At 37.6% G+C, this 230,686-nt stretch carries 208 protein-coding genes and 1 pseudogene (1 of these 209 cut by a window edge); 101 read left to right on the top strand and 108 right to left on the bottom strand.

The annotated features are described in order from the left end of the window. Positions 1 to 489 precede the first annotated feature (489 nt). Positions 490 to 1,041 (bottom strand): D-glycero-beta-D-manno-heptose 1,7-bisphosphate 7-phosphatase, encoded by a 552-nt coding sequence (gene gmhB, locus GQR44_RS00005; protein ID WP_166367967.1) that lies wholly within the window; start codon positions 1,039 to 1,041, stop codon positions 490 to 492. Positions 1,042 to 1,125: 84 nt separating this feature from the next. Here gmhB and rcsF point away from each other — a divergent pair, with 84 nt between their 5' ends. Both rcsF and tsaA read left to right on the top strand, forming a co-directional pair. Further along, entirely contained in the window at positions 1,126 to 1,506 is a 381-nt protein-coding gene (gene rcsF / locus GQR44_RS00010) for an Rcs stress response system protein RcsF (protein WP_166367969.1), read from the top strand. Next, the gene (tsaA, locus tag GQR44_RS00015) at positions 1,499 to 2,221 is read left to right on the top strand and encodes a tRNA (N6-threonylcarbamoyladenosine(37)-N6)-methyltransferase TrmO (RefSeq protein WP_166367971.1); all 723 of its coding nucleotides are present in this window, start codon (positions 1,499 to 1,501) and stop codon (positions 2,219 to 2,221) included. Before rcsF ends, tsaA begins: the two co-directional genes overlap by 8 nt. 3 nt (positions 2,222 to 2,224) lie before the next feature. On the opposite strand, the gene GQR44_RS00020 is transcribed toward tsaA, so the two are convergent. Next, positions 2,225 to 2,764, bottom strand: a complete 540-nt coding sequence (locus GQR44_RS00020; RefSeq protein WP_166367973.1) for a rhomboid family intramembrane serine protease — start codon at positions 2,762 to 2,764, stop codon at positions 2,225 to 2,227. Between the two features lie 165 nt (positions 2,765 to 2,929). Between GQR44_RS00020 and GQR44_RS00025 the strand changes: the two genes are divergently transcribed. The 3 genes from GQR44_RS00025 (at position 2,930) to GQR44_RS00035 (ending at position 6,742) form a co-directional block, all read left to right on the top strand. Further along, positions 2,930 to 4,654 (top strand): proline--tRNA ligase, encoded by a 1,725-nt coding sequence (locus GQR44_RS00025; RefSeq protein ID WP_166367975.1) that lies wholly within the window; start codon positions 2,930 to 2,932, stop codon positions 4,652 to 4,654. Positions 4,655 to 4,862: 208 nt separating this feature from the next. Further along, positions 4,863 to 5,954: an alpha/beta fold hydrolase gene (locus GQR44_RS00030; protein ID WP_166367977.1), complete on the top strand. Its 1,092-nt coding sequence runs from the start codon at positions 4,863 to 4,865 to the stop codon at positions 5,952 to 5,954. Next, positions 5,942 to 6,742 carry a Cof-type HAD-IIB family hydrolase gene (locus GQR44_RS00035; protein ID WP_166367979.1) on the top strand — a complete coding sequence of 267 codons (801 nt, stop codon included), beginning with the start codon at positions 5,942 to 5,944 and terminating at the stop codon, positions 6,740 to 6,742. The genes GQR44_RS00030 and GQR44_RS00035 overlap by 13 nt, the downstream gene beginning before the upstream one ends. Positions 6,743 to 6,952: 210 nt before the next feature. On the opposite strand, the gene yaaA is transcribed toward GQR44_RS00035, so the two are convergent. From yaaA to GQR44_RS00050, 3 genes are all read right to left on the bottom strand, one after another. Then, a complete protein-coding gene (yaaA, locus tag GQR44_RS00040; protein WP_166367981.1) occupies positions 6,953 to 7,729 on the bottom strand; it encodes a peroxide stress protein YaaA in 777 nt (258 codons plus the stop codon). 74 nt (positions 7,730 to 7,803) lie between these two features. Further along, positions 7,804 to 8,916, bottom strand: coding sequence for a PilT/PilU family type 4a pilus ATPase (locus GQR44_RS00045; RefSeq protein WP_205962909.1), 1,113 nt, complete (start codon positions 8,914 to 8,916; stop codon positions 7,804 to 7,806). Between the two features lie 9 nt (positions 8,917 to 8,925). Then, positions 8,926 to 9,960: a type IV pilus twitching motility protein PilT gene (locus GQR44_RS00050; protein WP_166367985.1), complete on the bottom strand. Its 1,035-nt coding sequence runs from the start codon at positions 9,958 to 9,960 to the stop codon at positions 8,926 to 8,928. 19 nt (positions 9,961 to 9,979) lie between these two features. Between GQR44_RS00050 and GQR44_RS00055 the strand changes: the two genes are divergently transcribed. The 7 genes from GQR44_RS00055 to hemW all read left to right on the top strand — a co-directional run bounded on the left by GQR44_RS00055 (position 9,980) and on the right by hemW (position 14,785). Next, positions 9,980 to 10,672, top strand: a complete 693-nt coding sequence (locus GQR44_RS00055; RefSeq protein ID WP_166367987.1) for a YggS family pyridoxal phosphate-dependent enzyme — start codon at positions 9,980 to 9,982, stop codon at positions 10,670 to 10,672. Positions 10,673 to 10,693: 21 nt separating this feature from the next. Continuing rightward, a complete protein-coding gene (gene proC / locus GQR44_RS00060; protein WP_166367989.1) occupies positions 10,694 to 11,518 on the top strand; it encodes a pyrroline-5-carboxylate reductase in 825 nt (274 codons plus the stop codon). Between the two features lie 26 nt (positions 11,519 to 11,544). Next, the gene (locus GQR44_RS00065) at positions 11,545 to 12,090 is read left to right on the top strand and encodes a YggT family protein (protein WP_166367991.1); all 546 of its coding nucleotides are present in this window, start codon (positions 11,545 to 11,547) and stop codon (positions 12,088 to 12,090) included. A 30-nt stretch (positions 12,091 to 12,120) separates the two neighbouring features. Continuing rightward, positions 12,121 to 12,414 carry a DUF167 family protein YggU gene (yggU, locus tag GQR44_RS00070; RefSeq protein WP_166367993.1) on the top strand — a complete coding sequence of 98 codons (294 nt, stop codon included), beginning with the start codon at positions 12,121 to 12,123 and terminating at the stop codon, positions 12,412 to 12,414. An 8-nt stretch (positions 12,415 to 12,422) separates the two neighbouring features. Further along, the gene (locus tag GQR44_RS00075) at positions 12,423 to 12,908 is read left to right on the top strand and encodes a DUF4426 domain-containing protein (RefSeq protein ID WP_240923524.1); all 486 of its coding nucleotides are present in this window, start codon (positions 12,423 to 12,425) and stop codon (positions 12,906 to 12,908) included. A gap of 9 nt (positions 12,909 to 12,917) precedes the next feature. Further along, positions 12,918 to 13,523: an XTP/dITP diphosphatase gene (locus GQR44_RS00080; protein WP_166367995.1), complete on the top strand. Its 606-nt coding sequence runs from the start codon at positions 12,918 to 12,920 to the stop codon at positions 13,521 to 13,523. 119 nt (positions 13,524 to 13,642) lie between these two features. Beyond that, positions 13,643 to 14,785: a radical SAM family heme chaperone HemW gene (hemW, locus tag GQR44_RS00085; RefSeq protein WP_166367997.1), complete on the top strand. Its 1,143-nt coding sequence runs from the start codon at positions 13,643 to 13,645 to the stop codon at positions 14,783 to 14,785. A gap of 188 nt (positions 14,786 to 14,973) precedes the next feature. Here hemW and GQR44_RS00090 read toward each other — a convergent pair whose 3' ends face one another. Then, positions 14,974 to 15,954 (bottom strand): glutathione S-transferase family protein, encoded by a 981-nt coding sequence (locus tag GQR44_RS00090; RefSeq protein ID WP_166367999.1) that lies wholly within the window; start codon positions 15,952 to 15,954, stop codon positions 14,974 to 14,976. A gap of 105 nt (positions 15,955 to 16,059) precedes the next feature. Then, positions 16,060 to 16,962 carry a pirin family protein gene (locus tag GQR44_RS00095; RefSeq protein ID WP_166368001.1) on the bottom strand — a complete coding sequence of 301 codons (903 nt, stop codon included), beginning with the start codon at positions 16,960 to 16,962 and terminating at the stop codon, positions 16,060 to 16,062. Between the two features lie 155 nt (positions 16,963 to 17,117). Between GQR44_RS00095 and GQR44_RS00100 the strand changes: the two genes are divergently transcribed. Beyond that, positions 17,118 to 18,011 (top strand): LysR family transcriptional regulator, encoded by an 894-nt coding sequence (locus GQR44_RS00100; protein WP_166368003.1) that lies wholly within the window; start codon positions 17,118 to 17,120, stop codon positions 18,009 to 18,011. A gap of 139 nt (positions 18,012 to 18,150) precedes the next feature. Here the strand turns inward: GQR44_RS00100 and GQR44_RS00105 are convergent, their stop codons facing one another. Further along, positions 18,151 to 18,441: a putative quinol monooxygenase gene (locus GQR44_RS00105; RefSeq protein ID WP_166368005.1), complete on the bottom strand. Its 291-nt coding sequence runs from the start codon at positions 18,439 to 18,441 to the stop codon at positions 18,151 to 18,153. Between the two features lie 325 nt (positions 18,442 to 18,766). Between GQR44_RS00105 and GQR44_RS00110 the strand changes: the two genes are divergently transcribed. Together GQR44_RS00110 and GQR44_RS00115 are read left to right on the top strand one after the other, a co-directional pair. Continuing rightward, positions 18,767 to 19,477, top strand: a complete 711-nt coding sequence (locus GQR44_RS00110; protein ID WP_166368007.1) for an AzlC family ABC transporter permease — start codon at positions 18,767 to 18,769, stop codon at positions 19,475 to 19,477. Beyond that, positions 19,474 to 19,791, top strand: a complete 318-nt coding sequence (locus tag GQR44_RS00115) for an AzlD domain-containing protein (protein ID WP_166368009.1) — start codon at positions 19,474 to 19,476, stop codon at positions 19,789 to 19,791. Before GQR44_RS00110 ends, GQR44_RS00115 begins: the two co-directional genes overlap by 4 nt. A gap of 100 nt (positions 19,792 to 19,891) precedes the next feature. Here the strand turns inward: GQR44_RS00115 and recA are convergent, their stop codons facing one another. Beyond that, positions 19,892 to 20,938 (bottom strand): recombinase RecA, encoded by a 1,047-nt coding sequence (recA, locus tag GQR44_RS00120; RefSeq protein WP_166368011.1) that lies wholly within the window; start codon positions 20,936 to 20,938, stop codon positions 19,892 to 19,894. Positions 20,939 to 21,017: 79 nt separating this feature from the next. Continuing rightward, positions 21,018 to 21,518, bottom strand: a complete 501-nt coding sequence (locus GQR44_RS00125; protein WP_166368021.1) for a nicotinamide-nucleotide amidohydrolase family protein — start codon at positions 21,516 to 21,518, stop codon at positions 21,018 to 21,020. A gap of 43 nt (positions 21,519 to 21,561) precedes the next feature. Here GQR44_RS00125 and mutS point away from each other — a divergent pair, with 43 nt between their 5' ends. From mutS to GQR44_RS00145, 4 genes are all read left to right on the top strand, one after another. Further along, positions 21,562 to 24,171 (top strand): DNA mismatch repair protein MutS, encoded by a 2,610-nt coding sequence (gene mutS, locus GQR44_RS00130; RefSeq protein ID WP_166368023.1) that lies wholly within the window; start codon positions 21,562 to 21,564, stop codon positions 24,169 to 24,171. Between the two features lie 372 nt (positions 24,172 to 24,543). Continuing rightward, the gene (locus GQR44_RS00135; RefSeq protein ID WP_166368025.1) at positions 24,544 to 25,683 is read left to right on the top strand and encodes a Na/Pi symporter; all 1,140 of its coding nucleotides are present in this window, start codon (positions 24,544 to 24,546) and stop codon (positions 25,681 to 25,683) included. Positions 25,684 to 25,913: 230 nt separating this feature from the next. Next, positions 25,914 to 26,621: a response regulator transcription factor gene (locus GQR44_RS00140; protein WP_166368027.1), complete on the top strand. Its 708-nt coding sequence runs from the start codon at positions 25,914 to 25,916 to the stop codon at positions 26,619 to 26,621. 2 nt (positions 26,622 to 26,623) lie between these two features. Next, positions 26,624 to 27,877: a HAMP domain-containing sensor histidine kinase gene (locus tag GQR44_RS00145; protein WP_166368029.1), complete on the top strand. Its 1,254-nt coding sequence runs from the start codon at positions 26,624 to 26,626 to the stop codon at positions 27,875 to 27,877. Positions 27,878 to 28,034: 157 nt separating this feature from the next. Here GQR44_RS00145 and GQR44_RS00150 read toward each other — a convergent pair whose 3' ends face one another. Continuing rightward, on the bottom strand, positions 28,035 to 28,613 hold the full coding sequence (locus tag GQR44_RS00150) for a nucleoside triphosphate pyrophosphohydrolase family protein (protein WP_166368031.1): 579 nt from the start codon (positions 28,611 to 28,613) through the stop codon (positions 28,035 to 28,037). A 198-nt stretch (positions 28,614 to 28,811) separates the two neighbouring features. After that, positions 28,812 to 30,200, bottom strand: a complete 1,389-nt coding sequence (gene guaD, locus GQR44_RS00155) for a guanine deaminase (protein WP_166368033.1) — start codon at positions 30,198 to 30,200, stop codon at positions 28,812 to 28,814. Positions 30,201 to 30,794: 594 nt separating this feature from the next. Here guaD and GQR44_RS00160 point away from each other — a divergent pair. Next, complete coding sequence (locus GQR44_RS00160; RefSeq protein WP_240923525.1) at positions 30,795 to 32,255, top strand: hypothetical protein; 1,461 nt, start codon at positions 30,795 to 30,797, stop codon at positions 32,253 to 32,255. 131 nt (positions 32,256 to 32,386) lie between these two features. Here the strand turns inward: GQR44_RS00160 and GQR44_RS00165 are convergent, their stop codons facing one another. The 12 genes from GQR44_RS00165 to leuA all read right to left on the bottom strand — a co-directional run bounded on the left by GQR44_RS00165 (position 32,387) and on the right by leuA (position 44,567). Beyond that, positions 32,387 to 33,277 (bottom strand): ABC transporter substrate-binding protein, encoded by an 891-nt coding sequence (locus GQR44_RS00165; protein ID WP_166368035.1) that lies wholly within the window; start codon positions 33,275 to 33,277, stop codon positions 32,387 to 32,389. A 2-nt stretch (positions 33,278 to 33,279) separates the two neighbouring features. Then, complete coding sequence (locus GQR44_RS00170; protein ID WP_166368037.1) at positions 33,280 to 34,155, bottom strand: metal ABC transporter permease; 876 nt, start codon at positions 34,153 to 34,155, stop codon at positions 33,280 to 33,282. Next, positions 34,155 to 34,886 carry a metal ABC transporter ATP-binding protein gene (locus GQR44_RS00175; protein ID WP_166368039.1) on the bottom strand — a complete coding sequence of 244 codons (732 nt, stop codon included), beginning with the start codon at positions 34,884 to 34,886 and terminating at the stop codon, positions 34,155 to 34,157. The genes GQR44_RS00170 and GQR44_RS00175 overlap by 1 nt, the downstream gene beginning before the upstream one ends. Beyond that, positions 34,886 to 35,893: a zinc ABC transporter substrate-binding protein gene (locus GQR44_RS00180; protein WP_240923526.1), complete on the bottom strand. Its 1,008-nt coding sequence runs from the start codon at positions 35,891 to 35,893 to the stop codon at positions 34,886 to 34,888. The genes GQR44_RS00175 and GQR44_RS00180 overlap by 1 nt, the downstream gene beginning before the upstream one ends. Before the next feature lie 69 nt (positions 35,894 to 35,962). Continuing rightward, entirely contained in the window at positions 35,963 to 36,511 is a 549-nt protein-coding gene (locus tag GQR44_RS00185; protein ID WP_166368041.1) for a hypothetical protein, read from the bottom strand. Next, entirely contained in the window at positions 36,508 to 36,834 is a 327-nt protein-coding gene (locus GQR44_RS00190; RefSeq protein WP_346774303.1) for a hypothetical protein, read from the bottom strand. Before GQR44_RS00190 ends, GQR44_RS00185 begins: the two co-directional genes overlap by 4 nt. 11 nt (positions 36,835 to 36,845) lie before the next feature. Next, entirely contained in the window at positions 36,846 to 37,679 is an 834-nt protein-coding gene (locus GQR44_RS00195) for a DUF4198 domain-containing protein (RefSeq protein ID WP_166368043.1), read from the bottom strand. Positions 37,680 to 37,794: 115 nt separating this feature from the next. Next, positions 37,795 to 38,310 carry a DUF2271 domain-containing protein gene (locus GQR44_RS00200; protein WP_166368045.1) on the bottom strand — a complete coding sequence of 172 codons (516 nt, stop codon included), beginning with the start codon at positions 38,308 to 38,310 and terminating at the stop codon, positions 37,795 to 37,797. Between the two features lie 83 nt (positions 38,311 to 38,393). After that, positions 38,394 to 39,029, bottom strand: coding sequence for a PepSY-associated TM helix domain-containing protein (locus GQR44_RS00205; RefSeq protein WP_166368047.1), 636 nt, complete (start codon positions 39,027 to 39,029; stop codon positions 38,394 to 38,396). Positions 39,030 to 39,236: 207 nt separating this feature from the next. Continuing rightward, a complete protein-coding gene (locus tag GQR44_RS00210; RefSeq protein WP_166368049.1) occupies positions 39,237 to 41,351 on the bottom strand; it encodes a TonB-dependent siderophore receptor in 2,115 nt (704 codons plus the stop codon). Between the two features lie 294 nt (positions 41,352 to 41,645). Then, positions 41,646 to 42,335, bottom strand: coding sequence for a response regulator transcription factor (locus tag GQR44_RS00215; RefSeq protein WP_166368051.1), 690 nt, complete (start codon positions 42,333 to 42,335; stop codon positions 41,646 to 41,648). A 495-nt stretch (positions 42,336 to 42,830) separates the two neighbouring features. After that, a complete protein-coding gene (leuA, locus tag GQR44_RS00220; RefSeq protein ID WP_166368053.1) occupies positions 42,831 to 44,567 on the bottom strand; it encodes a 2-isopropylmalate synthase in 1,737 nt (578 codons plus the stop codon). 338 nt (positions 44,568 to 44,905) lie between these two features. Between leuA and GQR44_RS00225 the strand changes: the two genes are divergently transcribed. The 4 genes from GQR44_RS00225 (at position 44,906) to GQR44_RS00240 (ending at position 47,649) form a co-directional block, all read left to right on the top strand. Continuing rightward, a complete protein-coding gene (locus GQR44_RS00225; protein WP_166368961.1) occupies positions 44,906 to 45,373 on the top strand; it encodes an Lrp/AsnC family transcriptional regulator in 468 nt (155 codons plus the stop codon). 87 nt (positions 45,374 to 45,460) lie between these two features. Beyond that, positions 45,461 to 46,132 carry a dienelactone hydrolase family protein gene (locus GQR44_RS00230; RefSeq protein WP_166368055.1) on the top strand — a complete coding sequence of 224 codons (672 nt, stop codon included), beginning with the start codon at positions 45,461 to 45,463 and terminating at the stop codon, positions 46,130 to 46,132. A 59-nt stretch (positions 46,133 to 46,191) separates the two neighbouring features. After that, complete coding sequence (locus tag GQR44_RS00235; protein ID WP_166368057.1) at positions 46,192 to 46,986, top strand: DUF2971 domain-containing protein; 795 nt, start codon at positions 46,192 to 46,194, stop codon at positions 46,984 to 46,986. Between the two features lie 438 nt (positions 46,987 to 47,424). Continuing rightward, positions 47,425 to 47,649, top strand: a complete 225-nt coding sequence (locus GQR44_RS00240; protein ID WP_166368059.1) for a phosphate ABC transporter substrate-binding protein — start codon at positions 47,425 to 47,427, stop codon at positions 47,647 to 47,649. Positions 47,650 to 47,731: 82 nt separating this feature from the next. Here GQR44_RS00240 and GQR44_RS00245 read toward each other — a convergent pair whose 3' ends face one another. Beyond that, positions 47,732 to 48,598 carry a LysR family transcriptional regulator gene (locus GQR44_RS00245; protein WP_166368061.1) on the bottom strand — a complete coding sequence of 289 codons (867 nt, stop codon included), beginning with the start codon at positions 48,596 to 48,598 and terminating at the stop codon, positions 47,732 to 47,734. 107 nt (positions 48,599 to 48,705) lie between these two features. Here GQR44_RS00245 and GQR44_RS00250 point away from each other — a divergent pair, with 107 nt between their 5' ends. From GQR44_RS00250 to GQR44_RS00275, 6 genes are all read left to right on the top strand, one after another. Next, positions 48,706 to 49,839, top strand: a complete 1,134-nt coding sequence (locus tag GQR44_RS00250) for an S-(hydroxymethyl)glutathione dehydrogenase/class III alcohol dehydrogenase (protein ID WP_166368063.1) — start codon at positions 48,706 to 48,708, stop codon at positions 49,837 to 49,839. Positions 49,840 to 49,967: 128 nt separating this feature from the next. Continuing rightward, the gene (gene fghA, locus GQR44_RS00255; protein WP_166368065.1) at positions 49,968 to 50,816 is read left to right on the top strand and encodes an S-formylglutathione hydrolase; all 849 of its coding nucleotides are present in this window, start codon (positions 49,968 to 49,970) and stop codon (positions 50,814 to 50,816) included. Positions 50,817 to 51,135: 319 nt separating this feature from the next. Then, positions 51,136 to 51,606: a transcriptional regulator SlyA gene (gene slyA / locus GQR44_RS00260; protein ID WP_166368067.1), complete on the top strand. Its 471-nt coding sequence runs from the start codon at positions 51,136 to 51,138 to the stop codon at positions 51,604 to 51,606. A gap of 11 nt (positions 51,607 to 51,617) precedes the next feature. After that, positions 51,618 to 52,676, top strand: coding sequence for an HlyD family secretion protein (locus GQR44_RS00265; RefSeq protein ID WP_166368069.1), 1,059 nt, complete (start codon positions 51,618 to 51,620; stop codon positions 52,674 to 52,676). Positions 52,677 to 52,846: 170 nt separating this feature from the next. Further along, on the top strand, positions 52,847 to 53,875 hold the full coding sequence (locus tag GQR44_RS00270) for a DUF2955 domain-containing protein (RefSeq protein ID WP_166368071.1): 1,029 nt from the start codon (positions 52,847 to 52,849) through the stop codon (positions 53,873 to 53,875). A gap of 105 nt (positions 53,876 to 53,980) precedes the next feature. Beyond that, positions 53,981 to 54,964, top strand: a complete 984-nt coding sequence (locus GQR44_RS00275; RefSeq protein ID WP_166368073.1) for a hypothetical protein — start codon at positions 53,981 to 53,983, stop codon at positions 54,962 to 54,964. A gap of 396 nt (positions 54,965 to 55,360) precedes the next feature. Here GQR44_RS00275 and GQR44_RS00280 read toward each other — a convergent pair whose 3' ends face one another. The 5 genes from GQR44_RS00280 to GQR44_RS00300 form a co-directional block, all read right to left on the bottom strand. Next, on the bottom strand, positions 55,361 to 56,404 hold the full coding sequence (locus GQR44_RS00280; RefSeq protein WP_166368075.1) for a hypothetical protein: 1,044 nt from the start codon (positions 56,402 to 56,404) through the stop codon (positions 55,361 to 55,363). An 81-nt stretch (positions 56,405 to 56,485) separates the two neighbouring features. After that, the gene (locus tag GQR44_RS00285; RefSeq protein WP_166368077.1) at positions 56,486 to 57,481 is read right to left on the bottom strand and encodes an LPP20 family lipoprotein; all 996 of its coding nucleotides are present in this window, start codon (positions 57,479 to 57,481) and stop codon (positions 56,486 to 56,488) included. An 18-nt stretch (positions 57,482 to 57,499) separates the two neighbouring features. Next, positions 57,500 to 58,825, bottom strand: coding sequence for a transglycosylase SLT domain-containing protein (locus tag GQR44_RS00290; protein ID WP_166368079.1), 1,326 nt, complete (start codon positions 58,823 to 58,825; stop codon positions 57,500 to 57,502). Positions 58,826 to 58,880: 55 nt separating this feature from the next. Beyond that, positions 58,881 to 59,480, bottom strand: coding sequence for an LPP20 family lipoprotein (locus tag GQR44_RS00295; protein WP_028870413.1), 600 nt, complete (start codon positions 59,478 to 59,480; stop codon positions 58,881 to 58,883). Positions 59,481 to 59,510: 30 nt separating this feature from the next. After that, positions 59,511 to 60,275: an ETEC_3214 domain-containing protein gene (locus GQR44_RS00300; RefSeq protein WP_166368081.1), complete on the bottom strand. Its 765-nt coding sequence runs from the start codon at positions 60,273 to 60,275 to the stop codon at positions 59,511 to 59,513. A gap of 370 nt (positions 60,276 to 60,645) precedes the next feature. Here GQR44_RS00300 and GQR44_RS00305 point away from each other — a divergent pair, with 370 nt between their 5' ends. Next, positions 60,646 to 62,415 (top strand): diguanylate cyclase, encoded by a 1,770-nt coding sequence (locus tag GQR44_RS00305; RefSeq protein WP_166368083.1) that lies wholly within the window; start codon positions 60,646 to 60,648, stop codon positions 62,413 to 62,415. Between the two features lie 226 nt (positions 62,416 to 62,641). Here the strand turns inward: GQR44_RS00305 and GQR44_RS00310 are convergent, their stop codons facing one another. Continuing rightward, positions 62,642 to 63,745 carry an AarF/UbiB family protein gene (locus GQR44_RS00310; RefSeq protein WP_166368085.1) on the bottom strand — a complete coding sequence of 368 codons (1,104 nt, stop codon included), beginning with the start codon at positions 63,743 to 63,745 and terminating at the stop codon, positions 62,642 to 62,644. Between the two features lie 287 nt (positions 63,746 to 64,032). Here GQR44_RS00310 and GQR44_RS00315 point away from each other — a divergent pair, with 287 nt between their 5' ends. The 3 genes from GQR44_RS00315 to raiA all read left to right on the top strand — a co-directional run bounded on the left by GQR44_RS00315 (position 64,033) and on the right by raiA (position 65,755). Then, on the top strand, positions 64,033 to 64,203 hold the full coding sequence (locus GQR44_RS00315) for a hypothetical protein (RefSeq protein WP_166368087.1): 171 nt from the start codon (positions 64,033 to 64,035) through the stop codon (positions 64,201 to 64,203). Between the two features lie 277 nt (positions 64,204 to 64,480). Further along, positions 64,481 to 64,738: a hypothetical protein gene (locus GQR44_RS00320; protein ID WP_166368089.1), complete on the top strand. Its 258-nt coding sequence runs from the start codon at positions 64,481 to 64,483 to the stop codon at positions 64,736 to 64,738. Positions 64,739 to 65,395: 657 nt separating this feature from the next. Further along, positions 65,396 to 65,755: a ribosome-associated translation inhibitor RaiA gene (gene raiA, locus GQR44_RS00325; protein ID WP_166368091.1), complete on the top strand. Its 360-nt coding sequence runs from the start codon at positions 65,396 to 65,398 to the stop codon at positions 65,753 to 65,755. 483 nt (positions 65,756 to 66,238) lie between these two features. Here raiA and GQR44_RS00330 read toward each other — a convergent pair whose 3' ends face one another. Both GQR44_RS00330 and GQR44_RS00335 read right to left on the bottom strand, forming a co-directional pair. Continuing rightward, positions 66,239 to 67,090 (bottom strand): haloalkane dehalogenase, encoded by an 852-nt coding sequence (locus GQR44_RS00330; protein WP_346774310.1) that lies wholly within the window; start codon positions 67,088 to 67,090, stop codon positions 66,239 to 66,241. Positions 67,091 to 67,254: 164 nt separating this feature from the next. Continuing rightward, complete coding sequence (locus GQR44_RS00335) at positions 67,255 to 67,809, bottom strand: carboxymuconolactone decarboxylase family protein (protein WP_166368095.1); 555 nt, start codon at positions 67,807 to 67,809, stop codon at positions 67,255 to 67,257. Positions 67,810 to 68,044: 235 nt separating this feature from the next. On the opposite strand from GQR44_RS00335, the gene GQR44_RS00340 reads away from it, so the two are divergent. Continuing rightward, the gene (locus GQR44_RS00340) at positions 68,045 to 68,998 is read left to right on the top strand and encodes a LysR family transcriptional regulator (protein ID WP_166368097.1); all 954 of its coding nucleotides are present in this window, start codon (positions 68,045 to 68,047) and stop codon (positions 68,996 to 68,998) included. A gap of 148 nt (positions 68,999 to 69,146) precedes the next feature. Here GQR44_RS00340 and GQR44_RS00345 read toward each other — a convergent pair whose 3' ends face one another. The 8 genes from GQR44_RS00345 to GQR44_RS00380 form a co-directional block, all read right to left on the bottom strand. Continuing rightward, positions 69,147 to 69,743: a tyrosine-type recombinase/integrase gene (locus tag GQR44_RS00345; protein ID WP_166368099.1), complete on the bottom strand. Its 597-nt coding sequence runs from the start codon at positions 69,741 to 69,743 to the stop codon at positions 69,147 to 69,149. 164 nt (positions 69,744 to 69,907) lie between these two features. After that, entirely contained in the window at positions 69,908 to 70,573 is a 666-nt protein-coding gene (locus tag GQR44_RS00350; protein WP_166368101.1) for a hypothetical protein, read from the bottom strand. 135 nt (positions 70,574 to 70,708) lie between these two features. Further along, positions 70,709 to 71,608 carry a haloalkane dehalogenase gene (locus tag GQR44_RS00355; protein WP_166368103.1) on the bottom strand — a complete coding sequence of 300 codons (900 nt, stop codon included), beginning with the start codon at positions 71,606 to 71,608 and terminating at the stop codon, positions 70,709 to 70,711. 20 nt (positions 71,609 to 71,628) lie between these two features. After that, positions 71,629 to 72,327 (bottom strand): DNA alkylation repair protein, encoded by a 699-nt coding sequence (locus GQR44_RS00360; RefSeq protein ID WP_166368105.1) that lies wholly within the window; start codon positions 72,325 to 72,327, stop codon positions 71,629 to 71,631. Between the two features lie 79 nt (positions 72,328 to 72,406). Beyond that, positions 72,407 to 73,051 (bottom strand): SDR family oxidoreductase, encoded by a 645-nt coding sequence (locus GQR44_RS00365; protein WP_166368107.1) that lies wholly within the window; start codon positions 73,049 to 73,051, stop codon positions 72,407 to 72,409. Between the two features lie 80 nt (positions 73,052 to 73,131). Then, on the bottom strand, positions 73,132 to 73,872 hold the full coding sequence (locus GQR44_RS00370) for an SDR family oxidoreductase (protein ID WP_165728950.1): 741 nt from the start codon (positions 73,870 to 73,872) through the stop codon (positions 73,132 to 73,134). Between the two features lie 10 nt (positions 73,873 to 73,882). Next, complete coding sequence (locus tag GQR44_RS00375; protein WP_110924242.1) at positions 73,883 to 74,794, bottom strand: haloalkane dehalogenase; 912 nt, start codon at positions 74,792 to 74,794, stop codon at positions 73,883 to 73,885. A gap of 67 nt (positions 74,795 to 74,861) precedes the next feature. Then, on the bottom strand, positions 74,862 to 75,242 hold the full coding sequence (locus GQR44_RS00380) for a hypothetical protein (RefSeq protein WP_166368109.1): 381 nt from the start codon (positions 75,240 to 75,242) through the stop codon (positions 74,862 to 74,864). 153 nt (positions 75,243 to 75,395) lie between these two features. Here GQR44_RS00380 and GQR44_RS00385 point away from each other — a divergent pair, with 153 nt between their 5' ends. Next, positions 75,396 to 75,998: a TetR/AcrR family transcriptional regulator gene (locus tag GQR44_RS00385; RefSeq protein WP_166368111.1), complete on the top strand. Its 603-nt coding sequence runs from the start codon at positions 75,396 to 75,398 to the stop codon at positions 75,996 to 75,998. Between the two features lie 271 nt (positions 75,999 to 76,269). On the opposite strand, the gene GQR44_RS00390 is transcribed toward GQR44_RS00385, so the two are convergent. Further along, positions 76,270 to 77,505: an NAD(P)/FAD-dependent oxidoreductase gene (locus GQR44_RS00390; protein ID WP_166368113.1), complete on the bottom strand. Its 1,236-nt coding sequence runs from the start codon at positions 77,503 to 77,505 to the stop codon at positions 76,270 to 76,272. 451 nt (positions 77,506 to 77,956) lie between these two features. Here GQR44_RS00390 and GQR44_RS00395 point away from each other — a divergent pair, with 451 nt between their 5' ends. Then, the gene (locus GQR44_RS00395) at positions 77,957 to 78,559 is read left to right on the top strand and encodes a histidine phosphatase family protein (RefSeq protein WP_166368115.1); all 603 of its coding nucleotides are present in this window, start codon (positions 77,957 to 77,959) and stop codon (positions 78,557 to 78,559) included. Between the two features lie 180 nt (positions 78,560 to 78,739). Here GQR44_RS00395 and fkpA read toward each other — a convergent pair whose 3' ends face one another. Continuing rightward, entirely contained in the window at positions 78,740 to 79,528 is a 789-nt protein-coding gene (gene fkpA, locus GQR44_RS00400; RefSeq protein WP_166368117.1) for an FKBP-type peptidyl-prolyl cis-trans isomerase, read from the bottom strand. A 126-nt stretch (positions 79,529 to 79,654) separates the two neighbouring features. On the opposite strand from fkpA, the gene GQR44_RS00405 reads away from it, so the two are divergent. Both GQR44_RS00405 and GQR44_RS00410 read left to right on the top strand, forming a co-directional pair. Further along, a complete protein-coding gene (locus GQR44_RS00405) occupies positions 79,655 to 80,641 on the top strand; it encodes a hypothetical protein (protein ID WP_166368119.1) in 987 nt (328 codons plus the stop codon). Positions 80,642 to 80,649: 8 nt separating this feature from the next. Next, positions 80,650 to 80,874, top strand: a complete 225-nt coding sequence (locus GQR44_RS00410) for a SlyX family protein (RefSeq protein ID WP_166368121.1) — start codon at positions 80,650 to 80,652, stop codon at positions 80,872 to 80,874. 378 nt (positions 80,875 to 81,252) lie between these two features. Here GQR44_RS00410 and GQR44_RS00415 read toward each other — a convergent pair whose 3' ends face one another. From GQR44_RS00415 to GQR44_RS00430, 4 genes are all read right to left on the bottom strand, one after another. After that, positions 81,253 to 81,993, bottom strand: a complete 741-nt coding sequence (locus GQR44_RS00415) for an NRDE family protein (RefSeq protein WP_166368123.1) — start codon at positions 81,991 to 81,993, stop codon at positions 81,253 to 81,255. Positions 81,994 to 81,997: 4 nt separating this feature from the next. After that, a complete protein-coding gene (locus tag GQR44_RS00420) occupies positions 81,998 to 82,498 on the bottom strand; it encodes a DinB family protein (protein ID WP_166368125.1) in 501 nt (166 codons plus the stop codon). Positions 82,499 to 82,609: 111 nt separating this feature from the next. Beyond that, complete coding sequence (locus GQR44_RS00425) at positions 82,610 to 83,332, bottom strand: prepilin-type N-terminal cleavage/methylation domain-containing protein (protein ID WP_166368127.1); 723 nt, start codon at positions 83,330 to 83,332, stop codon at positions 82,610 to 82,612. Further along, positions 83,332 to 84,762 (bottom strand): hypothetical protein, encoded by a 1,431-nt coding sequence (locus tag GQR44_RS00430; protein WP_166368129.1) that lies wholly within the window; start codon positions 84,760 to 84,762, stop codon positions 83,332 to 83,334. Before GQR44_RS00430 ends, GQR44_RS00425 begins: the two co-directional genes overlap by 1 nt. A 446-nt stretch (positions 84,763 to 85,208) precedes the next feature. On the opposite strand from GQR44_RS00430, the gene acs reads away from it, so the two are divergent. The 3 genes from acs (at position 85,209) to GQR44_RS00445 (ending at position 89,780) form a co-directional block, all read left to right on the top strand. Continuing rightward, a complete protein-coding gene (gene acs, locus GQR44_RS00435) occupies positions 85,209 to 87,158 on the top strand; it encodes an acetate--CoA ligase (protein WP_166368131.1) in 1,950 nt (649 codons plus the stop codon). A gap of 127 nt (positions 87,159 to 87,285) precedes the next feature. Beyond that, positions 87,286 to 87,723: a type II 3-dehydroquinate dehydratase gene (gene aroQ / locus GQR44_RS00440; RefSeq protein WP_166368133.1), complete on the top strand. Its 438-nt coding sequence runs from the start codon at positions 87,286 to 87,288 to the stop codon at positions 87,721 to 87,723. A gap of 389 nt (positions 87,724 to 88,112) precedes the next feature. After that, positions 88,113 to 89,780 carry a hybrid sensor histidine kinase/response regulator gene (locus GQR44_RS00445; protein WP_166368135.1) on the top strand — a complete coding sequence of 556 codons (1,668 nt, stop codon included), beginning with the start codon at positions 88,113 to 88,115 and terminating at the stop codon, positions 89,778 to 89,780. 61 nt (positions 89,781 to 89,841) lie between these two features. Here GQR44_RS00445 and GQR44_RS00450 read toward each other — a convergent pair whose 3' ends face one another. Next, a complete protein-coding gene (locus GQR44_RS00450; protein WP_166368137.1) occupies positions 89,842 to 90,480 on the bottom strand; it encodes a response regulator transcription factor in 639 nt (212 codons plus the stop codon). Between the two features lie 294 nt (positions 90,481 to 90,774). Between GQR44_RS00450 and prmA the strand changes: the two genes are divergently transcribed. The 6 genes from prmA to GQR44_RS00480 all read left to right on the top strand — a co-directional run bounded on the left by prmA (position 90,775) and on the right by GQR44_RS00480 (position 96,282). Continuing rightward, positions 90,775 to 91,659 (top strand): 50S ribosomal protein L11 methyltransferase, encoded by an 885-nt coding sequence (gene prmA, locus GQR44_RS00455; RefSeq protein WP_166368139.1) that lies wholly within the window; start codon positions 90,775 to 90,777, stop codon positions 91,657 to 91,659. 137 nt (positions 91,660 to 91,796) lie between these two features. Continuing rightward, complete coding sequence (gene dusB / locus GQR44_RS00460; protein ID WP_166368141.1) at positions 91,797 to 92,759, top strand: tRNA dihydrouridine synthase DusB; 963 nt, start codon at positions 91,797 to 91,799, stop codon at positions 92,757 to 92,759. An 18-nt stretch (positions 92,760 to 92,777) separates the two neighbouring features. Next, the gene (gene fis, locus GQR44_RS00465) at positions 92,778 to 93,077 is read left to right on the top strand and encodes a DNA-binding transcriptional regulator Fis (RefSeq protein ID WP_025563271.1); all 300 of its coding nucleotides are present in this window, start codon (positions 92,778 to 92,780) and stop codon (positions 93,075 to 93,077) included. 154 nt (positions 93,078 to 93,231) lie between these two features. Further along, positions 93,232 to 93,816 (top strand): YjaG family protein, encoded by a 585-nt coding sequence (locus GQR44_RS00470; protein ID WP_166368143.1) that lies wholly within the window; start codon positions 93,232 to 93,234, stop codon positions 93,814 to 93,816. A 577-nt stretch (positions 93,817 to 94,393) separates the two neighbouring features. Beyond that, entirely contained in the window at positions 94,394 to 94,669 is a 276-nt protein-coding gene (locus tag GQR44_RS00475; protein WP_028868279.1) for an HU family DNA-binding protein, read from the top strand. 398 nt (positions 94,670 to 95,067) lie between these two features. After that, positions 95,068 to 96,282, top strand: coding sequence for a bifunctional alpha/beta hydrolase/OsmC family protein (locus GQR44_RS00480; RefSeq protein WP_166368144.1), 1,215 nt, complete (start codon positions 95,068 to 95,070; stop codon positions 96,280 to 96,282). A 189-nt stretch (positions 96,283 to 96,471) separates the two neighbouring features. On the opposite strand, the gene purD is transcribed toward GQR44_RS00480, so the two are convergent. From purD to GQR44_RS00500, 6 genes and pseudogenes are all read right to left on the bottom strand, one after another. Further along, the gene (gene purD / locus GQR44_RS00485) at positions 96,472 to 97,758 is read right to left on the bottom strand and encodes a phosphoribosylamine--glycine ligase (RefSeq protein WP_166368146.1); all 1,287 of its coding nucleotides are present in this window, start codon (positions 97,756 to 97,758) and stop codon (positions 96,472 to 96,474) included. A gap of 275 nt (positions 97,759 to 98,033) precedes the next feature. Beyond that, positions 98,034 to 99,626 carry a bifunctional phosphoribosylaminoimidazolecarboxamide formyltransferase/IMP cyclohydrolase gene (gene purH, locus GQR44_RS00490; RefSeq protein WP_166368963.1) on the bottom strand — a complete coding sequence of 531 codons (1,593 nt, stop codon included), beginning with the start codon at positions 99,624 to 99,626 and terminating at the stop codon, positions 98,034 to 98,036. A gap of 176 nt (positions 99,627 to 99,802) precedes the next feature. After that, entirely contained in the window at positions 99,803 to 100,297 is a 495-nt protein-coding gene (locus GQR44_RS00495) for a GNAT family N-acetyltransferase (protein ID WP_166368148.1), read from the bottom strand. 454 nt (positions 100,298 to 100,751) lie between these two features. Continuing rightward, positions 100,752 to 101,108: pseudogene (locus tag GQR44_RS19675) on the bottom strand (IS4 family transposase); the annotation flags it as partial. Next, positions 101,062 to 101,184 carry a hypothetical protein gene (locus GQR44_RS19940; protein WP_277344343.1) on the bottom strand — a complete coding sequence of 41 codons (123 nt, stop codon included), beginning with the start codon at positions 101,182 to 101,184 and terminating at the stop codon, positions 101,062 to 101,064. The pseudogene GQR44_RS19675 and the gene GQR44_RS19940, both read right to left, overlap by 47 nt. Positions 101,185 to 101,364: 180 nt before the next feature. After that, positions 101,365 to 103,626 carry a nitric-oxide reductase large subunit gene (locus tag GQR44_RS00500; protein ID WP_166368150.1) on the bottom strand — a complete coding sequence of 754 codons (2,262 nt, stop codon included), beginning with the start codon at positions 103,624 to 103,626 and terminating at the stop codon, positions 101,365 to 101,367. Positions 103,627 to 103,888: 262 nt separating this feature from the next. On the opposite strand from GQR44_RS00500, the gene GQR44_RS00505 reads away from it, so the two are divergent. Then, positions 103,889 to 104,338, top strand: a complete 450-nt coding sequence (locus GQR44_RS00505; protein WP_166368152.1) for an Rrf2 family transcriptional regulator — start codon at positions 103,889 to 103,891, stop codon at positions 104,336 to 104,338. Positions 104,339 to 104,480: 142 nt separating this feature from the next. Here the strand turns inward: GQR44_RS00505 and hemE are convergent, their stop codons facing one another. Beyond that, the gene (gene hemE / locus GQR44_RS00510; RefSeq protein ID WP_166368154.1) at positions 104,481 to 105,545 is read right to left on the bottom strand and encodes a uroporphyrinogen decarboxylase; all 1,065 of its coding nucleotides are present in this window, start codon (positions 105,543 to 105,545) and stop codon (positions 104,481 to 104,483) included. A 166-nt stretch (positions 105,546 to 105,711) separates the two neighbouring features. Next, positions 105,712 to 106,518: an NAD(+) diphosphatase gene (gene nudC / locus GQR44_RS00515; RefSeq protein WP_166368156.1), complete on the bottom strand. Its 807-nt coding sequence runs from the start codon at positions 106,516 to 106,518 to the stop codon at positions 105,712 to 105,714. Positions 106,519 to 107,064: 546 nt separating this feature from the next. Between nudC and rsd the strand changes: the two genes are divergently transcribed. Continuing rightward, the gene (rsd, locus tag GQR44_RS00520) at positions 107,065 to 107,538 is read left to right on the top strand and encodes a sigma D regulator (protein ID WP_166368158.1); all 474 of its coding nucleotides are present in this window, start codon (positions 107,065 to 107,067) and stop codon (positions 107,536 to 107,538) included. A gap of 196 nt (positions 107,539 to 107,734) precedes the next feature. Here the strand turns inward: rsd and GQR44_RS00525 are convergent, their stop codons facing one another. Together GQR44_RS00525 and GQR44_RS00530 are read right to left on the bottom strand one after the other, a co-directional pair. Next, the gene (locus GQR44_RS00525) at positions 107,735 to 108,076 is read right to left on the bottom strand and encodes a DUF3802 family protein (protein WP_166368160.1); all 342 of its coding nucleotides are present in this window, start codon (positions 108,074 to 108,076) and stop codon (positions 107,735 to 107,737) included. A gap of 99 nt (positions 108,077 to 108,175) precedes the next feature. Next, positions 108,176 to 109,504: a peptidoglycan DD-metalloendopeptidase family protein gene (locus GQR44_RS00530; protein ID WP_166368162.1), complete on the bottom strand. Its 1,329-nt coding sequence runs from the start codon at positions 109,502 to 109,504 to the stop codon at positions 108,176 to 108,178. Between the two features lie 246 nt (positions 109,505 to 109,750). Here GQR44_RS00530 and metK point away from each other — a divergent pair, with 246 nt between their 5' ends. After that, positions 109,751 to 110,899, top strand: coding sequence for a methionine adenosyltransferase (gene metK / locus GQR44_RS00535; RefSeq protein WP_166368164.1), 1,149 nt, complete (start codon positions 109,751 to 109,753; stop codon positions 110,897 to 110,899). A 33-nt stretch (positions 110,900 to 110,932) separates the two neighbouring features. Further along, complete coding sequence (locus GQR44_RS00540) at positions 110,933 to 111,430, top strand: SprT family zinc-dependent metalloprotease (protein ID WP_240923527.1); 498 nt, start codon at positions 110,933 to 110,935, stop codon at positions 111,428 to 111,430. 902 nt (positions 111,431 to 112,332) lie between these two features. Here the strand turns inward: GQR44_RS00540 and GQR44_RS00545 are convergent. The 3 genes from GQR44_RS00545 to GQR44_RS00555 form a co-directional block, all read right to left on the bottom strand. Next, positions 112,333 to 113,076: an RNA methyltransferase gene (locus GQR44_RS00545; RefSeq protein WP_166368166.1), complete on the bottom strand. Its 744-nt coding sequence runs from the start codon at positions 113,074 to 113,076 to the stop codon at positions 112,333 to 112,335. 78 nt (positions 113,077 to 113,154) lie between these two features. Further along, on the bottom strand, positions 113,155 to 113,619 hold the full coding sequence (gene rimI, locus GQR44_RS00550; RefSeq protein ID WP_346774304.1) for a ribosomal protein S18-alanine N-acetyltransferase: 465 nt from the start codon (positions 113,617 to 113,619) through the stop codon (positions 113,155 to 113,157). Then, the gene (locus tag GQR44_RS00555) at positions 113,603 to 113,998 is read right to left on the bottom strand and encodes a DNA polymerase III subunit psi (RefSeq protein ID WP_166368168.1); all 396 of its coding nucleotides are present in this window, start codon (positions 113,996 to 113,998) and stop codon (positions 113,603 to 113,605) included. The genes rimI and GQR44_RS00555 overlap by 17 nt, the downstream gene beginning before the upstream one ends. Before the next feature lie 410 nt (positions 113,999 to 114,408). Between GQR44_RS00555 and GQR44_RS00560 the strand changes: the two genes are divergently transcribed. The 4 genes from GQR44_RS00560 to GQR44_RS00575 all read left to right on the top strand — a co-directional run bounded on the left by GQR44_RS00560 (position 114,409) and on the right by GQR44_RS00575 (position 119,828). Beyond that, a complete protein-coding gene (locus tag GQR44_RS00560) occupies positions 114,409 to 116,115 on the top strand; it encodes an ABC transporter ATP-binding protein (RefSeq protein WP_166368170.1) in 1,707 nt (568 codons plus the stop codon). Positions 116,116 to 116,175: 60 nt separating this feature from the next. Continuing rightward, positions 116,176 to 117,726, top strand: a complete 1,551-nt coding sequence (locus tag GQR44_RS00565) for an ABC transporter substrate-binding protein (protein WP_166368172.1) — start codon at positions 116,176 to 116,178, stop codon at positions 117,724 to 117,726. A 175-nt stretch (positions 117,727 to 117,901) separates the two neighbouring features. After that, on the top strand, positions 117,902 to 118,879 hold the full coding sequence (locus GQR44_RS00570; RefSeq protein ID WP_166368174.1) for an ABC transporter permease: 978 nt from the start codon (positions 117,902 to 117,904) through the stop codon (positions 118,877 to 118,879). 1 nt (position 118,880) lies between these two features. After that, a complete protein-coding gene (locus GQR44_RS00575) occupies positions 118,881 to 119,828 on the top strand; it encodes an ABC transporter permease (protein ID WP_166368176.1) in 948 nt (315 codons plus the stop codon). A 109-nt stretch (positions 119,829 to 119,937) separates the two neighbouring features. Here the strand turns inward: GQR44_RS00575 and GQR44_RS00580 are convergent, their stop codons facing one another. Continuing rightward, positions 119,938 to 120,231: a Fis family transcriptional regulator gene (locus GQR44_RS00580; protein ID WP_166368178.1), complete on the bottom strand. Its 294-nt coding sequence runs from the start codon at positions 120,229 to 120,231 to the stop codon at positions 119,938 to 119,940. A 238-nt stretch (positions 120,232 to 120,469) separates the two neighbouring features. On the opposite strand from GQR44_RS00580, the gene GQR44_RS00585 reads away from it, so the two are divergent. Then, on the top strand, positions 120,470 to 120,628 hold the full coding sequence (locus GQR44_RS00585) for a hypothetical protein (protein ID WP_166368180.1): 159 nt from the start codon (positions 120,470 to 120,472) through the stop codon (positions 120,626 to 120,628). Between the two features lie 541 nt (positions 120,629 to 121,169). Here GQR44_RS00585 and GQR44_RS00590 read toward each other — a convergent pair. Next, positions 121,170 to 122,114, bottom strand: a complete 945-nt coding sequence (locus GQR44_RS00590) for a putative sulfate exporter family transporter (protein ID WP_166368182.1) — start codon at positions 122,112 to 122,114, stop codon at positions 121,170 to 121,172. 235 nt (positions 122,115 to 122,349) lie between these two features. Here GQR44_RS00590 and GQR44_RS00595 point away from each other — a divergent pair, with 235 nt between their 5' ends. Together GQR44_RS00595 and GQR44_RS00600 are read left to right on the top strand one after the other, a co-directional pair. Continuing rightward, on the top strand, positions 122,350 to 122,790 hold the full coding sequence (locus tag GQR44_RS00595; protein ID WP_166368184.1) for a cytidine/deoxycytidylate deaminase family protein: 441 nt from the start codon (positions 122,350 to 122,352) through the stop codon (positions 122,788 to 122,790). A 98-nt stretch (positions 122,791 to 122,888) separates the two neighbouring features. Further along, on the top strand, positions 122,889 to 123,677 hold the full coding sequence (locus tag GQR44_RS00600) for an ABC transporter permease (RefSeq protein WP_166368186.1): 789 nt from the start codon (positions 122,889 to 122,891) through the stop codon (positions 123,675 to 123,677). 1,134 nt (positions 123,678 to 124,811) lie between these two features. Here GQR44_RS00600 and GQR44_RS00605 read toward each other — a convergent pair. Then, positions 124,812 to 125,018, bottom strand: a complete 207-nt coding sequence (locus tag GQR44_RS00605; RefSeq protein WP_025566132.1) for a cold-shock protein — start codon at positions 125,016 to 125,018, stop codon at positions 124,812 to 124,814. 323 nt (positions 125,019 to 125,341) lie between these two features. Here GQR44_RS00605 and GQR44_RS00610 point away from each other — a divergent pair, with 323 nt between their 5' ends. Both GQR44_RS00610 and GQR44_RS00615 read left to right on the top strand, forming a co-directional pair. Further along, positions 125,342 to 125,710 (top strand): PH domain-containing protein, encoded by a 369-nt coding sequence (locus GQR44_RS00610; protein ID WP_166368188.1) that lies wholly within the window; start codon positions 125,342 to 125,344, stop codon positions 125,708 to 125,710. Positions 125,711 to 125,789: 79 nt separating this feature from the next. Next, on the top strand, positions 125,790 to 126,191 hold the full coding sequence (locus GQR44_RS00615) for a DUF2007 domain-containing protein (RefSeq protein WP_166368190.1): 402 nt from the start codon (positions 125,790 to 125,792) through the stop codon (positions 126,189 to 126,191). A 234-nt stretch (positions 126,192 to 126,425) separates the two neighbouring features. Here GQR44_RS00615 and GQR44_RS00620 read toward each other — a convergent pair whose 3' ends face one another. The 13 genes from GQR44_RS00620 to urtA all read right to left on the bottom strand — a co-directional run bounded on the left by GQR44_RS00620 (position 126,426) and on the right by urtA (position 137,663). Next, on the bottom strand, positions 126,426 to 126,608 hold the full coding sequence (locus GQR44_RS00620) for a hypothetical protein (protein ID WP_166368192.1): 183 nt from the start codon (positions 126,606 to 126,608) through the stop codon (positions 126,426 to 126,428). Between the two features lie 49 nt (positions 126,609 to 126,657). Next, positions 126,658 to 127,269, bottom strand: coding sequence for an urease accessory protein UreG (gene ureG / locus GQR44_RS00625; RefSeq protein ID WP_166368194.1), 612 nt, complete (start codon positions 127,267 to 127,269; stop codon positions 126,658 to 126,660). A gap of 56 nt (positions 127,270 to 127,325) precedes the next feature. Then, a complete protein-coding gene (locus GQR44_RS00630; RefSeq protein WP_166368196.1) occupies positions 127,326 to 128,021 on the bottom strand; it encodes an urease accessory UreF family protein in 696 nt (231 codons plus the stop codon). Further along, the gene (ureE, locus tag GQR44_RS00635) at positions 128,011 to 128,511 is read right to left on the bottom strand and encodes an urease accessory protein UreE (protein ID WP_166368198.1); all 501 of its coding nucleotides are present in this window, start codon (positions 128,509 to 128,511) and stop codon (positions 128,011 to 128,013) included. The genes GQR44_RS00630 and ureE overlap by 11 nt, the downstream gene beginning before the upstream one ends. A gap of 14 nt (positions 128,512 to 128,525) precedes the next feature. After that, on the bottom strand, positions 128,526 to 130,229 hold the full coding sequence (gene ureC / locus GQR44_RS00640) for an urease subunit alpha (protein WP_166368200.1): 1,704 nt from the start codon (positions 130,227 to 130,229) through the stop codon (positions 128,526 to 128,528). 2 nt (positions 130,230 to 130,231) lie between these two features. After that, positions 130,232 to 130,573: an urease subunit beta gene (locus tag GQR44_RS00645; RefSeq protein ID WP_166368202.1), complete on the bottom strand. Its 342-nt coding sequence runs from the start codon at positions 130,571 to 130,573 to the stop codon at positions 130,232 to 130,234. Between the two features lie 16 nt (positions 130,574 to 130,589). Next, positions 130,590 to 130,892 carry an urease subunit gamma gene (gene ureA / locus GQR44_RS00650; RefSeq protein ID WP_166368204.1) on the bottom strand — a complete coding sequence of 101 codons (303 nt, stop codon included), beginning with the start codon at positions 130,890 to 130,892 and terminating at the stop codon, positions 130,590 to 130,592. Positions 130,893 to 130,986: 94 nt separating this feature from the next. Beyond that, complete coding sequence (locus tag GQR44_RS00655) at positions 130,987 to 131,904, bottom strand: urease accessory protein UreD (RefSeq protein ID WP_240923528.1); 918 nt, start codon at positions 131,902 to 131,904, stop codon at positions 130,987 to 130,989. A gap of 28 nt (positions 131,905 to 131,932) precedes the next feature. Beyond that, entirely contained in the window at positions 131,933 to 132,628 is a 696-nt protein-coding gene (urtE, locus tag GQR44_RS00660) for an urea ABC transporter ATP-binding subunit UrtE (protein ID WP_166368206.1), read from the bottom strand. 2 nt (positions 132,629 to 132,630) lie between these two features. Continuing rightward, positions 132,631 to 133,440, bottom strand: a complete 810-nt coding sequence (urtD, locus tag GQR44_RS00665; protein ID WP_166368208.1) for an urea ABC transporter ATP-binding protein UrtD — start codon at positions 133,438 to 133,440, stop codon at positions 132,631 to 132,633. After that, entirely contained in the window at positions 133,440 to 134,651 is a 1,212-nt protein-coding gene (gene urtC, locus GQR44_RS00670; RefSeq protein WP_205962912.1) for an urea ABC transporter permease subunit UrtC, read from the bottom strand. Before urtC ends, urtD begins: the two co-directional genes overlap by 1 nt. Next, positions 134,651 to 136,279: an urea ABC transporter permease subunit UrtB gene (urtB, locus tag GQR44_RS00675; RefSeq protein WP_166368210.1), complete on the bottom strand. Its 1,629-nt coding sequence runs from the start codon at positions 136,277 to 136,279 to the stop codon at positions 134,651 to 134,653. Before urtB ends, urtC begins: the two co-directional genes overlap by 1 nt. A 100-nt stretch (positions 136,280 to 136,379) precedes the next feature. Beyond that, positions 136,380 to 137,663 (bottom strand): urea ABC transporter substrate-binding protein, encoded by a 1,284-nt coding sequence (urtA, locus tag GQR44_RS00680; protein WP_166368212.1) that lies wholly within the window; start codon positions 137,661 to 137,663, stop codon positions 136,380 to 136,382. 259 nt (positions 137,664 to 137,922) lie between these two features. On the opposite strand from urtA, the gene GQR44_RS00685 reads away from it, so the two are divergent. The 4 genes from GQR44_RS00685 to GQR44_RS00700 all read left to right on the top strand — a co-directional run bounded on the left by GQR44_RS00685 (position 137,923) and on the right by GQR44_RS00700 (position 143,977). After that, entirely contained in the window at positions 137,923 to 141,288 is a 3,366-nt protein-coding gene (locus tag GQR44_RS00685) for an ATP-binding protein (protein ID WP_166368214.1), read from the top strand. Then, positions 141,278 to 142,165 carry a response regulator transcription factor gene (locus GQR44_RS00690; RefSeq protein WP_166368216.1) on the top strand — a complete coding sequence of 296 codons (888 nt, stop codon included), beginning with the start codon at positions 141,278 to 141,280 and terminating at the stop codon, positions 142,163 to 142,165. The genes GQR44_RS00685 and GQR44_RS00690 overlap by 11 nt, the downstream gene beginning before the upstream one ends. A 591-nt stretch (positions 142,166 to 142,756) precedes the next feature. Further along, entirely contained in the window at positions 142,757 to 143,662 is a 906-nt protein-coding gene (locus tag GQR44_RS00695) for an SH3 domain-containing protein (protein WP_166368218.1), read from the top strand. 141 nt (positions 143,663 to 143,803) lie between these two features. Next, positions 143,804 to 143,977 (top strand): hypothetical protein, encoded by a 174-nt coding sequence (locus GQR44_RS00700; RefSeq protein ID WP_166368220.1) that lies wholly within the window; start codon positions 143,804 to 143,806, stop codon positions 143,975 to 143,977. Positions 143,978 to 144,488: 511 nt separating this feature from the next. On the opposite strand, the gene GQR44_RS00705 is transcribed toward GQR44_RS00700, so the two are convergent. Continuing rightward, the gene (locus tag GQR44_RS00705) at positions 144,489 to 145,106 is read right to left on the bottom strand and encodes a glutathione S-transferase (RefSeq protein ID WP_166368222.1); all 618 of its coding nucleotides are present in this window, start codon (positions 145,104 to 145,106) and stop codon (positions 144,489 to 144,491) included. A 280-nt stretch (positions 145,107 to 145,386) separates the two neighbouring features. On the opposite strand from GQR44_RS00705, the gene GQR44_RS00710 reads away from it, so the two are divergent. Continuing rightward, entirely contained in the window at positions 145,387 to 146,643 is a 1,257-nt protein-coding gene (locus GQR44_RS00710) for a sensor domain-containing diguanylate cyclase (RefSeq protein WP_166368224.1), read from the top strand. Positions 146,644 to 146,716: 73 nt separating this feature from the next. On the opposite strand, the gene GQR44_RS00715 is transcribed toward GQR44_RS00710, so the two are convergent. Beyond that, positions 146,717 to 147,046, bottom strand: coding sequence for a multidrug efflux SMR transporter (locus GQR44_RS00715; RefSeq protein WP_166368226.1), 330 nt, complete (start codon positions 147,044 to 147,046; stop codon positions 146,717 to 146,719). Positions 147,047 to 147,354: 308 nt separating this feature from the next. Between GQR44_RS00715 and GQR44_RS00720 the strand changes: the two genes are divergently transcribed. The 6 genes from GQR44_RS00720 (at position 147,355) to GQR44_RS00745 (ending at position 156,452) form a co-directional block, all read left to right on the top strand. Further along, positions 147,355 to 148,317: a TDT family transporter gene (locus GQR44_RS00720; protein WP_166368228.1), complete on the top strand. Its 963-nt coding sequence runs from the start codon at positions 147,355 to 147,357 to the stop codon at positions 148,315 to 148,317. Positions 148,318 to 148,620: 303 nt separating this feature from the next. Beyond that, a complete protein-coding gene (locus GQR44_RS00725) occupies positions 148,621 to 150,708 on the top strand; it encodes a bifunctional diguanylate cyclase/phosphodiesterase (RefSeq protein ID WP_166368230.1) in 2,088 nt (695 codons plus the stop codon). Positions 150,709 to 151,212: 504 nt separating this feature from the next. Then, positions 151,213 to 152,820, top strand: a complete 1,608-nt coding sequence (locus GQR44_RS00730) for a methyl-accepting chemotaxis protein (protein ID WP_166368232.1) — start codon at positions 151,213 to 151,215, stop codon at positions 152,818 to 152,820. Between the two features lie 380 nt (positions 152,821 to 153,200). Then, complete coding sequence (locus tag GQR44_RS00735) at positions 153,201 to 154,529, top strand: anaerobic C4-dicarboxylate transporter (protein WP_166368234.1); 1,329 nt, start codon at positions 153,201 to 153,203, stop codon at positions 154,527 to 154,529. 130 nt (positions 154,530 to 154,659) lie between these two features. Beyond that, complete coding sequence (locus tag GQR44_RS00740; protein ID WP_166368236.1) at positions 154,660 to 155,292, top strand: TetR/AcrR family transcriptional regulator; 633 nt, start codon at positions 154,660 to 154,662, stop codon at positions 155,290 to 155,292. Positions 155,293 to 155,468: 176 nt separating this feature from the next. After that, complete coding sequence (locus tag GQR44_RS00745) at positions 155,469 to 156,452, top strand: MDR family oxidoreductase (RefSeq protein WP_166368238.1); 984 nt, start codon at positions 155,469 to 155,471, stop codon at positions 156,450 to 156,452. Between the two features lie 203 nt (positions 156,453 to 156,655). Here the strand turns inward: GQR44_RS00745 and GQR44_RS00750 are convergent, their stop codons facing one another. Continuing rightward, positions 156,656 to 157,435, bottom strand: a complete 780-nt coding sequence (locus GQR44_RS00750) for an SDR family NAD(P)-dependent oxidoreductase (RefSeq protein WP_166368240.1) — start codon at positions 157,433 to 157,435, stop codon at positions 156,656 to 156,658. A gap of 401 nt (positions 157,436 to 157,836) precedes the next feature. On the opposite strand from GQR44_RS00750, the gene GQR44_RS00755 reads away from it, so the two are divergent. Beyond that, the gene (locus tag GQR44_RS00755; protein WP_166368242.1) at positions 157,837 to 158,052 is read left to right on the top strand and encodes a hypothetical protein; all 216 of its coding nucleotides are present in this window, start codon (positions 157,837 to 157,839) and stop codon (positions 158,050 to 158,052) included. A gap of 8 nt (positions 158,053 to 158,060) precedes the next feature. After that, positions 158,061 to 158,273, top strand: a complete 213-nt coding sequence (locus GQR44_RS00760; RefSeq protein ID WP_166368244.1) for a hypothetical protein — start codon at positions 158,061 to 158,063, stop codon at positions 158,271 to 158,273. Positions 158,274 to 158,690: 417 nt separating this feature from the next. On the opposite strand, the gene GQR44_RS00765 is transcribed toward GQR44_RS00760, so the two are convergent. Next, positions 158,691 to 160,061 (bottom strand): aminotransferase class III-fold pyridoxal phosphate-dependent enzyme, encoded by a 1,371-nt coding sequence (locus GQR44_RS00765; protein WP_166368246.1) that lies wholly within the window; start codon positions 160,059 to 160,061, stop codon positions 158,691 to 158,693. A gap of 213 nt (positions 160,062 to 160,274) precedes the next feature. On the opposite strand from GQR44_RS00765, the gene GQR44_RS00770 reads away from it, so the two are divergent. Then, positions 160,275 to 161,012 carry a sulfite exporter TauE/SafE family protein gene (locus GQR44_RS00770; RefSeq protein WP_166368248.1) on the top strand — a complete coding sequence of 246 codons (738 nt, stop codon included), beginning with the start codon at positions 160,275 to 160,277 and terminating at the stop codon, positions 161,010 to 161,012. A gap of 878 nt (positions 161,013 to 161,890) precedes the next feature. Here GQR44_RS00770 and GQR44_RS00775 read toward each other — a convergent pair. The 3 genes from GQR44_RS00775 to tauA are packed head-to-tail and all read right to left on the bottom strand — an operon-like array spanning position 161,891 to position 164,775. Then, complete coding sequence (locus GQR44_RS00775) at positions 161,891 to 162,877, bottom strand: ABC transporter permease subunit (protein WP_205962913.1); 987 nt, start codon at positions 162,875 to 162,877, stop codon at positions 161,891 to 161,893. 9 nt (positions 162,878 to 162,886) lie between these two features. Next, positions 162,887 to 163,726, bottom strand: coding sequence for a taurine ABC transporter ATP-binding protein (locus GQR44_RS00780; RefSeq protein WP_166368250.1), 840 nt, complete (start codon positions 163,724 to 163,726; stop codon positions 162,887 to 162,889). Positions 163,727 to 163,767: 41 nt separating this feature from the next. After that, a complete protein-coding gene (gene tauA, locus GQR44_RS00785) occupies positions 163,768 to 164,775 on the bottom strand; it encodes a taurine ABC transporter substrate-binding protein (RefSeq protein ID WP_166368252.1) in 1,008 nt (335 codons plus the stop codon). Positions 164,776 to 165,081: 306 nt separating this feature from the next. Between tauA and GQR44_RS00790 the strand changes: the two genes are divergently transcribed. Beyond that, positions 165,082 to 166,587 (top strand): PLP-dependent aminotransferase family protein, encoded by a 1,506-nt coding sequence (locus tag GQR44_RS00790; RefSeq protein ID WP_166368254.1) that lies wholly within the window; start codon positions 165,082 to 165,084, stop codon positions 166,585 to 166,587. A gap of 238 nt (positions 166,588 to 166,825) precedes the next feature. On the opposite strand, the gene kduD is transcribed toward GQR44_RS00790, so the two are convergent. After that, entirely contained in the window at positions 166,826 to 167,587 is a 762-nt protein-coding gene (gene kduD, locus GQR44_RS00795) for a 2-dehydro-3-deoxy-D-gluconate 5-dehydrogenase KduD (protein WP_166368256.1), read from the bottom strand. Positions 167,588 to 167,840: 253 nt separating this feature from the next. Here kduD and kdgR point away from each other — a divergent pair, with 253 nt between their 5' ends. Next, the gene (gene kdgR / locus GQR44_RS00800; protein ID WP_166368258.1) at positions 167,841 to 168,626 is read left to right on the top strand and encodes a DNA-binding transcriptional regulator KdgR; all 786 of its coding nucleotides are present in this window, start codon (positions 167,841 to 167,843) and stop codon (positions 168,624 to 168,626) included. Then, positions 168,623 to 168,955 (top strand): hypothetical protein, encoded by a 333-nt coding sequence (locus GQR44_RS00805; protein ID WP_166368260.1) that lies wholly within the window; start codon positions 168,623 to 168,625, stop codon positions 168,953 to 168,955. Before kdgR ends, GQR44_RS00805 begins: the two co-directional genes overlap by 4 nt. Positions 168,956 to 168,971: 16 nt before the next feature. Here the strand turns inward: GQR44_RS00805 and GQR44_RS00810 are convergent, their stop codons facing one another. From GQR44_RS00810 to GQR44_RS00820, 3 genes are all read right to left on the bottom strand, one after another. Further along, positions 168,972 to 169,826, bottom strand: a complete 855-nt coding sequence (locus tag GQR44_RS00810; protein WP_166368262.1) for a universal stress protein — start codon at positions 169,824 to 169,826, stop codon at positions 168,972 to 168,974. A gap of 141 nt (positions 169,827 to 169,967) precedes the next feature. Beyond that, complete coding sequence (locus GQR44_RS00815) at positions 169,968 to 170,318, bottom strand: hypothetical protein (protein ID WP_166368264.1); 351 nt, start codon at positions 170,316 to 170,318, stop codon at positions 169,968 to 169,970. 92 nt (positions 170,319 to 170,410) lie between these two features. Continuing rightward, positions 170,411 to 171,379: a magnesium transporter CorA family protein gene (locus GQR44_RS00820; protein ID WP_166368266.1), complete on the bottom strand. Its 969-nt coding sequence runs from the start codon at positions 171,377 to 171,379 to the stop codon at positions 170,411 to 170,413. A gap of 500 nt (positions 171,380 to 171,879) precedes the next feature. Between GQR44_RS00820 and GQR44_RS00825 the strand changes: the two genes are divergently transcribed. From GQR44_RS00825 to GQR44_RS00840, 4 genes are all read left to right on the top strand, one after another. After that, complete coding sequence (locus tag GQR44_RS00825) at positions 171,880 to 172,935, top strand: CNNM domain-containing protein (RefSeq protein ID WP_166368268.1); 1,056 nt, start codon at positions 171,880 to 171,882, stop codon at positions 172,933 to 172,935. A gap of 138 nt (positions 172,936 to 173,073) precedes the next feature. Next, a complete protein-coding gene (locus tag GQR44_RS00830; protein ID WP_166368270.1) occupies positions 173,074 to 173,952 on the top strand; it encodes a mechanosensitive ion channel domain-containing protein in 879 nt (292 codons plus the stop codon). A gap of 224 nt (positions 173,953 to 174,176) precedes the next feature. Then, complete coding sequence (locus tag GQR44_RS00835; protein ID WP_166368272.1) at positions 174,177 to 175,037, top strand: mechanosensitive ion channel domain-containing protein; 861 nt, start codon at positions 174,177 to 174,179, stop codon at positions 175,035 to 175,037. A gap of 102 nt (positions 175,038 to 175,139) precedes the next feature. Continuing rightward, entirely contained in the window at positions 175,140 to 176,486 is a 1,347-nt protein-coding gene (locus tag GQR44_RS00840) for a magnesium transporter (protein WP_166368274.1), read from the top strand. 215 nt (positions 176,487 to 176,701) lie between these two features. Here GQR44_RS00840 and GQR44_RS00845 read toward each other — a convergent pair whose 3' ends face one another. Further along, positions 176,702 to 177,550 carry a LysR family transcriptional regulator gene (locus GQR44_RS00845; protein ID WP_166368276.1) on the bottom strand — a complete coding sequence of 283 codons (849 nt, stop codon included), beginning with the start codon at positions 177,548 to 177,550 and terminating at the stop codon, positions 176,702 to 176,704. A 238-nt stretch (positions 177,551 to 177,788) separates the two neighbouring features. Between GQR44_RS00845 and rimK the strand changes: the two genes are divergently transcribed. From rimK to GQR44_RS00865, 4 genes are all read left to right on the top strand, one after another. Beyond that, entirely contained in the window at positions 177,789 to 178,694 is a 906-nt protein-coding gene (gene rimK / locus GQR44_RS00850) for a 30S ribosomal protein S6--L-glutamate ligase (RefSeq protein WP_166368278.1), read from the top strand. 3 nt (positions 178,695 to 178,697) lie between these two features. Further along, positions 178,698 to 179,744 (top strand): succinylglutamate desuccinylase/aspartoacylase family protein, encoded by a 1,047-nt coding sequence (locus tag GQR44_RS00855; protein WP_166368280.1) that lies wholly within the window; start codon positions 178,698 to 178,700, stop codon positions 179,742 to 179,744. A 12-nt stretch (positions 179,745 to 179,756) separates the two neighbouring features. Next, positions 179,757 to 180,197, top strand: a complete 441-nt coding sequence (locus tag GQR44_RS00860) for an ATP-dependent zinc protease (RefSeq protein ID WP_166368282.1) — start codon at positions 179,757 to 179,759, stop codon at positions 180,195 to 180,197. Positions 180,198 to 180,429: 232 nt separating this feature from the next. After that, the gene (locus GQR44_RS00865; RefSeq protein ID WP_166368284.1) at positions 180,430 to 181,362 is read left to right on the top strand and encodes a GGDEF domain-containing protein; all 933 of its coding nucleotides are present in this window, start codon (positions 180,430 to 180,432) and stop codon (positions 181,360 to 181,362) included. A gap of 195 nt (positions 181,363 to 181,557) precedes the next feature. Here the strand turns inward: GQR44_RS00865 and GQR44_RS00870 are convergent, their stop codons facing one another. From GQR44_RS00870 to GQR44_RS00890, 5 genes are all read right to left on the bottom strand, one after another. Continuing rightward, entirely contained in the window at positions 181,558 to 182,118 is a 561-nt protein-coding gene (locus GQR44_RS00870; protein ID WP_166368286.1) for a hypothetical protein, read from the bottom strand. A 176-nt stretch (positions 182,119 to 182,294) separates the two neighbouring features. Continuing rightward, complete coding sequence (locus GQR44_RS00875) at positions 182,295 to 185,432, bottom strand: efflux RND transporter permease subunit (RefSeq protein ID WP_166368288.1); 3,138 nt, start codon at positions 185,430 to 185,432, stop codon at positions 182,295 to 182,297. Then, positions 185,429 to 187,102, bottom strand: a complete 1,674-nt coding sequence (locus GQR44_RS00880; protein WP_166368290.1) for an efflux RND transporter periplasmic adaptor subunit — start codon at positions 187,100 to 187,102, stop codon at positions 185,429 to 185,431. The genes GQR44_RS00875 and GQR44_RS00880 overlap by 4 nt, the downstream gene beginning before the upstream one ends. Positions 187,103 to 187,112: 10 nt before the next feature. Further along, positions 187,113 to 188,372: a TolC family protein gene (locus GQR44_RS00885; RefSeq protein WP_166368292.1), complete on the bottom strand. Its 1,260-nt coding sequence runs from the start codon at positions 188,370 to 188,372 to the stop codon at positions 187,113 to 187,115. A gap of 96 nt (positions 188,373 to 188,468) precedes the next feature. Continuing rightward, positions 188,469 to 188,816: a hypothetical protein gene (locus GQR44_RS00890; RefSeq protein WP_166368294.1), complete on the bottom strand. Its 348-nt coding sequence runs from the start codon at positions 188,814 to 188,816 to the stop codon at positions 188,469 to 188,471. A 280-nt stretch (positions 188,817 to 189,096) separates the two neighbouring features. Here GQR44_RS00890 and GQR44_RS00895 point away from each other — a divergent pair, with 280 nt between their 5' ends. The 4 genes from GQR44_RS00895 (at position 189,097) to GQR44_RS00910 (ending at position 193,960) form a co-directional block, all read left to right on the top strand. Beyond that, positions 189,097 to 189,621: a ferrodoxin oxidoreductase beta subunit gene (locus GQR44_RS00895; RefSeq protein WP_205962914.1), complete on the top strand. Its 525-nt coding sequence runs from the start codon at positions 189,097 to 189,099 to the stop codon at positions 189,619 to 189,621. A gap of 536 nt (positions 189,622 to 190,157) precedes the next feature. After that, positions 190,158 to 191,801, top strand: coding sequence for a phosphoethanolamine--lipid A transferase (locus tag GQR44_RS00900; protein ID WP_205962915.1), 1,644 nt, complete (start codon positions 190,158 to 190,160; stop codon positions 191,799 to 191,801). Positions 191,802 to 191,858: 57 nt separating this feature from the next. Next, complete coding sequence (locus GQR44_RS00905) at positions 191,859 to 192,536, top strand: response regulator transcription factor (protein WP_166368298.1); 678 nt, start codon at positions 191,859 to 191,861, stop codon at positions 192,534 to 192,536. After that, on the top strand, positions 192,533 to 193,960 hold the full coding sequence (locus GQR44_RS00910; protein ID WP_166368300.1) for a HAMP domain-containing sensor histidine kinase: 1,428 nt from the start codon (positions 192,533 to 192,535) through the stop codon (positions 193,958 to 193,960). The genes GQR44_RS00905 and GQR44_RS00910 overlap by 4 nt, the downstream gene beginning before the upstream one ends. An 89-nt stretch (positions 193,961 to 194,049) precedes the next feature. On the opposite strand, the gene GQR44_RS00915 is transcribed toward GQR44_RS00910, so the two are convergent. Next, positions 194,050 to 195,243 (bottom strand): potassium/proton antiporter, encoded by a 1,194-nt coding sequence (locus tag GQR44_RS00915; protein WP_166368302.1) that lies wholly within the window; start codon positions 195,241 to 195,243, stop codon positions 194,050 to 194,052. Between the two features lie 521 nt (positions 195,244 to 195,764). Here GQR44_RS00915 and GQR44_RS00920 point away from each other — a divergent pair. After that, a complete protein-coding gene (locus tag GQR44_RS00920) occupies positions 195,765 to 196,880 on the top strand; it encodes an FIST C-terminal domain-containing protein (RefSeq protein WP_166368304.1) in 1,116 nt (371 codons plus the stop codon). A 16-nt stretch (positions 196,881 to 196,896) separates the two neighbouring features. Beyond that, positions 196,897 to 198,744: a bifunctional diguanylate cyclase/phosphodiesterase gene (locus tag GQR44_RS00925; protein ID WP_166368306.1), complete on the top strand. Its 1,848-nt coding sequence runs from the start codon at positions 196,897 to 196,899 to the stop codon at positions 198,742 to 198,744. A 37-nt stretch (positions 198,745 to 198,781) separates the two neighbouring features. Here the strand turns inward: GQR44_RS00925 and GQR44_RS00930 are convergent, their stop codons facing one another. From GQR44_RS00930 to GQR44_RS00940, 3 genes are all read right to left on the bottom strand, one after another. Then, positions 198,782 to 199,207 carry a response regulator gene (locus tag GQR44_RS00930; protein ID WP_166368308.1) on the bottom strand — a complete coding sequence of 142 codons (426 nt, stop codon included), beginning with the start codon at positions 199,205 to 199,207 and terminating at the stop codon, positions 198,782 to 198,784. A gap of 133 nt (positions 199,208 to 199,340) precedes the next feature. Next, the gene (locus GQR44_RS00935) at positions 199,341 to 201,272 is read right to left on the bottom strand and encodes a CHASE domain-containing protein (protein WP_166368310.1); all 1,932 of its coding nucleotides are present in this window, start codon (positions 201,270 to 201,272) and stop codon (positions 199,341 to 199,343) included. A gap of 447 nt (positions 201,273 to 201,719) precedes the next feature. Further along, entirely contained in the window at positions 201,720 to 202,784 is a 1,065-nt protein-coding gene (locus GQR44_RS00940) for an OmpA family protein (RefSeq protein ID WP_166368312.1), read from the bottom strand. A gap of 680 nt (positions 202,785 to 203,464) precedes the next feature. Between GQR44_RS00940 and GQR44_RS00945 the strand changes: the two genes are divergently transcribed. Further along, positions 203,465 to 204,913, top strand: a complete 1,449-nt coding sequence (locus GQR44_RS00945) for a sensor domain-containing diguanylate cyclase (protein WP_166368314.1) — start codon at positions 203,465 to 203,467, stop codon at positions 204,911 to 204,913. Between the two features lie 199 nt (positions 204,914 to 205,112). Here GQR44_RS00945 and GQR44_RS00950 read toward each other — a convergent pair whose 3' ends face one another. Further along, the gene (locus tag GQR44_RS00950; protein WP_166368316.1) at positions 205,113 to 206,645 is read right to left on the bottom strand and encodes a carbon-nitrogen hydrolase family protein; all 1,533 of its coding nucleotides are present in this window, start codon (positions 206,643 to 206,645) and stop codon (positions 205,113 to 205,115) included. A gap of 138 nt (positions 206,646 to 206,783) precedes the next feature. Then, on the bottom strand, positions 206,784 to 207,512 hold the full coding sequence (locus tag GQR44_RS00955; protein WP_166368318.1) for an SDR family oxidoreductase: 729 nt from the start codon (positions 207,510 to 207,512) through the stop codon (positions 206,784 to 206,786). A gap of 434 nt (positions 207,513 to 207,946) precedes the next feature. On the opposite strand from GQR44_RS00955, the gene GQR44_RS00960 reads away from it, so the two are divergent. The 5 genes from GQR44_RS00960 to GQR44_RS00980 all read left to right on the top strand — a co-directional run bounded on the left by GQR44_RS00960 (position 207,947) and on the right by GQR44_RS00980 (position 213,741). Continuing rightward, positions 207,947 to 208,951 carry a substrate-binding domain-containing protein gene (locus tag GQR44_RS00960; RefSeq protein ID WP_166368320.1) on the top strand — a complete coding sequence of 335 codons (1,005 nt, stop codon included), beginning with the start codon at positions 207,947 to 207,949 and terminating at the stop codon, positions 208,949 to 208,951. A gap of 712 nt (positions 208,952 to 209,663) precedes the next feature. Beyond that, entirely contained in the window at positions 209,664 to 210,641 is a 978-nt protein-coding gene (gene mglB, locus GQR44_RS00965) for a galactose/glucose ABC transporter substrate-binding protein MglB (protein ID WP_166368322.1), read from the top strand. A 63-nt stretch (positions 210,642 to 210,704) separates the two neighbouring features. Next, on the top strand, positions 210,705 to 212,216 hold the full coding sequence (gene mglA / locus GQR44_RS00970; RefSeq protein WP_166368324.1) for a galactose/methyl galactoside ABC transporter ATP-binding protein MglA: 1,512 nt from the start codon (positions 210,705 to 210,707) through the stop codon (positions 212,214 to 212,216). Between the two features lie 12 nt (positions 212,217 to 212,228). Further along, the gene (gene mglC, locus GQR44_RS00975) at positions 212,229 to 213,239 is read left to right on the top strand and encodes a galactose/methyl galactoside ABC transporter permease MglC (protein ID WP_166368326.1); all 1,011 of its coding nucleotides are present in this window, start codon (positions 212,229 to 212,231) and stop codon (positions 213,237 to 213,239) included. A gap of 46 nt (positions 213,240 to 213,285) precedes the next feature. Continuing rightward, positions 213,286 to 213,741 (top strand): hypothetical protein, encoded by a 456-nt coding sequence (locus GQR44_RS00980; protein ID WP_166368328.1) that lies wholly within the window; start codon positions 213,286 to 213,288, stop codon positions 213,739 to 213,741. 73 nt (positions 213,742 to 213,814) lie between these two features. Here the strand turns inward: GQR44_RS00980 and GQR44_RS00985 are convergent, their stop codons facing one another. Next, entirely contained in the window at positions 213,815 to 216,922 is a 3,108-nt protein-coding gene (locus tag GQR44_RS00985; protein ID WP_166368330.1) for a beta-galactosidase, read from the bottom strand. A 408-nt stretch (positions 216,923 to 217,330) separates the two neighbouring features. Continuing rightward, positions 217,331 to 217,759: a hypothetical protein gene (locus GQR44_RS00990; RefSeq protein ID WP_166368332.1), complete on the bottom strand. Its 429-nt coding sequence runs from the start codon at positions 217,757 to 217,759 to the stop codon at positions 217,331 to 217,333. Between the two features lie 654 nt (positions 217,760 to 218,413). Here GQR44_RS00990 and GQR44_RS00995 point away from each other — a divergent pair. The 3 genes from GQR44_RS00995 to GQR44_RS01005 all read left to right on the top strand — a co-directional run bounded on the left by GQR44_RS00995 (position 218,414) and on the right by GQR44_RS01005 (position 222,549). Next, positions 218,414 to 220,273, top strand: coding sequence for a CHASE domain-containing protein (locus GQR44_RS00995; protein WP_166368334.1), 1,860 nt, complete (start codon positions 218,414 to 218,416; stop codon positions 220,271 to 220,273). A 103-nt stretch (positions 220,274 to 220,376) separates the two neighbouring features. Then, positions 220,377 to 220,799 (top strand): response regulator, encoded by a 423-nt coding sequence (locus GQR44_RS01000; RefSeq protein ID WP_166368336.1) that lies wholly within the window; start codon positions 220,377 to 220,379, stop codon positions 220,797 to 220,799. Between the two features lie 58 nt (positions 220,800 to 220,857). Further along, positions 220,858 to 222,549, top strand: coding sequence for a GGDEF domain-containing response regulator (locus GQR44_RS01005; protein ID WP_166368338.1), 1,692 nt, complete (start codon positions 220,858 to 220,860; stop codon positions 222,547 to 222,549). A gap of 180 nt (positions 222,550 to 222,729) precedes the next feature. Here the strand turns inward: GQR44_RS01005 and malZ are convergent, their stop codons facing one another. The 6 genes from malZ to iolC all read right to left on the bottom strand — a co-directional run. Further along, positions 222,730 to 224,673, bottom strand: a complete 1,944-nt coding sequence (gene malZ, locus GQR44_RS01010) for a maltodextrin glucosidase (protein ID WP_166368340.1) — start codon at positions 224,671 to 224,673, stop codon at positions 222,730 to 222,732. Positions 224,674 to 224,974: 301 nt separating this feature from the next. After that, positions 224,975 to 226,912 (bottom strand): 3D-(3,5/4)-trihydroxycyclohexane-1,2-dione acylhydrolase (decyclizing), encoded by a 1,938-nt coding sequence (iolD, locus tag GQR44_RS01015; RefSeq protein ID WP_166368342.1) that lies wholly within the window; start codon positions 226,910 to 226,912, stop codon positions 224,975 to 224,977. Between the two features lie 609 nt (positions 226,913 to 227,521). Then, positions 227,522 to 228,343 (bottom strand): MurR/RpiR family transcriptional regulator, encoded by an 822-nt coding sequence (locus GQR44_RS01020; protein WP_166368344.1) that lies wholly within the window; start codon positions 228,341 to 228,343, stop codon positions 227,522 to 227,524. Between the two features lie 69 nt (positions 228,344 to 228,412). Next, complete coding sequence (locus tag GQR44_RS01025) at positions 228,413 to 229,240, bottom strand: class II fructose-bisphosphate aldolase (protein ID WP_166368346.1); 828 nt, start codon at positions 229,238 to 229,240, stop codon at positions 228,413 to 228,415. Between the two features lie 13 nt (positions 229,241 to 229,253). Then, positions 229,254 to 230,093: a 5-deoxy-glucuronate isomerase gene (locus tag GQR44_RS01030; protein WP_166368348.1), complete on the bottom strand. Its 840-nt coding sequence runs from the start codon at positions 230,091 to 230,093 to the stop codon at positions 229,254 to 229,256. A 52-nt stretch (positions 230,094 to 230,145) separates the two neighbouring features. Next, positions 230,146 to 230,686, bottom strand: partial view of a 5-dehydro-2-deoxygluconokinase gene (gene iolC / locus GQR44_RS01035; RefSeq protein WP_166368350.1) — the 3' portion only. It continues 458 nt past the right edge of the window; the window shows 541 of its 999 coding nt (coding positions 459–999); its start codon lies beyond the right edge, outside the window; its stop codon occupies positions 230,146 to 230,148.

Here is a 230,686-nt window from a genome sequence, read left to right on the forward strand (position 1 = left end):
TATAAGAAACTAACAATTTATTATTCTGAAATAACTGCGATTGAACAAGTTCATTCGCTTCGTTATTCATTGAAAGATAAATCTTTCAATGTAAATGAATTATTTCGTGTGTCACTATTATTGATGTTGCCTAACAAGTAGGACTTTGATTTTTTTGAAATCACATCAACAACAAGTGCTCACACAGATTGTTTGATTAAATTGTTAAAGAGCGTGCCTTGCGGCTAGGCGGCGTATATTACGCGCCTTTCGAACATTGTCAACGTTTTAATTTAACTTAATTTCGAAGCGAACGACGAAGCGTTAATACGTTAAAAACTATTCTCAAACTCGCTGAGTAACTTGCGCTACACCCCGTGTCTGTGGGGTCGCATTATAGGGATTGAGATCACATTGGCAAGTGTTTTATTACGATTATTTGCAATTAATTTTTATACTGTTCTTGAGCACAAGTTACACACAAATATATGCAACTTATCCACAGAGTTATTAAATATTTTTAACAACTGTAGTCAAATCATCGAAGATAGCTGATGCTAAACTTTCACCTTCTTCTGTTATTGCTTTACCAGTACGCACTAAATAGTTTGTTTTAATGCCTGCTGCTATGCCTGCTTGTAAGTCAGACACTTTGTCGCCAATCAAAATTGATGTTTCTATATCTATATTAAGGTCCGCAATCGCATTCATTAACATGCCAGGTTTTGGTTTACGGCATTCACAATCAACTTTGAATTCACCTTTACCCTCTGTATTGTGGTGAGGGCAATAATAGATACCATCTAAATCAACACCACGATCCGCTAATGACCAATCCATCCATTCCGTTAATGTATGGAATTGATCTTCAGAGAACAAACCACGAGCAATACCTGATTGATTGGTTATCACAACTAACAGATATCCTTTTTTCTTGAATTCGATACACGCTTCAATAGCACCTTCTATAAACTCAAAGTCGTCTATCTCTGAAACGTAACCGCTATCTTTATTAATAACGCCATCTCTATCTAAAAATACTGCGGGTTTTAATTTACTCATTTTCACTTCTCTAGTTCTGGGATGTTTAATGATGTTATTATGCCATCCATTATTATCCCCTACTATTAATAAAGAGTGACGACAATGAATAGACTTATAACTCTAGCTTTTATTGGCCTACTATCAGGTTGTAGTAATTACCAATTTAATTCAAATGTTGATAAAGAAAACTTTGATACTTATTTCAAGCCTTCACAAGTCACGGTTTATGACAAAAAGGAACTACTTGATCTCGAATATACGGTATTGGGTGCTGTTGAAGGAAGTAGTTGCCAAGAGGCTACCATCGACCTACCCGCAAGTGAAAAAGAAGCTCGTACAAAAGCCAGAATCAATGCAGCAGACATGAATGCAAATGGAGTTGTTTTTCAATCTTGTATTAATTTCAAGCAAGATGAAACCTGTGTCAGTAATGTAATTTGTTACGGACGCGCTTTAAATGTTGAAGCGCCTACTAATGACTAGTTACCAACATCAAGTGATAGCAATAACTCATTCTCCCTATAAAGAGAAATTTGCAGTGCCTAGGCAACCAGGGCTAGTAGTAAGCGCCAAAGCAGAATTAGAGATGCTGCCACCCTATGATGATGTTAATGCCTTTAATGGGTTGGAAGCGTTTAGCCATTTATGGTTGGTTTTTGAATTTCATAAAAATGCACCAAGTTTTGATACTGATATTACATGGAGCCCTACAGTACGCCCACCACGCTTAGGCGGGAATAAACGTGTTGGTATATTTGCAACTCGCAGTCCTAATCGGCCCAATAATATTGGCTTATCATTAGTTGAGTATCATGGGGTGATACAACGAGATGGAAAAATATTTCTTTCATTAAGCAGTATCGACTTGGTCGATGGCACTCCGATTATAGATATAAAGCCATATATTCCCTATGCCGACTCGATACCTAATGCTAAAGCAGGTTTTGCACAAACATCACCGGAAAAGCTATTAGCGGTAGATTTTAGTCAAGATGCCGTATCACAGCTTCAATCACTGCCATCACATTACTCGGGCCTACAGCTATTTATTAAAGAGGTGTTACAACAGGATCCTCGCCCTGCTTATAAAAAGTCGAAAGCCGATAATAAGATTTATGGGATGCTTCTTTCTGATTTTAATATCAAATGGCAATGTACAGCCTCAACGATCACAGTGCTATCCGTTGACTATGTTTAATGATTAGCGTTTCGACAAAAAATAACCTAAAACTCCACCAGCCAATGCACCGAAAAAGTGACTTTCATAGGAAACATTAGGTGCACTTGGTAACACGCCAAACACTAAACCACCGTAGAGCACTAAAACTAAAATAGACACGATGATATCTCTAAAGTGCTTTTTCAAAACACCATAGACGATTAAATACCCCCACATTGCATACACCACGCCACTCATTCCGATATGAATGCTCTCCCCCCGCGCAAATAACCAAACTAAACTGCCGGTCATTAATATCGATAAAATAAAGACCGTCCAAAAGCGCTTTAAGCTATGTAAACCAATCAAGCTTGAAAAAATAACAAAAGGAAAAAAATTGCTTAATAAATGAGCCCAATCACCGTGCAGGAAAGGTGCAAAGGCAATACCAGATAAATGACTTACTTCTCGAGGTACAATACCAAAACGGTTAACGATGAAAATGCCATTAATCAATAGTAAAACAACGCATATCAACATGATGATCAAACTGTGTTTTGCTGGCTTTAAGTAACGTTGCATAGGGGTTCCTCTCAGTTAGTCTCTAAAACTAACTAAATTCCAGCTAAAAAAACAATATTATTTAGATAAATCGATTAACAATGCTTTAGTCCACAGCATTCGACTGTTAAAATCAGCCAACTTTTATATTCGCAATACGATAGCTAACTATCAACAAGGATCACCATGCGTACTACCAATTATTTATTATCCACTCAAAAAGAAGCACCAAGTGATGCAGTAATTGCCAGCCACCAGCTGATGTTACGCGCAGGTATGATCCGCAAGATAGCATCGGGATTGTATACTTGGTTACCAACTGGTTTACGTGTTTTACGTAAAGTAGAAAACATTGTACGAGAAGAAATGGAACGTGCTGGTTCTGTAGAAATTTTAATGCCAGTTGTGCAGCCTGCTGATTTATGGCAAGAGTCAGGGCGTTGGGATAAATTTGGTGGAGAATTGTTGCGTATAAAAGATCGTCACAACCGTGATTTTGTTTTAGGACCAACGCATGAAGAAGTGATCACTGAATTAGTACGTAAAGAAGTTAATAGCTACAAACAGTTACCATTAAACTTATTTCAAATTCAAACTAAATTCCGTGACGAAACTCGCCCGCGCTTTGGTGTGATGCGTACACGTGAATTCACCATGAAAGACGCTTACACTTTCCATTTGGATCAAGAGTGTTTAGAAAAAACTTATCAAACTATGTTTGATGCCTACTGCAGAATCTTTGATCGCTTAGGTTTAGAATACCGCGCAGTAATTGCAGATACAGGTAGTATCGGTGGTAGTGCTTCGCATGAATTCCATGTGTTAGCGCAGAGTGGTGAAGATGCTATCGTATTTTCAAATCAAAGTGATTACGCAGCAAACATTGAAAAAGCAGAGGCTATTGCACCTGCATTTGATCGCCCAGCAGCCACCGCAGATATTAACGTTATCGACACACCTACTGCACATACAATTGAAGATGTTAGTCAGTTACTTAACATTGCTCCTTCACAAGTTATTAAAACATTATTAGTGCAAGGCGAGGCAGAGGAAGGCAAAACTATTCCAGTAATTGCATTAGTATTACGTGGTGACCACAACTTAAATGAAATCAAAGTTGAACATATTGAAGGCATTGCAAGTCCACTGTGTTTTGCCAATGCTCAACAAATTCTAGAAACAGCAAATTGTGAAGCGGGTTCAATTGGACCTAAAGGCTTGACTATCCGCACTATCGTTGACCGTGCAGCTGAAAAACTAGCAGACTTTGTTTGTGGTGCCAATGAAACTGGTAAGCATTTAACAGGTGTTAACTGGGATCGTGATATTACAGATTATGAAGTCGCAGATTTACGTGACGTGGTTGAAGGGGATCCAAGTCCATGTGGTCAAGGTACGCTATCGATAGCACGCGGTATTGAAGTGGGCCATATTTTCCAATTAGGCGATACTTATGCGCAGGCAATGAATGCAGCAGTATTAAATCAACAAGGCAAAAACCAAGTGATGACCATGGGTTGTTACGGTGTTGGTATTTCACGCATTGTGGCAGCAGCGATTGAGCAAAACAATGATGAAAATGGCATTATCTGGAATGATGTACTTGCGCCTTTCTCCGTTGTGATTGTGCCAATGAACATGAAAAAATCACATCGTGTTGCTGATTTAGCAGAACAATATTACGCAGAGTTACAAGCAGCCGGTATTGAAGTACTGTTAGATGATCGTAAAGAACGCCCTGGTATTATGTTTGCCGATGCAGAGCTGATTGGTATCCCACATACACTAGTCATTGGCGACCGTAGTATTGATAACGGTGTTATCGAATATAAAGATCGTGCTTCTGGCGAAAAACAAGAAGTTAAGATTGAAGAAGTGACTGCGTTTATTAAAGCAAAATTAGCAAAGTAAACCTTATTCAACTCTGATTAATAGACCACACTTCTGAAGTGTGGTTTTTTTATGCCTAAAATATGGGTTCATGATTGTGCTACATTACATTAAGATTAAAAATCATTGGACTAGAAATGGGTGTTATATGGTGTGCTTAATTCGTATTGTAAGGTTGTTGCCTATTCTATCCATATTGTTTCATCCAACAATGCAGGCCAGCCCTACTATGTTAGAAGATAAAATACAGTTAGAAGATAAGACACAGTTAGAAGATAAAGCAAAACTAGAAAGTAAGACTGAAAGTTTTCTAGATAATAAATACCTCCTTAATACAGAAGCACTGCTTGATGACCAATTCTCACCCACAATTAATCGATTTTGGGATGAGAATGCTAAAGTAAAAACCTTTGAAAGTATCAATGGTGGCACTATCCATACCGTTCATATTAAAACTGGACAAGCTAACGCAGTGGTGATCAGCCAAGGTAGAAATGAGTCCACACTCAAATATAAAGAGCTCGCTTTTGAATTAAGCCAACAGGGGTATGATATTTTTTTAATTGACCATCGAGGTCAAGGTTTATCTAGTCGCCTTGGCGGAGATGCGCATCGTGGCCATGTGCAAGCATTTCAAGATTATGTGGTAGATTTAGCGACTTTTGTTGAAACATTACAATTAGACACAAAATACCATTCACGTTTTTTATTATCTCACTCAATGGGCGGCACTATTAGTGCGCTGTATCTGCAACAACAAGCACACCCTTTTCAAGCAAGTGCATTTTTTAGTCCCATGTTTTCTATCAACCTAGGTGCTCTGCCTACTTTTCTTGCTAAGTTCATCAGTTATATGAGTGATTTAATCTGCACTTGGTTTAGTGATTTAGCATGTTATGCCCCAGGTTCAGGTCCTTACTTTAGTACCCCTTTTGAAGGTAACAGTTTAACCAGCAGTGAAAAACGTTATCACTCGGCATTGAACACTTTTGAAATAAACACTAAAACTCAACTTGGGGGACCCAGCATGCGCTGGGTGAATGAAAGTTTATACGCCAGTGAAAAAGCGATTCAACAAGCTTCGCAAATCGATATCCCTATGATCATTGTTCAAGCTGGTGCTGACTCGATTGTGAAAGCAGAAGGACAACAGGCATTTTTTGCAAATAATCAGCGCTGCGAACACAACCAATTTATAGAAGTTGTTAATGCAAAGCATGAATTATTATTAGAACAAGATAAATACAGGATACCTGCTATCGCTGCAGTACTTGATTTTTTCAAACAATCTCAACAAGGTAAGCTGACATGTACAAAATAGCTATTTCAGATCTTGATGGCACATTACTCGGTCCAGATCATAAAGTATCAGCACAAACTAAAGAAAGTATTGATCGTTGGTTACAAGACGGTAGAAAATTTGTTATTGCAACAGGCCGCCATTATATAGAAGCAAAGAAAATACAAGAGGAGTTAGGCGACCCTATTTATTTGATCACCTCAAATGGTGCACGAGTGCATAACAAAACAGGTGATATTATTTTAAAACAAAATTTACCGACTGATATTGCAACCGCTATTTGCGAGCAAGACTTTGACCCAACGGTACAAATAAACTTATTCACTGACCATCAATGGTATGCTAATTTTTCTCTTCAAGAATTAGTAGGAATGACCATTGATAGCGCTTTTTATTGTCAGGCTGTTGATTTAAAAAAAATAGATAAATCGAATACCATCAAAATATTCTTCTGGGGAGAAAGAGATAAATTGGATGTTATTTACAAACAGTTGAAGCAACAATTTGCAGGCAGAGTTAACCTGACTTTCTCACTAGATAAATGTTTAGAAGTCATGGAAGCAACCACTAATAAAGGTGCTGCGGTGGATGCTGTCTTAAAAACCATGAACTTAAATACTCAACAGTGTATTGCTTTTGGTGATGGAATGAATGATGTGGAGATGTTACGCAGTGCAGGCAAGGCAATCTTGATGGCCAATGCTCAAAAAGATTTATTGAAAGCATTACCCGATGCTGAAGTAACGGTATCTTCTAAAGATCAGGGTGTTGCAGTAAAACTTGATGCTCTATTAAATTGCTCTGAATAGCACTGAATAACGTTAATTTAAAATAGAAAAGTATGGAATAAGTCATTACAAGAACACTACGCTGAGCTTTAACCTGAAAATATTTTTTATTTTAAGATTAAAGCTTCTGGCAATTAAAATCGAGAACCAATAACAATTAAAAAGCCCACGTTTTAGGAGCCACTTGAACTGACTCCATAACTGGGCTTTCTACTATTCATCAATTAATTATTATTGCTCATCACGTTGAAAGACTAAATCGGTCTCAGTGGATGCTGCAGCTACAAAATAATACCCGCCGACAGTAAACTCTTTTAATTGTTTAATATCAGTAATTTCATTCTCCATAATATAGCGAGCCATTAATCCACGCGCTTTTTTAGCATAAAAACTAATTACTTTATATTGACCATTTTTTTGATCTTTAAAAATAGGCGTGATCACAGTAGCTTTTAATGCCTTTGTTTTTACCGCTTTAAAATATTCATTGGAAGCAAGGTTAACCAGATATGGTGAATCTTGTGCCGTTAAATTAAAATTCAGCTGCTCAGTGATTAAATCACCCCAAAACTGATAAAGGTTAGTACCTCGTTCATTATCTAAACGTGTTCCCATTTCAAGTCGGTAAGCTAACATTAAATCTAATGGGCGCAATAACCCGTATAAGCCTGATAATATTCGCAAATTCTGTTGCGCATACTGTAATGCGTTATCGCTTAATGTTTCCGCTTCTAAACCAGTATAAACATCACCTTTAAAAGCAAATAAACATTGCTTGGCGTTATTTTCTAACTTCAAAGGTTTTTTCCACTCTGCAAAGCGAGCAACATTTAATCCTGCAATTTTATCACTCACTTTCATTAATGAAGCTACGTCTTGCATTGATAATTGTTGGCAACGATTTATTAATAACTGACTCTGCTCTAATAAATTTGCAGTGGTAAACTCCGATGTTGTGGCAGGAGTTTCAAAGTCTAACGTTTTGGCTGGAGATATTACAACTATCATGTTTTTTCCTAATCTATAAAAACAAAGCGATCAATAAGTTCGCTTTGTTTGGGCTATCATTTAATCAACGGATATCAGACGATATGGAGATCACTTAACGTCTCAGAATTAGTAGTTATTCCATTCTCTTTTGCTTTTAACTTAATTCTCAAGCGTAGATCATTGGCAGAATCAGCATGAGCTAAAGCTTCATTATAACCAATTTTCCCCTCTAAATATAAACGTAATAATGCCTGATCAAAGGTTTGCATTCCATAGGTCCCCGAAACCTTCATAATATCTTTTAATAAATGCAGGTCACCATTACGAATCGCTTCTTCTAATGTAGGTGTATTAAGCATAATTTCAAAAGCTGCAATACTACCTTTTCCATCTGAAGTGGGAATTAGGTGCTGCGCAATCACCGCAGTTAAATTGATTGATAGATCAAACAAAAACTGACGTTGAGTTTCCTCTGGCACCATGCGCAGCATACGATCTAAAGCTTGATTTGCATTATTAGCATGTAAAGTCCCCATGCATAAATGCCCCGTTTCAGCAAATGTAATTGCATGGTGTAAGGTCTCATAAGTACGAATTTCACCTTGTACAATGACATCAGCCGCTTGGCGTAATGAATTACGTAATGCCTCTTCAAAAGATTCCGTATCAAGCCCAACTTCACGTTGTGTCACCACTGAACGGCCATGTTCATGCACAAATTCGATCGGGTCTTCAACGGTTAATATATGGCCTGATGCATGCTGATTGCGATAACCAATCATAGCTGCTTGAGTTGTAGATTTACCGGAACCAGTAGCGCCCACAAATAAAATCAAGCCTCGCTTTTCCATGCAGGTTTTTTTTAATTGCTCTGGTAAAAATAATTCTTCGAAGGTTGGGATCTTACTTTTTAAATGCCGAATAACCATACTCGGCGTATCTTTTTGCATAAAAGCACTGACACGAAAACGACCAATATCCAGTAAGTTAAGCGCAAAGTTCGCTTCTTTTTTCTTTTTGAATTCAGTAATACGTTCTGTTTCGACCACTTCGGCCAGTAAATTATATATTCCGTCCTCAGTTAGACTCTGATCGTTTAACGATATTAGCTTACCATTGACCTTAATCGTAGGCGGCAACCCCACCGCAATATATAAATCAGAGGCTTTTTTCTTGACCAACTCACTTAATAACTCATCGAGCATTAGCATTTCCTAGAGTGATTTTGGATCCATCGCTTTGGTCGCAGCATCTTCATAAGAAACAGTGCCTTGACTAACTAAATTACGCAAGCTTTGATCCAGTGTTTGCATACCATGTACCATACCCGTTTGGATAACCGAGTACATTTGCGCTACTTTATCTTCACGAATTAAGTTACGGATTGCTGGGATCCCCATCATAATTTCATGTGCGGCGACTCGTCCACCACCGTGTTTTTTCAGTAATGTTTGAGAAATAACCGCACGTAAAGACTCTGATAACATCGAACGAACCATGCTTTTTTCTGCGGCGGGGAATACATCTACAATACGGTCAACGGTTTTGGCTGCTGACGTGGTATGTAATGTGCCAAATACTAAGTGCCCTGTTTCTGCTGCCGTTAAAGCCAAACGAATGGTTTCTAAATCACGCATCTCCCCCACCAAAATAACATCGGGATCTTCACGTAATGCACTACGTAATGCACTTTCAAAACTTAGAGTATCTTTATGAACTTCGCGTTGATTGATCAATGCTTTTTTAGATTCATGCACAAACTCAATAGGGTCTTCAATGGTTAGAATGTGCTCATGGCGATGATCATTAATATAATCAATCATGGCCGCTAAGGTCGTTGACTTACCAGACCCTGTTGCCCCAGTCACTAGAACTAAACCACGTGACAAGTCAGAAATTTTCTTAAAAATGGGAGGCGCATTAATTTCTTCTAACGTTAACACTTTACTTGGGATCGTACGAAATACTGCACCAGCCCCACGATTTTGATTAAAAGCATTAACACGAAAACGAGCAAGGTCTGGAATTTCAAAGGAAAAGTCAGTTTCTAGCTGTTCTTCAAAGTCCTTACGTTGCTTATCATCCATGATGTCGTAGATTAAATTGTTTACTTCTTTATGCTCTAATGCAGGAACATTTATTTTGCGTACCTCTCCATCAACTCGAATCATTGGAGGAACACCTGCAGAAAGGTGTAGATCTGATGCTTTATGCTTTACACTAAAGGCTAATAATTCCGTTATATCCATAATTTAAAATCCTAATAATATGACTAATATATCTAACAATATCGAAGCAGTAGAACAAAAAATAGCTCAAGCTAGCATAAAAGCAATGCGCGAAGGCGAAGTTCAGTTACTTGCTGTCAGCAAAACCAAGCCAGTTTCGTTGATCAAACAAGCTTTTGCACAGGGATTATCTCACTTTGGAGAAAATTATGTGCAAGAAAGCATAGAAAAAATTCAACAAATTAAACAAGATAGCGAATTTGACAGACCTATTTTTTGGTATTTTATTGGCCCACTACAATCGAATAAAACTCGCCCAGTTGCGGAAAATTTTGACTGGGTACAAAGTGTTGATCGCTTGAAAATAGCAGAGCGCTTGAATCAACAACGCCCTGTTGATATGCCAAGACTTAATATTTGTTTGCAAGTTAATATCAGTGGTGAGGAAAGTAAATCCGGCACCACGCTATCACAGGTCATTGAATTAGCAGAACAAGTTCAGGGTCTACCGCGTTTAAAACTGCGTGGCATTATGGCTATTCCACAAAATAGCGATGACCCGAAAATAATAGAACAACAATTCACTGCGCTACATGATATTTATCAAACATTACAACAACAATATCCAGACATTGATACATTATCGATGGGCATGAGTGGTGACTTGGAAAGTGCGATTGCCTGTGGTAGTACTATGGTGAGAATTGGCACCGATATATTTGGCGCAAGATAAATTAACAGTAAGGAAAAGATAATGCAGCATAAAAAAATCACCTTCATTGGTGCAGGTAATATGGCGGGTAGTATTATTAACGGCTTAGTAAAAGGCGGTTACCCAGCAGAATTAATCTGTGCATCAGCACCCAGCTTAACCAACACCCAAAAATTGGTAACTGAACTTTCAATTACAAGCAGCCAAGATAATAAACAATCAGCACAATGGGCTGATGTGATCGTATTAGGTGTTAAACCGCAAATGATGGCAGATGTTTGCCAAGCGCTTGTTGATGACGGTGTTGATCTCACTAATAAATTAATAATCTCTATTGCAGCCGGTGTTTCAGTATCACGTTTTCAATCTATTTTAGGTAAAGAAACGGCTGTGATCCGTACTATGCCTAATACGCCATCTCTTTTGCAAAAAGGCATGACAGGGTTATTTGCTTCAAAACAAGCAACTGAACAAGATAAACACTTCGCAGGTGAATTGATGAGTGCTGTCGGTGAAATTGTATGGGTTGAACAAGAATCACAAATTAATGCAGTAATTGCAGCAGCCGGTTCAGCCCCTGCTTATTTTTTCCTATTTATGGAATCGATGCAGAAAAAAGCCATCGAAATGGGGTTTAGTGAAGCCGATGCGCGTCTGTTAGTGCAACAATCTGCGATTGGTAGTGCTGAGATGGTAAAACAAAATCAACACTTGGATTTAACAACTTTACGAAACAACGTAATATCTAAAGGTGGTACAACGGCTGAAGCAGTACGTACTTTTAATGAACAGGGTTTGCCTGAGATTGTTGCCAAAGCAATGCAAGCAGCATCCGACCGTGGTGAAGAAATGGAAAAACTATTTTAATAGTCCTATAACGAGGTAGTAAGTAAATGAATGCAGTTAATTTTTTAATCGATACTCTATTTGACCTGTATCTTATGGTGGTTTTATTGCGTGTCTGGTTACAACTCGCACGCGCAGATTTTTATAATCCATTTAGCCAATTTATTGTGAAAGCAACACAACCAGTTGTTGCCCCTCTGCGTCGCTTTATTCCAGGATTGGGTGGCTTAGACGTTGCGACGATTATCTTTGCATTTGTAGTTGCCGTGGCCAAAATATTTGTATTGAGCCTAGTGATAAACTTTGATATCACCGTTGTAGCAATGTTGATTTCAGCTCTGGCAATTGTTATCACCACCACATTCAAACTGCTTTTTTGGATATTAGTGATACGCGCTATTTTAAGCTGGGTAAGTAAAGGGCAAAATCCAATTGAAGCAGTAATGATTCAATTAACTGAGCCACTTTTAAGCCCAGTGCGTCGCGTTATTCCTGCAATGGGCGGCTTAGACTTATCAATGCTTGTGGTATTGTTAGGTTTACAATTTTTAGAAAAATTATTCAACGATCTATTAGCTCAAATATTGGGTTAATTTATAAATGAAAAAGTGGTGTAGTAATAAATGAGCCAAATACCAAGTTATTACTCATATCAAGGCGAGGACTTAGTGCTTCGCCTTTACTTACAACCTAAAGCAAGCCGCGATCAATTTGTTGGACAGCATGGTGAAGAGTTAAAAATAGCCATTACTGCACCGCCCGTTGATGGCAAAGCGAATGCTCACTTAGTGAAGTTTTTAAGTAAACAATTTAAAGTAGCAAAAAGTGCAATTAATGTAGAAAAAGGCTTACAAAGTCGACATAAATTAGTGCGTATTAAACAGCCTAAAAACCTACCTTCTATTTTTTCACAATAAGGGATTATATGTTTAACTCAATAGTATTACCTAAAAAAATGATAACCAAAGGCTCAGTGTTTAAAGGGTTCGTATTTAATACGTTATTACTCACTACATTATTATTTACAAGCTTGCAGGCAACAGCAGACCAGTTTAAACAATTTGCTAACCTAGAAGTGCACTACATTGCCCTACCAAGTACTTTTATTGAGCCAAGTATTGCCACTCAATACAATATCAAACGCAGTAAGAATAATGGGTTATTAAATATTTCTGTTCTTAATAGTAAACAGAATAAACAAGCCGTTGAAGCGACGTTAAAAGGTACGGGAAAAAACTTAATCGGCCAAACTCATCAGCTTGAGTTTAGGCAGATAAAAGAAGGTAAAGCGATTTATTATCTCGCTGAATACCCTTTTACTAATGAAGAAATTGTTAATTTTGAAATCAATGTTAAAACAGAAAAGAAATCGAACACACTTAAGTTTCAACATAAATTCTATGTTGATTAAGGACAGAACATGAAACAAAAATGGGTACTTGCCACCGGCAATCAAGGCAAAGTAAAAGAGATGAGCGAATTATTAAATAGCTTTTCTATTGAGGTATTACCACAAAGCAAGTTTAATGTGCCGGATGTACCAGAAACAGGTACAACCTTTGTTGAAAATGCCATTATCAAAGCAAGACATGCAGCAAAATTAACAGGTTTACCCGCGATTGCCGATGACTCAGGTTTAGAAGTTGATTTTCTAAATGGCCAACCGGGAATTTATTCCGCTCGTTATGCTGGTAAATTAGCTACAGATCAAGATAACATTGATAAACTATTAAATAAGCTGGAAGGCATTAACGCTGAACAGCGTAAAGCGCGCTTTCAGTGTGTTTTAGTTTATCTACGCCATGAGTTAGATCCTACGCCGATTATTTGCCAAGGTACTTGGGAAGGTAGTATTACAGAAGCCGTGGACGGTGAAAATGGATTTGGTTATGATCCAGTGTTCTGGGTTGAAAGCGAACAATCAACTTCTGCACAATTAAGCAAACAACGTAAAAGTGAATTAAGCCATCGCGGTAAAGCGCTAACGCAATTAGTCGCGTTACTACAAAAGCAATTATCTGCTTAATCGCTATTTTAATTTACAGGCCCATTAATATGGGCAATAAAACGATAGCTTTATTATTACCGTTTAAACTCACTTTTAAAGCGACTGATTCAGTCGCTTTTTTTAGCTTGGAAAAATGAATGTTACAACTTCCCCCGCTCAGCCTATATGTGCATATTCCTTGGTGTATTGAAAAATGCCCTTACTGCGACTTTAACTCTCATAAGTTAAAAGGAGAGATCCCAGAACAAGAATATTTAACTGCGCTTATTGACGATCTCAAACAAGATTTAAGCTTTGTACAAGGACGTCACTTATTCAGTATTTTTATTGGAGGCGGTACACCGAGTTTAATTTCAGCACCGGGTATTCAATGGTTATTAGAAAATATTCAGCACCTTATTCCCTTTAGTGAAAACATAGAGATCACCCTAGAAGCTAATCCAGGAGCCATTGAGAACCAAAAAATTGCTGATTTCAAAACAGCGGGTATTAATCGTTTTTCCTTTGGAGTGCAAAGCTTCCAACAAGATAAGCTCACCAAACTCGGTCGAATTCATGGTGTAGAGGAAGCAAAAACCGCAGCTAAACAGGCACATAATGTAGGAATGAAAACATTCAACCTAGATTTAATGCATGGCCTACCTAATCAAACGTTAGAAGATGCCATGAGTGACTTAGCAACGGCGATTGCCTTAAAACCAACTCATCTATCTTGGTATCAGCTGACTATTGAACCTAATACACAATACTTTTCTCACCCTCCTACTTTACCCGATGATGAAACACTATGGGATATTCAAGAAGCAGGTGTGAAATTATTAGCGGAACACGGTTACAACCAATATGAAATATCGGGCTACAGCCAAGACAATTGGCAATGTCAGCATAATTTAAATTATTGGCGTTTTGGTGATTATTTGGGAATTGGTTGTGGTGCACACGGTAAAATATCATTACCCCTCGAAAATAAAGTACTTCGCACCACTAAGATAAAGCACCCTAAAGGATACTTAGACCCGCAACGTGCTTATATGGATGATTACAATACAGTCCCTAAAGAGGAGCTGGTTTTTGAATACATGATGAATCGATTACGTTTGATGGAAGACATTCCATTGGCTGAATTTGAAGATTATACCGGTTTAACACGTACTGTATTAGATAAGCAGTTACAACAAGCTACTGAGAAAAACTTAATGCGAGTATCAGCAGACACCTGTCAAGTAACACCATTAGGACATAGATATTTGAACGAGTTATTGACTATGTTTATGGACTAATCTGTTTTAGCAACTAACTTAGCTAAACTGAACTCAATATAAATAGCCCTAATATTAAATTTAAAATATTGAAAGTTGAATGTAGGGCTATTTTATTACTTCTTGTATTGCATCACTTCATTACTTTTAAGCTTTACCTTCGATTTATAAAGTATTTTTTATAAAGAGATTTTTATAAAATAATTGGTTTAAGCAAAGCGTAATCGATCATGTGCTTGCATAAAATCAACATCAGGACCAACAGGAATAATTCGCGTCGGGTTAATGGTTTCATGTGAACCGTAATAATGTGCTTTGATATAATCAATATCCACTGTTTTAGCTATGCCTGGATGCTGGTATAAATCACGAACATAATGAGACAGTGATGGGTAATCAGCAATGCGCTTTTTATTACATTTAAAGTGTCCCACATAGGCAGCATCAAAACGTATTAAAGTAGTAAACAAGCGCCAGTCTGCTTCGGTTAATTGCTTACCAAGTAAATAACGTTGTGTACTCAAACGCAGTTCTAATTTATCTAGAGCCTCGAACACACCGTTTACCGCTTCTTCATAGGCCGTTTGCGTTGTAGCAAAACCTGCGCGATACACTCCATTATTAATATCACTATAAATCCAATCATTTATTTCGTTAATTTCATTGTGTACAGATGCTGGATAATAATCTCCTTCACTGGCACCAATACCATCAAAGGCACTATTAAACATTCGAATAATATCTGCCGATTCATTGCTCACAATTGTCTTTTGTTGTTTGTCCCATAAAATCGGCACAGTCACTCGCCCAGAATAATTCACATCTGCCAAGGTATATAATTCATGAACCAGTGAAACATGATTAACAGTATCTTCAATTACACCTGGTCCCGGCTTAAAGGTCCACCCCTCTTCAGCCATTAGAGAGTTCACTGCGGAGATATCAATCATGGATTGCAGACCTTTTAGCTCTCTAAAGATCAAGGTGCGATGCGCCCATGGACACGCTAACGAAACATATAAATGATAACGCCCTGCTTCTGCTTTAAAGCCCGCTTTACCGGTTGGCCCAGCTTGACCATCGGCGGTGATCCAGTTTCTAAATTGTGCTTCACTTCTAACAAATTTACCATTGCTTGATTTGGTATCGTACCACTGGTTATGCCACTGTCCATCGACTAATAATCCCATAACATATTCCTCTATTTTTTGACTAAGCTTAGTTTGGCTAAGTTAAGCTTTACTGAGTTTAGTTTGGTTAAGCTTAGTTTAGTTTGATTGGCTAGATTGGCTTAGTTAGGCAAACTTACCCTGATTAAAATCATCAAAAGCCTGTAATAACTGCTCTCTTGTATTCATAACAAAAGGTCCATGACGTGCAACAGGCTCATTAAAAGGCTTACCGGCGATTAATAAAAATCGGCTACTTTGCTGCCCACCTACTATAGAAACTTGCTCGCCGTCAGTTAAAACAGCTAACTTTGTCGCTGCAATAGCATCAAAATGATCCGCACTTTGTACGCTGACCTCACCTTCAATAACATAAATGAATGCATTATGATTTAACGTAATCGATTGTGTTAATACTTGCCCTTCAGGTAAATGAACATCTAAATACAAAGGTTCACTATAAACATTAGTAACGGCGCCAGTGGTTCCTTGATTAGTCGTTCCTGCTATCACATTAATTTTTGTTCCGTTATTTGATTGCTCATGTGCCATGGCGTTTGGCAAAAACTCTTGATACTGTGGTTTATTCATTTTGGCATGGCTAGGCAGATTCACCCACAACTGGAATCCTTTTAATAAACCATATTCTTGCTCTGGCATTTCAGAATGTAAAATACCTCTAGCTGCGGTCATCCATTGCACACCACCGGGTTCAATAACGCCTTCATTACCAGCGCTATCCTTATGGCGCATTTTACCATTTAGCAGGTATGTCACCGTTTCAAAGCCTCGATGAGGATGAGTAGGAAAGCCTCCAATATAGTCTTCAGCCTGATCACTTTCAAAACAGTCTAATAATAAAAAGGGATCTAACATATCTAGCTGTGAAGAGCCAATAAGACGCGTTAACTTAACACCGTCACCATCGGATGTTTTCACACCAGAAACAATTTTTTTAATGCTCCGCTCACTACGATTATCTGACTTATTAAGTGCGTCATGCCTATTAGATTCGGTTATCGCATTCATCGTTTCCTCCTCCTGTTGCTGTTAATGAATAAAGGTTGTTAATGGATAAAGCTTATTAATGATCAAATATTATCAATAAACAAATCATAACTGTTGAAGTATTAACAATAAACAGCAATAATTTGAATTTATAATTGCCATATGGAGAACAATGAATGGGACAGATGGAAAACATGGCACTGTTTGTTCGTATCGTAGAAGCGGGAGGCATTGGTAAAGCAGCAGCGCAATTAGATATTGCAAAATCTGCCGTGAGTCGACGCTTAGTCGAACTTGAGCAGCAACTCGATACGCAATTGTTATCACGTACCACTCGCCAATCTCACCTTACCGATGCAGGGCGAATTTATTATCAAAAAGCGTTAACTATTCTTAATGATATAGCCGAATTAAATGCCCAAACAAGTGGTATCAGCACCAATATTGAAGGCACATTACGCTTAACCGCCCCTTTGTCTTTTGGTTTAACGCACCTTGCGCCTATTCTTGATGAATTTAGTCAATTGCACGATAACCTTTGTATCGATATCGACTTCTCTGATCGCCATGTTGACTTAGTGGAAGAAGGCTACGAGCTTGCTATTCGAATTTCAGACTTAAAAGATTCAACGTTAAAAGCAAAACGGCTAACGACGATCCGCCATTGTTTATGTGCAAGCCCTGAATATTTAAAACAATATGGGCAACCTAAAAATCTCGCACAATTAAGTCAACATCGTTTATTACAATATACCCAAAATGGTCACAATAAATTGCACATCCAAGACCCGCAGCATAAACAACATCAACTTGATATCAGTGCAAAAATTAAAGCGAATAACGGTGATTTTTTAAAAATGTCCGCCATTAATGGGCAGGGAATTGTAGCATTACCACTCTTTATTGTTCATCAAGCCATCGCTAGCGGGGAATTAGTCGCGATATTAACGGATCATCAATTGCCCAATTTACATGCCTATGCGGTTTATCCACAAACACGTTTTTTATCTCACCGTTGCCGTTTATTAATTGATTTCATCAGTGATAAATTTGCACAGAAACCTCTCTGACATGACCTTGAATAAAACATTGAAAGCAGTGAAAATGATCACTAATAAGATCCGCTATTACCCGTAATCATTCTAAGATGTAAAAACAATAAACCTACCAGTGAGCAGGTTTAATATTAAAGCTATAACGGGTTAAATATCATTTTAATTCAGTCATTTCACTGACATCAAATGATTCGATAGCTCCTTCAACCACGGCGCGGTATTCTGACATATGCGCATTTTCCCTATGTTTTTGCCACGCTTCTCGAGATTGCCAACATTCATAAAAAAGAAAGTGCTCAAGGTTATTATTATTCTGGTGTAAACGATATTCCACACAGCCAGCTTCAACGAGTGTTGGGTCAATTAGTTTAATCATTTCACTTTTTACAAAGTCACGCTGCCCTTGTTTAACAATAATACTCGCAACGATAGTCAAATTTGTCATTTACAATCCTTTCAATAATTGAGTTTATTAGTCGATTATCTTTGGTAAAGCATAACCACCACGATGTTCAATCCTCCCCTTCATTTAATGCTATCAATACAAAAAAGGGATTATTCATCTTAAAACATTTTAAAATCAAATTCGTTAACTACTTATCATTAAATAATTTATTGAGATGAATAAGAAGGTTTTATTAATCATTCTGTTGTGGTCAAATACGGGCAATATTCTATTGTAGTGATACAGTAATTTTACCACTTACAAATATTCTACCCATTTACACAAGGAGAGTGCTATCAATCACCAACAGCTTAAAAAAGCCGAAATGAAAGCAGGTTGCAAAGCTGCCATTCCATTGATCATAGGCGCAATTCCTTTTGGTGTTTTATTTGGCACATTAGCGCCAACCAGTGGCCTTTCTGTTTGGGCAACCATGGCAATGTCACTCATTGTATTTGCAGGCTCCGCTCAATTTATTGTATTGGCATTAATTGCAGTGCAAGCACCGCTAGAGATTATTTTATTAACCACCTTTGTGGTCAATTTACGCCATCTATTATACGCCACAGCATTAGTGCCTCGTGTAAGCCATTTACCATTTGCATTACGCACACTATTAGCCTTTGGTTTAACCGATGAAACCTTTGCTAATATGAGCCAACGTTACCAACCTGGCTCCCCATTAGGCGACGACCATCAATTTGCGCACTTCTTTTATCTGGGCTCTATGTTTAGCTTTTATATCACTTGGAGTTCAGCTACGGCAATCGGTTTAGTACTGGGTAATATCATTCCAGATATGACAAGTTGGGGATTAGAGTTTGCGATGTCTGTGACTTTCATTGGCATGGTGATCCCTTATTTAAATACGAAGGCAATGTTTAGTGCAATGTTCTGTGCAGCTATTGCTTCACTATACTTTGCTTATTTACCTAATAAATTAGGATTAATTATCAGTGCATTAATCGGGGTTTCCGCAGGTTTATCTGTTGTTCATTTTCAGAAAATGTCGATTAATCAAGGAGAGCAAGCATGAATGAGTTTTGGTTAATATTGGGAATGTTTGTGATCACTTTTGGCATTCGCTTTGTGATGTTTGCTTTTGCAGGAAAAATTACTTTCCCTGTATGGATGCAACAATCATTAAAATTTGTTCCTCCTGCAGTCTTAACCGCAATCATAGTGCCTGCAGTGGTGATGCCTTTTGGAGAAATGGACTTCAGCTTCAGTAATGTTTATTTATTAGCCGCTATTATTAGTGTCATTATTAGCTTAGTGACAAAGAGCCTATTAAAAACCATCTTCTTTGGCATGCTAGTATTTTTGTTATTAAAGTTTTTGATGGTTTAAAAATTGCTGTAACAAAAAAACCGATGCTTTGTGGGCATCGGTTTTTATTTATCGCGAGTTAGTCGCTGTTAACCAGTAACTTATTAAATCATTAAGCTAGTTACTCAGGTGCTTCTGTTTCAACTTCTTTTGATTCTGGTTTCAAGTCAGGTTTTGCTAATAATATTTCACGTAACTTAGCATCTAACTCTTTAGCAGCAGCTGGATTTTCATCTAAGAATTTACATGCATTAGTTTTACCTTGGCCAATTTTATTACCATTATATGAATACCAAGATCCTGATTTTTCGACTAGTTCTTGCTTAACGCCTAGATCAATCAACTCACCGTAATTATTAATACCTTGTCCATATAAAATTTGGAACTCAGCTTGTTTAAACGGAGGTGATACTTTGTTTTTAACTACTTTAACGCGTGTTTCATTACCCGTTATCTCATCGCCATTTTTAACCGCACCAATACGACGGATATCTAAACGAACTGAAGCATAGAATTTTAAAGCGTTACCACCGGTAGTTGTTTCTGGGTTACCAAACATCACACCAATTTTCATACGAATTTGGTTAATAAAGATAACCATAGTATTGGTTTGCTTGATATTACCCGTTAATTTACGTAATGCTTGAGACATTAAACGTGCTTGAAGACCCATGTGTGAATCACCCATGTCTCCTTCAATTTCAGCTTTTGGTGTTAAGGCTGCAACAGAATCGACAATCACAACACCCACTGCGCCAGAGCGAACTAACATGTCGCATATTTCTAATGCTTGCTCACCCGTATCTGGCTGTGAGATAAGAAGGTCGTCTACATTAACGCCTAATTTTCTTGCATAGCTTGGGTCGAGTGCATGCTCTGCATCGATAAATGCACAGGTTTTACCTTGTTTTTGTGCTTCAGCAATAACTTGTAATGTTAGCGTCGTTTTACCAGAGCTTTCTGGTCCGTAAATTTCAACAACACGTCCGTAAGGTAAGCCGCCTATGCCTAGCGCAACATCTAAACCTAATGAGCCAGTTGAAACAGATTCAATTTCCATTGCTGCTGCACCGTCTCCCAGACGCATGATTGAACCTTTACCAAATTGTTTCTCAATTTGGCCTAATGCCGCCGCTAATGCTTTATCTTTATTCGCGTCCTGACTCATATTCTCTCCAGTGATGTTCTATAATTTACTGTATATTTATGCAGTATACTGATCATTTATACAGTATCAAGTGTTTTTATTAAAAATTTGTTTCTATATTATCGATTAACCCTAATAAAGCTAAACGAATGGCTTGAGTTCTGACCTCTGAACGATCACCCACAAATAAATAGGTTTCCGTTTTGTGACCACTGTGTGCGTTATACCAAGCAATGCATACAGTACCAACAGGTTTTTCATCGCTTCCACCATCAGGCCCAGCAATACCACTTATCGCAACGGCAATATCAGCATCAGAATTTTTCACGGCACCAATCGCCATCGCATTAACTACTTCTTTTGAAACGGCGCCAAACTCATCAATCAGACCGGCATCTACGCCCAGCATTTGTGTTTTAGCACCATTACTGTAAGTCACAAAACTACGATCAAACCACAGCGAACTTCCAGAAATTTCTGTAATAGCGTATGCTACGCCACCACCGGTACAGGATTCTGCAGTGGTCGCAATTAAACCTGCATTAGTGAGTTTTTCTCCTAATACTTGCGCCAATTCTTTAACGGTTTTTTCAGTAAACATAATTTTCCGCCTTTTTTAGAAATAGTTATTAAGTGTATTCATTATGAAGCCAACAGCGCAAGAATTAAAACAACATACTCCGATGATGCAACAGTTTTTAACCTTAAAAAGTGAAGTGCCAGACACCTTACTCTTTTATCGCATGGGTGACTTCTACGAACTGTTTTTCGATGACGCTCGTAAAGCCTCTCAGTTATTAGGTATTTCCCTCACTCAACGCGGTAAAACCGGCGGTAATGCAATCCCTATGGCCGGCGTTCCCTACCATAGTGTGGAAGGTTATTTAGCAAAGCTAATTGCGCTCGGTGAATCGATTGCAATTTGTGAACAAATTGGCGATCCAGCAACCAGTAAAGGACCTGTTGAACGTAAGATTGTACGTATCATCACCCCTGGTACGATCACCGATGAAGCATTATTGGATGATAAACAAGATAATTTATTATGTTCAGTTTATCAGCAAGGCGACACCTTTGGTATTGCTTCCTTAGATATTGGTAGTGGCCGTTTTATTGTTAATGAAGTTAATAAAACTGAATCACTGCAAGCTGAAATACAGCGCCTCAACCCAGCAGAGCTACTGTACCCAGATAATTTTGAATGTGTTGATTTAATTGAGCACTTACCCACTATTCGCCGTCGCCCTGAATGGGAGTTTGAATTAGGTACCTGTAAAAATATCTTAACTCAACAACTCGGCACCAAGGACTTAGTGGGTTTTGGTATTGAAAAAGCACATTTTGCTATTTGTGCTGCAGGTGCATTATTACAGTACTTAAAAGATACACAACGTACTGTATTGACACATATTCAGTCGATCACATTAGAGCAAAGCACAGATACGGTTATTTTAGATGCGGCGACACGTCGTAATTTAGAACTGACCTTTAACCTAGCTGGCGGTACTGATAATACCCTGGCGCAAGTACTAGATACCACAGTAACCCCGATGGGTAGCCGTTTATTAAAACGTTGGATCCACCAGCCGATTCGTAATTTAACGGTGCTCAACTACCGTCAAACCATGATCCAAACGCTAATGGATTTCGACTTAACCGACGCACTTTCAATACCACTTAAACAAATTGGTGATATTGAACGAGTGATTGCTCGCCTTGCGTTACGTTCTGCTCGTCCGCGCGATTTGACACGTTTACGCTGTGCTTTCTCTTTACTGCCTGAGTTACAACACTTAATCACGCAATTACCTCAAGATCTAGTAGCTGACCTTAGCGAAGAGATGGGTAACTACCCTGAGTTATTGAATCTATTAGAAACGGCTGTTATTGATAATCCACCGGTATTGATTAGAGATGGGGGCGTGATCAAGGAAGGTTACAACAGTGAGCTAGATCATTGGCGCAACTTATCTAAAGGTGCAACAGACTATTTAGAAGCACTAGAAAAACGTGAACGAGAAAGCACCGGTATCAGCACTTTAAAAGTTGGCTATAATCGTGTCCACGGCTATTTTATTGAAATAAGTCGCAGCCAATCGGCACATGTGCCTGAACATTATGTACGCCGCCAAACCCTTAAAGGGGCAGAACGTTACATTATCGCCGAACTAAAAGAACATGAAGAAAAAGTGTTATCAAGCCAAGGTAAAGCGCTAGCGTTAGAAAAACAGCTTTATGAACAACTGATTGATCTATTACTACCACATTTAAAAAGTCTGCAATTTACCGCTAAATCTTTAGCCGAGTTGGATGTATTAAACACCTTAACTGAGCGTGCATTAACGTTAAATTATGTGCGCCCTGTTTTGCAGCAACAAAGTGGAATTGAAATAGAAGAAGGCCGCCACCCCGTCGTTGAGCAAGTGAGTAAAACGCCATTTATAGCCAACCCTGTTAACTTGCATCAACAACGACGTATGTTGATCATTACCGGCCCTAATATGGGTGGTAAATCAACCTATATGCGTCAAGTTGCGTTAATGGTGTTAATGGCACACATTGGTAGTTTCATTCCTGCACAAAGTGCAACAATTGGTCCGATTGATCGTATCTTTACACGTATTGGCGCTTCCGATGACCTCGCCAGTGGTCGTTCAACCTTTATGGTAGAAATGACCGAGACAGCTAATATCTTACATAATGCAACGCCCAACTCATTAGTGTTAATGGATGAAATTGGTCGTGGTACGAGTACCTTTGATGGTTTGTCTTTAGCTTGGGCTTGTGCTGAACAATTAGCACAAAAAATCCAGGCCTATACCTTATTCGCAACGCACTATTTTGAGTTAACACGCTTACCTGAAACTATTCCTGAATTAGTTAATGTGCATCTAGATGCCGTTGAGCATGGTGATAGTATTGCGTTTTTACATGCTTTACAGGAAGGCGCTGCAAATAAAAGTTATGGATTACAAGTTGCCGCATTAGCAGGTGTACCTAAATCAGTATTAGATAATGCGAAGAAAAAGTTACAGCAGTTAGAAGCTTCTTCACTCCAATCGCAACAACAAGCACAACTTAACTCTCAGGCGTTAGTCGAAAGTAATGCAGAGCAAGCGTCGGTGCAATGTAGTTTAGACTTTTCACAGCCAGAGCCTCATCAAGCTATCACTTTATTGACCAGCTTAGATCCGGATGATTTAACCCCAAAACAAGCGTTGGCAATGCTTTATCAGCTGAAAGAGCAGCTTTAATTTTTATCATTATTTTTATTTCTGATAGAGAACAGGTGCTTAATAAAAAATGTTAAACAGCTAACCATTAAAATATAGCGGAGTGTTTAATCACACTCTGCTTTTTCTTTATTATTTCCCCTTTTCACTTATTACTTATTACTTATTACTTATTACTTATCAGCTCGCACCAATCACCCTGCCCTTTTTAAAACCCGAATAAAATCTCTATCTATTATAATTTTCAAATCAATAATCATCATTATTTTAAAATTAACGAATTTTTTATGACAACTGAAATATTTCTGTAACAAAACTCTGTTCTAATCGGCGCATTAACAAAATACATAACCTTTGTGCACTAAATAGCTTCCTAATAATAGGCTTAATAAAATGAATAATGAAAATAACAACAGTACTTTAAAACAACTAATTAATTGGTCTACGGTGATCTTTTTAGTCTATTGCATGTTAGTTGCCGTGAGCACGGTTAGCAGCGGGTTTAAATTATTTTCAGGGGGCGCTGCAGGGGCTGAAGAGATATTTCAATTTGCAAGTAACCCACTTGTTGCCTTGATTCTAGGCACACTAGCAACAGCATTAGTACAATCATCTTCTACCGTCACAGCTGTAACCGTTGGTTTAGTGGCCGGTGGTTTACCCGTTTCAATTGCAATCCCATTAATCATGGGGGCTAACATCGGCACCACGATCACTAACTCTATTGTATCCATCGGACACGTGCGTGATAAGGAAGACTTCAAACGTGCTTTTAGTGCAGCAACAGTACATGACTTTTTTAACTTAATTGCAGTGCTTATATTCTTACCGCTTGAATTGATGTTTGGTTTATTAGAAAAAATGGCCGGTGCCGCATCACATTTATTGGTTGGTAGCGCGGATATGTCGCTTAAAGGTTTTAACTTTATGAAACCTTTAACAAAACCAGGCGTGAACCTAATTTCAGATATGGCTTCTATTATTCCAGGGAAAATGGCCGGTATTGCAATGGTCATTGCTGGCGTTGCACTTATCTTATTCTCAGTCGCTTTCTTAGGTAAAGTACTGAAAAAAGTATTAGTGGGTAGAGCAAAATCCATCTTGCATAATGCTTTAGGTAAAGGTCCTATTGCAGGTATCAGTTCAGGCGCCTTAATGACAGTGATGGTGCAATCATCATCAACGACTACTAGCTTAATGATCCCATTAGCGGGTAGCGGCATGTTCACCACCCGTCAAATATACCCTTTCACACTAGGTGCAAATATCGGTACAACAATCACCGCATTATTAGCAGCCACAGCTATCTCAGGCCCAATGGCCGAAGCTGCGTTAACTATTGCCCTAGTGCATTTCCTATTTAACTTCTTAGCAGTCGTGGTCATCTACGGAATTCCATTCCTACGTGAACTACCGTTAAAAGGTGCAGAGAAACTGGCTCAAGTGGGCACAGAAAATAAACTCCTCGCCTTTGGGTATGTTATTGGCACCTTCTTTATCTTACCCGGCTTAATTTTAGTTGGTGTACGTTAATAACAAGCTTAAGTTTTAAATAGTAATTAATCTCTAAAAAAATCTGCATATATTTACAAGCGACTCAATGAGTCGCTTTTTTTGTGTCATCACCTACCAAGCTACACTACTTCACAACGTCAATCATCATAAAAACTAATTGTTTGGTCTTAACCATCTATTAACCTTACAATTGTTATCGTATTTACCTCAAGTAAAGTTCTACCGATTACACAAATGAAGGAATAATCATGGATTCAGATAAGTTGCAATTATTATTAGTAGAAGATGATATTGACTTGGCAACCGCTGTGATTGATTACTTTGAATTAGAAAATATTCAATGTGACCATGCCACCAATGGCTTGTCAGGTTTTAATCTGATCACAACAAACAATTACGATGTCGTTATTTTAGACTTAAATATGCCTAAAATGAATGGTTTAGAAGTTTGTGAAAAACTCAGAACACAGGGCATTGATGTGCCTATATTAATGCTCACAGCAAAAGATACATTGGATGATAAATTGCAAGGTTTCTCCAAAGGAGCCGATGATTATTTGGTGAAACCTTTTGCGATGGAAGAGTTAATTGTGAGAGTACAGGTATTATCTCGTCGACGTAGTGGGCAAGTTAAAATGCTCAATGTTTGTGGTTTAGAATTAAATGCCAAACAACAAACCGCCTCACGTGACGGCATACCCTTAAAATTATCCCCTATCAGCTTTAAAATTTTAGAAACATTAATGCTTGCTAGTCCCAACCCAGTAAGTAGAGAAAAGTTAGTACAAAGTGTTTGGGGCGACCATCAGCCTGATAGTAATAGCTTAAAAGTACACATGTACAACTTAAGAAAATCGGTGGATGGTAAAAGCGATAATGACAATACCAATACAAACAAAACAAAATTAATCCATACGCTTGTTGGCCATGGTTTTGTTTTAAAAAGTGAGCAGTAGTAATGAAAATAATCCCGAGCCTCAAGTTATATTTTTTCGCCATGATGCTAGTGGCCGGAGTTACGACAATTTCAATTATGTCTTTTGTTAGTTATAAATACTTTGTTTACGGTGTTAATATTGCGATGAGTGACTCGATGCGATCAATTGCTAATATTGAAAATGTTTCCGAAGGAAATCCAATCAGTATTAATGACTTTGTGGTCGCTAATAGATGGCAAGATTTGCCTAGTATTATTCAAGAAAAATTAGATCCGAACGATATAAAAGAAAATGAGCTATTGAAAGCGATGGATGGCATGCCTCCTTTTACGCCTCCTATAGCGGTTTACTTTGCTATAAAATTGAATGTTGATGGCCAAGTGCGTTTTATCTCAACAATTTTTACAACGAAGGATCAACCTAACACAGGGTTTGATGGCCCCCCTCCTTTCATAAACCTATTAATAATTGCATTGTCTGTCATGGCACTATTTACTTTAACGCCTTATCTGATTTTACATAAAGTAGCTAATCCAGTAGAAAAGCTAATGCTTTGGGCTAAGCAATTAAATAAAAAACAATTGTCTCTTCCTGCACCTGATTTTCATTATAGTGAACTGAATAGCTTAGCGAAGATTGTGCAATCGAGTTTACAATCAGTACAAACAAGTTTAAAACGAGAAAAACGCTTTTTAGGTTATGCTAGCCATGAATTACGCACGCCTATAGCCGTTACACGCACAAATGCTGAATTACTGCGAAAAATGATATCGAAAGGTATTAGTAGTGAAAAACAACTGCTTGTATTAGATCGTATTGAGCGAGCAAGTATTACCATGACAGATTTAACCGAAACACTATTGTGGTTAAACCGCCAACCCGATAAATCTATTCCAGTTAAATCAATTTCATTGGGTTTAATGACACAGCAATTATTAGAACAACTTACTTATTTATTGAATGGTAAAAATGTAGATGTCACGATTGAAACTGATATCAGTATCCATTCTTTACCTGAGGCGCTGTGTCAAATTGTGATCACTAATATCATTAGAAATGCTTTACAGCATACTCAAGAAGGCACTATAACGATCAAGCAATCTAAGAGCCACCTCGTGATCAATAATCAAAATATTCGTGATGATAAACATGAGGATGAGCTGGGTTTTGGCTTAGGGTTAGAGTTAACCGAGAAACTAGTTCAGCACTATGGCTGGCAATATGAGAATGTTGCAACCGCTAATGGGCGTCATGTAGAAATTAACTTTAGATGATCTAAAAAACCGCAGTGAGTAATTTACTAACTGCGGTTTAAAATTTATTCAGTGAATTTTTGTTGGGTTGCTAATTCACTGCTACTTATTCACAGTTAGTTATTAACAACTGCTTAGTCACAACGACTTAGCCAGCTACCACTCAGCTAATAAGCTATTAACCATTAACAAGGGGAGCAAGATCCGCAGGGCGATAAAATACCGATTTAAGAACTTTACCTTGGCGAACTAATTTACCTTCTAACTGTACATCTTCAGCACACTTAGCAATGATAAATTCACCTTTAACACTATCCACTAACTTCACACCTTGCTCAGCATAAAAAGCTTCTGTTTCAAGATACTCTTGTTGGTTACGACACACTTTACTCATGTTGCTTGAATGCACTTCATTCCAACACGCCATAAAATCAATATTACGTTGCTTGGCTACATTTAAAAACAGATCAACTAAATAGCTAATGGCGATATTATCTTCCACATTTTTATTGCCAAGGTGAACCACTCGCCCCATTAAAACATACACACTATCAACAATTGCATCGGCTTGTTCAACTTTGCATGGCGCTTCTGCCAACTCTGTTAATTCTTCAATAATCAATGAGCTATGTAATGCATCTGCTTTTTCATCCAAGGTTTCTGGCGCAGCACAAGGCAGGTCAAAGGTTTCTCTAAACTGAGTAATATCAGTGTAAAGTTTGTCGTAAATTGCAGCGGTTAATTGAGTTAGTTTCATGGTATTTCCTGTTACAGACTAAATGAGAGCAATCAGACAAAAGGTGCTAAATTCACAAATATTAAATTAGCACCAACATTATATTTTTTGTCTTAATGGCCATCTAAATTGGCATAAAGTGTAAATTTTTTGCTCACCTATAGATAGGGATAAACAAAAAATAATTAAATCCCCTTATTATGCCAATTCAAAACGCCCTTATACAGCACTATAAACTAATTTCCCGGCAACATACGTTGCTTCAACATTACGCTCATCACCTAACATCATCAAAGCGAATAACTTATCCTGTAGGTTGTTAGAGTTCTTTAATCGTAGCTTTTGTAAATCCGTCGCTGCCCAGTTTAATGCCACAAAATCTGCTTCTTTACCTGTCACAAAATTTCCTATTTTATGATCTAAACTGAGAGATCTTGCACTGCCTAAGGTTGCTAAATACAGGCCTTTAAAGACCGACAATTTTTTGCCTTGCAACTGCATAATTTTGTAAGCTTCACTAAGTGACTGCAACTGTGAAAAGCTAGTGCCTCCGCCTACATCTGTTGCTAAGCCAACACGAATATTATTTTTATCGGCTTTTTCTAGATCAAATAACCCACTGCCTAAAAATAAATTTGAAGTCGGACAGAATGCGATTACTGAATCCGTTTCAGACATTGCTTGCCACTCGTTTTCAGTAAGGTGGATAGAATGTGCAAAGATAGATTTATTGCCAGTGAGTCCGTAATGCTGGTAAACATCAAAGTACCCTGCTCGCTCTGGGAAAAGTGATTTAACCCAATTAATTTCATCTATATTTTCTGATAAATGCGTTTGCACATAAACATCTGGGTATTCGGCTTTTAACTGTCCTGCAAACTGTAATTGTTCAGCTGTTGAAGTAGGCGCAAAACGCGGAGTAATCGCATATTGTAAACGCCCTTTATTATGCCACTTTTCAATTAATACTTTAGATTGGTCATAGCTCGATTGTGCGGTATCCAATAAATAATCTGGTGCATTGCGATCCATCATCACTTTGCCTGCTATCAATCGCATATCTATTTTTTGCGCTTCTTCAAACAAAGCATCAACTGACTCAGGGTGTACAGTACCAAATACTAATGCGCTGGTTGTACCATTTTTTAGAAGTTCATGAATAAAAAATTCAGATATTTTTTGCGCGTACTCTTTATCAGAAAATTGTTTTTCGGTAGGGAAAGTATAGGTTTCTAACCATTCTAACAATTGTGCACCGTAAGCGGCGATCATCTCAGTTTGTGGGTAATGGATATGTGTATCGATAAAACCAGGCATAATTAATTTGCCACGCTGATCTTCAACCGACTCGCATAAGTCTGCATTTTTTTGTTCGAAAGCTTGTAATGATTTTATTTTGCCATTTTCGATCACCATCAAACCATCTTCAATATATTGATAAGCTTCTTGTGCATTGTCGAGCTGAGCAGGATCTTCAATAAAATGTAAGAAACTGGCACGAATCGCGTTAATCGCTGATTGTTCAGAATTAGATGAAGGAGTTGGTGCTGTAGTATTTAAATTAGTACTTGGATTCGCACTTGGATTAGTATTTAGATTTTTTTGCATAGCATATTGCCCATAGTGATATTAGGTAAAATTCAGTTGAATTTAGTTAAATGAAAACTATGATTTTTGACTCGACAATACCGAGCCCTTGTTTCAAGCGTTTATTATTAACAACCGAAAATCACTAAAAGCTTACTTAATATAACCAAAATTCAGCCAAGCTTAAAGTATTAATTTACCTGTCCCCTGTAATGTTAATGAATAAACTTGTTCTCATTATTAATATCTATCGCTCTATTTTGCTCTATTTAATGACTAACTTAAATAAATGACTAACTTTACACCTCACTTATCTGCACGTTTTTTACTCAAATTGTGGTAGAATATGGCTGCATTAATGGCCTATGAGATAAATAAATGAACTAAACGGTCATAAAATTGGACTATTATCATTACAAATAACAGACCTCGCATTACCAATACCCATATAAAAATGAAGCATCATATTTTCACCATTTGAAGCCTAGCTTTGAGATTTTGCAATGGCCCTGTAAAAACAATTGATTTTGTTCAATTAACCTAATAATTTTTTAATATTTACTCATTACAATTAATTACTATGAGATATACTTTCCAACAACTAAGGAGGAACCATTGCCCAACTTCACTTTAAAACAAGATGAGAAATTATCGATTAAACTAACCCATCATATGAAACAAGGGACGTTTAGACGTATTGACTTATATTTTTCACTTCCAAAAGAGATGGGCATCAATAAAGACACCTTAAGCGAAGTCGATTATTTTAATGCGGGCATTAACGGACGACGCGCTTACCATACCAATGGCTTGCATTTACCTCTATTACACCGTCGTTTTGCCAGTCGTATGAAACGCTCGACCGCTGAATATAAAAGTAATTTAAACCTTTTCGCATACCAATATATTTCAGCATTAGATACCGATGCAAATGAAGTATTGGCGATTAACGATAGTGAAGGTTTAGCTGACTTTTATCATGCGGCTGTTGATTTAACAGAGCATTGTTTAGATATTTTAAAGAAGCACAGAAGCCATCAACCAACCAGCGCCAAGCTCACTTCTATCTATGAAAATGTAGACAATTACTTATCTTGGCATACTGAACAAACCATCATGCGAATGTTGGTCAAAAAACCACGTAACAGCGAGTTTAGTGAAACACGTTTAGCGCTGTTGGCTATTTGCGATGAAGAAAATCAGTATCGCAAAAAAAAGGGCTATAACTCTGAAGCCACTTTAAAAGATCCAAACCGTATTGCTAATAAAATGCGCCTATTACGTCGCTTAATTGAATACGGGGTAATCTTTAAAAGTAGAACGTTAATATTAGGTAATCACACTCGAAAATTAGTAACGGGCGTTGCGACCGCGCTATTGATGAGTGTGGTGTTAGTGTTGATTATTAAAACGCAAGGTGCGTTTAGCCAGTTAACCACGTTAATGATATTTATATTGGCGATCATTTATGGTGTGCGTGAAGTATTTAAAGACGAGTTTAAAAATATGCTTTGGCGTTGGATACGGCGTGGTAAACCTAAATGGTCTCGCACATTATTCGATTCGACTAATCAACAGGAAATAGCCAGACAAAAAGTTTGGCTGGATTACAGCATCAGTAAGAAACTGCCTCAACAAAGTAGGGACTTGTTAGCTGAGCGTCATAGTCAAAATAAACAGAGTGCGCAGCTTTTGCATTACCGTATTGAATCACGTATCAGTAAACAAGGTTTTCAGGCTGGTTACGATACCATTGAAGAAAATATATTCTTTAGTCTACGCCCATTAACTCGGTTTGTGGAAGGTGGAACAGGCAAAGTATTTGAACGCTTAGAAAGCACCTCAAATAAAGAAAAGATCCAAACTACTTCTATTGAACGACGCTACCAAATTAACGTCATTGTAGCCTTAGACCAAGGCCAATATGATGCACAGTTTGAACGTTATAGAATTACCTTGAATCGTTCAGGGATTATTGAAATAGAGAAAGCCGGTGAAGCCAAAATTAAAGACCGAGCGGATAAAAAACTGCAATCAAAACTATACTCGTTATTGCATATTAAAAGACGTAAATGAACGTTGAATCAAAGTAATGACCGCAACCAATATTAATATTAGCTGCGGTCAGTAGCGCCTGGCAGATTCAACTTTAAAATACATAACGACAATATTGTAAAAACAGACTGCATTTAAAAACACGAGAACTTTTAAAACAACCAGCGCTGCAATGGTTTATCTTCGGTGATCCCAGCCCTTCCCCAACGGTCGATACTATCGACAACCAATATCTGATCAAAATCAGGTAATAATGCTTTTAGTTGAGCTGATACCTTACGTGTTGTGACTAACCACAACTCAGGCGATTCTGTTAATAACGTTGTTAAACTCGCTTTATCCTGAGCTGTCCATTCCAACTCATCTTTAAATAATCGATCCACTACAAACAACTGATTTGCCGAAGAAAAGTCTTCTAATTGATCCGAAAGTAATACAACGGAATCAATCTCTTTATCAAATAAAGTTTGCTGTTGTTGGTTAATCAGCGAGCGAATATTAATCAATAACTGTTGTTGATTTTTTTCAATTACAGGCGCTTTTTCTGGCCAAATTTTCTTTAAATCTTCACTCACAATACTTAGCATAGTGCTCAAATTATTTGGATTTAACCACGCATAAATTGAACTCTCTCCGTTCGGTAATGTAACCGATGCGATGCCTCGACTGCGAGGAGAGAGTGATTGTGAAGCATCTATCTCAATTAGTTTGATATTCCCCTGACGCGCATAAATGAACAAAGGATCCTGCTGCCATAGTGCGCTTAATGTAATAGCAACAGTGGCTTGCTCTCCTGCTTGATATGCTTTTTGCTCACCTTTATTTGCATACCAATTATTTAAACGATCAATACCGTAACGCTTAGGTGCTAAGTAGGTTGTGCTAATTGTTGTACCTTTCATTAACTGGGTCGCCAACATGTAAGTCACTGGTGTAGTGGTTACTATATCCTTGGCCATTAACTGACTAGGCAATAAGAACAATATAGATAATAAAATTCGGCTAAACAGAGGTGACTTTTTTAATTTATTTAAGAGATTCATTATTATTTCCTCGCCACAATTCGATAAACCGTTGCGATTAAAAAGAAGCTAGCTGCCACTAAAATAATTGACGCGCCAGAGGGAATAGGAAGCTTTAATTCCATTGGTAACAAAGTACCAATTAAACAGCTTAACGTAGCTAATAATGAAGACAACAGAACAAAACTGCCCATGCTTCTAGTCATTAAACGTGCCGTTGCACCGGGTATTAATAGCAACGCCCCCACTAACACTGCACCAACAATTTTCACCGCAGCAATAGTCACTAAGGTGATCATCATTACAAATAAGTAATCATAAAAGTGCGTGTTATAACCACGAACTTTAGCGATATCAGGGCTAATTGAAGCTAATAAAATACGATTAAAAGTGAACATCAACCCAACAATAATAAGTAGGCAACTGACACCTAATACTAATAAATCAAAGTCAGTGATAGTTAATATTGAACCAAATAATACATTCTCTAACATGTGAATATTAATTTTACGTGCAACATACATTAATAATGCGGCACCACCGGCTAACGCAACAGCAAGGAACACCCCGACTAAAGTATCGTAAGGTACAGCTGTGCGGTTACGTACAAAATGTAATAACAATGCAAAGATCATGCAGAAACAGAACAAGCCAATGATTGGATTTTCAGGGGGTTCCCCTAACAATACGCCAATAGCAATCCCCGTTAATGCGGCATGCCCTACCGCCTCTGAAAAGAATGCAAGACGTTTAGCAATCACTAATGTACCTAATCCACCCAATAGTGGTCCAACGAACAAGGCAGCCACTAAAGCATTGACCATAAAACCATAGGCAAAGCTTTCACTTAACCAGCCAGCTTCCGCGCCTTGGTTTGCTAATAAACGTAACCAATCCATTAAGCGACTTCCTCGTTTTGATGGTTTGAGTGGCTACGATAATGATTAAATAATCGTTCTATTTTATTTGGCTTTAACACGTCTTCTGCCAATCCACTTTCCAATAAAGTTCCATTCACTACATGCACCACGGCCTGTAAACGGCGTACTGCACTAATATCATGATGTACAACCAAAATGGTTTTGTTTTCTTTCACAAGGTCAGCAATCAATGACTCAAAATAACGTACACCTTGGTCATCCATACCATTGGTAGGCTCATCCAAAATCAATAAATCAGGATCATCTAACAAGGCTTGTGCAAATAAAACTCGTTGCTGCTCGCCCCCAGACAATTGCCCCATTCTAAACATGGCGCGATCTTCCATTCCCAAACGTGCCAACTGTTGCAGCGCTTTGACCTTGTGCTTTTTATTAAAGTTAAAAAATAAAGGTGAGCGACTTTGATTAAGTAAAATAAAGTCTAATACTGTTAACGGCAAGCTAGGCTCAAAGGTCGCTTTTTGTGGCACATACCCTATTTTACCTTTGCCCTTAGGCCAATGGATATTCACCTCTCCTTTAAAAGGAGTTAATCCTAATATCGAACGTAATAGTGACGTTTTTCCTCCTCCATTAGGGCCCATGATGACATGGCATTCACCGGAACCTAATGTGGCTGAAATATCCTGTAAAACAATGTTATTTTCATAGCGTAAACTAACATGACTTAATGAAATAGAGGGGCCCACTACACACCACCTTTTTGTGCCGCAGTAAACTTCATCGCTTCCACTAGCATATTTAAATTTTGACGCATTTCCACTTCAACTTTGTCCGCTCGATAAGCTCCGTGGGTCATGTGTGAGAAACGGTATAACTTAATTCCTGTTTCTTTTTCGATGGTATCAACATAACGGTTTGGCATATTTAGCTCATAAAACAATACATCGATACCAGATTCTTTAATCTTTTCGATGGTTTCTTGCAGTTGGCTTGCACTTGGCTCAACACCGTGCGCAGGTTCGATAACAGCACTGACTTGTACACCAAACTCCTGCAGAATATAACCATAGGCATTATGTGTAGTCGCAACTTTCATACCTGCGGTATTAATATCGCTTAAGTTCATCATTGCTTTATGTTTCATCTTTCTAAATTTCAAAGCATAAGCTCGTGCGTTTGCACGGTATAACTTAGCGTTGTCAGGGTCTATTTTAGACATTTCATTGGCAATGCTATAAACCTTTTGAATGGTTGTTGCCACACCTACAAAGGTATGTGGATTAACAACTCCATTGCCGACAGATTGCCCCATGGCAGGTAAGAGAGGTACATCTTTATTCGCTTTGATAATAATAAGATTATTGCGGTCAGCAGCTTTAATCACTTTTAATGCAAAATCATCGTGCCCAATAGCATTAACAACAATGACATCCATTAAATTTAAACGACGTAAATCATTGGCTTGAGGTTGGTAGTTGTGTGGGTTAAATCCTTCATCAACAAGGGGCAATACATTCACTTGGTCACCAACCACTGCTTTCACGTAGCTATAATAAGGTTGTAACGTAATGCCAACCGTTAGTTTTTTTTCTTGTCGATTCTGTTCGCTGCTTTGTTGTTTAAGTTGTTTAAGTTGCTTAGGTTGAATCTTTTGCTCATTTTTTAGATCAACTTGTGCATAGCTTTGCAAACTCGTCAGCGTTAACAATAAAAGCAATGAGAAGCGTTTAAGCATAATTAATAATGTCGCCATGGAAATTTCCTAATGCTGATGTTCAGCGTCGTTTTACTGTCCAGGAATACTTTAATGTTCAGTAATACTTTAATGTTCAGTATGTTGCTCTGTAAGTTGTGACTCACTAAACACCACTTGAGTCCAACCTGATGTAGCTAAAGCATTTAGATCAAAAGCGGTAGCTACACTTGCTTGCGGTTTTTCCTGCAACCAAATATCAACTTGATCACTACGGCTATTTAAAAGATAACGTATGCCACCTTTAGCCGGTGTACTTTGATATATTCCAGCAGCAACTAAAGACCAATCATGCTCACCTTGATGCGCCCAGCTTTTATCTTTTACAAAGGGAGCAATCCAATCTTGCTCCAACTGCGTTACCGCTAACCAATCTTGTTGCATCTGATAAAAATAACGGATCTCTTCATGGGCTAACCGCAGCTCAGCAATCATAGCTAAAGGAGGAGAAGGCAGATCAGTGATCAGCACTTGATGATCAGCTAAAGACTGATGTTGATGATGTGCACTGTTATAGGGTAATAATAGTGCGCCTATTAGCAAAATTAAAAGGCATAATGTCGCTATCCAGTAACCTTCATGCCCTTTATTCTCGCTGACAACTGCTTGTATGGTCATTTCTCAGTTATCTCGACACTATCCACTTCAACGGGATACTCGTGCCCAGAATCAAATACCAAATAGTATTCATCGGGCGTATCATTAAAAGTAGCAATAGAACGTTTATCCGTTTTCACTTTAGCAATTAAGTTATCGTCGTAGTCGTACATATTGACCTGATAGTCAACCGCTTTACTGCCATCACTATAACCCGCTTCACATTCAATATTGTCGCCAACAATTGAACAATGCATTAGTGGATAATGCGCAAAAGCAAGCTGACTAACAGAAAGAAGACCGATACCTATTAGACTTTTTTTAAGCAGGGCAACTGCACTCACGCGGGCAACCACTACGGTAATATCGCTTCAAAAGTAAGGTGCACACTAGCATTCATTTTTTCTGCTAGTGGATTATTCATAATCGCTGCACGATGCGACGCTTTTAAAATATAACGGCCAGCAATCTCTGGCGTAAACTCAATAAAACCTTGCTCATCACTAACAACGTCAATTTGGTCTTGCTGGTTACGGTATAAAGTGCCATCACGTGTAATTTCTGCTTTTACACCCGCTTGGGCTTTACCGTTAAAGAATAATTGAAAACGTACAGGCTCAGTCGCCACAATATCAGCAGGCTTAGTAGTAGGTTGCAGCTCTAGGTACTTACCTTCTAATGGGAAAGGCTTTTCACTTGGCTTGCCAACAGTAATGTAGGTTTCTGCTCGCGTGTAGTTTAATGTGCTGCTTACATCACGCGCACCTTCTGGTAATAATGCAACTCGCTCAACCTTGTTCGCACGTAATCTTTTCTGAGTATCACGTTTACCAGCTTTATAGCTTGTTACGTAGCTTGGCGTACCATTAATTTGTACTCGGTGTGTCCCTTCTTCTGTAAAGTGGAAATCAAATACAGAGCGGCGTTTACCACGCAATACAAAGTCAGGACGTTCTTTACGGCCATCGGGCATAACCACTTGTGCTGTTTCACTGCCCGCAGGTTTATCCATCACAAAGGTGCCATGAGACGCTGTCACATCAAAAGTTAGCCAATCGCCACCTTCTTTAGAAATAGTAAAATGAGAGGGTAATACCCAACGTGGATGTGCACTAGCAACACTTGATAGTGTTAATCCGACTAACATTGACGCCATTACAACAACGGCATTGAATTTTTTATTTAGCATTGTTCTCTCTCTTAAGTAATTGTTGATTAGTGATTATTAATTAGTAATTAGTAACTATTAATAGGTGGCTATTAACGGGTGGCTGCGACTTAATAACTGGAAAATATAAAACCCATTAATTAAGCTGATAATGTAAAGCAATGTTGCCAGTCTCTTCAGTAGGTGCAATTTGCAAATCAAAGCTTTCTTCACCTAGGGTTATTTTTTGTCGAATGTAATTACGTCCACCGTGCTCACGTACAACTTCGACATAAAAAATGTAATCACCTTGTTCAACGCGGTTTCCTTGCTGATCTAAACCATCCCAGGTAAAGCGATGTTGTCCAACGGGTCTAGTAGCAGAAGTGACGGCATCAACAACCGAACGGTCATCACGCCCAACTTTACGCCACCAACTACGTAAGTCTTTTAACCATTCATCATCACCAACCCAAAGTTGTATAGTGCGTACAGGCTGTCGTTTTTTATCTTCAATCCACACTGCAACATAGGGCCGAGCATAGATACTTGCTTCCACTTGAGGTAATTCAAACTCAACGCCCATGCTCGCTGATGCTGGAATAGTTTTTGCCCAACTCGGTAAGGCAACCATTAAGCCCAATAGCCAATAACTAAAATAAATTCCCTTCATTTTCTCACTCTCATTGTTTAAATTTTCTTAACGGTATTTTTTGTTGATATGTTGTTAATTTCAGAAATAACTCACAGGACTTTTTATGGTACAGCGAAGAGATAAATCAGTAGGCTGATAACGGAGCCAAATGCAGTCCATTTTAATCCCAAGCTAAAACTCTTTTTCTTCGGTACTAACAAGCACACTCCTGTTAACACAAAAAAAATCATTAATAGGGCACTAATATCAATAAACCATGCCCATACTTGGCCACTGTTCCTGCCTTTATGTAGGTCATTTAAGACTGCAATCACGCCATAATGCGTTGTTTCTATTTCCGCTTCTTGCGTGACTAAATCAATAAAGACTGTGCTGTTAAAACCAGGGCCTTTGTAATCTAAAGAAACCTCACCTTCAACCAATTCCCCTTCTTCAACTTCGCTGAACAACTGCACAGATGAAGGCTTTCCGGTGACATTGGTTTTATCTGCTAAGTAAGCTAATAGCTTTGTTTTATCAACGACTAAATGATCGTCTGTTATTGCAAATAAAAAATCAGGTATGGCCAATATTTGCTGATCGACTTTTGGTTGTTCACTAACATACAAGTGAGGTCTATTTAAAGTGATACCTGTAACAGCAAAAAATAAAACAACTAATAATAAAGCCATTGAAACGTAGATATGTAAACGCCTTGCCCATAACTGCACTTTTTTATTTTTGAGCGAATTGACCATGAAAGTTGATGTCTTATTTTATTAGATTATAAAAACGCAAATGTAACTCATTATCATTTAAGAGATAAATAAATTTACATTCTTTACATTTCTTATGTAATGCAAATAAATAATAAGGTGAGATTGTAAATAAATGACAGGGCGATTAGATTGCCAATAGATGTATTAACTGTTTGAGCATCTACTCAAACAGTTAATAGGTTTTACTTAATAACGAACTTGTACTGTTGCCATAAAGTTACGTCCTTCGCCAACCACTACGTTTTGTGCACCGTTACTCGCGTAATCATCACTTGTTGAACCGCCACCAGCGTAGTAATCAGTATCAAATAGGTTCTCTACGTTTAAACGGAAAACCATGTCGAGGTTTTGGTCATATTGAAGTGTATGAGAAATACCTAAATCAATGCGTGTGTAAGCATCTTTTTTGTAGGTATTAGCAGCATCACTGTAACGAGAGCCCACGTAGGTAGCACCTAAGTTAAGATCCGTATCACTGGTAACTTGATAACGAGACCAAACACTAGCGGAAAACTTAGGCACATCAGCAGGTCGATTACCCTGATAATTTGCATCAGTAGTGTATTCAGCATCAAGGTAAGTACCCGTACCACTCAATGATAATGACTCTGTTAAATTACCTTGGAATGCTAATTCAGCACCACGATGAACTCGTTCGCCTGCTTGCGTGACTTCGTATGATTCAGAAGTGCCCACATTAATAGTTGAGTTTTCCTGCGTAATTTCAAAAATAGCGGCAGAAGCAAACAACCTATCGTCAAACAGTTCCCATTTCGTCCCTAATTCGTAAAGTTTACCTGTCACTGGATCAAGTGAAGCACCGTCGTTAGTCGCTTTACTATCTGAAACATCAGATAATGGCTCAAAACTTTCAGAATAAGTTAAGTAGATAGAACCATTATTTGCAGGGTGATAAATCAATGCTAGTTTAGGCACAATTGCATCTAATCTTTCATCAGATTCACCATCTTCACCTGGTGTAACTTTTAAGTCATAGCGAAGTCCACCTAAGACTTGCCACTGTTTATTTAAGGTCACCATATCTTGGACATAAAAACCATAAGCGTTATATTCACTGTCACTTGTTTTTACACTTGCAGAAGTGTTGATAGTTGCAGAGTCATTTGGTTCACCAACTGTTGTTGTAGTGCTGTTTAACGAATACTGTTCACGTTCATAGCTGTAGCCTAACCAGTTACTACCAATTAATAATTGGTGTTCAATACTGCCAGTATTAAATTCACCTACTAAATCAGCACTTGCAGTTTGGAAGATCCAATGGTCACTGCGGTCACTACCGCCTTGTGAATAAGTTGTTCCATCAAACGTTGTTTCAACGGGGTAACTCTCTACATCATGACGCTTAAAATTTTGATAGTTATAACTAACATTTAACGACCAATTTTGATTTAATTGTGCATCGACACCAAGGCCTACATTCTCAACTTCATTATCAATGTTTGACCATTGCGTATCCCAAATATACTTATCGCCTAATACTGATTTACCATCAACAACATAAGCACCAGAGTCAACACTTCCGTCATCTGTTGTACGGTCATAATGTGCAGAAACAGTGACGGCATCATTGATATCATAATCAACAAATAATCCACCTACAAAACGTTCTGTAGAAGGTGTAGAACCATCACTATAGCTTCTCCATGAATCATAATTTTGTTGTGATAAAACTAAGCGACTGCGTAATGTTTTATCTTCATTTAATGCACCACTGACATCGAGCGTGCTTCGTGTTGCGCTGTTTGAACCAATATCTTGGCTAAATACAACTTGCGTTTCAGCGGTAGGTTTTTTAGAGACCATGTTAATAAGGCCGCCAGGTGCTGATTGTCCGTATAACAAACCAGCTGGCCCTTTTAATACTTCAACAGATTCTAATAATTCAACAGGTTGACGGTAATGAGACCAATGTTGTTTGCCATCACGTAAAAAACCACTGCTACTACCTAATTCAAAACCACGTAAAGAGAAGCGCTCACGGTTACGGCTATCACCGCCCGCTGAAACACTTGAGTCATTTTTTAAAACTTGTCCTAATGTTGTCGCACGCTGCTCATCAATTAATTGCTCATCGATCACCGTAACTTGTCCCGGTGTTTCAAGTTGCGTCATTTCCATACGCATAGAGCCTGTATTATTATCGGCTTTATAGTTTGCACGCTCAGCAGTGATAACCATTACATCTTCAGGATTTAGCTCTTTTTCAGCAGCGTTAACATAAACCATTGATGAGGCAAGCGTCGCCCCTACGAATAATGCTAACTGACTTTTTTTAAACATGTTTCACTTCTCCAAAGTGTTAATTTTCATTTCCTCAATTAGGAAATAATCGCAATTCCATTTGAGTGATAAATCTCATGCACTGATGGAAACAACGCAAAACTTACATGATAATAATTATCAATAACATCAAAATTACATTATTTACATTTTCGAAAATAAAAACACAGATAATCTGGATTTACTATGCTGCTTTTGAGGGCAACAAAGTAAATCCAGTCATTCGCTAGAGTTGGTTAGCGTTTAAAAATAGAAGAGATGGCAGTAGAAGTATTAAATTGAAATATAAAAATGTTAAAAATAAAAAAATCCAAGAGAAAGTTGGCTGATTTTTTCACAAAAAGTATAACCTTTACCGTGCACGGTTTTGATATGTAATTTTGATAGCCCTGCACTCAACATTTTTCTACGTATGTTACTGATATGCACATCTAAATTTCTATCAAAAGCTGATATATCTTTTTTCAACACCTCTTTTTGTAAGGTTGCTTTAGAGATAACATTACCATCATTTTTACTTAGATATTGTACTAAGGAGACTTCAGTTTCGGTTAAAGGTAGGCGTGCGACTCTCAGTGAAAACTGTTTACTGCAATGATGAAATGTTAAACGTTGCCTATCTAAACTGACTCGGCGTAACAAAGCATCAATATGCACTAATAGTGTTTTAGCGGAAAAAGGCTTTGTCAGGTATTGATCTGCGCCTCCTTGTAAACCATCGAGTACAGCAGTTGGATCGGTTGATTCGCTCAACAATAAAATGGGGGTGGCAAAATTTTTACATATCGTCGTAATTAGTTTTAAGGTCTGCGCTGAGGACAAGTAGTTATCAACTAATACAAGATCAACATTTTGTTGCTGCAGAAAGTTTAAAATTGTTTCACCATCACTAAAACAAGTGACTTGGTGTTTTTTGCTGCTTAGCACTTCAGTGAGTGACACAGTACTTTGTGGATCATCACTTAATAACACTATATTTGACATAATGACCTTTAAAAATAAAAACGAACGATAATGATTCGCATTCTACTTTTTAAAGTTGAACTTATCAATGATACGGATACGTTTTTATCCTACTGATCTATTAACAATCGAAAAAACTTCTTCTCAGCAACATACTAGCAACGCGTAACTGACACTTTTATCTATTCTACTAGTGAGTCCATAGGGTTTCATGGCCATATTTTTATTGGCATATTTTTTAATAGCGTATTATTTGGTTAGGGTATTGTTCGAAGAGTTGTTGAGCTGGTCATTTGTGACATAGCTTGATGAAGGTTGGCTTAACTTAATTGGAGGCTGGTGTAGCTGATGCTTAATTAATCGAGTATAGGCTATTAATAAAAATCTAACTTAATCGGTCTATCACTAATGTAATAAGTGCTAATGTCATAAAGGCTTCAATAATCATCAAATGATCGTTGAAGCCTTCGTTTTAATCGCTGCGTTATAACACTAGCGAATTATCATTTCTTTGCTCTAAGCAGATAACGAGACAATCGATTCTATCTCTACACCACTTCGACCTAATGCATTTAATACCGCTTGCATTGATGCAGTCACAATATCTTCGCAATGTGATGCAGCACAGTAACGCTGGCCTTTAATGCTAATTTGTACGTAAGCCATTGCCTCGGCTTGTTCATTTTCAGCGCCTAATTTACTTGGCATAGCATGCTCATTATAATCAAGTAATACAATGTCATAGCCAATCTTAGCGCTTAGTCCTTTAACAAAGGCATCTAACACACCTTTACCTTCGCCTTTAATACCAACAACTTGGTCTGCGATTTCTAATTCAACCTGTAAAGTATCTACATTACCCTCGCGGTTTAATTGGTAATCAGCCATTTTAGCTGCTTGTTGTGGATTTAAATAAGTACTAGAAAAAATATCTTTAATCGCTTTAGGACCTACTTCTGCTTCGCTTTTTTCTGCAAACTCTTGAATATATGGGCTAAAGTCAACTTGCATCCAACGTGGCATTTGAATGCCGTAATCTTGCTCAAGTACATAAGCAACACCGCCTTTGCCTGACTGGCTATTGATACGAATAACTTGTTGATAAGAACGACCTAAATCTCGAGGATCAATAGGTAAATAAGCCACCTGCCAATGTGCATCAGGATCTTGCTCTCGCTGCTCAGCATCAATACTCATACATTTATTTATCGCATCTTGATGGCTACCTGAAAAGGCTGCAAACACAAGCTCACCAGCATAAGCATGACGAGGATGAACCGCTAATTGCGTACAACGCTCAACGGTTGAAATAATACGATCCATATCTGAGAAGTTTAATTCAGGGTCAATGCCTTGGCTGTAAATATTCATCGCCATGGTGACAATATCCATATTACCAGTACGCTCACCATTACCTAATAAAGTCCCTTCAATACGATCTGCACCTGCTAGCACACCTAACTCAGCGGCAGCAACACCACAGCCACGGTCATTATGTGTATGTAGGCTGATCCTTACTGCTTCTCGATGACTAATATTATCGTTAATCCACTCAATTTGGTCGGCATAAACATTAGGTGTTGATACTTCTACTGTCGCAGGTAAGTTGATGATCACTTTGTTATCAACAGTCGGTTGCCACACATTTATCACCGCATCACATACTTCTAATGCATAGTCCATTTCTGTACCGGTAAAGCTTTCAGGAGAATACTGGAAAGACCAATAGGTATCAGGTTGTTGTAACGCCATCTCTTTTACCCATTTCGCACCTTGCACTGCAATACTCTTAATCTCTTCACGCGACTTTTTAAAAACCTGTTCACGTTGCACCGTAGAGGTTGAATTATACAAATGTACAATCGCTTTTTTAGCGCCTTTTAAGGCTTCAAAACTACGTGCAATTAAAGGCTCTCTAGCCTGTGTTAATACTTGAATCGTTACGTCATCTGGAATTAAATCTTGCTCAATCAATTGACGAACAAAATCAAAGTCAGGGGCTGAAGCGGCTGGAAAACCCACTTCAATCTCTTTAAAACCAACATCAACTAATAGCTTAAACAACTCTAATTTCTGGCTTGGACTCATTGGCTCGATCAGCGCTTGATTACCATCTCTTAAATCAACACTACACCACTCTGGTGCCTGGGTAATTGTACGATTTGGCCAACGTCTATCGGTTTTTTGAATAGGCGTAAAAGCACGATACTTTTTATGATTGAAGCTAGATGGCTGATTGCTATTCATTGACATAAGAGATTCCCTAAAACTATTCTTCGATTAACGGTTTGTTGCTATCTTATTCTGTCCTACTTAGTCTTTGGTCTGCATAGTAGTTGGTTACGACTCTTTTATTTTATCTCTGGTTAAGATAAAACAAAAGAATCAGCGAGTTGGCTCAGCATGGTAAGGTTATTGCCACCCGTTTCCGGTTAGAAACTTCGCTCGCTATCCATAGTGAAACTATAAACAATTTTATGGAGTGAATGATTGCAAATTCGCTTATTTAATGGCAAATTATCGCAATAAAAACCTATTTAAACCAACAATAGTAGTGATTAAAACCAAACAGAGGTTAAAGCATGCACTCAGTGATCAAATTAGACCGAACTGACAAACAAATATTGCGCTTAATGCAAAGTAATGCACGGATCAGTAATTTAGAGTTAGCTGACAGTGTTGGCTTATCCCCTACCCCCTGTTCTCGACGTGTAAAACGCCTAGAAGAGTCAGGCATTATTGATAAACACGTCACTCTATTAAAACCAGCTGCCTTGGGTTTAAACCTAACCGCAATGATCGGCATTAGTATGGATAGGCATACCCCAGAACGATTTGAAAACTTTGAAAGAGAAGTCACATCATTACCGGAAGTATTAGAATGCCTAATTGTCACAGGGCAATCAGCAGACTTTTTATTAAAAGTAGTAGTACGAGATATGCAGCATTACGAGAAGTTTCTATTGGGGCACATTACCAAACTTGAAGGCGTAACCGGAGTACATTCAAGTTTTGTATTACGTGAAGTTATTAAAAAAACCGCATTACCGCTTGATTAATAAAAACAATAACTGGTAAAAATTTATACATAGTGCAGATTAAAGTACACACAGAAACACTCAAAGTAAGCGAAAAAGGACACACAAATGTCAGTAACACAATTAGATAGGATCACCATCGAACCTTCATCAAAAGCAACATGCTGTGTAATTTGGTTACATGGATTAGGCGATTCTGGCGCTGGTTTTTCACCGATAGTTCCGGTCTTACGATTACCACAGGATCATCAAATTCGCTTTGTTTTCCCACATGCACCGGAACAAGCAGTGACCATTAATCAAGGTGCAGTAATGCGCTCATGGTATGACATTAAAAGCATGGAGTTACATAACCGAGCAAATTTAGCCGATGTACTTGATTCAGAAAAGATCATTCAAGGGTTAATACAAGAGCAACTTGATAGCGGAATTGCCAGTGACAAAATAGTATTGGCTGGTTTTAGCCAAGGTGGAGTGATGAGCTTATTTACTGGATTAAGATATACGCAAAAACTAGCGGGTATTTTAGCGATGTCATGCTACTTACCTAATGGTGATCAATTACCTGCATCTTTAGCCCTTGAAAATCAGCAAACACCGATTTTACATCAACACGGTGAGCAAGATGACGTGGTGCCTTTTAGCGCAGGTAAAATGGCTAATCAATTATTAGTTAATGCCGGATATCAAGTACAGTGGTATTCATATCCGATGCCGCATACGGTAGTCGCTGAGCAGTTGAGAGATATTTCAGCATGGCTACAAAAGGTACTGAAGTAAGGTTTACTTTGGAGTACTTTGTATTTGTAAATTATAAAATTTAATAAGGAATTATTCTTTTGTCCGTTAAGTTATATGAAGGTCAATTTAAATATAAATACATGGAGTATAGCGATGGTGCTAAATTCCTTATCAAAGATGCAACAATGAAATTTACTCACCCAAATGAATTCAATGATCCATTTGATTGCTTACCTTCATATTCACTAGAAAAACTAGACAACATTGATAAGAGGATTTTAAAGAAAGCAGCAGATGAGCTTGGCTATAACGCATCAGAAAGGATCCTAAATAAAAAAAAGATGATTGCTAATATTAAACGATCAGTTCTCGAAGGAAAGTGGCAGAATTCAATTAAAGATGATATCGGAATTTGTTCATTAACAACTAAGCCATGTAATTTACTCATGTGGGCACACTATGCAAATAATCATAAAGGGATAGTTGTAGAATTTAAAAATGAAATACCTAACAATAGTAACGACTCAGAAAAATATTTATCATCTTTTTATGTTGAGTATCATAAAATTAAGCCAGTTATGGAATTGTATGAAACGAATGTTGAACATGACCTATTAATTAAAGGACTAGATTGGCAATATGAAGATGAAATTAGATGCTTAGATATGCATAGAAAAGCAGGGATACATCCCTACCGTAGAGATTTACTGGAATCAATAATACTTGGAGTTAAATTTGACGAACAAAAAATTAGTGAAATAAAATCTATAGTAGACGCAGTAAATAAAAAATATGCTTTAAATATAAAAGTATATAAAGCAGAAATTGTTAAAAATACATTTAAAATTTATATCCCTGAACATCCAATATATAAAGATAAACAATGGGAGTAATAATTTTTCTACGAAATAAAACTAGCCTCCCTCGTCAAAACATAACGGTGTTTAATAGCTCCTTTTTCGCCCTGTCAGCGAATTTACTTTCTTAATCAGAAGAGGACCTATCCCTACAGAAATCAAATGAGCGGGCACCAGATTGTTTTTTGATCCGAACAATGTACAGCTTTTTAACACATCGACTATTCCTGACCATTACTTCCAAATTCTTAAAATAGATTAAAGACAATTAAATCAATAGCAAACAACATTTTTATACTAATTTTTAGGCATATTATGCTATGGTAAATTCTTCCCATTGAGCACTTCTGTAAGTTGTACCAACTTGTAATAGAGTTAATGGTGATGTGCGCTCAATGGAGTGATTAAGGGGGAATTATGTTAATACAATTTCTAAAAGGTTCTCTGTTCTAGGTATTTCCTAGGAGAGAGAAAATGAAAAAAGAAAATAAATTAATTTCAGCGTACGGTGTAAATGAAGCTGGCTTAGCAGCAATGCCTCGTAAAATTTCAGGCACTTTTATTTCCAGAATCTGTGTTGGTGAAGAGATGGGATGTAATCATTGTTTTCCACATGGCATAGAAACCAGTAATGACTACTGGTCAAAACAGCAAAGAAATTGGAAAAAAAATCGTAAAACACAATGGAAAAATGCTTAAGCTAATAAACTAGAATTGAAGTTAATTAACCAATGCTGACAACATAAAGCGTGTATTAGGAGACTGGTACGCGCTTTATTTTTTATTGTAAATGCTTGGCAAGATGATCGATTAACAAACGGATCTTAGGTGACATATAACGATTCTGTGGGTAGACCGCCCAAATGCCCTCTGCGGGTTCTCTGAACTGATCCAAAATAGTCATTAACTGGCCTGATTCTATATATGTTTGCACGTAATAATCCGGTAACTGCACAATACCAATATTTTTTAATGCAGCATCCACCAGCGATAAGCCACTATTGCAGCGTAAATTTCCCTTTACCCTCACCGCTTTTTCTTTACCTTGTTCAATGAAGCGCCAATAGTCTCGCGTGCCCAATAAACAATTGTGATGTTTTAACTCCGATAACGAGTGAGGTTGGCCGTGTGTTTGTAAATAATCTTCCGTGGCACACACATAATTAAAACGTTGACTCAATCGTTTGGCGATTAAGGTTGAGTCTTGTAATTGCCCTAAACGAATAGCAATATCAAAGCCGCCATCAATTAAATCAACACGGTGGTTAGTCAACTCGGTAGTCACTTCAATTTCGTTATGTAATGCTACAAAGTCATTCACTAATGGCAATATTTTTTGCTCTCCATAGGTAACTGGCACCGTTAGCTTTATTTTCCCCTGGGGGCTACTTTGCAGATTGGTTATCGCTTGTTCTGCGGTATCAAGACTATCTAATAGATGACGACAATGCTGATAAAATAGCTGTGCTTCCTGTGTTAGTGACACTTTACGTGTGGTACGGTAGAACAGTTTTACCTTTAAACGTTTTTCCAGCGCACTGATTTGACGGCTTACTTGTGCGGTTGATATATTGAGGTTTTTAGCGGCTAATGAAAAACTCTGGGTTTCAGCTACCGCTACAAATTCATTAATACCTTGCCACTTCATTGTTACCACCTAGTAAAAGTAATTTTCATTTTAGGTAGATTATCATTAATCCAGAAACAAATATAATAGACCTATTAAAATGCAATACACACATAACCGGAGTAAATATGACAGACCAATTTATTAAATCAAAAGCAGCAATCGCTTGGGGCCCAAATCAACCACTAGTTATTGAAGAAGTTGATGTAATGTTACCTAGAAAAGGTGAAGTATTAGTTAAAGTAGTCGCTTCTGGCGTTTGCCATACCGATGCATTTACTTTGTCTGGCGAAGACCCAGAAGGCTTATTCCCTGTTATTTTAGGCCATGAAGGTGGTGGTATTGTTGAACAAATAGGCGAAGGTGTTACTAGTGTTAGTGTCGGAGATCATGTAATTCCACTTTATACGGCCGAGTGCGGTGAGTGTAAATTCTGTAAATCAGGTAAAACTAACCTATGTAGCGCAGTACGTGAAACACAAGGCCGCGGCGTAATGCCAGATGGCACTAGCCGTTTCTATAAAGACGGACAACCAATTTTCCACTACATGGGATGTTCAACATTCTCTGAATACACAGTATTACCAGAGATCTCATTAGCAAAAGTAAGCAAAGAAGCACCACTTGAAGAAGTATGTTTATTAGGTTGTGGTGTTACCACAGGTATGGGCGCGGTATTAAATACAGCTAAAGTTGAAAAAGGCGATAACGTTGCCATCTTTGGTTTAGGTGGTATTGGTTTATCGGCTATCATCGGTGCAAAAATGGCCGGCGCAAACAGAATAATTGGTGTTGATATTAATGAAAGTAAATTTGAATTAGCAAAACAACTAGGTGCAACCGACTGTATTAATCCTAAAGACTACGACAAACCTATCCAAGATGTAATTGTTGAAATGACCGATGGCGGTGTTGAATACTCGTTTGAATGTATCGGTAATGTTGACGTAATGCGCAGCGCACTTGAGTGTTGTCATAAAGGTTGGGGTGAATCAGTGATCGTTGGGGTTGCTGGCGCTGGTAAAGAAATTTCTACTCGTCCGTTCCAGTTAGTGACTGGGCGTGTATGGCGAGGTACTGCATTTGGTGGTGTTAAAGGTCGCTCTGAATTACCAGCAATTGTTGAACGTTATATGGCTGGAGAGTTCAAGTTGAGTGACTTTATTACCCATACTATGCCATTGGAAGATATCAATAAATCTTTCGATTTAATGCACAGTGGTGAAAGTATCCGCAGTGTTATTCACTTCGACCATAAATAGCATACGTAAATAAAGTACCTAGCTAACATACGTAACTAACATATAACTAACGTATATAGCTAAAATCCTCATTGATAGACCAAGCAGGATCTCTGTTTGGTCTACTTCATTTAAAAACGAGCAATATTATGATCCTTGAAAATATCAGCAGTAATAAACTATTTGAAGGTTGGCATAAACAATATACTCACTCATCAAACATACTTAACTGTGAAATGCGTTTTGCCATCTATTTACCGCCGCAAGCAAGCAGTAATAATCCAGTACCAGTCATGTATTGGTTGTCAGGTTTAACCTGTAGCGACGAAAACTTTATGCAAAAAGCAGGCGCACAAAAGTTAGCAGCAGAGTTAGGTATTGCGATTGTTGCACCGGATACCAGCCCACGTGGTGATAATGTAGCCGACGATAAAGATAAAGCTTACGACCTTGGTTTAGGTGCAGGTTTTTATTTGAATGCGACACAAGCACCATGGAATAAGCATTATCAAATGTACGATTATATCGTTAATGAGCTGCCAGCTTTAATAGAGGCTAACTTCCCAGTCACCAAACAACGTGTGATCAGCGGTCACTCTATGGGTGGTCATGGCGCATTAACCATTGGTTTACGTAATCCTGAGTTATACCAATCAATCAGTGCATTTAGTCCAATCTGTAACCCTATTAATTGCCCATGGGGAGAAAAAGCATTTAGCGCTTATTTAGGTGATAATGTTGAAGAGTGGAAAACCTATGACAGTTGTGAATTATTAGCACAGCAAGAAAAACATCAACCTATTTTAATTGACCAAGGTAGCAACGATTCGTTTTTACAAGAACAGCTAAAACCAGAAAATTTAGCCGCGATTGCTAACACTCAATTAAACCAGTTCCAACTCAATATGCGTGAAGGTTACGACCACAGTTATTACTTCATCAGCAGTTATATTGATTCACACCTACAGTTCCATGCTAAAAACTTAGGCTTGCTGTAAAAGGTTAGGCCAATTGTCGAGAACTAATCAATAATGTTAGTTCTCGCATATCCCTCCATATTGAAAGACATTAGCTGAATCTTAACATTTGAATGACACGAGTTAAGCCAAGCAATAAAAAACCTAGATTCTGATAATAAAGGCATAACTCCCTCATTTATCAACGATTTATTTTGCCATGTACTCCCCCGTTTAGTTTCTTACCGCTTTAAAACCCAAACATCGTTAATTTATTTTCAAATACAAATGAAAGTTTACTTAGCCTGCTAACTAAGTATAATACTTAGCTTGCTAACTATATTTTATATGGATGAGAAATATGCGACAAGAATTAGAGCGATTAAAGGAACTATCACTTGCTGAACATCTCGCCCGCTTGCATAGGTTATGGCGTAATGTTGCAGATATTGAGCTTGCACCATTGGGGTTAACCTATCCACGTTGGACCGCCCTTTGGAAATTATTGCGGTTAGGTGACAAAGTGAGCCAAAAAGTATTAGCCAATGCTTTAGAAATCGAACTACCTTCGTTAATGCGTACCTTGGGGCAATTAGAACAACAAGGATTGATTGAGCGACACAGCTGCGATAAAGATAAGCGAGCTAGAATTGTGGTACTAACGCCCGCAGGAAAAGAGATTTTAAAAAAAATAGAAGCACGGATCATTGAAGTCCGCATGGATTTGCTTGAAGGAATAAGCCCAACTGAACTTAATGAGTTCGAACGTATTATGAGTTTAATTACTGTTAACGCCAACGAAAAACTGGCGAATATCACTTCAACCGATTGATGAGAACTAAGATGACACCAGATCAACAATTTGCCCGTTTAGTAAAAATCGCTATTCTTGGATTTATGATGATTTTTAGCTATTTTTTACTGGCCGATAATATTATCCCTTTAACACCCCAAGCAATGGCAACACGAGTCGTGACTAAAGTAACACCGCAAATTAGCGGTAAAGTTAACATCATTGCAGTCACCAACAATCAAACAGTAACAAAGGGAGATTTACTTTTCCAAATCGACCCTACGCCTTATCAATTGGCGCTCGCGCAATCTCAATTAGCCCTAGAGCAAGCCAAGCAAGATAATGCAGAGTTAGATGCGTCACTCGCGGCAGCTAAAGCGGATGTGTATGCAAGTAAAAGCAATGCGCAGCAGAAACGTAGTGAAGCGAAACGTCTTGATGCATTATTTGTTTCTCATGGTGTTTCACGACAACAAAAAGATCAAGTAGATAGTGATGCAGACGCTGCTGAAGCTAACCTTTTAGCGGCTAATGCCCGCTTACAAAAACTTAAAATTAGTCGTGGCAGTTATGGTGATAAAAATCTCAAATTACGACAGGCCCAAAACCGTTTAGCACAAGCTAAGTTGGACCTTTCTTACACTCAAATCCATGCGGATCAAGATGGTATTGTCACCAACCTGCAATTAGAGGTGGGAAGCTTTGCGACAATCGGCCAACCGTTACTCGCTTTGGTCTCTGAAAGAGTAGATATTATCGCCGACTTTAGAGAGAAGAGTTTACGGGGTGTAAATATTAACTCAGCTGCATTAGTTACCTTTGATGGTGACCCAGGCCATCTATATTCAGCGACCGTAAGCGGTATCGATGCTGGAGTGAGTGCGGGTCAATTCGATGCTAATGGCCGATTAGCAACTCCACAACAGTCCACGCGTTGGGTACGAGATGCACAACGTTTAAGGTTGCATTTATCTTTAGACCAGCCGCTAGCGAACCGGCTCCCTGCAGGAGCTAGAGCGACGGTACAGCTATTATCTGATAATAGTCTTCTCGCTTTATTCGCCAAAGCACAGATTAAAATAATCGGGCTGTTGCATTATATCTACTAGTGATAAAACAAAGTCCTTCTGATTTTGCATTCATGGCTAAGTTCATTTCTAGATTCATTTCTATGTTCATGAGCTTAACCATGGTTCGGTTTATTATCGCATGGGGTTCAAAAGAACTTTCACTGCAGGCCGACACAGACAAAAAAGTACAATAAAGGTATCGCATTATCATGCAAACACGTAAAAACCCATTAACCAGCAATGACCTACGCCAGTGTTTACGGGTTGCAACAGGCGCAACCCTAGGTTTTGCACTGTGTAAAATATTTGATTGGCAGTATGGAATTTTCTATACCGTTACCCCAATGATCTTACTTGGTTTAGTCCCCGTTATGTCTGCTCATGCTATGCGCCAACTTATCGCTTCATCGGTGATGGCTATTATTGAGGTCGGATTAATCGGTAGTTTATTAATGGGCTCGCCTGGAATGATGGTACTGGTTGTGTTTTTATTATTTATTTATCGATTTGCACTCATGTCTCGAGGCGCTTTATTTCTGTTTGGAGCTAATGGTGTATTAATGCTCAGCATTATGTTGCACTTTGCCAGTTACCCAAATACCAACTTAAATGAACTGCTATTTAATAATTTTTGGGCAACGGTTCTGTCTGTGATCATTGCCTATGTCATGATGGCCATTATACCCGATACAGAACCTAGAACAGCTCATAAACCAGGGCCCAAAGCGACACACAGGATGCGTCACGAAGCTTTGTTAGGCGCAACCATTGCCACTATTTCATTCCTTATTTTTCAGACATTTAACTTACAAGATTCAATGTCAGCTCAAGCCAGTACAATCTTGATCCTATTCCCAATGCATTGGAATGGTGTGATTGGTTATGCTCGTAAACGGGCGGTAGGAACAATCATTGGTGTCACCTTTGGAATGAGTGTACAAATCTTGCTTTATGACTGGTCCAGCCAATTGTTATTAGTCGTTCCCATTTTCTGGATTGGTCTGATGTTATTTAGTCAATTTCATGTTCGAGAAGGAGGAGGTTCAAGTATTGGTTTTGGTGCTATGACCACCTTAGGCATTCTTTTCGGACAATATTTAAGTCCTGATAATGATTTAATATTTAGTGCTTTTTATCGTATCAGTAGCATTGCAGTGGCAATTATTATCACCCTATTCCTTTGCTATTCGTTACATAGATTATTAAATCGCTTTGAAGCCACTCGTTTTGGATATTAATAACTGAAATTTTTTATTGATATTCGAGGTCTTTTGCATATTCAGTGAACTTTAGTTGAGCCAATAACGTATTGACTCAGATATGAACATGACAAGGTTTTTCAGATGGTTAAAGAAGTTCCCCTGCGTTTAGGTGAAAAGGTGATGCCTAAAGCGCCAAAAATTTTACTAAGTAATGGTGACTACTGTGTGCCCCAACACTACTTAACCTATCACCATACTCTGCAAAGTGTCGAAGCACTCATTTGTGATATTGAGTATGATCCGAGATATGTTGTGTTTGCAGCTCAGGAACTATCGGGTATTTATATACAAGTAGGCGTTGTAGGTCACGATAACTACCATAAAAAATCAACTCAAAAAGAAAGCCAGCTTAAGTTATTATTTGGTCGAAAATGGCGTGTAGAGCCAGAACTGCCTACCTCTGAAATTATTCAAAGTGTTTTTTTAGCGATAAAAAAATCACGCGAACATGAAGTGAGAGAGCTATTCAAATTAACACTTAACGATAGTACAACCACGCCTTTTAACACTCATATTGATCTTCCTTTAATGGCAGAGTTTTACGATAAAGATCAATGTATAAGTGAGCCTATAGCGACAACAAGTACAGAACAAAAAATCAACCAAGTACTGAATAAAATAAATTATGACAATAGCCAACTGAGCTTGTTAGAAGCGCAACAACGACCTAATGGTTTATGGCTAGTCGATATAAAAGTTCAACAAACGGAACGCAGCACTTTGCCAGAGATGGACAATGCGACACTTTATTTAATGGTAGATGAACTGTCTTTAAATGCATTGAGCCGCGCTTTAATGCAGGAGTTTATTCGCCTAAGTGATTTACATGTAGATAAACATTTTAGTTATCAAGGCTTTCATCGTTTTGACCCTGATATTGATATTGCAGATATTGCCGACTTGTCTCAACAAAGTCGTAAACATGAACTAGCAGCGCATTTTGCAAGCGAGTTTTCTAAGAGCAATAAAGAAATCGATTTAATGCGAATTCCTACTGTGAAAGAAGGTGTTTTAGCGCAAAAACATAAACAGATTATTGAACAGTTTAAATTACAAATGCAATAAAACAACATCAGAAAGTATAAAGTTTATTTGTTAAAGCACAGGTAAAATACAGTTCCCTGTGCTTTAAACTCATTCATCTAAACTATTGCCTTTAAACTCGCTCCTCTAAACTAACAGCTTGTAATTCAGTGTTTTAAATTCACGGTTATAAATTGACAAACACCTTTAAATTTAAAGCTATTAGCGCGCTTACTGAAAGTGTACAAAGTTAATTAATGGGCATGTTTAATTGAATATGCTTAATTGAAAATGTGTAAGTATTAAGAAGATGAACAAAAGCAGGAAAAGACAAGTAAAAAATCAGCCATAAAAATAAACCTGATGTATTTTTTTATGACTGACTACAGTGGCTAATTAATCTATATTGAGTTAAACCTAAACTTAATTAAACCAAGCTTAGTTAAACATGTTTTTTAAGCCGCTATTAAAACTAGTGGTCATTTTAGTCGTAAGATCACCGAAGGTAGATTTCTCATATTTAACTTTAACGTAGTCGCCTAACTTAACTTGATCTGCATATTCGTCATCCACTAAAATCCAAGCAAAATGATCACTAATAAGGTTGCTCGTTATCGTACCTTCAACAACTGCATATTCCTCGATAGCAACATCACCGGTTAATGGATTCGCTTTAACTTCTAAGTTATAAAAGGTAATCGTTGATTCAGGTTTAAAGCCAAAATTCTTACCTGCTGATATTTTAAATAAACTTTTATCGCCATTTACTTTTCGCTCTAACACGTAGGCTTTAGGTGAAAAGAAGTTTTGGAATTTTGCTCTATTACTCTCAACACCGGCTTTAGCTGCTTTACGTATTAAAGCATTAGCAGATGCATTACTGATAGGGCATCGACTATTACTAGTATCGGTTGAAAAGGAAGCTTTGTCTTCTGTTGTAATGGTCTTTGAATAAGCTAATCCTGGTAATTTATAGAGTTTTAAATTAGCAGCAACCGTCGCCGTGAAACGACAGTGCGCAGGTGTCACACTGGTTTTACCATCATCATTTGTGTACGACTTTCGCGCTGTAAAATCATAAGAGAGAGAAGCGTTTGAAACATTACCCGTAATAGCATAGTTAGCAACATCAGGACCATTATATTGCGACTTACCCTTTGACTCTGCTAGGGCGAGTTCTTTTTTAAGCTTTTTTGCAATATTTCTATCTACTATTTCAACCCCTACCTCCGCAAGATGAGTTTCTAATGCAGTGGAAATAGCAGTGCCGGTATGGCTTGATTTACCTAATGGAGTATCTGTTGTATCTGCAGGAAAAATCACTATTTTTTGCTTCGCACCAGCAAGGGTTTCTTTGCTTGGTAAGATATCTGCTTTTTGCATTGAAACATCAGTATATTCGCGAATATTTTCTTTTGTTTGTATACAACCAGTAAGGCCCAACGTTGCAGATACTGCGACAACTAATAATTTTTTCTTCATGTACTACTTCCTTTTAATATGCAAAGTTAAATATGCTGAAATGCGCTTATTTAATTAATTTGTACTCGTTATCAGTATCGTTTACTCATCAAATCCCAATAACTGATAAACATCGGAGCGGTTTTCAACCACGGTTAAGAATTTACTCACGGCACTTTCATAAGCTTGTTGGTAGGCCGTCACAGAAGAACCATTAAGCAGATATGATTTTTTGCTGTAAACCTTGCCGGAGTTGGATTTAACTAAGAAACTAAAGTTAATACGTGTGCTATAAACAGAAAAAGCCAAACTGTTCTTTGTTTTTCCTTGCACCTGAATAATGGCATCAGCTTTACTTTTACGGCTAGCAACTTGGAACCCATGTGTTTGTATCAGGTCATTTAGTTGTTCTGCAATGGGGGATACATTACTCGTTGATTGAATATAAAAGTGGGTACTTGCAAGTAATTGCGCTTCGGCTAATGAATACTCCTGAAATAAACGCGTATAAGGTGTTAAATCAAATTCACTATCGGCAACTGCAATCAAATACAATAGCGGCTCAGCTTCAGCTACACTGGCTTGAACTTTGTTATAGGCGTAAAGCTGTTCAATCTTACTTTTACTACTTATATTATGCAGCCTAGTATCTATGTGATTGGTGATGGTTGTCAGCTTAGATTTTTTATCCTTAATAAACTCATTTCTCGAGATAGCAATTTCTACAAAATATTGTTGTTCTACCTTTTCAGCCTTTTTTTGCTCCACCTGCGTAAACTCAATATCTTTCACTTGAGTATTAATTTTTTGTGAAAAAAGCTGATCTACTTGCCCATTATGTAAAGACTGCTTGTGTAATGTATCGCTGTTAACACTGACCGAAAATTTACCGGCAATCTCTTTTAATGCATGTTGCTTGGCTTCTTCAAGCCCCTTGCCAACACCAACGCCATACATATATTGTTGATTATCTTGAGTAGGTGAAAGCACCCACTCAGGCACGTTTTCATTACCTGAATTAGATGAACATGCACTTAAAAGTACAAGCCCTGTCATAGCAACAAATAAAGGCTTAAAATACTGCTTACATTTAATCATCATTTTTCCTATAGCAGATTATATTGCAGATTTTGTTTCGTATAAGGCGATTCGTTTAGACACTTTTTTTAAGTAATGCTTAGTTTCATCGTAAGGCAGTTTATTCATTAAAGCGTTATACACTTGCTCAGGCGATAATGTGTTAATAACCCGTGCCGCTTTGTTAATATTTCTGGTGTTACCACTGTTATTAAAGACTTTTGCGACATTACCTGCACCGGTGTTGTAGGCTGCGATAGTGCAATACAAACGACTCTTTGGATCGGTTATCGACTTCAAATAACGTTTATCTAAAATACTCAAATAAGCACTGCCCGTTTCAACGTTAATACTAGGCACATACAACTCTTTAACTTGCATTGGTTTATCTATTTTTCGAATCATTTTATTCACGTCATGACCGGCAGTGCGTGGCACTATTTGCATTAAACCATAAGCAGGAACCGCTGATTTAGCCTTCGGTTGAAAAGCAGATTCGGAATGCATAATAGCCATCACTAGCGCCACGGGAATATCGAAGCGTTGGCTCTCTTTTTCAGCAAATGGCTTGTATTTTTTGGCTCTTTTACTGAGGCTGTTAGCCGGTAATTTAGCGGTATATTTAAGAACTTTATAAGTAGGCGGTGTCACCTTTGTTTTTTCTCTCAGCGCTGCATATTGTGCTTCAACAGTTGCAATACGTTGTGCCTCTTCTTTTTCTAGAGTCTTTTTTTGTAACTCAACAGATTTTTCAATAATACTTTCAGGCACACTTGCTTGAGTTTCTTGTAGCTTATCTGCTTTTAGATCTGCTTCATTCTTATAAGCGAGCGTTTGCTTTTTGATCACTTCCTTGGCATTTTTTTCTTGTTCAGTATCGAATTTAATCTCATTTAACTGAATATTCTTGGCCTTAACGACTTTATCAAGAGCTTGTTTTACTTCTGATTTATTTTCATCTTTAGCAAGATATGACGTTAATATTTTTTCACTCTCAGCTGCAGTAGTATCCGCAGGAACGAGTATTTCAACCACAGCCTGATTGTTATCGTAGTCAACAAGTTCTCTGGTTTTTAAGTCTTCAGAATAAACAACATTATTTATATCTTTTGCAGTAGTTTCACCCCATTGCATAATAATTTGAGTTTGTTTGTAATCGAACCCGTTTAAATACTCCTTTCTCCAAGTGTCATATTCAGCTAAATACCCACTAACAAAAGAAATATACTCTTCGACTATTTTGTCATTGTCAGGGGATTCAAACTCATTCATTTCTGCATCAAATTCATCAAATACATTGTCTGAACTTGCCAGTGGGCTAAGTGCTAAAGAGATAACGAATAGGCTAGTTATAAATTTTTTCATATGACCTCAGAAAAGCCACATCACTCAGAAAATATCAGTGATGTGGCTTCCTATATTATTTGTTTTTTAATTTTGAAAGCACGTTTGCAAGTTCATCAGCGGTCTTTTTGTCATTGAACTTAGACCATAACTCGGCATCCTTTGCTTCTGCTTTTTGGATCACTTTAGAAAAGTTCATATCGAAAGTCGCCTTGTCCATACCTACTAACGTATACAAACCACCAGCGGGACTAGTACGTTTAGTAATGATTCTTGAGTTATTTAAAGTGGTGCTTGAGATACTTTTTGTGACATTTTCAAAGTATTCATCTACATTTTCACTAACACCTTCAGTAGTTGTATTAGTAGAAGACGTTGAAGCCGTTTTTAAAATACTTTGTACATTAACTTCGAATTGACGACCTAGATTCACGCGTGCGTCATTGATGGAAATATCATTCATAATACTTGCCCCTGCTACATTTTTCTTAGCATAGCCTGTCGCACTAATTTCCAATCCTGTTGGTGTTACACCACACACCCATTGCGGCGCTTCTTCCTTTGGCGCGTCAGGGTAAAAACAAGCTAATGACTGCACATCGTTAACACTTGAAGTGCTTTGGCAAGCAGTTAATACCGTTACTAACGAGAATGTGAGTGCTGTTTTTTTAAACATTGGAGATCCTTTTTTTAAATAACGAAGTAATTAATAATGATTGTTAAATAACGCACTCATCTCATAATTGCTTAATAGAGATTCCAGCATTATTTCGTTAGACAATTCAGTAATAGAATAAAAATTGGGTATTAATGGTGATGAAAATGTCACTGAGGAAAAATCAAACTCTTCAACTGAGTTCAACTCATGGTTAACGTCAATAATAGTTTGGCTATAAGGTGTAGGCGCATTGCTGTAGTTCACATGCCCTAACAATAAGTTATAGAACATTAAGTTACGGCTTAACTCATAACTTTCTGAGAAATATTCCAAACTACCGACATTAGTTAGTATTGACTCCTGTGAAGGTAGGTATTGTTTAATATCCAGCGTATTAAGTTGCTTGTTGATATAAGCAACCGGTGCTAAAAAATCAGCTTTTTTACTGAATACGGTAAAACCATTCAAACGTTGGTTTTTAATAAAAGTAACCAATAAAAATTTTTCACTGTTGTAATAATAATATTGAAGATCATCATCTAATTTAGAAGGTTTAATGACTTGAGGAGATCCTAGGATTTGCTCCGTATAACGCTCAGTAAGTCCAATCCGCAATTTGCTAATACGCTTATATTCTATTTCGTTGGTAAACCTTGAAATCACTTCCTCATAAACACTAACAACGGCTTCTTTAGTATCATTCCACTGCCCAAGCGACAACATAATCAACACCACCGTAAAAGAGATATTTTTTATCTTTACTAACAAGGTAGAGTTATTATTTGCGGGAGTATCTGTATCGCTTTGTTGCATCCATTCACCTCTATTTGCGTACAAATAGTTTATTTCCAATAAAAAAAATACCACCTAAGTGGTAACATCGTGGAAATACTAAGGTTTTTTTAATAAAAAAGCGAAGAAAAAATTGAACTTTTATAGATTTTAACAATACATTTAAGAACAGAGATCACACTTTATAGGTTATTACATTTAAAAAGGCTTTATTAATATTATTTATTGACTTTATTTAATTAAAAAACACGTGAGTTCAGTGTTGTATCATTTATTTAAATGGATAAAACTATTGTTATCAACGCATAACGTACTATATTTAATATTAATAAAAATGCCTTCTAGTTTAGTTAATATTAAAATATTCCATTATAAATAGAGAGAATACTCAGTGAAGTCTATTCCCCTGCGTTGGTTAATTATTACCCCCTTCGTACTACTTGCACTTATTGCAGGTGTGCTGATGTACTTTGTATCCACCGTCACCATTTCCAATATAGCTAATAATGTAGGCGAGCAATATATCAAGGAGGTGGAAAATCGAATTGATGATAGGGTGGGAGATTTCATTGCGCCACTCAGCGACATTTTAGAAATTAACCGTGATGCCTTTACTAACAAACCTGAATTACTGAATAACTTAACCCCCATCGCCACCCGCTTTTACGAGCAAGCTACCCCTTTTGAACATATGACGTTTATTTCCGTTGCCACAGCAGACGGTCGTTACCTCGCATCTGCACGCGATCCCATTGGTAAAATACAACACAACATTGCAGCAAATTTTATTAACAAACCTTTCACCATGGAAGGATTTAACTATCACCCTAAAAAAAGTATCGGCGCCAAGATAGAAACCGATCCCGCTTTTAGTTACGACCCAAGGGGAAGACCCTTTTACCTCGATGCATTAAAAGCCCAAACAATAACCTGGAGTGATATTCATCCCTATTATGGTCGTCCAACATTGGGGATCGGCTTATCGGTTCCTATTTATGATGTAAATGGCAAAGTATTAGGTGTCACGGCAACCAGTGTTGCGTTGATTGAATTAGATGATTATTTAGAATCGTTAGAGCTAGTGGATAACGCTTACATTTTTTTAGCTGAAGAAAATGGTGCATTGATTGCCACTTCAAGCAAAGATGCTTTGTACAATATTACGGAAGGAACCTACACTAGGCTAAATCTCAACAACCACCCAGATCCCTTGTTTAAAATGGCCAGCCAGCACTTTAAAAAAGGCTCATATCACCTTAATCTTGATGGAGAAGCCTACTTATATCGCGTCAGTAACATCCAACTCAAATATGGAAAAACTTGGCTGATTGGTGTGCTTATTCCTTCTTCTTACCATGAAGGAATATTAACTGAATACACACAAACCACTATTTTCATTACACTCTCTCTATTTGCTTGTATTGCAATCATTGGCTCCGCGATTGCTTGGTATATAGGCAAACCGATACAACAACTTAATAAAGCCGCTAATGATAAAAAAGTTGAAAGTATTCTATTACTCCCACAACCCATGAGTAGGATCCGCGAAATTTGTTCGCTCAATCAAGGTCTACATGCAATGGCCGAAAACCTTTTAGATATATTGCAACACCTAGAACAAAAAGTATCAGAGCGAACGTCTTATTTACAGGATGAAAATGAGAATTTACTTGAGAGCTCGCTCACCGACGAGTTAACAACACTTTATAACCGTCGAGGCTTTAACCTCGTATTCGAAAAAGCATTTAAATCAGCACAAAACAAAGCACACTCACTTACCTTTGTACTGGGTGATATTGACTACTTTAAACGTATCAATGACGATTACGGACATACTTTAGGTGACTGCGCACTAGTCGCCGTAGCCGCTAACCTCAAAAAACATACACGTGCTGCAAAAGATATAGTAGCGCGTTATGGAGGCGAAGAATTTGCCTTGGTATTTCTGAATATGGAAACGGAACAGGTCCTTGAAAGACTTAATAATATTCAACAGGAATTTTCTACTATCCCCGTCTTTGAAAATCAGCACATAACCATGAGCTTTGGCTTAGCTGACCTCAAGGAACATCCCAATGCTTCAGCTGAGGCCTTGATAGAAATAGCAGATAAGAGACTTTATAAAGCAAAAAATAGCGGTAGAAATAAGATTGTTAGTTAGTATTTAAGGGCCCTAAAAAGGAATACAGCGTTCTGGAATCGCTACCTAAATTACTTGAATGACATCATAAAAAGCTACCTTTAAGTAAGTGGAACTGCATTGCTAAAGGGTAGCGTGATGATAATTGTTAAAAGTAAGTATATGACAATGATCTTTTTGTCATTCAACTTATTGAATAAATTCAACTAAGTAGAGCCACAGCACTTACCTTTTCTTAAAAACTTACTTATTTTTCAGAGCCTAATTGGAAACTTATGGCTTGGTTACGAAGCTCAGTATATTTAACGATTAGTTGTTCCTGATTTAATTTTTCGTCACCAAAGAAAAAGGCATTGTTATTAAGAAGCTGAATAAAGTAATCATGGATAAAACTTAAAATCAAATCTGCTTTTTTAAGCGTATAAATATTACATGACTGACCATGTAAATCATCCAACAAGTCCAGTACGTTAGAGCGATAATTTTCAACTAAATACAACTCTCTTAACGCTTCTTCGTTACTCAGTGCTTTTTCCCATTTCAAATTAATATTGTTTTGATGGCTAATAACACTAGTATCAGCTGCTGCATTTTTCAGGTTTTGAAGCTTATGCAGATAGGCCTGTAGCGCACATTGTTTTTCCAGACGATATAATCCAAATAACTCTTCCTTAGATAATTGAAGAGGATTTTTTAATAAGTAATCAAAAAAGAAGCGTGTTTCAAAGCGTTCGATACCGTGAAATAAAGGAGTATCTTGACCATTGCTATTAAAGTGCTTGAGTGGATTAAATTGATACATATAACCAAAATCAAACAGCTTAATCCTATTATTATTGTCCAATAAAATATTACCAGGGGATAGATCCCACTCAAAAAATCCGTTGAGTTCTAAATTGCAAATACATGTAAAAATTTGTTCAAAAATTTTTTTATTAAAACGTTGAGGAGGTGCTCCTACAATCCATGGAGAAAGAATAATCCCTTCAGTATATGATGCAAATTTGGTCTCAATTATATGATTAAAATCAGCCGCTTTAGTTTGCTTTAAAACGCTAAAATCATGGCGGCGCTGCACCTCATTAAGAAAGGATGTTTGACCGTCGACATTATTCACTAGGCTAGCAGACCTTTTTAGCTTAAGTGTCCAGTGCCTATCTGCAAACTGGAGATGATAGACAACGCCAGTCAGCCCAGAGTCGAAGGTTTCAACAACATAATGAGATTCACTGTTTGTCGACTTTAATTCTGCTAATGTAATTGGGAAGCCTTTAAGATCACCTACTTCAATATTTTTACCATTCTCACAAAAGCTCAGTTGTGCCTGTTGTCGTACTTTTTCTAAACTCATTTTTGCTCCTTTATTTTACTCCTGCATAAAACGACTCGCTGAGCTTATAATTTCAATCACAATGAATAACATCCTGTTACCTTTACAGTAAGTGAGACTCGTTAATAAACAAAGTAAAACTTTAAGTTATTGCAGAGTGTTCGACTAAGTGAGGATTTAAACAAAACAGTTAGATATTGCAAATAAACGGAATATGAAGTAGCGATAAGGGGCATTGTAAAAAGACAAGTTGAGGCTGTATTATATGCACAGCTAGTAGCTAGATTATTAATACAACTCGAGGTTTTATGAAAATAATAAAAAAAGCATGGCAACACTATTGTGACTGGTTAGATGAAATGGGGTTAACCCCAGAAAACAAACGTTGCTGTGTACCACTTGATGAACGCGCACAAAAAGCGCTTCGCGCCGAGCAGCAACCCGACAATGCAACAGATAATAAAAAAGCGAATAAGTAACAATCCTCGTTAAAGCATTCAGTGCCAAAATATGGATCATGACTAAGATAATCATTACATTAAAATAACGTAACTAGATCAAAACAAAGTAACTAAATTAAAAAAAAGTAACTATATTAAAATAACTATTGAGGTTCTGTTAATAGTTAATCTCAAGATATGAAGTGTTTTCTAATGATGATCAAGAAGCCTCTTTTTAAAGAGTAGATTACCTTTGTAAATACACTTATTAAGATGAATTAGTACCACAATAATAATGATATTTAAGGATATAAAAATGGGATACAGCGACTTCGCAAATATTTTTTCAGAAAAGACAACCTATAAACCAGTTGAAACATTCGGCGCGGAACATCGCATCAATTTAGCTGAGCTTAAAGCGACTACAACAGCTGTATTTAAAGAAAGTGGAAAGATACCCGCCATCAAACATGTCAATGCTTTCTTCGGTTTGGGTCGTCCACTTCCATTGTTATCAACAAAAAATTACGTTGAGCAAATCGAGTTATCTATTAATAATGAGCAAGCAGAGTAAGGTTTATATGTAATTTACGCCTCATCAAGGCAAGTTCTTTAACCTTAACTTCTAACCTTTAACCTTTAACTTCTAAAAGTTGTATGTTTATCCCCAAGCTCCTAAATCGGTTGGTGTGTGGTCAACTGATTTTGGCCAAATTCACGCATTCAAGTAAATGTCTTCGCTCAAAGACTTATTCTATAAACATTAAAATAAATAGTTTGATGCAATTAAAACGAAGACAATCTTTATCGGCTAGTTGAATAACTCACATCCCCTCTTACTATAAATCTAGAAACCTTAATTTAATCGTCTAAATTACTAAACTAGTATAAGGCTGACATTGAATTATAGTATCGAAATTCTAAGTCGTTTACGCGCATAAGGGAACCTACAAATCATTACATAGTGACCAAATTAATTTACTAATGTGAGGCTTTCTTTTGGATAAAATGACCATGTGTATTTTCACAAACTGAGGTATGTTTAGACACCTATAGACCCTGTTATCTCTTAATGCGAGTGATTAGGTCACTATGTAAATTCTATTAACTTAAACAAGGGTAAGACGCACCAATTATTTGAGTTCTAATTATATGCGCTTGTATTTGTACAAAGAGTTTATTTATGCAAGTATACAGAGGTAACGAACGTTAAATCTATTAAGGGCAATCTATGAAAATAAATATTTCCGGTCACCATGTTGATGTTACTGATAGCATCAAAGAGCACTTAGAAGAAAAATTCGCTAAAATATCTACGCATTTCCCCACACTTATCTCGCTAGATGTGATCATTTCCAAAGAGCATGATGAGTTTAATGTTGAGATTAGCACCAATTATGAAGGCACCAGCATTGCTGTTAAAGGCAACAATGCAGTTATGTACCCAGCTATTTCAAATGCAGCTAAAAAATTAGATACCGTGTTAAAACACCGTAAAGGTCAATTAAAAGCAGATTTACATGAAAAGCCTGAGCTGATTGAACCTGAAAGTGATGATGAAATTGAAGAAGAAGAAACTAACTTAAATTAGTCTACTCGATTAAGCCAATCATATTAAAACGCAGCCTCGCTGCGTTTTTTGTTTTAGTACGATAAAAACCTCGCAGAAACCTTCCATTTGCACTTTTAAAATAACGCCCCTGTTTTCTAAAAAATGATAATCGTGATTATCCGCTAACTAGATAACCAAACTTAGTTGACCATTTCACTTTGTGTTACGAAGAAAAATTGACCAAATATTATAGTTTTCCAAATCGTTTGGTACAGTTTCGTACACAATTTTCTAGGGCGCTTTGGGGCACAAAGCGCCCTAGAAAAATTACCGATAGATACAAAAAAGGCAACCATGTAGGTCGCCTCCAAGGGCTCTTTAGAGATTTGAAGTTGGGGTTATGCTAAATACAGAAATGCACCTAACAAGCATTCCTATGCATATCTCGTTAATAAGAGTTTAAGTACAGCGCTATTAAAAATGTTTTACTCTGCATCGCTTACTTATTCAAATGCCCCATCATTATTTATTAATACGACGATACCAATCATAGATAGCCCTGCCAATTGCATAAGGATTGTCTTCTTGCACATAGTGAATACCCTCACCAATATAAGATATCTGTATATTTTTAGCGCGAGTTTCCCAATAATCAGCGGCTTCTGGTGGGTTTTGAGAGCCCGGTGTTGCGTACAAATATAACCATGGAATGTCAGTATTTTCAAGCCAAGTATTGTAGTCGCTGATCACTTTGGTAGTGACTGCGGGCTCACCTCCAATCGGTATTTCCAAAGGCCATTGGTAAACCTGTATACGGGATTTTTCAGTCGGAAATGGCTTTAGATACTCTTCGTGTGTAGCTTTGTCTAACGGACGAACAATAGCACCCGGTAGCGCAACTTCGAGAAACCAGTTATCTTCGATAATCAGTTTATGTCCTTTAATAGGATCACGAACCATTTTAGAAAATTCAGCTTTTTTATGAGGATAATCTTCGTAGCTCTTTGCCGGAAGAAGAGGTGCCATAAGCGCTTCCATCGTCACAATCGCTTTAATCCTTGATTCATTCAAACGAGCATAATGTAAACCAAGTCCAGAGCCCCAATCGTGGACAACTAAGGTAATGTTTTGAAGGTCCATTTTTTTCATAAATGCATCAAAATATAGATAATGATCTTCAAATGTATAATTTAACTCTGGCTGATCAGATTTACCAAAGCCGATATTATCAGGTGCAATTAAACGACCTTGCGATTCTAAGTGTGGCATGATGTTACGCCATAAATAAGATGATGTTGGTTCACCGTGTAAGAATAAAATAGGATCGCCTTCGCCAACGTCTATGTAAGCCATCTTAGATCCTAAAATATCGATAAATTGATGGGTTTACTTAGTCGTTGATGGAATTTCAGTTGTTAATTGTAAGTTCATATTATCTCCAAAACCTACCACAAACGATAGGCTAATTTATTAGGGATCAGGTTTAGGTTAATCACTATCAGTCATGATGACGCATGAGTATGTTCATATTGTCAGGTTTATACTTTCTTCTGCCATGCAAATTTTTGAAATGGTTTATCCACTGGCGTATTAGCAATATGGTTTACATAGTTACTGATAGTCTTTTGAGAAAGTCCCAAAATAATATCTAGCACTTGTTGTTGCTCGTAGCCTGCATCATAAAAAGCACTCAGCTCCTCTGTTGATACTTGTCCACGTTTGCGAACAATACTCAATGTCAAATCTAACAACGCTTGTAATTTAGGTGTTGGCATTGGTAGTTGATCTCGCAATGCCTTTGTCAATGCAGGGTCTACTTTCATCATGTTTGCAATAGCAGTATGAGCAGGTACACAGTAAGTACAGCCATGTTCGATATTAATTCCTTGCCATACGACGGTTAATTCTTCTGCATTAAATGAAGACTGAATGAAAAGGTTATTAAGTTCATTATAGGCAATAAGCAGTTCTGGAGATTCTGCAATAATGCCATGCAGGTTAGCAATCATGCGGTTCTTTTTAAGAGAAGTCGCTAATAACGGTTTACTTTTTTCTGGTGCAGTTTCTAGGGTATGAATAGTAAATGTGTTCATGGTATTAACTCCAATATTGATAAGGTATCAACTCAGTCATTCACTGTATTGATTAATTGGTTGTTATTATTCCTTAAAAAACACATCAGATAATCAGAGGTTTTTCCCATTGATTAGGGGGTTATTTGCTACAATAGAAGTCTAAGTGTAATAAAAAGTGCTAACTGGCTACTTTGAGTGGGATATTGCAAACAATAAGCCGATATGTAGTTTTGTGCTGACGAGGACTTTTATCATGGATATAGCAACAAGATTAGATCTGTTTTTCGATGTCGTTAAGCAAGGTTCTTATACCAAAGCGGCTAATCTTCGAAATATAGATAGATCATCATTATCTAAACAAATAAAAATGTTAGAAGATGAACTAGGAACTCGTTTACTTAATCGTTCAACACGTTCTTTATCATTAACAGAAGCAGGAAAAGAAGTACTTAAACAAGCAGAATTAGTGAGGCAAACCATTGCAGATACTCACCGGATTGTTGAATCTTTCCACAGTCAGCCTAAGGGCCTGCTTCGAATCACCAGCCCGACTTTATTTGGCAAACAATACGTACAAAAAGCTATCATAAAATTTATGAAAGCTTATCCAGATGTCCATATTCAACTCATTTTAGATAATAAAAAACGCAGTATAATCGAAGATAAATATGATATTGCCTTTCGTATTGGACAGGCACAGGATTCCAACTTAATCGCACGAAAGCTAGCAGTGAATAAACCGATTTTATTAGCTTCAAAAGGTTTTCTAAAAGAATATGGGACACCACAAACACCACAAGAATTGTTCGCACTACCGGCCGTTGTATATGCAAATGACGGTTTAGTTGTGAATCGAATTACCATTGGTGCTGACTCGAAATTAACGCCTGGCGTAATATGGGAGCTTCAAGGGAAATATCGAGTTAATGAGCCGGAACTTATTCTTGATGCCATTAAATCGGGTATTGGCTATGGAATGCTGGGCGCTTATATGCTCGATAAAAATATCAAAGAATATGGACTGGTGCCACTGCTGACCAATTACACCTTGCCTGAAACATTAGGCGATATTCATGCACTATACCCGCATCGTAACCCAACCCCATTAGTGAATAAATTCATAGATACGATAAAAGAGGTGATTGGTGAGACGCCAATTTGGGAAAGTTATATTGACAATTTTTCTGATTATTACAAAAAGAACTAAATTAGGCTGGACTTGTTATTTGATGTCCATTAATCACTTTACACATACTAAGTTTTTGTGGCTGAGTAATATTAGCCACAAGTTTGTAGGTTTCTAAATTGCTTTGGGGGCGGAAGCATTTTGCTTCCGGATAGCATTATATTGATGATCATGTATCTGTTGACTCTGAAATTGTTAATGCATCTTCAATCTCTACACCTAAATACTCAATAGTACTTTCTAATTTTGAGTGGCCTAAAAGTAGCTGTATTGCTCGAAGATTTTTTGTTTTAGTATAGATTAAAGATGCTTTAGTTCTTCTAAGTGAATGGGTATTGTATTGAGTAATATCTAAGCCAAGTTTATCAACCCATTGTTTAACTATATTTGAATAGTAATGGTAACTAATATGGTAATTTTCCTTTCTGGGACTAGGAAATAAATAGTCGACAGGTTTTAAATCTTTACTATGGATCCAAATATTTAAACATTGCTGTGTTTTGGAGGTGATTTCAAATTGGACTTCTCGGTGTGTTTTCTTTTGTTCTATTATCGCCCTAGATTGAATTAGTGAGCCTGTGCAAATATCACGTACCTTGAGCTTAATTAAGTCACTTGACCGAAGCTTGCTATCAATTGCCAAATTAAATAAAACTAACTGTTCAAGCTTATTTTCTAATTCTAACCGTATACGAATTCGCCAAATTTCCTCTAATTTAAATGCTTTTTTCTGACCGACTCGCTTTCCTTTATTCCATGCTTTCATAATCTACTCCTATTGAATGGTGTAGTAGGAGCGTTATGTAATTCTGTTTCGAAAGCAAAGTATGGGGCACATAGCGACTTAAAAATTCATCTCTAAATGAGTAGTTAAACCTATGAACTACCATAAATAGCGCTCTTTTTAATTGCGTAGAATATCGGTTTTTTCTAGCCAAGTTCGAGTATTAAATTTCGAATCTGATCAGCCAGCTCAGGTGATTTAATTAAAGCACCATGACAAGGCAGTAAAATTTTAGGCGGTGAAATTTCAATAAGTTGCATTACCGCGCTGGCAAAGACTTTTCGATCTTTAATACCAAAATTAGGAAATACTTTAACCATTTTTACAATGTCACATATTGGGCCTTCAGTATGTTTTTGGCCAGCAAAGGCATCCACAACATGCCAAATATAGCCAATCTGCGCTGACTCTATAAGCCAAACCTCACCATTTTTCAAACCACTGGGTTCTTCCAAGGTAAGCCCGTCTGGTAGTGCACTGGCTAGCGATGATAATTCTTTGAACGTTAGTCCTGTCTTGCTAGTCAAGCGTGCATGAGCACTCTCAGATGCCACCAGATGAGCTTTGGGGTAGGCTTTTGAGTACTCTACCAAACCAGCATTATGGTAGGTATTGGGGGCGAGTAGATACTTGACATCGCCTAATTCGATTAGGCTATTTTTAGCCTCTTCACTGAGGCCTGACACTGGACTATATAAACAAACGCCACCTATTCTCAGTTTAATAGCCGTGCATCTAAGGCTATTTTTGGTGGCGGTATATAATGTAGCAGAGCCATCGACTGCTTCAAACTTGGATAATTTAGCTGCCATCGGTACTTCCTTTGTCGTGGTCAAATTATAGTGTCAAATTATAGCGGTCAAATAAATCTGCTCATGGTTCCGTAGTCTACCCAATATAACGCTTAAGCATTTTTTCTATTTGACCACTAGCCCTATAATTAGTGTTTATTTAATAACTTTTTTATACCAATCGACAATACCTTCACCAATTTCGTGTGGATGTGACTCTTGTAGATAATGCTTTCCTTCACCTAAATCTACTGCAGTAATATTTTTCCACGTTTCAGCGATATGCTCACCTAATTCTCGATTAATGATTAGTCCTGGCTCTGCATAAAATAACAACTTAGGCACATCTGAATTTTTGTGGTATTCATTATATGAATTAACAATGTCAGTGGTAAATTTTGGGACGCCATCAAAAGAAATTTGACCAGGCCACATAAGCAGTGGTTTACGGCTCTTTTCTTCCAAATAAGGCGCTCGGTAATGGTCCATTTCTTCTTGAGTTAATTCTCTGCCCGCCATCATGGGTAGCATAGCCTCAATAAAGAAGTTGTTTTTAACAATCATTTCATGCCCTTCTGCAGGGTCACGAAATTTTTTAAATAATGTTTCTGTCTCTTTAGTCGTATTTTTCCAATAAGAAACTTGAGACATAGCTTCAAAAAAAACAATCCCTTTTATATTTTCTCTATGCTGATTGGCATAGTTAAAACCTAAAGCAGAACCCCAATCTTGAATGACTATAATGATATTTTTTAAGGCTAACTTTTCAATAAACGCATCTAAATAGGTAATATGGTCTTCAAATGTATAATCTATATCGGGCTTGTCAGACTTACCCATTCCAATAAGATCAGGAACAACCACACGACCTAAGGCACTTACATACGGAATGATGTTTCGCCATAAATAACTTGATGTAGGGTTTCCGTGTATGAGTAAAAAAGTATCTTTAGAATTTTTGTCTCCTTCATCTACATAATGCATTTTAGAATCTAATACTACTTGAAATTTAGATTCAAAAGGAAACGCTGCTGATATTGGTTTGTTGTTTGACATATTTATTCCTTTTTAAATGTTTAAATTGAATTTTTGCGATTTAAAACTCTTGCTGCTTTTCTAATTTGCTTCAGTTTTTCTCGTTTTGTTTTATCCCACTTTTCTGTACCCGCGCTATATCCGTAAGCACAAATTTTAGTTGCGTTTTCAAATAGAAATCCTTCCTGCTCTTTAGGGTATATATTTCCTATTTCTCTAAGTGTCCAACCCACTCCTTTTTCAACATAATAAGCGTGGTCAGAAATTAAAGGTACTACCAAATCTATAAGTACTTGAAAAGGTAAATAGTGTTTTCTATGAGCGCTGTAATAAAGTAAACCCACTATGCTTTGTCTTCTATGCCATGGGTTTGTAGACGTATTCCATTTTTTATACGTTGGCAAAATTAATGCTGCATCATATTCTACTAATTGAGCATATATTTTTGAAATGCCATCGCTTGTTTCCCATCGATTAATTTTGTCTTGCCATAATTTAATCGTTGGCCAAGCGGCCAGCATTTCATCTTTGTTTTTAATATGCTCCTCCAAGAAATACAAACAAAACATTTCTGCTCTATACACTTTTGTGTTCGTCCAGATATAACTCCATATCGCTAGTTGTTTATCAAAAGGCAATTGCTTAAAAGAAAAACCTCCTTCAAAAGCTTTTCTTTGCAAAGGAACGGTTTCAACAGCTTTAGAAGTGATTGTTTCTATTTCTTGAAGGTAGTTTTGCATATTATTTAAAACTCTAATATTAATAGCTTCTTTCGCTAATATATTATTTTATAGTGGTTAGCGAATCGTTGGTTATAAATTAATTGCTAGCGGTTAATGCCGAGCTAATTACTTCATTACCATGATAAAGTTCAAATATCTGGTTACTGACTTCGTCACGATTAATGTAATACTCTATTGATTTAGCGACATCTTCTCTGCTAATGAATAAATCATTCGTAGAAGTCGAACGCGTGGTTGTTATGAGCCCGTTGCCTTTATCATTAGTCAGGCTTCCCGGTCTAAGAATGGTGTAATTTAGGCCACTGGATAATAGGTACTGATCGGCAAAATACTTTGCCACCAAATAGGGTTTTATTTCTGATTCAAATTCGTCAGGGTCTTGTGCGCCTAAACCACTTACCATTACAAAATGTTGTATACCTTCCTTTAAAGAATAATCAACTGCTTTTTTTGCTGCCCATAAATCTATTAGAAGTGTTTTATCGTCGCCTGTATTACCGCCAGAACCTGCACTAAATACTACTTTATCGCAGTCCTTAAAAGCGTGTTCAAAATCAGTTTCAAGATCGCCAACAACAGCCTCTACACCCATATTTTCTAACTTCTCAGCTTGTTGTTTGCTACGAACCATTGCGACAACTGGGCGATCCTGATTGTGAAGCAACTCAACCACTATTTTACCAATCTGGCCATTAGCGCCAATAATGAGTGTTTTTTTCATTTTTTATACCTTTTAAAGCAACTGTTTCACGTTGACCTGCCAAACAAAATACAAAAAAGGCAGGATCAACTCACATTAGATTAGAAGTCTTGAATTGTTGGTCTGATAATAATTTCGTTAATATCGACATCATCTGGTTGTTCAATCGCATAGGCGACAGCTTTAGCAATAGATAACGCTGGAATAGCGACTTTATAAATATCTTGAACAAATTGAGAGGTGGCTTCATCCGAACTACCGAATTTTAATTCAGAATCAATTAAGCCAGGTGATAATAGCGTTGTACGTATATTGCCACCCACTTCCGCTCTCAATCCTTCTGTTATCGCTTTAACCGCAAATTTTGTACCGCTATAGACAGCCGAACCCGGTGAAACTTTATGTGCAGCAACGGAAGCGAGATTAATAAAGTGACCACTATTTTGTTTGGTAAACACGGGAAGTGCAGCGGCGATACCGTAAAGTACCCCTTTGATATTAATGTCGACCATGCGATCCCATTCATCAACCTTAACCTCAGCCATCGGAGCAATTGACATCAAGCCGGCATTATTGACCATGACATCTAAGCGTCCAAAAGTCTCAATCGCCTTGTCGACAAGCATTTTAACCTGATCGGATTTGGTGACATCCATCGTGACATATTCAGCTTCGCCACCCTCAGCACGAATATCATTTACGATAGCTGCTAGTTTTTCACTACGACGCGCACCCAATACGACTTTAGCACCTTTTTGAGCCAGAAAACGCGCAGTTGCTTCACCTAAACCACTGCTTGCACCCGTTATAACAATCACTTTATTTTCTATATTTGTATTCATTGGATATAGCCTATTTATTATTCATTTCTAAGTGAACAAGCGCTTTTTCTGCAATTTCAACACCGTATTCTTGAACAAAGTGTCCTGCTTCTGCAATTTTTAAGGGCTCAGGGCAGCCTTTAATAAAGCTTCTTAAGTACTCCATTGGGCCTTCGCCTAAAGCTGTATCTTTCATGCCTATCGCCATGAAACTTTGACCGTTCCAGTCTTTTGACCAAAACTCTCTTGCGCGTTTTCCGTGCTCAACACCATCCATCGTTGGCTCGACAGGCACCATGGCGGGAAAGCGTCTTACGCCTGCTTTATAGCTGTTGTCTGGAAATGGCGCATCGTAAGCTATAACATCCATCACAGATACGGCTGGCCCTGCGTCACAGGCAAATAAACCACCGACTGGTATTTCAGGGGCATTTGCGCAGAAATCTCGCCACTGATAAAACCCTTCAGGGGCGGTTTCACCCACCGATATTGCCGTGTTCATAACAATCAAATTTTTGAATCGATCTTGCATATCCATTGGGATTGTTAACCCTAGAATTCCGCCCCAGTCTTGACAGACCAACGTAATATTTTTCAGATCAAGGCGTTCAATTAATCGCATTAAACTATCACGGTGAAAATCAAAGGTATAAACCGATTCATCAACGGGTTTATCTGAACGACCAAAGCCAAACAAATCAGGCGCAACAACACGATGACCAGCGCCCGTAAATATAGGAAGCATTTTTCTATATAAGTAGCTCCATGAAGGCTCACCGTGTAAACATAAAAAAGTGTTTTCAGATGAGGAATCACCCTCGTCGATGTAGGCCATGCGTAAAGACTCAAAACCAGCTAAATCATCAATGTAGTTAGGTTGGTAAGGAAAGGCCGGTAATACAGAGAATCTTTCTTCTGGTGTTCTTAATGCTTTAATCGTCATAATATTTCTCCTGAAAAGTAGTTTATTTAAGTTAATGTTATCAATGCTAAAATTATTAATTTATAAGTTACTGAGTTTTGCCTAAAAATAGGGATTTAAAGGGCTGCTCGGATGCTCGCATACTGCCAATGATGTAAACAAAGGCGGTAATAAGATCCATGACAGAAATATAGACAAAGATCTTTGGTACCAAGCCTAATGAAGCGGCATATGTAACAATGATAAAGCCGACCATTCTTACCAATCCGTTCCAAACAATAAGAGGGGCACGGGTTTTAATGTCTGAAGTAGCCCAAAGTAACGCAGCGCCCATAAGCATAAAAGATACGCCCAATACCACCGTGATAATTAACGTGTCTGCTTGAGGTGCCATCAGCGCTGAAATAATCATGCCTAGTGCGATTGGAAAGTTGAATAGAGCAGTAATTTGTACGAATTTTTTAAACATTTTTAGTTCACTTATTTTATACTTATGAAGCGATCGCTTCAGAATTGAGTTAATTGTGAAGCGATCACTTTGTAATGTCAATAGGGCGAATTGACATTTTGAAGTGACTGCTTCAAAATAGAGTTAATTAATATTATTTTTAAGGGCCACAGAGTGAAAGCAGGACGAAAAAGAGCGTTTGATAAAGAAGTCGTTTTAGATAAAGCGATGCGGTTATTTTGGGCCAATGGGTTCTCGGGTACTTCTGTTGCTAATCTTTCTTCTGAACTTGGCATTAATACGTCGAGTTTGTACGGAACGTTTGGCAATAAAGAACAGTTATTCAAAGACTCACTGGTTCATTATGTTAAGCAATACGTTGCAGCTAATTACAAACACCTAGTAGATCCATCAAATGCAACATTAAAAGAGCGATTACAAACTTGTTTCTATGGGCTTATTGAGCTGTTCACTAATAATGAGACTCCCCGTGGATGCTTACTCGTAAAAAGTGTTAATGAATCAGACAGTGTTGCGTTTCCAGAAGACGTGGTTGTTTATATAGAAAAATCAGGAACAGAAACTCAGCAAATACTGACGGATTTATTCGCGTCTGGCATTACGAAGACTGATATGCCCAAAGGTCAAACAGCTGAAAAACTTGCTACGTATCTATTGTCAATTAGTTATGGCATTGCCGTTCAAGCAAAGGCTGGTAAATCGGAAGAAGAGTTAAAGTCAGTCCTTGATCATAGTTTGAATTCTATTTTTGCTTAAAGCTAGTTAAGTATCATGACTAACTACTGTAGGATATAAATTTTTAGTCTTAGTAAGTCGCTAAGGGGGCGAAAGCGATTTTGCTAATGACACTCCTTATTGAAAGCGAACCTAGTTTTTAGAAGAAGTTTAAGCTAGCAAACTGAATAGTGATACAAGCATAAGTCAGTTGACATGCCCTTCTAATTCCAACCCCTACCAGTAAATTTAGACAAACCTTAGTTTGTCTAAATTTAATTACCTTTGTCTATAATTTAAATACCCTACCACACTACACATCTTGTCCTGCTGCCCAGCCGCAGCTCCAACACCATGCAAAATTAAACCCCCCGAGCCAACCGGTCACGTCCATTGCTTCACCCACAAAATATAAGCCTTTAACGGATTTACATTCCATGGTTTTAGAGGAGATCACATCGGTATCAACACCACCTAGTGTCACTTCTGCCGTCCTATACCCCTCGGTGCCATTAATTAACGGTTGCCATTGATGAAATAATGCCACAATTTGTTGTAGCTCTTTTTCATTGAACTGTTTTAACGGACGACTTTCAATTTCAGCCAAGCCTAGCAAACACTCTACCACTCGTTTAGGTAGGTGTTGAGACAGCAATGTTTTAAGCGCTAGTTCAGGGCGATCTTGTTGTGTCTGTGTCAATAAGCTTTGCAGATCTTGACTGGGTAATAGATCTATCAAGATGGTATCACCAGCCTGCCAGTAGTTTGATATTTGTAAAATAACCGGTCCGCTCAAGCCTCGATGAGTAAATAACAAAGCCTCACTAAAGCTCATGGGCGTTTCTTTTTTAGCATGCCCTTTTTTATCTGACTCTTTACCTGCCACGTCTTTTTTAATGGCAGTAGCGGTAGCGGGAAAACTAATCCCAGATAATTCAATGAGTTTATCTTTGAGTACCGGTTGTAATGTAAAAGGCACTAAGCCTGCACGGGTTGGTTTAACGGGTAAGTTATATTTTTCAGCTAATTGATAAGCAAAAGGTGTAGCACCTAATTTAGGCAGAGATAAACCGCCCGTCGCAACCACTAATGACTGACATTTAAAATCACCTTGGTTGGTTTGTACGGCAAAGTCGTTGTCTGCTATTTTCTGGTGGTCGATGACTTCACATTGCGTTTTAATGGTAACACCTGCCGCTTGTGCTTCATCTAACAGCATTTTTACTATTTGCTTTGCGCTATCATCACAGAATAGTTGCCCGTGGTCTCGCTCATGCCAACTGATATTGTGTTTGTCCACCAGCGCAATAAAGTCCCACTGTGTGTATCGGCTTAATGCTGATTTTACAAAGTGTGGATTACTACATAGGAAGTTGCTCGGCTCTACGTATAAGTTGGTAAAGTTACAACGCCCGCCACCACTCATTATTATTTTTTGGCCAATACGTTTTGCGTGTTCAATGAGTAAGACTTTACGGCCACGTTTGCCCGCTTCAATTGCACACATCAAACCTGACGCACCTGCGCCAATAATAATTACATCAAACATTGCTCACCTTAAACACAGTTAATTTGGTACTTTGACTCAATATTTTTTTGAAGCAAACGAAGATAAATTATCCCAACCTCTGCTTCGTTTTTAGAGTCTCTTGTTATAAAACATTGAATAAATAGGCTTTAACTGCAACTATCTTTTCTGCTAAAAAATTATCGGCTAAGGATACACTATTTGCCTTTTTTAGGGGGAATTCCTCAGTGAAATAAATAGCAGACGATGGGCCGTTTTTTGTCGCACTGATTGTGTCTTTGTCTGTTGTTTATGTTCGGGCTTATGATGGAGCTTATTAAGCTATTCCACCCTCTTGAATTAGAGCCTTATTTCAGCGTAATATTCATCAACAAGGCATCAAGATCAATACTAACAATAACGAGTTCCACAACGATAATTTGAGTGAGCACTAAGGGACGTTAATAAACGTTTATTCTGAGAAGAGGTTACGATGACTGATTTATACTTAATTCGCCACGGTGAAACATTATTTAACCAACTTGGCTGTTTTCAAGGTCATTCCGATAGCCCTTTAACTGCAACCGGCCACTTACAAGCATCTAATCTAGTTAGTTATTTTAATGATATTCCGTTACAACAATTTTATAGTAGTGATTTAGGTCGAGCTATCGCCACGGCAACGCCCCTTGCAAAGGCCAAGCAATTGCCATTACAAACTTGTCCTCTACTTCGTGAAATTAGTTATGATTATTTGGATGGTCAAGCAAAGCGCCAACTAACGGATAAAGATAGAGAGAAACTGACACGTTTATTTTCGGCTGAATTAGATTATAGAATTGGTGAGGGAGAAACCTTAGCCGAGGTGCAAACGCGTTTGTTTGATAAAATTAATGCGTTGAACAAACTGCATCAAGGACAGTCGATTGCGGTGATGACACATGGTTTATCAATAGTGATGTTAATTAAAAAAATACTGCAAATTCCAGTGGATGCTCCCCGGATGTTTAACGTCCACAACGCCAGTGTTTGTCATTTATCCTTTAGGTCTGGACAATGGGTTTTACAATGCATTGAACGTAATGATGTAGGTTAAGGCTAAAGAATAAAAACGCCCTGAAACACTTGAATACATTGCATATCAACAAGACATAACCGCTATGGATGGTAATAAGAAATGGTAGTAATAAAGGGCAATAAGAAATGCCAGTAATAAAAAAGGCCGCTTTCGCGACCTTTCAATAACACTACTTAAAATAGCTATTTTTTGATAACACTATTCTGCAGCTGGTGCTTCTTCTGTTTCAGCAACTGGTGCATCAGCAGCTTCAATATCTAATAATTCAACTTCAAAAATAAGCGTTGCACCCGGTGGGATTGAACCCGCACCTTGCTCTCCGTAACCTAATTCAGCAGGAATAACGAACTTGTATTTCTCGCCAACACTCATTAACTGAACACCTTCCGTCCAACCAGGGATAACACGGTTTAGTGGGAATTTAGCTGGTTGGTCACGCTCTACAGAACTATCAAAAACAGTACCGTCAACTAATGTACCCACATAGTGAACTGTCACTGTATCTTCAGCAGCAGGTTTTGGACCGTCTGCTTTAGTGATCACTGAGTATTGTAAACCAGAGTCAGTCACGGTTACGCCTTCCGCTTTTGCATTTTCATCTAGGAATGCTTTTGCTTCAGCAGCTAATTTTTCTGCCGCTTCAAGCTGTACTTTTTCAGCAGCCGCTTTCACTTTTGTATCGTATGCTTTTAGTGTTTCGATCATCTCTTCATCTGTTAATTTAGAGTTATCACGTAATGTATCTGTAATACCTTGCAGGATGATTTCTTTATCTAGTGTCATACCAAATTCAGCTTGCTTCTCTAGTGTAGTAGAAACATAACGAGAAAATGATGCGCCAATTGCATAGGCCGCTTTTTCATTATCATTTTTAAAACTTACCGCAGCAGTTTCTTGAGTTGAAGTTACTTGCTCTTCTTCTTGGTTACAGCCAACAGTAATTGCAACTGCTGCTGCTAATAAAGAAACTTTAAAAACGTTTTTCATTGTTACTCCAAATATTAAATTAAAACAGATAGCTTTGATTTTACTTCAAAAAGTTGTAAAGCAAGTATCTAAAACAGTTTACTTATACTAACCTTAAAGCTGTTTATCAACAAAGACAATTTAATCATGCCATTAGCTAATACTTTAAAAACTATTTTACTCACAAGCTGCTTGTTTTTAACGGCTTGTGAACAATATTCGCAACCGACTCAGCAATATGAACATGCTGTGCAAGGTGCCTTTGCAGCTGAACTCTCTCAAAATGGAGATTATTCACTGACATCGTCGATCCACCATGGCATCAGTTTATGGGATAATCGGCATAATAAACTGCTTTTCAACTGGTATCATCACCAGGGACAAAACAACGATGTTTTTATTGTGCGTTTATCATCAAATAACAGTGTTGCATTATCTGCCAGCCGTGACGAATTTGCATTATGGGATACAAAAACAGGTAAATCACTGGGATTTTATCAAGTTTCTGATTCACCAATCAGAGATATCCAATTGTCTGAAAATGGCCAATTCGTTGTTTATGGACAGGTTAATGGTAAGTTAGTTCATATTAATCTACGCACTGGACGCCGTTTAGAAGCGCCATTACACCGTGAAAAAATAAACAGCATCGACATGTCCAGTAATGGCCGTTATGTGTTATCTGGTGGTAACGATCATCAAGCTTTTTTATGGGATACCGATAGCGCGCAGGTAATACAGAAATTTGAATTTACACAACGTATTAGCATGGTTAGGTTAGAAAAAAATGGTCGTTTTGCTTTTATAGCAGATAACCAAAAGGCCTCTCAAATATGGGATTTACAAACAGGGAAATTAAAAAGCACACTCATTTATAGGGCTCGACAATCTATTTTCTCCTCGGTACGATTCATCAAAGATGGCAATTATTTGTTGACCGGTAATGGCACCAAGAAAGTAGTGTTATGGGATACCAAAACAGGTTTAGCAAAACAAGATTGGACGGTGACCCCAAGAAAAGAAACACGTCCTAAAACAGCTGTAGTATACTCAGCGACATTATGGAGTGATTCAGCAATTGTGACTGAAAGCTCTGCTGGATTATTAGAAATTTGGCCCCTAGCGCCTTTATAAGAGACACAATGGATAGCAAACAAGTAGAATTAGAACAACGTATTGAACAATTGGAAATGAAAGCGGCTTTTCAAGAAGATAATATAGACACATTAAATAAAGAGATTTTTGAACAACAACGCCGTACACAGCAGTTGATTGAACAAGTGGCTTTGTTAGCTATTAAGTTAAAAGAGAGTGAGCCGAATCAATTAGCTTCTGAAAAAGAAGAGATGCGCCCGCCTCATTACTAAAAGCAAAGAACGAACAGCTAATGATTAACAATAAATCATTAGCTGTTAACAAAAACAAATCTGCCGCTAACAGATGATAAAATGCACTATATACCCGTTATCAATCGAGATGCTTTATTCAGTCGTTAGCTTGGACAGCAAGGCAAGGCGTAACATGATGACAATGGCTAGTCCTTATCGAATGTTGCAACGCTGAATTGCTTTTCGAGCTAACGACCCACAGGGCAAGTTGTGAGGCAAGCATCTTCGTTGTTAGAAAGTATTGATTGAACTAGTTAGATCTTCAACTTTCTGCCTAGAAGCTACTCACCTCACAACTTGCTGAACTTTGCATCTTGAATGGTAACGGGTATATAATTAGCGAGTTAATTACTCTCCCTATAGAGTAATTGATTTCGCTAGTGCAGATGGATCATTTAAATAATCCAAATATTCAACCTTTACTTTCTCGCCTAATGGTAGTGATTGATTAACAGAAATCTGCGTAAAGCTCACTGTTTTAGCATCCTCTCGATACATTTTCACAGAACACTTTCCTGATTGCCCTTGATGTTGGTGATAATCAAAGTAATCATTTTCACTGGATTTTTGAGTATCTATTTGCAATTGAAATTGTGCACGACGATAGGCTGACACGGTTTCATAATCGACACCTGATGAGGTGATGGGCAATGAGTCTGCTGTTGATAAAGCTGAGAATGTCAATTGCTGTCCATCCCAAATATATTGAAATGCTTGTTCTGAGCTGTCAGTTTGTGCGGATAAGTTTGAATGAAAAACACATAATTGAAAGGCTTGATAAACACTTAAGTCCATATTCAATAATTGTTGATGAATACTGTCGGCGTGTTTTAGTAATTGCGGAATAATAACGCCACGACTTACGAAGCTCTTAAGGCTTGGGTCGATTTGCGCTTGGTAATAGTTTAATAATGCAAGGCTCACACCACTTTGATGTACTGCAATCCAAGTGCCACCACCGGTTGGGTCAATGGGATAAGCGGCATTTAAACTTGTATCAATACTAGGAGCAATAGCTTGGGGGCGTGTTATCTGCTCATCTCGATTAAAAAAAAGCTGATAACCTTGATCATTTAAACGATACGTTAATGTACACATTATATTAACCTGCGCGTAAAAAAGTGGCCGTTGCAGGTGCAATACCTAAACTACCTTCTACTTCTATTTCCTGAGCTTGTGCAATGTGCTTAATCGTTGCTAGGTGGTGCACTGCGTGACTACCAGTAAAGATAATCTCACGGGCAAGACTTGTATCCACTATTGCAACTTGCTTATCTGTTACTGAAATTTCAGTTGATAACTTAATAGTTTGTTGCAATTGTTGCGCTGTTAATGCGTTTAAAAAATCAGAGATCTCTTGTATCGACTGCAGTGCGGCTTTCGGACAACTTTCAATAATGCCACCACGACTGCGTTTATCGTAATCAATTAGTCCTTCTGACAAGCCATTAATAATCGCATAATAGTGATCTAGAATGTGGCGCATGTGTGCACCCGCAGAACTCATAAAGTAAGGCGAAATAATTTGTGTATATTGCTGTTCAGAAACAGACGTTAAATACGTTTTAGCTTGTTGTAATATAATCAATTGGCTTTCAATCATTGGCCAAACATTCCTTCATGTAAATGATGTCGATTAGAGTGCTGTGCTCTTTAATAGTTCAAGAATAACATATCAACGAAGCTTACTTATCACAAAATCATAACATCGTTATTAATCCGTAAATAACACGGCTAAATCATCGTGGCTGGCTAATGAGGGATCATCAATGACTCCAAAACCTATCCAACCTTCACTTGCGCTAGTGATCCCGGTGTCAGGGTCAGTGACCAAATGAGGATGTTCCAGATCCATCGCGTAGTCAGCAGAGGCTTGGTATAAATAGCTATCATGAATAACAAACGATCCTTGTTGATATTCAAGCTTTGGCTGAAAATAAATAAATTCATTTAGCCCTATCGATGAGGCAATCGTCGGTGCGTATGGGTTGGTTGATGAAGCATTATTTGTTTCTGATGTCAGCAACGTTAAATTAACTTGCTGAGCATGGGTAAAGTCTTCTACTTCTCCCTGAGCATTAAGCCATGAAACATCCATCATCACTTGTTTAAAATCGCCACCATGATCAAAACCCGCTACAACATCTGCAATCGCCCACGATATTGAGAACTTAGTATTGGCAATGTCTATATTAGTTTCAGACACATCATGCAAATCAGATAACTGATTAATATCTGTAATACTCAATACCTGTTCCATTTTCCCCGTTACTAATGACATCATCGCTGTACGTGCGATATTGTCACGCTGTTGATCTGTGACTTTCTTTTGTAAGCCTGTGATGTTAACCGTCGTTAAGCTAACCACTATCAGAGCAATTAAAATTTCAATTAATGAAAAGCCTCTATTTTGAGGTTTGTTTTTATTATTGGTCATTAGAAATCTCTCCATGTTCCTGCCACTAATTGATAATTGCTTGTGGCGTCTGTCATCCCTAATTGTTTATAAAGTTGATTGAGTACATTTTTATCGTAACGGATTGATAAAGGTGGCAGGCTATTATTGTTGTTGAAGTTGTTGTTAAAGTTATCGCTGTTAAAATTATTGCTTACAGCGCTACTCACCGAGCAACTGTATTCACTTAATAAAGCGCCATTTACTTGAATACCCGCTAAATCAATACTCATGTCTTGCGCAGTTTGTTTAATGCCATCAATATAAACAAGATTACCGTTTTCATCGATAACCTCTTCAGAGGCCGGCAATAAATACAATAAACCGATCACCGCACTGTGTGTATTAGGCAAGGCAGTAAAAGAACCTCCTTCCATGAAAATCAATTTAGGGTCATCTGCTGAGCCAATAGTAAAGTGTTTATTACCCGCGCTATTTGTCGATGTATGTTGTTGCTTAATATCACAATCTCCAGTGATATAAATAATATCAATGAGGTCATCCATATTCTGCAGTTGTTCAGAACAACTGCCGTTATTTAGGTTTCCCATATCAATATGCGCCACTTGTGATGAGCTTGTTAATTCGCCTTTTGCATCTTGCCAGGTGATACCAAACGTATTTTCAAATAGTGAAGTGGCGCTATTCATATCTTCAATCGGTTGTACTTGATCAAAAACAGAGCCGGATGCAGAAGCTGCACTGCCCCACTGGTTGAGGTTAATTTGTTTAAAACGAGACAGCCCATCTTGATCCAACAGCGATCCATAAATAGCACTAAGGTCTATGTTATCGGCCTGTAATGAATCATCCAAACAAAAATCAGGTACTGGTTGATCGTTATTTTCCTGAGCAAGCACAGTGCTAGGTAATGTAAAGCTTGGCTGGCTAAGCGTAATTTGTGGCGCAATACTCCCCGGAGAACGGCATTCAGCGACAGTTAAACCTTCACAGCCATCATTGATTGAATCCGCCGCATTAATTTGTAATTTTCCATTACTAGAAAGAGGTGCAGTGGGAATATTAAACGCGATATCGTAATAAACTTGCACCGAAACTTGCTTTAATGCAGTGCCATCTTGTGAATGTCCGACGGAAATAATGAGTAATTTATTGCTGCTTAGTTGAGTTACAGTGACCTGATATGAAGTCGTAGCATTAAGTGAAGCGGTGTAAATGTAAGGTAGGTTATCAAGCATATTAGTGGCAGTTGACACATTTTTCAGCTTGCTTAAGGTTAAATTAATGCCCGACTCTGCATTTACAAAAGCCTCACTATTACGATAATAGTTACCCAACACTTGATTATCGATGATCTGTAAATACGCCATGCTCGCTGTATAGGCGACTCCCGCAATGCTTAATACAATTGCGGTGATTAAAATAGCAAAACCCTGTTGTTTGATTTTCATTTGACCTCCAGTATTTAACTGAATATTGCAAACTAACCAATACATTTATTCGGGCTGATCATTTTTGGCTAACCATCTTTAAATAAAAGTTACCCGTATGCTCATGACCCAATAACCTTTAAATAATGCCATTTTTATACTCATATTTTGGTTAATACTGGGTACCTGATTAATTAGTCAGTTATTAGAGCTTAGATAAAAAGTCAAAAAAGTTAATAAAAAAACAATAAAAAACCTCCTCAACCACTCAAAAAAACACTTATTATTTTTGATGTTGATCTCATAAACGACGCTAACCTAATGAGAGATAACATTTATTTAACAACATAGGCATTCCTCACAATAACTATTTTCCCTCTCGATTAGAATGCTGTGGTTATTTATTAAGCTATACCTAAAAAATAAAAATATGAGCAATTGATTATTATGTAATAACGGAGCGAACAATGAGCGGAAATACTATTTACCCAGTTTCACCTGAGTTAGCGGCAAATAGCTTGCTAACCAATGACCAATATCTATCTGAATACAAAGCATCTATCGAAGATCCAGAGGCATTTTGGGGTGAAAAAGGTAAAATTCTAGATTGGATAAAACCCTATACCAAGGTCAAAAACAGTTCTTACGCTCCAGGCAATGTCAATATTAAATGGTTTGAGGATGGTGAATTAAACGTTTCTGTTAACTGTATCGATCGCCACTTAGGAACGAAAGCTGACCAAGTTGCATTACTATGGGAAGGGGATTCACCTGAGCAAGATGCAAAAATCACATACCAAGAGTTATATACACAAGTTTGTCAGTTTGCTAATGCCTTAAAAGAACAGGGCATTAAAAAAGGCGATGTGGTTTGTTTATACATGCCAATGACGCCTGAAGCAGCAGTAGCAATGTTAGCCTGTACTCGAATAGGTGCAGTGCATTCTATTGTTTTTGGTGGTTTCTCTCCTGATGCGATTGCAGGTCGAATCGTTGATAGTAGTTCAAAATTAGTGATCACTGCCGATGAAGGTCGACGCGGCGGACGTACAGTGCCACTAAAAGCAAATGTAGACGAAGCATTAACACGTGATGGTACTGACTGTGTTGAACATGTCATTGTGTTTAAAAACACTGGCGGTGACGTTAATTGGGTTGAAGGTCGAGATTTAGATTGGACAACGGTCACTCAATCACAACTACCAGATTGTCAACCAGAAGCAATGAATGCGGAAGATCCACTATTCATTCTATACACATCAGGCTCTACTGGCACACCTAAAGGTGTATTACATACTACCGGTGGTTACTTAGTGTATGCAGCCATGACCTTTAAATATGTGTTTGATTATCAAGAAGGTGATATTTACTGGTGTACAGCCGATGTAGGTTGGATCACTGGTCATAGTTACTTAGTTTATGGACCCCTAGCGAATGGCGCGACTACGCTGTTATTTGAAGGTGTACCAAACTACCCCACTCCAGCTCGTATGAGTGAAGTGGTTGATAAGCATAATGTGACGATATTGTACACTGCACCTACTGCTATTCGTGCATTGATGGCAAAAGGCGACGAAGCAATACAAGGGACTCATCGTAACTCATTACGTATATTAGGGTCCGTAGGCGAGCCGATTAACCCTGAAGCATGGCAATGGTATTACGATAAAATTGGTAATAAGCAATGTCCTATTGTTGATACATGGTGGCAAACAGAAACCGGTGGTATCTTAATTACTCCTCTGCCGGGTGCTACGGATCTCAAACCAGGCTCTGCAACGCGTCCATTCTTTGGTGTGCAACCCGCATTAGTTGATAATGAAGGTAATATTTTAGAAGGTGCAATTGAAGGCAACTTAGTGATGCTAGATAGCTGGCCTGGTCAAATGCGTACGCTTTATGGCAACCATGACCGCTTTGAACAAACCTATTTTTCAACCTTCCAAAACATGTACTTCACTGGTGATGGTGCACGTCGCGATGAAGATGGATATTACTGGATCACAGGACGTGTTGATGACGTACTAAATGTTTCAGGACACCGAATGGGTACCGCTGAAATAGAAAGCGCATTAGTGTCACACCCTAAGATTGCAGAAGCCGCTGTTGTAGGCGTTCCTCATGAAATTAAGGGCCAAGGTATTTATGCCTATGTGACGCTAAACTCAGGTGAATACTCTTCTCCTGAGCTTTACGCTGAAGTGAAACAATGGGTACGTAAAGAGATTGGTGCGATTGCTACACCTGATATTTTACATTGGGCAGAAGGCTTACCTAAAACACGTTCAGGCAAAATTATGCGTCGTATATTACGTAAAATTGCAACCGGTGAAAGTGATCAATTAGGTGATACATCAACCTTAGCCGACCCAAGTGTGGTTGATAAGTTGATTAAAGAAAATCAAGAAATTAGATAGGCTTTAACGGCCACTGATTTTAATAAATCCGACATAGCCAATTGCTGGCTTTATCGCTAAACTCCTCGATAACCTAACCGTTCTCGAGGAGTTTTTTTATGAGACTTCTGTTCAAAAGGAGTAGCAAGTGAAAGTATTAGTATTAAATGGACCAAACCTTAACTTATTAGGGAAACGTGAACCGGAAGTTTACGGTAGCCAAACCCTAACAGATATTATTGAATCGCTTGAGTCAGAAGCCACTCACTTAAATATTCAATTATCTCACCTTCAATCCAACCGTGAATATGAACTGATTGAGAAAATTCACGACAGCGCTGGAGAAATTGATTTTATTATTATCAATCCCGCTGCGTTTACACATACTAGCGTCGCCCTTCGTGATGCGCTATTAGGCGTGGCGATTCCGTTTGTGGAAGTACATTTATCTAATATCCATAAACGTGAAAAATTTAGACATCATTCTTATTTATCAGATGTCGCTTGTGCTGTTATTTGTGGCATGGGTGCACAAGGTTACTCATTTGCCTTACAAAGTGCGCAAAAATTTGTACCTGAAAAATAATCGATTAATGGTTCTGTTCATTAACACAGCTGTTCGCCTAATTTTCATTCAAGATTGTGCAAGAATATGTCAAAACTACCCGAACGGGTAGTTACTTTATACCCACTCTTGAGGCATTCTATATGGGTCTTAAGGAATTGAGGCATAGTAGTACACCCACTTTAATGCCATTTAAATGGATTTTTTATTAAATTTGTAATAAAAAGACATATTGCAGGCGAGCCTAACTTTGTTAGGCTTTTTTTTATCTATCGTTTATTTTTTAGCTATCTTTTACAAACTTCATTGAATACACTTCTTGATTCATTTCCATTATGCAAAATAGAATCACTACAGCGCATGGGAAGATCAATGAAGCAATCACTTAATACTAATAAATGAATAATCAGATGCAATCAATAAAAGTACCCAAAAATCATGTTAGATGGCAATCATTTCGCACTTTTAATATCGTTATCATTGCATCATTCATTTTCTTTTTCTCAATCGGCATAGCACAAAGCTATACTGTTTTTGACTCATCCCCTACATTTACTACTGCATTCTATATACCATTAACTATTTTATTATTATGCATAATGGCGCTCGTCAGTCTGATTTATAAAAAAGATAAATTAGCACAAAACATTATTCTAATCAGTGCGCTTTTAATCACTCTATTTGTGGCTATTAATAGTCATTTCCAAGAACAAACCTATCAAAATAGCTTCTTATATTTAACGCTGTTACTGCCTCTATTTTATGCTTATTTGTTTTCCTACAGCATTCCACTATTAATATTTAACAATATATTTTTAACAGTTTGTTATGTATTTTCATGTGTATTGGGGGAAAGTGATGCCTTAGTCTTTCTATTTAACAGCACTTTTCTTATCACTATGTGCTATCTCACTGTGAATACACAGATGCGGAATAATAAATCACCAAAACAAGAAACAGATATAAAACCAGAAAAAGACACTATCCTTAGTCAACATAGTGCTCGTTATTTAAACCGTATAATTCACGATATACGTCAACCACTAAGTAGCTTATCTTTATATGGACACTTGTTAGAAAATAAACTTAATGATACCCCTCACTATCAGCTAGCAAATAACATCAAATTAGCGTCAGAGGAGCTGGAACGTTGGTTATCTAGCTTATTAGATTTAGCACGCTTAGATGGCAATGCAATCACTCCCTCGCTGACTGAATTTAATGTCGCCTCTACACTATTACCTTTAGTCAAAAAATATCAACGTCAAGCTTCTGGATTAGACATTAATATCACTGGTCGCGTACCTGACATTACCGTAAAAATGGACAAACAATTATTAATTGAAATTGTGGAGACATTGCTTAGTAACGCGATTGTTCATGGTAAGCAAGAAAATGCAGCAAAAATATTATTATCGGTTAGAGCTCACAAGGGTAATGCGTTATTACAGGTATGGAACCAAGGTGAGCCGATCATAACGTCTATCTATGAACATTTATTTGATGAAGTAGCACTAGCTGATAATCCGTTACATAATAAAAGTAAAGGCATTGGGTTAGGGTTAGCAATCGCTCAACGTAAAGCTGCATTGTGTAAAACACAGATAGTGGCAATCACAGGGCCTAATGGTAGTTGCTTTCAATTACCGTTAGAAACCGTCGCTACTGCGCCGACATCGATTAATTTGAATCAACTTGCTAGTCACTCGATTAGTTACAGAATATTATTAATTGATGATGACCCAGGCATTTTAAGCGCTTTAAGTATGTTACTTGAAAATTGGGGTTACCTTGTCGACAGTGCAAGTACAGCTGAAGCAGGTTTACAACAGTACAAGAGTAATCGCTACGATTTAGTGATCTCAGATTATCGATTACCAAACCAAAAAACAGGACTTGATGTTATTAAAGCGATTCGTCAGCAAGATACCATTCCGGCGGTATTATTAACGGGTGAGGCTGATCCAGGAAAACTACAAGAAGTGCAAGAAACGGGCAAAGGGATAAACTATAAAGTACTCAATAAACCCGTAAAACCCGCTTCTTTAAGGTTTTTATTAAAACAATTACTAAAATAAAAAGCATCAATAAGCCTGATTGAGATTTAAATAAGCCTGATTAATATTTAAATAAACCAAGTTAAGATTTAAACAAACCAAGCTCAAGTGCTTTTTCAACAGCTTTTATACGACTCGAACTGCCTGATACCTGTAATGTCGCATATAGCCTTTTTTGATGAAATTTTACTGTATCCTGAGAAATACATAATACATCAGCTATTTCTCGGTTCTTTTTACCTTCATGAATTAACTTCAAAATTTGCATTTGTCTATCAGATAAATGTAATTTTTGTTCATTTTCAGCCTCAACTTGTGCAATCTGATTAATCTTTATTGCGACTTCTTCAGGCACAAACAACTCACCGCTAAGCACGGTTTTCAAGGCAGCTAACATAGCTTCTGGAGAATAACACTTAGGAATAAAACCTACCGCACCATGTTTTAAAGCCTGATACACATCGTGATAATCTTCGCTAGCTGACAATACAAGCACAGGAGAAGCTATCTGCGCCTCTGTTAATGCATCGATCATTGCCAAACCAGTCATTTCAGGCATATATAGATCCATCAGAATTAAATCTGGCTGAATTTCTTTTATTGCGACTAGCGCCTCAATTGGGCTATCAAATGTAGCCACCAAATTATTTTCATTTTCTAAGGTTAGTTTTAGACCATATAAAAATAACTGGTGATCATCAATAATCACTATTTTGTTCATCGAAATACCCTTTTCGTAACAAACTGTTATTTTCAAAATAAGATGATACTTTACAATGAACTGTCTGAAATTATTACTAAAGATCAGAAAGTTATTTGTAAAGATCAGAAAAATCCTACTAAAGTAAGCAAATATTGAATAACAATCAATGATAAAACAATAATTTTAAACTTACGCGCACATTCCATTCAACATACAAGGATCAGCAAACCGTATTTTACGACGCTATATTAATTAATCAATTCCCTGTATTCTTGCGCGCTATCTATTGACTCAACTAAAAAAGAGATAATCATGCCTTGGATCCAACTTAAATTAAACGCAAGCAATGTAAATGCGGAAGAGATTGGTGAACTATTAATGGATAATGGCGCCCTATCGGCTACCTTTACTGATTCGCAAGACACCCCTATTTTTGAACCAATGCCAGGTGAAACCCGCCTATGGGGTGATACCGACGTCACTGGTTTGTATGAGGCTGATGCCGATATGCTACCCGTTATTGCTCTATTAAAAGAGAGTAACCTACTTGCGGAAGACTTTGCATTTAAAGTTGAGCAACTAGAAGATAAAGACTGGGTACGTGAATGGATGGATAACTTTCATCCCATGCAATTTGGTGAACGCTTGTGGATTTGCCCAAGTTGGAAGCCCGTTCCCGATGAAAATGCGGTTAATGTAATGCTTGACCCTGGCCTTGCTTTTGGCACCGGTACTCACCCAACGACTGCACTCTGTTTGTCTTGGTTAGATGCTCAGGACCTGCAAGATAAGGTGGTTATCGATTTTGGTTGTGGCTCAGGCATTTTGGCTATCGCAGCACTAAAACTGGGTGCAAAACGCGTCATAGGCATTGATATAGACCCACAAGCGATCACTGCAAGCCGAGATAATGCACAACGTAACAACGTATCAGAACAACTTGAGTTATATTTACCAGACGACGTCCCTGAAGGTATTGTGGCAGATGTTGTTGTGGCAAATATTCTAGCGGGCCCGTTACGTGAATTATCAAGCAGTATTGAGTGCTTAGTGAAGGCTAATGGTGCTTTAGCATTATCAGGTATTTTAGAGCAACAAGCTGAAGAATTGATTGAAGTTTATGGCCAATGGTTTGCTATGGATGAGGCAAAAATCAAAGATGAATGGGCGCGTTTATCTGGAATTAAGCACGCTTAAAGCGATTATAAATAACTGAGAACAAAGTGTTGCTCAATTTGCAAGCGAAATAATTTCAAAATGCTTAATTATTAACCTTTATTCTGCAGTAAAAAATGCGTAGACTACGCCGCCTTAACTTAGAGAACGCTTAGAATATGCGCATTGGAAAGTATCAATTAGACAATAATCTTATTTTAGCGCCGATGGCAGGCGTCACAGATAGGCCGTTCAGAGAACTTTGTCGCAAACAAGGTGCTGGGCTAGCTGTGTCAGAAATGCTTTCATCCAATCCTCGTGTTTGGAATAGTACTAAATCTAAGTTACGAATGGATTACCATAACGAATCAGGTATTCGTTCTGTACAAATTGCTGGTTCTGAACCGCTAGCAATGGCTAATGCCGCACGATTGACCGTGCAGCTAGGTGCTCAGATCGTTGATATTAATATGGGATGTCCCGCCAAAAAAGTGAATAAGAAAAAAGCAGGCTCTGCATTACTACCACACCCTGAGTTAGTGAAAGCTATCTTAGAGAGTGTTGTTGATGCCGTTGATGTGCCTGTTACTTTGAAGATTCGCACTGGCTGGGATCCAGAAAATAGAAATGGGATAGAGATTGCACAGATTGCTGAACAAGCAGGTATCCAAGCACTAACCGTGCATGGTCGTACTCGACAGTGCCTTTTTAAAGGTGAAGCAGAGTATGACACGATAAAAAAAATTAAAGAAAGTATAACAATCCCTGTGATTGCAAATGGTGATATTACTTCTGTGGAGAAAGCTAAGTCTGTACTGGACTACACAGGAGCTGATGCCATCATGATTGGACGAGGTGCACAAGGTGCCCCTTGGATATTCAATGAAATTAACCACTTTCTAAACACTGGGCAACATGCACAGCGTTTGGCACAAACGGAAATTACACAAATGCTATTAGATCATGTGCAGGCTTTGCATATTTTTTATGGTGATGTAATGGGACCTCGAATCGCTAGGAAGCATGTCGGGTGGTATTTGCAAGCGCAAGACAGGTTAGGTTATTTTAAGCGAAAATTTAATGCGATAGAAAATGCTAGTGAGCAATTAAACGTATTAGAAACTTATTTAAATCAATTGTAATTAAAAGAGTTAACAGCCATGTTTGAACAAAATATTTCTCAAGAAGCACTGACAACAACAACTAGTATTCCTGCTACAGGGCAAATAACTCAACGTCCACTACGTGACTCAGTACGTCAAGCTGTATCTGGTTATGTAGCAAAATTGAATGGTCAAGACACAACTGAATTATATGAATTAGTATTGGCAGAAGTTGAAGCGCCAATGTTAGATATCATTATGCAATACACTCGTGGTAACCAAACTCGTGCAGCAACTATGTTGGGTATTAACCGTGGTACGTTACGCAAAAAATTGAAAAAATACGGCATGGGTTAAGTCTAACTCTACTCTAGAATCTAAAAAAGCGACTTTCTAAGTCGCTTTTTTTATATCTTTTTTAAGTAAAAAATAAAAATCACAAAATATCTGCAGACAGTCTTCAAGTTTGCCTATAACCTTAGCTTCTTTTGCCTTTGCAAATAGGACTACTATGCTATCTCTTCCCATCAATGATCAACTTTCCAATTTACAAGCTTGGCAACAAAATGTTTTTTGTATGGCATTAGCAGAGCAAAATATTACTCACTTTAAAATGTTTAGCCAAGCAATTGGAAGTGAACATGGAGAAACGGCTGAAAATATCCTACAACTTTTTTGGGAAAAACTGACCGTAAAAGGCGCTAAAATAAACTTCACCATCCAAGAAGAAAATTTTGATGCGATTATCCCAGAAAGCAATGATTATGATTTCTATGGCGTTTATCCAGCTGTCGATTTTTGTGTGATTACTAACTGTATCTTCAACTCGTTTTCTACTAAGTCCAAAGAAGAAGCATTAAATGCAAGCCAAACCAGCTTTGCAACCATTGCTAGTTTTATTGAATTACAAACAGATCAAGAAATTGATGAAGCAACCTTGTTGCTTGAGCCATTATTTATTGAACATTTAGCCGTTCAAGAAACCCTATTAAAAATGTTAAATAATGAACGTAGTCCGGAACTCATTAAATCAATTCGTGCTTATATAAAGTCTCTTGAAAGTACCAATATTGGTATCTCTACAGTAGACATTTAATGTTCAATGTTCAGAACAGTTAATTTTTGAGGGTCATCTTTGAGGGTTATTTTTAAGAACTATTTTTGCTATATGTTGCTGGCTTTTTAATTAAGGCCAAATAGATTTTTGTTATATAGCTAAGTTATATGTAGTTAGTTATATGTAGTTAGTTATATGTAGTTAGTTATATGTAGTTAGTTATGTGTAGTCGTTTAAAATGGTGTTATACAGTGCCGCTCAAGATGACATTTGATATATCACGATGTGCATAATTAAGCAAAACGCAGCATAAATAGTCAGTAGAGCTTATCCTCAGAGTCCTCCCAAAACGACATAATCTTTATCAAAAAAATTCGTTTAGGCGACTAGGCTGCGTAATATTCGGGTCATGCAAAGTGCTATGTGGCGAACAAAATTTGAACCGCAGGGCACAACAGCCGCCACTGTTGTGTGATTTTTAACACAATAAAGTAAATAAACCTCTATTTTACTAATTTAAATGATTATTATCCTTTACTTGCGAGGAATGAATGCAATACATTAAATAATATGTTTAAATTCTTATGCATTTTTTTATACTAATGGAAGTCAAATAATGAACAAAACTCAACTTGTTGCAGATATCGCAGAAAAAGCAGACCTAACTAAAGTACAAGCTAAAGCTGCCCTAGAGCAAATTTTAGCTAGCGTAACTGATAGCCTAAAAGATGGTGAACCAGTTCAACTTATCGGTTTTGGTACATTTAAAGTAAATCATCGTGCAGCACGTACTGGTCGTAATCCACAAACTGGTGCTGACATTCAAATTAAAGCAGCTAACGTTCCTGCTTTTGTTTCTGGTAAAGCTCTTAAAGAAGCGGTAAACAAATAATCTTTTGTTACGTGGATAAAATACTTTCGAGTATTTGTATTTAAAATAACTGACCACTCGCTTACAGCGTATTACTTTTAAATAAATTGCTTTTAAATAAGTAAGTTTACTGGACATGTTATTAGAAGCCCTCTTTTGAGGGCTTTTTAAAACACTTTAATTTCCCCCTCCTAGCTTTAATTCTTTCCTATGTTTAATCACACTTTCTATGGTTGATGGCACTTCCTATATTTAATGTGATTGCAGGTAACAAATCACCAATACTTTTCAAATAAAACTAACGCTATAAAAAACAACACAAACCATCATTTTGTTAAACAACATGTTATATATAACAGCCTCATTAATGTTTAGTCATCTATGTACTTATTAGTAATCAACTAAAGAAGGAATGTACTATGCGTCAGAAAGTAGAATTCACTAGTGGTAGTCATACACTGAGTGGACTGTTAGAGACTCCTGAAGCAAACGTCAGGTTCTATGCGCTGTTTGCTCACTGCTTCACATGCAGTAAGGACGTTGCCGCTGCATCTCGCATTAGCAGAGCGTTAACGGCCAAAGGGATTGCAGTGCTTCGCTTCGATTTCACCGGGTTAGGTAATAGCGATGGAGATTTTGCCAATACAAATTTCTCATCAAACATACAAGACTTAGTGGCCGCGGCTGACTTTTTACGTAAAGAGTATCATGCACCTAAATTACTAATTGGGCATAGTTTGGGTGGTGCGGCCGTATTAGGCGTTGCTCAAAAAGTACCGGAATCCGTTGCTGTTGTGACAATAGGCTCTCCATCTGATGCTGCACATGTTGCTCATAATTTTGCAGCACACATTGATGACATTAACGATAAAGGCGAAGCAGAAGTAACACTTGCAGGCAGAAATTTCACCATACAGAAGCAGTTCTTAGATGATATTAATAGCTATGGTAATCAACATATTAGCAAACTCAAAAAAGCGCTGTTAGTGATGCATTCCCCAGTAGACAGCATCGTTAACATCAGTGAAGCTGAAAAAATATACCAAGCAGCATTACACCCTAAAAGTTTCGTAAGCTTAGATAATGCAGACCACTTATTAAGCCAGAAAAATGATTCAGAATATGCAGCAGATGTTATTGCAGCATGGGCTAGTCGATATATTAACAATGATACAAACACGCAAACAAACAGTGACAAAAAAACACTGCCTAAAGGACATGTCCTGGTTGAAGAAAAAGATCATAAATTTACCCAGCATGTGAGCACATCAAGTCACTATTGGTTAGCTGATGAACCCGTTAGCGTAGGCGGAAAAAATACAGGACCAGATCCTTACGAGCATCTACTCGCCGGTCTAGGCGCATGTACATCAATGACCCTAAGAATGTATGCGCAACGCAAAAAACTACCCATACAACATATCAAAGTTGAACTTACACATACCCGTAATTATCAAGATGATTGCAATAACTGCGAACAACAAAATGGCATAGAAGCGATTGTGCGTAATATCAGTTTTGTAGGCGATTTAGACGAACAACAGAAAGTTCGCTTTTTAGAAATTGCAGATAAATGCCCAGTACATAAAACATTGCATAATGATGTAGCAGTGATCAGTAAGCTAGTTGAATAGCAGTCGTTAACATGTAAAAAGTTGCTTAAAGCCGTTACCGTTGATGATGCAAAAACCAGTAATCTATGAGATGGAAAATTCGCAGAGGTAATGAGTAGGTGTAAAGAGTAGGTGAGATTAACACTTTGCTAGGAACTAACTTCTCTGAACAATCATCAGAGAAGTTAGTTAACTTACAAATAAGCTGAGTTATTTACTATTTTCACGTGCAATCGCACGGTAAGCGATATCGTTACGATGGAACATACCATCCCAACTAATCTGTTTAGTAAGCTCATAGGCTTTCTGTTGCGCTTCTGTCACTGTATTACCTAATGCAGTAGCACAAAGTACACGACCACCATTTGTCACCACTTGACCGTCTTTTTCAGCAGTGCCTGCGTGAAATACTTTTAGGCCTTCAGAAGCTTCAGGAATACCTGAAATAACATGCCCTTTAGTGTAATCAGCAGGGTAACCGCCAGCAGCTAATACCACACCAATAGCGGCACGTGGATCAAACTCAGCAACCATATCTTCAAGTTCGCCATTTACACCAGCAAGACATAAAGTAACGATATCAGACTGCATGCGTAACATGATTGGTTGTGTTTCTGGATCACCGAAACGACAGTTATATTCGATTACTTTAGGTGTGCCATCCGCCATGATCATAAGACCGGCATATAAGAAACCAGTATAAGTATTACCTTCAGCAGCCATACCTTCAACTGTCGGACGAATAACAAGATCCATGATGCGATCATGCATTTCAGGCGTTACAACTGGTGCAGGGGAATATGCGCCCATACCACCGGTATTTGGTCCAGTATCACCATCGCCAACACGTTTATGATCTTGGCTAGTTGCCATTGGCACGATATTTTTACCATCAACCATTACAATGAATGATGCTTCTTCGCCATCTAAGAACTCTTCAACGACCACGCGATGACCAGCTTCGCCAAATGCATTACCCGCTAGCATATCTTGAATAGCATCTTCAGCTTCTTGTAATGTCATTGCTACAATCACGCCTTTACCTGCAGCAAGACCATCGGCTTTAATCACAATAGGAGCGCCTTTTTCACGAACGTAAGCCAAAGCCGGCTCAATTTCAGTGAAATTTTGGTACCAAGCTGTTGGAATATCATGACGCGCTAAGAAGTCTTTAGTAAATGCTTTAGAGCCTTCTAACTGTGCGGCACCTTTGGTTGGACCAAAACATGCTAAGTTTGCTTCTTGGAACGCATCAACCACACCAATAACAAGCGGTGCTTCAGGGCCAACAATGGTTAATTCAACATTATTGTCTTTTGCGAAAGCAACTAATGCATCAATATCTTCAACACCGATATTAACGTTAGTGACTTTATCTTCTAAGGCACTACCGGCATTACCTGGTGCTACAAAGATATTTTTAACTTCAGGGTTTTGTGCCGCTTTCCATGCCAACGCATGTTCACGACCGCCATTACCAATAATCAGTACATTCATAATAGGAACCTTAAAAATAAGTTATCTAAAATAATAAAGACGAACCAAAGTTCGCCCTACAATATTCAAATTGATTAATCTAATTGTGTTAAGTAATTTTACTAACAATCAAGGGGCAGCAACGAGCTTGCTACTTGATTGCTTAATAACACAATAATTAATTGTGTTTTTTGCTAAGGGGTTTGGCTTGTCATCAAGGCGAAAGCGCGGAGCTTGCTACTGCAAGTGAGCACTTTCAACGCAGAGGACGAGCCAAATCACAAAGCAAAATAAGATTAATGGCGGAAGTGGCGCATTCCCGTGAATACCATTGCCATATTGTGCTCATCCGCTGCGGCGATGACTTCATCATCACGCATTGAACCACCAGGCTGGATAACACAACTAATACCAGCTTCTGCTGCTGCATCAATACCGTCACGGAATGGGAAGAATGCATCCGATGCCATAACAGAACCTTCAACCACTAGGTTTTCATCAGAAGCTTTAATACCTGCAATTTTTGCACTGTAAACACGGCTCATTTGGCCAGCACCTACCCCAACGGTAGCACTGTTTTTAACGTAAACAATTGCATTTGATTTAACAAATTTAGCCACTTTCCAGCTAAATAATAAATCTGACATTTCAGCATCTGTAGGTTGACGCTTAGACACAACTTTAAGGTCGTCTAAACCCACCATACCTTGGTCACGGTCTTGAACTAATAAACCACCGTTAACACGTTTAATATCAAACTCTGTAGTTTGCTTAGCCCACTCGCCACATTCTAATAAACGTAGGTTCTTTTTAGTCGCAACGATTGCCGCTGCTTCTGCACTAACAGATGGTGCAATAATTACTTCAACAAATTGACGTGAAGTAATCGCTTCAGCCGTTGCTGCATCTAATTCGCGGTTAAACGCAATGATGCCACCGAATGCAGATGTAGGGTCAGTTTTGTAAGCACCTTCATAGGCATCTAAGATTGTGCCAGCGACAGCAACACCACATGGGTTTGCATGTTTAACGATCACACAAGCTGGCTCAGAGAATTCTTTAACACACTCTAATGCTGAATCTGTATCAGCGATATTGTTGTAAGATAATGCTTTACCTTGTAACTGCGTTGCCGTTGATACTGATGCTTCTTGAATGTTGTTTTCAACATAAAAAGCAGCGGCTTGGTGAGAATTTTCACCGTAACGCATATCTTGTTTTTTCTGGAATTGTGCATTGAAAGTGCGTGGGAATTTAGACTCTTCATCACCTTCTTTGTTTTCGCCGTAGCTTGGTACCATAGTACCGAAGTAGTTAGCGATCATACCGTCGTATTGAGCAGTATGCTCGTAAGCTGCAATCGCTAAATCAAAACGTGTTTTGTAAACTAGGCTACCGTTATTTTCACTCATTTCAGATAAAATACGTGAGTAATCAGAAGCATTAACAACAATCGCAACGTCTTTATGGTTTTTTGCCGCAGCACGTACCATTGTTGGACCGCCGATATCGATATTTTCAATCGCGTCTTCTAATGTACAATCTGGGTTTGCTACTGTCGCAGCAAATGGGTACAAGTTTACAACAACCATATCAATTGCTTGAATATCGTTTGCCGTCATAATATCTTCATCGATACCACGACGAGCAAGAATTCCACCGTGAATTTTAGGATGTAATGTTTTTACTCGGCCGTCCATCATCTCAGGAAAACCAGTGTAATCAGATACTTCAGTTACTTTAATGTTGTTTTCAGCAAGTAACTTACAAGTACCGCCTGTTGATAAAATATCAACACCGTTAGCTGCTAGTTCGCGTGCAAATTCTACAATACCAGTTTTATCAGAAACACTGATCAGTGCGCGTTTAATTGTTCGGCTATTTTCCATTATATTCCACATTCCTCGGTTAATGTTTTCATCGGTGAAAAATTCAAGTGATTGGCTTTTCCAAAAAGTTGAACTTGCGCGGCATTCTACCCGAATTAAAAGCACTTTTATTCGTTTTGTTGAATAAAAATACAAAAAATAACACTATTTATTCAAATAAGACGGTAATCGATGGATCAACAAGTTTGATATAAGTAACTATCGATGCCACGACAGGTGACTACTTTGACTTTTTCAAAGCTCAAATCTGCCAGCAGTTGCATAATAAACTGATTTTTCTTAGCAACCACTGCTTGTAGTTTCGGGAGTTGATGTAGGGAAGTGAGTTGTTCTATTAACTGTTTTAATGCAGGGTGTAAATCTTGATGTTGATTAAATTCGGGCAATAAACGTAGGGTAAAAACAATACATAAGTCTTCTTCAATAAAACAATCTTGTAATCCAGTACAACCAATCACAAGACCAGTTTCAGCTTCTTCAATCGCGTACATTTTGTGTTTTTTGTTCTGCATTAACGTATCAAAAAACTTACTCGCTTGCTGCTCTGATAAAACCCCTGTCATGCTGTATTTCATACATAACGGGTGCTGAACTAAGCTAATAAAGTCATTTTTATCTTCATCAACAAAACGACGAATGTTTAATTGTTGGTGTTCTATAAATAACGGCATATCACCTCCATTTGCATGGCAAAATTGCCATTCATAGCAATTGAATTAAATAAGAGCTTTATTCAGGCGAGAAGAAATACAAGTAAAGCATTGGTTGTAATCATTATCGAGCTTATTACAACGTCTATAACCAAGCATTTATATAATCTAACCAACATAAATAAACAGATAATTAACTAAATTGGCTTTAGCGGTAGTTAACATACATTATCACATCGTTCATTTTATATACAAATCTAGCTATTAATATAATAGCTTCATTACAATTAGATGGTCGGAAAACAGCTGGAATGATTTGTTAGTTAGCCTGAATACTTAAGATTAAATCTTAGTTGGTTACAAAAAAATTAGCGGGGCGTCAAAGTAAACATCAAAGGTGGTAGGTGAAAGGCATATTTACTTTTAGCAACCGGATATCGACTCTTAGAGGTTTTAAATACCTAGAATAACTTCATTCTCGCTTTCCCTCTAGCTTAAACTGGGCGGCATTTATTGCTATATCTATCACTATCTTTGGAACGTTTTCTGGTGCATTTATCGGCATCATGGTCGGAGTATGAATAATACGAGAAGACGCATCTCTGAAGCCCAATTGATTAGCAAAAGCACCTTCAAGTGATTTCGCCATCAGTATCATTTTGTAACGAATTTAATTATAAGCAAGTAAAATACTTCATCACTCTTGATCAATTAATTCAGGTAGATTGCTACGAAATGTAAAACGACTTTCAAGCATATGCGGTTTCATTTCGTGATAACCTAATTCAATTCCCCAACGATGCGCTTAGGCAAGATTCAATAACGTCTGGCTCTAAGATATCTGACAAAGAAGAAAATTCAGTAAAACGATTAATCGAAGTGCGAGCGAGTGCTTCTGAAAACGCCATAAAAAAATCCCATGACCTTTTGAGTCATAGGATTTTGATCTTCTTCAGCTAAAAATAAACTAACTTTTCTTAACTGTTCGGCATTACGCTAACAAGCGTCATTTTTATTCATTATACGTTAATTGGAATCATGACTTATAAGCAATACAAACGTCGCAACACCAATCAAAGAGGCTTAAGTTAACATTTCGATTTCACTATTTTTTCTGGCGAAAAAAAGACACCTTTAGTCACTTGCCAAGTGACCGCTAATGCACCAATCATAAACACGATGTCACCGATGGTACGTGCCCAACGCAATGTAACTAATGTATCACTTTGCATAACGGCTTCACTACGTGCATACCAAAGCCCCTCTGATGCACTCGCAATAAATTGAATAATGCCAATGGGTAATAAGCTAGTAAATAACATCAGTGCTAAGCCTACATTCATCCACCAAAAAGAAACCTTCATTAAACGCTCATCAAATTTCAAATGAGGGCGAATGTATCTTAATACCAATAAGGTAAAGCCGAGCGCTAAGAAACCGTACACACCAAATAATGCAGCATGCGCATGGGTTGCCGTCGTATTAAGACCTTGAATGTAATATAAAGAGATTGGCGGATTGATCATAAACCCTAATACCCCAGCGCCTAACATATTCCAAAAAGCAACTGCAACAAAGTACATAATAGGCCATTTCACACTGTCCATCCAAGGCGCACGATTTTGCAACTTATAGTGCTCCCAAGCTTCATATCCAAGCACAATTAGTGGCACAACTTCGAGTGCACTAAAGGTCGCACCGACTGCCATAACAGGTGTTGTCGTACCAGAAAAATACAAATGATGGAAAGTACCCGGAATACCCCCTAACATGAATAATGAGGCAGATGTTAATGAAGCCACTGTCGCCATACGTTGAGAAACTAATCCCATATTAAAGAAAATAAATGCCAACGCAGTAGTAGCAAAAACTTCAAAGAAACCTTCAACCCATAGATGTACAATCCACCAACGCCAATATTCCATCACAGAGAGATGTGTTCTTTCACCGTAGAAGAAACCCGCCCCATAAAATAAACCAATCGCGATACATGAGAACATAAATAAAACTAATAAGTTTTTATCACCTTTCTGTTTCAACGTCGGCGCAATACAACGCATCATCAACGTTAACCACAATACAAGCCCAATAAATTTACCAATTTGCCATAATCGCCCTAAATCAACATATTCATAACCTTGATGGCCTAGCCAAAAATTTAAATTTGCTGGCATTATTTGCGCAATCGCTAAGTAATTACCTATAAATGAGCCAACAACGACTAGAACCAGTGCCCAAAAAAGCACATCAACACCGAGTTTTTGGAATCTAGGATCTTTACCTCCATTAATGACAGGTGCTAAAAATAATCCTGCCGCTAAAAAACCACTGGCGATCCAAAATAAAGCAGATTGAATATGCCAAGTACGCACTAAACTATAAGGAAACCATTCTGAAGTTTGAATACCATAAAAGCCTTGACCTTCAACGGTATAATGTGCGGTGAGTGCCCCCATAAAAATTTGAAAAGTAAATAAAGCCACGACCAAGAATAAATATTTGCCTAATGCTTTTTGCGAAGCTGTTAACGCGAAAGATAAGATAGGATCATTGAGTGGCGCAACAGGTTCACTTTCATCTTCTTTTCGTAAAAATGCCCAAGCCCATACTAAAGCACCAATACCGGCAACCAACAATACAATACTCACAACAGACCATAAAATATTTTCAGTAGTGGGTTTATTATCGATTAATGGTTCATGCGGCCAATTATTTGTATAAGTTGCATTACCGTCACTACGTTCAGTTGAGGCAGCCCAAGCGGTCCAAAAAAAGAATTCAGTTAAACGCTCCCTTCTCTCTGCACTTGGTAATGTCACCTCTTTCATGGCATAATTTTCACGCGTTTTTTGTAATTCAGGTGCACCGCCAAAGAGCGCATTATAATACTCACCCGTTTGCTCAATCGCTTGCAGACGCCTTACAGATAACGTGACTGTATTTTTCTCATGATCATAGGTATTTGTTCTGTAATCATTTTTAAGTTTATATTGTAATGTGTTTTGCTGCTCTCCGGTTAATCGATCAAAAGGTTTAGCAAACTCGTCCATTGCCGCTAAATCCAACCAATTAACAAGTTCTCGATGTAACCAATCCGCTGTCCAATCGGGCGCTTGATAAGCACCATGACCCCATATTGATCCCAGTTGCATCCCACCTACTGATTGCCAAGCCGTTTGACCGTCTAATATTTTTTCTTCCGTTGTAAAAATATCACCACGCTCAGAAACAAATGATGCTGGTATCGGTGGTGCCGTACGATAAATTTCTGTTCCGTAGTAACCTAATAATGAAAAGGTAATGGCAAGCACACCTAAGAGGGTCCACCACAATTTTTTATACTCTCCCATAACATGCTCCTTTTGATGAGTATTTAGCCTTTAATTAACAACCTTAAATTCAAAAACTTCTAAAATAAAAACCCTTTATTTAACTTACAAATAAAAGATGCATTTTAAATGAATCTTATTTGAGTGAGATTCTACATACAAAATTAAAGATGTAAACTATATGTATCTTATAAATCGATGTATTTAAAATAATTCTTTAAGATATTAAGGCGGTAGAGACAAAATAATGCCATTATTAAATATCATTACTTAGGTGCTTTATATGAACATTTCTCGTTTTACCGATTACTCATTACGAGTATTAATTTACCTTGCGGCTGCAAAAGAAACTTCCCACATTATCACTATTAAAGAAGTCGCTGAGCGATATCAAATATCAAAAAATCATTTGATGAAAGTAGTGCAGGAACTTAGTGCCAACAATCATATCAATGCAACTCGGGGGAAAAATGGAGGAATAAAGCTTAATACAGCGCCTGAAAATATAAATATAGGCCAGTTGGTACGCTCTATAGAACAAGGTTCAACATTGGTTGAATGCTTTGGAAAAGATAACCAATGTGTGATCACATCAAGTTGCCAGCTAAAAAGAATGTTTGCACAAGCAATGGAATCTTTCTTTGATTGTTTAGATCAATACACGTTAGCTGATTTAATCAAAGGAGAGAATAAAGCTGAACTCAGACAGGTACTTATGATCCCAATAGAATAAAAGACTCTTTGCAAAAGAAAAAATACCTTAACCGACAATCAATATTAAGATGCCAAGCATAAGCATATGATGAATAAGCACTGGCTAGAAACGAAAAAACATACCGAAGTATGTTTTTTTAGTGAATAAATATTAACAGTCTTTATTTGTGGTAAGGCACACTTAATTCATGCACGGCATCTACAAACACTTTCGCATTTTCAGGTGGTACATCTAAATGAATACCATGTCCTAAATTAAACACATGACCATTGCCTGTACCAAAACCTTCTAAGATAGTCGCCACTTCTTGGCGAATACGTTCTGGTGACGCGTATAACATCGATGGGTCCATGTTACCTTGCAATGCAACACGCGAACCAACACGCGCTTTCGCTTCTTTGATATCAATTGTCCAATCTAAACCAATTGCATCACAACCAGTATCAGCGATTTGTTCGATCCATTGACCGCCATTCTTTGTGAATAAAGTCACCGGAATTTTTTGACCATCATAGTTACGGGTTAAGCCATCCACTATTTTATGCATATATTGCAATGAGAAGTCTTTGTAATCGCGTGGCGACAAAATACCACCCCAAGTATCAAAGACCATCACAGATTGAGCACCTGCAGCAATTTGTGCATTTAAATAAGCAATCACAGAATCTGCCAATTTATCTAATAACAGATGTAATGTTTGCGGTTCAGCAAATGCCATTTTTTTAATTTTAGTGAAGAATTTTGAACCGCTTCCTTCAACCATATAAGTTGCTAACGTCCATGGGCTACCAGAGAAACCAATTAATGGCACTTCGCCTTTTAAATCACGACGAATGGTACGGACCGCATTCATTACATACTGAAGTTCACCTTCAGGATCTGGCATGATCAGGTTATCAACATCTTTTTTACAGCTGATAGGACGCTCAAATCTAGGGCCTTCACCTTCTGAGAAATATAATCCTAAGCCCATTGCATCGGGAATAGTTAAAATATCAGAAAAAAGAATCGCTGCATCTAGGTCAAATCGACGTAATGGTTGTAATGTTACTTCACAAGCTAAATCTGCATTACGGCAAAGCGACATAAAGTCACCCGCTTGTGCTCGAGTCGCTTTATATTCAGGTAGATAGCGGCCTGCTTGACGCATCATCCAGACAGGTGTTTTATCTACTTCTTGCTTTAACAAAGCACGAATATAACGATCGTTTTTTAATTCAGTCATTGGTAACCTTTTCTTTTCTGTCTATTAATGGCGCGCCGAGTTTACAAATCAGCTTAATTATTGGCGCACATACTAACATTTAAAATAAATGAACGCGCCTTAATCCTGTTTTGTCGTTCAAAATTTTTAACTAGTCATATAACTAACGATACAATTGGCGACACAATTAGCGACATCTTTTAAGTGTTTTTTCGATTAATTTACGTGCAATTGTGCCATGCCTTGGTATCACTGGTAAATTATTTGCATCATACCAATTTGCTTCAATTAACTCATGCGGGTCAACTTTTAGTTCACCTGAATCATAATCAGCAATAAAGCCCATCATTAATGAATGAGGGAAAGGCCAAGGCTGGCTGCTTACATAACGGATATTTTTAACTTTAATCCCCACCTCTTCAAAAACCTCTCGCTCAACACAAGCCTCTAAAGTTTCACCCGCTTCGGTAAACCCTGCTAACGTTGTATAAACAGGATAGTTTTCCTTTTGGTGACGGTTGTGCAATGCTAGTAATATCTGCTTATGTTTACGGATTGCAACAATAATACAAGGGGATACTCGCGGATATGTCCGATGTTGGCAATGGTAGCACTTCATCGCTACTTCCCAATCAATGGGCTGCATTTTTTGTCCACATTGACCGCAAAATTGATGGGTTCTATAAAACAATGCAATTTGAAATGCACGCCCAGCCATATCAAATAACAGATCATCAATTCGCCCCAATAACGAACGTAATGTGACGTATCCACCTAAACCAATATCTAAGCTATCTTCAACTTCTACTAGGTAACAAGGTTGATCTTTATATTGTCCTAACAATCGTTTATTAGTCGTTACCCCTTCAGGAAAAGGTAACTCATTAACATTGCCAAAGGGAATGAAATCACCTTTATCAAACGCAACTAACTTGCCTTCTGATAAAATAAACCACCATGCGTTTTCATCTAACGCAGTTTGTAACTCTGCCATCTTAAATACTCGTTTTGGGGAGGAATAAATAATGTATACCCGTTATCATTCAAAATACAAAAATCAGCTCGCAGTGAGGTGAACAAGCTATAGGCATAAAGGTGAAGTTCTAACGGGTTATATCAAAACTTTTTCCCGTTTTATAACAGGAACGAAGATGATTACCTCACGACTTGCCCTATGGTTAGCTAATTCGAAAATCAATGCAGCGTTGTAACATTCGATAGGGACTAGTCATTGTCATCATGTTACGCCTTGCCTTGATATCCGAGTTAGCTACTGAATAATGCATTTTGATTGGTAACGGGTATAGTGCAATATCAAACCACTATTGAACAAGTGTTATTTTTTCTTCTCGTTTTAGTTATTCATTACAATGGTAACGATTAATATAAAATATTAGTATTTGAAGCGATTACATTGGGCATAAGCTCACAGTAATTATGGTGATTGCTATATAAACTAAATTTATATTGACGAGCGCTATTATTTCACTTAATTTTTAGTCAGTTAGTTTTGTAGCTATTTCATTTAAAAGAGGTTTTTATGCTTAAAAAAATAAAACAAGCAAAAGAAGAATGGGGTGGTGAACTATCTGTTTTAGATAATTGGTTAGATGCACGTCAAAAACTCGTTGTCTTATATTGTGAATTAGCGGGCCTGCCACCCTACCAACAAGAAAAACGCTGCTTACCTAAACAAGAGGTGATCACAGAGTTTTGCCAACAGTTATTGGATTATGCTTCAACAGGACATTTTGAAGTGTATGAGCAAATCATTGAACAATCGAGAATGGATGGCATAGAGAATTTAAAAATTGCTCAAGAGTTATATTCTCATATCACCACCACGACTGATGTCGCGTTGAATTTTAATGATACCTATGCAGAAAACGTATCGGATAAAACATTGTTAAACTTTGACCATGATATTTCAGAGTTAGGTCAAGTAATGGAAAGCCGATTTGAACGTGAAGATCAGCTATTAGAAGTAGTACACCTTCATCATACTATTCGTTAATCTGTGGATATTGATTACGCATTATGGCGATCTTAATGGCGCTATTATCAATGTTTAACCATACAATGTGGTGATGTAAAGCATTGATATATAATCTGCATATAAAAAAACCAATCGTATAGATTGGTTTTTTCGTTTTATCTTTGTAACTTTTTCTTTGTAATAACAATTATGTGTAGCGACAAACTAAGAAAAACTACAAATGCGCTACCTGCGAATCCAAGCTATTTTTTAATAATAAAAAATATTCTTCTATGAACATTTGCTGTTCATTAGTTGCTTTTTGCTCCCAGCTTTTACCTAGTATCTGCTCAATATCTTCAACTAATTGGTCACCTTCAGCAACAACAATTAAACGAGTTTCATTGCTTAATTGAGGTTGTTGTGAACAAAAGTTCATCAGCATATCGGAAACTTGATCAAGAACAATATCAGATATAGGTTGCCCAGTGCGGGACCCTGACTTTTGTTCAAATATCGCTAAATTATCAGCAAAATAATTTATGCATTGTTCATATGCATCACTTTTTAATAACATCCAATACCCTTTCTTCTTTAATGCATCGGCTTAATAATTAACAACCAATACATTAATAACTAGTTTTATTAATAAATATTAATGACTATCAATTTTATACTACAACTCGCCCATTTCTCGTAATGAAAGGTCGCGTCGTTGGTTGAAGGCTTTTATATCTTTCTGTGGCACTTCTTGAGATAAAGGCAGATCAACCTTCATCGCATCAACCGGTTTGTTATAAACATGAAATTCATAATGTAAATGAGCACCTGTAGAGCGTCCTGTATTACCCGAGCGAGCAATCAATTTACCCATTTCTACACGTTGCCCTTTACGTACTAATATTTTGCTTAGATGTAAGAAACGAGTTGTATATTTACGACCATGTTTGAGCACAATATAATTACCTGCAGCAGGGTGATAACCAGCCCTTACCACAACGCCATCACCGGTAGCATAGACATTAGTACCAACAGGAACAGCGAAATCGGTTCCATTATGAGGACTTACTCGTTTAGTAATCGGGTGTAACCGACGAGGATTAAAGCGCGAGCTAATACGAGGATGTCCATTGACAGGGTAACGACGATAAGCTTTGCTTAAACCTTTACCGTCTTTGTCATAATAGCGGCCATCTTCGTTTAAAAATGCGGTATAGGTACGTGATCGGGTTTTAAGCAAAATAGCCAATACTTCACTATCAAAACTATAAACCCCATCTATATATTGTTTAGCCACTAATACATGATAGCTATCGCCAACGCGAAGTTGACGATTAAAATCAAACTTATCTTGCAAGGCACGAGATACTTGTTGGATTTGGCTAGCAGATAATCCAGATTTTTTTGCACTAACATAAAAGCTGCCAGTAACGCTGCCTTGATAATAACTATTACGCCACTCTCCTTCTTTAACCTCTAAGTTCGATACATAAGCACCATCTTTTAAAACAAAACTTAATGTATTAGCGCGGTCGATAATCACTTTTAGCGATAATAATTGATTACTAGGGCTAACCAAAAGTTGTACTTCTTGCCCTGGCAGTAAATTAGCAAGGCGTAAATGCTCCGTATCAACCTCTAATAACTCTTGTAAAGCTGCGGCTGACAAACCTTCTTTAGAAAAAATTTCACTTAACGTATCACCCGCTGAAATAGTAATATCTATTTCTCGGTTGGCAGAAAAGTCAGGGAGTAATGTTTTATTTGCACCACGATTTACCGTTGCTGGCTCAGCAACCGCATAGTCATCTTTTAATGACTCACTAATAGGAAGAGTTAATTCGCGTTTAATTGTTTTTCCATTAGGGTTAGAAGCAGGAATAAGGCTAATAATCAGTAAAAAAACAAATAAAGAGATGACTAACCAAAAGTGCAAGCGAGGTAAGTGATTTACTAAAGTAAGCACTTTTTTAAACATAGTTTTAATTTGATGTAACAAAGGCATAAAGAGTCTCGATTAGACAGAAGAAACATAACCGTAAAATAAAATGCCAGCGAGTATAACCTATAGCACAGCATGTTTAAGAAAATTTACAGTAATTTTAACCACCTTTGACCAATAAAGTAAGCAAACAGTTCTATCTTATTTATAAATAATAGGGTGTTATCCATCACAAAAAAATGTATTATGGACGTCTAGATGTAAAAACATCCAAAATAATTTATTTAAATAGCCCGAATAGGAGTTCACATGTCACGTGACTTATTTACTTCAGAATCAGTTTCTGAAGGTCATCCAGATAAAATCGCCGATCAAATTTCTGATGCCGTACTTGATGCCATTTTAAAACAAGATACTAAAGCACGCGTTGCTTGTGAAACTTACGTAAAAACGGGCATGGTCATGGTAGGCGGTGAAATCACCACTGATGCCTGGGTTGATATTGAACAAATCACACGTGATACCGTACGTGAAATTGGTTACACAAGTTCAGAAATGGGCTTTGATGCCGACTCTTGTGCCGTACTAAACGTAGTAGGTAAACAATCTCCTGATATTAACCAAGGTGTAGACCGCTCTGACCCTCGTGAACAAGGTGCCGGTGACCAAGGTTTAATGTTTGGTTACGCGACCAATGAAACAGAAGTATTCATGCCTGCGCCAATTACATATGCTCACCGTCTTGTAAAAAGACAAGCGGAAGTACGTAAAAGTGGCCAACTAGATTGGTTACGTCCAGATGCTAAAAGCCAAGTTACCTTTGCTTATGACCAAGGTAAAATCGTCGGTATTGATGCCGTTGTACTTTCAACGCAACATCGTGAAGATATTAAACAATCAGATTTAGTTGAAGCGGTAATGGAAGAGATCATTAAACCGGTTTTACCTGCTGAATGGTTAACTGAACGTACTAAATTCCACATTAATCCAACCGGTCGTTTTGTGATCGGTGGGCCAGTAGGCGACTGTGGTTTAACAGGACGTAAAATAATCGTAGATACTTACGGTGGTACAGCACGTCACGGTGGTGGTGCATTTTCTGGTAAAGATCCTTCAAAAGTAGACCGAAGTGCAGCTTATGCAGCACGTTATGTCGCAAAAAATATTGTTGCTGCAGGTTTAGCTGACCGTTGTGAGATCCAAGTGTCATATGCAATTGGTGTTGCAGAGCCAACATCAATCAGCGTTGAGACATTTGGTACTGAAAAAGTAGCAAAAGACTTAATCGTTAGCTTAGTAAGCGAACATTTTGACCTACGCCCTTACGGTTTAATCGAAATGTTAGATCTAATCAAACCTATTTATCAAGAGACAGCAGCTTACGGACACTTTGGTCGTGAGCAATTCCCTTGGGAAGCACTAGATAAAGTAGACGCTCTTAAAGCGGCTGCATTTTAATTTAAGCGTTTTATAAAAACGATTTAATATTGAATGATGCTAACGTTTGAAGATAAAAAAGCACTCGCAGTGAAAGGTGAAGATTGTTTCATTTTAGCCGAGTGCTTTTTTGATCGCGCTTTTCCTCGCCCCACTTACTTCTTTAATCAACGTGGTCGAAGCGCAGGTACTGCACATCTACAAAAAAACCTGATTAAATTCAATCCAATCTTATATCTACAAAATAAAGCTATTTTTATTGAGCATGTCGTTGCCCATGAAATTGCACATTTAATTACTTACCAGCTTTACGGTAAAGTCAAACCACACGGTAAAGAATGGCAACAGATCATGACACAGGTTTTTCATTTACCTGCCAATACAACCCATCAATTAGATATTACAGATGTTCAAGGTAAATTATTTATTTACCACTGCTCTTGCTCGCAGCATCAATTAACTATTCGTCGACATAATAATATTAAAAAAGGCACTCGTTATTTATGCCGAAAGTGTAAGTCGACTTTAGTCTTTTCTGAACAAGAAAATTAAGCGTTAACAATCAATAGAAATGAAAGAATTAAGACAACGGGCTTATTAAGAATTGAGAATTGAAAGTTAAGATTTAAGATTTTTTATAGGGAAATGAATATTTATGATACTTCGAGGTGTAAAAATAGCTAAGCTGGGAAATCAACTTGTAAAGTGGGATTAATATTGCAGGCTACTCCAACCCCCCGCCTTTGTAGCTGCAATATTAATTTTACCGATTACCATTTAACTCATTACTATCTATCAACAGCTGGCATATCCTGCGAAAAATAGCATCAATCTAAATCGAACGCCTGTGTGCGCAAACCTTCAATCAAAATTTCATAATAAATAAAACGTTATCTATTATCATGAGTCATGGTTTTTGGTGTTACCTAGCATGGAGACTCTCAGTAACAACCATCGACAAAATACTGAACTAACAACAATCAACATTAACTTCATGGCTTAAATGCTCAATGCTTAATTACTGTTAGCTATAACGACAGTATTCTTGCCAACGACAAAGATGATAATAGATATCATTACCATCTGTCAACCTTTTAACGACACTATTTTCAAAAATGCAGGAAAGGTGTTTTTTACGGCACAAAATTAAACTTACCTTTGATGTCATCTTTATTACTTTAATCAGGATAAAAATAAACGCTAATTAAGTGCTTTCGATAGCAATTAGAAGTGATCAGTGACGTGGTTTAATGGTGTTTAACTTGAACTATCAGCTGAAGATCTTAGTTTAAGGTCTGACTTTAAGGTGTGAGCTTTTGAGGTATAAGCTGACGGTCTGAACATTGCTATAGGGCGATTAAAACTAAGCAGATGCGAAAAAATAAGGTGAATAATAATGAGGAGTTCATTCACATGATCCGGCCTATCAGACCGGATTATTAAGGGATAAAAACCTAACGCTTAAAATTATCTAAAATGATTCCCGTGGCCATTGCTACATTCAATGACTCTGCCTGGCCAAAGTTAGGAATTGTTATTTTATCGCTAATATACTGACTTACTTCAGTAGAAATACCATGTGACTCACTACCCATCACAATAAATGCGGCACTAGCTAGTTCACTACGATGAATGTTCTTTCCTTCTAAGAAAGCGCCGTAAATAGGTTTAACCTGTGCAGATAAATACTCACTAAGCTCAGTATGACTGACTTGCACACGCGCAAAAGATCCCATTGTTGCAGCAATCACTTTAGGGTTATAAAGGTCCGCACAGTCAGGGCTACAAATAATATGCTCAATCCCATACCAATCTGCAACACGAATAATAGTACCTAAGTTGCCTGGATCCCCCACTTGATCTAACACTAAGATCAATTCGTTTTCGCCTATTTCTGGAATAGAATACTGTTTGCATTTAACCACTGCGATCACACTATTATTAGTTTTTAAGGTCCCTGCTTTTTGTAACTCTTGTTGCGTACTCTCAATGGTCAAAGCCACTAATTTGTTAGCACTTAATGTATCTGCATGGTGATTAATATATTCACTGGTCGCAAATAAATTAACTATCTCAAAAGTTGAGTTAAATAACTCACTGACGTTTTTTTCACCCTGTACTAAAAACAATCCCAATTTCTTACGTTGCTTTTTCTGCTCTAAGGAGTGGATGAGTTTTAACTGATTTTTAGAGATCATAAATTTCCAATGGTCTATAACTTTAAAGAGCTACTTTATGACTTTTTAAAGTTTGTTTATAAGCAGGTGCAAATAAGTTTATAAATAACAACACATGATAATAGCATCTTCACGGCCATTATCGGCGGGATAATAAGCAGGCCGAATGTCCACTTCTACAAAATCTAACGCTTGATACAGTTTGATTGCAGGCGTATTAGAAGCTCTAGCTTCTAGCCAGATTTCCTGTTGCGATAGCGAGAGTGAAAAGGTTTTTAAATAATTTAACAATGCTCGACCCAGACCTGCTCCTTGATAAACAGGAGAAATAGCAATATTCATCAGGGTCACTTCACCTGCAACATAACTAGCAACAAAATAACCGACGACCTTATCATCAAGCATGATCACATGATTAATATAACGCTTACCAAAATTACTCAGAAAGATTTTTTCAGACCAAGGGTGACTATGAGCCTGCACCTCAATCGCTAATACTTCAGGGAGATCGGTAATCGCCATGGCAATAATAGATGTTACAGATTGTTTATTGTTGATAGGCACAGAACTGCTTCCAAAGTACTTTTTTAGCCGCTGCATTTGTCGCAAGTTCAGCTAAAGAAGGTGAATTTAATAATTGATGAGACGGTGAAGAAGCAATCTCTCCAAGTGTAGACCAAATCAATGTGGGTAAATTACCCTGTTGATTCTCAAATTGCGCTAAAGAGCAATAAACCACCTGATCAGATTTTATTTGAAAAGCACTAATGATAGCAGCCATCAACTCATGTTTTGCATCCTCTTCTGTACACACGACTAACAGTTTGCATGCAGATAAATTTAACTGCTTAAGAGCTTCTTCAGTTTTAAATAGCGCCGGTTTTCTTACTTGCCAGTGGGTAATACCCATTTCTTGTAAAAAAACAGCCTGTTGATGTTTCATAACGAGCCTAAAATAAAAATATTGATGATTTCAAGGTGTAAATATAACACTGATTAGTATCCGATCGAAGCTTTACAGAGGTTATAAAATGAAACCATTAAAAAGTACAAGAATTAGGCAAATGCTTACCTAAAAGTTGTATTTATGAGGCGATTAATGCGATTGAAAATAAACCACTTAACCGCTTGCGGTTATTTAACATACAAAATTAATGCTGTTAATTTGAAGTCATAGCCAAAATTAGCATGAAAGAATTGTCGATATCGATTCCCTAAATTAATGTGATCGATTGAAAATTTATTGGATTTAGTAAGAAAAAGGATGCTATAAATGTGTTTTCAATCACAAAAACATATATATACAAGGTTTTATCAAACTAAAATTCTTAAAGCCTGCAGGGAATAATTAAAATGGCGTTATTAGAAGTTAAAAACCTTCGTATTGAATACCCGTCTCGTTTTGGTGTACATGCAGCGGTCAAATCGCTTTCATTTTCGATCAATCGTGGTGAAATAGTTGGCGTTGTAGGAGAGTCAGGTGCAGGTAAATCTACAGTTGGTAATGCGATCATAGATTTATTAAGCCCTCCCGGTGTCATTGCTGCTGGTGAAGTTTTTTTAGATGGTGAAAAAATATCAGGTTTAACACTTGAGCAGATGCGTAAGGTGCGCGGTAATAAAATTGGTTTTATTTTCCAAGATCCAATGACGTCGCTTAATCCTCTTTTCACCGTTGAGCAACAGTTACTAGAAACCATTCATGCCAATTTAAATGTGAGTCAAGGTGAAGCATTAAAACGTGCTATCAACTTAATGCAACAAGTGGGTATTCCAGAGCCTGAAGTTCGAATTAAACAATATCCGCATCAATTTTCTGGCGGTATGCGCCAACGTGTGGTTATTGCCATCGCATTATCTGGTGAACCCGATTTAATTATTGCCGATGAACCAACCACGGCACTTGATGTGTCTATTCAAGATCAAATACTGACATTGATCCGTAGTTTATGTATTGAAAAAAATGTTGGCTGTATGTTGGTAACCCACGATATGGGTGTAGTGTCTAACGTAACCGACAAAATAGCGGTAATGTATCGTGGTGATTTAGTTGAGTTTGGTGAAACGGCTAAAGTGCTAGGCGATCCGGATCATGAATATACGCGCAGCTTAATTTCAGCCGTACCACGTTCAGATAGAAAACTAGACCGTTTTCCATTGGTAAGCTACATCGAAGAAGCACATGAACTGCAAGCTCTGGATATTAAAAACCATTGGTTAGGACAAAGCGAAGAACAGCGTGATTATGATGGCCCACTATTAAATGTTGAAAATGTCAGTTTACGTTTTGTCACTAAAGATTCATTTTTTGAGAGTAAACGCGAATACGTTCAAGCCAACAAAAACGTCAGCTTTAGTATTAATGAGGGTGAAACTTTTGGTTTAGTGGGTGAGTCCGGCTCAGGAAAATCAACGATTGCACGTGTTATTACCGGCTTATTTCCGCCTAACGAAGGCAAAATAACTTTTGAGGGTATTGACTTAACAGCGATTAAATCGGAACGTGAACGTCGCCCTTTCCGTCGTCAAATGCAAATGGTATTTCAAAACCCATACACGTCGATGAATCCGCGTATGAAGATTTACGATATTATTGCCGAGCCCATTCGTTTTCATAAACTAGCCGCTAATGAATCACAAATACAACAAATCGTATTCGATTTATTAGATCATGTGGGGCTAGGGAGAATGGCGGGTGTTAAGTACCCTCATGAATTTTCCGGTGGTCAACGTCAACGTATCTCTATTGCGCGTGCTTTAGCAACCAGACCACGTTTATTAATTTGTGACGAACCAACATCAGCACTTGATGTATCGGTACAAGCACAGATTCTAAATCTACTTAAAGATTTACAAGATGAGCTAAATCTAACCATGCTATTTATTAGCCATGATTTACCCGTTATACGCCAAGTATGCGACCGCATCGGTGTGATGCAACAAGGAAAATTATTAGAAGTAAACGAGAGTGAGCAATTATTTACCCATCCTCAACACCCTTATAGCCAGCATTTAATTTCATTGATGCCTGAGTTTAAAGGGTTGCGGAGTAGTATCTAAACAAAATTTCACCATTATAAAGTTAATAATTAAATGTTTTTTTCATAAAAGGAGTTGTAAATGAAGTTTTTAAAAACAAAATTAGCCATCGCATTACTTGCTACAGGGTTAAATTTTTCAGCCACTGCTGCTGATATCACCATTGCCTATGATTCGGACCCAGTAACACTTGATCCACATGAGCAACTTTCTGGTGGTGTGCTACAAATGTCACACATGTTATTTGATCCACTAGTGCGCTTTACTAAAGAATTTGATTTTGAGCCTCGTTTGGCTGAAAAATGGGAACGTGTAGATGATAACACCTTCCGCTTCACACTTCGTAAGGGTGTCAAATTCCATTCAGGTAATACAATGACGGCTGATGACGTTGTTTGGACATTTAATCGTTTAAAAACGTCTCAAGACTTTAAAAACGTATTTTCACCGTACGAGAAGCTAGTAAAAATAGATGATTACACGGTTGAGCTCGTTTCATTTGAACCGTACCCATTAGTACTACAAACGGCCACTTACCTTTTCCCAATGGACAGTAAGTTCTATTCAGGTGATATGGACGGTGTAGATAAATCAATTATCATTAAACATGGTGGTTCATTTGCATCAACACACGTTTCAGGTACAGGCCCATTTACTATTGAATCTCGTGAGCAAGGCGTAAAAGTAGTATTTGACCGTTTTGACAATTACTGGGATACAAACTCACCAGGTAATGTTGATAAGCTAACCTTGGTGCCAATTAAAGAGAATGCAACTCGTGTTGCTGCGCTACTTTCTGGAGATGTTGACTTAATTCACCCAGTTGCACCTAACGATCAAAAACGTGTTATCGATACTAAAAACATCGAGCTAACCACGGTTGCTGGTACCCGCATCATTACACTACAAATGAACCAAAGTTCAAATGAAGCGTTAAAGGATGTACGTGTACGCCAAGCTATTGTGTATGCAATTAACAATGAAGCTATTGTGAAAAAAATCATGAAAGGTTTTGCAACAACAGCGGGACAACAAGGCCCTGCAGGTTATTCCGGTTATGATGCAAATTTAACGCCTCGTTATGACTTGAAAAAAGCAAAACAATTGATGAAAGAAGCGGGTTATGAGAAAGGCTTTAAATTATCAATGATTGCACCTAATAACCGTTACGTAAATGATGCACAGATTGCGCAAGCAGCTTCATCAATGCTAGCTAAGATTGGTATTACTGTAGATTTAAAAACTATGCCTAAAGCACAATACTGGCCTGAGTTTGATAAATGTGCGGCGGATATGCTGATGATTGGTTGGCATTCAGATACTGAAGATTCTGCAAACTTCTCTGAGTTCTTAACCATGACTCGTGATACGGAAACGGGTAGAGGCGCTTACAACTGTGGCCATTACTCAAACCCTAAAGTAGATAGCTTAGTAAACACTGCCAATGCAGAAACAGATCCTGCAAAACGTGCCGCAATGTTACAAGAAGTTGAACAAATTCTATATAACGATGCCGCATTTGTGCCGCTTCATTGGCAGAACCTTGCTTGGGGCGCAAAATCTACTCTAAATGTTTCACCTATTGTTAATGCATTAAACTTCCCGTACTTAGGCGATTTAGTTGTTAAATAAAGGTAGCATTCAGGCTGAGATAATTTAAAGCCTGCTTAATTACAGGCTCTTGTTGTATTAAAAGAGCCTGTTTTAGTTTGCTACCTAATAGGTAAAATAAACAACTTTAATTTTTTAACTCCACAATAAAACGACCCAACCTTTGGGTCGTTAATCATTTTATAGGAAACAACTGATGTTTACCTTTTTGGTCCAGCGACTTTTCCAAGCATTAATCGTAATGTTTGTGATCAGCCTAGTCGCATTTGCAATCCAAGATAACCTAGGCGATCCACTTCGAGAAATGGTAGGCCAATCCGTATCAGAAGCAGAACGACAAGTTTTACGTGATGAACTTGGGTTAAATGACTCTTATGCCACCAAGTACACTCGTTTTATTACTAGTGCAGTGCAAGGAGATTTAGGTAACTCTTATTTCTTTAAGCGCCCTGCCGTAGACGTTATTTTAGATAAGTTACAAGCGACCATGGAATTAGTATTGGGCGCGACACTGATCATTATAGTGGTATCCATTCCCCTTGGTGTTTATTCCGCAATTCATCCCAAAAGCTTATGGACTAAGCTAATCATGGCATTCAGTAGTATCGGCATTTCGATCCCTGTTTTCTTAACCGCTATTATTTTAATGTACATTTTTGCCATTGAACTGCAGTGGTTACCCTCCTATGGCCGCGGGGAAACTATATCGGTACTCGGTTGGGAAACGGGCTATTTAACCAAAGATGGTTTATTGCATTTAGTCTTACCTTGTATCTCACTCGCCTCTATTATGCTGCCTTTGTTTATTCGCTTGGTACGTTCAGAGATGCTAGAAGCATTAAGCTCTGAATATGTAAAATTTGCGATGGCTAAAGGCTTAGCAATGAATAAAGTTTATTATCAACATGCTCTTAAAAATACCATGTTACCAGTACTTACGGTCGGTGGTGTTCAAATTGGAACTATGGTTGCTTATACCATTTTAACGGAAACTGTTTTCCAATGGCCTGGTACTGGCTTCTTATTTCTAGAAGCGATCAATCGTGTTGATACGCCACTCATTACGGCCTATGTGATCTTTGTAGGACTTATTTTTGTGGTCACTAATACTATCGTTGATTTGTTATACGGCGTAGTTAATCCAACTGTTAACATCACTGGGAAAGGAGCATAAAATGAATAGTGTTACTCAACAAAATACTGCTCCATCACGCTGGCAGCAACTAAAGGATTCTGACTTTATTTACCACTTTAAACGCGACAAAGTGGCGATGTTTAGTTTTGTTTTATTCTTAACCTTTTTTCTTGCTGCACTATTTGCACCGGTTATTTCACCAACTAATCCCTATGACTTAATGTCCATCGACTTGATGGATTCTGAGTTACCACCCTCATGGTTAGAAGGCGGCGAGTCTCGCTTTTTACTTGGGACTGATGACCAAGGGCGCGACATTTTATCCACCATCTTATATGGTTCAAGGTTGTCATTAACGATTGGATTTTTGGCCGTTGCAGTGCAATTAGTATTGGGCATAGTGATAGGTTTATCAGCAGGATATTTTGGTGGTCGTATAGATAGCTTTTTAATGCGTTTTGCCGATGTTCAATTATCATTTTCAACTATGATGGTTGCGATCATTATCACAGCTATTTTTAAGGCAAGCTTTGGTGCTGAATTTTTTGCTGATTATGCGGTGGTGATGTTAGTGGTGATCATTGGGGTCGCAGAGTGGCCTCAATATGCACGTACTATTCGTGCCTCGGTATTAGCAGAAAAGAAAAAAGAGTATGTAGAAGCTGCGCAAGTGATGGGCTTTAGGTCAATGCGAATCATGTTCCGTCATATTCTACCTAACTGTTTATCGCCTATTTTAGTCATTTCGACGGTACAAGTTGCCAATGCAATTATGTCTGAAGCGGCTTTATCGTTTTTAGGCCTTGGTTTACCCGTTGACCAACCTTCATTAGGCGCCCTGATCAGTATCGGCTTTAAATACATATTCTCTGGAGCATGGTGGATAACTATCTTCCCAGGCATTGTATTAATCAGCTTGGTATTAGTGATTAACTTATTAGGGGACTGGTTACGTGATGTATTTAATCCCAAAATATACAAAGGTTAATTGAACCGCTACATTAACTCAGCGTGGAATTAAATTAACTCAGCGTGAAACAGTACGCTGAGTTAATTCTTTGCTTTAACAAACCTGACAACAGTCGACTCTCCTATCATCAAGCAACCACAAACTTCACTTGTTTATTAACGTCTTTTAAATTTATCCCCACTGCCATTAAATGTTTCACAATTAATTTCTTTAACACAACATCTTGCTGATCGCGTTGTAACTGTTCAATAGCTTGTATCGAGCTAAAACCACAACTTATTTGTAAAGAAGCCGGAAATGCATCGTATTTCACGCTATGAGTTATCCATTGATAGTCTAGCACTGTATCCAATGCTATTTCACAAACTTCAGTTAATGCTGCACGTAAATTATTATCTATTTTTTTATCTGTCTTTCTCATAGAGCCCCTCTTTTGGTATTTATAAACCTTCATTCTCTACAGAATACTAATAGGTAATGATTGACTAAGCCGGAATGATATTAGTTAGAACAATTTTGTATTATCGCTTTTGCTTAAGCTTGTTAATAATAGGTCCTGTTCACCAGTAAACGATATCAACAGTAAATGATATCAACAGTAAATGATAACAGCAGCACACGATAGCAACATTAAACAACAACTACTAATAGAAGGGCTTATGTTTAAAACAAAATTCATGATCACTCTCGTGTTCATAGCGATCATTCTCGCTATTTTAAGCCATGGCATTATGGCTGCGGCATTTTCATTATTAGCATTTTCACTATTATTCTATTATGTGAGTACACAGAAAAGTGATAAACCGCCTCATGAATAGATGCGCAGTATTGCTTATTAATGAATAGGTTACTTTATTCTTTAGTACAGTATTTCAATGTTAGTAATTTCAGAAGGCTTCCCAAGGATAATAAAATGAATACTTCAAACCGATTCTAGACAGTGAAAAAACAATTTTTTAGCAGGATCAGCGGCACATCAAATAATAATTTTTAATAAAAAAGATAAGGTAACAGTGATATTCAAAAAGATAAAACTTGAGAGGTGGAGCTGATACTTGATAGCGATTGCGTTCAATCATTAGTATCAAAAATGCTAATAGAATAAAAAAACTGGTCAAATTTATTGTTATTAAAACGCCCTTACAATACCCCCTACTTCTGATTACCTATGACTAGACCATTGACCGAACGGATAATATATATAAAAAAAGCGCAGTGCTTGCTACGCTAAATTCACCCGTTGACTGCCTCGTTTGAACCTTAAATCATCTGCTTACAGCAATTAATATTATTTCACTTTGTTAGTGTTCGTTGGCCCAAACATAAAGATAACGAGGATAGTTGTAACTATCGTTAGGCCTAAACTAGTTCAATATAAGCCAGTACAACTGTCGCAATGGTTATCCATAATAAAACACCCAGTAACATTGGTTTATAACCTGCATTTTTAATGGTGCGCACGGTAATGCCACAGCCAATTAAAAATAAACACAATACTAATAAACGCTTACTAACAAAAAATACATGTTGGTATAAAGCATCAAACTGCGGTATGAAATGCGCTATAGCGATAGCCACACAGTAGTAAATAATAAACATCGGCACGGTTATTTTCTTACTGTCACCCTTAAAAATAATCGCACTAATGAAAGCAATTGGAATGATCCATAGAGCCCTCGCTAATTTAACAGTGGTGGCTATTTGCAATGCTTCATCGCCATAGGCAGAAGCAGCACCCACAACTGATGATGTATCATGAATGGCAATCGCACTCCATAAACCGAAATTATATTGGCTCATACCCAAGGCGTGACCGATAAGAGGAAAAACAAACAGCGCAATACTATTTAAAATGAATACAGTGGCTAGCGCATGAGAGGTTTGTTCACTATTCGCTTGAATAGCAGGTGCGACTGCGGCAATGGCACTGCCTCCACAAATGGCGGTACCAGAAGAAACTAAGTGGCCAGTTTTCGCATCAATCTTAAATACCTTCGTTAGCAGCATACCAATCAATAATGTACTAAAAATAGAGCCTACAATTAAGCCCAGATTACCTGCGCTCGCTTGAATTGCTTGATCAACATTAATACCAAATCCCAGCCCTATTATAGAAAGCGCCAGCAATTTTTTGGTGAGCTTAGCAACATCAATTTGAGTCGGCACTAACCCTATTGTAGCGAGTGTAAACCCTAGGACCAATGCTATTGGAGAGGAGATAATAGGAAACAAACATAACACGCCTACTACAACAAATATCATCATATTTTTATTACATTGTAATTTAGAGAAAATAAATGTCATAACTGCTCCTCGATTGATTAAAAAACATCATATACAAGGGTTAGCATTAAGCATATTCTAAACTATTTAATCATAGGTTAAATAAAATTTAACACGGAAATTACTGATTACTAATTTATTGCCATATTACAAAATAAAGTGTTAATTATCTGTTAATAATTAAACACTAAAGCTTGTGTCATGAGCGACTGTTCAGCACAATAGATAAACAACATGATAAAGGATTACAATAAATATGATTTCTAAATGGGCAGTACGATTCATCCAAATGGCAGAGCTCGTTGCATCATGGAGTAAGGATCCCTCTACACAGGTAGGTGCCGTTATTACCGAACATAACCGCATTGTTTCATTGGGCTTTAATGGTTATCCGCAGGGGATTTCTGATAGTGCTGAAACCGATAATCGTGAAATTAAATTACTCAAAACCCTACATGCTGAAGAGAACGCAATTTTATACGCAAAACGGGATTTAAAAGGCTGTGAAATATGGGTCACTCATTTTCCTTGCCCAAATTGTGCAGCAAAAATAATCCAAACAGGTATCAAAGCAGTACATTGCCCTACACAAAGTGAAGATTTCCTATCACGCTGGGGAGATAAAATTAGACTCAGTGAGGAAATGTTTAATCAATCAGGTGTTAGCGTTGACTGGCTACCAGTTGACGCTCAATAAACACCATTATTTAATTCCTACAATATTTTACGATAAAAATTACAAACCATCCTAACAACTAAGATGGTTTGTGAAATAAATCCGTAGCAAGGGGTGATATGCAAGCAAGTATTGATATTAGCTGGCCACAGCTCGGATTATTTGCATCATTACTATTAATCCCTCTTTTTATTAATGCCCATTTCAAATTAGGGATCAATAAAAGCACAATAATTTCATTGCTACGAATGCTTGTACAACTATTTTTGCTGGGGTTATACCTCGAATATATCTTTGCATTAGATAGTATCGCCTTAAATATCACTTGGGTGATATTAATGATTGCAATGGGTAGCTATAGCATAATCAGTAAAAGTGACTTATCAAGTCGGAAACTATTATTGGCGAATGCGTTAGCATTAAGTTGTGCTTTATTGCCCTTATTATTAGTCATGTCACTACTGGTCATTCAACCCTCGCCACGTTACAACGCACAATATATGATCCCTTTAGCTGGTATGCTTTTAGGCAATAGTTTAAGCGGTAACATTGTTGCATTACAGACTCTATTTGATGCCTTTAAACAACGTCAGGATGAATATGAAGCCGCCATTGCATTAGGTGCAAGTCCTTATCAAGCATCGTTTCCTTTTTTACAACAAGCAATGAAAAAAGCACAAGCTCCTATTTTAGCGTCGATGGCAACCACTGGTATTGTGACTTTGCCCGGAATGATGACAGGACAAATATTAGGAGGTGTTACGCCGATGGTAGCCATCAAGTATCAGTTACTTATCTTGATCGCTATTTTTGTGATGCTCAGTGTGTCGTTAAGCATCACATTATTACTGAGTTTGCGTTATAGCTTAGCCAACAACGGACTCATTAAAATAAAGCTTAATAGCTAACCATCTGATTAAAATATAAAAGAAATAAAAATAATGCTTTCTTTTTAGCTTTTTATTGGTTAGTATTCAATCCGCTCTGGAAAATCAGAGTTATTAATGTCATATAAAGTCCAAGTTATCCTCAGTTACATCGTTATCGTTGTCCTTAGAATTACCTTTAGCTTCTCAAATCATTCAATAATTCCGATCCCAGTTTTACGCAATGTTGCGTTACTAACTAATAGCCGCTTTAGATGTTTTATTAAAAATATCATTTGATAAAAAAGATAAATTATCACGGTGAAAAAATTAAACTCCATAAGGAAATATATGGCTCGCTCTACAGGTAGAAAAAGATTTTGGTTCCAACAGAACAAAGATGAACAACAAATAATTGAACAAAAAGAAACAACAAAAGATAACTAGAAAATACTGTCGCACTTTTAACAAGAGCAGATTAGCCCCGCTCGGTTAACAAGCAGTCTGAATAGATAATATCAGCACTGAATAGATTTTTTAAAATTAGCAATTGAATAAGGTGCCTCTAACCTTATCGCTTTTCTCAGTAACACTTCTTAAGTTTCAATATATTATAAAACTCGTGCCACCTCATGGTGCGAGATTAAATGTGCTGCTTCATCAGTAGCACTAATCAACCTATATTAATCCCCTAATAATCGAATCATTCTTAGTCGTTAAAAAGAATATTTCTGTGCTGCATTCAATCTTGATAGCGACCTAGCAACTACTAACTACTACTCAATCATCCCCTAATAATCGAATCATTCTTAGTCGTTAAAAAGAATATTTCTGTGCTGCATTCAATCTTGATAGCGACCTAGCAACTACTAACTACTACTCAATCATCCCCTAATAATCAGATCATTATTAGTCGTTAAAAAGAGTATTCCTATATTGCATCCAATCTTGATAGCTACCTACAAACTACTGACTACTACTTAATCATTCCCCTAACAATACTCTCTTTTCTATTGCTATAGACTGCGTATTTAATCAAACTGAATCAACTAATAGTTTTGCTAATGATGGTTGTATTTTTCACTTTTTTAAAAGCAAAAAAAATGGTAAATCTTTTCAGATTTACCATTCTTTTTTTAGAATAATTAGCGCGTTAAGGCGCTAATATATCACAGCTTAAAGAGCTACGATATTTTCTGCTTGCGGGCCTTTAGGACCTTGGCTTACAGTGAATTCTACTTTTTGGCCTTCAGCTAAAGTTTTGAAACCTTCGCTTGCAATTGCACTGAAGTGTGCGAATACATCTGGACCAGATGCTTGCTCGATGAAACCAAAACCTTTAGACTCGTTGAACCACTTAACTGTACCTTGAACTTTAGACATAATAATATCCTGTAAAATTTAATAAAAATTGCCTTCAATAGGCTTGAATAGCGTAAAAATTAGACTGGAACTTAAAGACTTCAGACGAGGTATTATTAATAAAACAACGTAATGGAGAATGTAAACAATAGGCTTTATTTCTGCTGAGTTGAATAGTATAGATCTCCCAGAATAAGTCAACAATAGATTAGGATTAAAGATCAAATATTGTCCGTTTTTATGCTCACATTACCGTTATACATTTTCAGTGAAAAAATTAAGCGGTCTATAGCAACAATAAATGTTACATAATGAATGACTCAAACGAAATTAAGGGATATTCGATGATAGATTTTAATAATAAAGGTTTTTTCAAGCTTAAGCAGAATGCTGATTTTGCAGATAAAGTAAAAGACTTATTACTAGATGATGAGCAAATAATTGACGCTTATAAGTCCATGCGTGACGGTGTGGTATTTACTGACAAAAGAATCATTGCCGTTAATGTTCAAGGTATTACAGGAAGTAAAAAAGATTTCACCTCACTGCCTTATAAAAATATCGTCGCTTATTCTATTGAAACATCAGGCACCTTTGACATTGACTCAGAGTTAGAAATCTATTTTTCTGCTATAGGCCAAGTTAGATTTGAATTTACAGGCCAGTCTTCAATGCTAGAAATATCAAAGATTATCTCTAAGCATTTATTATAAAAACGTTTTATATCCTAGTTTAACTTCTTACTGTTAAACGCTGAGCCTACATCACTACTAATAATTTTTTTGGATAGTTATGAGCAAATTTGTTGTTGTATCAAAATATTCATTTCCTTTGGATGCACATATCGCCAAAGCGAGTTTAGAGAGTGAGGGAATTCCAGCATATATAGCTGATGAGCATACTGTTAATATGCAGTGGCTCTATTCTGATGCTATAGGGGGTGTTCGGTTGTACGTAGCAGAGACGTTTGAAACTGAAGCAAAAGCAATCTTAGCATTAAATTTCTCAGCGGATGTTGATTCAGCGTTCGAAGCAACACCGGAACATTACCCTCAATGTAACAGCACTCATTTAGCCAATTACACTAAAGGAAAAAAGCCTGCTTTTGTTTTATTCATATTATTAGGCTTCCCACTGTTTTTTTATCAACACGGTAGAAAATGCATGGATTGTGGTTGGTTTAAAGAAAGTTAATAGGCGTAGACAGGGCAATATAAAAAACCATTACATCACCTCATCTACATAAGTAGAATACCAATCACGCTAATTAACTGTTCTATTTTACTTGTTAAAATAACTTATTTCTTCGTTGTAATTTTCGCAAATAGAACAACTATTTAACTTAAATTACGCCTTGAACTAAGTCATTTTCCCTGCGCAAAATTTAGGTCACTTATTTAATGTAATTGGTATGATTAGAGCAAAAATTTATTGCTTAGACTTTTTCTTATTTTTAAAATAAAGCACACCTTTCACCGCAACTACGGCAAATAATCCCCAAAAAACGACATGGTAAAGTAAGTGTAACGCACCTTCACCCAATGCATGATCGCTATGCGCAAACGCTTGTGTGCTTAATAACAAAGTAAAAATTAAAGTAAAAAATTTCATGGTTACTCCTTTCAAAATAGGTCCTTTCAAAATAATAATTAGATACTGCTTATTTAAGCATACCTTGTGTTTCAATAAACTCAATAATATCAGCTAACCCTTGCTGTGTTTTCATGTTGCTGAAAATAAATGGTTTATCACCACGCATTTTCTTTGCATCTCTATCCATCACCTCTAACGATGCTCCTACCAAATCAGCAACATCAATTTTATTAATGATTAACAAGTCAGACTTAGTGATACCAGGACCGCCTTTACGCGGTATTTTATCACCTGCAGAAACGTCGATCACATATAAAGTTAAATCGGATAGTTCAGGACTAAACGTAGCGCTTAAGTTATCACCACCGCTTTCCACTAATACAAAATCTAAATCAGGGTGACGTTCATGTAATTCATCAATAGCAGCTAAGTTCATGGAAGCATCTTCACGAATCGCAGTATGCGGACAACCACCGGTTTCAACTCCCATAATACGGTCAGCCGACAGCGCATCGTTACGTGTTAAAAACTGTGCATCTTCATGAGTATAAATATCGTTAGTAACCACGGCCATTTCATATTTATCGCGTAACGCTAAACATAATTGACTTAATAATGCCGTTTTACCTGAGCCGACGGGGCCACCCACACCGATACGTAAAAGTTGTTTTTTTCTCATTATCTTTCTCTCATATTTCTAAAATAGTTTGTCTGTACTTAAAACGAATCTAATTTTTAAGATCTGAACAAGCGGGTGTATTGCGTTTCGTGCCAAGCACTAGCCATTGCTAATCGAGGTAGACTCGCCCCAATATCATCATCTTCAATTTGGTTTGCAACACTAATAGCCCCTGCCACTTTATCGCTTAAATCAAACAACAAATTTTGTGCTTGAGTTTGCCCTAATGGCACCAATTTAGTCGCAGCAGCCACTTGGTTATCTAAATATGTCCAACAATAACCACTTTGTGCAGAGATTAAATCTAATTCACAAAGATAAGCTGCAATCGTAAAAATACTCACAAAGCTACTATCTGGCTGCTTAAACAATTCACCGTAAGGTTCGCTATCAACAGCATCGAGTTGCTTTAATAAACGGATTAATGCTTTACCCATCGCAACATCAGCAAGGCGCAATTCGCTACTTTCACGACACGCAATTAGATGTTGGTTATGCAACTTAAAACTTTCAAAATCATTGTTTTCTAAGGCATGATAAAGTCGTTTCAATAATGCTAGATCAGTGCGTGCGATGGATTCATTGAGATTTAACTCAATCCAATCAAAGGTCGTTTTTTGGTTGTTGATCCATTCCATTTCCGTTGCATATTCCAACCCTTGCGAAAACGAAAAACCACCAACCGGTAGATTAGCACTGCACAATTGCAGTAATCGATTAAGCTTAACCGGACTGGCCATATTAATGTTCATGGTGATGATCTGAATGGCTATGTGAATTGTTGTGTGAGTGACTATGCGAATGAGAATGACCACTTCGCTTACCATAAGCACCATTCTCAGGAGCAAAAACAGCAGGTGTTCTATCGATTGTTAAACCATAGTTTTCAGCAAGCTCTTCTAGCACATGGTCAGGTTTAAAACGTACCCATAACTCACCCACTTGTAATGTAGTATGACGGTTACCTAAGTGATAACAAACTTTGCTAAACGTTAACCAATCCGTGCCAAGCGCAGTTGAAACATCCTCAGCCTGCCCTTTCACTTCAATCAATAAACCACATTCTGTTTTTAATATTTCTCCCACCAATAGGGGATGGCCACGTTCAACAAAAATACCAATATCAGCACCTTTATCTGTCACGCCTTTGATACGTGATTTCTTGCGAGTGTCATGATCTAAGGTAATCGAATCATTAATCTGATCATGCGTATGATCCAACCTTTCAAATACTTGTAACATTGTTTTTTCCTAACTTAAAACAAACAATAGCGCTGTGCTAGTGGTAACTCCGTCGCCGGCTCACAGGTCAATAACTCGCCATTTGCTCGTACTTCATAGGTTTGTGAATCGACCTCTATATTCGGCATCCAATCATTATGGATCATGTCTTTTTTCCCCACATTACGGGTATTTTTACACACACCGATTAAGCGCGTCATTCCAGCAATTTCTGGTACGTTTTTATCGATTGCAGCCTGTGACAAGAAGGTCATTGACGTTTGCGCAGAGGCACTGCCAAATGAACCAAACATTGGACGATAATAAACTGGCTGTGGCGTTGGTATCGAGGCATTCGCGTCGCCCATCGGAGCCGCTGCAATAAAGCCAGACTTGATAATCATCGAAGGTTTAATACCAAAAAACGCTGGCTTCCATAATACTAAATCCGCCAGTTTACCTATTTCAATGGAGCCAACTTCATGGCTGATACCATGGCTAATGGCTGGATTAATAGTGTATTTAGCGATATAGCGCTTAGCACGAAAATTATCGTTTCGCTCTGTATCTGGGGCTAACGGACCACGTTGCTGTTTCATCTTATGGGCAGTTTGCCAAGTGCGAGTGATCATTTCACCAACGCGCCCCATTGCTTGAGAATCAGAAGAAATCATACTGATTGCTCCTAAATCATGCATGATGTCTTCCGCCGCAATACTTTCTTTACGAATACGTGAATCAGCAAAGGCAATATCTTCTGGAATCGACGGGTTTAGATGATGACAAACCATTAACATATCTAAATGTTCATCAATAGTATTAACCGTATAGGGACGTGTTGGATTAGTGGATGAAGGTAATACATTAGCTTCACCACAGGCACGAATAATATCTGGAGAGTGACCGCCACCAGCACCTTCAGTATGGTAAGTATGAATAGTACGGCCTTTAAATGCGCCCAGTGTATCTTCTAAAAAGCCCGACTCATTTAAGGTGTCAGTATGGATAGCAACCTGCACATCATATCGCTCAGCAACCGAAAGGCAGTTATCAATAGCTGCTGGGGTTGTGCCCCAATCTTCATGTAATTTTAAACCACAAACACCCGCTTCAATTTGTTCTTCTAACGCTTTAGGTAAACTGACGTTTCCTTTGCCTAAAAATCCAAAATTCATGGCGAAGTCATTGGTTGCTTGTAGCATTTTATGGATATTCCAAGGCCCCGGCGTACAGGTGGTTGCTTTAGTCCCTGTTGCTGGACCTGTACCGCCACCAATCATAGTAGTGACACCTGACATTTGTGCTTCTTCAATTTGCTGTGGGCAAATAAAATGAATATGCGCGTCTATTCCACCAGCCGTTAATATTTGACCTTCACCCGCAATCACTTCCGTTCCCGCCCCTATTTCGATATCAATATTGTCTTGAATATCAGGGTTACCGGCTTTACCGATAATAGCGATACGTCCGTCTTTAATACCTACATCAGCTTTTACAATGCCCCAGTGGTCTAGGATCAAAGCGTTGGTGATAACAAGGTCAACGGTTTCAGTACAAGATGCTTGGCTTTGCCCCATTCCATCTCGAATAACCTTACCGCCACCAAAAGTGACCTCTTCACCGTACTCGGTAAAATCTTTTTCTACTTCGATCCATAAGTTGGTATCTGCTAAACGAACACGGTCACCAACAGTTGGGCCAAACATATGTGCGTAAGAATGTTTATCAATCGTTGCCATGGTTATTGTCCTCCCTCATTCTTGCCATCAATGTCGCCTTGAATGTCGCCTTGAATGTCGCCACGGAAGCCAAATACACGGCGCTTACCGCGATAAGGAATAAGTGTGACTTGTCGTTTTTGGCCGGGTTCAAAACGAACCGCAGTGCTTGAAGTAATATCTAAACGATAACCTTTGGTGAGTTCACGATCAAAAACCAAAGCGCTATTCACTTCGTAAAAGTGATAATGCGAGCCAACTTGAATAGGACGATCACCTGAATTAGCTACGCTAACCATGATTTTCTCGGATCCGACGTTTAATTCGCGGTCACCCGCATCTGTAATAATTTCACCAGGAATCATCTGATTACTCCATTAACTAAATGATAGGGTTATGGACAGTCACTAACTTAGTGCCATCAGGAAATGTTGCTTCGACCTGTACTTCAGGAATTAACTCCGCAATACCGTCCATGACTTGATCACGGGTTAATAACGTACGTCCGTAATCCATCATTTCAGCTACGGTTTTACCATCACGAGCACCTTCCATGATCTCCATTGAGATATAAGCCATGGCTTCAGGATAATTTAGTTTTACACCACGTTTTAAACGACGCTCGGCTAATAATGCCGCGGTAAAAAGCAGTAATTTATCTTTTTCTCTTGGTAATAGATCCATAATATTCTCTTCTTATGTATGCCAAATTCGAGGTTATAACGTTATTTATTAGATATTATTTATTGGGTATTGATTATTAGTTAAAACTTGCTCTTTATGTATGCCAAACTCGAGGCTGTAGCGCGGTTTTATCAATCAATAGCGGCCGCAATATTTCCCATAAGCTAATAAATAGTTGTTTGCACTGTTGCGCCTGTGCGCCTAGATAGCGGATCACTAATAAACCATCAATATCACTAATACTGATCAACGTCTGTGCATCTTGTTGCTTAACTTGGTCACGTAATAACGCCAATAATTCTGCACGTTGCTGTGGTTGCTTTAATTTTTGTGGTGCATAGGCTAAAAAAGTTGCAAATACGCTATTGCAGGCCAAACCTGCAGGATGTGTTAATAGTTGGTTAGCGGGAGATAACGCAATACGATCATGGTAAATCAAGATTTCATCGCAATATAAGCGATTCAATTGGCAGTACTTTCCATTCAAAAAAGGTTCATCTGAATCAGGTAAACCTAAACAAGTAATATCCCACCCCAAATAAACACTGCTGCTTGTGAGCTTAATATCAACGGTATTAAAACCGTCGGCACCCTCATAAACGATTGTTTCCTGTGGAAAATTTTCGCATTTAGCATCTGCTTCTAGCTGTAATTGAGTAATTTGCGATTGCTTAGTATCGCCTATTTCCAGATTCGTTCGTGCACGATAAAAACGCCCTGCGCCTGGTGTAGTAAACAAGAGATGCGCATCTTGCTGAACATCAACGTTAATACGTAGCTCATCACCAGAAACAATGCCCGCTGGCGGATGTAATAGATAGATATGCGCGCAATCTCGCCCTTCAGGATAAAAAGCTTTTTGAACCGATAATGGTCCTTTACGCTGAGTACGAGTGAGTTGCGTTCCTACTGGAGTATGACTGAATTGTAAAAATAGATGAGCAAGCCAGTGATTTTTCACTGGCGCTTTTAATGTTGCAGCTGTTGTAGACTCGTCGATAATTGACATCATGCTTATTTGATTAAATCCTTTTATCTGTTTATACGGCTAGATATTTACTCACTAATTCGTCATCAAGCTCATCCATTGGACCCGATGCAATCACTTGCCCTTTTTCCATCAAGTGGAAGTTTTCCCCCACTGCGCGAGCAAAGGGTAACTTCTGCTCTACTAAAATAATGGTCATGCCTTGTTCTTTATTTAACTTTAATAACACATCTCGAATTAATTGCACAATATTAGGTTGAATACCTTCGTTTGGCTCATCTAATATTAAAATATCCGGATTCAGTACTAAAGCACGGCCAATGGCTAATTGTTGCTGCTGGCCACCAGACAAGTCTCCACCTCGACGATGTAACATCTCTTCCAAAACAGGAAAAAGCTTAAATATATGATTTGGAATGGTTTTACTTTTTTGTCTTGAACAATTTAAACTTATTTTTAGATTTTCTTCAACTGTCAATTGCGGAAAGATATGACGACCCTGCGGCACGTAACCCACGCCAATTTCAGGGCGTTGCTCGACACTACTTTTGCTCATCTCTTTGTCATTAATAACGAGGTTACCTGAGCTGATAGGCAGTAATCCCATAATAGTTTTTAATAATGTGGTTTTGCCCACACCGTTACGCCCCATGATACAAGTGCGAGACCCTTTCTTAATCTTTAGGTCGAGATCCCATAGGATCTGTGTCCCACCATATTTTTGATTTACTGCGGTTAATTCAATCATGATTAAGCTTGCTCCTCACCTAAATAAACTTCACGTACTGCTTTATTTGCTTGGATTTCATCCATCGAACCTTCCGCTAATACAGTCCCTTGATGCAACACTGTTACTTTACGTGCAATGGACCTAACAAAAGCCATGTCATGTTCAACCACCACTACCGAATGCTTACCAGCTAATGACGTTAATAACTCAGCGGTACGCTCTGTTTCCTGCGTAGTCATGCCTGCAACGGGTTCATCAACTAACAATAAACGCGGTTCAGCGGCTAGTAACATACCAATTTCTAACCATTGTTTTTGGCCATGTGATAAACGGCCAGCGGGATAGTGCTGCTCGGCAGTTAAACCGATGGTTTGTAAGACTTCATCTATTTTGTCTTTTTGCTCGCCACTCAATTTATGAAACAGCGCAGTCCAAATACCTTTATCACCAGACAAACTTAACTCAATATTTTCAAACACACTCAATGCTTCAAATACCGTTGGTTTCTGAAACTTACGCCCGATACCCGCACGTGCAATTTCAGATTCATCAAGCTCTAATAAATCAATTTGTTGCCCAAAACTAACTTTACCTTGGTCTGGACGTGTTTTACCGGTGATCACATCCATTAATGTTGTTTTACCGGCACCATTGGCACCAATTAAACAACGTAATTCACCATCGCCAATATAAAGATTCAAGTCATTTAATGCTTTAAAACCGTCAAAACTCACACTGACATCTTCCACGTATAAAATCATACCGTGGCGTGTATCTGGTTTTAAATTATCAACGGATGACAGCGGTGAACCGTGTTTATCTACAATCATTATTTATTCTCCGCTGTTAATATTGAATCGTCAGCACTTTTGTTAGTACTTGTGTTAGCGCTCCCGTCTGAGCTGTTAGGTTTGTTGTCTGTGGATGGTGGATCTATTTTATCCATTAAGTTAGTCACTAACCCTGCAAGGCCTTTAGGTAATAATAAGGTGACTAATACAAACAAACCACCTAATCCAAATAACCAAGCTTCTGGCATGATCGCAGTGAAACGTGTTTTGGCATAACTCACCACAATCGCCCCAACTAACGCACCATATAATGTGCCTCGACCACCAATCGCTACCCAAATAACAATTTCAATGGAGTTTAATGGTGAGAACTCACCGGGATTAATAATGCCCACTTGCGGCACATAAAGCGCACCAGCTACGCCGGCTAACATTGCCGATACCACGAAGATCCACACTTTATAGTGTTGTGGTTTGTAACCCACAAAACGCACGCGGTCTTCTGCATCTCGAATAGCAGTGACGACACGGCCCATTTTTGAATTAACAATAAAATGACTGATTGCATAACCAATGGCTAACATGACTGCCGTCGCTACGAATAAAGCCAGCTTGGTATTTGGAGACTGCAATGAGAAGCCAAAGATTTCTTTAAAATCCGTTAAACCATTGTTACCACCAAACCCCATTTCATTGCGGAAGAAAGATAATAACAGCGCATAGGTCATCGCCTGGGTCATAATTGATAAGTACACGCCGCTTACACGTGAACGGAATGCTAACGTACCAAAAATGTAAGCTAATAATCCAGGGCCAGCAAACACTAATAAGATCATCACTAAGGCATTATCAGATCCCGCCCAATACCAAGGTAATTCAGTCCAGTTCAAGAACACCATAAAATCGGGTAGTTCTGGGTTACCGTAAACACCTCGGTCACCAATCTGACGCATTAAGTACATGCCCATTGCGTAACCACCTAGCGCAAAGAATGCACCGTGGCCTAAGCTTAAAATACCGCAATATCCCCATACCAAATCGACGGCTAAAGCCAGTAAAGCATAACAAAGGTACTTACCTAATAAGCTCACAGTGTAATCGCTCACATGCAGCAGCGAACCCTCGGCAAACATTAAGTTACAAACAGTGACATACAAGGTTGAGACAAATAAGATCGCAATAACAAAATGCAAACTACTCATTTTTTTGGTTATGTTGTTCACGCTAGGTGAATTAAGTAAAGTTTTCATTATTCTGCAGCTCTCCCTTTTTGCGGAAACAGTCCTTTAGGTCGTTTTTGAATAAACAACACTAAACTGACTAGCACAATAATATTGGCTAATACAGGTCCCATTGATGGCTCTAATATTTTGTTAAATGTTCCCATGGTCATCGCGGCAACTAGCGTACCCCATAAATTGCCCACACCACCAAATACCACCACTAGGAATGAATCGATGATATAAGCCTGTCCTAAGTTCGGTCCAACATTGGTTAACTGACTTAATGCAACACCTGCAACACCCGCGATACCTGAACCTAACCCGAAGGTAATGGCATCTACCCATGAGCTTTTAACACTCAAGGCTCTGGCCATATCTCGGTTTTGAGAAACGGCACGAACGTGTAAACCTAATGAAGAGTTTTTCAAAATCATTAACAATGAGAAGAACACCATTAATGCAAATAAGATGATGTATAAACGGTTATAGGTAAGCGACAGAATCGGGTTAATCTCTAACGAACCACTCATCCACTGCGGCGCTTCAACTTGGCGATTAAGCGGAGAGAAAACACTACGCACTAACTGTTGTAAGATTAAGCTGATACCAAAGGTAGCCAATAAAGTTTCTAACGGACGACCTTTTAAGAAACGGATCACACCACGTTCAATTAACACCCCAACAAAACCAGACACAAGGAATGCGGCAGGCACGGCCATTAATAAAGAGTATTCAATTAAATTGGGGAAAGTTTGTTGGATAACATAAGTGGTATAAGCACCTAGCATCATCATTTCACCGTGCGCCATATTGATCACGCCCATCACACCAAAGGTGATAGCAAGACCAATCGCCGCGAGTAATAATACTGAGCCAAGGCTTAATCCGAAGAACAGATTTTCCGCTAAGCTAAATACACTTGCTTGCTGCTCAATACTGTCTATTGCATTGCTTAAGACCGTTTTTAACTCTTTTGTTTCTGCATCAGCTGCATTACTTGGTAACGAACCTAATTGCTTAACTAATGCGTTTTTAACGGTAGGCTCTAGCCGATTAGAGAGTTGTTTAGCAGCAGATAATTTCTCCGCTATTGACCCAGTTTGTAATTGTTCAATTAATAAAATGACCGACATTAACTCGCGAGCATCTTCATCTTTCTCTGCTTTAATTAATTTATTGACGGCAACCAGGCCGGCTTGGTTAGGATTATCTAATAGCTGTTTCAAAGCCGCGATACGGATATCTGTATCAGTGTTTGTTAAATCTAGGTTGGCTAATAAATCACGAATTTGGCCACGTAAACGGTTATTGGTTCTGACTTTCTTAATCGCTGATTTTTTAACTGCTGGCAATGCTTCAGCGCTTAATACATCGGTTAACTGATATTGCTTTTGTTCATTTTTATAGACTGATACAACACGCTTATTGGTTTTAAGGTAATACAGGTCCCCATCCATCAATGGTTGTAAAATAGCACGTACTTGTGGTGCAGACGTCGCCGCGATTTGTTCAATCAATGGCGCCATTTTATTTAATTTGGTATTTGGTAGTTGCTCTACTAACAGCGGAAGAGCTGATTGTTGTGTTTCACTAACAGCGGCTGAGGCGTTGAATGACATAACAAAGAAAAGTAACAGGGGAAATAGACGCAACATGGGCTGTTCCTTAATATTGGTTTTTTAGTTCATAAAATGGGAGAACGGTGCCTCCCATTAAGTTGTTCTGTACGTTAATTAATGCATTAGAACGTTATGACTAAAACTTTTGACCAGAACATTTTGCAGTCGTTACATCAAAGTTGCCGCATTTGATTGGAGCAGTCCAATCAGATACTAGGTTTTTAGAGCTTGGTAGGAAGTCTGACCATGCATCACCAATTACGGTATCAGGCGTTTCCCAAACTACTTCAAACTGACCATCTTCTTGGATTTCACCAATTAATACTGGCTTAGATAAATGATGGTTAGCGTTCATCACCGCAATACCACCGGTTAAGTTAGGTACAGCAATACCAATCATTGCTTGTTCAACAGCATCAACATCAGTAGTACCGGCTTTCTCAACAGCCTTAACCCACATTTTAAAACCAATATAAGTTGCTTCCATTGGATCATTTGTTACACGCTTGTCATCACCAATGTATTTTTTCCATTGTGCAATAAACGCTTCATTTTCTTCTGTCTCAACACTTTGGAAGTAGTTCCAAGCAGCTAAGTGACCCACTAACGGTTTTGCATCAAAGCCAGACAGTTCTTCTTCACCTACAGAGAAAGCAATAACAGGAATATCTTCAGCAGAAATACCTTGGTTACCTAACTCTTTGTAAAATGGAATGTTTGCGTCACCGTTTACTGTAGAAATAACAGCTGTTTGCTTACCTTCAGAACCAAAACGTTTCACATCAGCAACAATGTTTTGCCAATCTGAATGACCAAATGGCGTGTAGTTAATCATGATATCTTCAGACTTAACGCCCTGTGCCATTAAGTATGCTTCTAAGATTTTATTGGTTGTACGTGGGTAAACGTAATCCGTACCTAACAATATAAAACGCTTCGCGCCAATATCATTAATCAGGTAATCAACCGCTGGAATCGCTTGTTGGTTTGGCGCAGCACCGGTATAGAATACGTTTTTAGATGACTCTTCACCTTCGTACTGAACGGGATAGAACATCAAACCGTTAAGCTCTTCAAGCACTGGTAATACTGATTTACGAGAAACCGAAGTCCAACTACCAAAAATAACATCTACTTTATCTTTTGCTAATAACTCACGACCTTTCTCTGCAAATAATGGCCAGTTTGACGCAGGGTCAACTACCACAGGCTCAAGTTGTTTACCTAATAAACCGCCCTTTGCATTTTGGTCTTCAATCATCATCAACACAGTGTCTTTTAGTGTGGTTTCACTAATCGCCATGGTGCCAGATAAAGAATGTAAAACACCGACTTTGATATTGTCAGCCGCGTAAGCAAAGTTAGTCATTAACCCCGTTGCAACAATCGAACTTGCAACAATTAGTTTTTTCAGTTTCATAGATAGTTCCTTTCCCTTTTAGTATCCAATAATCGATCTTTTTAACGGAATAAAAATCTCAATCCCAACCTATTTCAAGTGGGATAAGTATCCAGTAATTAGAGCAAGCATTAAATGCGTAAAAGCACGCAATGGACTACGCAATTATGCGCATATAATAGAAAGTACTATTGAAGTAAGCTACGCGCGCGAGATATGCTAAGAGCGAAGTAGCTATTAGTAAGGGTACGGATAGCCAATAAATAGCAAAAGAGCATGCATGCAATCAAACCAAAAAATAATTAAAGCGCGTAGAACTTACAACAAGCTTGTTGCAAATGAGATGATGGAAGACTTTGCACTGCGTTTTACTGCCAAACGAGCTAGAAAATGGTCACTAAACCGCATCTCTATGACCGCGTTAGGTATTGTTTCATTTTTGGTTTTAGAAGCAATTGGCGGCGCAATCACGCTGCAATATGGTTTTGAAAATGCCGCATGGGCGATTTTGGCGGTGACATTAGTGGTGTTTTTAACGGGTTTACCGATCAGTTATTACGCCGCCAAATATGGCGTTGATATTGACTTACTCAGCCGAGGTGCTGGCTTTGGTTATATTGGCTCCAGCATCGCCTCACTTATCTATGCCTCCTTTACTTTTATTTTCTTTGCCCTTGAAGCCGCCATTATGGCTATGGCATTAAAGATATTATTTGGCCTGCCCTTACCCGCGGGTTATATCGTTAGTACGCTATTAATCATTCCATTAGTGACCCACGGCATCACCTACATCAGCCGCTTTCAAGTATGGACATCTCCTATTTGGGTGGCATTGCAACTGCTGCCGCTGTTCTTTGTATTTACCCATAACGATACACAATTCAGCGATTGGGTAAACTTTACCGGTGAAGCAGGCGAATCAGGAGCAACCTTTAATCTCTTATTATTTGGTGGTGCTTCAGCGGTATTGTTAGCGCTGGTGGCACAAATTGGTGAACAAGTAGATTTTCTACGGTTCTTACCAGAGAAACCTAAAAAAGGTGCTTGGCGTTGGTGGCTGGCGTTGATTGCCGGTGGCCCAGGTTGGATGGTATTTGGTGCGCTTAAACTTTTTTTAGGATCTTTTTTAGCCTATTTTGCATTAAAACAAGGCATTGCACCGGATCTCGCTAGCGACCCTGCACACATGTATCAACTTGCTTATAGCTATGTCTTTGATAACCCTTCTATTAGTGTTTTTGTTGCCTGTAGCTTTGTGGTGTTATCACAACTCAAAATCAACGTCGCAAATGCTTATGCGGGATCATTAGCATGGTCGAACTTTTTTTCGCGTGTTACCCATAACCACCCGGGCCGCGTGGTGTGGATGGTATTTAATGTCGCCATTGCACTACTACTAATGGAGCTCGGCATTTACCAAACCATTGCCAGTATGTTGTCCGTGTATTCAGTCATTGTATTAGCTTGGTTAAGCTCCGTTGTTGCCGATTTAATCATTAATAAACCATTAGGGCTAAGCCCGCGCCATATCGAGTTCAAACGCTCACACCTTTATGATATTAACCCCGTTGGCGTGGGTTCAATGTTAATTGCATCGGTAGCAGGTTTTACTGCGCATATGGGTATTTATGGTGAAACAGTTGAAGCTTTAGCGTCTTTCATCGCCTGTTTTTTACCTTTTATTACTGTGCCTTTAATCGGTTGGTTAACTAAAGGGAAATACTATTTAGCGGCAAACCAACAACCTGAAATTAAAACCTTCACACAATGTCATATTTGCGAAAATAGCTTTGACCATGAAGACATCACTTTCTGCCCTGCTTATGGCAAAGCTATTTGTTCGCTCTGTTGTAGTTTAGATGTACGTTGTTCAGATCAATGCCGTCCTAACGCTACGCTTTCACAACAAGCTCATGATTTTTTCACTCGTTTCTTAAGTGCCAAAGTACTAAAAGCATTAACCACTCCTTTGATGCAATTCATCGCACTGACATTAGGGTTAAGTTTGATCGGCGCTGCTATTTTAGTCTTAGTCTATCTACAAGTGCCACTGGATGATTTACAAGTTAAACAGGTTTTTGCTAGCACTTTAGTTAAGATATTCTTCCTATTAATGATCATTATTGGCATCGTCAGTTGGTTATTTATCCTCGCTCGTGATGGCAATCAACATGCATTAAAAGAACTACGTTCACAAACTAAAGCCTTGGCCAAAGAGGTCGATGCTCACGAACAAACATCGGAAGCATTACAAAGCGCAAAAGAAGTTGCAGAATCAGCTAACGAAGCCAAAAGTCGTTACCTTGCAGCTTTGAGTCATGAACTACGTACACCGCTTAATGTGTTATTAGGTTATGCACAATTATTGATGCGCGACCAAGAATTACCACCGAAACAGCGCGAAAGTATTGCGATTGTAAGACGCAATGGTGAGCACCTTGCAGACTTAATTGAAAGCTTATTAGAGGTGTCTAAAATTGAAGCCGGCCGTGTCACTTTACAGCGTGATGAGTTTAATTTAAAAGCGATTTTGCAGCAGCTGGTGGATATGTTTCAAATGCAAGCCAGTAAAAAAGGTATTAAATTTCACTATATCGCCAGCGCTAACTTACCTGATTACGTGGCAACCGATAAGCAACGCTTTAGACAAATATTGATCAACCTGATCTCTAATGCCATTAAATATACTGAAAAAGGATCGGTAACGTTTAAGGTCACTTATCGCAGCGAAGTCGCCAACTTTAGTATTATAGATACCGGAGCGGGAATAGCTAAAAGTAACCAAGAACTGATTTTTAAACCCTTTGAACAAATTCGTAATAACCATACTCAATCTATCGGAGGAACAGGTTTAGGGCTAACTATCTCACGCTCATTAGCGGAATTAATGGGCGGTGAAATAAGTTTAAGTAGTAATGTTGGGCAAGGTTCCACCTTTTACTTCAGGTTAATGTTATTCAAACTCAACAAAGACCCTAAAGAGCCTGAACTCACCAAATCAGAAGCCGTTGGTTATAATGGTGCTAAGCAAAGCATTTTAGTGGTGGATGATAATAAAAACCAACGCCAACTGATGTTGCATTTACTCGCGCCGATTGGTTTCAATGTGTTATTAGCGGAACATGCACAACAGGGTTTTGAATTATTGCAGGAAAATGATATCGACCTAGTATTAATGGACGTACAAATGCCTGATATTAACGGCTGGCAAATGGTTAAAAGTATGCGTGAACAGCATTATCAAATGCCCGTATTAATGGTTTCAGCCAATGCACGTGATGCAGAATATAACCTTCAAGCGGAAGGTTTTCATAATGGTTATATTGCGAAGCCTCTCAATTTGGATGCATTATTAGGCAAAATTGCACAACTATTAAACTTACAATGGCAATATAAAAATACTGATAATATAACTACTGAAGACGCCAATAGCAGTAATAAACTAAGTGTCGGCGACGAACAATATAAAGCATTAATCGCACTTGCAGAGATTGGTTACCTGTCTGGGTTTAAAGATAAATTTGCACAGATAGAAGCAGAATATTACTTTCCAGAAGACAGCGCATCGCAGATACTTGAATATGTTGAAGTCTGTAACTTCCCTAAAATTATTGAATATTTAAACGAGTTAAACCATGGATCCTAAAAGCAGTGATGTTGTATTGGTTGTCGACGATTCGCCAGAATCATTAGGCATGCTCAATGTAGCGCTGAACAGTCAAGGTTATACCGCACTAGTTGCCTTAAGCGGACAACAAGCGCTGGCCATCGCAGAAAAAGTCCCGCCAGATGTGGTGTTATTAGATGCGATGATGCCTGAAATGGACGGTTTTGAAACCTGCCGCCGTTTAAAAGAGCTATTACCCAACACTCCGATTATTTTCATGACTGGATTAACCGACGTTGAAGACATCGTAAAAGGTATTGAAGCGGGTGGCGTGGATTATGTGACTAAACCTATTTCGCCCGACGAAGTGATTGTGCGTATTAAACGTCATGTTGAAACCGCAAAACTCGCATTAAGTGCGCAGGATGCATTAGACCATGCCGGTAAAACCGTTTTCTGTGTCAGTCAATTAGGCCGTTTGTCTTGGGCAACACCCCATGTGCATGAGCTGGTAGATAATATTTCTAAAGGCGACGCAAGCCCATGGGCAACCTTAGCCACTTTAATCGAAAGTTGGTTACTAGGTGACACCAGCCAAGCGTTAACCGTGGACTGTTTTTCAGAAAAAATGAGTATTGCTTACGAGCGCCAGCAGCAAGAGATGCATTTATTGCGTATTGTACAAAATAAGACGCAAAAATCAGCACAAGATTTAAAGGAAAACCTACCCATCACCAAGCGTGAATCAGAAGTGTTGTATTGGGTTTCTTACGGGAAAACCAGTTGGGAAATTTCTCAGATTTTGGAGATGAGTCCACGCACAGTAAATAAGCATTTAGAGCAGATCTATAAGAAGTTAGGGGTGGATAACCGCACATCGGCAGCAGCGATTTCGATTAGGATCCTAGAGGGATGATGCAGCAAAGGATTGCTGGTTGATCCTTTTTTCTCGTTCCCATGGTCTCCGTGGGAATTCATATTATTATTTCTTGTTTCTACGATTATTTGTGGAAATATATATGGTAATGACTTGAAAGTATTAGCTCGTCTTTGCTCATCTTGTCAGTTTGATTTTTCATCGCTTGGTGTTTCGCCCTGTCGGCGAGTTCATTTTCTTTATACGAACAAAGAAAACAGAACCAAAAGAAACGCCCATATCGTTTTTTTAATCTGAATAAAAACAGCCTTCTTAACGCACCGCTCATACGCCACGTCCGTGTGGCGAGCTGAGCTAGCAACGGCATCCATGCCTTACCTTGCTAAAGGCAGTGATTAATTCAGAAAAACTAAAATGGGAATTGACGTAGCCACATTGAACTTCCAATAATTCCACACATCCACATAATTAATATTTTATTTTCAGCTTATAGATAGCCTTAATTGTTTGATTTACTGTTGTAGTAGAGTACTGTTAAAAATATAACAAATTAATGTATTTCGTATTTTCATCGAAAATACGAAATGAATCTACTTAATTAGACTGTTAAGGCCACTATAAAATAAATATATGACTAAAGAATTAGACAAAGTTACTGCCAATATTTTGGAAGACCAAAAACGATTTCAAAAAATGTTCTCTGATGTGACAAACATTAGAAATGTTCTTGCTCACCAGATTGCACCATCAATGCAAGCGATTAAAAAAATTAACCTGCAAATGGCACCTACCTTTAAAGCAATAGATAGCCTCAATATAAAAATAGCCCCCTACGCTAAAGCAATGAAAAATATCGAGGCAAGTTTGGCTCCATTCAAAAATAATATCTTGGAAATGCAAAGTCATCTAAATCTAATCTCAGCCTTCATAAATACTAAACACCTACACAACCCAGAATTAGTTAGGCTTGCAAGCCAAGCTAGAAACATAGCTAAAATCGTTGCAGACTTTCAGCCAGAGACAATTTCAGAGGTATATGCCCAGACGGTGAAGCATTATTCAGAAACAGAAAGTGCTGACCCCATACAAGCTACGATTAGTAGTATAGAAGAAAAAATAAAATCCCCTGGAACAGTACTAAGCTTCGAATTTTATTTAAGCTTAGTACTATCAATAATCCTATTTTTAATGTCACAAAGTTCATCAGAAGAATCTGATGAACTTTTATACCAGAGGCTTGATAGGTTAGAGTTTACGCTTTTACAAAATTATAGTGCAGCTGAAAGAGAAGAAGCTGGTGCGTCGTTCTATATTGTCAAAAAAAGTGTAAACTTTCGGAGTGGCCCTTCCACCAAGCACAAAATTTTTGAAGTTCTATTCCCCAATCAAAAAGTTAAGCTTGTAGCGAAAAACTCAAGATGGATTGAAGTTGAATACTACGACCATATTGATGATTCATATAAACAAGGCTGGGTATTTAAAAAATACTTAAAACTTCTTAACCCTAAAAAACCAGCAAAGTATGAAAGGCCTTAACAAAAAAGTACAGGGTATCCAAAAGTTGATCTTAATAAGCTGAAATAGTTAACAATCAATATCGATACTCAATGTGGCTACAACTCCCCCGCCGTAGAGCTTTTCCAAGTCATTCACTTATTTTTAGTAAAGACAAACAGGATGTTTGGATTAGTTGAGGCTAGTGCATGGATGCACGTCCGAAACGGTACGTTAAAAATAATTGGATTACTTGGATCAGAAAGCGAATCGGTGACTGCTTTCTTTGCCTACTTTCTTTGCTGTTCAAAGAAAGTAGGGTCGCCGAAAGGGCGAAATACACAGCAACCATTATAAATAAAGCCTCGATAAGCATAGACGAACCAACAACACCAAAACGTTATTAAATTAACCACTATTCAAAAAAGCCAAGCTTAATACATTAACAAATGTGGCTACAACTCCCCCGCCGTTGAACTTTCCCAAGTCATTCACTTATTTTTAGTAAAGACAAACAGGATGTTTGGATTAGTTGAGGCTAGTGCATGGAGCGATTTATGCGACAGCATAGTCTTATGAGCGGACTAAGCTCTGCGTGCCCTTTGCACGTCCGAAACGGTACGTTAAAAATAATTGGATTACTTGGATCAGAAAGCGAATCGGTGACAGCTTTCTTTGGTTTTTTATAAACGTTGGTTTTTATAAACATAGCTTTCTTTGCTGTTCAAAAAGTAGAGTAGCCGACAAGGCGAAATACCCAGCAAAAATTATGAATAAGACCTCAACGAGCGCAGACAAACCAGTACCAAGCTCAAAAACTGATCAAAAAAAATGGGCTCGATGAGCCCATATGAATCAATGTTAGAAACTACGAATATTCAGCTTCTACTTGATCTGCTTTTTTAAATGCATCATGGGATGCTAACTGCTGTGCATAACGACCCAAATTACTAAAGTTGCTGATAGCACCAGTAGCGACTAAGTTCTCAACAATCATCGACATCATAATATCTGCGCCGGTTAACTGCTCATCAACTAAATACTTTTTCCCTTCTAAACATTGCTCTACGTAACTCAGTATTTTAAGCATTTCTGCATCAGCATAATCAGCTAAAAAGTTAGTTTTACAGCCATCTTTAGCAACAAATATTTTTAACAAAAGCGGTAGTATTGCCGAGCCTTCTGCAAAATGTAACCATTGTGAATATTCGACATAGGCATTAGTACCGCGCGCTGGTGCGAACTTACCTTGTCCATATTTATCAATTAAATATTCCGTAATAGCGCCTGACTCGCTGATCACTAGACCATCGTCTTCTATTACCGGTGACTTACCTAATGGATGAATATTTTTTAACTCTGGTGGAGCAAAAAATGTTTCACTATTTCGTAAATAAGGCTTTATTTGGTACTCGACACCGAGTTCTTCTAAGAGCCAAATAATACGTTTAGAGCGTGATTTATTTAAGTGGTGTAACGTGATCATAATACCTACCTATTTAATTGTTAATAACAGAAACAGCTATTTGCATCACCATAGCAATGAAAGCTATTTAATCCAATGCTTGTAATAACCAATATCAACCATCGAGTGTATTTATGGGATGTGATGTGAAAGGCATAAAAGCTCAAAAATAATTCGATTAATTTCAAGTTAGTTATACTTAATTTCAAAAAATAGCTATATTTAAGTAATTAAATGCCAATAGCTAACTTTAAATGGCTATATTTACCCCTTAATAATTACACTTAAAATAGTAACTCTTATGCCTGATATTAATATTGATTCAACTTATGGTGTGATCATCATTCAAAATCTTAAAGCGATTTATGTTGATGAAAACTATGCCAAACTTTATGGCTATGATAGCCCCGATGATTTATTAAATAGTATAGATTCGTTCTTGGATCTTATTACGCCAGAATTTCATGAACTAGCGATGCAAAATTACCTTGATATCATTGCAGGTAAAATAACTCCTCGAGGCCATACATTTCACAACATAGACCGTTATGGTAAAGAATTTACGGTATTCTCGATCGATCACCTTATTGAATATGCAGGAGAGTTAGCGCTTCAAGTGACTGTGATTGATTTGTCGATTGTTGTTGAAGCAAATAAACAAATACGTGAAAAAGATTTAATGTTTAAGCGCTTAATTATGAATTCAGGGCAAGGGATAATGGTACATCGTAATTTTAAACCCTTGATGCTAAATCAAGCTTGGGCGAATGAAATGCGTGCATCATCACTGCAACAAGCCATGGAAACTGAATCTATCTTGCAATTCATTCCTGTCGAAAAGCATGCAGAAGTAAAAGAACATTATGTTAAGACGATCAATGGCGAAGTAACAAGTAAGAGTAATATTGTTGAAAATATTTGTTTCGATGGCAGTAAACGTTTTTTTAATATTTATGACAACTTAATTGAATGGGAAGGCGAACCTGCGGTTCAAGTGGTATTAGAAGATGTTACGGATAAAGTTGAATATGAGCGAGCTTTAGCCTACCGCGCATCCCATGATCAGCTCACTGACTTATATAATCGTAGTTCGATTTATGATTGGTTAGGTACGCATTACAACACAAGTACCGATATCACTTGTATGCTCATAGATATTGATGACTTTAAAAAAGTAAATGATACCTATGGCCATCAAATGGGTGACCAGGTGATCAAAACATTGGCAGGGATCATCAAAAAAATAGTACAAAAATTTAATGGCGTTGTAGGACGATGGGGAGGCGAAGAGTTTATTGCTTTTATCCCTAACATCAGTAACCCAAAAACAGCTGAAATGGCGGAATCAATTAGGGTTGCTTTTAATCGAGTTAAATACCAACAAGATACTGTGTCATTTAATGCAAGCGTCAGCATTGGTATTAGTTCAACTTGTGAGGACGAAGCTGACCTTAGTATTGACGATCTGATTAAGTCCGCCGATAAGTATTTATACTTCGCAAAAGCGAATGGTAAGGATTGTGTCGTGAAATGTGGAAATGCTGTTTCATCAGTTTAAGTTGAAATAGGCCACATTTAGCAAGCGGTTATAGGATCTTTTTCTCCTTTTATATGGTGCTTGTGTATAAGACTTAATGTGCTGCCGTTTTTGAATATAAGTTCATAACTGCAACGCCCGCTAAAATTAACCCCATCCCAATAATTGCAGGCAAATCTGGAACCTGTTTATAAATAATCGCGCTAATAGCAGCCACTAGAATTATACCCATTCCAGCCCACACAGCATAAGCGATGCCTACTGGCACTGTTTTCAATACAAGGGACAGAAAATAAAAGGCAGCAACATAGCCGATCACACAAATCGCACTATAAAAAAGTTGGCTGAATCCATCAGATGCTTTTAATGCGAGAGTGGCAATCACTTCTGAAACAATTGCAATCGCTAAATACCAATAACCCATACCTGTCCTTTATTTTATTGTTTTGTCTTATTATTTTTTTATTGTTTTTTGTATTGATAAGACTTAATTAATTGGGTGTGGACAATAACAAGTTCAGCCACTTAATCAACTAATTAACCTATCAGCCCAGCAACAATGATAATTTTACCTGCTCATGAACCTTAAATAATCTCAGCTCCTTTGACCTATCCCCTCTTAAAGTTCGAAATCTCTGCTATTATTTTCCGGCTGAGTTATTTTATTTCAAATAACCTTTTCGGCAATAAAAATTAAACAGTAAATATCCTTGAAGATGAGCCACAATAAACATGTTAAAAACCAATCAATTTATCCGTCTCAATCACTATTTTTGTAATATTCCAACTGCCGCCTCAGGGTTGGCATTAGCGATTGCTAGCTTAGGATTATCATGGGAGCATTTTATTCCTTTACAGGGAAAAGCTCAGATCCTGGGAGCAAGTATTGCTGCTTGTATTATTACACTGTTATTGCTCAAATTTATCTTCAATCCACATCTATTTAAGCAAGACTTACAGCACCCTATTGCAGGTACGGTGATCCCAACCTTAGCAATGGCATTGATGGTTATCTCAAATAGTATTGCTTTATATGATTTACAGATAGGGCAAGTAGTCAGTTGGCTAGCGATTGTTTTACACCTTTACTTCTTGGGTTATTTTATATTCAGTCGCAGTAAGGCTTTCCAGTTTCAACAAATATTACCTAGTTGGTTTATTCCTCCGATAGGCCTAGTCCTTGCTTTAATAACCCACCCCGGCGGACTAGCACCTGCTTTTATACACTTTATATTTGGGCTGGGTTTACTTTCTTACGCGGTACTACTGCCAATCGTGCTATATCGATTATTATTTGGTAGCGTACTCACTGATAATGAAAAACCGATTATCGTGATCCTAGCGACGCCTGCAAGTTTACTCTTATTGGCATATCTTGTAACAACCAGCCAGCCCAACTACTTACTGCTCGGGTGCCTTTTTGCTTTAGCCTTGAGCATGACTCTGTATATTTACCTTGTATTTAAAAGCCTGCTACGTCTTTCCTACACGCCTGCATATTCTGCCTTCACTTTTCCATTAGTGGTTGGCGCTGTTGCATTGATGGAAGTGAGTGAATTTTTATTAGAAAAGGGTTTTGCAACACATTGGGTTAATATTACCGAGCAACTCGCTAATATCGAACTGGCGATTGCTAGTGCCATGGTGTTGTATGTAACGGTGCGATATTTACCTCATTTCTTTCAGAAAGCTTAAAAAACAATAGCACTGAGTCGTAAACGAGCACATGACAATGATTGATAGCATCGCTATTTAATAGGTTACCGTAAATGTCAGAACCGGATATTTGCAGATCTTAATCAGGAATTACATTTATTGTCAGGGTCTCGTTAATATAAAAATATTCTTTAATCAAAATATTGACTCATCTCTACCATTTTTAGAATATATTTAAATAAAAAACAAAAATATTTTATTTAGGTATAGTATAAATAAAATGTCTTTTTCATCTCGCTCAACTTTTTTTCGTCTAACTTAACTTTTTTCATCTAACCCGATATGGAGTACATGAGAATCAAAAAACCAATATTCCATCCCAACTTAACCAACGATCCATTACATAGAATGTTTGATGAAGTAGAAGCGATCTCTGTGCAAGGATATGATGAGCAGCGCAGAGTGATTTACTGGAATAAAGGTAGCGAATCGCTTTATGGTTATAGTAAAGAGGAAGCTTTAGGAAAAAGACTAGAGGAATTGATAATTCCTAAGCCAATATGGGAAAATATAATTGCTGCACACAGCAACTGGGTTAACAACAATGTCCCCATCCCCGCATCAGAAATCACCTTACACAATAAAAAAGGTGAAGATATTAATGTTTTCTCAAGCCACGTCATGTTTATTAATCAAGATAACCACAAACAAATGTACTGTGTCGATATTGATTTAAGTGATGTTCGTTATGCGCAAGCACAAGCTATTTTTAAAGAAAAAATGTTGGAAGCAGTGTTTGAAGCAAGTCCTGATTTATTTTTTTTAATGACGGAAGAAGGCAGGATTATTGACTATCGAGCCAATAATACAAAGAGCCTGTATATGTCTCCTCATCAGTTTACAGGTAAATTGATGGTTGATATTTTACCGGAACAGGTTGCCAATAAATTTCAAATGCATTTTGATAAAGTACTGAAACAAGTAGGTGAAACGTGTTTTGAATATGAATTAGCCATGCCCTTTGGCATTGTTTATTTTGAAGCAAGACTTAGCCACCTTCCTGAACACAATCAAATTTTAGGTATTGTTCGTGATATTACAGAACAGCATAAGTCTTCAGAAATCATTCGCCAACATGCCTATTTCGATACACTAACTTTATTACCTAATCGTTTTTTAGCATTGGATCGTTTGTCGCAAATGCTCAATGAAGCAGAGCGAAATGAAGAATGTGCAGCGGTATTCTTTATTGATTTAGATGACTTCAAAAAAGTGAATGATTCATTAGGTCACGAAATTGGCGATAAACTACTCATCGCAGCTGCAAATAGATTAAACCAGTCAATACGTAAAGAGGATACTGTTGGGCGCTTAGGTGGAGATGAGTTTATTATATTAATACGAGATATAAACTCCGACAGCGATGCCTCGGTGATAGCAGACACGTTATTAAATATTTTTAGAGAGCCTTTATCCATTGATGGACGTGAGCTGATTCTTACCTTAAGTATTGGCATCGCTATGTATCCACAAAATGGAACTAACACATCTGAATTGTTACGTAACTCTGATATTGCAATGTATCAAGCAAAAGCATTAGGGCGTAACGCCTATTCATTTTTTACTAAAGAAATGAATGTATCAATGATGAGGCGCTTTGAAATTGAGGAACAAATGCATGGCGCGTTAGAACGCAATGAATTTGAAATATATTATCAGCCCTTATTAGATGTAAATAAAAAACAAATTATTGGTGCAGAGGCGCTGTTACGCTGGCATAACGCCGCCCTAGGCCATATTACCCCCGATGAGTTCATACCTATTGCCGAGCATACTGGGTTAATTGTTGCCATTGGTCGATACGTCATTAAGCAATCACTCAGTTTTTTGACGCACTGGCAAAATGTCACTCAACAAAAATATGTGATGGCAGTTAATTTATCGCCTAGCCAGTTCCGAGATAAAGAGCTGTTTAATTTTATCAAAAACACGCTCACAGATGAAAATATACCGGCACATAGCTTAGAGCTTGAAATTACTGAAGGCGTGTTAATGACAGGTCAATCTTATGTTGACGATACCTTACTGCAATTTGATCAACTGGGAGTAAAGCTATCAATGGATGATTTTGGTACTGGTTACTCTTCGCTAAGTTATTTAAGACAATATGCTTTCGATGTTTTAAAAATAGATCGCAGTTTTATTAATGGTATTACGCTTAATGATGAAGATAGAAACTTAGTTAAAGCAGCGATTGCAATGGCGCATAGTTTAGGATTAGTGGTTGTCGCAGAAGGCGTTGAAATGCACCAACAATTGCTAATTTTAGAGGAGTTAGGATGCGATTTTGTGCAGGGTTATTATTTTAGTAAACCCATCCCCGCAGCGCAGTTTATTACCTTTTCCCAAGAATATAAGTTAACTGAGTGAACAAAAGTTATTGATAAAAAACATATCAACGACGGTATAAGCTCTCCTGCTCTATATTTATTTAAAATCCCTCCCTTTGGATTAATGACAGAGTACGCAGAAAAAACCATACAGAGCGACTCTTTTTAGCAAATAACAATGATCATTATGTTCGGAATGTTCAGGAGAATTAGTGTCGTTTTTAATCCTATATGAGCAGCTACTTCCACATTTAACTGTACAGGAATACCAAAGAATTAGTTCACAGTAGAGTGCTCAAGCGCAGATAAAAAGTAGAAAAAAATAAATAATCTTACTTTTAATTGCTATTTTTAGTTAATTTACTAACTTTGTTAGGATCGTTATAAAAATACTCCTTTTTAGCTATCAACTTGTAGTTAATTTACTATTACTTTTGATCTGAAACTACACAACAGATCTACAGCCATGTAACAGTCATAGTTAAATTTACCCCATCGATTTAAAAAATTAATCCTTCATTAAATTTACACAGAGAGAGCGACTATGACGATAAGAAAAAAAATGTACTTAGCTTTATTTTTTTTGATGGCGGTACTATTTATCCAATCAGCCTATATGATTTATCAGAGCAGTCGTATCCATGATGCATCCATTAAAATAGCCGATACCATTGAACCTATCCTGTTTAAAAACTATGAGTTAAAAATAGCAGTGATACAAGTGCAGCAATGGGTGACAGATATTAGTGCAACAAGAGCCTTGGATGGATTAAATGACGGTATTGAGGTAGCAGGGGAAAATTACGAGATTGCAGTTAACCTTCTTCAAGAATTAAGCATACTCGATACAGATAATTCAGACTTTTATCAACAAATGCTGCCCACGCTTGAGAACTACTTTGATACAGGGAAAGCAATGGCGAATGCTTATATTGAGCAAGGACCTGCGGGCGGTAATAAAATAATGCCTGCGTTTGATGATGCCGCAGCGGCGATCACAGAACAAGTCGAACAAGTCATGTCGATGTCCAGAGAACGTTCAGCACAAAACCTCAGCAACCAAACTGAAAATGCAGCAGCAATAGAATTCTCCGTTTATGCCTTTTCAGCCCTATTTTTAATAATATTGAGCGCTTTCTATCTATTAACTAGTAAAGGCTTATTAAAACCACTTGATGCGATGATGAAGATGGCTGATGACCTAGCCCATGGAGAAGGCGATTTAACGAAAAGGTTAAATGAGTCTAAAAATGACGAACTAGGTATTACTTCACACCACATTAATAGCTTCATTACAAAGACACAGGCAGTCATTAAAACGGTTAGTTTAACCATTAAAGATCTTAATGAAACCTCTGATTTGTTACAAGATTCAGCTCAAAAAACAAAACATGATATGTCCATGCAACTTAAGGAAACAGAGCAAACTGCGAGTGCCATGAATGAACTAACCGTTTCTTCTAAAGAAGTCGCTCAATATACTGTTGATGCCTCAAATGAAACAGCAGTGGTTAATGAACATATCGAAAGCGGCATGAGCATATGTAACTCAGCCACAGTACAAATGGCTGAATTATCTGAAAAAATGACTTCAGCACAACAAGTTGTTAAGCGCTTAGGGGATGATAGTGCCAATATAGGCGCTATGTTAGAAGTAATTGTCGCCATCTCTCAACAGACGAATCTACTCGCCCTTAATGCCGCTATTGAAGCGGCGCGTGCCGGAGAAAAAGGCCGGGGTTTTGCGGTGGTAGCCGATGAAGTACGATCTTTAGCAGGTCGTTCTCAGGAGTCGACACAGGATATTCAAAATATCGTGAATCGCTTACGCGAGAATGTAGAGCAAGTGGTAGAAGTTTTTGCAGTAAGTAGGGATAACGCAAACCAATCACATAATAAGGTGGAAGCGCTTACTCATTCATTGAGTGTTATTGCCGAAAATGTGAAAAATATAAGTCAAATGAACGAACAGATTGCCACTGCAGCAGCAGAACAGAACCAAGTCGTATCTGAGGTTGAACGCAGTATTGTTAATATTTCTGGCGTATCTAATTCAAATGCCATCAATATTGAGTCAGTCAGTACAACTGGAGAAACCCTCAAAAATAATGTACTTGAGCTAAATAAATTAGTGAGTCAGTTTAAATATTAATAAATTGGTAGATTGATTTTGTAGTCAACGTTAGCGTCAAGTTTGCTTTACGCTAACGTTTTTTTTGTGTTTTATTGTTTGTTAAGAGCAAAAAATACGTTATTGAAACCCCATTCCCATTTCCTTACCAAGGCCAATGCCAATGCCAATCAAGACTAATCCACTTAAGAATAATCAATTATGTTTTTTGTTAAATTTAAATTAACTCAAACCACGATCACAGTTTTATATGTTGGTTTTGCTAACTAAACCATTGTTATTTCATATCAATTAGTGTGCAAATAATATTTCCTTCTACTCAATATAGGAAACAGCTCAATTTGAGCCCCACCTTAATAAGCTAATCTGCCCCTATAAAAATGATGAGTGAGGTGGAAAAAATGCTATATTTCGAGTTTATATTTTTGCTATTTGTACTGTATGTGGGCTCCCGGTTTGGTGGAATTGGGTTAGGTGTTGTATCAGGCATTGGTTTAGTTATTGAGGTTTTTGTTTTCAAAATGCCTCCGACCTCCCCTCCTGTAACTGTCATGTTAATCATATTAGCCGTTGTTACCTGTGCCTCGATTCTAGAAGCCGCCGGTGGATTAAAATATATGCTACAAATTGCTGAGCGTATTTTAAGAAACAATCCGAAACGAGTCACTCTTATCGCGCCTTTTGTGACTTATGCGATGACATTTTTATTGGGTACTGGACACGCGGTTTATTCAATCATGCCAATCATTGGGGATGTTGCATTAAAAAATGGTATTCGCCCTGAACGCCCCATGGCAGCTGCTTCCGTCGCCTCGCAAATTGGTATTACAGCTTCACCCTTATCTGCCGCGGTGGTGTATTATTTAGCGCAGTTAGTGGATATTGATTCTTCCATTACTTTGCTGTCAATTTTGATGGTCACCGTGCCTTCTACTTTATTCGGTACTTTGATGTTGGCACTTTATAGTTTACGTCGAGGCAAAGAATTAGCAGATGATCCAGACTACCAAGCACGTTTAAAAGATCCTGTGTGGCGTGAAAAAATAGAAAATACGACTTCAACCTCTTTAGATGAAATGCTGCCCAGTAAAGCACGTAATGCGGTACTTATCTTCCTAGGAGCAATTGTTTCTATTGTGCTGATCGCTATGCTACCGGAAATACGCACCATCACCGAAGGCTCATCTCCAATCAAAATGTCAGTTGTTATCCAAATGATGATGCTCGCTTTTGGTGGTGTGATTCTATTAGCAACTAAAACGGACCCTAGAGATGTTCCTAATGGCGTAGTGTTCAAATCAGGCATGGTTGCCGCCATTGCTATTTTTGGTATTGCGTGGATGTCTGATACTTACTTCCAATACGCGATGCCACAATTTAAAGCAGGGATTGTTGATATGGTGACACTGCATCCTTGGACCTTTGCATTATCTCTGTTCATCGTATCAGTGGTGGTTAACTCGCAAGCTGCTACCGCGCGAATGATGCTGCCTGTTGGTTTAGCGCTGGGTTTAGAGCCTGCCTTAGTAATTGGTTTAATGCCCGCTGTGTATGGTTACTTCTTTATTCCAAATTACCCTTCAGATATTGCAACGGTCAACTTTGATAGTTCAGGCACCACTAAAATAGGCAAATATTACTTTAACCATTCATTTATGTCAGTGGGCTTGATAGGCGTGATTTCAGCTTGTCTTGTTGGTTATGTGTTAGGACAAATAGTGATTGGTTAATACAGAAAATAATGACTTAGATCACAACGGGCAATCTTCTTTAAGGCAAGATACGCCCGTAAATCGTTATTCTAGAGCTCAATAAATAAAGTCATTGCAATTAACTAGACGATCGGTCTATTATATCAATATGACATTATTAAGTACAAAACCACGACGTGGTAGACCCCCAAAAGTATCGCGAGAAAATCATGATACAAAAGCGGAATTAATCCGCAGCGGACTTGAGCAGTTAACAGAGAGTGGATTCGCAGCTTCTGGCATTGACCCTATTTTAAAGAGAGTCGGTGTACCAAAGGGCTCTTTTTATCACTACTTTGCTAGTAAAGAAGTATTTGGATTAGCGGTAATCGAAAGCTATGCAAATTATTTCGCAAATAAACTAGATACCTATTTATTAGATCAGACTTATTCGCCATTAGTGCGCATAAGCCATTTTGTAGAGAACGCAAAATCAGGGCTTGAACGACATCATTTTACGCGTGGTTGCTTAGTAGGGAACCTTGGGCAAGAAGTACATTTATTACCTGAAAGTTTTAGACCTATTTTGATAGATATTTTTCTATCTTGGCAGCAACGTATAAGTGATTGCCTTAAATTGGCACAGGCCAGTGGTGATATATCGAAGTCTGCAGACTGTGAGCAATTAGCTGAATGTTTTTGGATAGGTTGGGAAGGTGCCGTAAGCCGAACACGTTTAGTGGGAAATGCAACACCACTGGATAACTACTTCCAATATTTTATTGCTAGCTTGCCTCGATAATAACAGGGTGAAGGTAGTAAATTAATGGAACAAGTAATTGGTATACAAACACCTGTAAGCAAGCACCTGTAAGTAAGCAGTTATCAGTAAACAGCTTTCAATAAACAGTTATGGGTAAGCACCTATAACTAAAAAATTTAATCATTAATAGACGATCGGTCTAAAGGGGAAGATATATGTTCAAAGGTATTTTAATTGAAAAAGATGAACAAGGTTACAGAGCAGCAGTTAAAAGTATTGATGAGAGTGTATTGCCTGAGGGTGATGTCACTATCAAGGTTGCATATAGCACTTTAAACTATAAAGACGCTTTAGCAATAACAGGCAAAGGCCCAGTTGTACGTAACTTCCCTATGGTTCCCGGTATTGATTTAGTCGGTACTGTTGAACAAACTGACAGTGATAAATTCAAAGTCGGCGATCATGTTTTATTAAATGGTTTTGGTGTTGGTGAAACACATTGTGGTGGATTGGCTGAAACGGCGCGTTTAAAAAGTGAATGGTTAATTCCTTTACCTTCAGCTTTCTCACCTCGCCAAGCAATGTCGATTGGTACAGCGGGTTATACTGCCATGTTATGTGTAATTGCTTTAGAGAAACACGGTATCACTCCCGATAAAGGAGAGATATTAGTAACAGGCGCCAATGGTGGTGTGGGTAGTTTTGCAATTACCATTTTAGCTAAATTAGGTTACACCGTAGTTGCTTCAACGGGTCGAGTTGATCAAGCAGAATACCTGAAAAAATTAGGCGCAACAGAGGTCATTGACCGTGCCACATTATCAGAGCCAGGTCGCCCATTAGCGAGAGAGCGCTGGGCAGCTGCGATTGACTCTACAGGTAGCCATACTTTAGCAAATATATGCGCTAGCTTAAAATATGGTGGCGTTGTTGCTGCCTGTGGTTTAGCACAGGGCATGGATCTACCAGCAACCGTAATGCCATTTATTTTACGTGGTGTGACTTTGGCAGGTATTGATAGTGTTATGCGTCCAACACAAGACAGAGTAGAAGCATGGGAGCGCCTTGCTACTATTTTAGAAGCCGATGTATTTGATGATATCGCAAAAGAGATCACCCTAGAGGAAGCAATTGATACAGCAGAGCAATTGATTGCAGGCAAAGTACGTGGTCGTGTAGTGGTTAAAGTTGCTGAATAATCAATAAATCTAAATTTAGGCTTAACTTAAGATTTAGATTTTGACTTTGAATTGAATAATAAAAGAGCCCGCTTAATAATCTGAACTGACCCCATTAAGCGAGCTCTTTTTATTGAGCTATTTTAAATCATTGTTTTTAAATGGTAACTTTTAAATAGTAGTTCTTAAATAGAACCCCTTAAAAAACCTTTAAAAATAGATACCTACTGTTTGATGATTTTAAAATTATCCCAAGCTTGAGACGTTGGCATCACTTCTAAACTATTAATATTAATATGTGCAGGTTGCTCAGCAATCCAGAATATAATGTTAGCAATATCTTCCGGTTGTATCGCGCTAGCACCTTTATAGATTTGATCGTATTTTTCTTGATCGCCTTTAAAACGCACTAAGCTAAACTCACTCTCAGCTAACCCCGGCTCTAAGCTTGTTACACGCACTCCCGTCCCTGCAAAATCACTACGTAAGTTGCGAGAGAATTGTGCGACAAATGCTTTGCTTGCGCCATAAACATGGCTACCTGGATAAGCCCAATTAGCAGCAATACTAGCTAGATTAATGATGCTTGCAGATGCTTGAGCACGTAAAATAGGTAAAAGGCTGTGTGTGACATTGACTAAACCCGTTACATTAGTATCAATCATTGTATGCCAGTCAGATAAAGCAGCTTTATCAGCAGGCTCTGCACCTAAAGCAAGGCCAGCATTATTCACTAATATCCCCACTTGTTTAAAACGCTCTGGTAATTGCTCAACAAAGCCAATAACCGCTTCACTATCTCGTACATCTAATACCGAATAAAAGACTTCAGTGAATTCAGAGAGTTCTGCACTCAAAGCTTGTAAACGCTCTTCTCTTCGTCCAGTGATAATTAACGGGTAACCATGTTGAGCAAATTTCTTCGCAGTGGCTAATCCAAACCCAGAAGTCGCGCCTGTAATTAAAACTACCGGATGTTGTTGTGCTTGGCTTTGTTCTGTCATTTCACATTCCTTTAAAATACGTAATAAAGTCAATACTGTTTGATACTTCTACGAATACTAATAGAAAACTATTCTCACTTCATGTGTATTTTCATTAATGCTCAGTTTTACTATTTAATTTCTGTTTCAAACAGTATGACGTAGATGACAATAGTAATAGAGCCAGAACTACATTTTTGTAGTATCAACCTCAGAATCAACTTATAGATCAACTTACTAGAGTAACTTATAAATTAATTTTTGTTACTCAATTTAATCGACTTGATCCTAAGAAAACTGAATGTTGGCGCTAACTGAAAATGCCAGTGCACATACACTTTAGGCTAAATTTATTAATACTTTTGATTCGTAAAAATGAAACAAAAGGTCATGAGTTTATTGAGCGAAAAAGGAATATTTTTATGCCATTAGAAGTGATACAAGCAAATACCCTAGATACAAGAATCCAGCCTGATACAAAAAATCAGCCTAATACACAAAGCAAAGTTAGCCGCCCTCACCCAGCTTTACTCGGTTCATTAACGCCTAATGTATCACCAGAACAGGTGATTAATTTAAGCCAAGCCCAACTTCTCTACCAAAGTCCGTTGAACAAACCATTACCGATAAAAACTTAAGAAGCCGCATGAATTCACCCTTTAATATCAAAGGTGGAAACTCAGAGCTTACTGATCAGTTTCTTATCGAAAGCAGGGAACTTGGCATGGTTGGACTACGTACCTTAACTCCATTTGGGGTTGGTGATTATTTAAGAGCAAGCTTATACAACGATGTCACTGAGCAACAAGCCACCAGCTTAGCGGTATTTATGCAACGTTTCGCTCACGATAATTCATAAAATAAATACCCATTACCAACCTGTCTATTTTAATCAGATAGGTTGGTTTTTAGAGCTTCTCCTTTCACTACTCACAATCCTTCCCCTAACTATCCACGCAAAATGTTCAACTACAGGCCCCCAGTTAATCACAGCATAATAACTCCACTTACCCTATAGATAATGGATAAATGTAACGACATACTCCGGTTGGCAGAGATAGTAATGAGTTGTGCATGGTGAAAGGTGAAAGGACTTACAATAGACATCAACAAATGCAGTAGTCTACTTTAATTACTTATTCGCTATTACTTATTCGTTATTAAAAGGAGGAAGTTAAATTTAGCACCTTGAAGTATCATGGGCATAAAAAAACCTCTTTCCGAATGATTATCGAAAAGAGGTTTTGATAGTAGTATTTATACTTTTATAAAGCAGTTATGCATCCACTTCTGAAAGCACGCTATCCAATGTTTCAACAATAAAATCCGCTTCTTGCTGCGTTATCGTTAATACAGGACATAAACACAGGGTATTATTTAAGTGTTTAAAAGAACGATTGGTACGTCCTATAATTAATCCTTTTTGCATACACATCCCAGCAACCTTGATTGCCACCGCTTCTGCAACAGGGGTTTTAGTCTCACGGTTACTGACTAACTCAAGACCTAATAACAACCCTTTACCACGTACATCACCAATAATAGGATGCTTGGTTTTTAACAATTGCAGTTGTGTTAACAAGTAATCACCCATGACTGCGCTATTGGAGATCAAGTCTTCTCGCTCTAATATTGCCAAATTCGCCAATGCAGCGGCAGGACCAGCGGTACAACCTGCGTATGTACTTACATCTCGAAAGTAGGCTTCTCGGTCAGCACCGTCAGCAAGAAACTCTTCAAATAAAGCTTCTGTTGTGACCACACATGAAATAGCGGCATAACTTGATGCGACACCTTTCGCTAGTGTCACAATATCAGGCTTAATACCGTAATGTTGGTAACCAAACCATTTACCGGTTCTGCCCATGCCACACACAACTTCATCCATGTGTATTAATACATTATATTTTTTACAAATCTCCATCACGGCTGGCCAATAACCTTCAGGTGGAGTGATCACGCCTCCGCCAGCAGTAATGGTTTCAAAAACAACCGCACCGACTGTTTCAGGCCCTTCACGTAGAATCACTTTTTCCAACTCTTTAGCCGCTAGAATTCCGTAATCTTTGACATCGCCAAATTGGCTTCTGTACTCACAACAATGTGGGAACTCAATAAAACCAGGAACAAATGGACCATAATGTAAACGACGCTCTTCTTGACCCGTTGCACTTAATGTCGCGATGGTTGTGCCATGATAATCACGCTCACGGTATAAAATTTTATTCTTTTTACCACCGTACTTCTGTTGAGAAATTTGGCGTACTATTTTAAAAGCTTTTTCATTGGCTTCTGACCCTGAACTTGCATAATATACTCGGCTCATGCCAGGCATTTTTTGCAGTAATTTCTCAGCAAACTCTGCACTAGGTTCGTTACCTGCGGTACTTGCAAAAAAGTTAAGCTTTACCATTTGATCACGAACAGCATCGGCAATTTCGGTACGCCCATAGCCAACATTGACACACCAAACACCACCAGAAGAGGCATCTAAATAACTATTACCCTTAGCATCCCAAATGCGCGAACCTTCTCCTTTCACCATCACCATTGGGTCTTGTTTTTTTAACACGCTGTGCTGGCTTAAATGGTGCCAAACATGGTTACGATCTTTTTCAATTATTTCTGCTGTTTTTGAGTCCATCATGTTATTCCCCTATGCTAAGTAGTCATTTTCGATGACTCAGCCTAACTTATAAATTAACCTCCCGATTAGCGCCAGCCACTTTATTCGATAGAGCCAGATAGAATTTTTAAGGTGTTATATAAGTGGAACTACAATTGCTTATCTTTGGCTCTATCCGTTACTGGTTATTATTGTGATAGTGTGGCCAATATTAAATAAAACTAAGGAAAATCAGTGGAACAAATTTGGTATGTATTGCCTGTAGTGATGTTCGCGGCTGTGGTGCGAGGATATAGTGGATTTGGTTTTGCTGTGATTGCAGTGGTGGGATTAAACTTCTTTTTTGAGCCACAGCAAAGCATTGCCATTGTTTTATCTTTAGATCTAATTTGCAGTCTAAATTTATGGCAACAAGCCGTTAAACAGGCGAATTTTCCCGCCTTAAAAAGGTTAGTGATAGGATCTATATTCGGTATTCCTATCGGTTACAGCTTTTTGCTTTTAATTCCTGCAGAAACACTAAAGCTCTTAATTTGTTTAGGTGTTTTAACTTTAGCCGCTTTGCTTTTCTCAAGTTACAGACCTTTTAATGCAGAAAAAAACATCACTAAAGTAGGTTTTGGTTTGGCATCAGGGGCCGGTACTGCCAGCGCATCAATCGGTGGGCCAATGATTGTGTATTACATGTTATCAAGTAATTTACCAACGAGTAGCCAACGCGCTACGATGATTTTATTTTTTATTGCCAGTGAAGCATTAACTGTGATCACCCTTATTAGTGGTGGGCTAGTGGATGACTCGCTACCCCAGGCATTATTAATACTAACTCTACCAACTTTGTTAGCGGTGTATTATGGACAATACTTATTTAACAAAAAACCACCTCAATCATTAAAAAGTTTTGCCTTACCTATCATGGTTGTAGTGGCTTTACTTGGCATAGCAAATTCAGCACATACCTTATTAACATAACCTTCAGAGAGCCACTTGGTTCTAGTGAACCTAGTGGCTTTATTTAGCATAAAAATGCAACCCATCCCTTATTATAATACTCTTCAAATACTCCCTATATAGCTGTTTTAAATACTATTAACGGCGCACCATGCCCTTTTAAATTTATGAATAAGTCAACCATCAGGATCAACTGCCTTCTTTTGCTAATGTGTAGCTTTACTGATGTATAGCGATACAAAACTAACCAGCGCCGTTACCAATCACAAGGTGCATTATCAATCGGCAATGGGCATATAAACCACGATACAAAGTCTATATAGGACATAAAGGCGCAGTAGGCTATCAATGTAAGTGGTCACTATGCTTTGTTAATAAACGCTGTTAAGCCCCATTAGAGGTACTATTATTAGATGCACTTATGACCTGAATCCAAGAAGAACTAAAAGAACCTCAAGCTAAACAATCCCAGCTTAGTATTAACAGATGCAATTAATGCAATATGCAATCTAAAACGAGCGGTATTCGCCATAAGAAATTAACTTTCTTTACTTGTTAAAAGTCAGCAGGTTAAAACTTAGCAAATTAGTAGGTTAAGAATCATGGGAATGGCTTATTACTGTAAATTACAGGACAGCAGGAAGGCTTTTTTGTTGCAGTAGTCAGAGGCTAATTAGGTAAGTAGGTAAGTAGGTAAGTAGTGGAATAATTAAACAGTTAAAAACAATTTGATACTTGTCAATAAGCCCTTGTAAATAGAACTTGTAAATAGCTTTAATGCTTAAAAATAAGCACGACTATTGCAATTTCAGTGCACTTTTCATTTATATTTACCTAATAAAAAAGCCCGCTATTAGAACCTAATAGCGGGCAAATAATGTAGATTTATATCTTATTTTTTAATTGTATCCTTTCCAAGGGATTAATTTAGATTCTAAATAGCGCATCAATAGGTCAAAACAATAGGCGATAATACCAATTACAATAATGCCGGCGATCACCACATCAGTCACTAGGAATTCAGAGGCATTTAATACCATAAAGCCAATACCACGTTCTGCTGCGACCATTTCAGCGGCAACTAAGGTTGTCCAACCAAAACCGATAGCAATACGCATTCCAGTCATAATGTCAGGCATTGCACCTCGAGCGATAACCTGCGTGATCACCTGCCATGGTGTTGCGCCCATTGAGTACGCAACTTGGATTTGCTCAATACGCACCGACGTCACGCCAGAACGAGCACTGAGTACAATAGGTGATAACATGGCTAAGAAAATAAGCGTCACTTTACTTGACTCATCAATACCTAACCAAATAATAATAAGCGGTAGATAAGCTAATGGTGGAAGAGGACGATAGAATTCAATTAAAGGATCAAAAATCCCACGAAAAACACGATTACAACCAATCGTAATACCTAATGGAATACCGATTAAACAAGCCAGTAAAAAGGCACCAAAGATACGTACTAAACTCGCATTCAAATGTTCAACAAGTGTTGCACCGGCAAACCCATCAACCGTGATATCAATTAAACGCTGCACCACATCAACAGGTGAAGGTAAAAAGATTGGCTTAATAAATCCACCTTCCGTAGCAATAGCCCATATAGCAATAAAGAAAATAGTTGAAAAAACACCAATTAAACGACTATCACCAGCACCGGGTGTACCAAAATATTCACCACTTTGTACGGCACTTGGCGCAGTCATTTTTTTAATTTTAAGTTGTATTTTATCTAACAATGAAACCGACGCGGCTGCACTTTCACGCTCTTCTTTAGTGTCTACCATTTGCGGCTCTTTAGCTGCTTTGCTGTTTACTATTTTTTTCTTGGATTCACCTATCGAGCTTGAACCCATTTCTTTAGTCATACTGGTCATAATCGTTCCTTAGGCTACGGCCAATTCATCGCCATGAATAATGGCTAATACTTTTTCACGCATCGCTATAAATTCGGGGCTAGATTTAACTTGTCTTGCATCTCTGCAATCTAAGAATTGTTGATTAAAATTTAACTCGAATTGATGTGTTATACGGCCAGGGCGAGGAGACATCACCACTAATCTAGTTGCTAATAACAAGGCTTCATCAACACTATGCGTAATAAAAAACATCATCTTGTTGGTTTTACGCCACACATCTAGTAACAACTCTTGTAATGACTCGCGAGTGAGCGCATCCAGTGCACCTAAAGGCTCATCGAGTAACAACATTTTAGGGTCATTAGTTAACGCACGAGCAATCCCAACACGTTGCTGCATACCACCTGAAAGTTGATAAACCTTATGCTGATGAAAGTCTTCTAAACCAACCAGTTTTAGATATTCCGCAGCACGTTCGCGACGTAATTTTTTATCCACCCCCTGCAGTTTTAAACCAAACTCAGTATTTTCAATCACATTTAACCAAGGTAATAATGCGTGTTTTTGAAACACTACTCCGCGGTCAGCATCTGGCCCAGTCACTTCATCGCCAATCTCTTTGCCACATAACACCCTTGGATAACCTTTTACTTTACTGTTACCTAAGGTTAGATACCCTTTACTTGGAGAAATAAAACCAGCAATAAGATTTAGCAACGTTGTTTTACCACAACCTGATGCTCCTAAAGCAACCACTAAGTCACCTTGCTCCATGGTCAGATTTACATCTGATAAAGCTGTCACCGACTCGCCACCCTCTGAGCCGGGATAGACAACTGAGACTTCGCAAACTTTCAATGTGTTCATTACAACGCTCCTAAATTAATATTCTTAACGTAATTGATGAGTTATAGTTTTGATGCCGCAATTGCGTATTCAGGATTAACAAAGACACTATAATCAGGCATTAAATCGTTAATTTTATTTTCTTTTTTCAAAAATTCTGACGTTGATTTTAAAGATTTGGCAGCACCACCATCGGCACCACAACCCAACCAATTACATGATAATTGTTGCGTGAAAGTAGGGAATTCATAAAGCCCTAATACACTTGCAACTTGGTTAACATCACTGCCAGATATTTTTGCGATTGATTTTGCAATGGGATGAGATGCATCAAAGGTATCTTTGTTGCTACGGTATTCTTGATCAAGATCACCGGCTATTTTCAATACCTTAGCCATAAAATCCGCATTTTCTTTGCCGAATTCTTTATCAACGATCAAGCCATCAAAAGTAGGTTTTCCCCATGAACTTAAGGTTTTAGAGGTAATTAATACATCACCATCTTTTTTGATATTGCCTAATACAGGATCCCAGATAAATGCACCGTCAATATCACCTCGTTGCCATGCTGCGTTGATAGTATTAGGTTGCATATTCGTTAATTTAACGTCTTTATCCGATAAACCAAATTGTTCCAATGCAAACAGAGCATGGAAATGGGTTGTTGATACAAAAGGAACCGCAATACGCTTACCTTTAAGATCTGATGGTGCAGTAATACCACTTCCCTTACGTACCACTAACGCCTCCGCATCGGCGATATTTTCTAAAATCCAAACTAATTCAACTTCGATACCACGACTCACTGCGGCAGCAATTGGGCTAGAACCTGCAGAAGCAAGGTCAATTGAACCTGATGCCATCGCAGTGATTACTTTGGCACCAGAATCAAAACGTTTCCATTTCACCTCATAACCCGTTTCTTTTTCAATTAACTTTTCATTAATCGCATGCTTCCAAGGGTTATTCATACCCATATACCCGATAGTGACATCCTTTGCGCTTACCGTAGATGCAAATAATAGCGCTGCCATGGCTGTCATTAACTTGGTTGGTTTAGATTTTTTCATCTTAAAATTCCTTATTTATCTGATGCTCTGGATGTGACGTAACTTTCGTTATTTAAACTACGCGGTGAAAAAAATAAGATACAGAGCCAGTTTTTTAAATTCATGGTCCACGATTAATCACTTAATTTTATAAGCCCATTTTCATAACAACCATTTTCACAACCTGTAATTATCCACAACAGGAGTAAGGTTAAAACACAGGTTGGCTCAAAAATTGCCTTAACAATGCATTAACAAACCGAAATACTGTTAAGCACATGAAAACTTATAAACAAAATTCGCTCCAACTTTTAACGCAGGTACCCTATGGTTGATTTTTTAATGAATATTGAGCTGCATCAAAACAGCACTTATCAACAACAGATCCGTGAAAAATTAGTCGAGCTAATCGAGCAAGATGCCTTTGGTGACAAGGCCTTACCCTCAGGTAGGAAGATGGCACAACTATTGAAAGTATCCAGAAATACGGTCGTACTTGTGTATGAAAGTTTAGTCGATGAAGGTTTTCTAATTGCGCGTAAACGTAGTGGATTTTTTGTACACCCTGACTTACTTATGGTGCAACGCCTCCCCAATTCGGTGCAAAAAAACCATTTAGCAGAGACACCAAACCTCAATCAACCGAATTGGTCTAAACGCTTACAAAAACACCCTAGCCAGTTATCGACCCTCAATAAAGATGAAAACTGGAGCAAGTATCCCTACCCTTTTATTTATGGCCATATTGACGTCAGTGAGTTTCCGCTTTATCAATGGCGAGAATGTTCACGAATAGCAGAAAGCAAAGGCAAATTACATGAATGGGTTGAAGGTTATATCGATATGGATGATCCACAGTTGGTATCGCAAATTCGCCAACAAATTCTATCAAAACGAGGTATTAGCGCAGATCCCGATGAAATACTAATTACTCTTGGCACACAAAATTCTCTGTTTTTATTAACTAGCTTATTAGCAGACAAGTCAGTGACTTTCGGCGTAGAAAATCCCGGTTATGCAAATTTACGACATGTCATTTCACTATGTGATAGCCCAATGAAGGCGTTGGAAGTTGACCATCAGGGATTAAAAGTAGGTGAACAACTTAATGATTGTGATTATGTCTGTGTGACACCGAGTCACCAATACCCATCGACTGTCACCATGAGTATAGAGCGTCGTAAAGCTTTGCTTGAGCAAGCTTCAAAGGATGACTTTATTGTTATTGAAGATGATTATGAAAGTGAAGTTAACTTTATTGAAAAACCGCTTCCCGCTTTAAAAAGCTATGACCAAGATGGTCGAGTTATTTACACCGGCAGTTTATCCAAGTCGCTAACACCAGGTATACGTATTGGTTATATGGTGGCGGATAGATCATTGATCACCGAGTTACGTACATTACGCACTTTGCATTATCGCCACCCACCGTCTAACAACCAACGTATTACAGCTCTATTTATTAGCCAAGGTTATTACGATAGCCATGTACGCCGTATGCGCCGTACTTATGAAAAAAAATGGTTACAGATGCAACAAGGTATTGAACAGTATTTATTGAATTGTGAAATCCACTCTACACCCGGTAGCTTCTGTTTCTGGATAGGATTACCTAAAACTATCACTAGCCATAAATTACGTGAAGTAGCTGCACAACAAGGTATTTTAATTGAATCAGGCGATACTTTATTTATGCAACAAGACGCCCCAAAAAACTATATAAGGTTAGGTTTTTCCGCCATCAATATTGATAAAATTTTACAGGGATTAGCCATACTAGGCGGCCTGATCGCACAATTAGAACGAAAGGCACTTAACGATAAAACCGCTTGAGTCGTTCTCCCTAATAACAATAAACGCTAATAGCTATTATAGCCGTTGCAATTATTGCTTGAATTTAAGATAGCAACTTATTGAAAGCAACTGATTAAAGTAACTATGAAAATAGCTATGAAAGCAAATGCTTAAAACTGAGGCAAAGTTTAAATCGCTCATAGTCACTGATAGAAAAGCTTAAACGAGCCTCAATAATTGTAACAGATCTTAAATAGCGCCCTCTTGTATACTTTACTTATCGTGCTAACCAACCACCATCTACGGCAATTGTATAACCATGGATATAGTTTGCGGCCTCGGAAGCTAAAAACACGCAAGGCCCTGCAATATCTTCAGGTGTGCCCCAACGCTCAGCAGGAATACGCTCAAGGATCGCAGTATTCCGTGCTTCATCGGCTCTCAATGCCGTCGTATTATTTGTTGCCATATATCCAGGCGCGATAGCATTAACATTAATTGAAAATTTGGCCCACTCATTCGCCATGGCTTTAGTGATACCCATTAATGCACTCTTTGATGCAGTATAAGAAGGGACACGTATACCACCTTGGAAAGAAAGCATCGAAGCAATATTAATGATTTTCCCTCCCTGCTTCTGTGCAATAAACTGCTTGGCAACGGCTTGAGACATAAAAAAAGCAGTCTTAGTATTAACATTCATTACGTCATCCCAGTTTTCTTCTGAGAAATCGAGCGCATCTTCACGGCGAATAATACCGGCGTTATTCACCAAAATATCAATTTTATTAAAGCGCTGTAGTGTTTCTTTAATGATATCCGCAATACCATCTTGTTTAATTAGGTCAGCACGCAGGTCAAGAAACTCATAACCGGCAGCTTCCATTTTTTCCATAGTCTGCACTGGAGCAGAACGATTCACACCAACCACTTTACAACCAGCTTCTGCCAACCCTAGTGCAATAGCCTGCCCTAAGCCAGTATTACAACCAGTCACAATTGCCACTTTATTTTGTAAACTAAATGATTCCAAAATCATAATATCTTCCTTAATTACTTTCACCTGAACAAAGAAATAACCCTAAACAGCCATGCTTCAATATACACAAAAAAACCACAACCAACAAATATTATTGAAACGATGTTTTATAATTAACATCAAATAATAAATAACTTACTTTCTGATAGAAAATATTACTGTTTTTAAATTTTTAAAAAGGACTTTTAAAAATACTGCACTACACTATCCCACACTATATAATGTATAAAATAGTGCTTAATAAGGATAAACAATGGATAAACCAACTCAGCCTGAATCAGTCTCATCCGTATTAAAGGTATTTAGTATTTTACAAGCCCTGGGTGAACAAAAAAATATCGGTGTATCCGAGCTATCACAACGCTTAATGATGTCTAAAGCAACAACTTACCGATTTTTGCAAACTATGAAAACACTCGGTTATGTAACGCAAGAAGAGGAAGCGGATCGATACGCTTTAACCCTAAAACTGTTTGAATTAGGCGCGAAGTCGCTAGAGTACGTAGATTTGATTGGCTTAGCTGATAAAGAGATGCGATTCATTTCAGAGCAAACTAATGAAGCATTACACTTAGGCGCATTAGATGACGATTCAATTATTTATATTCATAAAATTGATTCTAATTACAGCTTAAGAATGCAATCAAGGATCGGTCGCCGTAACCCTCTTTATAGTACCGCTATTGGGAAAGTGTTATTAGCTGAACGTGAACAGGATTTTATTCGTGATACATTATCTCGCGTTACATTTGTTAAGCACACAGAGAAAACATTAGAGAACACGGATCAACTCATTGCTGAATTAACTTTGGTTAAAGAACAACACTATGCACAAGATAACCAAGAGCAAGAATCGGGATTAAGATGCATTGCCGCACCAATATATGACAGATTTGGCACAGTGATAGCTGGTATTTCAATTTCACTACCTACAATACGTTTTGATGAAGATCGCCTCAGCTATTATGTTGGCTTATTACATCAAGCAGGTAAAAATGTGTCATCTCAATTAGGTTTTAAAGATTACCCAAGCCTATGAAAAAACCATTAAAAGCGGTATTGACGTCAGCCTTCATCTATCCAGGATTAGGGCATTTTTTGTTTAAGTACTACGTAACGGGTGCAATTATTATGGCGGGGTTTTCTGTACCGTTATGGTTATTGATTAAAGAAATGTTTACTAAAACAGAGCAAGTAATAATAAACATTCAACGAGGAGAGATCCCCTTAACTATCGACGCGATCAGCGATGCTATTTTAATGAGCTCCGGTGCAAGCATGCAAACTCTTAATATGTACTCTTATGCGCTACTCGCTTTTTGGATTATAGGTATAGTGGATATATATAGAGTATCTTCAAAGAAGTAGTCATTAAGACGATTAGCTACTTCTTAACCAATAAAATATCGCAAGGCAACTTGGTTAATAGCGCGGTTGTGGTGCTGCCGATCCAGAGTTGCTCTAGTTTATTTCTAGTCACCATCCCCATTACTAAGATATTACTATTATTTTTGGCAATATATGCACTTAGTGCGACCTCAGGCACGCCCTCCAATAAAATGCATTTACCAGAAGAGACGCGATATTTCTTAGCAAAATCTGCTAACCCATCTCGATGCATCGCTAATATTTTATGCTTGTATTTCACTAATACTGAGGTCACATAATAACAATGCGCAACAACCCAGCCTGCTTTTAATAGGCGCGACCAACTTTCAGTTAATGCAATAATATTTTCGTCGATAGTACCTGACCTAGCATGCTCATGTAATGGATCAACAGCAGCCACCAATTTAATAGGATCATTCCAGGCTTTATGGTTGAGCAATAGCACAGGACAATCGATATCTGTTAACTTTTGAAAGATTGAATGTCGTTTCTCAACCACATTATCTTCAATCACAACGAGGCTATTTGCATTCTGTTTAATGTCAGTATTAAGGACTTTAAGATAATCGGCAGATTGATTAATCACTATCTCTACATTAATCGCATTCATGTCAAAAAATTTAATTAATTTTGCTTTTTTTAACTCTATTTTTGCCATTAATTCATCGAGTAAAGTATCTTTTTCAGTGAATAGATGCCAATAACCACGCCCCTTTAATTGTGTACTTGCATCGATGATTATTTTCAGCGTTGTTTGATGCGGCGGAATAAGATGAACCAGTTTATCTAATGAAGTCGTTTGGTAATAAAAGCGACTATCAATAAACCAAATAAATTGTTCTGTAATCATATATAAATTCACATTAATAGAGAGTTGATCGAGTATATACCTGTTATCAATCAAGATGCAAAAGCCAACAAGTCGTGAGTTAAACAGGTTCTAAATCAAGATGACTTGAGTATTACCATTGCACATTAACAGAATACAAAACTATACAATAAAGGTTAAAACAATATCGCCAAAGCCCCAGGTCAATGTGCCTAAAATAAGTAAAATACCTTCACTTATCCCCGCATTAAATTTAATTGAATGCATCGACTCTTTGATTAGTATGAGATATTTTTCTTCTATATCATCTAGCTCTTCTTGCACATAGTCTGGCGTTGCCTTTAATAATCTTAATTTACGTTTTTTTTGTAATATTTCGAGGCGTTTTCGTATTGATAGCCGGCTCATTAAGACCCTTTCTTCGATAATGCCAGAAAAACCAGAAATAATACCCAATACCACTACCACACTGCCTGACCGAGAAAACCACTCAGTATCAAGTAACTGGATCAAGGAAAAGTAATACCCTAAACCCAGTATGAGTAGAGTTAGAACAAATAAAACAACGTGATGACGTATTGAAATGGGTAATGTCGTCAACAAGCCTAGAGCCACCGTTTTTTCTTAAATAAAATAACTAAACTTAATGAAATAAAGCCCATAAAGCTGAGCAAATAATAATAACCGTGGGTTACTTTTAACTCAGGAATATATTCAAAATTCATACCATATAATCCCGCTAAAAAACCTAACGGAATAAAGATAGCGGTGATCACCGTTAATACTCGCATGGTGGCATTTAGCTGGTGAGATGTAACGGATAAATAACCATTGATCAGATCGCTACAAATATCATAATGCATTTGCGACAAACTCAATAAGCGCTCAATACGCTCGTGAACATCGGTTACCGTATGTAGTTCAGCTTGGTTGATGATAGGCGTTTCATCCGTCACTAATATTTTCAGCTCACTACCGATATTGCTATGATAATTAAACGTCCGCTTAAGCTTAGTCAAACGAGAACGATACAGAGTAATTTCCTGCATCATTTTATCATCGCCTCCCATCTGAAACTTATCTTCTAAGGATTCTAGTTTTTCTTCAAATTCAAATAGTTTTTGAAGGTAGATACCACAACTATAATGGAAGATCCTGAGCGCTAAAGTGATCGGGCTTTTTGATAGATACTTTTCCCCTTCAACACCGAATAGTTTATCAATAGAGATAGATTTTTTAGCATGCGAAGTGATCACAATATTAGTGCCTACAAACATACCAATTTGTAAGTGCTCAAAGACTAAATCATCACCGGGATGAAAAATACCGCGATAAAGCATAAATATATATTGATCAAACAATTCAATTTTTGGTGGATGGCGATCACGTTGTACGTCTTTAATCGCTAAAGAATGGCACCCTAATTGTTTCATGAATAAGCGCTCTTTCTCTTGATCATGGGAATCAAAATCAATCCATAAAGAATCATTTTGATTCTGCTTCCAAATCTCAACTAAGGACTCATCGCCATAAATGAATGACTTATCTTCTTTTAACAACATACATCTGATCATAATTATTCTCTTTTTATGACTTAAACGATTTTTAATCTTGTTTGTAACTATCTATACCCATGCCACCTCAAGATGCTTTGTCAGGCGAAACCTCGGATAGCAGAGCAAGGCGCAACATGAGGCCTTTCGAGAGATTAACTTCGTTAATCCTCTATCGGCAGGTGTAAATGCAAGCATTTAGCACCTTCAATGGTTATTCCCTTTTTGATTGTTGCAACGCAGGGCTGATGTTCGAGGTTGCGCCCCGTAGGGCAAGGCAACTTGTACCCATCTGCGTTGTTATAAAATCTCTATGTAGAATAACTATACTTCAATTTTATGCCTAACATCTCGGTACAATTTGCCTTGCTGACTTTGCATCTTGAGGTAGCATGGGTATATGTATAGTGAGCTAGGTTGGGCTTCGTGTCATCTTTTTATTGTTTATCAATAATAAATTCCTTTGTTTAGGTAAAGGTTATAAACTTTATTTTAACTTTTATAAATTTATTCGGTGAAGTATGTCCTTAGAAATTATCACCTGGGTTGCCATTGCATTATGCATCTCACAATCAGCTATTTTTTCAGGGTTGAATATTGCCTTATTTTCATTAAGCCGATTACAGCTCGAAGTTGAATCAACAAAAGGCAATAAAGAAGCTAAAAAAGTATTAGGATTACGTAATGACTCGAACTTTTTATTAACCACGATCCTGTGGGGTAATGTTGGAATCAATGTATTATTAACCTTATTATCTGATTCTGCCTTAGCAGGAATAAGTGCTTTTCTATTTTCAACGATCGCTATCACCATCATTGGTGAGATCACGCCACAAGCTTATTTCTCAAGAAATGCTCTGAAAATGGGCGCTTTATTAGCGCCGGTGATCAAGTTTTATCAGATTTTATTTTACCCCGTCGCTAAACCTACTGCGTTAATTTTAGACGCTTGGTTGGGTAAAGAAGGTATCACCTATTTAGCTGAGAGTGAGTTAAGTAGCATTATCCGTAAACATATTGAAGCAGAAGAAACAGATATTAACCATGTAGAAGGTATCGGTGCGTTAAACTTTTTTAAATTGGACAAAATTTCAGTTATTGAAGAAGGTGAAGTGATCGATCCTGACTCTATTATTGCCTTGCCAACCAAGTTAGATTTACCGATTATTCCAGAGATTACGTCTGCACCGAATAATGAATTTTTAAGATTAATGAATAAATCAGGTCATCGTTGGATAGTATTAACTAACCCACAGGGAGATCCTCTGGTGGTGGTCGATTCAGATAGCTTCTTACGTGATGTATTTTTTGAAACAGAAAACTTTGCCCCTTATAAACATTGTCATCGTCCAACCATCATTAACGATGAATCAACGATGTTAAACGATGCCATTATTAAAATGAAAATGAGCGAGTCCGTGGATAAATCTTTTGATGGCGCAATCGAACGAGACGTGTTGCTTATTTGGGGTGAAAACAAGCGCATTATTACTGGCGCAGATATATTTGGTTTGTTGTTAAAAGGCATACAACCACCAGAACTGCAAATTAAAACATCGACTTCGGTCAAAAGTTAAATTAACACTAAAGCCAAGTTCGTATTAATGCGACTCTACCGATAACAATCATTTGCCGGCTGAAAAACGATAAAGCTTACGAAACTATACCCGCGTTTGAAACTACACCCGCGTTTAAAGGCGACTAAAGGAACTTTTATGAACTTAACACAAATCAACGACATCTTATCGTATAAGATCCTAACCGTAGCCGATCACGCTATTACCCTAGGCAGTATTTTGTTGATACCTTCTGTATTAATTATGGGGATAATATTAACACGCTGGATAGCAAAATTGATCACTAAACGTTTAGTCTCAAAGAAAACGGATCCTAATATTATCCATTTGCTGCTACGTATGTTCTACGTGATTGCAATGGCAATCTTACTAATAACAACACTAGATTTAATTAACGTGCCAATCACCGCATTTGCTTTTTTATCCGGTGCGATTGCGATTGGCTTTGGTTTTGGTGCACAAAATATTATTAATAACTTCATTAGTGGCTGGATATTAATGTGGGAACGCCCAATACGTATTGGTGATTTTTTAGAAGTTGAAGATGCGAAAGGAGTCGTTGAAGAAATCAACACTCGCTCTACACGAATACGTCGAGTAGATGGCGTACACCTGCTTATTCCAAATAGTAAATTATTGGAAAATACCGTTGTTAACTGGACCTTAATTGACACCTTGGTTAGAACATCCGTTACAGTAGGCGTCGCTTATGGGTCACCAGCAAGAAAAGTAGCGGATCTGATCATGCAAGCCACTAAGGAACAACAAAAAATCGTGATGTCACCAGCGCCTGTTGTTACCTTTGAAGACTTCGGTGATAACGCTCTCATGTTTGAAGTTACCTTTTGGTTAGATTCAACCGCAGAAGGCGGTTTAAGGGTGATGCGAAGTAATATTCGTTTTCGATTAGAAGAGTTATTTGAAGAGCATAATATTATCGTAGCTTATCCACAAAGAGACCTTCATATTGACGGCTCATTAACTCTTAATAGAGAGAGAGTTTCCATTAAAAAATAATAGGTACTGTTTACATTTTTTAATAATGTTCGGGCCATTAATCGCATCGTTGTGATTAATGGCCGACACTCAGCAATAAATACTGCCTAAATAGCGATGACAAATAGCGATATATTAAACGTTTAACCACCACTAACGAGTAAGTAGTGGTAGTAATAAAATAGGTTATTGTTAAACTTCAGCAAATAAAAAAATACACCAGATTTAAGCGAGCACCCGTAATTATGTTTGAAAAACTCTTTTCAATTGATTTCACCAGCAACTCTTTTTTTCAAGCACTAATCAACAGCAATAGTGTATTAACTATCCTGCTCATTTTAGTATTAATGGGCAGTAAAGTTTATATCTTGAAATTACTGCAGCAAAAAGGGAAATCTAATAAGCGCTTAAAAATGAATATTGTAAATAATGCTATTACGATACTTATTTTTATTGGCATCTTTAATATTTGGGCCGCTGAATTTCATGAATTTGCTATTTCAATTGCCGCTTTTGTGGTTGCTATTGTGATTGCGACGAGGGAGTTTATTCAATGCTTTATTGGCTTTTTATATATTGTATCAAGCCGACCTTTTCGTATCGGAGACTGGATACAAGTAGGCGATAGTTATGGTGAAGTGCATTCCATTGACTGGGCTAAATTAACCTTATTGGAGGTCAACATTGATGCCTATGAGTACACAGGGAAAACCTTGTATGTACCTAATAGCAAATTAATTACCTCATCCATTAAAAACTTAAACTTTCTAAAACGATATGCCATGCATCATTTTACAATCACACGAGATGGCAGTGTTAATCCCTTTGTTTTTTTAGAAGAACTATATGAAAAAGCACATAGTTACTGCGCAGATTTTAACGATGTAGCAATACGTTACAACCAACTAATTGAAAATCGTTTAGATGTTCACATCGCAGGCCCTGAGCCACATATTCAAGTGGCCACTTCAGAGATTGGAGATACACAATTATTATTTACTATTTTCTGCCCCACTGACCGTGCGCTAGAAATTGAACAGAGCTTGACCGCAGACTTTATGAAATTGTGGTTTGAGCAACAACAATTAATGCAAAATAATAAATAACTAGGCAAAGTTAAAATCAAATAAACGATTGAATAAAAAGCTAAATAACCCCGTTTTTCTAGCGGCATAAAATTCATCGCACAAATAAAAAAAGGAGGGTTTATGGTAGTAGAACTATTACCCGATTACATTGAAAAAATTAATAATAGCTTTGAATCAGAACAGGATATTAGCGTATTAGTTGCAGAAATTGAGCAACAGCTATCCGATGAACAAATTGCGGTTTTATTAGAGTCATTCCCAGTTAAACTCAGGATCAGCTTATGGAAAACATTAGCTGAAGAAACACAGCAAAATGTGTTTATCGTGATGAAGCATGAATCTAGGGAGTTACTACTTGGTACTCTGGAGGATGAAGACTGCTTTCCCCTATTAACTAAGCTGGACGCGGTAGATCTTTTAGAGTTATCTGAAAGTCTAAATGATCGTTTTGTTGATTATGCTGTCACTAACATGACTGCAAAGCAACGTAGTTTATATAAAAAGTCCTGTGATTATTCACTTGATGAAGTAGGTCATTGGCAAAACTTTACTGAAGTTCAAATACCACAACAGTTGAAGCTATCGACGGTAAAAAAAGTATGTAGTAAGAACTTACCTTCTTTTACTGATGTTATTTATATCGTCGATAAGAACGCAGCATTAGTTGGTGAGATTGCATTAAATGCGGTCTTTAAAGCGAATACTGATGAAGAGTTTCACGCTTTAATTAATACAGATGTGGAGTTTGTTAGCAGTAATGATGACATTGCTGATGCATCTGAAATGTTGATTGACTCAGATAAGTCTGCATTACCGGTTATTGATGAGAACCGTTGTTTAACTGGACGTTTAGATTTACCTACTGCGTATCGTTATAAAGAACAAATTATCGAAGCACAATTAATTCAATCTGCCGGTTTAGTGGAAGAGGAAGATTTATTCGGTAATGTTTGGCAAAGCTCAAAAAACCGCGCGGTATGGTTAGGTATTAACTTAGTAACGGCTTTCTTAGCCTCTTGGTTTATTGGTTTATTTGAAGCCACCATTCAACAAGTAGTTGCTTTGGCGGTATTAATGCCAGTGGTTGCCTCAATGGGTGGGATATCAGGTAGCCAAACGATTACCTTAATCATACGAGGTTTAGCGCTTGGACAAATTAACGATGCCAATAAAAAAGATATCATCACTAAAGAACTTAAAGTGGGTGCTATTAACGGAGTGTTATGGGCGATTGTGATTGGTGCTATCACCTTTGTTTGGTTTGATAACCCACTGCTTTCATTGACTATCTTTATTTCTATCTTAGGTAATATTTTAATCGCCTCTTTATCTGGTGTTTGGGTACCTTGGATATTAAGTAAATTTAATATTGATCCCGCTTTATCAGGCTCAGTGGTATTAACCACTGTGACCGATATTTTTGGATTTATTGTATTCCTAGGACTTGGTAGTTTGTTGCTACTATAGTTGAAGACTAAACATATCTCTTCCAGAGGCATTAATTAATGACAGCCGTTAATGCCTCGGGTTCTTTACCTACCTCTTCATCAAAACCTTAACCAAACTCTTTATTACTGGATTATTTATTACCCATCAAACTATTTATAACTAGCCACTGTTGCGGAAACTTTCTCTCGATACTCGCAACACATCAGCACAATAAGTAATCTTAACGTACAGGCTTACTGTCTAATATTAGGGAATAATTTTAAGGCTTGTTCAATTGTTTCTCTTTTTTGATTATTAGCTAAATAATTAGCATAAATATCACGGCTGAATACAGGTGCGTTTTCTACTAAAAAGAGTTGGTTATCAGATAAATACTTAAACGTTATTTGACGCGGTAAGTAAGCAGCTCCACCAACTTCTAAAATAAAATTCAATGCGATCTTAGGTTGGCTCATAAAGTGCTTTGCTTCTGGAGCGTCTTGAAACTCACGTAAGTATTGGGCCGTAATAGACTCACCATAATCCACCATAATAAAATCATTCAATGGCGTTGCATTACGCGCATGCTCAGGGTCTGTCGTTACTAAATGTAAGGGGACAGTCGCCACTTTTTCGGAGATAATTTCACCTACAAAAGTAGGCTCAAACAGGAAACCGATATCGATAATACGATTTAATAAACTTTTGCGTAATTCCGGTGCGCTATAGGTGCTGGTTAACAAGCTAACATCTTCAATATTAAGATGGATTTTTTGCAGCCAATTTTGCAAAACTATATCCCATATTGTACTTTTTGCACCGACCACTAACTGCATTGAGTGTTGTGCGGTGATCCCTACATCTTGCTTGGTCTTTTGCCACATAAAAATTAGCTCGTTGGCATGTTTGATTAAACGATGCCCCTCCGGTGTTAATTTTAAATGCTTTTTACTGCGGTCAAAGAGTAAAACACCCAAGTCATCTTCCAATAACTTAATGCGCGCACTCACTGCAGATTGAGTAATAAACAAGTTTTCTGATGCAATACGAAAATGTAAAGAGCGACTCACTTCTAGAAATGTTTTTAATAACTCTATTTTCATACACTTACCCACTAATCAAAAATTTTAATCAAAGACCCGAAAACAATTAATTTTATTATATAGCGTTTTGTTTATACACTCTACGAACTTAATCTGAGTTCGAATTTAAAGCCACTTTTTAACAGTAAGTTTGTTGGTTTGCATGTGTAACCCAACCCTGTTTAAACAATGCTAAGACTCAGTATCAACATGCTAACCATCTAACGTATTAATGGTATTAAATACAGGAATAACACTTATGAAAATTGCAATTTTATCTAGAAACCCAAAATTATATTCTACTCGTCGCTTAAAAGAAGCTGGCGAAGCGCAAGGCCATGAAGTGGATATTATCGATACATTACATTGTTATATGGATATCACCAGTAGCCGCCCTACTGTTCGTTATCACGGTAAAGAACTACCACATTACGATGCGATTATTCCGCGTATTGGTGCATCTGTTACATTTTACGGTACTGCTGTTGCACGCCAATTTGAAATGATGGGCACTTATAATGTCAATGAATCTGTAGCAATAAGCCGCTCACGTGACAAATTGCGTTCAATGCAATTATTGTCTAGAAAAGGCATCGGTATGCCACGTACTGGGTTTGCTAATAAACCAGATAACATTAAAGATTTAATCAAGAATGTTGGTGGTGCACCTGTAGTAATTAAGCTACTTGAAGGTACACAGGGGATCGGTGTGGTATTGGCTGATACAGCTAAAGCAGCTGAAAGTATCATCGAAGCATTCATGGGCCTTCAAGCGAATATTTTAGTACAAGAGTTCATCAAAGAAGCTGGTGGTGCTGATATTCGTTGTTTAGTGATTGGCGGAAAAGTTGTTGCGGCAATGAAACGTCAAGGTGCAGAGGGCGAGTTCCGCTCTAACTTACACCGAGGTGGTTCTGCTGTGGTAGTTAAACTAACCAAAGAAGAACGTGAGACAGCGATTAATGCGGCAAAAATTATGGGGTTAAATTTCTGTGGTGTTGACTTATTACGCGCAGAAAGTGGCCCAATGGTAATGGAAGTAAACTCATCTCCAGGTTTAGAAGGTATCGAGAAAGCGACTGGGAAAAACATTGCAGGGATGGTCTTTGACTTTATTGAAAAGAAACCGAAAGCTGTGACCAATAAAACTCGTGGTAAAGGATAGAGCATGAAAAAATTACGCATAGGTGACTTTGATATTTTACCTGGTACACAGTGTAAAATTGAACTGCCGGTAGCAAAGTTGTATACCGATGCCGATGTTTCATTACCCGTACAAATTATTCGTGGCGCAAAAGATGGCCCAACTATTTTTATTAGTGCAGCTGTACATGGCGATGAGTTAAATGGTATTGAAATTATTAGGCGTTTAATCAACAAACCTAATTTCAAAATTATTCGCGGTACCGTGATCGCGGTACCTATGGTTAATGTTTATGGCGTAGTAAATCAAAGTCGCTATATGCCCGATAGACGTGATTTAAATCGTTGCTTCCCAGGATCTCCAAAGGGATCCTTAGCGGCGCGTGTTGCACATATATTCTTAACACAGATTGTAAAACACTGTGACTATGGCATTGATTTGCATACGGGAGCGATTCATCGCTCCAACTTACCGCAAATCCGTGGTGATATGACCGACCCAGAAACCAAAGAATTGGCACAAGTTTTTGCTGTACCGGTTATTTTACACTCTAATGTACTAGATGGTTCTTTACGTGAGTCTGCCGTCGAAAATGGCACCAAAGTACTATTATATGAAGCAGGTGAAGCATTGCGCTTTGATGATTTCTCTATTCATGCGGGTATCAAAGGAATAGAAAATGTATTACGCCATCTTAAGATGATGCGTAAAACAACCTCTAAACGTAAATTAAATGAACCCTATATTGCTAATAGCAGTGGTTGGTTACGTGCTAACGCTAGTGGAGTTGTAAAGCACTTAGTAGAACTAGGCGATCGCGTAACTGCAGGTGACAAACTAGCTGAAATTGGTAGCCCTTACGGTGAAATCTTAGGTGTTGTTAAAGCCACTCGCTCTGGTATTTTGATCGGCCAACAAAATATACCTTTGGTACAAGAAGGTGAAGCAATGTTCCACATTGCGTATTTTAAAGAAGATGATGAAGCGGTGCAGGAACACATTGAATCAGTACAAGATTTTCTGCGTCCTGAAGATGATATGAATACACATAGTGCATTAAGAGCGGAATAAGAGGTCAATAACATGGTATCAAAAGAGAAAACAATTATTGGTCGCTTAGAGTCAATTGCATTACCTGACTTAGGTATTGATGATATGCAGGTAAGGGTCGATACTGGCGCTAAAACATCGTCACTGCATGTAGATAATATTGTTAAATATATGCAAAACGGTAAACCTTGGGTGAAGTTTGATATTCACCCAGATATTCATAACGTAGAAAAATTAATTTCATGTAAAGCAGTGATCAGTGATATTCGTAAAATAAAATCATCGAATGGCACTGCAGAACAACGTTATGTTATTGAAACACCAATGACATTAGGTAAAGAAACTTGGCCAATAGAAATTACCTTAACTGATCGTACTGATATGAACTACCTAATGCTTTTTGGGCGTGAAGCAATTGGTAAACGTTTATTGGTTGACCCTTCTAAGGTATTTTTAGCAACACCAAAAAGCTAATCTCAATATTAAATTAAGTAGGTTTTGTATCAATATTTGATGCAAAGCCTGCTTCCTCCCTAGCCTTTCACTGAAAATGCAAAACTGCTCCTATCAAACGAGTTTGATTACAGCTAATCTTTAACCTTAGCTCGGGATAATAGAAACATCACCTCCATTTCAACCAATAGTTAAACTTTCAGCTCATCCCGTAGTTTGATTGGTTATTTTAAATATAGTTAAAGGGATATTTATGATAGAGCAACGCTTACATATAATTATTATCTGCGAAGATGAGTGTTTTTTTAACTGGATTGCATCGACAATTAAAGTCTCAGATATGATGGTCGATGCAATAAAGCGAGTGAGTATAGATAAACTATCCGAAATACGCCTATTACCCAGTTGCGACCAGTTACTCATTATACAAGAGGCACTTTATTTACAAAACGTCAAAAAAATCAGTAGTAATTACGCTTCGATGGGACATGAATTTCCATTATTGTTGGTGACAGATAGTTATGCTGAAAGTTATGCAGATAGCTATGTAAATAACAGCGATAGCAAGGATGCTTTTACAATTATTGATACTATTGTCAAAGAAAACTTATCTATTTACTCGTTACGGCACGCCACTCGCTCTTTATTAAAAGACTACAAATTAACCAAGCGATTACAGAGACTTGCTCATTATGATGCATTGACAGGTGCAGCTAATCGCTATTTATTTGATGACCGCATGAATGAAACGATCAAAAAATCTAAACGCTATAAAGAATCTTTTTCCTTATTATATTTCGATTTAAATAGTTTTAAAAAGGTCAATGACACCTATGGGCATGAAGTCGGAGACTTATTTCTTAAACATTTTGTAGAACGTCTCAATCAAGTAAAAAGAGAAACAGATACATTAGCAAGGTTAGGCGGTGATGAGTTCTGTATGCTATTACCCAATACCGACGAACAAAATCTAGCGCAATTTATTACTCGAATCATCGACTCTTTTGCAACGCCTTTTTTAGACTTTAATATTAAATTACCAATAAAATCAGCGATTGGAGGAGTCACCATAAAAGATCAAAATGAAAGCATGCTAAGCCCTCAGGAGATAATAAAAATTGCTGACAAATGTGTTTATGAAGCCAAAAAATCAACTGAAACACACTCAGTTTTAAATGTCATCTAATAGTAACGTCAGTAAATATTGAATCTTTTTCTAATCAAAATTCAAATCATACGCTTACTTTAAAAATGAACGTAAGCCCGTTTATAAACGTCCAGTAAGCAGTGTTGTAGACAATAGCGTAAACACTGCTGTAAACAAAAATGTAGCGCTAGTTTCGTTGATATGAGATCACATCACAGTCGATAATTAAGTTGACTATTTTTTACAATTTTGACGAAATTGCTTATGACCTTTTTTAGTTTGTGTTTGAATTTTATTTAAAATCGCTTTGATTTCAGTTTCGTCTTTTGTTGCATTTAATGCGTTAAATAAGCTATTTAACTGCTTTATCTCTGTTACGTACTTTTGCTTTTGATTATGTTGTTCAACATTCATGCCTTGCATATTCGACATAACAGACATGTCCATCTTGGCATGATCCATCTCTTTCATTTTACTTTTGTCTGAATCAGCATGCTGCATTTTAGTGATCATAACTGGCATATATTGGCTAGCTCTGTCACTTAACATTAATAGCTCATTCAAGTGCTTTTGCATTTTTTTAGAGTCATCAGCTTTAAACCCTTTCACATAAGCTTTTAGTTCACTTTTCATGTATTTCATTGTTTCGCCAAGCTCAGTATCTTTGCTTTCACAATGTTCGGCATGTGCAAAGGCTTGGCTCATTGGTAATGAGAATAATAATGCACCAGCCAATACGAACGTTAGTTTTGTTTTTTTGATTATTATTTTTTTAATTATCTGAATCCAAGTCATTTTTTATAGCCATCGTTGTTATTTATAAAGTTGTTATTTATAAAGAAGGTAACCCCATGCAAGCCAAATGTTTTGGTTTACCTTATTCTCAATTAAAGCAATAAAATAAACAGGCAAACAAAAGACTCACAATAGAGTCATTTTTTATTTCATGACTTTTTTGATGTCATGATAGTTTATTGTTGTGATGATAAGTGTAATTGTTTACGCATACTTACTTTTTTCCATTGCAAATATACAGCAGGTAAAATCAATAGCGTTAAAATAATTGCACTGACCATTCCACCAATCATTGGGGTCGCAATACGTTGCATCACCTCTGATCCTGTGCCGTCGCTAATCATAATCGGCACTAATCCAATAACTACTGTTGCGACAGTCATCATCACAGGGCGTACACGCAATCCAGCCCCTTCCATAACAGCCTCTTTTAAATCATCAAGCGAAAACTGTTCGATACGCTGAGACTTTTTAGCCGCTAGCGATTGGTTTAAATACAACAACATGATCACACCTATCTCAATCGAAACACCGGCTAATGCAATAAAACCAACACCAACCGCAATCGAGAAGTTAAATCCAAGTATGAACATCAACCAAATACCGCCCATTAACGCAAAAGGTAAGGTAGATAAAATCAGTAACACTTCACCTACACGTCTAAAGGCTAAATAAAGCAAAATAACAATAATCAAAATAGTAATAGGAATCACCTTTGCTAACCGTGCATTGGCTTTTTCCATATATTCATATTGTCCAGACCATGCCAATGAATAACCGGCAGGTAAATTGATTTGCTCATTTACAATATCGCGGGCTTCATTAACATAAGATCCTAAATCACGATCTTCAATATCAACAAAGATCCAACCGTTTAAACGTGCATTTTCTGTTTTTATCATCGGTGCACCCGATTCAATATAAACCCTAGCAACATCGTTTAAGCTAATGGTCATTTTTGATGGAGTAATAATAGGCAATGATTTAAGCGCAGACACGGAATCACGATAATCATTTGGATAGCGTAAATTAACAGGGTAACGCTCTAACCCTTCAATAGTTTCAGTAATATTTTGCCCACCAATCGCAACGGCCACCAACTGTTGAATTTCAGCAATATTAAGTCCATAACGCCCTGCTTTTTCACGGTCAATATCCACTTTCACATAACGTCCGCCACTAACTCGCTCGGCATACACCGAAGCAGTACCAGGCACATCTTTTAAAATCTGTTCGACTTGTTTACCTATTTTTTCAATCTCAGCTAAATCACCGCCGGCTATTTTAATACCAATCGGAGTTTTAATGCCCGTTGCTAACATATCGATGCGTGTTTTAATCGGCATCACCCAAGCATTGGTTAAACCGGGGAACTGAATCAAACTATCGAGTTCCTGTTTTAACTTATCTTTCGTCATACCAGCTCGCCATTCATTTTTAGGCTTAAATTGAATCGTCGTTTCAATCATGGTTAACGGAGCAGGATCGGTGGCTGTTTCTGCTCGGCCAATTTTTCCCCATACTGTTTTAACTTCCGGTACGGTTTTAATGAGTTTATTAGTTTGCTGAAGTATTTGACGCGCTTTACCCACTGAAACACCGGGATAAGTGGTTGGCATATACATTAAATCGCCTTCATCTAACGGCGGTATAAATTCACTACCTATTTTATGCACAGGGTAAAAACCTACCGCTAATAAACACAAAGCAAAAATAATCAATAACTTAGGAAAGCGTAAACTAAAGGCTAAAAAGGGTTTATAGATTGCTACCACTAATCGATTTAAAGGGTTTTTATGTTCAGGCAGTACTTTACCGCGAATAAAATAGCCCATTAGTACAGGAATCAAAGTAATCGCTAAACCCGCCGATGCCGCCATCGCATAGGTTTTAGTAAAGGCTAACGGTGAAAACATCTTGCCTGATTGCCCTTCTAAGGCAAAAACCGGTAAGAAACTAAACGTAATAATTAATAATGAAAAGAATAAAGCAGGCCCGACTTCCGTTGCCGCTTTAGCAATAACCTGCCAACGATTGTCATCGGTCAGCTCAGTTTTTTCCATGTGTTTATGCACATTTTCAATCATCACTATCGCACCATCTACCATCGCACCAATCGCAATGGCGATACCGCCTAATGACATGATATTCGCGTTAATGCCTTGCCACGACATAATAATGAACGCGACAAAAATACCCACAGGTAAACTGAGCAACACCACCAGCGATGAACGAAAGTGAAATAGGAAAGCAGCACAGACTAAAACCACCACGATAAACTCTTCAAGCAGTTTATCGTAAAGATTTTCTACCGCTGAATTTATCAGTTCAGAGCGATCATAAGTTGGAATGATCTCAACACCTTCAGGTAAACCATTTTGTAATTCATTTAATTTATCTTTAACGGCTTCAATCACCCCTTGGGCATTTTCACCAAAGCGCATCACCACTACACCACTGACCACTTCGCCTTCGCCATTAAGCTCAGTAATACCACGGCGCATTTGTGGCCCTAAACGAATTTCAGCAACATCACCCAAGAATAAAGGTGTGCCGTTATCATTCACCCGTAAAGGGATAACTTTAAGGTCATCAATAGAGGAAATATAACCAGAAGTACGTACCATGTATTCGGCTTCAGCCATCTCTATCACACTCGCACCAGATTCTTGATTGGCACTTTTTATCGCATTGCTAATAGTGGTTAGCGACAGGTTGTAAGCACGTAACTTATTAGGATCAACACGAACTTGATACTGTTTCACCATGCCGCCGATGGTAGCAACCTCAGATACACCAGCAACAGTTTGTAATTCAAATTTTAAGAACCAATCTTGTAAACTACGTAGTTCACTTAAATCGTGTTTTCCGGTTTTATCAACTAACGCATAACTAAATATCCAACCAACCCCCGTTGCATCAGGCCCTAACGCTGACCTTGCTTGAGGTGGTAGATTCGGTGCGACTTGTGACAAGTATTCAAGTACGCGTGAACGAGCCCAATAGATATCAGTATCGTCATCAAAAATGATATAAACATAGGAATCACCAAAGAATGAATAACCACGTACAGTAACCGCGCCAGGCACACTTAACATAGCTGTGGTTAATGGGTAAGTGACTTGATCTTCAACCACTTGTGGTACTTGGCCTGGATAAGTTGTTTTAATGATCACCTGTACATCGGATAAATCGGGTAAAGCATCAATCGGTGTTTTTTGTAATGAAAATACACCATAGGCGACAATCACAGCGGTCATCAACAGTACCAAAATACGGTTTTTTATCGACCAATTAATAACGTGAGCAATCATAGTGTCACCACTTGAGATTTCATGCTTAAAACACTAAAAGCTAAATCCTTGATATATGAATCATTGATATATAAGTTATTAACATCTAAAGCACTGACATCTAACCAGTCCAGATTATTTTTACTTGAGCTATCTTTACTTGAACTATTTTGACTCGAGTTCGCTTCCTCATCTGCTTGTTGCTCTTCTAACATACGATCAAAATCAGCATTGATACTCGATTCACTATCCAATAAAAACTGTGCCGACGTCACTATTTTTTGCCCAACTTCAAGACCAGATAATATTTCGATTGTCTGTTGATTATCAATACCGACTTTAACCAGTACAGACCTAAATTTACCGTCGCCCATCGCCATTACAACACGATTCATATTACCTGCATAAATCACTGCTTCACGTGGTATGTATAAACGCTCTTCATCCATTTTGGGCGTGATAACAACCGATGAAAACATATTGGGTTTAAGCATTTGGTTGGGGTTATCAAACTGTAATCTGACACGAAGTGTACGGTTACTTTCGCTCATTTCAGGATAAATAAATCCAACTTTCCCCACCCACTCTTTACCTGGGAAATAATCTAATGTCATGCTCGCCATATCGTCTAATTTAATCAAAGAGACTTGCGCAGCGAACACTTCAACATCGACCCAAACGGTGTCTAAATTAACGGCAGTAATCACCGTGGTAGATGGCGAAATAAACGCACCTTCGTTTACGTTTAAGTCGGTAATAGTGCCTTTCTTAGGGGCATAGATATCAATCCGTTGCGCTACTTTCCTAGATTTAATCAATTGATTAATTTGCCAAGTGTTAATACCCAATACCTTTAAACGCGCTTTTGATGAACCAATTAATGCACTACGATTTAATTTAACAGCATTCAACAACGACTCTTGTGCTTTCACTAGTTCAGGCGAATAAAGTGAATACAGCTTTTGCCCTTTTTCTACTTCAATACCAACCGACTTAACGTATAACTTTTCTATCCATCCCGACACGCGACTATTGATTTGCCATAACGCATCTTGATTAGCTTGTACGCTACCTAAACTTTTAATATTTAAATCAAACTTACCTTTTTTTACCGTGGCAGTACGTACGCCGAGATTGTTTTCAACAGCAGGAGAAATAGTCACAGTCCCCTCTTCGCTATTACCATTAGTGTCTTCATACACAGGTACTAAATCCATGCCCATTGGTGATTGCCCCGGTTTATCTCGACGGTAATTTGCATCCATCGGTGCAACCCAGTATTTAATTTTAGGTTCTGCTTTTTGCTGCTCTTCATAAACAGGCACTAAATCCATGCCCATTGGTGATTGCCCCGGCTTATCTCGACGGTAATTTGCATCCATCGGTGCAACCCAGTATTTGACTTTAGGTTCTGCTTTTTTCCCTATTTTAGGTTCCGCTTTTTGTCCTGTTTTAGGCTCTGCTTTCTTTTTTTCAGCATAAACAGGTACTAAATCCATGCCCATTGGCGATTGGCCTGGTTTATCACGACGGTAATTCGCATCCATAGGTGCAACCCAATATAGAATATCAGGCTGATCATTTGATTTTTTATCGCTCATTCCGAAATGTAATATTCCACTTTGGTTGGTAAAAAAACCAATACCAAACCCTGCTGATAATACGGCGATCAGTAATAATATAGTGCGCATCATTTATTCCTTAAAATGCCTGAAAATAGCGAATGTTAGAAAGGCTTTTCAGGCCATCAAAATAGAGTTGTTGATATTCAATAGAGAGATTCAATTCATCTATATAAGCCTGAATGACGTCAGTAAAGGGACGAGTATTTGATTGATAACTTTGCACTAAAGCCTGAGCACGTGACTTGGCTTGCTTTAATAAGCTATTTTTATAGCGTAATTGACGTGAAGCAAGCTGCTGATAATTAACAATTTCAGCTTTAAGCTTCGCATTAAGTTGGCGTATTAAAAGGCGATGTTCAGCTTGTTTTTGACCTTTGTTATGTACTGCAGCAATCATTTGCTGATCTTGGCGTTGATCAGTAAAAATCGGCAGATCCATAGAAACAAAACCACTCAGTAAATCTGGTCGAGCGCTGCCATTATCAAACTCAGACAAACGGTGTCCATAACCTAATTCAACTTTAAAGCTGGGTTTATAATTCTGCTTTGCTAAATCAACACCGCTGCCTGCAACTAAAATATTTTGCTTTAAAGCCAAAACCTTAGGGTGTTTAGTTAATAACTGATAATGGTCTATATTACGTGTTTCACTGGCTTTGATATAAGTTAAGGTATCAGTCCAAGCAGGAGCAGTCGTTGATAATTTTTGATAAGCTAATTGTCCTATCCATTCACTTAATAAACTACGATAAGTAAGTGATTGCTGCGACAATTTAGCGAGTTTTTCATCTAATAACCCAAGTTCAATATTCGCATTAATAAGGTCTTCATTTTCGATAAGGCCTAATGAGTACTGAGACTCCAAATCTTGATAAAGGCTGCTAAATAGCTGTTTATTTTGGCTAACTAATTGAACTGATTTTTCAATAAAGAGGATGTTAAACCATAAGTCACGTACTGTTTTTTTCACTAACAAACGTCGGTCTAACCCTTGAAAAACAACTGTTTCAGACTGCAAATGAAAGCCTTTTTTAGAGATCGCTAATGAATCACCTCGACTAAATTGCTGAGCAATCCCCACGGTTAATTGGGTCATTGCTTCATTATCGAGTGAAAAACTATCCGTTGGTAAATTGGCTACACCGAGCTTTATTGTCGGGTCAGCTAATGTTGCACTGCTATTTCCCTTTGCAATTAATGAAGCTTGTTGAGCTTGATAAACTTGTTGTCCAGGATCATCTTGTAATGCGACCCGTTGTGCTTGTTGTAACGACAACGCAGAAACATGCAATGTAACAACTGTGCTTAACAGCACAGCTAGATTAAAGATTTTCATCTATTTTCCTTTTATCCAGTTAATGGATAACTAATTAATCTTTTAAAATACTGAAATGCGCCATCTCAAAAAATAGAGAGATCACGGCTCAAAAGATTAACTAAATAAAGGAGGACGATAGAGGCTTTTAGGAAGAGAGGACAGAATAGACAGCTTTAACGCAGGATAATTAAGTCGATTATAAGTAAAAGAGAGCAGTGGTGTATTTTCGATAAAATGCGTAATAGAAACAACATTCATCATCTCGCAGTTATCATTGCAATCTTGCATGCTCATATTAGTAGCCATATTCATATTTGAGCAATCTAAATGACTCATCATCATGACTTTGCAATGCATTGTTGTTTGTATCTCATCTTCTACCAACGACACAGAGGCCATCACTTTTTGCATAAAAGTGACTTGGATAGTAATCATTAAAAGTATTGTGATGAGTTTTTTCATTAACTAAACATTAATATTGATGAATAAATGGATAAATGGATAAACATAGTAACCGATTAACTAGAGACTAATAATTAGAGACTAATAATTAGAGATTAATAACTAGAGATTAATAATTCACAAACTAAGAATAAAGTCTCCCCCTAGGGAAAGGTCAAATAAAAGATAACACACATTGTTAAAAAATTTTAATTTAGAAATAACCTGCTCATTTAATAATCAAAAAGCACTTAGATTAGTATAAACTTAAAGCTCCACTTCATTTGATAAAGGGTTAATGATGAAATTAATACGTATAACGCCATCCCTACTCTACTCACCATTACAGGTACTCTTAATTGCCTCGTGCATTTCTTTTTTCTTTAATAACAGCGCACATTCAGCGTCATTATTTGCTGGCAGTAAGTCAGTATCAATAAAGTTAGGTACGGCTTCTAGCGGTAATCAAAACTATACGGTTGCCGGTGCCTCGTTACAATACTTTGCATTGGATAACCTAGCCATAGGCGGTGGTTATGAGTATTGGTTCTCTGGGTCGCCCACTATTTCAAAAGCATCTTTACATTCCACCTATTATTTTTCATTAGACCAACACATTAAACCTTATTTAGGTGTGTTATATAGCCATTATTTTGTTGAAGATAGATCTGATATTGATGCTTACGGTTACCGACTTGGTGTTTCTTATATTAAATCACCAATGATATTAAGCGCAGGTATCAAGCAAGAAAAATACATTTCCAACAACCCTGTCTATTTTGATGAAGATCCACAATTAGAGTTTATGGTTGGTTTTTCTTTTTAAGCTAAATAAAACGCTAATCAAGAGTGACACAATATAGATCTAAGCATCAAAAAACAGGCCTGGAATAAGAGAAAATTATCATTGAATGCGGCTATTAAGTATTAGCAGTATTCAATGATTTTTTAATTGTGGTCAGGTATAAATTCGAAAAGCTTAATGAATACTTTAACCATACCCGTTACCAATCAAGATGTATTATTCAGCCGCTAACTAGGGCAGTAAGACAAGGCCGAACATGATGACAATGGCCAGTCCTTATCGAATGTTACAACGCAGTATTGGTGTTCGAGTAGGTGACTCGCTAGGCAAGCCGTGAGCCAAGCATTTTAGCTTCTGTTATAAAATGGACATAAAGTTTCGATTTAATCCGTTAAATCTTTACCTTTATGCCTAGTATCTATCCATTTCACGGCTTTTTGATTTTTGCACTTTGAATGGTGACGGGTATAAGATCAGTAGACTTTCAGTTTGTCTTCAGACTCCCTTAAGTCTTGGCACATAACATATCCATATTCTCCTAGAATATGGATTTAAAAATGAAAAATGATGTACTTAAAAAGATTGGGTTATCGACTCAATTTTCATTAAATGTAAACCTTGTCGTTATCTTACTCGCAAGCTATTTTGCAATCGTACTAAACCACCCTATTATTCAAAAGGTTTATCAATTATCGGCATATGATTTGCCACTATATTTAATAAGTCACCTTTTATTAATCTGTGCTTTTGTGATTATTTTTACACTGTTAGCTTGGCCTTATTTATTTAAAATAATAGTGATCCCATTAATATTAACCTCTGCATTGGCTTTTTATGCGAGTGCTACATATAACATCATGTTTGATTACACCATGATGGAAAATATTTTTGAAACAAATAGCGGAGAAGCATTTTCATATTTAAATTTAAGTGCCGTTTTATTTTTCATTTTACTTGGAGTGCTCCCTGCTTTTTTACTGTTAAAAGTAAAAATAACTTATAACAACAGCGTGCTTAAAACTTTATTCTTAAAAGCCGCTTTATTGATTGGAATGGTTAGTATTATTGCGTTAATTGCTGTTTTTTATTATAAAGATTATGCATCAATAGGTCGTAATAACAGTTATTTGAACAAGATGATTAATCCGGCTCATGTTTATAATACATTCAAATATGTTAAGAAAAATTACTTAAATAAACCCATTGCCTACTCAAAATTAGGGCAAGACGCCAAGCTTGTTCCAGCTACTAATAACAAGCCTACCTTAATGGTTTTTGTTGTCGGAGAAACAGCCCGAGCGCAAAATATTGCTTACAATGGTTATACGCGCAATACCAACCCTTATACGCAGAAGATGGGCATTATTTCATTTCAACATGTCACCACTTGTGGTACTGCTACTGCAGTGTCATTACCTTGTTTATTTTCAAATATGAGTCGTTCAGAATACAAAAAAGAACGAGCGATAAGCCAAGATAATGTATTAGATGTATTAACTTATGCCGGTGTACAGGTAAAATGGTTAGATAATGATGGCGGCGATAAACAAGTTGCACAAAATTTAGTAAAATTAGAGGTTAATAAAGCAGACAATAGCGATTTGTGTAATAAACATAGCTGTTACGACCAAGTCTTATTACGCCAGCTTCCAGGGCTAATAGAGCAAGAGCCACAGCAGAATAAGCTATTTGCATTACATTTAATCGGTAGCCACGGCCCTACTTATTATCAACGCTACCCGCAGGATAAAGCTTTATTTAAACCAACTTGTGAGCGTAGTGATATTGAGAATTGCAGTGACCAAGAGATTGTAAATGTTTATGATAATACTATTGCCTATACCGATTTTATATTGGCTGAAACCATTACCATGCTAAAGCAGTATCAAGACACTTACAATGTTGCACTTTTTTACCTTTCGGACCATGGGGAATCGTTAGGTGAAAATGGTTTATATTTGCATGGAACGCCTTATGTTGTCGCGCCCGATGAGCAAACTCATGTACCTTGGTTTATGTGGGCAACGGATGATTACTTTACCAATCAAGGCATCAATAAAAACTGTCTTGAAAAACGAGCACACAATGATGCCGTATCACATGACAACCTATTTCATACCTTATTAGGTTTTTATGGTGTTAGTACCAAGCAAAGGCAAAGTGCATTAGATATTACTAACACCTGTAAAGTAAGCACTTAGTCATTGTCCAGCACTAGAAATAGTAACTAACAGCAATAATTAGTATAGAGATTTGAAATGAAAATTTTAGTAATAGAAGATTCTCAACATTTACGCAGAAGCTTAATTGTTGGTTTGAGCAATTTAGGCTTCACTGTTGAAGCTACAGGCGACGGTAGTGAAGGTTTAAACCTCGCTCTTTATAATCCCTATGATCTTATTATTTTAGACCTCATGCTGCCAAATATCGACGGCATGACCATACTTAAAACCCTGCGCCAAGAAAATATACACAGCAAGGTAATTATTCTGTCTGCACGAGTCACCGTGGATGACCGCGTTAATGGTTTATTGGCAGGCGCCGATGATTACTTAGTTAAACCTTTCTCATTTGATGAACTGCATGCACGTATCATGAGTATTCAAAAAAGAGGCGAAATCTCGCACTTTAACAATGTTATTAGACAAGATGATTTTGTTCTCGATACTCAACAAAAAAGTTTTGCTTACCAAAATAGTCCAATTGACCTGACTAAAAATGAGTTTAAAATTATTGAAGCTATTTTTAGTGCTAAAGGCAATATAGTTAGCACCAGTAAAATAAGTGAAGCAGTCGTTGGGCATTTTGATGAGTTATCTAAAAATAGTATCGAGGCGCACTTATCATCGGTAAGGCGAAAAACTAAGTTGCTTGGTGGTGTACTCCCGATCAAAAATAAACGTGGCTTTGGTTACTTATTAGAGCAAACAGAATGAAATCAATAAAAAAAGATATTGTTCGCGCGATCACTATCATTCCAGCGATCATATTATTTAGCATTTTTATTGCTATCGATATTGTCTTAGATGATTGGGTAAAAGATAAATTTGATGAGAGTTTAACCACTAAATCTAACTACCTAAAAACATTGGTAGAAGTAAATAAAAATGGTGTCGAGTTTGACTTTTCCGATGAGTTTATGCCGGAATTTTCAAACCCAAAAAAATCTCAATATTTTCAATTATGGGTTGATGAGAAACCCTTTGAAAGATCGCGCTCTTTACGCGCCTTTCCGGAAGAGCAATTAGTCAAACAAGCTCTGCCGATTAATAGCTCAAAAATGATTGATGTTGAATTACCCGATGGTCGTTCAGGTCGCGCCATAATGAGCTACTTTCACCCACAGGTTCCTAAACGTTTACGGAATACCGTTGCGCCTTTTCAACACACTGCTTTTTTTACAGTCACTGTCTCCGATGAAGACTTTTCTCAGGCTTTACTTGTACTTGATATTCTCTTTTGGTTATTGTTCTTTACGTTAATCATCGGTATTCGTTATTTGGTCATTGCGCAGATAGATAAAGGGTTAAAACCTCTGATTTCACTAAATGATGAAATAGCTCACTTAAAAATAGATAAAGCAACATCGTCGTTGTCTAAAATCCCTAATGAACATATTGAAATAGCACCTATTCGAGCAGAATTATTACGTTTTATTGAGTTTTCACAACAAACATTGCAGGAAGAGAAACGTTTATCTGCGGATATTGCGCATGAACTTAAAACGCCTATTGCGGAGATTATTAGCCTCAGCGAACTACATATACAATACCCTGATGATCATCGAATTTCAGACAGTTACTCACAGGATATGTTGTCCATCGCACAACGCATGAAGCATATCGTTAATAACTTGATGATGTTAAACCAAAGCGATCAATATTTACTCAAACAGCAGAACGAAGATATTGTGTTATTCCAGCAGATCAATGAAATTATTACGACCATTGAAAGTACCAATCAAGGTGCTTTAGATAGGATCAAGCTCACTAATTTATTAAATAAATCATCAGTTAATTTAGATGTGATTAGCTTTAATATTATTACCTCAAACTTAATAAACAATGCGCTATTTTACAGCCCATCTCAATCAACGGTTGATTTAACTATAACTAAACAAGATGACCATAGAATATATATAATTATACAAAACAAATTAATACAGCCGATTTCTCCAGAGCAATTACAGCAGCTGTTTAAGCCTCTCTATCAAATAGATTCTGCGCGCACTGAAAATCAACATTATGGTTTGGGATTAGCGATTGTGAAAAAATTGTGTTTACTGAACAATTACACCATCGAAGTCACGCAACCAGACCAAGAAACAATCCAGTTCACACTTGGACTTAATAAAATCTAAATTTATTTTATGGCCATTTTCACTTAACTGCTTTGTATAAAACAGGAGTAAGTTGCTACAAAAAATGGCGATAAAAGCTCAAACTATTTTTATTCTGGTTCGATATTAAGTTGTAATTTTTTAGCCAGGGGTTTAATCGCAGCCCCTTGAAAAAACACTGAGATTAAAACAATAAAAAATACCATATTGACTATGGTTAATGATGATTCAATACCGGCAGCGGCGGGAATCAATGCAAAAACAATTGGCGTCGCTCCTTTAAGGCCTATAGATGAAATAAATAGTCGTTTCCGCCAACTGGCTTTAGGGAAAAACAGATAGCAAATTTGAACCGCCAACGGTCTCGCTACAAAAATTAATAATAGCGCGGGTAATAAAGAGGAATAAAGCACATCGAAAAGATGATGCGGAAACATTTGCAAACCAAGCGCAATAAACATTAATGCTTGCGCTAACCAAGATAAACTATTAAAAAAGTGCTTAGTAATTTCTTTGCCCCGTTTAATGCCATTACCAATCACAACACCAGCCACATAAGACGCTAATAAAATATTACCGCCAACCAGCTCACTACCATAAGTCGCTAAGACAAAACTGACCAGAACAAAAACCGGAATTAGACCATATTCTTCGAGTTTAATATGGTTAAGTAACCACACACATAATTTACCCACAATAAAAGCGATAAATAATGCACTAAAAATTTGTGTAACTAATTCAATACTAATACGGCTTACAGAAACACCACTGTCAGGGGCAAGCGCTAACTCAGTTAATAAAACAACCAAGATCAATGCTATAGGGTCATTGGTCGCTGATTCAAACTCCAATACCGTATCAGTTTGCTCTTTTAATTTAATTTTTTTAGAGTGTAATATGGAGAAGACAGCCGCTGCATCTGTTGAAGAAACAATGGCCGCAAATAACAAACAGATAATAAAAGAAAAATCTAAAAAATAAGAAAGCAGAATGGCAAAAAAGAAGGTCGTCAGTAACACCCCTAACGTTGACAATACGCCACCTTCTCGATAAGCAATCCGGACACTTTCCTTAGATGTATTTAACCCCCCAACAAAAACAATAATGTTCAGAGCAATACTTCCTACCAAAGAAGTTAAAGCAAAATTATCATAAACAAAATTAAACTCACCATTACCAAATAACAAGCCTACCCCCATAAAAATAAGCAACGAAGGGATACCAAAAGTCCGTGATGGGTGGTGTAAAAGAATACCAATGCCAATTAAAGCCGCAATACAGATCAATACAAGTTGGTATGACATTTTTTGTTTATCTTCCTGTTAATAAGTGTTGAATATGGATTGTTAATGTTAGGAAAAGGGTCAATCACTTCATAAATGAGTAAGTTGATACAAAGCCAATGTTGTATATCTGCTTCATAAAATAATTAATAAAGCAGTAAATAAGTGGGAGTTATAATATTTTTTCAGTGATTAAGATCTATTTTTTTATACATAATACCTAGGCTAGCCTTATTTATAAAGCGCTTTATAAATTGCTTCAATAGCAATTGCTACCGCAATAATAAGAATGCTTATGCGAAGGTTAAGGAGATAAAAAAGCAATAAATATGCAGCAAAAGAAATATTTAAATAGATTATTGAAATAAGTTAATGATAATTATTCTCAAGGGAGTTATGAGTCACAAACAAATGAATGCAAATCAAAACTTTATAGGATTTTATAGAGAAATTAGATAGAGTATATATATGTATTTTATCAATTTATTAGGTCATCACTTTAATACCCTAAAATTGATATTCTGAACTTAGGAATTGACGACATGTCCCCGGCTTCCATCATAAAATTTACAAATAGCCCTTCTTTAGATGAATTAAGTAAGGCCATAAAGAGTGTAATAGAAGATGGTGCTAATGGCATTTTATTGCTTACTTGTATTAATAATGCTTACGATGCTAAAAAAATAAATGGCATGTTAGTAGCATGCTCATTGCCTTTGTGCGGAGGAATATTTCCTAAAATAATTTACCAAGGTAAAAACTATACACAGGGCGCAATTGTAATAGGGTTAATGATAGAACCTGAAATAGTAAATTATTCTATGATTAATAAATCAGATCCAGACTTAAAGCATTATATTCATACAAAAAGTGAAAAGATCGAAAGCTATCAGGACTTCATCATTATCTCCGATGCGTTATGCAGTAAAAGTGAGAATTTTATTGATCATTTTTATGATTTTATGGGTTCGGGTGTAACAACCATAGGTGGGGGAGCAGGATCTTTAGATGATGCAAACAATCCCGTTATTTTTACCAATCAAGGATTAGTAAGAGGCATAACACAAGTCATTGCTTTGCCTTGCCCAATAAACAATAGTATTGGACATGGTTGGGAGCTGCTTGATGGTCCTTATTTAGTCACGTCATCGGAGGGACATTTTGTTTATTCATTAAATTATAAACCAACCTTTGATATTTATAAGGAAATAATACAAAGTAGATCTTCTACGCCGCTGTGCGCAGATTTCTTTGACACATTTGCGAAAAATCATCCTTTAGGCATTATCTCTTTAGATGGCGAAATATTAGTCCGAGATCCTATTCAAACAAATGGCTCCTATTTGGAGTGTGTAGGAAATGTACCAGTCAATTCAATGGTCTACCTCTTGCAAAGTAGCCAAGAGAAAATGATCGACGCAAGTAAAGAAGTCGCTCAAAATTTATTACAGCAAGGCCCACTCAATACACTATTATTATTTGATTGTATCAGCCGTGATTTTTTCATGGGCGATAGCATCAATGATGAACTTGAAGCAATACAACATCCGTTTCCTAACACCTGTTTAGTCGGTGCAATGGCAATAGGAGAAATAGCTAATACCCCTTGTGGTTCAATACGCTTACTTAATAAATCAACCGTTCTCGGGTCTTTTTAATTATTCTGGATAACTTATGAATACAGCGATGCACATTATGTCTATCCAACACCAGCTAGTACTGGCGATAGGTAAAGACTCCGATCTTAAAAAAATGTTGCATCAATTTTTACGCCTCTGTTGCCTCAGTTTAAATTCAACTAATTGCCATGTTTTTCTGGTACAAGATAAAAATAAAAATCCAGTCCATCAAAAGAGCAAAGATTCAAGTGTGAAATTAGGTCATTATTTAAGTTTTCCAATGAAAAAACATGGATTGCTAGCAAGTCATAACCAACCTCTCGCCAATATCGTTAATGCTTTCTTTACAGATAACTTAGTCATTGATGTTATTGAATATGAATCGAGCCTTTATCATTTATTTAAAATTGGTGATTTTGGTGTATTAGCTATTGAGCGAAAGCAGCAATTAGGTGAAGCAATTCGAAATGCATTAACCCCTGTATTAAAAAAACTGGCAACAAGCAGTATCGCCTCTATTAATCACCGGTCACTAGTATTAGAAATTAAAACCAGAAAACAGATTGAAGAAAAAATCAGTTACCAAGCCTCACATGATTTTCTCACCGGTTTATTCAATCGAATGGAAATGCAGCAACGCATAGCTAAAGCCATTGATAATTGCGCACAACAGGCAAACACAGGTGCAATATTATTAATTAATTTAGATAAATTTAAAAATATAAACGATGTAATGGGCTACCATGTTGGTGATAAAGTATTACGACAAGTGGCAAATAGACTACGTAATACTGTAAGAAACCTTGCTACCGTCGCAAGATTCGATGGCCATGAATTTATCGTGTTATTAAAAGGCTTACCCGTTAACCCGCTTGAAATTAAATCTATTATTAATGGTGTTATTGCAGATATTGTATTTGCCATTGAGATACCGCTTGAGCTATCCGAAGGACGATTTTCTGTATCCTGTTTCATTGGTTATGAAGTATTTAATGATACGAATAAGAGCGTTCAGGATGTACTGAAGAATGCGAGTATTGCCATGTATGAAGCTTTTAAGAAAGGTAAAAATAAAGCGCTTGCCTACAACAGCAACATGTCAGTACAACTTAATGAACACATCACTTATACACAGGAAATAAAGCAAGCCCTCAAAAATAATAACTTTGAATTACATTATCAACCGCAATATGACCACCTTAAAAACATAGTTGGAGCGGAGGCATTACTGCGTTGGAATAATCCATTACGGGGCTACGAATCCCCGGGAATTTATATCCCTATTGCAGAAGAAAGCGACCTGATTATACAAATAGGGAGCTATGTATTAAAGCAAGCATGTGCTGACATCAAAAAGTTAGAGCAGCTCGACCTACCTGATTCTTTTAAGCAAATTTCAATTAACATCAGTGCTAAACAATTAGCAAAGCATAACTTTGTGCAAACCATTATTTCAGCGGTAGAAGAAAGCCAAATCTCCCCTTCTCGTTTAAAAATAGAAATTACCGAAAGTATGATGATGGGCGATATAGAGTTATCCATAGAGAGCTTAGAAAAGTTGCATCGTTTTGGAGTGGAATGCGCAATTGATGATTTTGGAACAGGTTATTCTTCACTAGCTTACTTAAAGCGCTTGCCTGCGACATTACTTAAGATTGACCGTTATTTTGTGACCGATATTCACAAGGATAAAAGTAATACTGCGATTGCAGGTATGATTATCGAGTTAGCTAAAAGTTTGAACATGACGGTGATAGCAGAAGGTGTTGAGAAAAAAGAAGAGTTAGACTGTCTAGTTCAGCTAGGTTGTTATCATTATCAAGGTTACTACTTTAGCCATCCTATCGTATTTGATAAGTTACAGATGGCTATTAAATTGAAAGCGAATAAAATAGCCATGTAATTTAACCACTTATGCAGTCTATATTAAAAAATATAGGCTATGTAGGCAGCATTACTACTCGCCAATAACAATCTAACAACTTAATGACTTTATCAAAGCCACCTTTTACATCTGATTTAACGATATAACCGGCAATATTTTCATTATAAGCAGCGACTAAGTCTTGGTCAGCCGATGATGTAGTTAAAACAAAAATAATAGTATTTTTTAACTCTTCATCCTGACGAATTATTTTTAGAAATTCTAAGCCCCCCATGATCGGCATATTAAGATCCAGTAGAATCAGATATGGGCGCGGTATTGCATCAGGTTGTCGCAACAACTCTAATGCCTCTAGGCCATTTTTAGTTCTAATAATGGGATTAGCTAACTTTAATTTAGCAAAGCCTCTCTCTACTGCTTTTGCATCTATATCATCATCTTCTACTAATAAAATGCTGACTTCTCCATAATGACTACTCATTATAACTATATCCTTTTAACTATATTATCCTGATTGAACCGCCACATTTAGTTTTCGTAGAAAATCACTAGATAGTTATTTTCATTAAATAGAGCAGTACTTTATTGATATGGTGATTGTGATTATACCTTAACTACCTCTGATCCATCTTATTGAACTCTATTTCACCCTTCGGCCAAGTGAAGTAAAAGGTACAGCCTTCACCTAATGCAGACTCGACAGTCACTTCACCGGAATAATGCTCAACTATTTTTTTAATCAGCGCTAACCCCATACCACTGCCTTCAGTCTCATCGCGAGGCCTTAACGTTTTAAACATTTTGAATATATCTTGATGGTAATCAGATGCAATGCCTGGCCCATCATCTTCTATACTAAATTGATAGAATAACTCTGTTTCTGTACAACCTATTTTAATATTCCCTTGTTTTTTATCATGGTGCTTAATTGCATTACTTAACAAGTTTCTAATCACTTGTTCAAAGGGAGCTCTATAGGTTAAAAAGGTTGGTAAGTTGTTTTTAATAATTAAGCTAAAGCCATCAAGCGGCGCAACTAAATGAAATAGATCATTAATAACAATATTTGCATCAATTTTTGAGATGCTCTTTTCTTGGCGATTGGCTCGTGAGTACGTTAATAAATCATTTAACAATGTTTCCAAACGTTGTATTCGATTACGCATCATCTTAAGGTGTGAAGGTATTTCTTCTAAATTTCCTTCCTCAAGATCCTCTACAACCCAAGTAGCAAGCTGATCAATGCCACGTAATGGTGCTTTTAAATCATGTGATGCAACATAAGCAAATTCGTCTAGATCTTTATTTGAACGAGCAAGGTCAACCGCCCTTAATTCAGCAAGTACCTTAGCAGCGTCAGCTTCTTTCATTAAGCTAGATAAAAGGCCTCTCTGTGCGGTAAGCTCATCAATATTATCTTTTAGTTGTGCATTTTTATCGGCTAAAGATTGAGTCCTCTCAACCACTTTTTTCTCCAATTGACTATTTTGATTCTGCAGTGCTTCACTTAAATGACTAATATTTTTAGCTCTAATAACAGCAACTTGTAATGCGTAAATAGCAAAAGCTAATAATAAGCTAATCACAATGCCACCGAATAAAATCAATTTAATCACAGCTGGAGATTCAATATCTTCTAGTAGCATATCCTTTAGCGAAATATTCAACTGCCATTTACGTTGAGGAATAGTGATATCAAAACTAAAAAATTCTTGATGCTTAGCCTGCCCATAAAGTAATCCACCACTATCTTGATTAAGATCGACCAAACTCAACTCTAAATCTTCGATATCGGCGCGGGCTTTTGCATTTTCCATTAATGTATCAATTTTAAATACACCGGTGACATAACCAATCAAGGCAGTAATACGCTGTTCGGTGGTTGCAGTTGGAAGGTCTTGTTGATATACCGGTGCAATAATTAAAACACCAACCGCTCCCCCAGTAGAAGCTGCATTATCTTGTATTAGCTGAATCTTTGCAGTGGTGGTCATATTACCGCTGTCTCTTGCCAATTCTAGCGAGTAGCTACGTATTTCATTACTATTAAGGTCAAATCCCACAGCATTCTTATTAGCGTCATAGTTACTAACATAAACTACAGGGGTGTAATAGGGTCTTATCGCACTACTCGCCAATTTACCTTGCTCACCTCTTTCTAAGATTTCAAAGTCAGGTTGCTGTGCTTTTATTTCAGTTTCAAATTGTTCTTTATCGCTGTATTTCACTAGAGGAACCCAGCTAAGTGCTTGGATATATTCACGCTCATTAATGTTTAGCACTTTCATGTATTGATTAAATTCAAGTAGGGATAAATGCTGCTTATTCGCACTATAAAATGCCTGAAGACCTTGCAAGTCATTGATTGATTTGTCAATAGCATCTTGAAAGCGAATAGAAATCTGCTCCGCAACATTTTCTATTTTTTGATAACTTTCAGCTTTTAGCCGCTCGGTTACTTTTAATGAAATAGTATAAGTAGAGAAAATACCAAGAAAACTGATAACAATCGCTAATAGTAATGACTTAATTGAAAATGTATTCACTTTTTAAAAATCCTTGTTATACCCAATTGTATTAAATAAGTGTTGTAAATATTGCACAGAAAAAATCGCTTATCTCAAACGTAATTTGATGTAAATGATTACCTTATTCACAAAATTTAACAGTCCGCTCTCAGTATCATACCTGAAGCTTATTTAGCTCACTGTTTGCTTATTTTTTCATTTTGAATGGTAACGGGTATAGATACAGATAACTATTATATGTACATCAGAGGATAGTGCACGAAAAAAACTCATAAAATCAATGATGAGAGATCAGAAAGCAACAATGAACACATGCTAATAAATATTCAAAAACAATGAATTATAATGATTTGGTAAAAGGAAGAGGTCGTTTTTATAGGGTTAAATAGAGTGGACTTAATGCTATAGAGTTATAGAAAAAAAAACTCTCCTAACAAGTTAGGAGAGTTTAATTATGCAAGTATATTAACGAGTAACTGGCACTTTACGAGTTTCGTCGATGTTAATTTCGATACGACGATTCATTTTGTGAGCTGCACGAGTATTACTTGTATCAAGTAGGTTTGTTTCACCGTGACCAACAGCTTTCATGCGATTTGCATCAATACCGTATTTAGAAGTCAACATAGCAGCAACTGCATCAGCACGTTTTTGTGATAATTGTAAGTTGTAATCTGCTTTACCTAATACTGAACTGTAACCGTCAACCGTAATGTCTACGTGCGGGTAAGTTTTAAGGAATGTTGCTACTTTATCAAGCTCAGAAAAGTACTCAGGTTTAACAACAGCTTTATTGTTATCAAAGTTAACAGCTAAGCGGTATGAAAGGTTTTCTTCAGCAAAAATAGTACAACCTACTTCGTCTACTTTATTAGACATAGGTGTAGCTGGACATTGGTCAGTACCGTCAACAACACTATCTTTATCAGTATCCATTGCAACTGGTGCAACGTAAGCAACTGGTTCAGCTTTAACTGGTGGTAATGCTTTATCATTTTTATCAAAGAAATACACTAAACCTACTTGAGCGATTGCATCAGTAAATTTCTCGTCAAATTGGTAACTACCTTTACCTTCAACATAACCAGCAAATTGGTCAGTAAAGTATTGACGGTAACCAAGACCGACATTAACTGCAGCTTCAGCATCAGCTTCAAAATCTAATGCGCTAACACCACCTAATAAATAAATGTTCTTTCCTGTTGGGAAGAAAAGAGCATCAAACGAGTATTTATTTAGGTTATCAAGATCACTACCTTGCTTAAGATCAGCAGTAAAGTTTGTGTAAGATAAACGCAGCTCTAGAGGAGCTGAAACACGATAACCCAATTCAACACCAGCACCGCCAGCGTTATTGAATTGATCGCCAGTACCATCTAAACGGTCATTATCAGCTTTAAGGTAAGCACCGTGAATACCACCGTAAACGTTTCCAACTAACGTTTCAGCATCAGGTTGATCTGCATGAGCAGGAAGAAATTGGCCAAGTAGCAATGTGCTAACAAGAAGGGGTAATTTACGTTTAATCATATCCATGTTCCATATAGTTAATTTAGCTGGTAAAAGTACCATCAAACTAAGGTAAAAAAATATCATAATCGTTATTGATTTGCAAAGCTAAAATTAGATATATTATTAATTTTTTTAGCCTAAAATTGTTGGAAAATAAAGGCAAATTTCCAACTCATTGAATAAATTGAAATAAAAGCAAAAACAACACGTTAACACCATACTTCAATAGATTACGTTTACTATCAACACACCTTATATTTAAATGATATTCAAATTATTACAATTTCAAAAAACTATCCACTTATAGGTACAAATATCAAATTAAAGTCTCTTTATGAGTTTTAATATCATCTTTAAAATGTCATTTATCACTAATATTCCGTTATCGGAGTGACACAGATAATCGTTCTAAAATTCATCATGTTACGTCTAACGCTAATATTCTATCTAGCGCATTTGATTTGTAACGGATATACCTACGAAAGCTATAGGACATAAGATCAAACTTGCATAAAAAAATTTAGCTGTTGATAAAAGCTGAAACATTATTTAATGGCACAAGTTATGCTTTACTTTTAAAGATCATTGGTTAGTAAAGTTAGCGCAATAGTCGATCGAATAAAGTCGACAATGGAACATATCGATACAACCTTTCAGCTCCTCTCTGAAAGAATAAAGTAACAGGAAAAGGACTTTTAATGTGGAATAGAAAATTACGGTTTATATTGTTAATTGCTTTACTGATGTCTGGTTTTTTATTTATTAGCCTCGTTAGTTACTACACAGCCAATGAATCGATCAGAACACAAATAGCCAAAAGCACGTTACCACTCACCAGTGATAATATTTATTCAGAAATTCAACGAGATTTGTTAAGACCCATTTTTATTTCATCTATGATGGCTAAGGATACCTTTGTACGTGATTGGGTAATAAACGGGGAAGAGGATGAAACAGCCATTATTAAATACCTTAATGAAGTGCAATTACATTACGGTACAGTAACCAGCTTCTTTGTCTCAGATAAAACTCGTCACTATTACCATTCAACGGGGATATTAAAACCTGTCAGCCCATTAGATAAGCAAGACGACTGGTATTTTAGAGTACAAAAAATGACGTCAGATTATGAAATTAATGTTGATGTGGATACAGCTAATCGCACGTCATTTACTATCTTTATTAATTATCGAGTTTATGACTATGATGGTAATTATATTGGTGCAATTGGGGTTGGCTTGGCCGTTAATGCGGTACAAAAATTAATAGAAAATTACAAAAATCGTTACAACAGAGAAATCTACTTTATTGATAAAAATGGTGAGATAGTACTCAGTGGCGTTGCTAGTAATACACATATTAATATCCATCAGAATAAAGGTTTATCCGAATTTGTACCACAGATACTTGATACAACCACAAATTCGATAGAGTACGAAGAAGACGGTCAAAAGCATTATCTTAATAGTCGCTTTGTACCTGAATTTGACTGGTACTTAATTGTTGCGCAGAAAGAAAATGAGGCTGAACAGCGAATTGAAAATACATTAATCCTTAATTTAAGCGTTAGTTTTGTGATTTCACTTATTTTGGTTGCCTTTGTGCATTTAATTATCTCTGGCTATCAAAGGAAGTTAGAAACAATGGCGACCACAGATAAATTAACAGGCTGTGCTAATCGGCAAATTTTTGACGCCCTATTTAAACAAGCACACGCGCAATCAAAAAGAACACAAACTTCATTATCCGCGCTGATGTTAGATATTGATTATTTTAAACAAATTAACGATACCTACGGACATCCGACTGGGGATGTAGTTTTAAAAACCTTAGTACAAGACGTAAAAAGAAATATTCGAGAATCTGATATTATTTTTCGATGGGGAGGTGAAGAATTCTTAATTCTTTTACCTGAAAGTGGCAAAGACCAAGCTTATAAAGTCGCTGAGTTGGTTCGAAAAAGTATAGAGGATTTGATCATTACATTTGCTGGTAAATCAATTTCGGTGACTATTAGCATTGGAGTAAAAACGATGCTCGCAAATGATACCCAAGAGACACTGTTCGAAGATGCAGATAAAGCCTTGTATTTAGCTAAAGAAAAGGGCAGGAATAGAACGGAGATTTATCCTGATTCTGCTAAATAGCTATTCACAGACTTAATGAAATTACTATAATTAGGAGCTGAATATTTTTCAGTAACAGTATTCAGTAACGGTATTCAGTAAAAGCACGATGGTGAGTTAACTTTACTCACCATCGTGCTGTTTATTGAGCCCCGACGAATGAAAGTATGGGCTATGACGGCCCGATTTATAAAAGTACGAGTTATGAAGGTACGAGCTATTAACGCTTTCTCAATTCAAATAGATCTGTACGTCTATCTTTTAAGTTTTTCACACTTCCAAATTGATTGAGTTCGCGTAATAAATAAATATCAACATCCGCAATCAAGATCATTTCAGTATTGGGCGTAGCTTCTGCTTTGATACCGTTAGCAGGGAAAGCGAAGTCACAAGGCGTGAATACAGCTGACTGCGCGTATTGAATATCCATATTATGCACTTTAGGTAAATTACCTACCCCACCAGCAATCGCCACATAACATTCGTTTTCAATCGCACGAGCATGGGAACAGTTTCTCACCCGAGAATAACCATTTTGAGTATCAGTTAAGAAAGGTACAAATAAAATATCCATTCCTTCATCGGCTAGAATTCGGCTTAATTCAGGGAATTCTGAGTCATAACAAATTAAAACACCTATTTTTCCACAATCCGTATCAAAGGCTTGTAATTGAGAGCCCCCGTCCATTCCCCAAACTTTAACTTCATCGGGAGTCACGTGAAGCTTTTCAAAACGCTCTTTGGTGCCATCTCGACGACATAGATAGCCGACGTTATAGAGACGATCTCCTATAATTTCAGGCATGCTGCCAGTGATAATATTAATATTGTAACTAATCGCTAAATCAGTAAATTTTTGAACAATAGTTTCCGTATGCTTAGCTAACTCGCGTATTGCTTGTGGTTCACTTAGGTGATTGTTTTCAGCCATTAAAGGTGCATTGAAAAACTCAGGAAACAGTGCAAAGTCTGAACGATAACCCGCGACCGCATCAACAAAATATTCAACTTGTTCCATTAACTCATCAAGATTTTTATAAGGTCGCATTTGCCATTGAATTAAACCAAGGCGTACCAACATTTTAGTCGGCACTTCTTTTTTATTTATCTCTTCATAATAAATATTGTTCCATTTCAACAATACCGCATAATTATTAGAGCCTTTATCTCCCTCGAGATAACCTTTTAAAATACGAGCAGGATGAAAGTCATTGGAGATTTGAAAGTTTAAAACCGGATCATGGATCTCTTTACGTTTTACTTTATCAATGTATTGCTTAGGAGATAACTCATTTGAATATTTATGATAGTTAGGTATACGACCACCAAAGGTAATACCTTTTAAATTCAACCTTTCACATAACTCTTTACGGTAATCGTACAAACGACGACCAAGGCGTAACCCTCTAAACTCCGCTTTAATAAAGACATCAATACCATACAAGGTATCACCGTCGTCATTATGAGTGTTAAAGGTATCTTTTCCGGTCCCTGTAATATCATCATAGGTATGTGCATCATTAAAATCAGCATCATTAATGCGTATAGAAAGTGCACAGCCAGCTAATTGATTATTTACTTTAATGACTATCTGACCTTCGGGGAATTTACTAATTAACGATTGAATATGCTGCTCTTCCCAATAAGCACTCGCAAGAGAAACATTGGTGTAAGCCTCAATCATGGTCGTTTTAAGTTCCTGATAATCATCAAGACTTAATATCGATAATTCTACATTTTCTATGTTTTGCATTGAACAACCCTAGGTGACTATATAGATGTATTGAGTATATTTGAGTTTTTGTTATGTTTATAGAAAATATAGATATAAACCATAACCAACTTATGTACTTGCATAACACGTTCTAATTTTATAGACATAAATGATTGTTTATGAATAATTTTTCTCAATCAAAGGGCGCACCACCAACTCATCAACACAGACATTATTTGATTGACTGGCCATATAGATGATCGCATCAACAACACTATTAGGCTCAAGATACTCAGGTCGTTCGCTATCTCGAAATGGTGTGTCGACACCTCCAGGGTAAATAGCACAAACCTTAATCCCCTCTTCTCTGACTTCTTTTCTAAATACTTTAGTTAACGCATCAAATCCAGATTTAGCAGCGGTATAACCGGCGATCCCTTCATTTGAAAAAGAACACACCGTTGACATCACATTAATAATCATGCCCTTTTGCTGCTCTTTCATAGACTGTTTATAAACCTGTTGCATGAATACGCAAGGTGCCAGCATGTTAACCTTCAGCATCCACTCTAACGCTTCAATATCAATGTTTGCCACTGAGTCCCTAGAAGTGTTTGCTCCCGCACAATTAATCAGAATATCGATGTCACCTAAATGCGAAGTTGCATTGCTAACAAAATGTTCAATAGCACTGTAATCACTGATGTCGAAAGCTTGATGATAGTGTTTGCTTGCCGCGCTGTTCAAATTTGTCACACTCGATACAACTTGTTGCATCTTTTCACTAGAGCGACCACAGAAAGCGAGATTACATCCCAATGTAGATAATCGTTCAGTCAGCAAACGACCAATACCAGATGTTGCACCGGTTACCAAAATATTTTTATGTTTTAACGTGACTGACATTAAACGCCCCCTGAAGCGGTATCGATAGACTCATATTATTCCTTAAATTCAAGCTTCGATTAAAAATGATTAAATGAAATAAACAATAACATCTTCAACATCCAATCTTTAAAGCATTAGCACCTTATGAGTCGTCAATTGATAAGTTTGCGATGTGGTTAATAAAAGTGAACTATCACACGCCAATATAGGGTTAATAGACTGATAAAACGCTATTATTTTCAGCATTAAATATCATTTCAGTGTATATATGACTTATCATGGTTATTTTGACGAATAAGAGCACGCTGAGTTAGCACGCTGAGTTTAAAGTTACATAGCCAAAGCTACATAAGTAAAATCATATAGTTAAAATTACATCGCTAAAACTACATAACTAAAATCACATAAGAATGGGTTAAAACCATTTAACATTTATTTTTATAAGGTAAGTAATGTCTACAATAAAAGACGTAGCTAAAGAAGCCGGTGTATCAATTGCCACAGTATCTCGAGTTGTAAACAAATCCTCTAAGACCAGTAAATCTGCAATTGAAGCCGTGACTCAAGCAATGCAGAAACTAGGCTATCGACCTAATGAATCTGCAAGAGCTTTAGTGAGTCAAAAGACTAATACCATAGGTGTGTTAGTGGGCGATGTTTCTGATCCCTTTTTTGGTTTACTGATCAAAACAGTCGATAAAATCGCCCATGAGCATGGTAAACATACACTTATTGGAAATGGCTATCACCATCCAGAAAAAGAGCGTGATGCGATAGAGTTATTAATTAAAAATCGCTGTGACGCTTTAATTATTCATTCTAAAAGGTTATCAGATCAAGAGTTAATCGACTATGCACAAGAAATAAAGGGGTTAGTTGTGATCAACCGTTATATCGAAGCAATCGCTGACCGATGTATCTCACTTGATAACTATACCGGTGCTTACCTCGCCACCGATTACTTGATTCAACAGGGTCATAAACAAATTGCTTGCATTGCATCGAACCATACTATTGAAGATGCTAAAGACAGAAAAAAAGGTTATTTAGCGGCTTTGAAAGATAACGGTATTAGCTTATCAAATGATTATATCGCTTATAACGACCCCGATGCCGATGGTGGCATGGCTGCGACAAAAAATTTATTAACATTGCCCATTAATATAACGGCCATTGTTGCCTATAACGATTACATGGCGGCGGGTGCACTAGCAGTGATTCATGACAAAGGTATCGCAATTCCGGAAGCACTGTCTATTATTGGCTTTGATGACGGTTTACTTGCTCACTACCTATACCCAGCATTAACGACAGTGCATTACCCTATCGCACTAATGGCAGAAAAAGCGGCACTATTGGCACTAAAACGAGCCAATGGCCTCAATATTGAACCTGAGCAGCTTCATTTTACCCCCTCTCTCGTGATCAGAAACTCAGTAACAAAGATCAAGGCTTAGCTTAATTCAGGATAAACAACTCTTTCTGATACTGGCAACTTAATTAAAAAACATTTTAACCAGTCCCCTAACGGACTATTTTCAACTTCACTCTTATGTTTTTATTATCAAATTCGACAAACTAATAACCCGTCAACAATTTATTAACAATCAATAAAAATAGATATTATTATGCGAATCTAGAAATGTTTTAATTTGCTTTTTATTGTTTTGTTAAAAAGTGATCCAGCCCACTAGTAAAATACATAAAAATAAAATCCTATAAAATTTTGTTACTTAAAATAATCCTATAGCTAACAAACTCAACCTGCCTTTTTTCAAATAAAAAATAAACTTCCCTTTATTTAAGATCATCAAAAATAAAAAACTAACATTTAATAATCATTAACTTAAAAACAAAAATAAAATTTTTAGAATAAATAAAATCTAAAAAACAAACTAATTTTTGCGATTTACTTTCGCCTCTCTGATCTATTTTTAGAATATCTAAATACAGATATTTAGCAAAAACGCTTTGTAATAAAGCGTAACAATCCTCATTAGCTCCCAAAAAAGAAAACAATGTAAACGCTTACATCGTTTTGCAGAGGTGGTCACATTTACTTTACATTTATTAATCTAGACTCGCTTCAATGGTTAAAGAGTGTTCGAAATACTCTTACCATTTTTAGGTCTTAGGTAATTAATATTAATAATTGAGAAAGGATTTATCATGAAAAAATTAACTATGTTAGCAACTCTATGTGCTTCAATGACTTTTGGTCATGCAGCGATGGCGGATACAAAATTAGGTTTTACTGTCTACAAATACGATGACAACTTCATGTCTGTTGTACGCCAAGCAATTGAAAAAGAAGCAGAGAAAGATGCTGATATTGAATTATTAATGAATGATTCTCAAAATAGCCAATCTATGCAAAACGACCAAATTGATATTTTACTTTCACGTGGTGTCAAAGCACTTGCTGTTAACTTAGTTGACCCAGCAGCTGCACCAGTGATTATCAGAAAAGCGAAAGAAGATAACGTACCGATTGTATTTTATAACAAAGAACCTTCAGCTAAAGATCTAGCCTCTTACGATAAAGCCTACTTTGTTGGTACCGTTTCTAAAGATGCTGGCATCATTCAAGGTGAATTAATCGCGAAACAATGGGCTGAACACCCACAATGGGATCGTAACGGTGATGGCGTTATCCAGTTTGTATTATTAAAAGGTGAACCAGGACACCCAGATGCAGAAGCCCGTTCTGAATATGTAGTAAGCACTTTAAATGATAAAGGTTACAAAACAGAGCAACTACATCTTGATACTGCTATGTGGGATACCGCAATGGCAAAAGACAAAATGGATGCATGGGTTTCTGGTCCAAATGGAAACAACATAGAAGTCGTTATCGCTAATAATGATGGCATGGCAATGGGAGCCGTTGAGTCACTAAAAGCAAATGGTAAAGCTGATTTACCTGTGTTTGGTGTGGATGCATTAAATGAAGCACTAGCAATGGTTAAGTCTGGCCAAATGGCAGGTACAGTACTAAACGATGCACCTAACCAAGCAAAAGCGACTTACGAATTAACACGTAACTTAGCTGAAGGCAAACCAGCTGCAGAAGGCACGGAATGGAATTTAGTGAATAAAGTAGTTCGAGTACCTTATGTGGGTGTTGATAAAAGTACAATGAAATAACCTTTGTTGACTGTGGTGGAAAAGTTAACTTTTCCACCATTTAATCCTACGGGAAGCACTATTATGACCACAAATATAGAAAATGAATTCCTCTTAGAAATGACAGGGATCAGCAAACAATTCCCCGGTGTGAAAGCACTCGATAAAGTGAACCTAAAAGTTCGTCCGCACTCTATCCATGCACTAATGGGTGAGAATGGAGCGGGTAAATCGACTTTATTAAAATGTCTCTTTGGCATTTATGAGAAGAATGAAGGAAAAATTGTTTTTCTTGGAAAAGAAATTAACTTTGAATCATCAAAACAAGCGCTAGAATCCGGCGTATCCATGGTTCATCAAGAGCTAAATCAAGTATTACAACGTTCGGTAATGGATAATATCTGGTTAGGTCGATACCCATTAAAAGGTTTCTTCGTTGATCATAATAAAATGTACACCGACACCAAGAAAATCTTTGAAGAATTAGATATTGATATCGATCCAAAAGTTAAAGTCGCGACATTATCTGTTTCTCAAATGCAAATGTTAGAAATTGCCAAAGCCTTTTCATATGACGCTAAAATAGTGATCATGGATGAGCCAACTTCTTCGCTCAGCGAAAAAGAAGTCAGACATTTATTCAAAATAATTAATAAGTTAAAAGATAGAGGATGCGGCATTGTTTATATTTCACACAAGATGGAAGAAATCTTTGAAATATGCGATGAAATAACCATTTTACGAGATGGTGTCTGGATTGAAACTCGTCCTTTAGCGGGCCTAGATATGGATCAGATAATTAATAAAATGGTTGGCCGTGACTTAACACATCGATTCCCAGAAAAAACCAACGTGGTTAAAGAAGTTATTTTAGAAGTAAAAGATCTCACTGCCACCAACCAACCTTCCATTAATCATGTCAATTTTAATCTACATAAAGGTGAAATATTAGGCGTTGCTGGATTAGTGGGTGCAAAACGAACCGATATAGTAGAAACCTTATTTGGTATCCGCGAACGTAGCTCAGGCGAAATCATTTTACATGGTAAATCCGTTGCTAATAAAGATGCGCATGCTGCAATTAATAATGGCTTTGCACTAGTAACAGAAGAGCGCCGAGCAACCGGAATTTATAGCAATTTAGACATAACATTTAACGCTTTGGTCGCGAATGTCGAGCAATATAAAACGAAAAGTGGTTTGCTCAGCAACAAAAAAATGAAAAGCGATACACAGTGGGTAATTGATTCAATGAGCGTTAAAACACCAACGCATGAAACTAATATTGGATCTCTTTCTGGTGGTAATCAGCAGAAAGTAATCATTGGTCGATGGCTATTAACTAACCCCGAAATTTTAATGCTAGATGAACCTACACGTGGGATTGATGTAGGCGCAAAGTTTGAAATTTACCAGTTGATACTCAGCCTCGCCAATAAAGACAAAGGCATCATGATCATTTCATCTGAAATGCCTGAACTATTGGGTATCACAGACAGAATATTGGTAATGAGTAATGGCCGCGTTGCTGGCATTGTGAATACCAAAGAAACCACTCAAAGTGAAATTTTAGCGCTCGCAGCACTCTATTTATAAAAGGATTTAACCATGGACACACTGAAGAAACTCGGCGGGATGCGATACCTCAAAGAAGGTGGTATCTACGCGGTTTTATTTATTTTGTTAGCAATTATTGTTATTCAAGAACCCTCATTTTTAAGTTTACGAAACTTAAGTAATATTTTAACTCAATCTTCTGTACGTATTATTATTGCATTAGGTGTAGCAGGCTTAATCGTCACCCAGGGCACCGATTTATCAGCGGGTCGCCAAGTGGGTTTAGCGGCAGTATTATCGGCCACTTTATTACAGGCTGCGGACAACGTTAATAAAGTATTTCCAGACCTAGGTGATATTCCAATTGTTGCCGTAATTATTGCAGTTTGTGCTGTGGGCGCGTTAATTGGACTTATCAACGGTATTATTGTCGCCTATTTAAAGGTAACTCCCTTTATCGCAACTTTAGGCACCATGATCATCGTTTATGGAGTTAACTCTTTATACTTTGATACGGTAGGTGCATCACCGATTGCAGGTTTTGACGATCGTTTTTCTAACTTTGCGCAGGGCTTCATTCGCTTAGGTGACTTTAAACTCTCCTATTTAACCTTCTATGCCGCTATCGCTATTTTCATTGTCTGGATAATTTGGAATAAAACTGTTTTTGGTAAAAATATCTTTGCCATTGGTGGTAATCCAGAAGCAGCTAAAGTATCGGGCGTAAATGTGCCTGTTACATTACTTAAAATCTACGCATTATCAGGTATCTTTTATGCTTTTGGGGGCATGTTAGAAGCCGGTCGTATCGGTAGTGCAACTAATAACTTAGGCTTTATGTATGAGCTTGATGCAATTGCCGCCTGTGTTGTAGGTGGGGTTTCATTTGCAGGTGGTGTTGGTCGCGTACTTGGTGTGGTTACTGGTGTACTTATCTTTACCATTATCAACTACGGTATGACCTATATTGGTGTTAGTCCATATTGGCAATACATTATCAAAGGTAGCATCATCATCTTTGCAGTTGCCTTAGATTCAATGAAATATGCTAACCAAAAATAAAAATTAGCTTGGGTCTATTGACCTTATAAGGGCAAAGGAAATACCTTTGCCCTTAGCTATTTTAAAAGAAATCGTTACATATCTTTTAAAGGTAAAATTTTTCAGTCTTAATTTTTATTCTTATCCTCTCCAACTTCACCATTTTCACCTTTTACCCCAGTGCCAACGAGTAAAATTACAGGCAGCCACCTCTTCGGCGGTGAATGCAGTAAAAAGCACCAAAGCGGGTTGTCAGGCTTCCGCTAAGGCCACACAAGAAAGCACAAAGTCATTAGATTCAATGACAACAATTGTGGAAATAAACGCGCTTAATATGCAAATAGCAGCCGCAGTTGAGCAACAAAGTGTCACCAGCAATGAAATATCACGCAATATGACTATGATTCAAAATATGGTTATAGAGCTTGAGAAAAATGATGCAGAAACACTCAACAACAGCAATGAAATTAAAAATAACAAAACACAATTAGTGAAAGTAGTTGAGCATTTTAAATTAAAATAAATAGCCTAGATCTAATGAAACCAAACGGAGATGATAACGTTTGGTTTCATTTTTAGACTATTAAAAACCAATGCTAATTAAAGCACAGTGATAGTTGATAATGGTAATGAGCTTTATCTAGTAGAAACTCCTTATGCACACTTGGACTCCAAGAATCGTCGCCACCAACGCCCATATGAAAACCATCTAAACACACATAAAGTTTCTGCTCAGCCACCAATTCATTTGTATGTTTAGCCGCCGCTAAATTTGCTTGGCTATGACGACTAACACTAAAATGAAAATCACCAGCAATCAGTAAATCACCAATTGAAGCTTCTTTAACGTCGCAACGCAAACCATTTTCAGATGGGAATATATACCCTGTATGCATCGCTTCAATTGAACTTGCATAACGACCAATGTGCGCAGATAAAATACGATCCGGATAATTTTCCTGTGGGCCTCGGCCAAACCATTTAACTTCTTCATTGATATCTTCAACCACTAATTGCATCCCGACTCGCGGCAGAGGAGGCAATGATTTAGCGGCTTGCACATTGACATTAATTAATGCGCGACCTTGGTTATTGAAGGCATATTGCCACTGGCTAGTGATCAACAGGTTATTATTAAAATAATAACCAAATTGCACCTTCACAATAACCTCATGTACAAATGTAACCGCTTCTATTGCTATACACTGCACAGACAAATTTGTTAAACCTGCATTCTGCCAACGAGTAGTCCAAGCATTAGGATCAACACAGTTGGCTTCGCTAGTACCGATATCATTGTCTAATGGTGCTCGGTAAAAATTATCCGTCGGCCCATGTAATAGCTTATTAACACCATCAACGACCCATTTGCTAATCAAACCCTGTTGTTTATCTATTTCAACCTGAAATCCAATACCGTTAATCATAATCGTTTGGTCTGTTTCAACTAATTCAGGCGCTTTTCCTTTTTCGATAGCAATGTCTGCTAATCCTAGAGCCGCTTTTAATGGCATCTGTTCAGTGGCAACCACAAAACCTTTTTCAGCCCAGGCGGTATCATCACTTAACAACACCTCAATATTAAGAAAATAATCACAACCAGCTCGTTGCGGCGGATAAACATCAAGCAAAGTAAGCACTTGCTCACTTTCAGCCCTTACTTGAAGAGGTACATCGCCACTAGCAATCACTTCTCCGTCTTCAGTGATCGTCCAGTGTATGGTTTCATTATCAGTATCAATAAAAAGGTTTTCGCTGTTCACCTTAATACTGATTTTTTCACCATTTATTAACTCAAATTGATAAAACTGTTGCGCTTTCTTAACATCAAGTAAACCAGGGTGAGGTGTTCTATCGGGAAACATCAATCCATTAATACAAAATTGTCGATCATTAATTTGATCACCAAAATCACCGCCATAGGCCCAGAAGTCGACACCATTTGGATCTGTTTTGGTTAAACCTTGGTCTACCCAATCCCAGATGAATCCGCCCTGTAAACGTGGATACTCTCGAAATGCCTGCCAATATTTATCGAAGCTACCTAAACTATTACCCATCGCGTGGGCATATTCACAAAGAATCAACGGGCGTTGTTCATTAGGCAGTGATAACCATTTTTTAATACTATGTTTAGGCACTACCTGTGCGGCATTAGGCAGCAATACATCTTCATCTACTCGTGCATACATGGGCACAATAATATCCGTAGCCGCAGTATTTGCTCCACCACCTTCATATTGCACAGGACGCGTTGGATCTTTCAGTTTAGTCCATTGATACATAGCATGATGGTTATGACCAATACCAGACTCATTGCCTAATGACCAAATGATAATAGAGGGATGATTTTTATCTCTTTCAACCATACGTGTCATGCGACGCATATAAGCATTCAACCAACTCAAATCGTTAGACAAACGCGACATAGGAAACTGACCATGCGTTTCAATATTGGCCTCATCTACTACATATAAACCATACTGGTCACAGAGTTCATACCACATAGGGTGATTAGGGTAATGAGCGGTGCGCACCGCATTAAAATTATTTTGTTTTAATAACTTAATATCGAGCAACATATCTTGGTAAGAAACAGCGTGGCCTTTTTCAGGGTGATGCTCATGACGATTAACCCCACGTATTAACAACGCTTTACCATTTAATTTAAGCTGCCCTTGATCGATTTCAATCACTCTGAAGCCCACTTGATAAGCTTCAGAGTCAAGGACTTCACCATTCTCACTAAGCAAACAAACCACCACACGATATAAGTATGGGGATTCAGCACTCCATTTGTGCGGGCACGGAACATTGATATGATGTTCAGCGAGGTTGTTAAAGCCTCCTTTTTCATCGATTATCCGTTCGCCAAAGTTAGCTACAATAGGCTCAGTAACTGCATTTAAGTCAGCATCAAAAAGCTGAGTTTGCACATAACAGTTTGCAGTTTGTGTATTTTTGAAGCTGCTTAACTGGGTTGATACATGTAGTGTGCCATGATTAAAACATGCATCTAAATCGGTTGTGATAGTCACATCTTGTATTGCTACAACGGGTTTACTGAGCAAACACACATCACGAAAAATACCGCTTAACCACCACATATCTTGGTCTTCTAAGTAAGAACCGTCAGACCAACGCAACACCATTACCGTTAATTGATTATTACCTTCACGTAAATGTTCCGAAAGGTCGAACTCACTGGCTAAACGACTATCCTGTGAGTAACCCACCCAAATACCATTACACCAAAGATGAAAAGCCGAGTTTACACCATCAAAATTGATACGTTGCTGGCGCCCTACCCATGCTTTAGGTAGTTCAAAATTCACACGGTAAACTCCGGTTGGATTATCTGCAGGCACAAAAGGAGGTTTATCTTCAAAGGGATATTTAAGATTGGTATAAATGGGTTTATCGTACCCTTGTAATTGCCAATTACTAGGTACTGTAATTTCAGGCCAATGACTATCATCAAAGGCAACATCAATACAATCACTTGGCACTAATTCTGGCTGAGAGAATAATTGAAATGCCCATTGTCCGTTTAATAAATGCTGAAATTCAGAATCTTGTTTGTGACGAGCCGCTTCTGAAGAGTGAAATGCATGAAGAGGTGCATGGGCAGGCATTACATTTTGTGCAGTTACATGCTGGTTTTCCCAATCACGTGCTTTGATTATTTCCGAAAATGCTCTCATTTTATTCCTCTCTCAAATAGGCTCATTTGCTCAATGATAATAATTGCTGGATCTATCTTGCTGATTAAAATCACTTACTTTTCTGCGTAACATGTACGGCTGATAATCAATATAATCGACACAAACAATACATAATAAACATCAAAGGGAGCAGCTAAACAGCAATATAATTCTTAAATTGTACACTGCAAAATAAAAGTGTAAACGATTACAATTTTTCATCTAAGGGTTAATTTCAATTATTAGATCTAGCTTATGATTATATAGTGAAGGTTACACTTAGCACTTGAATTCAAGGTAGAGATAAGATGCTAAAAATAGTGAAAATGGAGGCATAAATGAGGACGTAAATGGAGACGAACGTGACTACAAAAATTGCAACGTACGTCATCAGGGTCATCCTATCATCTATTTTGCCAATGTCTGTTTGGCATTAAAAATAGGTAAAAAATGCACCATAAACAAAACCAAGATAGCCAAATAAACACAATACCCTTCAAAGCCAATAGTCTCATGATTACTTGCAAGCGAGCTTGTTAGCCAGGTACTAAAAAAAGGTAATACAAATATAAAAATAGGGACTGTCGTTTTTAAAATCCAACTTTGCAGCGGTGCTTTTGATAGACTTTCTCGTAACTTTTGTACGCTAGTAATGACTAATAAAAACCAAGGAATAAAAAAGGCAGGTAATGCAAAGTCAGGATAAATAATCGCCACTGATTGCAAGATTTCATCACCTTTCACCAGCACCAACAAGATAAGAAAAAAAGCTATCCATGCAAAGAGGGTCATTACATGATTAAAAACGGCATTTTTTTGAATATTTTCTTTTTCCAAAACTGACTTCCTAAAATAAACTGATTGATACTCGATTAATAAAGTGTGAGCTTATCTTGTTAAGGTATAGATAACACAAGATGCTTTAAATTTTGTTAGCAAACGCTTTAAAAAATAAGTAATAACATTCATAACTTACGACCATTTCGACAAGTTAACCATTCCATCAACAATCCTTAGGTTTATGTATTTAAGTTACTGTATTTAGATTACAGTATTTATCCACTTACATATCATTTAGATATACTTGCCCCAACATACAAGTTTTAATTAAAACCCCTTCTAAACCACAAAAAAATAAATTTAAACAACTATTAATCAAAAAAACAATGTTTAATAACTCATTATAGGTGGTTATAATCGCACTATTAAACTAACATTCAAGCCGATAAGGTTAGGTATTAAAAGGCAGCTGAACTTTAAAGTTTTTAATCTACTATCAATAAAAGTAATTAAATTAAATATAAAAAATACAGCGTGCCATGCTTACAATAAAATTGTAAATAGTCGCAATTTCAATAATTAAATAATTTTTTTTAAGCAATAAACCAGCAACAATATTTTCTTTTATTTCATCTCATGAAATAAGTATTACCTACTAAACAACTTAATTTAAATTTATCGCTATCAATAAAATCCCTCTGGAGACGATTAATGGACCATGCATTAGAAAAAAGCGAAAAAAGAAAAAAGCTCCTTCGCGCAGGTAAAATGCATGCGGTACATTGGTTGATTGTATTACTTTCGGTGATACTAACTTTTAGTGCCTGGTATTATTCGCAGTTTCAACAAGCACAAAAACTTGAGATTCAATTTAAACGTGAAGCAGAGAAAGTCGTTAATTCAGTAAAAGAGCGAATGACACTTTATGAGAATGTATTATGGGGCGGTGTTGCTTATATCGACGCTGTGAATTCAGATAATGTTATTAATCCAAGTAATGTGGCGCATTCAAGTATCACTCATCAACAATGGTCTGCCTATTCAAACAGCTTGAAAATAGATACTAATTATCCTGGCATCAATGGTTTTGGTATTATTTACAATGTACAACCTAAACATTTCGATGAGTACTTACAAGCACAACGCATGCAAAGACCAGACTATAAAGTACACCCAACTCATGATAATCCTGAATATTGGCCGATCACCTATGTTGAGCCGGTTGAGACAAACAAACAAGCGGTTGGACTTGATGTTGCCTTTGAAGATAATCGTTACTCATCAATAAAAAAAGCAAGAGATTCTGGAAAGGCATTACTAACAGCACCGATCACTCTAGTGCAAGATGATAGGCAAACACCAGGTTTCCTTTTTTATACGCCATTTTACCAAAATGGGCTTAAACCTGACAATATAAAGCAACGCCGAGAATTGATTGCAGGTGTCACCTATGCTCCTTTTATTATGGAAAAACTAATGAAAGGAACACTGGCTGAAAAAAACCGCCATGTGAGTATTCAGATATGGGATGGAGAAAACCTATTATTTGATGATCATTCTAATGGCAACACCGCAGAAGCAGATCCTGATCCACTTTTTTCTAATAAAATCGATACATCCTTATATGGTCGTACTTGGACATTTTTAATCCAGTCAAATATTAGCTTTAGACAAGACACAAGCTTAAATCAGTCTTCAGTCATTCTAGTGGGCGGCTTAGTCATTGATGCCTTACTACTGATGTTATTTTTATTTTTAACCAAGGCTAACAGACAAGCATTAAAATATGCGGATCAAATGACAGCAGAGTTAAAAGATCAAACCAAACATTTAGAAAAATCGAATGGGGATTTAGCACAATCTATTGCAGACTTGGAAAAATCAAATAAGGATTTAGAAAAATCTAATAGTGACTTAGAGCAGTTTTCCTATGTTGCCTCACACGACCTTAAATCTCCTCTCAATGCCATCGAGCAATTAGCAAGCTGGATAGAAGAAGACTGTGAAGAGCTACTGCCCGATGACTCTAAAAAACATTTAGTTTTATTACGTCAGCGCAGTAAACGTATGCTTAAACTGCTCGATGATCTATTAACTTATTCTCGTCTAAATCTAGCTACCATTACCAATAATAAGGTCAATTTAGCTGAAAAAGCACAAGACATATTATCATTGCTGGAAACCAACGATAACTTTACTTGTATTGCACCGAATATTGATATCAATATTCCACAGGCCCCCTTTGAAATAGTATTAAGAAATTTAATTTCTAACTCGATAAAACATCACGACAAAGCAACCGGTCAGATCATCCTTTCTTATACTACTAAAGACAACTTCCATGAAATATCGTTATACGATGATGGCCCAGGCATCCCTGAAGAGTTTCATAATAAAGCCATGGAGATGTTTCAAACTTTACAGTCACGAGATAAAGTAGAAGGAAGTGGCATGGGGCTTGCAATGATTAAACGTATTGTTGAACATTACCGTGGCAGGATGAATATTGTGTCTGATGGAAAGCGCGGTACCACCATAAATATTTTATGGCCGTTGAATGAAGAAACATAGAACAAGCCCAAACAATGACAAAAAATTGACAGCATTGCCAATATTTGTGACAAAATAAAAGCGCTTAGAAAATAAAAATATCCATTAAAAAGGTTAAATAATATTGGAAAATACAAATGAAATAACGTTGTTACTAGTTGAAGATGACGACATCGACGCGATGACCATTCAACGTAGTTTCAAAAAACAAAATATTACTAATCCGATAGTAAGGGTTTACGATGGCCTCGAAGCGTTAACATTATTAAAAAAAGGCGAAGTCGCTCCACCATTGGTGATTATCCTAGACTTACAAATGCCAAGAATGGGCGGCATTGAATTTTTAAAAACATTACGTGCTGATCCAAAATTATCGAATTTAGTGGTTTTTGTTTTGACCACTTCAAAAGCAAAGTCAGACATCATATCCAGTTATGGCGAGCATATTGCTGGATACTTTGTGAAAGGTCAGACCGGAGATAGATTCTCTGGCTTAGTTAGCATGCTAGAAAATTATTTTGAAATTGTTCATTTAACCGAAGAATAAAATCTAAAATTAAAATGGTCATTATTTCAAAGATAGGACTTAAGGATATGATAGCGATATGAACATACTTATTGTTGATGACGATATGATCGATAGAGAGATGATCATAAGAGCATTAAAGCGCAGCGATATTCTATGTAATATCACCCAAGTCGAAATGGTCGATCAAGCCCTTGAAATATTAGCTCACACTGCATTTGATGTCGTATTATTAGATTACAACTTACCACAACGTAAGGGGATCGAGCTATTAATTGAATTAAAAGACATGCCTGCGAAACAAAAAGCAGTAGTGATCATGACCAGTACATCCAGAGAGGATGACTTAGCCGTTAATAGCATTAATGCCGGTGCACAGGACTTCTTAGTTAAAACAGAGATCGATGCCTTTAGGCTTCAAAGAGCCATTGCTAATGCACAAGTACGCGCTTCCTTAGAAAAAGAGCTATTACTAAGTCATCAACGTACAAAAGAGCTTGCAGAACGCGACAATCTAACCGGCTTAGCTAATCGTTACTATTTTGACGAATCATTAAGTTATGAAATAAAAAAACAACAAAGAGATAAAAGTACACTCGCGCTTTTATTAATCGATTTAGATCATTTCAAATATGTTAATGATAATTATGGGCATGATGTAGGTGACCAATTATTAATTTCAGTAACTAAACGCATCACTGCTTGCTTGCGCGGGAGTGAGTTATTTGCACGTTTAGGTGGCGATGAGTTTGCTATTACATTAACTAATTTAGAGTCAGTGTATGGAGCTAGTACTGTAGCAAAACGCATTATAGAAGCATTACAGCAGCCTTTCGAAATAGGCTCTCATGTGATCACTTCCGGTGCAAGTATTGGCATTGCACTTTGCCCTGGTGACAGCGGTGAGGTAAAGGAGCTATTTAAATTTGCAGATATTGCGATGTATCGTTCTAAAAGTGATGGCCGTAGCCAGTTCTGTTTTTTTGAAGCCAAAATGCAGGAAGCATTTTTAGAAAATTTCTTAATTGAAAGGCAGTTACGGACTACGCTTGAAAACAAGGGGTTTTATTTACTTTATCAACCAGTTATTGACTCATTAACGGCAAAAATAACAGGTGTGGAAGCGTTAATACGATTTGATGTTGAAGGTGTTAGTCAGCGCCCAGATATATTCATTCCCATTGCTGAAAAATCTAGATTGATCATAGAGATTGGCCGTTGGGTGGTAGTAGAAGCCATTATGCAATTGAGTATTTGGCAAAAAACACTTAATCCCGCATTCACTATGTCGATTAACTTATCCTCAGTACAGTTAACCGATGAAGGGTTAATTGAATTTATCAAATCTACCTTAAGCACTTATTCTGTTGATGCTAGCAATATTGAATTTGAGTTAACCGAAACGGCTTTATTAGTTGAACAGGAAAATAGTACGAAGATGATCCAAAGCATCAGTGACTTAGGTTGTAAAATTTCATTAGATGATTTTGGTACAGGATTCTCATCTATTTCACATTTACACACTTTTCCAATTAATACCGTAAAAGTGGATAAAAGCCTAATGCCTAGTTCCTCTCCGGAAGAAAATACCAAGCCCTTCTTAGCGGGCTTAGTTGTCATGCTCCAGTCCTTAAAGTTAAATATTATTGCCGAAGGCATTGAAACAGAGGCAGACCTTAACCTGTGTATCAAACTAGGCATTAATAAAATGCAAGGTTATTACTTTGATAAACCGCTACCGACACATGAACTAGAAAGGCTTTATTTATAACTAATAATAACCGCATCATTACACTTTTTAGTCATTTACTAACAATGAAAAAGTGTAATGAAATAAAGTAAAATGAAGAGTTGTAAACCAGAAGTTAAAATTACAAAGGTAAAAAGATAAAGTAAATCAACGTTATATTGTAATTTACTTTATCAGCTTTATTATCTTTTCTGTTCACACTTATCCTTCTTCGCTAGCGAGTAATAAAGCACATTCTGCGGGTAAGGTGAAACTCAATTGTTGTTGTGCCTCGAGGTGCCAATCTTCACTGTGATTATCAAATCCTGAAAAATACTGAGCATTGGTCATCAACTCGAATCGTTCGAAAGTAAATGACACCGATTTTTGTCCAAGATTAATTGCATAAATACTTGTTTTACCTTGCTCAAAACGTGCAAAAACAAAGCTTTTGTCCTGCGCATAAAGCGTATGATAACAGCCCTGCTGAAGCTCTATTCTGCTTTTTCTTAGATTAATTAAACGTTGGTAAAAAGTAAAAATATCACTATTTTTATCAAGGTCGCCCCAAGGAAAACAGCGGCGATTATCGGGGTCATTTCCGCCTTGCAAAGCAACTTCTGTCCCATAATACAAACAAGGTGTTCCAGGATAACTAAACAACATCATACTGGCTGCCTTTAGCCTATTTAGATCCCCGTTTAATTGATTAATAAACCGAGATGTATCATGGCTATCTAGTTGATTGAGTTGCGCTAATTGATTTAACCAAGGTATCTTAGCGCGACTTTCAGTTAACCAGTTATCAAAGGCTTGAGCATCTATCTCAACCCTATGATAGGCAATATCTAAACCTGCAAAAAAAGCACGGACGGGATGAGCAAAACCATAATAATTCATCGCGCCATCTTCTTGATCACCTTGCAACCACTGTGTGGCCTCATAAAAATGCTCACCCACGATATACGCCTCAGGGTTAACCGCTTTGGCAGACTCCCTAAACGCCCTGACATAGTGCGCATTATTATAAGCATTGGTGCCTTCACCTAGCATGTGGATCACATCAAAACGCCAACCATCTATATGATAAGGTGCTTTTAACCAGTGTTTTACAACCGATGACTCTGCTTTATAAATATAATTTTGCACTTGTTCGTTTAAAAAATTCAGTTTTGGTAGGTTATCAACCCCTTTCCAAGCAAAGTAATAATCCTCTTTGCTATTCGGCTCACCTAAAAAAACATAATAGTCGCGATAGGGAGAATCAGGGTGCTGATAAGCACTATCTTTAAAATGTTGATAACGACCAAACCAAGGATGCTCACAGGATGTATGATTAAATACAGCATCGAGCATTATTTTCATGCCACGCCGATGAATATCATCACTTAGTTTTGCAAAATCAGCATTATCACCAAAGTGAGGGTCTATATTAAGATAATCCGTCGTGTCGTATTTATGGTTACTAGGGGAAGTAAAAATAGGATTTAAATACAGAGCACTGATACCAAGCTCCTGTAGATAACCTAATTTATTTTGAATACCCTGTAAGTCACCGCCATAAAATTCACTCGCCCCCGTGGACTGATGCCCTGCACTAGCAACAGGCTCTCCCCATTGCTTAGCAATAATGGCATTTTCACCACCACGATACAGGTACTCACCGGTTTTCACCGAAATGTCAGCATTTCCTTGGCAAAAGCGATCTGGAAAAATCTGATAAAAAACCTGCTCTTTGATCCATTCTGGAGGTCTATCTTGAGTATTAAATTTAAAGTGAGTTTCTCGCCCAGGAATACGCTCAAATTGCGCCGCCGCAGTCAGCCAAATTTGGCCTTTTTCGGTTAAACACTTAAACGCATAATAAGTATTATCAATGTGTGTACTGATAGGAATTGAAGCTTGGTAAAGGCGATAGCTATCGCCATCCAACTTACTACCCCTTTCACCATCCCCCTCACTATTAACATCATCACCTAGGTGAAAGTCATTTTGAATAAGCTCAAGGGCAATAAGTCTATCTTCATTGTCTGGTTCACAACGAATAAAATGAGAAGTAATTAAATGCTCAGGATCATGACACAACAAGCGAATAACGAGTGTATCGTCCTGTTGAGTGACCCACTGTTTAGTTTGTCCATGAAATAAAAAAGGCTTAGATGACAAAATAACAACTCCTTTCGCAAACACTTAAGTATTAACAGTATTCAGATTATTTCTCATTAAATCTAGGTTTTTAGGCTGAATCTGCCTAGTTTATATAAGATATCGGATAAGTGATTGGATTAATGAAATGAAGAATAATGATAATGGTAGTGGTAATGATCGGTTTAGATAATGATCGTTTTAAAACAGCGGTCCTTAAAAAGACAATGTTGAACTTAAAGTATGTACCTTAAGTTCAACATAATTTATAGCTAGTTGTTGTTGATGAGCATCAAGAATTAAACACTAACTAGCAAAAATATTAGTATTGACGGACTTTTTTAACCATCGCATTCATCTTATCAGCAGCTTGGTTAATTTCAGGTTTATCAGCTACTTCTGCAATCCCACAACGCCACCAAGATTCATAACCATGAGTCATACTTTTAGGCAGTACTTTTACATCGATTAAAGTCGCAACCGTTTGTTTTTTAGCATCAGCAATTGCTGCAATTAACTCCTCATCGTTACGTACGGTATAAGTGACGCAACCGTAGCTTTCGGCATTCTTAGCGAAATCAACGGGCACAGACTTACCCGTTAACTTACCTGTTTTGGCATCTCTAAAGCGATTTTCCGTACCAAAGCTGCCCATGCCGTTGTCCATTTGTAAATTATTAATACAACCAAAACTCATGTTATCTAATAATACGATATCGATTTTAATCCCTTCTTGAATCGCCGTTTGTAATTCAGAATGCAGCATCATGTAAGAGCCATCACCTAATACCGCATAAACAGGTTGATCTGGACAAGCTATTTTTGCGCCAATTGCACCAGCAATTTCATAGCCCATACACGAGTAACCATACTCCATATGGTAAGTATCTTTTTGTTTAGGTCGCCATACTCGTTGTAAATCAGAAGGTAATGATCCTGCTGCGCCTACTATAATTGCATCATCGGATAGCTCTTGGTTTAAAAGCCCTAATACACGTGTTTGCAATAATTTAGATTGTAGTACTTCAGCATACTCATCCAGAATTGTATTATCTAAATGCCCTTCTACTTCTGGTTGAAATTTATCTTGGTCATAACTAACATTATCAAGACGGTTAAGTTCTGTAGCCCAAGCACTACGAGCATTAACAATCTGATCAGTATACTCAGACTGGTAACCTTGTTTCTCTAATGCGTCAGACAATGCATTCAAAGCCACTTTAGCATCAGCAATAATGCGAACGCCATCTAGTTTATAAGCGTCGAAACTGGCTACATTAATATTAATGAAGCTCACATCTGGATGTTGATATTGTGATTTTGATGCCGTAGTGAAATCAGTCATTCGCGTACCAACACCAATAATAATATCCGCATCTTTAGCTAAAACATTGGCAGAATAAGTGCCCGTTGAACCAATACCGCCACAGTTTAATGGATGATCAAAAGGCACCGCACTTTTACCTGCTTGTGTTTCACCAAATGGAATATTAAATTTTTCAGCAAAGGCCTTAAATGCATCGTGAGCTTCTGAATAACGTACTCCACCACCACAAACTAACAATGGTTTTTTCTTGCCTTTAAATGCTTCTACAGCTTCTTCAATCATGGCTTCTGAAGCAGGGCGACGCTCAATACGATGAACACGCTTTTTGAAAAAATATTCAGGGAAATCATAGGCTTCACCCTGCACATCTTGAGGGAGAGAGATAGTCACAGCACCCGTATCAGCAGGATCTGTTAACACACGCATAGCATTAATCATGGCGGTCATTAATTGCTCAGGGCGTACAACTCGGTCGAAATATTTAGAAACAGGACGGAACGCATCATTGGTTGAGATTGAATAATCATGAAACTGTTCAATTTGTTGAATAACAGGATCAGGCTGGCGCGAAGCGTATACATCACTAGGCAACAGTAAAACTGGAATGCGATTAGCCGTTGCCGTAGCAGCTGCAGTGATCATGTTTGCACTACCTGGGCCGACAGAGGCACTAACGGCATATATTTTCTTTCTTTTATGTTGTTTGGCAAAACCTACTGCTATTTGTGCCATGCCCTGTTCATTACAACCTTGATGTACGATTAAATCGCCAGGATCTTGCTCTAAAGCTTGGCCTAACCCAAGTACATTGCCATGCCCAAAAATAGTAAACACACCATGTACAAATTTTTCTTGCTGGCCATCGACCTCAACATATTGTTGATTTAAGAACTTTACTAAGGCTTGTCCGGTAGTTAATCGAAAGGTGTTCATATATTTGCTCCAGGGTAATAATAGGCTTTTTACAAACCACACAAAACATTAAAAATGCAAAATAGAAAATAAATTTCAAACGTAATGCATAGTATTAACGAAATGGGTTGATTAATAGTGGTTTGATATAAAAGTGTTAAACGCATCATGTTATATTAACAACCAGAAAAGAATAACAATGCAACACACTGTTTTAAATGAACATATTTAAAGTGACAATAATATTAAGCACTTATCTAAAAATAACTACTATACAATTAACAGAAAATAGGGAAGAAAGAAAAGCTCAATAACTGCTTATAATAAATATATTAAAAACAAAAAATAGAAAATATTTTTCAATTAATGAAATTAAAAATATTGAGATCGAATAAAATATAGGTTCTGTTTAAGCGGAAGGATAAATGGATGTATAAAAAGAGGCGAAAAGAGTACTAATAACTCCTTACAGTAAAGGAGTTATTTTATAAATGATAAATAAGAAATAACCGTCTATTTAGCCACATCAAGGTTGAAGTGCCTATTAGAGAACTCTGCTAGCTGTTATCTGTTATAGGGTTATAGGGTTATTGGGTTATAGGTTATAGGTTATAGGTTATAGGTTATAGGTTATAGCATTAAGCCTACGGCTAGCGTCTGAGCAATAAACATCGCGCAGGTTAAAGAGCGAAAACCCAGCACATCGTTTTCAACAATCTCAAAACAAATATCTGCTTTTCGGCCATACTCACTCATTTGATGGTCAGTAATAGCAACAATCTTAGCGCCAACTTTATCTGCACGTTCAATAGCAGAAATAGATTCCTGCGCATGCGGTTTAAAGGTAGTGATCAACAATACATCACTGTCTTTCATCTGTTTTAGCATCGGCGAACTCATACCACCGGGGCCATCTAACAGGACGACGTTTAAGTCTTCTTTTATCAGCATATATGAAAGATAACTAGCAACGGGATAAGCTCGTCGCGCACCTTGCACATAAATAGTTCTCGCATTTGCAAGTAACTTGATTGCATCTTCTAACTTAGAGGGTGAAATCCCGACCAATACATCTTCCATGGCCCTAATATTTGAATCACCTAAACTTTCAAATATACCTTGGATAGAGTCAACTTGCATTGAGCCTTCTTGCTTTGCTCGTTTAATACGTTCTTTATAATCTCGAGGTTTATGGAAATACTGATCACTGAACAATAGTTGCATTTTACTAAAGCCATCAAAGCCAAAAGTATTAGCAAAGCGACTCAAGGTAGAAATAGGAACACCGGCTTTAACTGAAATAACTGACATGGTTTCAAAAGCAACGACCATCGGTTCTTCGCTAATAAAATCAGCCACTTGTTTAAGGCGATTACTTAATGTGTCATAGCGTTCAGCGAGGATATCTTTAAATGTATCTAACGTTGTTGCAACTTCAATTTTTTTCGGCATTATTTTTACTCTCAAAAAAACACCTAAGTCACTACTTAGGTGTTAGTAAAGGTTAACCAATAACTCAGTCTAAGACAATAATTTAAAGCATCGAATCGCTTCTTCTCTGACATGAGGCATGGCTTTCTTCATAAAATACAGGCGATCAAATTTTTCGGCTTCAGCATTCATATAATCGCGTAAATTATGCCCCAATGCTTGTCGTAAAGAAGTGCCAATATTAAATTTTGAGACTCTGGTTTTTTTAAGTTTTAAAATATCTTCATCGCGAATACCACTGGTACCGTGAATAACCAAAGGTTTAGTCACTAATGCTTCAACCTGCTTTAACAACTCAAAATCAATGACACTGGTTGGTTCCGTTAAACGATGTACGTTACCAATCGATAGCGCAATACAGTCCAAATCACTTTGCTCTGCATATTGCTGCGCTTCTAAAGGACTGGTATCAATAGTTTTGATATGGTCGCGCCCTTCTTGATAAGGAACAGATCCAATTTCACCTTCAACACTCACACCACATGCATGCGCTACTTCAGCGACTTTTTTGGTGCGGGCAATATTATCTGCCAGTGAAAGTTGCGAACCATCAAACATCACAGAGCTAAAGCCAGCCTTAATCGCTTGATAAACGATATGTTCTTCATAGGTGTGGTCCAGATGCAACACTACTTTTTGTGAGCTATTTTTAGCTAACTCATTAAACATCGTGGCTGCAATCACAGGCCCATAAAAATCAATCACATCTTTATTGCATGCCAAAATAACCGGCTTTTTAACTTCCTCAGCAGCATCTACAATGGCCCTTGCATCTTCATAACCAAAGATATTAAAGCAAGGTACTGCATAATCACTATTCGCCGCATCAGGCAAAACATCATTTAAATTAACAAGCATAAAAAAATCCTTTTTATTTAAATTTATTAATCATGTCTTTGATACCAGGAATAGTATGTACTTGATATTCATGATGAGGGTCAAAATGTTGCACTAATGATTTAGAGGTTTTACCCACAATAATAGTGAAGTAATACATCTCATATCCTGGTGCAGCAACACTTGGGTGATAGCCTTTATCGATAGCAATAACACTGCCTGATTTAACGTGATAAACCGGTCCACAGTCATCTTCATGTTCATAAAGGAATTGCGCACCAAAACCTTGCCCAGGGTTAAACTGGAACTGATAAACTTCTTCGTAATTTGTTTCTAACTCGCCACGGTCACAATCATGTTTGTGAGCAGGAAAACCAGACCAGCCGCCGGCACCCACAGTAAATAACTCACTGACTAATAAACGGCCACGCTTCGGTGCATTTGCCTGCCCTAAAATATGCTTTATTTTACGGTGTGTTTTAGTATCGTCAGAGCCGTATTGAATTTTGTCTACGGTAGTAACAGCAAAAGGCGCTAGGACTTCATCGTAAAGACCACCTGCAATCATGATATTCGCTTCATCACTATCACAAGTGATTTCGGCAACCATACCAACAGGCACATAAACAGATTCAGGATCTCCATCCCAAATGCTGGCACGCTTACCAATATTAGGGAAAGTTTGATCACCAACAACGATAGAACAAGTGCCTCCGCCTAAAACGATAACACTTTCATAGCCGGCAACTTGATGCGTAAATGTTTCACCTTTTTTTAACTTAACTGGATTAAAAAAACATAAAGGTGTCGTATCATCATTTACATCAATAATTGGTTGGTTCTTATTGTCAAAAGGTGCGATGTGCTTTCCCATATTAATATTCCTAATTAGTTTTAGTTAGTAAATCAAAATCATATTGTTTGTTTTAACGAGCAGCTTGTTCAAATGTTGCAATAAAAGATTCCAGCTCGTCTTTAGTCGGCATAGCTTCAGTACAACTGGTGCCACTGACGTTAATAGCAGCGGCAGCTGAACCATTACTAACACCTTGTTCTAAAGTACCGCCAGCCGTTAATGTCCAAATCAGCGCGCCAGCAAAAGAGTCGCCTGAGCCAAATGGTTTTTTCGCCTCAACTCTATAGATACCTTGTTCAAATTGATGACCATCTTTGCAATAAACACGCGAACCTAGTTCACCCGCTTTAATGATCACAATCTGTGAATTTCCTTGTAAAAAACGGGCCGCAGTTTGATCATCATCCGTATTACCGGGTGCGACCACTGTTTCCATCATGTCGAACTCTTCACGATTGCCAATCACAATGTCCGATAGATTAGCTGCAATACCATAATAAATAGAGGCATCAACATCGCTGCGCCAAGTCATTGGACGATAGTCCACATCTAGCACCACGACGGTACCAACACTACGTGCATATTGCATTGCTAATAAGGTAGCTTCACGA

Source organism: Psychromonas sp. SA13A, from assembly GCF_011378715.1.
GTDB lineage: Bacteria > Pseudomonadota > Gammaproteobacteria > Enterobacterales > Psychromonadaceae > Psychromonas.

Coding starts and splice junctions, on each gene's coding strand:
- gmhB (WP_166367967.1), bottom strand. CDS start 1,041: ATGAGTAAATTAAAACCCGCAGTATTTTTAGATAGAGATGGCGTTATT.
- rcsF (WP_166367969.1), top strand. CDS start 1,126: ATGAATAGACTTATAACTCTAGCTTTTATTGGCCTACTATCAGGTTGT.
- tsaA (WP_166367971.1), top strand. CDS start 1,499: ATGACTAGTTACCAACATCAAGTGATAGCAATAACTCATTCTCCCTAT.
- GQR44_RS00020 (WP_166367973.1), bottom strand. CDS start 2,764: ATGCAACGTTACTTAAAGCCAGCAAAACACAGTTTGATCATCATGTTG.
- GQR44_RS00025 (WP_166367975.1), top strand. CDS start 2,930: ATGCGTACTACCAATTATTTATTATCCACTCAAAAAGAAGCACCAAGT.
- GQR44_RS00030 (WP_166367977.1), top strand. CDS start 4,863: ATGTTAGAAGATAAAATACAGTTAGAAGATAAGACACAGTTAGAAGAT.
- GQR44_RS00035 (WP_166367979.1), top strand. CDS start 5,942: ATGTACAAAATAGCTATTTCAGATCTTGATGGCACATTACTCGGTCCA.
- yaaA (WP_166367981.1), bottom strand. CDS start 7,729: ATGATAGTTGTAATATCTCCAGCCAAAACGTTAGACTTTGAAACTCCT.
- GQR44_RS00045 (WP_205962909.1), bottom strand. CDS start 8,916: ATGCTCGATGAGTTATTAAGTGAGTTGGTCAAGAAAAAAGCCTCTGAT.
- GQR44_RS00050 (WP_166367985.1), bottom strand. CDS start 9,960: ATGGATATAACGGAATTATTAGCCTTTAGTGTAAAGCATAAAGCATCA.
- GQR44_RS00055 (WP_166367987.1), top strand. CDS start 9,980: ATGACTAATATATCTAACAATATCGAAGCAGTAGAACAAAAAATAGCT.
- proC (WP_166367989.1), top strand. CDS start 10,694: ATGCAGCATAAAAAAATCACCTTCATTGGTGCAGGTAATATGGCGGGT.
- GQR44_RS00065 (WP_166367991.1), top strand. CDS start 11,545: ATGAATGCAGTTAATTTTTTAATCGATACTCTATTTGACCTGTATCTT.
- yggU (WP_166367993.1), top strand. CDS start 12,121: ATGAGCCAAATACCAAGTTATTACTCATATCAAGGCGAGGACTTAGTG.
- GQR44_RS00075 (WP_240923524.1), top strand. CDS start 12,423: ATGTTTAACTCAATAGTATTACCTAAAAAAATGATAACCAAAGGCTCA.
- GQR44_RS00080 (WP_166367995.1), top strand. CDS start 12,918: ATGAAACAAAAATGGGTACTTGCCACCGGCAATCAAGGCAAAGTAAAA.
- hemW (WP_166367997.1), top strand. CDS start 13,643: ATGTTACAACTTCCCCCGCTCAGCCTATATGTGCATATTCCTTGGTGT.
- GQR44_RS00090 (WP_166367999.1), bottom strand. CDS start 15,954: ATGGGATTATTAGTCGATGGACAGTGGCATAACCAGTGGTACGATACC.
- GQR44_RS00095 (WP_166368001.1), bottom strand. CDS start 16,962: ATGAATGCGATAACCGAATCTAATAGGCATGACGCACTTAATAAGTCA.
- GQR44_RS00100 (WP_166368003.1), top strand. CDS start 17,118: ATGGGACAGATGGAAAACATGGCACTGTTTGTTCGTATCGTAGAAGCG.
- GQR44_RS00105 (WP_166368005.1), bottom strand. CDS start 18,441: ATGACAAATTTGACTATCGTTGCGAGTATTATTGTTAAACAAGGGCAG.
- GQR44_RS00110 (WP_166368007.1), top strand. CDS start 18,767: ATGAAAGCAGGTTGCAAAGCTGCCATTCCATTGATCATAGGCGCAATT.
- GQR44_RS00115 (WP_166368009.1), top strand. CDS start 19,474: ATGAATGAGTTTTGGTTAATATTGGGAATGTTTGTGATCACTTTTGGC.
- recA (WP_166368011.1), bottom strand. CDS start 20,938: ATGAGTCAGGACGCGAATAAAGATAAAGCATTAGCGGCGGCATTAGGC.
- GQR44_RS00125 (WP_166368021.1), bottom strand. CDS start 21,518: ATGTTTACTGAAAAAACCGTTAAAGAATTGGCGCAAGTATTAGGAGAA.
- mutS (WP_166368023.1), top strand. CDS start 21,562: ATGAAGCCAACAGCGCAAGAATTAAAACAACATACTCCGATGATGCAA.
- GQR44_RS00135 (WP_166368025.1), top strand. CDS start 24,544: ATGAATAATGAAAATAACAACAGTACTTTAAAACAACTAATTAATTGG.
- GQR44_RS00140 (WP_166368027.1), top strand. CDS start 25,914: ATGGATTCAGATAAGTTGCAATTATTATTAGTAGAAGATGATATTGAC.
- GQR44_RS00145 (WP_166368029.1), top strand. CDS start 26,624: ATGAAAATAATCCCGAGCCTCAAGTTATATTTTTTCGCCATGATGCTA.
- GQR44_RS00150 (WP_166368031.1), bottom strand. CDS start 28,613: ATGAAACTAACTCAATTAACCGCTGCAATTTACGACAAACTTTACACT.
- guaD (WP_166368033.1), bottom strand. CDS start 30,200: ATGCAAAAAAATCTAAATACTAATCCAAGTGCGAATCCAAGTACTAAT.
- GQR44_RS00165 (WP_166368035.1), bottom strand. CDS start 33,277: ATGAATCTCTTAAATAAATTAAAAAAGTCACCTCTGTTTAGCCGAATT.
- GQR44_RS00170 (WP_166368037.1), bottom strand. CDS start 34,155: ATGGATTGGTTACGTTTATTAGCAAACCAAGGCGCGGAAGCTGGCTGG.
- GQR44_RS00180 (WP_240923526.1), bottom strand. CDS start 35,893: ATGGCGACATTATTAATTATGCTTAAACGCTTCTCATTGCTTTTATTG.
- GQR44_RS00185 (WP_166368041.1), bottom strand. CDS start 36,511: ATGACCATACAAGCAGTTGTCAGCGAGAATAAAGGGCATGAAGGTTAC.
- GQR44_RS00195 (WP_166368043.1), bottom strand. CDS start 37,679: ATGCTAAATAAAAAATTCAATGCCGTTGTTGTAATGGCGTCAATGTTA.
- GQR44_RS00200 (WP_166368045.1), bottom strand. CDS start 38,310: ATGAAGGGAATTTATTTTAGTTATTGGCTATTGGGCTTAATGGTTGCC.
- GQR44_RS00205 (WP_166368047.1), bottom strand. CDS start 39,029: ATGGTCAATTCGCTCAAAAATAAAAAAGTGCAGTTATGGGCAAGGCGT.
- GQR44_RS00210 (WP_166368049.1), bottom strand. CDS start 41,351: ATGTTTAAAAAAAGTCAGTTAGCATTATTCGTAGGGGCGACGCTTGCC.
- GQR44_RS00215 (WP_166368051.1), bottom strand. CDS start 42,335: ATGTCAAATATAGTGTTATTAAGTGATGATCCACAAAGTACTGTGTCA.
- leuA (WP_166368053.1), bottom strand. CDS start 44,567: ATGTCAATGAATAGCAATCAGCCATCTAGCTTCAATCATAAAAAGTAT.
- GQR44_RS00230 (WP_166368055.1), top strand. CDS start 45,461: ATGTCAGTAACACAATTAGATAGGATCACCATCGAACCTTCATCAAAA.
- GQR44_RS00240 (WP_166368059.1), top strand. CDS start 47,425: ATGAAAAAAGAAAATAAATTAATTTCAGCGTACGGTGTAAATGAAGCT.
- GQR44_RS00245 (WP_166368061.1), bottom strand. CDS start 48,598: ATGAAGTGGCAAGGTATTAATGAATTTGTAGCGGTAGCTGAAACCCAG.
- GQR44_RS00250 (WP_166368063.1), top strand. CDS start 48,706: ATGACAGACCAATTTATTAAATCAAAAGCAGCAATCGCTTGGGGCCCA.
- fghA (WP_166368065.1), top strand. CDS start 49,968: ATGATCCTTGAAAATATCAGCAGTAATAAACTATTTGAAGGTTGGCAT.
- slyA (WP_166368067.1), top strand. CDS start 51,136: ATGCGACAAGAATTAGAGCGATTAAAGGAACTATCACTTGCTGAACAT.
- GQR44_RS00265 (WP_166368069.1), top strand. CDS start 51,618: ATGACACCAGATCAACAATTTGCCCGTTTAGTAAAAATCGCTATTCTT.
- GQR44_RS00270 (WP_166368071.1), top strand. CDS start 52,847: ATGCAAACACGTAAAAACCCATTAACCAGCAATGACCTACGCCAGTGT.
- GQR44_RS00275 (WP_166368073.1), top strand. CDS start 53,981: ATGGTTAAAGAAGTTCCCCTGCGTTTAGGTGAAAAGGTGATGCCTAAA.
- GQR44_RS00280 (WP_166368075.1), bottom strand. CDS start 56,404: ATGAAGAAAAAATTATTAGTTGTCGCAGTATCTGCAACGTTGGGCCTT.
- GQR44_RS00285 (WP_166368077.1), bottom strand. CDS start 57,481: ATGATTAAATGTAAGCAGTATTTTAAGCCTTTATTTGTTGCTATGACA.
- GQR44_RS00290 (WP_166368079.1), bottom strand. CDS start 58,825: ATGAAAAAATTTATAACTAGCCTATTCGTTATCTCTTTAGCACTTAGC.
- GQR44_RS00295 (WP_028870413.1), bottom strand. CDS start 59,480: ATGTTTAAAAAAACAGCACTCACATTCTCGTTAGTAACGGTATTAACT.
- GQR44_RS00300 (WP_166368081.1), bottom strand. CDS start 60,275: ATGCAACAAAGCGATACAGATACTCCCGCAAATAATAACTCTACCTTG.
- GQR44_RS00310 (WP_166368085.1), bottom strand. CDS start 63,745: ATGAGTTTAGAAAAAGTACGACAACAGGCACAACTGAGCTTTTGTGAG.
- GQR44_RS00315 (WP_166368087.1), top strand. CDS start 64,033: ATGAAAATAATAAAAAAAGCATGGCAACACTATTGTGACTGGTTAGAT.
- GQR44_RS00320 (WP_166368089.1), top strand. CDS start 64,481: ATGGGATACAGCGACTTCGCAAATATTTTTTCAGAAAAGACAACCTAT.
- raiA (WP_166368091.1), top strand. CDS start 65,396: ATGAAAATAAATATTTCCGGTCACCATGTTGATGTTACTGATAGCATC.
- GQR44_RS00335 (WP_166368095.1), bottom strand. CDS start 67,809: ATGAACACATTTACTATTCATACCCTAGAAACTGCACCAGAAAAAAGT.
- GQR44_RS00340 (WP_166368097.1), top strand. CDS start 68,045: ATGGATATAGCAACAAGATTAGATCTGTTTTTCGATGTCGTTAAGCAA.
- GQR44_RS00345 (WP_166368099.1), bottom strand. CDS start 69,743: ATGAAAGCATGGAATAAAGGAAAGCGAGTCGGTCAGAAAAAAGCATTT.
- GQR44_RS00350 (WP_166368101.1), bottom strand. CDS start 70,573: ATGGCAGCTAAATTATCCAAGTTTGAAGCAGTCGATGGCTCTGCTACA.
- GQR44_RS00355 (WP_166368103.1), bottom strand. CDS start 71,608: ATGTCAAACAACAAACCAATATCAGCAGCGTTTCCTTTTGAATCTAAA.
- GQR44_RS00360 (WP_166368105.1), bottom strand. CDS start 72,327: ATGCAAAACTACCTTCAAGAAATAGAAACAATCACTTCTAAAGCTGTT.
- GQR44_RS00365 (WP_166368107.1), bottom strand. CDS start 73,051: ATGAAAAAAACACTCATTATTGGCGCTAATGGCCAGATTGGTAAAATA.
- GQR44_RS00370 (WP_165728950.1), bottom strand. CDS start 73,872: ATGAATACAAATATAGAAAATAAAGTGATTGTTATAACGGGTGCAAGC.
- GQR44_RS00375 (WP_110924242.1), bottom strand. CDS start 74,794: ATGACGATTAAAGCATTAAGAACACCAGAAGAAAGATTCTCTGTATTA.
- GQR44_RS00380 (WP_166368109.1), bottom strand. CDS start 75,242: ATGTTTAAAAAATTCGTACAAATTACTGCTCTATTCAACTTTCCAATC.
- GQR44_RS00390 (WP_166368113.1), bottom strand. CDS start 77,505: ATGTTTGATGTAATTATTATTGGCGCAGGTGCGTCAGGTTTGATGTGT.
- GQR44_RS00395 (WP_166368115.1), top strand. CDS start 77,957: ATGACTGATTTATACTTAATTCGCCACGGTGAAACATTATTTAACCAA.
- fkpA (WP_166368117.1), bottom strand. CDS start 79,528: ATGAAAAACGTTTTTAAAGTTTCTTTATTAGCAGCAGCAGTTGCAATT.
- GQR44_RS00405 (WP_166368119.1), top strand. CDS start 79,655: ATGCCATTAGCTAATACTTTAAAAACTATTTTACTCACAAGCTGCTTG.
- GQR44_RS00410 (WP_166368121.1), top strand. CDS start 80,650: ATGGATAGCAAACAAGTAGAATTAGAACAACGTATTGAACAATTGGAA.
- GQR44_RS00415 (WP_166368123.1), bottom strand. CDS start 81,993: ATGTGTACATTAACGTATCGTTTAAATGATCAAGGTTATCAGCTTTTT.
- GQR44_RS00420 (WP_166368125.1), bottom strand. CDS start 82,498: ATGATTGAAAGCCAATTGATTATATTACAACAAGCTAAAACGTATTTA.
- GQR44_RS00425 (WP_166368127.1), bottom strand. CDS start 83,332: ATGACCAATAATAAAAACAAACCTCAAAATAGAGGCTTTTCATTAATT.
- GQR44_RS00430 (WP_166368129.1), bottom strand. CDS start 84,762: ATGAAAATCAAACAACAGGGTTTTGCTATTTTAATCACCGCAATTGTA.
- acs (WP_166368131.1), top strand. CDS start 85,209: ATGAGCGGAAATACTATTTACCCAGTTTCACCTGAGTTAGCGGCAAAT.
- GQR44_RS00445 (WP_166368135.1), top strand. CDS start 88,113: ATGCAATCAATAAAAGTACCCAAAAATCATGTTAGATGGCAATCATTT.
- GQR44_RS00450 (WP_166368137.1), bottom strand. CDS start 90,480: ATGAACAAAATAGTGATTATTGATGATCACCAGTTATTTTTATATGGT.
- prmA (WP_166368139.1), top strand. CDS start 90,775: ATGCCTTGGATCCAACTTAAATTAAACGCAAGCAATGTAAATGCGGAA.
- dusB (WP_166368141.1), top strand. CDS start 91,797: ATGCGCATTGGAAAGTATCAATTAGACAATAATCTTATTTTAGCGCCG.
- fis (WP_025563271.1), top strand. CDS start 92,778: ATGTTTGAACAAAATATTTCTCAAGAAGCACTGACAACAACAACTAGT.
- GQR44_RS00470 (WP_166368143.1), top strand. CDS start 93,232: ATGCTATCTCTTCCCATCAATGATCAACTTTCCAATTTACAAGCTTGG.
- GQR44_RS00475 (WP_028868279.1), top strand. CDS start 94,394: ATGAACAAAACTCAACTTGTTGCAGATATCGCAGAAAAAGCAGACCTA.
- GQR44_RS00480 (WP_166368144.1), top strand. CDS start 95,068: ATGCGTCAGAAAGTAGAATTCACTAGTGGTAGTCATACACTGAGTGGA.
- purD (WP_166368146.1), bottom strand. CDS start 97,758: ATGAATGTACTGATTATTGGTAATGGCGGTCGTGAACATGCGTTGGCA.
- purH (WP_166368963.1), bottom strand. CDS start 99,626: ATGGAAAATAGCCGAACAATTAAACGCGCACTGATCAGTGTTTCTGAT.
- GQR44_RS00495 (WP_166368148.1), bottom strand. CDS start 100,297: ATGCCGTTATTTATAGAACACCAACAATTAAACATTCGTCGTTTTGTT.
- GQR44_RS19940 (WP_277344343.1), bottom strand. CDS start 101,184: ATGGCGTTTTCAGAAGCACTCGCTCGCACTTCGATTAATCGTTTTACT.
- GQR44_RS00500 (WP_166368150.1), bottom strand. CDS start 103,626: ATGGGAGAGTATAAAAAATTGTGGTGGACCCTCTTAGGTGTGCTTGCC.
- GQR44_RS00505 (WP_166368152.1), top strand. CDS start 103,889: ATGAACATTTCTCGTTTTACCGATTACTCATTACGAGTATTAATTTAC.
- hemE (WP_166368154.1), bottom strand. CDS start 105,545: ATGACTGAATTAAAAAACGATCGTTATATTCGTGCTTTGTTAAAGCAA.
- nudC (WP_166368156.1), bottom strand. CDS start 106,518: ATGGCAGAGTTACAAACTGCGTTAGATGAAAACGCATGGTGGTTTATT.
- rsd (WP_166368158.1), top strand. CDS start 107,065: ATGCTTAAAAAAATAAAACAAGCAAAAGAAGAATGGGGTGGTGAACTA.
- GQR44_RS00525 (WP_166368160.1), bottom strand. CDS start 108,076: ATGTTATTAAAAAGTGATGCATATGAACAATGCATAAATTATTTTGCT.
- GQR44_RS00530 (WP_166368162.1), bottom strand. CDS start 109,504: ATGCCTTTGTTACATCAAATTAAAACTATGTTTAAAAAAGTGCTTACT.
- metK (WP_166368164.1), top strand. CDS start 109,751: ATGTCACGTGACTTATTTACTTCAGAATCAGTTTCTGAAGGTCATCCA.
- GQR44_RS00540 (WP_240923527.1), top strand. CDS start 110,933: ATGATGCTAACGTTTGAAGATAAAAAAGCACTCGCAGTGAAAGGTGAA.
- GQR44_RS00545 (WP_166368166.1), bottom strand. CDS start 113,076: ATGATCTCTAAAAATCAGTTAAAACTCATCCACTCCTTAGAGCAGAAA.
- GQR44_RS00555 (WP_166368168.1), bottom strand. CDS start 113,998: ATGAAACATCAACAGGCTGTTTTTTTACAAGAAATGGGTATTACCCAC.
- GQR44_RS00560 (WP_166368170.1), top strand. CDS start 114,409: ATGGCGTTATTAGAAGTTAAAAACCTTCGTATTGAATACCCGTCTCGT.
- GQR44_RS00565 (WP_166368172.1), top strand. CDS start 116,176: ATGAAGTTTTTAAAAACAAAATTAGCCATCGCATTACTTGCTACAGGG.
- GQR44_RS00570 (WP_166368174.1), top strand. CDS start 117,902: ATGTTTACCTTTTTGGTCCAGCGACTTTTCCAAGCATTAATCGTAATG.
- GQR44_RS00575 (WP_166368176.1), top strand. CDS start 118,881: ATGAATAGTGTTACTCAACAAAATACTGCTCCATCACGCTGGCAGCAA.
- GQR44_RS00580 (WP_166368178.1), bottom strand. CDS start 120,231: ATGAGAAAGACAGATAAAAAAATAGATAATAATTTACGTGCAGCATTA.
- GQR44_RS00585 (WP_166368180.1), top strand. CDS start 120,470: ATGTTTAAAACAAAATTCATGATCACTCTCGTGTTCATAGCGATCATT.
- GQR44_RS00590 (WP_166368182.1), bottom strand. CDS start 122,114: ATGACATTTATTTTCTCTAAATTACAATGTAATAAAAATATGATGATA.
- GQR44_RS00595 (WP_166368184.1), top strand. CDS start 122,350: ATGATTTCTAAATGGGCAGTACGATTCATCCAAATGGCAGAGCTCGTT.
- GQR44_RS00600 (WP_166368186.1), top strand. CDS start 122,889: ATGCAAGCAAGTATTGATATTAGCTGGCCACAGCTCGGATTATTTGCA.
- GQR44_RS00605 (WP_025566132.1), bottom strand. CDS start 125,018: ATGTCTAAAGTTCAAGGTACAGTTAAGTGGTTCAACGAGTCTAAAGGT.
- GQR44_RS00610 (WP_166368188.1), top strand. CDS start 125,342: ATGATAGATTTTAATAATAAAGGTTTTTTCAAGCTTAAGCAGAATGCT.
- GQR44_RS00615 (WP_166368190.1), top strand. CDS start 125,790: ATGAGCAAATTTGTTGTTGTATCAAAATATTCATTTCCTTTGGATGCA.
- GQR44_RS00620 (WP_166368192.1), bottom strand. CDS start 126,608: ATGAAATTTTTTACTTTAATTTTTACTTTGTTATTAAGCACACAAGCG.
- ureG (WP_166368194.1), bottom strand. CDS start 127,269: ATGAGAAAAAAACAACTTTTACGTATCGGTGTGGGTGGCCCCGTCGGC.
- GQR44_RS00630 (WP_166368196.1), bottom strand. CDS start 128,021: ATGAACATTAATATGGCCAGTCCGGTTAAGCTTAATCGATTACTGCAA.
- ureE (WP_166368198.1), bottom strand. CDS start 128,511: ATGTTACAAGTATTTGAAAGGTTGGATCATACGCATGATCAGATTAAT.
- ureC (WP_166368200.1), bottom strand. CDS start 130,229: ATGGCAACGATTGATAAACATTCTTACGCACATATGTTTGGCCCAACT.
- GQR44_RS00645 (WP_166368202.1), bottom strand. CDS start 130,573: ATGATTCCTGGTGAAATTATTACAGATGCGGGTGACCGCGAATTAAAC.
- ureA (WP_166368204.1), bottom strand. CDS start 130,892: ATGGATCTATTACCAAGAGAAAAAGATAAATTACTGCTTTTTACCGCG.
- GQR44_RS00655 (WP_240923528.1), bottom strand. CDS start 131,904: ATGATGTCAATTATCGACGAGTCTACAACAGCTGCAACATTAAAAGCG.
- urtE (WP_166368206.1), bottom strand. CDS start 132,628: ATGATTGAATTAACCGCAGTAAATCAAAAATATGGTGGGACACAGATC.
- urtD (WP_166368208.1), bottom strand. CDS start 133,440: ATGATTGTAGATAAACACGGTTCACCGCTGTCATCCGTTGATAATTTA.
- urtC (WP_205962912.1), bottom strand. CDS start 134,651: ATGAAAACTTTACTTAATTCACCTAGCGTGAACAACATAACCAAAAAA.
- urtB (WP_166368210.1), bottom strand. CDS start 136,279: ATGTTGCGTCTATTTCCCCTGTTACTTTTCTTTGTTATGTCATTCAAC.
- urtA (WP_166368212.1), bottom strand. CDS start 137,663: ATGAAACTGAAAAAACTAATTGTTGCAAGTTCGATTGTTGCAACGGGG.
- GQR44_RS00685 (WP_166368214.1), top strand. CDS start 137,923: ATGCAATCAAACCAAAAAATAATTAAAGCGCGTAGAACTTACAACAAG.
- GQR44_RS00690 (WP_166368216.1), top strand. CDS start 141,278: ATGGATCCTAAAAGCAGTGATGTTGTATTGGTTGTCGACGATTCGCCA.
- GQR44_RS00695 (WP_166368218.1), top strand. CDS start 142,757: ATGACTAAAGAATTAGACAAAGTTACTGCCAATATTTTGGAAGACCAA.
- GQR44_RS00700 (WP_166368220.1), top strand. CDS start 143,804: ATGTTTGGATTAGTTGAGGCTAGTGCATGGATGCACGTCCGAAACGGT.
- GQR44_RS00705 (WP_166368222.1), bottom strand. CDS start 145,106: ATGATCACGTTACACCACTTAAATAAATCACGCTCTAAACGTATTATT.
- GQR44_RS00710 (WP_166368224.1), top strand. CDS start 145,387: ATGCCTGATATTAATATTGATTCAACTTATGGTGTGATCATCATTCAA.
- GQR44_RS00715 (WP_166368226.1), bottom strand. CDS start 147,046: ATGGGTTATTGGTATTTAGCGATTGCAATTGTTTCAGAAGTGATTGCC.
- GQR44_RS00720 (WP_166368228.1), top strand. CDS start 147,355: ATGTTAAAAACCAATCAATTTATCCGTCTCAATCACTATTTTTGTAAT.
- GQR44_RS00725 (WP_166368230.1), top strand. CDS start 148,621: ATGGAGTACATGAGAATCAAAAAACCAATATTCCATCCCAACTTAACC.
- GQR44_RS00730 (WP_166368232.1), top strand. CDS start 151,213: ATGACGATAAGAAAAAAAATGTACTTAGCTTTATTTTTTTTGATGGCG.
- GQR44_RS00735 (WP_166368234.1), top strand. CDS start 153,201: ATGCTATATTTCGAGTTTATATTTTTGCTATTTGTACTGTATGTGGGC.
- GQR44_RS00740 (WP_166368236.1), top strand. CDS start 154,660: ATGACATTATTAAGTACAAAACCACGACGTGGTAGACCCCCAAAAGTA.
- GQR44_RS00745 (WP_166368238.1), top strand. CDS start 155,469: ATGTTCAAAGGTATTTTAATTGAAAAAGATGAACAAGGTTACAGAGCA.
- GQR44_RS00750 (WP_166368240.1), bottom strand. CDS start 157,435: ATGACAGAACAAAGCCAAGCACAACAACATCCGGTAGTTTTAATTACA.
- GQR44_RS00755 (WP_166368242.1), top strand. CDS start 157,837: ATGCCATTAGAAGTGATACAAGCAAATACCCTAGATACAAGAATCCAG.
- GQR44_RS00760 (WP_166368244.1), top strand. CDS start 158,061: ATGAATTCACCCTTTAATATCAAAGGTGGAAACTCAGAGCTTACTGAT.
- GQR44_RS00765 (WP_166368246.1), bottom strand. CDS start 160,061: ATGATGGACTCAAAAACAGCAGAAATAATTGAAAAAGATCGTAACCAT.
- GQR44_RS00775 (WP_205962913.1), bottom strand. CDS start 162,877: ATGACCAGTATGACTAAAGAAATGGGTTCAAGCTCGATAGGTGAATCC.
- GQR44_RS00780 (WP_166368250.1), bottom strand. CDS start 163,726: ATGAACACATTGAAAGTTTGCGAAGTCTCAGTTGTCTATCCCGGCTCA.
- tauA (WP_166368252.1), bottom strand. CDS start 164,775: ATGAAAAAATCTAAACCAACCAAGTTAATGACAGCCATGGCAGCGCTA.
- GQR44_RS00790 (WP_166368254.1), top strand. CDS start 165,082: ATGGTTGATTTTTTAATGAATATTGAGCTGCATCAAAACAGCACTTAT.
- kduD (WP_166368256.1), bottom strand. CDS start 167,587: ATGATTTTGGAATCATTTAGTTTACAAAATAAAGTGGCAATTGTGACT.
- kdgR (WP_166368258.1), top strand. CDS start 167,841: ATGGATAAACCAACTCAGCCTGAATCAGTCTCATCCGTATTAAAGGTA.
- GQR44_RS00805 (WP_166368260.1), top strand. CDS start 168,623: ATGAAAAAACCATTAAAAGCGGTATTGACGTCAGCCTTCATCTATCCA.
- GQR44_RS00810 (WP_166368262.1), bottom strand. CDS start 169,826: ATGATTACAGAACAATTTATTTGGTTTATTGATAGTCGCTTTTATTAC.
- GQR44_RS00820 (WP_166368266.1), bottom strand. CDS start 171,379: ATGATCAGATGTATGTTGTTAAAAGAAGATAAGTCATTCATTTATGGC.
- GQR44_RS00825 (WP_166368268.1), top strand. CDS start 171,880: ATGTCCTTAGAAATTATCACCTGGGTTGCCATTGCATTATGCATCTCA.
- GQR44_RS00830 (WP_166368270.1), top strand. CDS start 173,074: ATGAACTTAACACAAATCAACGACATCTTATCGTATAAGATCCTAACC.
- GQR44_RS00835 (WP_166368272.1), top strand. CDS start 174,177: ATGTTTGAAAAACTCTTTTCAATTGATTTCACCAGCAACTCTTTTTTT.
- GQR44_RS00840 (WP_166368274.1), top strand. CDS start 175,140: ATGGTAGTAGAACTATTACCCGATTACATTGAAAAAATTAATAATAGC.
- GQR44_RS00845 (WP_166368276.1), bottom strand. CDS start 177,550: ATGAAAATAGAGTTATTAAAAACATTTCTAGAAGTGAGTCGCTCTTTA.
- rimK (WP_166368278.1), top strand. CDS start 177,789: ATGAAAATTGCAATTTTATCTAGAAACCCAAAATTATATTCTACTCGT.
- GQR44_RS00855 (WP_166368280.1), top strand. CDS start 178,698: ATGAAAAAATTACGCATAGGTGACTTTGATATTTTACCTGGTACACAG.
- GQR44_RS00860 (WP_166368282.1), top strand. CDS start 179,757: ATGGTATCAAAAGAGAAAACAATTATTGGTCGCTTAGAGTCAATTGCA.
- GQR44_RS00865 (WP_166368284.1), top strand. CDS start 180,430: ATGATAGAGCAACGCTTACATATAATTATTATCTGCGAAGATGAGTGT.
- GQR44_RS00870 (WP_166368286.1), bottom strand. CDS start 182,118: ATGACTTGGATTCAGATAATTAAAAAAATAATAATCAAAAAAACAAAA.
- GQR44_RS00875 (WP_166368288.1), bottom strand. CDS start 185,432: ATGATTGCTCACGTTATTAATTGGTCGATAAAAAACCGTATTTTGGTA.
- GQR44_RS00880 (WP_166368290.1), bottom strand. CDS start 187,102: ATGCGCACTATATTATTACTGATCGCCGTATTATCAGCAGGGTTTGGT.
- GQR44_RS00885 (WP_166368292.1), bottom strand. CDS start 188,372: ATGAAAATCTTTAATCTAGCTGTGCTGTTAAGCACAGTTGTTACATTG.
- GQR44_RS00890 (WP_166368294.1), bottom strand. CDS start 188,816: ATGAAAAAACTCATCACAATACTTTTAATGATTACTATCCAAGTCACT.
- GQR44_RS00895 (WP_205962914.1), top strand. CDS start 189,097: ATGAAATTAATACGTATAACGCCATCCCTACTCTACTCACCATTACAG.
- GQR44_RS00900 (WP_205962915.1), top strand. CDS start 190,158: ATGAAAAATGATGTACTTAAAAAGATTGGGTTATCGACTCAATTTTCA.
- GQR44_RS00905 (WP_166368298.1), top strand. CDS start 191,859: ATGAAAATTTTAGTAATAGAAGATTCTCAACATTTACGCAGAAGCTTA.
- GQR44_RS00910 (WP_166368300.1), top strand. CDS start 192,533: ATGAAATCAATAAAAAAAGATATTGTTCGCGCGATCACTATCATTCCA.
- GQR44_RS00915 (WP_166368302.1), bottom strand. CDS start 195,243: ATGTCATACCAACTTGTATTGATCTGTATTGCGGCTTTAATTGGCATT.
- GQR44_RS00920 (WP_166368304.1), top strand. CDS start 195,765: ATGTCCCCGGCTTCCATCATAAAATTTACAAATAGCCCTTCTTTAGAT.
- GQR44_RS00925 (WP_166368306.1), top strand. CDS start 196,897: ATGAATACAGCGATGCACATTATGTCTATCCAACACCAGCTAGTACTG.
- GQR44_RS00930 (WP_166368308.1), bottom strand. CDS start 199,207: ATGAGTAGTCATTATGGAGAAGTCAGCATTTTATTAGTAGAAGATGAT.
- GQR44_RS00940 (WP_166368312.1), bottom strand. CDS start 202,784: ATGATTAAACGTAAATTACCCCTTCTTGTTAGCACATTGCTACTTGGC.
- GQR44_RS00945 (WP_166368314.1), top strand. CDS start 203,465: ATGTGGAATAGAAAATTACGGTTTATATTGTTAATTGCTTTACTGATG.
- GQR44_RS00950 (WP_166368316.1), bottom strand. CDS start 206,645: ATGCAAAACATAGAAAATGTAGAATTATCGATATTAAGTCTTGATGAT.
- GQR44_RS00955 (WP_166368318.1), bottom strand. CDS start 207,512: ATGTCAGTCACGTTAAAACATAAAAATATTTTGGTAACCGGTGCAACA.
- GQR44_RS00960 (WP_166368320.1), top strand. CDS start 207,947: ATGTCTACAATAAAAGACGTAGCTAAAGAAGCCGGTGTATCAATTGCC.
- mglB (WP_166368322.1), top strand. CDS start 209,664: ATGAAAAAATTAACTATGTTAGCAACTCTATGTGCTTCAATGACTTTT.
- mglA (WP_166368324.1), top strand. CDS start 210,705: ATGACCACAAATATAGAAAATGAATTCCTCTTAGAAATGACAGGGATC.
- mglC (WP_166368326.1), top strand. CDS start 212,229: ATGGACACACTGAAGAAACTCGGCGGGATGCGATACCTCAAAGAAGGT.
- GQR44_RS00985 (WP_166368330.1), bottom strand. CDS start 216,922: ATGAGAGCATTTTCGGAAATAATCAAAGCACGTGATTGGGAAAACCAG.
- GQR44_RS00995 (WP_166368334.1), top strand. CDS start 218,414: ATGGACCATGCATTAGAAAAAAGCGAAAAAAGAAAAAAGCTCCTTCGC.
- GQR44_RS01005 (WP_166368338.1), top strand. CDS start 220,858: ATGAACATACTTATTGTTGATGACGATATGATCGATAGAGAGATGATC.
- iolD (WP_166368342.1), bottom strand. CDS start 226,912: ATGAACACCTTTCGATTAACTACCGGACAAGCCTTAGTAAAGTTCTTA.
- GQR44_RS01020 (WP_166368344.1), bottom strand. CDS start 228,343: ATGCCGAAAAAAATTGAAGTTGCAACAACGTTAGATACATTTAAAGAT.
- GQR44_RS01025 (WP_166368346.1), bottom strand. CDS start 229,240: ATGCTTGTTAATTTAAATGATGTTTTGCCTGATGCGGCGAATAGTGAT.
- GQR44_RS01030 (WP_166368348.1), bottom strand. CDS start 230,093: ATGGGAAAGCACATCGCACCTTTTGACAATAAGAACCAACCAATTATT.